Raw genomic sequence first — 222,360 nt, forward strand, 5'->3', positions numbered from 1 at the left:
CGCGCTCGCTGACCGATCCGAGCAGCAGGCGCGACAACCCGGTGCGTCCGTGCGAGCCGACGACGGTCAGCACGGCGCCGCGCGACGCGTCCTCGATGAGCGCGGAGGCGTCGCCGACGTCGATGCGCGAGCGCACCTCGAGCTGCGGGTGCTCGGCGCGCACCGGCTCGAGCATGCGCTCCAGCATCCCGGCCGTCGCTTCGGTGAGGTCGACGGGCATGGGACCGGTCCACAAATCGAGGCCCGGCTCGGTGCCGACCGAGACCGGTTCCCAGGCGGCGAGGGCGACGAGCGGCTCACCCGTTCGCACGGCCTCGCGGGCGGCGAAGTCGAGCGCCCGGGCCGAGACTTCGGACGCGTCGACGCCGACGAGCACACCCGTCCTCGCGACGTCGCGAGCCTCGGCATCAGCGTCGAGCCGGTCGGGGACGATCGCGACCGGGCAGTGCGCGTGTGCGAGAAGTGCGCGGTACGCATGACCGTGTTCTTCGGGGAGCACGAGGATCTCGGCATCCGCCGTCGCCGCGGCGGCACGGTCGGCATCGTCGCGCGTGGGCGCGATCAGCAGCTCGCGCAGTGTCACTCCCAGCGCCTCGGCGCGCCGGAACGCCCACTCTCGCGCACCCGTGCCGTCCGCGTCGGTCACTCCCAGGATCACGTCGCCCATGGCCCCAGGGTATCCGCCGCGGCGGACCGGCACGATGGGTCTCGCGGCCGGCAGCGGTTAGAGTCAGTGCGTGGCACAGCGACCCGGCTCCGATGCATCGCATCACGACGCCGGTAACGACGCCGGTCGCTATGTCCTCAGCGGACATTACGAACCACCGCCGCCGCCCGAACGGCCCGCTCCGCCTCGGCCCGCTCGCCGGCGCCGCCGGCTGCCGCGCTGGGGGTGGATCGCGATCATCGTCGCCGCGGTGGCGCTCGTCGTCGCCGGGATCGCCCTGGTGGTATCGCTCGTGATGGGCGGGGTGCAGGCGCTCACCGCACGGCCCCCGGGCGTCGGCACCGCTTTCGTCGCGCCCGCCGAGTCGAAAGCCGCGCGCGCCGCAGCCGAGGGCGGATCGGCGGACGAGGTCGCCGCCGCCGAGTATCTCGCCGCCCAGCCGACGGCGTACTGGCTCACCCCCGAGCAGGATCCCATCGGCGCGGTCGGCGAGCGCGTGCTGAACATCGCGGACGAGGCGCGCGAGTCGCGCACCGCGATGGCGGTCGTCGTCTACGGCCTGCCCGGCCGCGACTGCGGCAATCACTCCGCGGGCGGTCTCGACGAGGCCGACTACGAGACGTGGACGAAGCAGATCGGGACGGCGCTGCGTTCGGTTCCGGACGTGAAGAAGGTCGTGATCGTCGAGCCCGACAGCCTGGCCCTCGCCCCGCAGTGTGGAAACGTCGACGAGCGCGTCGACCAGCTGCGCGGGGCGCTCGGTCGTCTGACGGGCCCGGACACCTGGGTCTACGTCGACGGCGGGCACTCGAACTGGCTCGGCCCCGAGGTGATGGCGGGACTCATCGAGCGGGTCGCGGTCTCGGGGGTGCGCGGCTTCGTGACGAACGTGTCGAATTTCAACGACACCTACGACGAGTTCGCCTACGCCCACGCCCTGTCCGACCGCCTGGGCGGCATGCACGCCCTCGTCGACACCTCGCGCAACGGCGCGGGCGCTCCGGGTGACGGCGAATGGTGCAATCCGCCCGGGCGCACCGTGGGCGATCCGAGCGGCACGTTCGGTGACGACGTCGTCGACACGAACCTATGGATCAAGCCGCCGGGAGAGAGCGACGGACCGTGCAACGGCGGGCCCGCCGCTGGCGTCTGGTGGCCCGAAGGAGCCGTCGAGCTCACGCGCGGCGTCGCGCCCTGACTCTTCGGCGTTCCTCCGGGAGTGCCGCGTCGCTCGCGTGTGGCAAAATAACCCGAACCTGAGGGAGAAGAGTGACGAACATGATGTCCGAGCAGTTGAAGACGGCGGTCATCGTCGAGGACGATCCGGACATCCGTCATCTCCTCGTCGAGGTGCTCGAGGCAGCCGGATTCTCCACCGTCTCGGTGGGCAACGGCATCGACGGCATCCAAGCCGTGCTGTCGTACCGGCCGTTGCTGACGACGCTGGACGTCAACATGCCCGGCATCGACGGCTTCGAGGCCGCGCGGCGGATCCGCGCGCAGAGCGACACATACATCATCATGCTCACCGGGCTCTCCGAGGAGGCGGATGTCGTGCTCGGACTCGGCGCCGGCGCCGACGAGTACATCGTCAAGCCCTTCCGCCCGCGCGAGTTCCGGGCGCGGGTCGACGCGCTGCTGCGGCGTCCGCGCGCCGCCGCTCCGCAGCAGACCCCCCAGCAGGACTCGGTCGGCCCGTCGTTCCCGGGCGCACGCCCCGCTCCGTCCGCCCCGGCTCCCGGCCCCGCCGAGAACGCACCTCTGTCGTACGAGGAGTACCTCGCCCGCTTCCCGGGCTCCGCCCCGCAGCAGCCCGCCCCGCCGCAGTACGCACCGCCGCCCGCGCCCCCGCAGTCATCACCGCCGCAGCAGCAGCAGGTGATCGTGCACCACCCGAGCGACGCCCCGGCACCGGCACCGGCACCGGCACCGGCGCCCGGCGCCGACATCGTGGTGCACCAGCCCGGCGGCGATCTCGTGCCGACCACGGGCGACCACTGGCTGACGCACCGCGACCTGCAGGTCGACACCGACACGCGGCTCGCCTACATCGCCGGCCGCGAGCTGGAGCTCACCCGCACCGAGTTCGATCTGCTCTCGACGCTGATGGCCTCCAAGCGCCGGGTCAGGTCGAAGGCCGACCTGACGCTCGTCCTGCGCGGCGAGTCCTACGTCACGAGCTATTTCGTCGGCGAGGCCGACAAGCGGGCGATCGAGGCGCACATGACCAACCTCCGTCGCAAGCTGAGCGACAGCCCGACGACCCCGCGGTACATCGAGACCGTCCGGGGTGTCGGGTATCGCATGACGTCGGAGGCCGCCGCAGCGGTCTGAACCGGCGGACCCGACTCCCGGTTCAGACCTTGTAGCCGTTCTGGCGGCGGACCAGCTTGGAGAACATCAGCAGGGTCTGCAGCACGGTGACGACACCGACGATCGGCCATCCGATCCACAGGATCGACGACTGCGCGACGGGGCCGATGATGTTCCACACGACGGCCATCGCCAGCAGCACCGCGGCGAGGATCACCAGCGGCATCCAGTGACCGATGCTGCCGCCGCCGCTCTCGGCCTTGGCCTGCATCGCCCAGTTGTCGACCTTCTTCTTCGACAGGAAGCGCGACCACGAGCGCATGAAGTGGCCGAGCCGGATCCACATGAACGCCTCGGCGGGGAACACCAGGATGGCGAAGAGGATGTCGCGCTGATTGTGGTCCTTGATACTGCGGGCCATGCGCAGGTTCAGCAGCACGGCGACCAGAGGCGGGATCAACCAGAGCGGGGAGAAGACGAACGCGTTGATGGACAGCGAGCCGGCGAGCAGGATGAGGAACGCGACGCGCACGAACAGGTTCGTCAGCATCCCGAAGTTCTCGAACCAGCGCAGGCGCAGGTTCGGATGGAACGGCTGCCCCTTCGTGTCGCCGCGCTGGCCCGGCCACATCAGCTCGATGGCACCGTAGGTCCACTTCACCTGCTGGGCGTCGTAACCCTTCAGGGTCGTCATTCCGCCGACGTTCGCGCGGGCGTACGGGCTGATCTTCGTCAGGTAGCCCGCGCTCTTGATCTGGAGCGACAGCAGCGAGTCCTCGACCTCGGAATCCTTCACCCACGGGGTCGACTGGTGGTTCTGCTTCATCGCGTCGCGCAGCGCGTTCGTCGAGAAGATCGAGAACTGCCCGCCCAGCACGGCCATGTTGCGGCCGCGCAGCAGGTTCTGCATGTTGAAGGCGGCGAACTGGGTGCGCTGACCGGCGATGAGGAACTTCGCGATCGTCCCCTTGATGGGCTTGTCGTCGATCGAGTAGATCGCCGAGATGCCGCCGATGCGCGAGTCGCCGACGGCCTCCGACTCGAGGTACTCCACGGCACGCGAGTCGGCGATCGTGTCACCGTCGACGCCGAGCAGGTAGTCGTACCCCTCGACGAGCGAGTAGCCGTAGTTGAGCGCGCCGACCTTCTTGTCGGGGTTCTTACCGATGTCGTGGACGAACACCTCGGTGAACTGCGTGCCGAGCTCGGTCGTGACCTCGTGGGGCCCGGCGTACGCAGCGGCGATCTTCACGGTGTTGTCGGAGGTGTTGTTCGCGATGACGTGGATGACGTCCGGCACGCGGGTCTGCGCGAGCAGGCCCTCGATCACGTCGGCGATCGACTCCTCCTCGTTGTACGCGGGGATGACGCAGCCGATCGTGGAGCGGTGGACGGTGGTGTTCTCGAGGACCGACTCGAAGTCGTCGGGGAATGCCGTCGCGAAGTGATCCGCCAGCTGCACCGGCGCCTCCGGGGCGGGGCGCTGCGGCTGCGCGAACGCCGGGTTCGGCGTGTACGGCGTGTACGGCGTCTGGGTCATGCGGTCACATCCTGTGCGAGGTGATGGGGCAGCTGTTGTCTGCCGCGATCCATTCTGGGGCGCCGTGTGTGCAGAGCGGACGAAGTCAACCGCAATTTCTGCGCAAGGAATGCGGGCGCCCGCGCCACCTCAGGGCGTGGTGCTGGGAGCCGGCGCGGGAACGGAGTCGGCCGCCTGCTCGTCGCTGAAGATCGCGACCGGCAGGTACTGGTAGACCGTCTGCTGGGAGAAGCTCGCATCGTCGTTCGCGTTGCCCTCGACCCACACGGTCATCGCGAACTCGAGCGTCATGCCGTAGGTGTCGGCAGGAAGCCCGTGGACGATGGTCTCGGGCACGTAGAGGCCGCCCTGGAAGCTGTTGAGCAGCAGACCCCGGTCGGAGCGGATCGTGTCGCTCGGAACGAGCGTGCGCGGGTCTGCGCTGAACTGGAACGGGTTCTGCACCTGCCCCGACGTCTGCGCGGTCTGCGAGGTGATCGAGATCGACGAGATGAACACGCGCCGTTTCTGCGACAGCACGGCCTTCTCGTCGACGCGCTTGTCGTGGACGTTGACCGCGAAGCCGAACGTCTTGTCCGCTCCGGGCGTCCATTCCTGCGTCCGCTTGGGATCCTGCGCCCACACGTCGAGGCGGAGCTCGAGGTCCTGCGCCACCTCGGACGAGAGCGACACCGATCCGTCATAGGTGAACTGGGAGTTGAACGCCATGCTGGGCGACTGCGAAGGCGCCGGTGCCGGCACAGCCGAGACCGGTTCACCTTGGACGGCGTTGATCATCCCCGTCAGTTCAGAGCAGCCCGAGAGCACGACGAGCGAGAGGGCGAGCGCGCCCGCGCGGAGCGTACGTGCGCGGAGGGTGGGGGTGCGGCGCGGAGACATGGCAGACCGGATTTCTCGAGGCGAGGGGCCAGCGTCGAATGTCGCGGGCCTCGCCATCCAAGCATCCCGGCGAGGACCGCCCCGGGCGCTTTGCGATCTCTTCAGGTCGCCTTGCGGCGACCTTGAGGTTTCAGCCGCCGTCGCTCTCGGCCGCCGCGATCGCGACCGTGATGCTGTCGGTCGCGGTCTGCTTCGCGAACTCGTCGGAGGTGGGGGTCGTCTGCACGAGGAAGTCGTACGTGAAGCGGATCGTGACGAACGTGGCCTCCGGCGGCACCTCGCCGACGTAGAACGTCTGCGAGTAGCTGTACGGCGAGAGCACGAGGTAGCCGGGATTGGTCGCCGACTGGTCGGATGTCGGTGCCAGCGGGCTGAGGTCGCCCTGCGCGTTGCCGGGCACGGCGATCATCGTCGCCTTCTGCAGGTAGACCTTCTGCCCGTCATCGGGGCTGACGGTCGTCACGAGGGAGAGGCTGACCGGCTTGAGGGCCGTCGCCGTCCACCGGTCCATCGACAGGTCGGACCAGTAGTTGAGCGATCCCGTCACGGCCCCGGCGGTCACCTGACGCTCGGTCGAGCCGCTCGAGAGGTCGTTCGGGACCGGGGGCGGCACAGCCGTGCGCGAGACGCTCGGCGAGGGCGCGGGGCCGCTCGCGTCTCCCCCGCCGCCGGAGGGGAGGTTCCACGGCGCTGGGCCGCATCCCACGAGAGCCACAGCCATCACCGCAGTCGCGGCGGCCGTCCCCCAGCGTCGCATCATGTCTCCTCCGCCTTCCCTCCCCGAGTGTACGGGGGAGCCGCGGAGCCGAGCGCCACAGCCGGGCGGGCTCGATCTCACGCGGGCTCGGCCGTGACCAGGATCGGCAGGTGGTCGCTCGCGCCCTGCGGCAGCGTCTGCACCCGCTCGATGTCGAATCCGACGCTCGTGGCGAAGTCGTAGTGACCGCGGAAGAACTTGTAGCGCGTGTAGGTGCGGGCGTCGCTGAGCGTCAGCTCGTACCCCTGCTTGCGCACGACCTGCCCGAGGTTCTCCTTGAACACCGGGTAGTTGTAGTCGCCGACCATGAGGATCGGCAGCCCCTCACCGAGCTCCGACAGGGCGCCCAGCGCCGCCTGGATCTGGTTGCGGCGCAGCGAGTTCAGCGCCGTCAGCGGCGCCGCATGGAAGCTCGCCACGATGACGTCACGGCCGTCGTCGATGTCCCGCAGCCGCACGCCGAGCATCCGTTCCTCGGCGGGCTTGAGGACGCGGTCGTGGAGCGACTTCTTCAACGCGAGCGAACGGACCTCGACCGCGCGGAAGGTGTTCTCCCGGTAGTAGACCGCCAGTCCCAGCCGGTTGCGCGCCGTCGCCTCGGCGAGCCGCAGCCCGCTGATCCGGTCGGGGATGCCGCTGGTGTCCGCTTCCTGCAGGCAGAGCACGTCTGCGCCGTGCTGCTCGACGAGTTCGGAGAGCTCGGAGGCGGCGCGGTGCTTGCGCAGGTTGTACGAGATGACCTTCATGGTGCCGCCAGGCTACGCCCGCTTCCTTTCGGTCAGGTGTCCGTTGCGCGGCGGGCGCGGGTCTGCTCCGCGCGTGCGGCGAGCAGATCGTCGGCGGGGTATCCGACCTCCGTGAGCGTGAGCCCGCGCGCCGCCAGCACCGCGAAGGCGCTCGTCCGTCGGTGCGCATCGCGGAGGACCGCGACGTCCTCGACGTCGAGCCGCCCCTCGCCCACCGCGACGCACGCGCCGACGAGGGCCCGCACCATGCTGTGGCAGAACGCGTCGGCCTTGACGTTGGCGACGAGCACACCGCTCTCGTCGCGCCGCCAGTCGAACTCGAGCAGCGTCCGGATCGTCGTCGCCTCGGGCCGCGGCTTGCAGTACGCGGCGAAATCGTGGAGGCCGGTCAGGCTGCGTGCGGCGGCATCCATCGCCGCGCCGTCGAGGGCCACCGGAACGAAGGTCGTGCGGAAGCGCTCGAGCGGGTCGTAGCCCGTCGTACGGTCGGCGACACGGTACGCGTAGCGTCGCCAGACCGCGGAGAACCGGGCGTCGAACCCCACCGGAGCAACGGATGTCGCCCGCACGTGGACGTCGGCGTAACGGCCCAGCACACCGTTCAAGCGCGCGGCGAGGGCGGCCGGCTCGGGGTCGCGGCCACGTCGCAGCCGCGCCTCCTGCGCGTCGCTCAGGTCGAGGTGCGCGACCTGACCCGAGGCGTGCACGCCGGCATCGGTACGGCCCGCGACGACGAGCTGCGCGTCGCCGCCGAGAACGCGGCTGACGGCCGCCTCGATCGACCCCTGAACTGTCCGCAGGCCCGGCTGGCGGGCCCAGCCCGAGAACCCCGATCCGTCGTAGGCGATGTCCAGTCTCAGGCGCACCCGATCAGTCTTCCAGCTCGGCGCGCGTGGGCGGATTGGCCCCGGGCCGCGACACCGTGATCGCCGCGGCGCGCGCCGCGACCCCCATCGCATCCGCGAGCGCGTCGGCGTCGGCGGGCAGGCCGCGGTCGACGAGAGTGGCGATCAGGCTCGCCATGAACGAGTCGCCCGCGCCGATCGTGTCGGCCACCGTCACCGCGACGCCGGCGACCTCGACGACCGCACCGTCGGGCGCCCGGCCGATCGCCCCCTCGCGGCCGCGCGTCATGACGACCGCCGCGGCGCCGAGGCCCGCGATCGTCTCGAGCACGCCGTCTGCATCGGCGCCGGGCCACAGCCATTCGGCATCCTCGTCGCTGAGCTTGACGAGATCGGCGGCCGCCGCGGCGCGGGCGAAGCGGGCCAGCGCCGTCTGGCGCGAGCCGACGAGCGCCGGCCGGATGTTCGGGTCCACGGTGACGATCGCTTCGCCGCGGGCGGCCTCCAGAGCCGCCAGGCAGGTCTCCCCGCCCGGATCGAGGAACAGGGCGATCGAGCCGGTGTGCACGAGAGCGGCGTCGCCGCGGGGCACGGGCGGTACAACGCCGGCCACGTCGAAGTCGTACTGCGCCGACCCGTCGGGACGGATGCGGGCGCGCGCCGTGTCGGTCGGCGCCTCGGTCCACGACGCCTCGGCGACCTCGGCGCCTGCCTCGCGCACGTGACGCGCGATCCGCTCGCCGCGCTCGTCCCGTCCCAGCCGCGTCGCCAGACGCACGGGAACGCCGAGGCGGGCGACGCCCACCGCGACGTTGGCGGGGCTGCCGCCGACGTGCTCGGCCACACCGTCGTCGGTCTCGACGATGTCGACCAACGCCTCGCCCAGCACCAGGACCTCGGGAGCGCCCATGTTCCACCTGTTCTCGAAAGCCGATACGCGGGATCCGCGCATCTCCTCCGGTCTACCACATCGCCCCCAGGCGCCCGCTCTACACTGGGAGGCTGCCGCCGCCCGTCCCCCCGACGACCCCGGATACAGCCCGATGACTTCTCCGCTTCCTCCGCGCGCCCGCATCGCGGGACTCGACGGCCTGCGCGCCGTCGCCGTGGTGCTCGTCGTCGTCTACCACCTGTTCCCCGCGGCCTTCCTGCGCAGCGGTTACGTCGGCGTCGACGTCTTCTTCGTCATCTCCGGCTTCCTCATCACGACGCTGCTCCTGCGCGAACGCGCCCGCGAGGGCCGCATCCGGCTGCGGCGGTTCTGGACGCGGCGCGCGCGACGCCTGCTCCCGGCGCTCGCGACCGTCGTCACCGTCAGCGCCTCCCTCGCCTGGCTCGTCGGTGGCGACGTGCTGGTCGACATGGGCCTGCAGGTCCTCGGAGCCGCGACCTTCTCGTACAACTGGGTGTCGATGGCCGACGGCGGCACCTACTTCTCTGCGGCCGACCCGGAGATCTTCCGGAACCTTTGGTCGCTCGCGGTCGAGGAGCAGTTCTATCTGCTCTGGCCGCTGCTGGTGCCCCTCTTCCTGCTGCTTCCGGGCCGGCGCTCGCGCGCCGCGGTCGCCCTCGTCCTCGCGGCGCTGTCGGCCGCGTGGGCATCCGCGTGCGTCGCGGCGGGGGCCGACCTCACGCGGGTCTACTTCGGCACCGACACGCACGCCTTCGGGCTCCTCATCGGTGTCGCCGTCGCCTTCGCGCTGCACGGTCTCGTCGTGCGCCGCTCTTCGGTAGCCGGCGTCGGCCCGGTCTGGGGCGTCGTCGTCGGAGCGCTCGCCACCGCCGGGATCGTCACCGCGGCCGCCGCGGGCGGTGGGGAGGCCATCACCTTCCCGGCCTCGAGCCTCGCCGCGTCGCTCCTCACCGCCGTCGTGCTGCTGGTCGCGGCGTGGCCGGGCTCGTGGTTCGGCCGGGCGCTGGATGTCGCACCGCTGCGCTGGCTGGGCGAGCGGTCGTACGCGGTGTACCTCTGGCACTGGCCGCTCCTCGTCCTGCTGTCGTTCCAGCTCGGCGGCGCCGGCCCCGAGGCGGGCGTCCCCGTCGCCACGGGTACGGTCGTCGCGATCGCCTCTGTCGCGCTGGCGGCGGCGTCCTACCGGTGGATCGAGCAGCCGGTGCGGCGTCACGGGTTCCGCGGCGCCTTCGCGATCGCGCGACGCGGGTTGCGATCGCGCCCGTCTCGCCGGGCAGCGACCCTGGCGGCCGCCACGGCTGCGGCCCTCGCCCTCGGCGGAACGACGGCCGCGGTCGCGGCGGCACCGCGCGAGACGACGAGCCAGAGCGCGGTCGACGCCGGGCGCGACGCCCTCACGCAGGCCGACCGGCATCCCACGCCTGCCCCCGCGCCGGGCGCGCAGACGGTCGACGGTACGCGCGTGAGCGCCGTCGGCGACTCGGTCATGCTCGCCTCCGCTCCCGGGCTGCTCCAAGCGATGCCGGGGATCGCGGTCGACGCCGAGGTGTCACGGTCGCTGTGGGCGGGCGTCCGCATCATCGACGACCTCGCGGCGTCCGGCGCCCTGCGCGAGTACGTCGTGGTCGGCCTCGGCACGAACGGCCCCGTCTCGACCGAGGCGCTGCAGCGCATCGCGGATGCGGCGGGACCCGAGCGCTACGTCATCCTCGTGAACGCCGCCGGCCCGCGCGACTGGATTCCCGGCGTCAACCGCGACCTCACCGCCTTCGCCGCCGCTCACCCTCGGGTGGCCGTCGCCGACTGGGCGGGTGCCGTCGCAGACCACACCGACCTGCTCGCGGGTGATCAGATCCATCCCGAGGCGGCCGGCGGCGACCTCTACGCGCGCACGGTGAAGCGTGCGGTGGACGGCGCCGCTACCCAGCTCGCGACGGCGCAGTGGGCCGCGGATCAGACGCGGACGACGCTGCTGGAGATCCTGGGACGCGCCGAGGATCGGTAATCGCGGATCGACGACCGCGGATCAGTACCGGCGCACCAGCACGCGCTCGCGCTCATAGGGTGTGAATCCGAGACCGCCGTAGAGCGTGTTCGCCCCGGTCGGACTCTCGGTGTCGACGTCGAGCACGGCTACGCCGAGCCCCGCGTCGCGCATCGCCGCGAGCGAGCGCGAGATCACGGCGGGGGCCAGGCCGCGCCGACGGTGCGAGCGGACGACCCCGACGAGGTCGATGTAGGCGTTCGGCCCGAGGACGTCGAAGTCTCCCTCGTTCACGGACGCGAGGCAGAACCCGACGATCCGCCCGTCGTCGAGTGCGAGCGTGCACAGGTCGGGCCGGAGGAACGGGCCGCCGATGAACTGCTGCCACCGCTCGGGCGGACTGGGGAGGCTCCCCCAGTGATCGCGGAACGCGTCGTTGCGCGCCAGCCGCGCGTCCTCCGCTCGATCGTCCGAGAACGGCACCAGCTCGATGCCGACGGGAGCGGGAACGCCGATGATCGGCTGCGTCAGATCGCGGTGCATCGTCGAGAACCAGCGCTCGGTGCGGTAGCCGAGCGATTCGGCGATGCGCTCGAGAGCCGTGTCCTTCTCCGACGCGTACACCTGGATCTCGGCGGGGCGGCTCGCGGCCGCGGCATCCGCTGCCACCGCCTCGCGCAGCTGCTCCTCGGCGCGCGCGTGCTGCCACGTCAACAGCGCCGTGCCGATCCCGCGCCCGCGCCGATCGGGCCGCACCGCACCGGTGAGATAGATGTGCAGATGCTCGTCGCGCGAGGGATGCAGGGTGACGGTGCCGACCGCGAGGGCTTCGCCGGCCTCGTCGAACGCGATCATCGTGTCGCGAGAGTGGTCGATGTGCGACAGCTCGAACGTCTCGGCGACCTCCTCGCGCGGCGTCGTCCACGTCGGGTGGTCTACCCGGTCGGCGGCCTCCAGGACGCCGTGGATGACGTCGATGTCATCCGAGGTCGCCGTGCGCCAGTGCGCTACGGCGGGGCAGGAGGGTGCGTTCGGCTCGTTCACCTCTCCAGCCTCGCACATCGGGCCCGCACCCTCCGGAGAGAGTGCGGGCCCGATGTCGGCGCGATGCGCTGGTTACTTCTTGTCGTCCTCGGCGGGAGCCTCAGCGGCGTCCTCGGCCGCAGCCTCGGCGGCTGCGCCCTCCTCCGGCGACTCGGCGCCGGCGTCGGCGGCCGTGTCGTCGGCGGGAGCCTCGGTGGTCTCCTCGACGGGAGCCTCCTCGACCGGAGCCTCAGCGGCAGGAGCGGCGGCAGCCGACTTCTTCGCGGACTTCGGCTTCGGGTTCACCGGCTCGAGAACGAGCTCGATGACGGCCATGGGGGCGTTGTCGCCCTTGCGGTTGCCGATCTTCGTGATGCGGGTGTAGCCACCCTCGCGCTCGGCGACCAGCGGAGCGATCTCGGCGAAGAGCTCGTGCACGACGCTCTTGTCGCCGATGACCGACGCGACGCGGCGGCGGGCGTGCAGGTCGCCGCGCTTGGCGAAGGTGACCAGGCGCTCGGCGTACGGACGCAGGCGCTTGGCCTTGGTCTCGGTCGTGGTGATCGACTTGTGCGTGAACAGGGCCGCGGCGAGGTTCGCGAGAAGCAGGCGCTCGTGTGCGGGGCCGCCTCCGAGGCGGGGACCCTTGGTGGGCTTAGGCATGTTTGATTACTCCAGGAAGAAAAGGGGGCTCAGAGGTTCTCGTCGTCGTATCCGCCGTAGAAGTGCGCACCGTCGAACCCGGGAACCGAGTCCTTCAGCGACAGGCCGAGGGAGACGAGCTTGTCGCGCACCTCGTCGACCGACTTCTGACCGAAGTTGCGGATGTTCATGAGCTGGGTCTCCGAGAGGGCGACCAGCTCGGACACCGTGTTGATGCCCTCGCGCTTGAGGCAGTTGTACGAACGGACCGACAGGTCGAGGTCCTCGATCGGCATCGACAGCTCGTTGGTGAGGACCTCGGCGACCGGCGCGGGGCCGATCTCGATGCCCTCGGCCTCGACGTTCAGCTCGCGGGCGAGACCGAACAGCTCGACGAGCGTGCGACCGGCCGATGCGACGGCGTCGCGCGGCGAGATGGACGCCTTCGACTCGACGTCGAGGACAAGCTTGTCGAAGTCGGTGCGCTCACCGGCACGAGTCGCCTCGACGCGGTAGCTGACCTTGAGCACGGGCGAGTAGATCGAGTCGATCGGGATCTGACCGGCCTCGGCGTACTCGTTGCGGTTCTGCGTCGCCGAGACGTAGCCGCGACCGCGCTCGATGACGAGCTCGAGCTCGAACTTCGCGCTGTCGTTGAGCGTCGCGATGACCAGGTCGGGGTTGTGGACCTCGACACCGGCCGGAGCCGAGATGTCGGCGGCCGTGACCTCACCGGCACCGGTCTTGCGCAGGTACGCCGTGATGGGCTCGTCGCGCTCGGACGAGACGACCAGCTGCTTGATGTTGAGGATGATCTCGGTGACATCCTCCTTCACGCCCGGGATGGTGCTGAACTCGTGCAGCACACCGTCGAAGCGGATGCTGGTGACGGCGGCACCCGGGATGGACGACAGCAGGCTGCGGCGCAGCGCGTTGCCGATGGTGTAGCCGAAGCCGGGCTCGAGCGGCTCGACGACGAACCGGCTGCGGAACTCGCCGATCTTCTCCTCGGTCAGAGTGGGACGCTGTGCGATGAGCACTATGTGTTCCTTTCGATCACGTGACCGCTATATGACACGTGCATTTCAGTGAGGTGTTGAGTTTTCAAGGAAACGACGGAAGTCCGGATGCCGCGAGGTGCGGCATCCGGATCCGTGTCAGCTCAGACGCGGCGGCGCTTGGGGGGACGGCAGCCGTTGTGGGCCTGGGGGGTGACGTCCTGGATGGACCCCACCTCGAGGCCGGCGGCCGTCAGCGAGCGGATCGCGGTCTCACGGCCCGAACCGGGGCCCTTGACGAAGACGTCGACCTTCTTGACGCCGTGCTCCTGCGCCTGACGCGCAGCGGACTCGGCGGCCATGCCGGCGGCGTAGGGGGTCGACTTGCGCGAGCCCTTGAAGCCGACGCCACCCGAGGAGGCCCAGCTGATGACGGCGCCCGACGGGTCGGTGATCGAGACGATCGTGTTGTTGAACGTCGACTTGATGTGGGCGTGGCCCAACGCGATGTTCTTCTTCTCCTTGCGGCGCGGCTTGCGCGCTGCGGACTTGGCCTGTGCCATGTGCGTATTCTCCTAAACCTGTGGGGGCCGCGCCTTAGCGCGCCTTCTTCTTGCCGGCGACGGTGCGCTTGGGACCCTTGCGCGTACGCGCGTTGGTCTTGGTGCGCTGACCGCGCACGGGCAGGCCACGGCGGTGGCGCAGACCCTCGTAGGAACCGATCTCGACCTTGCGGCGGATGTCGGCGGCGACCTCGCGGCGCAGGTCACCCTCCACCTTGTAGTTGCCCTCGATGTAGTCGCGGAGCGCGACGAGCTGGTCGTCGGTGAGGTCCTTGACGCGGATGTTCTCGTCGATCTCCGTCGCAGCGAGGATCTCGTTCGAACGGGTACGGCCCACGCCGTAGATGTACGTGAGGGCGATCACCACGCGCTTGTCGCGCGGGATGTCAACGCCGGCAAGACGTGCCATGCGGTTCTCCTAGGAGTAATCGAAGGTGTGGAGCAGGATCGGTGCTCGGGCCTTCGTCCCGAGGTGTCCCCCGCCGGCGGCGCCGTACGGGTTCTGATCTGCCTGAGGTGTATTGAGTTGTCGTCGTACCGGGTGCCGCGCGGACGCGGCATCCGATCAGCCCTGGCGCTGCTTGTGACGCGGGTTCGACTTGCAGATGACCATGACGCGACCGTGGCGACGGATGACCTTGCAGTGGTCGCAGATGGGCTTGACGGAGGGGTTGACCTTCATGATGTTCCTGATTCGCTGTCTTCGCCGACGGAGCAGAGGCTCCGGGGCGTTACTTCTCGACCGGCGTGCGCTGGGCTCAGCGGTAGCGGTAGACGATGCGGCCGCGCGTCAGGTCGTAGGGGCTGAGCTCCACGACCACACGGTCTTCGGGGATGATGCGGATGTAGTTCTGCCGCATCTTGCCCGAGATCGTTGCGAGGACCTTGTGTCCGTTGCTCAGCTCGACGCGGAACATCGCGTTGGGCAGGGCCTCGGAGATCACGCCCTCGATCTCGATGACACCGTCTTTCTTCGCCATACGCTCGCTTACAGTTGTGCAGGCCGGTCGGTCTGCGTTGGATGGGATTTTCGGTGACACGCCAAGAGAGGCGCAACGCACCAAAGAGCAAGCATACGCGCTACCGCACGCTCCGGCAACTCGCCGTATCTCGCACGGCGCGTCGCCCGCCCCCACTCAGTTGAAGAGCGTGGCGAACGAGCCGCGTGCCGGGATGGTGCTGTTCGAGATCGTCTCACCGTTGACCGCGATCGTCGGCGTTCCGATACCGCTGGCACCGGGCTGGATCGGCGTCTCCTTGGTCTTCGCGGTGACGAACGAGGCGTAGGTACGATCCGTGACGCACGAGTCGATGCCGGTTACGCCGGCGTCCGAGGCGATCTGGAGGATCTGATCGTCGGTCAGACCCGTCGACTGCTCGGCGGGCTGCTGTTCGAACATCGCCTGCATGAACGGCACCGCCGCGTCGGGGTCCGCCTCCGCGACGCAGTACATCGCATTGGCCGCGCGGGTCGAGTACTCCGTGCCCTGCGAGTAGCGGTCGAGGATCGAGATGGGGTGGATGTTCAGCGTGATCGTGCCGTCGTTGACGAGATCGAGGATCTCGGGACCGTACGTCGTCTCGAATTGGCCGCAGATCGGGCACATGAAGTCGATGTACGTGTCGAGGGTCTGCGATCCCTCACCGACCACGACGGCGCCGGTCTCCTGGTTGATGCCGGATCCCGTCGGCGGGGTGCCCGGGTCGGTCGCGCTGTTGTTCATCCACACGACCAGCGCGACGATGAGAGCCACGACGACCACCACGGCCGTCGACACCCAGATCGCGAACCAGTTGGTCTTACCCGTCGCCGCAGCAGCCATCACTTCTCTCCTCAGCCGATTTCCGTCGGCACGATTCCATACGGAGCAAGCCCCGCGGCGCCACCGTCGGGCGCCGTGAGAACCCAGATGCCCCCATCATGCACCGCGACGCTATGTTCCCAATGGGAGCCGTCCGAGCCGTCGATCGTCGACACGGTCCAGTCGTCGTCCTCGGTGAAGGTCTCCTCCGAGCCGGCCACGACCATGGGCTCGATCGCGAGGACGAGACCCGGCTTCACCTCGGGCCCGAGATCGGCGACGCGGTAGTTGAACACCGACGGCGCCTCGTGCATCTTGCGTCCGATGCCGTGCCCGACGTAGTCGCGCAGGATGCCGTAGCCCTCACCGGACGACTCGATGGAGGTCTGGATCGCGTCGCCGATCTCGCCGATGCGCTTCGCGTTCGCCATCGCGGCGATGCCCGCCCACAGCGACTCCTCGGTGACCTGCGACAGCCGCTCCCGCGCGGCGACCAGCTCGGGCCGGTCCGGGTCGGGGATGACGATCGTGAAAGCGGAGTCGCCGTTCCAGCCGCGGAACTGCGCCCCGGCGTCGATCGACAGGATGTCTCCGGGCTCGAGCGGGCGCGCGCCCGGGATCCCATGCACGACCTGCTCGTTCACCGACGCGCACACCGTGTGGCGATACCCGCGCACGAGCTGGAAGTTCGACTCCGCGCCGCGCGAGCGGATCACGTCGGCCGCAATGGCGTCGAGCTCGAGCGTGGTCACGCCGGGCGCGACGTGCTCGCGCACCGCCTGCAACGCAGCGGCCGTGATCAGGCCCGGCTCGACCATCGCCTGCAGCTGAGCGGGCGACTTGTAGATGGAGCGGCGGCCGATCACGCCGTGATGCCGCGGGCGGTCAGCGCCGCGGTGATCCGCTCGGTGATCTCGTCGAGCGAGCCGACGCCGTCGATCTGGTCGACGATGCCGCGCTCGCGGAACACGTCGAGGATCGGCGCGGTCTCGTTCTCGTAGATCGAGAGTCGCTTGGCGATGGACTCCTCGTTGTCGTCATCGCGGCCCTGCTCCGCGGCGCGCTTGGACAGCCGCGCGATCGACTCCTCTCGGGGCACGACGAGCTCGATGACACCCGTCAGCTCCTCACCGCGGCCACCCAGGAACGCGTCGAGGTCGGCCACCTGCGCGAGGTTCCGGGGGTAACCGTCGAGCAGGAACCCGCCGGCGGCGTCACCCTGCGCGAGCCGGTCGCGCACGATCGCGCTCGTCAGTTCGTCGGGCACCAGGTCGCCGGAGTCGATGATCGCTTTGACCTGCTGTCCGAGCTCGGTGCCCTCTTTGACGTTCGCCCGGAAGACGTCGCCCGTCGAGACGGCGGGGACACCGAGCGCTTCGGCGATGCGCACTCCCTGAGTGCCCTTGCCCGAGCCCTGCGGCCCGACGATCAGGAGACGTGCAGCCGTCATCGCAGCAACCCTTCGTAGTGACGCTGCTGGAGCTGCGCGTCGATCTGCTTCACCGTCTCGAGACCGACGCCCACGATGATGAGGATCGATGCGCCGCCGAACGGGAAGTTCTGGTTCGCACCGACCGTCGCGAGCGCGATCAGCGGGAGCAGGGCGATGAGACCCAGGTAGATCGAGCCGGGAGCGGTGATGCGGGTGAGGACGTAGTCGAGGTACTCCGCCGTGGGCCGGCCGGCACGGATGCCGGGGATGAAGCCGCCGTACTTCTTCATGTTGTCGGCGACGTCGACCGGGTTGAACGTGATCGCGACGTAGAAGTACGTGAATCCAATGATCAGCAGGAAGTACACCGCCATGTAGAGCGGGTGGTCGCCGGTCGTGAAGTACTGCTGGATCCACGCGACCCAGCCGGGCACGTTGCCGTCGGCATCCGGGTTCTGGTTGAACTGCGCGATGAGCGCCGGGATGTACAGCAGCGACGAGGCGAAGATGACCGGGACGACACCGGCCATGTTGACCTTGATCGGGATATACGTGTTCGTGCCGCCGTACGTGCGACGTCCCACCATCCGCTTGGCGTACTGGACGGGGATCCGCCGCTGCGACTGCTCGACGAAGACGACGAGGGCCACGACGACGATGCCGACGGCCAGCACGAGGAGGAAGACCTCGAAGCCGCGGGCGACCGCGATCGACCACAGTGCCGCCGGGAACGTCGCCGCGATCGAGGTGAAGATGAGGATCGACATGCCGTTGCCGACGCCGCGCTCGGTGACGAGCTCGGCGAACCACATGATGAGGCCCGTGCCGGCGGTCATCGTGATGATCATGAGGAGCTGGGCGTACCAGGCCTCGGAGGTCACCAGCTGCGCGCACTCGGGGACCCCGGTCACCGGGATCAGCTGACCCGAGCGTGCGACCGTCACGAGCGTCGTGGACTGCAGCAGAGCCAGCGCGATGGTGAGGTAGCGGGTGTACTGCGTGAGCTTCGCCTGGCCCGACTGGCCCTCCTTGTAGAGGGTCTCGAAGTGAGGGATGACAACGCGCAGCAACTGCACGATGATCGTCGCGGTGATGTAGGGCATCACGCCGAGCGCGAAGATCGACAGCTGCAGCAGCGCACCGCCCGAGAACAGGTTCACGAGCGAGAGCAGGCCCTGGGCGGTCCCGCTCTGATCGAGACAACTCTGCACGTTCGGGAAGTTCACGAACGGCGTCGGCACGTGCGCGCCCAGGCGGTAGATGGCGATGATCGCCAGGGTGAAGCCGATCTTCCGCCGGAGATCCGGAGTGCGGAAGACCCGCGCTATGGCGCTGAACAAGTGGATTCCTCCCAAGGGATGGGCGGCGTCTCGGGAAGACACCGTCAACCAGGGTATCCCAGGCCGTTCACAGGCGCGCCTCGGATACGACGAAGCGAGGGCCGGAGCGAACTCCGGCCCTCGCTGGCGAATTACTTGATGGAACCGCCGGCTGCGACGATCTTCTGCTCGGCAGAGCCCGAGACCTTGTCGACCGACACGTTCAGCGCCACCGAGATGTCGCCGGTGCCGAGCACCTTGACCTTCTCGTTCTTGCGGACGGCACCCTTGGCGACGAGGTCGCTGATGGTGACGTCGCCGCCCTGCGGGTACAGCTCCGCGAGCTTGTCCAGGTTCACGACCTGGTACTCGACGCGGAACGGGTTCTTGAACCCGCGCAGCTTGGGGGTGCGCATGTGGAGCGGCATCTGGCCACCCTCGAAGCCCACCTTGACCTGGTAGCGAGCCTTCGTACCCTTGGTACCGCGGCCCGCCGTCTTGCCCTTGGAGCCCTCACCGCGACCGACACGGGTCTTCGCGGTGTTGGACCCGGGGACCGGACGCAGGTGGTGCACCTTCAGCACACCGGGGCGAGCGGCCGTGGTCTCGGCCTTCGCCTTCTTGTCGTCCTTCTTCTCAGCCATCAGTCGATCTCCTCAACCTTCACGAGGTGCGCGACGGTCTTGACGTATCCGCGCGTCTGCGCGTCGTCGGGACGGACGACCGAGTCGCCGATCCGCTTGAGACCCAGCGAACGCAGCGTGTCGCGCTGGTTCTGCTTCTCGCTCACCTTGGACTTGACCTGGGTGACCTTCAGTCGAGCGGCCATCAGGCACCTACCTTCTGTGCGGCGTTCGCCTCGGCCTCAGCGCGCACGAGACGAGCCGGTGCGACCTGGTCGAAGTCCAGGCCACGGCGTGCGGCGACCGCACGGGGCTCCTCGAGCTGCTTCAGTGCCTCGACGGTCGCGTGCACAATGTTGATCGTGTTCGACGAGCCGAGCGACTTCGACAGGACGTCGTGGATACCGGCGCACTCGAGCACGGCGCGGACGGGACCACCGGCGATAACACCGGTACCGGCGGCGGCGGGGCGCAGGAGCACCACGCCGGCGGCTGCCTCACCCTGCACGGGGTGCGGGATGGTCGAGCCGGTGCGGGGAACGCGGAAGAAGTTGCGCTTGGCCTCTTCGACACCCTTCGAGATGGCGAGGGGGACCTCACGCGCCTTGCCGTAGCCGACGCCCACCAGACCGTTGCCGTCGCCGACGACGACGAGAGCGGTGAAGCTGAAGCGACGACCACCCTTGACGACCTTCGAGACGCGGTTGATGGTGACGACGCGCTCCAGGAACTGGCTCTTGTCGGCGTCGCGCGAACCGCGGTCGCGGTTGTTGCTGCGCTCGCGGCTGCCGCGGCGGGGCTCGCGGGCCTCGCGCTCGACGGGAGCGGTGCCGGCGGCCTGCTCGGTCGTAGCCTGTTCGGTCACAGGGTTCTCTCCGTTGTTGTTGGTCACTGCATCGCTCACAGGTTCAGACCTCCCTCGCGAGCGCCTTCGGCGATCGCTGCGACACGGCCCGCGTAGCGGTTGCCACCGCGGTCGAACACGACGTCTGCGACGCCGGCGGCCTTGGCGCGCTCGGCGACGAGCTCGCCGACCTTGCGGGCCTTGGCGGTCTTGTCACCGTCGAACGTGCGCAGGTCGGCCTCGAGGGTCGACGCCGAAGCCACGGTGTGGCCCTTGGCGTCGTCGACGAGCTGCACGAAGACGTGGCGGGCCGAGCGGGTCACGACCAGGCGCGGCCGGGCCTCGGTGCCCACGATCTTCTTGCGAAGGCGGGCGTGACGACGCGCACGCGCGTCGGACTTGCTCTTCACAGCCATGCTTACTTACCAGCCTTTCCGGCCTTGCGGCGGACGACCTCGCCCGCGTACCGCACACCCTTGCCCTTGTAGGGCTCGGGCTTGCGGATCTTGCGGATGTTGGCCGCGGTCTCGCCGACCGCCTGCTTGTCGATGCCGCTGACCGTGAGCTTGTTGTTGCCTTCGACGGTCAGGGTGATGCCGGCGGGCGCCTCGACGGTGACGGGGTGCGAGAAGCCGAGAGCGAACTCGACGGACGAGCCCTTCTGAGCGACGCGGTAACCGGTTCCGACGACCTCGAGACCCTTGGTGTAGCCCTGGGTCACGCCGATGATGTTGTTGTTGATCAGGGTGCGGGTCAGGCCGTGCAGGGCACGCGACTCGCGCTCGTCGTCCGGACGGGTGACGAGAACCTGGTTCTCCTCGACCTTGGCCTCGATGGGCTTGGCGACCGTCAGTCGCAGCTCGCCCTTGGGGCCCTTGACGAGGACGTCCTGTCCGGTGACCTCGACGGTCACACCGGCAGGGATGTCAATGGGAAGACGTCCAATACGCGACATCAGATCACCACACGTAGGCGAGGACTTCCCCGCCGACGCCCTTCGACTCGGCCTGGCGGTCCGTGAGGAGGCCAGAGGAGGTGGACAGGATCGCGACGCCCAGGCCACCGAGGACCGTGGGCAGCTCGGTCGACTTCGCGTACACGCGGAGACCGGGCTTGGAGACGCGCTTGATGCCGGCGATCGACCGCTCGCGGTTGGGGCCGTACTTCAGCGTCATGGTGAGGGTCTGGCCGACGCGGGCATCGGTGACCTCCCAGCTGGAGATGTAGCCCTCCTGCTTGAGGATCTCGGCGATGTTGGTCTTGAGCTTCGAGCTCGGGAGCGACACGGAGTCGTGGTGCGCCGAGTTCGCGTTGCGCAGACGGGTCAGCATATCTGCGACCGGGTCTGTCATCGTCATAGGTTTGTTCCTTCGATCATGAGGTTTCGACTGCCGTTACACGACAGGCGACCTTCGATGAATGTCCATATTCAGTTGTGCAGTCGTTCGGCCCCGGAGCATGCCCCGAGGCCGAACGATCGATTGTACCGGATTACGCCTGAGCGTCGTCCGACTTGAACGGGAAGCCCAGCTGGCGGAGCAGCGAGCGTCCCTCGTCATCCGTCTTCGCCGTGGTGACGATCGTGATGTCGAAACCGCGGACGCGGTCGATCCGGTCCTGGTTGATCTCGTGGAAGACCGCCTGCTCCTGCAGACCGAAGGTGTAGTTGCCGTGACCGTCGAACTGCTTGGGCGACAGACCGCGGAAGTCGCGGATGCGGGGCAGCGCGAGGTTCACGAGACGGTCGATGAACTCCCACGCACGGTCACCGCGGAGGGTGACGTGCGCGCCGATGGCCTGGCCCTCGCGCAGCTTGAACTGCGCGATGGACTTGCGGGCCTTCGTGACGATCGGCTTCTGACCCGTGATCTTCGTCAGGTCGTCCACGGCGCCGTCGATCACCTTGCTGTCGCGAGCTGCCTCGCCGACACCGGTGTTCACGACGACCTTCACGAGACCGGGGATCTGCATGACGTTGGCGTAGCCGAACTCGTCCTGCAGAGCCTTCTTGATCTCGCTCTGGTACTTCTGCTTCAGGCGGGGCTGGATCTTGCCAGCCGCCGCGGCAGTGGTGCTGCTCATATTCAGAGGTCCTTGCCGCTCTTCTTCGCGTAACGCACGCGGACGGTGCGCTTCACGCCGTCCTTCGTCTTCTCCTCGACGCGGTGACCGACGCGGGTCGGCTTCTTCGTCTCGGGGTCCACGAGCTGGACGTTCGAGATGTGGATGGGGGCCTCGATGGTCTCGATGCCACCCGTCTTGGTGCCACGCTGCGTCTGGCCGACGCGGGTGTGCTTGGTGGCGTAGTTGACGCCCTCGACGATGACGCGGTTCTGCTCGACGAGGACCTCGAGGACCTTGCCCTGCTTGCCACGGTCGCCGCCGCGCTCGGGCTTGGCGCCCGTGATGACCTGAACCAGGTCACCCTTCTTGATGTTCGCCATGATCAGATGACCTCCGGGGCGAGCGAGACGATCTTCATGAACTTCTTGTCGCGAAGCTCACGACCGACCGGTCCGAAGATGCGGGTGCCGCGGGGCTCCCCGTCGTTCTTCAGGATGACGGCGGCGTTCTCGTCGAACTTGATGTACGAGCCGTCGGGACGGCGCGTCTGCTTGACGGTGCGGACGATGACGGCCTTGACGACATCACCCTTCTTGACGTTGCCACCGGGGATCGCGTCCTTGACGGTGGCGACGATGATGTCGCCCAGTCCGGCGTACCGGCGGGCGGAGCCGCCGAGCACGCGGATGGTGAGCAGCTCCTTGGCGCCGGTGTTGTCGGCGACCTTGAGGCGGGATTCGGTCTGAATCATGAGATCACTTCGCCTTCTCGAGGACCTCGACCAGACGCCAGCGCTTGGTGGCGCTCAGCGGGCGAGTCTCGTTGATGAGGACGAGGTCGCCGATGCCGGCGGTGTTGGCCTCGTCGTGGGCCTTGACCTTCGACGTGCGGCGGATGACCTTGCCGTAGAGCGGGTGCTTCACGCGGTCCTCGACCTCGACGACGATCGTCTTGTCCATCTTGTCGCTCACGACGTAGCCGCGACGAGCCTTGCGGTAACCGCGGGCCTGCGGGTCGCGGACGTCGTGCTCGCCGTGCTCGTGGCCCTCGGCGACAGCCTCAGCGGCGTTCTTGTCGGTAGCCATTACTCGGTCTCTTCCTTCGCGGCCTCGGTGGCGTCATCCGCCTTCTTGGCCTTGGTCTTCTTCGCCTTCGGCGCCTCCGCGACGGGCGTGGCACGGATGCCGAGCTCGCGCTCGCGGATCACCGTGTAGAGCCGCGCGATGTCGCGCTTGACCGCACGGATGCGGCCGTGGCTCTCGAGCTGGCCGGTGGCCGACTGGAAGCGCAGGTTGAACAGCTCTTCCTTGGCCTTGCGCAGCTCCTCGACGAGGCGCTGGTCTTCGAACGTGTCGAGCTCGCTCGGGGCGAGCGTCTTGGTGCCGACAGCCATTACGCGTCGCCCTCCTCGCGCTTGATGATGCGTGCCTTCAGCGGCAGCTTGTGAATGGCACGGGTCAGGGCCTCGCGAGCGAGCTCCTCGTTGACTCCGGCGACCTCGAAGAGGACGCGACCCGGCTTGACGTTGGCGACCCACCACTCCGGCGAGCCCTTACCCGAACCCATGCGGGTTTCGGCGGGCTTCTTGGTGAGCGGACGGTCGGGGTAGACGTTGATCCACACCTTGCCGCCACGCTTGATGTGACGCGTCATGGCGATACGAGCGGACTCGATCTGACGGTTGGTCACGTAAGCGGGCGTGAGTGCCTGGATGCCGAACTCGCCGAAGGAGACCTTCGTGCCGCCGGTGGCCTGGCCATCGCGCTTGGGGTGGTGCTGCTTGCGGTACTTGACCTTACGGGGGATAAGCATCAGGCCGACGCTCCTTCTGCCACGGGGGCCTCGTTGCGGGGACCGCGACGGCGGTCACCGCGGTCGTCGCGACCGCGCGAGGTCTTCGGCGCGTTGGCCTGCTCGCGAGCGAGCTCCTTGGCCGTCAGGTCGCCCTTGTAGATCCAGACCTTCACACCGATGCGGCCGAAGGTGGTCTTGGCCTCGTAGAAGCCGTAGTCGATGTTCGCGCGGAGCGTGTGCAGGGGCACGCGGCCCTCGCGGTAGAACTCCGAGCGGCTCATCTCCGCGCCGCCGAGGCGGCCCGAGACCTGGATCCGGATGCCCTTGGCGCCGGCGCGCTGAGCGCCCTGCAGACCCTTGCGCATCGCGCGGCGGAACGCCACACGAGCCGAGAGCTGCTCGGCGATGCCCTGCGCGACGAGCTGGGCGTCGGCCTCGGGGTTCTTGACCTCGAGGATGTTGAGCTGGATCTGCTTGCCGGTGAGCTTCTCGAGGTCGGCGCGGATGCGCTCGGCCTCGGCGCCGCGGCGACCGATCACGATGCCCGGGCGGGCGGTGTGGATGTCGACGCGGACGCGGTCACGGGTGCGCTCGATCTCGATGTTGCTGACACCGGCGCGGTCGAGCGACGTGGTCAGCAGACGGCGGATCTTGATGTCCTCGGCGACGTAGTCGGCGTAACGCTGGCCCGGCTTGGTCGAGTCCGAGAACCAACGCGACACGTGGTCCGTGGTGATGCCGAGGCGGAAGCCGTACGGGTTGACTTTCTGTCCCATTACTTGCTCGCCTTCTTGCTCGTACCGGCGGCCGCGGCATCCGCGTTCTCCGGCGTCGACAGCACGACCGTGATGTGGCTCGTGCGCTTCTTGATCTGGAAGGCACGACCCTGGGCGCGGGGCTGGAAACGCTTGAGCGTCGTGCCCTCGTCGACGTACGCGTTCTTCACGTACAGGTCTGCATCGTCCAGGAACTCGTTGTCCTTGTCGGCCTTGACGCGAGCGTTCGCGACGGCCGAGGCGACGAGCTTGTAGATCGGCTCGCTGGCGCTCTGGGGTGCGAACTTCAGGATGGCGAGTGCCTCCTGAGCCTGCTTGCCCTTGATGAGCGCGACGACACGACGAGCCTTCTGAGGGGTCACGCGGATGTGCTTCACGCGCGCGGTGGATTCCACCATGTCTCTCCTCCTCTGTCCTCTCTGGAACTGCCCCCGCGTCAGCGGCGGCGGCCCTTCTTGTCGTCCTTCACGTGGCCGCGGAAGGTGCGGGTGGGCGCGAATTCGCCCAGCTTGTGGCCGACCATGGTCTCGGACACGAACACGGGGATGTGCTTGCGTCCGTCGTGCACGGCGATCGTGTGGCCGAGCATGGCCGGGATGATCATCGAACGGCGCGACCAGGTCTTGATGACGTTCTTGGAGCCGGCTTCGTTCTGCGCGACCACCTTGCGAAGCAGGTGCTCGTCGACGAAGGGGCCCTTCTTCAGGCTGCGAGGCATCTTCCTCTACTCCTACTTGCGCTTCTTGCCGGCGTTGCGACGGCGGACGATGTACTTGTCGCTCTCCTTGTTGGGGTGGCGGGTGCGACCCTCAGCCTGGCCCCAGGGAGTGACGGGGTGACGTCCACCGGACGTCTTGCCCTCACCACCACCGTGCGGGTGGTCGACCGGGTTCATGGCGACACCACGAACCGTCGGGCGAACGCCCTTCCAGCGCTTGCGGCCGGCCTTGCCCCAGTTGATGTTCGACTGCTCGGCGTTGCCGACCTCGCCGATGGTCGCGCGGCAGCGCGCATCGACGTTGCGGATCTCGCCCGAGGGCAGACGCAGCTGGGCGTAGGGGCCGTCCTTCGCGACCAGACGCACGCTGGCGCCGGCCGAGCGGGCCATCTTCGCGCCGCCGCCGGGGCGGAGCTCGATGGCGTGGATGACCGTACCGGTCGGGATGTTGCGCAGCGGCAGGTTGTTGCCGGGCTTGATGTCGGCGCCGGCACCCGACTCGACGATGTCGCCCTGCTGGAGCTTGTTCGGGGCGATGATGTAGCGCTTCTCGCCGTCGAAGTAGTGCAGCAGCGCGATGCGCGCGGTGCGGTTGGGGTCGTACTCGATGTGAGCGACCTTGGCGTTGACGCCGTCCTTGTCGTTGCGACGGAAGTCGATCACGCGGTACTGGCGCTTGTGGCCACCACCGATGTGACGCGTCGTGATGCGGCCCTGGTTGTTACGGCCACCGGTCTTGGCGATCGGGCGGAGGAGCGACTTCTCGGGCGTCGATCGGGTGATCTCGGCGAAGTCGGCCACCGACGAACCGCGGCGACCCGGGGTCGTGGGCTTGTACTTGCGAATAGCCATGTTCGTTGTCCTCTATCCCGACCGTCAGCCGACTGCCGTGAAGATGTCGATGGTGCCCGACTTCAGGGTGACGATGGCGCGCTTGGTGTCCTTGCGCTTGCCGGTGCCGAAGCGGGTGCGACGGGACTTGCCCGCGCGGTTGAGCGTGTTGACCGCTGCGACCTTGACGCCGAAGATCTTCTCGATCGCGAGCTTGATCTCGGTCTTCGACGCACGGGGGTCCACGAGGAACGTGTACTTGCCCTCGTCGATGAGCCCGTAGCTCTTCTCGGAGACGACCGGCTTCAGGATGATGTCGCGCGGGTCCTTGTTGACGGCGGTCATGCCGAGACCTCCTCGGTGGCGCCGGCCTTGGACGCGACGAACGCGTCGTAGGCGGCCTTGGTGAAGACGAGGTCGTCCGAGACGAGCACGTCGTAGGCGTTGAGCTGGTCGAACGTCAGCACGTGGACGTACGCGAGGTTGCGCACGCTCTTGACGGTGATCTCGTCACCGCGCTCGATGACCACGAGGACGTTCTTCGTGGCGCCGAGGCCGGTCAGAACCGCCGCAGCAGCCTTGGTCGAGGGCGTGCCCTCGACACCGAACGAGTCGACGATGTGCAGACGCTGGCCGCGAGCACGGTCGCTGAGCGCTCCGAGGAGTGCGGCGGCGACCATCTTCTTGGGGGTGCGCTGCGAGTAGTTGCGCGGCTTGGGGCCGTGCACGATGCCACCACCGGTCATGTGCGGCGCGCGGATCGAGCCCTGACGGGCGTTACCCGTGCCCTTCTGCTTGAAGGGCTTGCGGCCGGCGCCCGAGACCTCACCGCGACGCTTGGTCGAGTGGGTGCCCTGGCGAGCCGCCGCGAGCTGCGCGACGACGACCTGGTGGATGAGGGGAACGTTGGTCTTGACGTCGAAGAGCGCGGCGGGCAGCTCCACGGAGCCGGCCTTCTTGCCGGAAGCGCTCCGGACGTCGAGCGCGAGAGTCGAGTCAGCCATGATCAGGCACCCTTCACAGCGTTGCGGACGTAGACGATGCGGCCGCGTGCACCGGGGACGGCGCCCTTGACGAGCAGCAGACCCTTCTCGGCGTCGACGGCGTGCACCGTGAGGTTGAGGACGGTCACGCGCTCGCCACCCATGCGGCCGGCCATGCGCATGCCCTTGAAGACGCGGCTGGGCGTCGACGAGGCACCGATGGAACCGGGCTTGCGGTGGTTGCGGTGCGCACCGTGCGAGGCCGAGACGCCCTTGAAGTTGTGGCGCTTCATGACACCCGCGGTGCCCTTGCCCTTGCTGGTGCCGACGACGTCGACCAGCTGGCCGGCCTCGAAGGTGTCACCGGCGGTGAGCTCCTGACCGAGTGAGTAGTCAGCGGCATCCGCCGTGCGCACCTCGGTGAGGTGGCGACGCGGGGTCACGCCGGCGGCCTCGAAGTGGGCCGTGAGGGGCTTGTTGACCTTGCGGGGGTCGATCTGGCCGGCAGCGATCTGAACGGCCGAGTAGCCGTCCTTCTCGGGCGTACGGACCTGGGTGACCACGTTCGGCGCGATCTCGATGACCGTGACGGGGACGAGCTTGCCCTGCTCGTTCCAGACCTGGGTCATGCCGAGCTTGGTGCCGAGGAGGCCCTTGGAAACCTTGGAGTTGATGTCAGCCATGTCGAACCTCAGAGCTTGATCTCGATGTTGACGTCGGCCGGGAGGTCGAGTCGCATGAGCGAGTCGACAGCCTTGGGCGTCGGGTCGACGATGTCGATCAGACGCTTGTGGGTGCGCATCTCGAAGTGCTCGCGGCTGTCCTTGTACTTGTGGGGCGACCGGATGACGCACACGACGTTCTTCTCGGTCGGCAGCGGCACGGGTCCGACGACAGTCGCGCCCGCACGGGTCACGGTGTCGACGATCTTGCGTGCCGAGGTGTCGATGACCTCGTGGTCGTACGACTTCAGGCGAATGCGGATCTTCTGTCCCGCCATTTGTCTGCTCACTCTCTTTATCGCGTCTTACGTCTCGCTGGTCGCGAGCGCATTGGACGCCCGGTGGCGCGGTCTGCGCCGGGCACTTCTCACCGCCGGGGCGGTGATGCTGCACCACTGTTCTGATGTCAAACCCGCGGGTCTCCCCGCGGTTCCGCACCGTGCGCGCACGCGCGCATCCTGTCTCCAGGTCGGTGTGGGGTTCGATGTTCATCTGCCCGCGGCCTAGGACTCTGCGCTGCGCGCCGCCTATGCACTCTCGTGACAGTGATCCGGGATGCTGGGCACCCATCGGAATGTGGAACCTGAATAGTCTACGTGCCGCCCGGGCGTGTCGCAAACCCGGGCGTGTCGCGATATCCGCGTCGCGCCGCGTGCCGTGAGGGCGGGCCCGCCGAACGCGTACCCTCCCCGCGACCACGCACCTTCTATGGTGCACCCTCGCGTCGATGGTGCGCTCTCGCGGGACGATTGCGACTCAGCGCAGCAGGCCGTGCGAGCGGAGGAACGCGGCGAATGACGGGCGCGACGCGAGGCGCTCCCAGCCCCAGCGCACCGGGGTCCAGCCGGTCGCCGCCACGATGCGGCTCTCGCGCTCGCGCTGGGCGCGCAGCACGTCGCGCGGCGAACGGCCCGCGACGAGAGCGGGATCGAGGTACTTGCCGTCGCCGTCGAACTCGCCGAAGCGCCGCAACCGCGGCCACGCGAAGTCGAGGAACGCCCACCGCCCGCCACCGAGCGCGACAGGATGCTGCAACACCGGTTCCGCGGCGCCGAGCTGCCGCATCCACAGGCGGCTGATGCTCTCACCGGGCAGCTGCGCCCGGCCGTCGGCGATCGAGGCGACCAAGCGCGCACGACGGATGCCGCGGGCCCCGGGCGACTGCTCCATGCGGGCGGTCACGTCAGTGGCGAGCGCCGCGGCGGCGGCACGGTCGTATGCGCCCTGCCCGCGCCACGCCGCCGCGCGCAGGGCCGCGTCCATCGCCGCCGTCGCGGTCTCGGCGTTCTCGGCGCAGAGCACATCGAACAGCGTGCGTGCGATGTTCGTCGCCTGAAGCCCCCCGATGCGCGAGACATCGGCACCCGCGACCTCGTGCCGGTGGCGCACGACGTCGCTGCGGCTCGGCGCGGGCGCGGTCCCGAGCTCGAGGGTGTGGACCCGGCCGTCATCACCACGATGGACGGGTAGCCCGTGGAGAGCGGCCGCGGTCGCATGCGAGAACACCGGTTCACGAATCGCCACCGCGGCGAGGGCGTGTGCGCGCAGCCGCATCCGCTCCTCCGGCCGCGCGGCGGCCCAGCGCGTCGCCGCAATGTAGACGCCCCGCCGCACGCGCACGAGCTCTCCCGCCCGGACGGCACGGTCGAGGGCCGCGGTCTCGCCGCGCACATGCGCATCGCCCCGCAGGATCAGTTCGTCGCGCTCGGTCACTCCCCCACCGTGCCCCCCGGCGCCGCCCCGCATCCCCCCGCACCCGACTCCCCGTGGACTCGCCGGCGCCCCGCTTCCCGGGGGAGGAATCCCCACCGTCAACGCGAGAACGCACCCTCTCCGCGACGACGCACCATTCACGGTGCGCTCTCGCGGAGAGGGTGCGTTCTCGGCGCGGGCTACTGGTTGCCGATGTTCTTGTCGACGTTCTCGCGGACCTCGTCGACCTTGCCGTGATGCTGCTCGGGAACGACCTTCTTCACGGCGTCCGCCGCACCCTGAAGGAATTTGTCGCTGACCTCTTCGGCCTTCTCGCTCTTGAGCGCCTCCTCGATCTTGTCTCGGTTCTGCTCGAACATCTGCTTGCCCTTGTTGATGATGTCGTCGACGCCCATGATCGTCCTTTCGTCGGGTCGATGTACCGCTATGACAGCGCGCGCGCCGCCGCGACGTCAACAGGTTGCGCAGACGCCGGAACGACGAAACCCCCCGGACCCGAAGGTCCGAGGGGTTTCGCGAAGGAAGTCGAAAGACTTACTTGATGATCTTGGTCACCGTGCCGGCGCCGACGGTGCGGCCACCCTCACGGATCGCGAAGCCGAGGCCCTCTTCCATGGCGATCGGCTGGATGAGCTCGACCGACATGTCGGTGGTGTCACCGGGCATGACCATCTCGGTGCCCTCGGGCAGCGAGATGACGCCGGTGACGTCCGTGGTGCGGAAGTAGAACTGCGGGCGGTAGTTCGTGTAGAAGGGGTTGTGACGGCCACCCTCCTCCTTCGAGAGGATGTAGGCAGTGCCCTCGAAGTTGGTGTGCGGGGTAACCGAACCCGGCTTCACGACGACCTGGCCACGCTCGACGTCGTCACGCTTGGTGCCGCGGAGGAGCAGACCACAGTTCTCGCCGGCCCAGGCCTCGTCGAGCTGCTTGTGGAACATCTCGATACCCGTGACCGTGGTCTTCTGCGTCGGGCGGATGCCGACGATCTCGACCTCGGAGTTGATGGCGAGGGTGCCGCGCTCGGCGCGGCCCGTGACGACGGTTCCACGACCGGTGATCGTGAAGACGTCCTCGACGGGCATGAGGAACGGCTTGTCCTTGTCACGCACGGGGTCGGGGATCGACTCGTCGACGGCGTCCATGAGCTCGACGATCGCGTTGACCCACTTCTCGTCGCCCTCGAGAGCCTTCAGGCCCGAGACGCGGACGACGGGAGCGTTGTCGCCGTCGAAGTCCTGCGACGAGAGGAGCTCGCGGACCTCGAGCTCGACGAGCTCCAGGATCTCCTCGTCGTCGACCATGTCCGACTTGTTGAGCGCGACCAGCAGGTAGGGAACGCCGACCTGCTTGGCGAGCAGCACGTGCTCGCGGGTCTGAGCCATCGGGCCGTCGGTGGCGGCGACCACGAGGATCGCGCCGTCCATCTGAGCGGCACCGGTGATCATGTTCTTGATGTAGTCAGCGTGACCCGGGGCGTCGACGTGAGCGTAGTGACGCTTGGGGGTCTCGTACTCGACGTGCGAGATGTTGATCGTGATACCACGCTGACGCTCTTCGGGCGCCGAGTCGATGGACGCGAAGTCACGCTGCACGTTGGTGGCCGACGGGTACTTGTCGGCGAGCACCTTCGAGATCGCCGCGGTGAGCGTCGTCTTGCCGTGGTCGACGTGACCGATGGTTCCGATGTTGACGTGCGGCTTGGTCCGCTCGAACTTGGCCTTAGCCACTGGGTCCTCCTCAGGACTGTCGTTGTAGATCTCCGGGCGCTGGATTGCGACCGGTTCTCTACGGGGATGTTTTCACTCTAGTAGAGAGGTCGATATTCAGTTTGAGTGGATGCCGGGAGCATGGGCCCCCGGCATCCCGAGGGCTTACTCGCCCTTGTTCTTCTGGACGATCTCGTCGGCCACCGCGCGCGGGACCTCGGAGTAGCTGTCGAACTCCATCGAGTAGACCGCGCGGCCCGAGGTCTTCGAACGCAGGTCGCCGATGTAGCCGAACATCTCCGACAGCGGGACGAGCGCGCGGACGATCTTGATGCCCGAGCCGTCCTCCATCGACTGGATCTGGCCACGACGCGAGTTCAGGTCGCCGATGACGTCGCCCATGTACTCCTCGGGCGTACGCACCTCGACAGCCATCAGGGGCTCGAGGATGACCGGGTTGGCCTTGCGCAGCGCCTCCTTGAAGCCCATCGAGCCGGCGATCTTGAACGCCATCTCGGACGAGTCGACGTCGTGCGACGCGCCGTCGATGAGGATCGCCTTGACACCCACGATGGGGTAGCCGGCGAGCACGCCGACGTTCATCGCGTCCTGGAAGCCCTGGTTGGTCGGCTCGATGTACTCGCGCGGGATGCGGCCACCGGTGACCTTGTTCTCGAACTCGTACGTCTTGTCGGCCGTGACCTCGAGCGGCTCGATCGCGAACTGGATCTTCGCGAACTGACCCGAACCACCGGTCTGCTTCTTGTGGGTGTAGTCGTGACGCTCGACGGCCTTGCGGATCGTCTCGCGGTACGCGACCTGCGGCTTGCCGACGTTCGCCTCGACGCGGAACTCGCGCTTCATGCGGTCGACGAGGATGTCGAGGTGCAGCTCGCCCATGCCCTTGATGACGGTCTGACCCGTCTCGGGGTTGAGCTCGGTGCGGAACGTCGGGTCCTCTTCGGCGAGCTTCTGGATGGCGACACCCAGCTTCTCCTGGTCGGCCTTGGTCTTCGGCTCGATCGCGACCTCGATGACGGGCTCGGGGAACGTCATCGACTCGAGGACGACGGGCTCGGCCGGGTCGGCGAGGGTGTCACCGGTGGTGGTGTCCTTCAGGCCGATGACGGCGTAGATGTTGCCCGCGGTGAGCGAGTCGACCGGGTTCTCCTTGTTGGCGTGCATCTGGAAGATCTTCCCGATGCGCTCCTTCTTGCCCTTGGTCGAGTTGATGACCTGCGCGCCCGAGTCGAGGTGACCCGAGTACACGCGGACGTAGGTGAGGCGACCGAAGAACGGGTGCACGGCGACCTTGAACGCCAGCGCCGCGAACGGGTCGTTGGCGTCGGGGTGACGCTCGATGATCTTCTCTTCGTCCTTCGGGTCGTGCGCCTCGATGGCGGGCACGTCGAGGGGCGAGGGGAGGAAGTCGACGACCGCGTCGAGCATGGGCTGCACGCCGCGGTTCTTGAACGCCGAGCCGCAGAGCACCGGGTACAGCTCGCCGGCGACGGTGAGCTTGCGGATGGCGCCCTTGATCTCGGCCACGGTCAGCTCTTCGCCGCCGAAGAACTTCTCGAGCAGCGCGTCGTCGGACTCGGCGACGGTCTCGAGGAGACGCTGGCGGTACTCGGCGGCCTTGTCGGCGAGGTCGGCCGGGATCTCCTGGATCTCGTACTTCGCGCCCATGGTCACGTCACCCTTGGCGTCGCCGGGCCAGACCAGCGCGCGCATCTCGACGAGGTCGATGACGCCCACGAAGTCGTTCTCGGCGCCGATCGGCAGCTGCAGCACGAGCGGCTTGGCGCCCAGGCGGCTGACGATCGTGTCGACGGTGAAGTAGAAGTCGGCGCCCAGCTTGTCCATCTTGTTGACGAAGCAGATGCGGGGCACGTCGTACTTGTCGGCCTGACGCCAGACGGTCTCGGACTGGGGCTCGACGCCCTCCTTGCCGTCGAAGACCGCCACGGCGCCGTCGAGGACGCGCAGCGAACGCTCGACCTCGACCGTGAAGTCGACGTGGCCGGGGGTGTCGATGATGTTGATCTGGTTCTTGTTCCAGAAGCAGGTCACGGCGGCAGACGTGATCGTGATGCCGCGCTCTTTCTCCTGCTCCATCCAGTCGGTGGTCGAGGCGCCGTCGTGCGTCTCGCCGAGCTTGTGGTTGACGCCCGTGTAGAACAGGATGCGCTCGGTCGTCGTCGTCTTGCCGGCATCGATGTGCGCCATGATGCCGATATTGCGGACCTTGTTGAGGTCGGTGAGCACTTCTTGTGCCACGGGCTGTTCCTTACGTTTGGTCGGGAGCGCCGGCCGGGGAGGGTCCCCCGGCCGGCGCCGAGAAGCTGTTTACCAGCGGTAGTGCGCGAAGGCGCGGTTCGACTCGGCCATCTTGTGGGTGTCTTCGCGGCGCTTGACCGCGGCACCGAGGCCGTTCGAGGCGTCGAGGATCTCGTTCTGCAGGCGCTCGGTCATCGTCTTCTCACGACGGCCCTTGGCGTACGAGACGAGCCAGCGCAGCGCGAGCGTGTTCGCGCGGTGCGGCTTGACCTCGACGGGCACCTGGTAGGTCGAGCCACCGACGCGGCGGCTCTTGACCTCGAGGGTCGGGCGGACGTTGTCGAGCGCCTTCTTCAGCGTCGCGACGGCGTCCTGGCCGTTCTTGGCCTCGACACCCTTGAGGGCGGTGTAGACGATCGACTCGGCGATCGACTTCTTGCCGTCGACGAGGATCTTGTTCACGAGCTGCGTGACGATCGGAGCACCGTAGACCGGGTCGTTGACGACGACGCGGCGGGGTGCGGGTCCCTTACGAGGCATCTAACTCAACCCTTCTTCGCGCCGTAGCGGCTGCGAGCCTGCTTACGGTTCTTGACGGCCTGGGTGTCGAGCGCACCGCGGACGATCTTGTAGCGGACACCGGGGAGGTCCTTCACACGACCGCCGCGGACGAGCACGAGCGAGTGCTCCTGCAGGTTGTGGCCCTCGCCGGGGATGTACGCGGTGACCTCGGTGCCGTTGCGGAGCTTGACACGAGCGACCTTGCGCATGGCCGAGTTCGGCTTCTTGGGCGTGGTCGTGTACACGCGGGTGCAGACACCCGCCTGCTGGGGGTTCGCCTTCAGTGCGGGCGCCTTGGTCTTGGTGACCTTCGGCGAGCGCCCCTTGCGAACCAACTGCTGAATGGTTGGCACGTTCTCTCCTTGTAGTGCTGCACGGTGACAGCGTCGTGGTTTCACCACAGATCCACCGGCGCGTCACGAATGCTGCGTTTTCGAAGGGTGGATATGCCGTGGGGGCGTCCTGTTCGCAGAACGATCCCGATTCGCGTGCTCCGCTTCGACCTGACCATCGGACCGAGGCACGACGCAGGGCGCGCACGAGCGCACACCCGATCAATGATACGCCTCTCCGGCGAGGCGGGCAAACGCCGGTGGATGCCGGTGGTATCGGGGTCAGGTTCCGGGGCGCTCGATGCGCAGTTCCGCGTCGCCGAGGAGGAAGCGCTCGCCTGCCGGAGCATCCGATCCGGGCTCGAGCTCGATCTCGGTGCCGAGGAAGTTGGTCAGCACGACGCCGTTGGTCGAGTGGAGATCGGTGATGTGCCACAGGCCCGAGCGCAGTTCCAGGCGTGCATGCGTCTTCGACACGGTGCGCGTACGGTCCTCGATGGCCACGAGCTGGGCCCGCGGGTAGGCGGGGTCGGGCGCGGGCTGACGGCCCACGATCGCGACGTCGCCGGTGAGCGGCGCGACCTCGCCGTCGGGCAGGACGAGCTGCCAGTAGACCCGGCGCCGCGCGACGACGACGGTGTGGTCGATCTCGCCGTCGTCGGGAACCTCGGCGCGGCGCAGCTGCGCGGGCACCGCCGCCTCAGCCGTGCGCGGCTCGCCGGCCGCCGGCGCGCTCGCGACGGCCGAGACCTCGTCGGAGAGCTCAGGGAACTCGTCGGGAGTCCGCGCGAAGGCCCGACGGGCGATCGGGGTCGCGGGCACGGCATCCCACGTCCGGCGTCCCGACCCCATCCCGGCGGCGGAATCCGGGTCGGCGAACGAGGGGATGACCCCGGGGCGGTCGGATGCGGCGCGCGAGGGGAACGGCGACGGCGAGATCGCCGAGACGTCGTCGATCTCGGACGGCCAGCGGGCGTCGTCCGAGCCGTCGTCGTCGGCGTCCCTGGCCGCTCCGGCACTGGCGGCCTCCGTGCGGGTCTCGGCCGCCGGAGCGGGGTCGCGGAGGATCGGCTCGCGCGCTTCGCGCGGCGCGGGCTCGGAGAACGCCGGCCGAGCCTCGGGCTCTGCCGGGGCCGGGGGCTGCGCCGGGGGCGCGGCCGCCATGGCCGACTCGGCGGCCGCCGCAGGCGGCGCGGGCTCGGCAGGGGCAGCGGGTCGCGCCGCTTGCTCGGCGGCCGGGGCGAAGAGCACGGCAACGGGGTCGGCTCCCGGATCAGCCGGGACGGATGCCGGAGCCGGAGCACCGGGGGTCACGGCAGCGGGCTCGTCCACGGCAGGCGGGGCAGCGACCGCCGCGCCGGCGGCGGGCACCTCGGCAGGGGCGAACGGCGACGGCGGTGCCCACGGCGAGGGCTGCAGGTCGGTCGGCTCGGGTTCGCGTTCGGGAGCGGCTTCACCGCTGGCGGCGAGCGGTTCGGGGCTGAAGTGGCGCGCCGACAGCGTCGGGGTGGCCAGCGTCGGGGGCGCCGCGGGCTCGGGAGTGCGCCGCACGCCGAGACCGGGGGCGTCCTGTTGCTCCGCGTCCGACAGCGGCGGTGTGAAGACCCACGGCGGCGGTGCCACCTCGGCGGCGCGCTCCTCCCGCCAGCGGGCGGGCCCGAGCCCCAGAATGCTCGCCCACACGACGAACAGCAGGGCGGCCAGCACCGTCATCCCGGGGCCGACGCCGAAGCCGCGACCGATGCGGTGCGCGGCCATCACCAGCAGCACGTAGACCACGATCGGGCCGGCCACGGGGACGAGACCGATGAGGACGAGCCACGGGCTGAAACCGCCGATGCGCAGCACGACCGCGATGTTCAGCACCGGCACCCACCCCTGCCAGGGCTCCTCGTCCGTCTTGCGGAACAGGCCGGCCAGCGCGAGCGCCGTCCAGACGTAGAGGACCGCACCCAGAACCGTCGAGAGCACGACGAGGAGGATGAGGAGCGATTCGTTGCCGGAGGTGGTCATCGCATCCCACGATAGAGCCCGCGGGCGTCGCGCACCGTCGTCACGTGTCGCCCCCGCGTTCGGCGCCGGGTTCGAAGGGCGCGTCGAGCGATCGGGTGAGCTCGGCGAGCATGGCCTCGATCTGAGGTTCGACGTGCTGCGCGACGGCCGCCTGCACGCGCAGCCGGTGATGCAGGAGCACGGCGCAGACCTCCCGACCGATCATGTTGGCGTAGTCGTCGGCGAGGCCGACCTCCTGGCGGAGGGCCGCCTTCGCCTCGCTGCTGAGCGGGGGAAGCTCGGGCACGGCGTCGTCGGACTCCTGCGCGAGCCCCGAGATCGTGAACAGGAAGGGCGCCCCGGCCACCGGCTCGGGGTCGAGCGGCAACCCCTCGAACTCGGGCGCGAGCCCCTCGGCAGGGCGGTAGCTCCGAGCCCGGTTGCGTGCGGCCTGCTGGTCGAGCTCGGCCTGCAGCATCGGCAGGTTCCGCGAGGTGTACTCGGCGACGGCGGCATCCACGATCGCCTTCATCCTCGTCGACAGGCCGTGCTGCACCCCGTGCGGCACGTCCGCCCCCAGTCCCACCGCAGACAGCACGGGCGAGCCGATGCATCGACGACAGGGAGCGATCCGGCCTCGGTGGGTCGCCGGCTGCCAGCGCGGCAGCCAGCGCAGCCAGGCATCCACCGCCTGGCTGACCTGGGTCTCGAGCGACCGCTCCACGGGGCTATTGTCGCCGATCCGGGCCGGTGACGCGGGGATTTCGCGTCATTCGTCCTCGTCGCGTTCCCAGGCCCACCGCGGCGGCGTCGCCCGCGTCCGCACCAGCGCGACGGCCGACCATCCCGATATGACCGCTGCGGCGACGAGCAGGACACCGAACCACGACACCGCGAACCCGCCGGCAGCGGCGAAGGCACGAGCCGCGTCGACCCCCACGATCAGCGCGGACGCGACCAGGCCCGCGAGGTACGACAGCAGCGCGACAACCCCCGTGAGGACCGAGATCGCATACGACGGATGCGGTGCCCGCAGCGCGACCATCAGCGTGAGCGCGATCCCGACGACCGCGGCGGCGAAGCCGACGGCGCCGGGGATCGGCCCGAGCCCGCGGACCGCGAGGACGTCCTGACCGGTCACCAGACTCAGGATGCCCAGGCCGCAGATGGCGAGCGCCCCGAAGCCCACGACCGCGAAAGCGGTGGCGAGCCCGGGGCGCATTCCGCCGGAGGCAGTGGTCATCAGTAGCGGTGCAGCTGCGGTCCCGCCTCGAGCGTGCGCTCGTACTCGCGCTGCGCCTCGGCGTTGAGCTCGGTGACCCGACGGCCGCGGGCGGCGACCCACGCACCGAACCAGATCGTCAGCTCGCGGCCCGCGACCAGTGCGACGAGCGCGAGCGGGGCGAAGGCCTGCTCACCGACGATCGTGAGCGCCTGGCTCGGCGCGATCGTCCAGAACGGCGCCTGGAAGAGCTGTCCCGCGATGTGCCCCGCGTAGGACGCCAGACCCACCAAGAGGCCGAGCAGGACCCAAAGGCCCCAGCGGCCGCGGTTGATGAAGGCGCCCAGGATCCAGAACGCCAGGAAGAACACGACGACGGGAACCCAGAGCCACCAGGAGGTGGCGGCGGCGAGAGCCTGCTCGCCGATGTTCGCGGTCGTGACCTCACCGCGGACGGCGTCGATGCCCAGAGCGGCACCGAGGTAGATCAGGGCGAAGGCGATGGCGGCGAGGAGGCCGATGGCCCCGGCCGCTCCGCGGTTGCCGCGCGGCGTCGGCGCCTCGGGGGCCTGCACGAAGATCGGCTGCGGGCTCGGAGCAGCAGCCGGCGTCTCGGCCACGGGCTCGCTCGCGCTCACGCTGCTCGTGCGGTCGGCGTCGTCGGCGCGGTAGGCGCGCGTCGCGGTGTCGCTGGCGGCTGCGCCCGCGGCGCCACCGGCTGCAGTGGTGCCGGCTGCGGCGGCATCCGCATCCCGGTCCGCGGTGGACGTGTCGCCGGCATCGCGCGGGGTGTCCCACTCGCTCGGGGAGTTCCAGCTGTCGGCGGTCGCGGACGAGCCGACGGTGTCGGTGCGCTCGTCGCGTGCGGCGGCGTCGAGCCGGGCGGCGTCGGCGTCGGAGGTCGTGCGGTCGACTGCGGGGTGTTCTGCGTCGGCGGCGTCGGCGGATCGCTCGGGCAGAGTCCCGGAGCCGGCGTAAGCGGCATCCCAGTCATCGGCCGAGACCGCATCGCGCGACGCCTCGGCGTCGGCGAGCCCTGCCCGGGCGCTGCCCACGACGTCGTCCACCGGCTTCGGCTCGTCGACCGGCTCGCCGTACTTGGGGTCGCTCATGCGATGTGCTCCTCACGCGGTGGCCGGTGCCGCCGCAGAGGCGAGGATATCCCGGCGACGCGGGCGCACCGCGCAGGCGTGCCGACGTGTCTGCGCACCCGTCCGGGCGGCCGGACGTATCGTCGTCCCATGACCTCGCGCGCCCTCCCCCGCCTCGCGCCCGCAGCGCTGCTCGTCGCGGTCGCGCTGCTCGCGGGGTGCGCCCCCGAGCCCGGCACCGGCGCAGCGGCGACGCCGGATAATACGGCGGCGAGCGATGCGCCGACCCCGACCCCCGCGATGACCGTTTCCGCCGAAGCGGGCGGACCGCCGCCCGCGGCATCCGGCTCGGTCGTGTCGACCACCGTGCTGCCGCGCGACTGCGCCGGCATCCTCGGCGCCCCCGCCCGGGCGGCGCTCGCCGCCGTGCCCCTGAACGACCCGGGCTTCGGCGAGAGCGGCACCCGGCCCGACGGATCACTGCGCTGCGTCTGGGCCGACCCCGCCGCCGACACCGCGAAGATCGAGACCACTATCGCCTACGCCGAGCGCAACCCCGTGATCGACTTCTTCAACGAGCTCACCGGCATCGGGTTCACCTGCTACGAGCCGGCCGGCGGCGTGCGCTGCGAGAAGACCTGGCAGAACGCGCGCTATCCCGTCACCGACGGGCGGACGCTGTTCTTCCGCGACGGCGTGCTGATCGACACGCAGTTCTCGCACCTCGCGCCCGAGGGCTACACCTCCGGGATCATCGCGTCGCTGTGGCCCGCGGGGGCCGCCACCCCCGCCCCCTGAGGCTTCGCGCGGCCGTGGTGGTCGCGCCGGATCAGTCGTCCGCGGCGAAGACCGCGTTGCCCACCCGGCTCGCGTACTGCTCGGGATGCCAGGCCGACTGCGACGTCGAGACCCAATGCCCCTCCCCCGCCTCGATCGTCTCGACGAGGTCGCCGTCGGTGCGCGAGCAGAGCGTGCGCACGCCGCGTTCGTCGCAGGCGAATCCCTGAGCGGGCAGAGCGGATGCCGCGATCGAGCCGGCATCCGTTCCCACCGACCCGACGGTGGTCGAGATCGAGCCGGCATCCGAGGTCCAGGTGCACGTGAAACGCACCTCGGGGGCGAGAGCCTCCACGAGGGCGACGGCCGTCGAGACGGGGGCGTCCGAGGTCTGCTCGAGCTGCGCGCCGGCCGAGTACTGCAACGTCACCCACAGCGCCTCGGGGTACAGGTCGCGGCACTCCTGCGGCCCGTCGGCCGCGGCAGCACCTCCGGCACCGCCGCTCTCACCGAGGAGCCCCATCCCCGTCGTGACCAGCGGGACCGTCAAGATCGCGAGCGCGCCGATCACTCCGGCGCAGATGACGCCGACGATCCAGGCGAAGACGACGTTCCGACCCCCGATGCGTGCCACCTCTCCACGCTAATCCGGCGGCGCCGACTCGGACCGACCGACACGACGAAGGGCCCCGGGACATGCCCGGGGCCCTTCGCGAGATCAGCGATCGATCAGTTGTAGCTGGTGAAGTCGCCGTCGGTGGAGAAGCTGTCGAAGTCGACGTAGCTCAGGTCGGCGTCGCTGTACGCGCCGTCCGACGCGAAGATGCGGTTGGGGTACCGCTCGCTCTTCGCCTCCTCCGTCGCCTCGACGGCCACGTTGCGGTACTTCGCAAGGCCCGTTCCGGCGGGGATGAGCTTTCCGATGATGACGTTCTCCTTGAGGCCGACGAGCGGGTCGCTCTTGCCCTCCATGGCCGCCTGCGTGAGGACGCGGGTGGTCTCCTGGAACGACGCGGCCGACAGCCACGACTCCGTCGCGAGCGACGCCTTGGTGATACCCATCAGCTCGGGACGACCCGACGCGGGACGCTTGCCCTCGCCGACCGCCTCGCGGTTGATCTGCTGGTAGCGCTTGAAGTCGACCAGCTCACCCGGCAGCAGCGTCGTGTCGCCGTGGTCGACCACGGTGACCTTCCGCAGCATCTGACGGACGATGACCTCGATGTGCTTGTCGTGGATCGGCACACCCTGCGAGCGGTACACGCCCTGCACGCCGCCGACGAGGTACTTCTGCACCTCACGGGCACCCTGCACGCGCATGATGTCCTTCGGGTCGAGCGTGCCGACCTGCAGCGGGTCGCCGACCTCGACGTGCTGACCGTCCTCGACGAGGAGGGTCGCACGCTTGAGGACCGGGTAGACCACGGGCTCGTCGCCGTTGTCGGGCGTGATGATGATCTTCTTCGACTTCTCGGTCTCGTCGATCGTCACGCGGCCGGTGACCTCGGAGATCGGGGACGCACCCTTGGGGGTACGGGCCTCGAAGAGCTCCTGCACGCGGGGCAGACCCTGCGTGATGTCATCGGCCGAAGCCGAACCACCGGTGTGGAAGGTACGCATCGTCAGCTGGGTACCGGGCTCACCGATCGACTGGGCGGCGATGATGCCGACCGCCTCGCCGATGTCGACGATCTTGCCGGTGGCCAGCGAACGGCCGTAGCACTTCGCGCAGACGCCGACGGCGGAGTCGCAGGTCAGGACCGAGCGGACCTTGATGGAGGTCACCCCGCCCTCGACGAGCTTGTTGATCAGCACGTCGCCCACGTCGTCGCCGGCCGCGGCCAGCACCTCGCCCGAGGGCGAGACGGCGTCGGCCGCCAGCGTACGGGCGAACACCGAGTTCTCGACGTTGGCGTCCTTGATGAGGGCGCCGTCGGCGCCGGCTGCGGCGATCGGGAGCTCGAGGCCCTTCGAGGTGCCGCAGTCGTCCTCGCGGATGATGACGTCCTGCGAGACGTCCACCAGACGACGGGTCAGGTAACCCGAGTCGGCGGTACGCAGAGCGGTGTCGGCCAGACCCTTACGGGCACCGTGCGTCGCGGTGAAGTACTCCGCCACCGACAGCCCCTCGCGGTACGAGGAGATGATCGGACGCGGCATGATCTCACCCTTGGTGTTGTTGACCAGGCCTCGGATACCGGCGATGTTACGGATCTGCAGCCAGTTACCACGGGCGCCCGACGAGACCATGCGGTTGATGGTGTTCTCGGCCGGGAAGTTCGCCTTCATGGCGGCCTGGACCTCGTCGGTCGCCTCGGTCCAGATCTTGATCTGCTCCTGGCGACGCTCGGCGTCGGTCACGAGACCCTTCTCGAACTGGCCCTGGACCTTCGACGCGAGCTTCTCGTACTTCGAGATGATCTCGGCCTTGTTCGGCGGCGTCAGGACGTCGCTGAGCGCCACGGTGACGCCCGAACGGGTCGCCCAGTGGAAGCCGGCGTCCTTGATCCGGTCGAGGGATGCCGCGACCTCGGTCTTGGGGTACTCCTCGGCCAGCTTGTTGACGATCTGCGACAGCTTGCCCTTGTCGGCCTGCTCGCGGACGAACGGGTAGCCCTTGGGCAGGGTGTCGTTGAAGATCGCCTGTCCGAGCGACGCGTCGACCAGACCGTGACGCTCGTAGCCCTCGGGGGCGTCGCCCTCGAGGAACGCGAGACCGGGGATGCGGATGCGGACCTTGGCCTGCAGGTCGAGGGTGCCCTCGTCCTTCGCCAGGATCGCCTCGCCGACCGAGCCGAACACGCGGCCCTCACCCTTGGCACCCTCGATGACCGTGGTCAGGTGGTGCAGGCCGATGATCATGTCCTGCGAGGGCAGGGTGACCGGACGGCCGTCGGAGGGCTTGAGGATGTTGTTCGACGCGAGCATCAGGATGCGGGCCTCGGCCTGCGCCTCGACCGAGAGCGGCAGGTGGACGGCCATCTGGTCACCGTCGAAGTCCGCGTTGAACGCGGCGCACACGAGCGGGTGCAGCTGGATCGCCTTGCCCTCGACGAGCTGGGGCTCGAAGGCCTGGATGCCCAGGCGGTGCAGGGTGGGTGCACGGTTGAGCAGCACGGGGCGCTCGCGGATGATCTCCTCGAGCACGTCCCAGACCTCGGGACGCGTGCGCTCCACGGCACGCTTGGCCGCCTTGATGTTCTGCGAGTGACCGAGGTCGATCAGGCGCTTGATGACGAACGGCTTGAAGAGCTCGAGAGCCATCTGCTTGGGCAGACCGCACTGATGCAGCTTCAGCTGGGGTCCGACGATGATGACCGAACGACCCGAGTAGTCGACGCGCTTTCCGAGCAGGTTCTGACGGAAACGTCCCTGCTTTCCCTTGAGCATGTCCGACAGCGACTTCAGCGCACGGTTGCCGGTGCCGGTGACGGGGCGACCGCGGCGGCCGTTGTCGAAGAGCGCGTCGACGGCCTCCTGCAGCATCCGCTTCTCGTTGTTGACGATGATCTCGGGAGCCCCGAGGTCGATCAGACGACGCAGACGGTTGTTGCGGTTGATCACGCGGCGGTACAGGTCGTTGAGGTCGGAGGTCGCGAAGCGGCCACCGTCGAGCTGGACCATCGGACGCAGCTCCGGCGGGATCACCGGGACGACGTCGAGCACCATCGAGGCCGGCGACATGCCGGTCTGCAGGAACGAGTTGACGACCTTCAGGCGCTTGATCGCACGGATCTTGCGCTGGCCCTTGCCCTCGGAGATCTGCAGGTGCAGCGAGTCGGCCTCGGCGGCCAGGTCGAACGACGCGAGGCGGCGCTGGATGCCCTCGGCGCCCATGTAGGCCTCGAAGTACTGACCGAAGCGGTCCTGCAGCTCGTGGAAGACGTCGTCCTCCTGCTTGAGCTGGCCGACCTCGAGGGAGCGGAACTCCTCCCACACCCGCTCGAGGCGCGAGATCTGCTCGTCGAAGTTCTTGCGGACCGTCGCCATGTCCTTCTCGGCGGAGTCCTTGGCCTTCTTCTTCTGGTCGGCCTTGGCGCCGTCGGCCTCGAGGGTCGCGAGCTCCTCCTCCAGCTTGGCCAGACGCGACGCCACGCGGGCGTCACGGCGGTCGCCGAGGTTCTTGATCTCGAGGCGGAGGTTGTTCTCGTGGGTGGGGAGGTCGCGGTGACGCGCATCCTCATCGACCGAGATGACCATGTACGCGGCGAAGTAGATGACCTTCTCGAGGTCCTTCGGCGCCATGTCGAGCAGGTACCCGAGGCGCGAGGGCACGCCCTTGAAGTACCAGATGTGGGTCACGGGAGCGGCGAGCTCGATGTGGCCCATGCGCTCACGACGGACCGAGGACTTGGTGACCTCGACGCCGCAGCGCTCGCAGACGATGCCCTTGAAGCGGACGCGCTTGTACTTTCCGCAGGCGCACTCCCAGTCGCGGGAGGGGCCGAAGATCTGCTCGCCGAAGAGGCCGTCCTTCTCGGGCTTGAGCGTGCGGTAGTTGATGGTTTCGGGCTTCTTGACCTCGCCGAAGGACCAACGACGGATGTCGTCAGCAGTGGCCAGGCCGATGCGAAGCTGATCGAAGGTGTGTGACTCGAGCACTGATTCTCCTGTGTCGGAATTCTGTTCGTTGCCTGGCCGGATCAGATCTCGTCGATCGACGAGGACTCGAAGCGGCTGGAGATGTTGATGCCGAGCTCCTCCGCTGCGCGGAAGGCCTCGTCATCGGTGTCGCGGAGGTTGACCTCGGTGCCGTCGGCCGAGAGGACCTCGACGTTCAGGCAGAGCGACTGCATCTCCTTCATGAGCACCTTGAACGACTCGGGGATGCCGGGCTCCTGGATGTTCTCGCCCTTGACGATGGCCTCGTAGACCTTCACGCGGCCGACGATGTCGTCGGACTTGATCGTCAGGAGCTCCTGGAGGGCGTACGCGGCGCCGTAGGCCTCGAGGGCCCACACCTCCATCTCACCGAAGCGCTGGCCACCGAACTGCGCCTTACCACCGAGCGGCTGCTGGGTGATCATCGAGTACGGGCCCGTCGAACGCGCGTGGATCTTGTCGTCGACGAGGTGGTGGAGCTTCAGGATGTACATGTAGCCGACCGAGATCGGAGCCGGGTACGGCTCGCCGGAGCGACCGTCGAACAGCTTCGTCTTGCCCGAGGAGTCGATGAGACGCTCACCGTCGCGGGTGAGGTTCGTCGAGTCGAGGAGCCCGGCGATCTCGGACTCGAACGCGCCGTCGAACACGGGCGTCGCGACCTTCGTGCCGGGAGCGGCCTCGCGGGCGATCTCGGGCAGGCGCTCGGCCCACTCGGGGTTGCCCTCGACCTTCCAGCCCTGGGCGGCGATCCAGCCGAGGTGCAGCTCCAGGACCTGGCCGAAGTTCATTCGACCCGGGATGCCGAGCGGGTTCAGCACGACGTCGACCGGCGTGCCGTCGGCGAGGAAGGGCATGTCCTCGACGGGGAGGATCTTCGCGATGACACCCTTGTTGCCGTGGCGGCCGGCGAGCTTGTCGCCCTCGGTGATCTTGCGCTTCTGGGCGATGTAGACCACGACGCGGCGGTTGACGCCCGAGCCGAGCTCGTCGTCGCCGTCCTCGGCGTTGAACTCCTTGACCGCGATGATCGTGCCCTGCTCACCGTGAGGCACCTTCAGCGACGTGTCGCGGACCTCGCGGCTCTTCTCGTTGAAGATCGCGCGGAGCAGACGCTCCTCGGCCGACAGCTCGGTCTCGCCCTTGGGCGTGACCTTGCCGACGAGGATGTCGCCGGGGCGCACCTCGGCACCGATGCGGATGATGCCGCGCTCGTCGAGGTCCTTCAGCAGGTCGGGCGCGACGTTGGGGAGGTCACGGGTGATCTCCTCCTTGCCGAGCTTGGTGTCGCGGGCGTCGACCTCGTACTCCTCGATGTGGATCGAGGAGAGCGTGTCGTTCTTCACGAGCTCCTGGCTGAGGATGATCGCGTCCTCGAAGTTGTGACCCTCCCACGTCATGAATGCGACGAGGAGGTTCTTGCCGAGCGCGAGCTCGCCGTTCTCCGTGGCGGGACCGTCGGCGATGACCTCGCCGACCTCGACGCGCTCACCGGCCGAGACCACGACGCGCTGGTTGTACGACGTGCCCTGGTTCGAACGGTCGAACTTGCGGAGGAAGTAGTCCTGCGTGCCGCCCTCGTCGAGCTGCACCGTGACGACGTCGGCCGAGACCTCGGAGACGACACCGGCCTTCTGCGCGGTGATGACGTCGCCGGCGTCGATCGCAGCGTAGCCCTCCATACCGGTTCCGACCAGGGGCGAGTCGCTGCGCAGCAGCGGCACGGCCTGACGCTGCATGTTCGCACCCATGAGGGCGCGGTTCGCGTCGTCGTGCTCGAGGAAGGGGATGAGCGAGGTCGCCACCGACACCATCTGGCGCGGCGAGACGTCCATGTAGCCGATCTCCTCGTTCGGGAAGAGGTCGACCTCGCCGCCCTTACCGCGGCGGGCGAGGACGCGGTCGGCCACGAACGAGCCGTCCTTGTTGAGCTCGACACCGGCCTGCGCGACGACGTAGTCGTTCTCCTCGCTGGCGGTGAGGTAGTCGATCTCGTCGGTGACCTTGCCGTCGACGACACGACGGTACGGGGTCTCGATGAAGCCGAACGCGTTGATGCGCGCGAAGGAGGCGAGCGACCCGATCAGACCGATGTTCGGGCCTTCCGGCGTCTCGATCGGGCACATGCGGCCGTAGTGCGAGGGGTGGACGTCGCGGACCTCGACGCCGGCGCGCTCACGCGACAGACCGCCGGGGCCGAGCGCCGACAGGCGGCGCTTGTGGGTCAGACCCGCGAGCGGGTTGTTCTGGTCCATGAACTGCGACAGCTGCGAGGTTCCGAAGAACTCCTTGATCGCGGCGACGACCGGGCGCACGTTGATCAGGGTCTGCGGCGTGATCGCCTCGATGTCCTGCGTGGTCATGCGCTCGCGGACGACGCGCTCCATGCGCGACAGACCGGTGCGGACCTGGTTCTGGATGAGCTCGCCGACGGCGCGGATACGACGGTTGCCGAAGTTGTCGATGTCGTCGGTGTCGAGGCGGATCTCAGCGGGCTTGCCGTCGCGGACGCCCTCGAAGGTGGCGTCGCCGCGGTGCAGGCGAACCAGGTACTTAATGGTCGCGACGATGTCGGCGACGGTGAGCACCGACTCCTCGATCGGGGTGTCGAGACCCAGCTTCTGGTTGATCTTGTAGCGGCCGACCTTGGCGAGGTCGTAGCGCTTGGCGTTGAAGTAGAAGTTGTCGAGGAGCGCGCGGGCTGCCTCGGCGGCGACCTGCTCGCCCGGACGGAGCTTGCGGTAGATGTCGCGGAGCGCGTCCTCCTTGGTGAGGATCGTGTCCTTCGCGAGGGTCTCCTCGATCGAGTCGTACCCGGCGAACTCGGCCATGATGTCTTCGCTGGTCAGACCCAGGGCCTTGAGGAAGACGGTGACCGACTGCTTGCGCTTGCGGTCGATGCGGACGCCGACCTGGTCGCGCTTGTCGATCTCGAACTCGAGCCACGCACCGCGCGAGGGGATGACGCGCGCCGAGACGATGTCCTTGTCGGAGGTCTTGTCGGGCGTCTTGTCGAAGTAGACACCGGGCGAGCGCACGAGCTGCGACACGACGACGCGCTCGGTGCCGTTGATGATGAAGGTGCCCTTGCCGGTCTGGAGCGGGAAGTCGCCCATGAAGACCGTCTGGGTCTTGATCTCACCGGTGAGGTGGTTCATGAACTCGGCCTCGACGTAGAGCGGGGCCGCGTAGGTCTTGCCGCGCTCCTTGCACTCCTCGATGGAGTACTTCTCGGGCTCGAGGTAGGGGTTGGTGAACGACAGCTGCATCGTCTCGCCGAGGTCCTCGATGGGCGAGATCTCCTCGAAGATCTCCTCGAGGCCGCTCTGGAGGGCGACGTCGGTGCGGCCGGCGGCCTGCGCCTCGGCGAGGCGGGCCTTCCAGGCGTCGTTGCCGACGAGCCAGTCGAAAGACTCCGTCTGCAGCGCCAGCAGGTCGGGGACCGTCAGCTTGTCGGAGATCTTCGCGAACGAGAGGCGGGAAGCGCCGCGACCGTTCTTGGGGGTGGTGGTGGATGCGTTGCTCGCAGCAGCCAAGGGGATTACCTCCGTGGCCCGGGTGGGGCCGGTTCCTTGTCGTCAGGTGGAGTGCTCCCGGTCCGAGCTCGCGCGTCTCACGCCGTCGGACGGGGCGGAATCGCGCAGAGCACAAGCCGACCACCATATGAGGGCAAGGGGGACGGGAGCGCAACTACCAACTATAGGCGGCGCGACGCGCCATGTCCAGCACAATCCTTGACGACCCCCGGATGCTGCGGTATAAATGCGCGCCACCCGGCATCGCGGTCACTCCCAGGCCCAGCTCGAGAGCACGGTGTCGGCGAGTCGGCGGCGGTCGTCGTCGCTCGTGTCGGCCGGCGAAGCGAAGGTGATGACGAACGTCTGCTCGTCGCGCGTGGCGTAGTACTGATCGATCACCGTCTCCACCCCGTCCTGGGCCAGGGATGCCACGAGGTGCGCCGACTCGCTCCCGGCGATGTCGACACGATCCTCCAGCGACACGTCGGTGGCCCCGACCGCTTCGAGGCTCGCCACCCCGTCCGCCTCGACGTCGGCAGCGGTGATGACACCGGGCGAGACGACGACGCTGACGTAGCGGCTGTCCGCATCCGCGGACTCCGACACGAAGACGTCGACCTGGCCGCCCGTCGGGTCCTCGGCGGGCACCGCCCAGCCGGCCGGCACGGCGAAGCTGTATCCGGTTCCGCGCACGGTCTCGCCGGGGGCGGCGTCGCTCGGCGAGGTCGCGGTGGGCGTCGGAGTCCCCGATGCCGAGCCGGGTGCGGGTGACTCGGAGGATCCGCCGGTCCCGCCCGGCCGCGCGTCGCACGCCGCGAGCAGCAGCGCCGCCGAGATGAGCGCGGCGGCGATCGGAGCGATCCGGGAGCGCGTCATGCGTCACACGCTAGGCGAATCCGCCGCGCCGGAACTCCCCTTGACACGAGAACGCGCCGCCCGCTGCGAGAGCGGACGGCGCGTTGCGGACGTGTGGATCAGGCCCACGCCCACGATGCGAGGACCGCGTCGTAGACCGCCGCACGGTCGGCCTCCGAGACGTCGGGGCTGAACGAGAAGGTCACGACGTAGGTCTGGTCGTCGTGCGACGGGTAGAACTGGTCGACGTTGTAGGTGACGTCCTGCTGCGTGACGGATGCCGTGATGTGGGCCGACTCGCCGCCGGCGATGGAGGTGCGCTCCTGGACGGTGACGTCGGTCGCGCCCGCCTGCCCCTCGAGCTCCTCGACGCCGTACTTTTCGACGTCGTCGGCGGAGATCGCCTGCGGCGCGGGCGAGAGCACGACGTTGACGTTGTCGGCGAACGTCGCCGAGGGGTCGGAGAGATCGGCGACGAACACGTCGACCTTCTCCATGCCGGGGAGCTGCTGCTCGGGGATCGCCCAGCCCTCGGGAACCGAGAAGCTGTAGCCGGTGCCCGTGATCATCTCGCCGGAGGCCGGCGCGACATCGGGCGCGCTCGCGCCCGGCGCGGACGAGGCGGACGACGACGGGGCGGACGACGCGCCGGCGTCCCCCGACGCCGCGGTGTCGCCCGACTGCCCGCCGCATCCGGCGAGGAGAAGAGCCGCGGAGACGAGCAGCGCGGCGGACGTGGTGGTCTTGGTGCGAGTCATGGCTTCGACGCTAGGGGACCCGCCGGATCCGCACGGGGTCTTGACACGGGGAGTTCTCCCCCTTGACGAATCAGCCTCGCTGAGCGTCAGACGCGCCCCGGAACGTCGGACGCAACCGCACGCGATCGCCGGGCCGGGCCTGCGCGAGCCGGTTCCGGCCCGTCGACGTCACGACACCCACGACGGGGTACCCGCCCGTCACGGGCGCGTCGACTCCGAACACGACGGGGTGGCCGGCCGGCGGGACCTGGATCGCCCCCGGAACCATCCCCTCGCTCGCCAGCTCCTCGCCGCGCGCGCGTTCGAGGCGTGGCCCCTCCAGGCGGATGCCGACCCGGTCGGCCGCCGCCGACACGATCCAGGTTGCCTCGGCGAGCAGGCGACGGGACGAAGGGGTGAGCCAGTCCGCGCGCGGGCCGGTCGTGAACGGGATGTCGAGGGGAACGGCATCCGTGCCCGTCGGCGGCAGACCCCACGGATGAAGGGGCAGCGCGGGGACCGGCCCCGCGGTCTCACATCCGGCGGCGACGACGTCGCCCCGCCGGAGCGGCGGCGGGCCGAGCCCCGAGAGCGTATCGGTGGACCGCGAGCCCAGAACGGGGGCGATGTCCCAGCCGCCGCGCACCGCGAGGTAGGCGCGGGTGCCCGCGAGGAATCCGTCGAGGCGCAGCTCGGTCCCGGCGGTCCACGCATGTACGACGTACGGGTCACCGGTCCGGCCGTCGATCGCGACCGGCGCCCACGCGCCCGTCACGACCACCGTCAGATCGCGTTCCGCCACGGCCCGGAAACCGCCGACGGCGATCTCGATCGCGGCCGCTCCGTCCCGATTGCCGACGAGACGGTTGGCGAGCGCCCAGGCGGCGGGGTCGGCCGCGCCCGCAGCGCCGACGCCCTCGGCGGCACGACCCGAGCGGCCGGCATCCTGAACCGTCGCCTGCGGCCCCGGCGCGATGACGCGGATGCCGCCGGGAGCGGTGGCGGACTCCGAGCGGGCGCGCGGCTCCCCCGCAGTCGGCGACGCGGTGTCACCGGGCAGGGCGGCATCCGACCCGATGGCGCGGGCGCGGGCGCGGGCGCGGGCGCGGACGGCATCGAATCGCACCGTGCCACCGGGAACGAGGAGCGCGGGCTGGGCGGCATCGGGGTCGAACAGCGGCGCGTCCGTCGTGCCGATGAGCTGCCACCCTCCCGGGGTCTCGCGGGGGTACGCGCCCGAGAAGACCCCGGCCAGGCCGACCGATCCCGCCGGCACCCTCGTCCGCGGCGAGGGCCGGCGCGGGATGTCGAGATCCCAGCCCGCACCGACGAGATAACCGAACCCGGGGGCGAAGCCCGTGAAGGCGACCGTCCAGTCCGTGGCGACATGGCGAGCGGCGAGCGCCTCGGGGCTGAAGCCGAGCGCGGCGGCGAGGTCGTCGAGGTCGTCGCCGTCGTAGCGGATCGGCAGCGTCACGGGCGCGGGGGCGGATGCCGGCGGCGCTGCTGACGTCGCAGCGGTCGAGACCCAGGTGCGGGTCGCGGCGAGGGACAGCACGACGGGATCGACGCGGACGAGCACCGTCGCCGCCGCGGGCACGACGTCGACGATGCCCGCCGGCGGCGCGGCGGTCAGCCGCGCGTGCAGCGCCATCACCTCCGCCAGGTCCGAGACCTCGACGAGCACCGCGTCGGGTCCGATGGGCAGCATCCTCATGCCGGCGTCCCGGGCTCGGCACGCCGACAACGACCCCGTCTCGGCGATCCTGCCGGCGAAGCGGGCCCGACGGTCACCACGGCGAGCGCACCTCGATCCCGGCGGCATCGAGCGCCGACCGCACCGCGCGAGCCATCGCGACGGCACCGGGGGAATCGCCGTGCACGCAGAGCGACGCCGCCTCGCTGTGCACCGTCTCGCCCGAGACGGCGACCACGACCCCCTCGGACGCGAGGCGCAGCGCGCGCTCGGCGACCAGGCTCGGGTCGTCGAGCAGGGCGCCGGGAGCCCCGCGCGGGACGAGCGAGCCGTCGGCACGATAGCCGCGGTCGAGGAAGGCCTCGAGATGGAAAGGCAGGCCGGCGTCCGACGCCGCCGACGCGATCGCACCGCCCAGACCCAGCACCGGGACCGCCCGGCCGAGCTCGGCCGAGAGGTCCGCGACCGCGGCGGCGACGGCGCGCGCAGTCGCGGCGTCCTCGGTCGCGGCGTGATACAGCGCCCCGTGCGGTTTGACGTAGCGGATGTCGCCGCCCGCCGCGACGAGCGCGCGCAGCTGCGCGACGACCTGCGGCCGCAGCACGTCAGGCTCGACGGCGACCCGCACTCGTCCGAAGCCGGCCCGATCGAGGTAGGAGGGGTGAGCCCCGACCGCGACGCGGGCGGCTGCCGCTCCGGCCACCGCTGCCCGCATCGACGCCGCGTCGCCGGCGTGGCCGCCGCAGGCGATCGACGCGCTCGACACGAGGGCGAACATCGCGGCGTCGTCCGCCGTCGCGACACCGCCGACCGTCTCGCCCAGATCTGCGTTGAGGTCCATGGACCAACGCTAGCCCGCGCCGCCGTACCCGGCTGTGCCGTCGACAGGTTGAACGGCTCCGCCAGCCCCCGCGAACGCCACTCCGGCGCGGCTCAGCCTGTCCACGGCACGAGCACGCCCGGTCCGCGACACGACGGGCCGGCGTTACGTCGATGTAACGGGTGGGCCCGACACGGTGCGCTCGACGCCGCGGGCGGGCAGGATGGGCCAATGGCAGACTCCTCCACTCCCCTGCTGCGGGTGAGCGACATGGCCGTCGACTTCCGCACGCTCGAAGGCCCGGTGCACGCGGTCGAGGGCGTCGACCTCGAGATCTCGGCGGGCGAGACCGTCGCGATCGTCGGCGAATCCGGCTCGGGCAAGTCGACGACGGCGATGGCCGTGATCGGACTGCTCCCCGGCAACGGACGCGTCGTGCGCGGCAGCATCCGCCTCGACGGCGAAGAGCTCGTCGGCGCGCCCGAGAGCACGCTGCGCCGCATCCGAGGGGGATCGATCGGACTCGTGCCGCAGGATCCGATGTCCAACCTGAACCCGGTCTCGAAGATCGGCACGCAGGTCGCCGAGACCCTGCTCGCGCACGGACTCGCCACCTCGAAGGACGTCGACGCCAAGGTCATCGAGACCCTCGCCGCCGCGGGCCTCCCGGATGCCGCCGAGCGCGCGAAGCAGTACCCCCACGAGTTCTCGGGCGGGATGCGGCAGCGCGCGCTCATCGCGATCGGGCTGGCATGCAACCCTCGGCTGCTCATCGCCGACGAGCCGACGAGCGCGCTCGATGTGACGGTGCAGAAGACGATCCTCGACCAGCTCGGCCGGATGACGGGCGAGCTGGGCACCTCGGTGTTGCTGATCACCCACGACCTCGGCCTCGCCGCCGAGCGGGCCGCCCGCGTCGTCGTCATGCACCGCGGCCGGATCGTCGAGCAGGGCCCGGCCCGCCAGATCCTGGACGATCCGCAGCAGCCCTACACGCAGGCTCTCGTCAAGGCGGCCCCGTCGGTCGCGGCGGTGCGCCTGCGGCCCGAGGCCTACCGCGCGACACCGCCGCCCGTTGGGGTCGCCGGCCCCGCGGCATCCGTCTCGCCCGCAGCGCAGGCACCGGCCGAGCCGGCACGGCGCGACAACATCGTCGAGATCGAGAACCTCACGAAGCTCTACAAGATCCGCGGGCGCAAGGACGACTTCGCCGCCGTCAGCGACGTCTCGCTGTCCATCCCGCGGGGTGAGACGGTCGCGATCGTCGGCGAGTCCGGGTCGGGCAAGACGACGACGGCCCGGATGCTGCTGAAGGTGATCGAGCCGACGTCGGGCACGATCCGGTTCGAGGGGCAGGACGTCGCGGGGCTGAAGGGTGCGCAGCTGCGCGAGTTCCGGCAGAGAGTGCAGCCGATCTTCCAGGACCCGTACTCGTCGCTGAACCCCATGTTCACGATCGAGCGGATCATCGCCGAGCCGCTGGAGTTCTACAAGCGCGGCACCGCGAAGGACCGCGCCGTCCGCGTCCGGAAGCTGCTCGACGACGTCGCCCTGCCGCAGACGATGCTGCGCCGGTACCCCTCCGAGCTCTCGGGCGGTCAGCGTCAGCGCGTCGCGATCGCGCGGGCCCTCGCGCTGAACCCCGAGCTCATCGTCTGCGACGAGCCGGTGTCGGCGCTCGACGTGCTCGTGCAGGACCAGATCCTCACGCTGCTGCGCGACCTGCAGGGCGAGTACGGGCTGAGCTACCTCTTCATCTCGCACGACCTCGCCGTGGTGCGCCTCATCTCGGACTACGTCTGCGTCATGAAGGACGGTGCCCTCGTCGAGGCGGCGTCGAGCGAGGAGATCTTCACCAACCCGCGCGACCCGTACACGCGGCGACTGCTGTCGTCGATCCCGGGCAACGAGCTCGACATCGCCTCCTGAGCCGGCGCCTCCTGCCACGCCGCCGGCTCCCCGTCGCGCTCGGCGGCGATACAGCCGTCGGACCCGTGGGGCTGGCGCGACCCGCGAAGACCGGTGCGGCGACACCAGCCCCACCGGTCCTGCAGGTGTATCGCCGAGCGGCGGCCCCGGGCCGGTCAGCGGGCGCGGGTGCGGGGGTCCATGGCCTCCCGCAGCGACTCGCCGAGCAGCGTGAAGCCGAGGGCGGTGATCATGATGCACAGGCCCGGGAGGAAGGCGAGCCACGGCGCGATCGCGAGCTCGTTCTGCGCGTAGGTGAGCATGCGGCCCCACTCGGCGGTGGCCGCTCCCCCGCCGCCGAGACCGAGGAACGACAGCGCCGCGGCGTCGATGACGGCGGTCGCGAGGGTGAGCGTCCCCTGGACGATGACGGGCCCGAGGCTGTTGGGCAGCACGTGGCTCATCGTGATCTTGCCGCGGCCGAGTCCGAGGGTCTGCGCGGAGAGGATGTAGTCGGCGCTGCGCTGCTGCAGCATCGACGCCCGCAGGAGGCGCGCGAAGATCGGCACCTGCGAGGCTCCGATCGCGATCATGATCGCGAGCTGCGACTGACCGAGGATCGCCGCGATCGAGACCGCGAGCAGCAGGTTGGGGACCGACAGGAGGATGTCGACGAATCGCATGACGACGGTGTCGACCCAGCCCCCGAACATGCCGGCGATCAGGCCCAGGAGCATGCCGCCGGCGAGACCGAACGCGGTCGAGATGACTCCGATGAGCAGCGAGGCCCGCGCACCCCAGATGAGCTTCGACAGCACGTCGCCGCCGAAGCGGTCGAGGCCGAGCGGGAAGCCGGCGATCTCGCCGGGACCGGGGATGTGGGTCGGGGTGACCTCCCGTGCGCCGGGAAGGGCGGTCTCGGGGTAGGGCGCGAGCCAGGGCGCGAGGATCGCCACGAGCAGGAACACCAGCACGATGGCGGCGCCGATCCAGGCCACCGGGTTGCGGCGCAGGCGCGCGAAGACGTCGTGCCAGAACCCGCCGCCGGTGCGGGCCTCGAGCACCTCGTGCTCGGCGACGGCGGTGGCGGGTCCGTCGCCGGGGGCGGGCGGGAGCGCATTGGTGCTCATGAGACCCTCACTCTCGGATCGATCAGGCTGTACGAGACATCGACGATGAGGTTGATGAGCGCGTAGATGACGGCGATGAAGAGGATGAACCCCTGCAGCACCGGGAAGTCGCGGGCACTGATGGCCCGGGCCAGGAACGAGCCGATCCCGGGGAACGCGAACACGGTCTCGGTCAGGATCGCCCCCGCCAGCAGCAGCCCGACCTGGAGGCCGACGGTCGTGGCGACCGGCAGCATGGCGTTTCGCAGGATGAAGCGACCGCGGAGCGTCCGCCGGGCGATGCCCTTGGCCCGGCCGGTGCGGACGTAGTCGGAGTTCTGCACCTCGAGCACCGAGGCGCGGGTGATGCGCACGATGATCGCGAGCGGAATGGTGCCGAGGGCGAGCGCCGGCAGGATGAGGTGCAGGGCGGCATCCCACGCGGCGTCGAACTCCCCCGTGAGCAGGCCGTCGAGCACGTAGAAGTTCGTGTAGTGGGTCGCGTCGATGCGCGGGTCCTGGCGGCCGTCGGAGGGCAGCCAGCCGAGCTGGACGGCGAAGACGTACTTGAGGATGAACGCCAGGAAGAACACCGGGATCGTGACGCCCACGAGGCTCAGCACGACCGCGACGTGATCGCTGATCTTGCCGTGGTGACGCGCGGCGAGGTACCCGAGCGGGATGCCGATGCCGACGGCGAAGATGAGGGCGGCGATCGAGAGCTCCACGGTCGCCGGGAAGCGCCGGAGGAACTCCTCGACGACGGGGCGACCGGTCTCGATGGACGACCCGAAGTCGCCGGTGAGCAGCCGCCCCATATAGGTGGCGTACTGCTCGAGGATCGGCCGGTTGAAGCCGTACAGCTCGTTGATCCGGGCGATCGCCTCAGGGGTCGCCTTCTCGCCGAGGAGGGCGACGGCGGGACCGCCGGGCAGGGCGCGGACCCAGAGGAAGAGGAGGATGCTGAGCCCGAGGAGCGTCGGGATCAGCAGAAGCAGCCGTTGGCCGATGGTTCGCAGCAACGCGGAATCTTTCGGTCGAGGAGTGCGGGGCGGGCTCGCGCCCGAGGCGGTGGCCCGCCCCGCGGGGATCAGCGGGTCGCCGTCACTCGGTCAGGACGATGTCCGTGAACACCTCGTCGTTGACCGGGCTGGCCGGGTAGCTCTCGACGCGCGGGTCGAACGCGAGCGTCGGGGCCGGGTGGGCCAGCGGGACGCCCGGGATGAACTGGGCGACCTGCTCGTTGATCTGCTCGTAGAGCGCGGTCTGCTCCTCGAGGTTCGGCACGCCGCGCGCGGAGTTGAGCGCCGCGAACAGCTCGGGGTTGTCGAAGCCCCACTCGGCCGAGGGCGCACCGAAGAACACGCCGACGAAGTTGTCGGTGTCGTTGTAGTCGCCCGTCCAGCCCAGCAGGTGGATGCCGTGGTCGGCGGTGCCCGTGATCTTGTCGAGGTAGTCGGGGCTCCAGGCATCCGTCTGCGGCGTCAGCTGCACGCCCACGTCGGTCAGCTGCGTCGAGATGACCGTCGCGATCTGCTCGGGGTCGGGCATGTAGGGGCGCGAGACGTTGACCGGGTAGTTGAAGGTCAGCGTCAGCGGGTTGGCCTCGGTGTAGCCGGCCTCGGCCAGGAGCGCCTTGGCCTTCTCGGGGTCGTAGTCGTAGGTGGTGACGTCGGGGTTGTAGCCGTTGACGGTGTCGGGCATGAACTGCGTCGCGACCTCGGTGCCCTCGGGGAGCACCTGCGAGATGAGGGCCTCCTTGTCGATCGCGTGCGACAGGGCCTCACGGACGCGCACGTCCTGCAGCTCGGGCTGCGCCTGGTTGAAGGCGAGGTAGAGGATCGTGAACGGCGGGCGCGAGACCATCGTGAAACCGGCCTCTTCGAGGGCGGCGGTGTCGGCGGGGCCGACGAGGTCGTAGCCGTCGATCGATCCGGCCTCGAGGGCCTGACGGCGCGCGGTGGGGTCGTCGATGACGCGGAAGATGATCTTGTTCACCTGGCCCGACTCGCCCCAGTAGTCGTCGTAGGCCGAGAGCGTGAGCTCCTCGCCCGGCGACCACTCGTCGAACTTGTACGGGCCGGTGCCCGTCGGGTGCCCGGCGCCGTACTCCGAGAGCGAGGGGGCCTCTTCGGTGCCGCCGATCTCGTCGGCGCCGTACTCCTCGAGCGCGGTCGGGCTCTGCATGGCGAAGGCGGGGAGCGAGAGGGCGGGGATGAAGCCGGCGAAGGGCTGCTTCAGCGTCACCGTGGCCTCGAGGTCGCCGTCGGCGGTGCACGAGTCGAACACGGCGGTGTCGGGGGTCTCGACGTAGCCGCGGAAGAGCTTGCCGTAGTAATACGACAGGGCTTCGCTGGCCGCCAGGCCGGTCCAGTTGTACCAGCGGTCGAAGTTGGCGCACACCGCTTCGGCGTTGAACGGGGTGCCGTCGTGGAAGGTCACGCCCTCCTTCAGCTGGAAAGTGTGGGTCAGCCCGTCCTCGGACGACTCCCAGCTCTCGGCGAGCAGGGGCGCGGGGTCGGCCGTGCCGGGCTCGGTGCCGACGAGGCCTTCGAAGATCTGGCGGGAGACGCGGAAGGTCTCGCCGTCCTGCGCGAAGGCGGGATCGAGGCTGGCCGGGTCGGCGGAGGCGGCGAAGACGAAGGTGCCGTCGACGTCGGTCGCGGCATCCGTCTCGCCGCCACCTCCGCGCTGGCTGGTGCACGCCGAGAGGGCGAGGGCGCCGATGGCGACCGCCGCCAGTCCCGCGAGCGCGCGCTTGCGAGGAGTGGAGAGCATGGGGGTGTCCCTTTCTGAGGTCCGGAGCGGGCCCACCGCGGCGCGCTCCGAGGTAATTGGGTCCGAACCTATACGGGCCGGAGGGTCGAAGTCATTACATCGATGTCTCGATCGTGTTTCGACTGCGCAGACCGGCTCGCCCACGTGCCGACACGGGCCGATAGCGTTGAAGGATGGCACGAGCGCGCGTCGAGGAGTCCGGTCCGCAGACCCGCCTGTCCGATGGCACGATCGCGCGCATCCTGGCGTCCTCGTTCACGTCGGGCTTCGAGCTCGACGTCGACGGCACGCCCCAGTCGCACGTCGACCTCGACGATCCGACGCACCTGCACTTCGAGTACATCGCCCGGATGGCGGCCGTCATCGACCGCCTGCGGATGCCGGGGCAGCCGCTCACCGCGGTCCACCTGGGCGCCGGCGCGCTCACCCTCCCGCGCTACATCGCGCACACCCGGCCGGGTTCACGTCAGCAGGTGATCGAGCTCGAGCAGCCCCTCGTCGACCTCGTGCGCGAGGCGCTGCCGCTCCCCCGAGGCGCGCAGGTGCGCGTGCGCATCGGCGATGCCCGCGCCGTCGCCGAGAAGCTTCCCGCGGGCCTGACCGGCGCGGCCGACCTCGTCGTCTCCGACGTGTTCGCGGGGGCGCAGACCCCCGCCCACCTGACGACGGTGGAGTACTACCGCTCCCTCGCGCGGCTGCTCGACCCCAGCGGCGTGCTCCTGGTCAACGTCGCCGACGGCGCGGGGCTGGCCTTCGCCCGGCGCCAGGTCGCCACCGTCCGCGAGGTGCTTCCCGAGGTGCTGCTGCTCGCCGAGGTGCAGCTGCTGAAGGGCCGGCGCTTCGGCAACATCGTCATCGCCGCGTCGGCCTCGCCCCTGCCGTCGGAGTGGCTCCCGCGCCTGATGGCCGCCGGGCCGTTCCCCGCGAAGGTCGCGCAGGGTGCGGAGATCGACGAGTTCGCCCGGGGAGCCCGGGTCTCGACCGACGCCGACGCGACCCCGTCGCCGAAGCCGTCGGCATCCGTGTTCGAACGGTGATCGGCGCGGCGGGCGGCTGCATCCGGCGCTTTCGAGGAGACTGGGATCCACCGTTCTCGAGTCGCGGAGGTGGATGACGGTGGGCTACATCCTCGGGTACGACCCGGACACGCTGCGGGAGATCGTCGACCCGGAACAGTGCGCAGAGCGCCTCGCCGAGATCGGCGAGCAGCGCAGCCTGCCCGCGCTTCTCGAGCGCGTCTGGTTGCTGAAGGTGCTCGACCGGCTCGACGAGGCACTCGTCCTCGCGGAGCAGGCGGTGCGGGTGGCCCGCATGGCCGGGACCCGCAAGGACCTACTGCGCGCCCGGGTGCTGCACGCGACGATCCTGCAGCACCGCGGTGCGTTCGCTGCGGCGATCCAGGAGCTGACGACGTGCGCGGAAGAGGCGGAGGGTCAGAGCTGGCCGCTCCTGGCGGCCTTCGCGTACCAGCACCGCGGCAAGGTCTCGTACGATGCCCGCGAGTACGCCGACGCCCGCACCGACTTCAAGCGTGCACTGTTCCTCCGTCAGGAGGGCGGCGCTCCCGAGGACCAGCTCGAGTCCACCCTGCTCGCCGTCGATGCCGCCGAGCGCCGCTCGCGCTCCATCATCGCCAGCTGAGCGCCGCGTACCGCTGTCTCACCCCGCGCGTAGCGTCGACCGCATGAGTGATCTCGATCGGGTCCGGGTCTGGGCCGAGGCGCTGATCGCAGCGCACCTCGACGACTCGTGGACGTTCCGGTTCGACAACGCCAAGCGCCGCGCGGGCCAGTGCGACTACACGCGCCGGTGCATCAGCGTCTCGCGCTACCTCGCGGCCCGGTTCGACGACGACGAGAACCACCAGACCCTCTTGCACGAGGTCGCGCACGCGATCGCGGGGCCCGCCGCCGGCCACGGTCGCGACTGGCTGCGCACGGCCCGTGAGCTCGGGTACGTCGGCGGCACGACCCATCGTGGTGAGACGGCCGTCGAGCTGGCCCCCTGGGTGGGCCACTGCCCCGCCGGTCATGTGGCCTACCGTCACCGGCGTCCCACGCGCGCGGCGTCGTGCCGGATGTGCGCGTCGTCGTACGACGAGCGCTACCTCTTCCGGTGGGTGCGCCGCGAGATCTCCTCGGCCGACCGGCGCGCCGCCGCGACCCCGCGCTGACCGATGGCACGAACTCCTCAGTTCTGGACGCACCGCCGCCGCCCCGGGCGCCTCGAGCTCGAATCTCGCGGATCCTGAGGAGTCGACGTCAGGCGGCGGTGAAGACGCCGTCGCGGAGCATCGGAGCGACCCGGTCGACCCCGATCTGCGCGGCGGCGAGCGCGTCGTCGCGAAGCCCGCGGTCGAGCAGCTCCTGCCCCGAACCGCTCGCCGTGAGCAGATGGCGCACCGCGCCGCCGAGTCCGCGGAACGATTCGCAGGCCGCCGCGGCCTCGGGCGAGGTGTGGTCGATGCCGAGCCGTGACAGCGCGTCGACGACGGCACCGGCGCCCAGCAGGTCTTCGACGGCGAACCGCAGCTCGGCCTGCCCGTCCGGCGAGAGCTCGCCCGCCGCGATCACGGCGATGCTCGTCCGAGCGCCGCGCCGCTGCTGCTCCGCGAGCGCAGCGGCCGCGACCGCCTCGGCGTTGCGCAGGCAGCCGAGCAGCACGACCGAATCGGATGCCGACGCGGCGATCACCGCGCCGTTGCGTGAGACCGCCCGCGCGGCGTCGTCGAGCGGGACGTGCTCGCCCGCAGCCACGCGTGCCGAGACGGTCGACGAGAACCGCAGCACGTCGACCACGACGACGACGTCGGCGGGTGCCGTACGACGAAGACCGGCGACTCCCCAGTCCAGGCGAACCTGGTAGCGCGACTGGTCGAACGGCGACGATACGGCGGGCGACGGCATCCGATCAGCCTACGACGGGGCAGACTGGGCTCATGCGCATCCTCCAGAAGCTCGTGCTCGACTGCGACGCCGACGCCGCCTGGCGCGCCCTCCACTCGCCGCGCGCCCTCGCCGAGCTCTACGCGCCGCTCATGGGGCTCGAGCCCCTCGCCGCCGAGGGCATGCCGACCTCGCTCGAGCCCGGCGCCGACGTGCCCGTGCAGCTGTCGGCTCTCGGGGTCCCGGTGGGGCGCCAGCTGATCCACGTGTCGGACCGCGCGGTCGAGGAACGCCGCCCCGGCGCGACGGAGGCATCGACGGTGCGGATCCTGCGCGACAGCGGCATCCCGCTGACGGGCCCCCTCTCGGTGCTCGACGTATGGGACCACCAAATGGCGGTCTCGCCCGCTCCCGGCGACCCGACCCGGACGCTGTGGCGCGAGCGCCTGGTCATCGGAGGCCTCGCCGCGCCGGCGCTGTGGCCGATGCTCTGGGCGACGTGGCAGTGGCGTTCGACGCGCCTGCGGCAGGTCGCGCCGACCTGGGCCTACGACCCCGAGCCTGCCGCCGATCCGGCATCGTGACCGCGGTCGCCGTGCGGCGGGCGGTGCCCGCCGATGCCGCGGCGATCGCGCGCGTGCACGTCCGCGGGTGGCACGAGGCGTACACGGGGCGGATGCCGCAGAGCATCCTCGATCGGCTCGATCTCGACCGCCTGACGCGGGTACGACGCGAGCTGCTCGGCCATGAGGAGCGGATCAGCGACCGATTGCCGTCGCAGAGGACCGGGACGGTGCGGCCCGGAGCCGCGCGCACGCACGACCTCGGCCGAACGTGGGTCGCCGTGACGGCCGGGTCGATCGTGGGGTTCGCGGTCAGCGGCGCCTCCCGCGACGACCCTCCCGTCGCCCCCGTCGAGCTGTACGCGATCTACGTCCTCGCCGCCCACCACGGCACCGGTGCGGGACAGGCCCTGATCGACGCCGCCCTCGGCGACGAGCGCGCGTCGCTGTGGGTCCTCGACGACAACCCGCGTGCCCACGCGTTCTATGCCCGCAACGGATTCCGCCCGGACGGCGCGGCGAAGGACGACACCAGCTGGGGCGAGAGCATCAGCGAGGTCCGGCTCGTCCGCGGATGACGGGCGAGCCGGACCGGCCGGCGACGGGTGAGCCGCGTCACTCGGCGAGCGCCTCCACCGGCGAGACCCGGGTTGCGAGGCGGGTGGGAACGACGGCGGCCACGAGCGTGAGCACGGCGGTGGCGACGACGATCCCGGCGACGGTGAGCCACGGGATGCCCGGCAGGACGAAGTTCGGCGCAAGCCACAGCGGCGGCACTCGCACCGACCCGAGCAGCGACTGCGCCGCGGCCCAGCCGTAGGCGATGCCGAGGAGCAGGCCGAACACGACCGAGGTGATCGTGATGTGCGCCGCCTCGAACAGCACCATCGAGCGGATCTGGCGCCCCGTGAGCCCCAGGGCGCGCAGCAGCCCGAGCTCTCGGGTTCGCTGCACGACGCCGATCGTGAGGAGGTTGACCAGACCGACTGCCGCGATCACGGCCGACACCCCGACGAGGGCCATCATGACCGCACTGAACGTGTCGAGCAGGCGAGCCATCTCACCCGACACCTCGCCCCCGCCCGACGCGGCCATGACACCCTTGACCGACTCCGAGGCGACGGCGAACATCGTCACGAGCGTGACGCCCATCACCACGCCGATCGCCATTCGGCTCGACCGCTCCGGGTAGCGCAGCGCGTTCTCGGCCGCGAGCCGCGCCGACGCCGACCGACCGAAGAGCCGACCGGTCAGGCGGAGCAGCGGCGGCATGACGAGGGCGGCGCCCAGGCTCAGCCCGGTGAACGAGGCGAGCCCGCCGAAGAACGCGACGACGACGCCGAGGGGTGTGACGAAGCCGGCGAGGATGCCGAGGGCGAGCAGGACCGCACCTACCGCGAAGAGCGACACCGCGGTGACGCGGCGACGCGTGCGGCCGGCGGCCGCTTCCGCCGTGCGCGGCGCGGATCCCGCGAGGGCGGCGAGGGGCGTGACCTCGAGCACGCGGCGCGAGCCGGCCCACGCGGCGACCCAGGTCGTCAGCGCGACGACGAGCGCGGGCGCGAGGAGCACCGGCTGAACGATGCTGTAGTCGACGTTCAGTCCCCACGCCCGGGCGGCGAGCTCCTGCAGCCCGGCGGCCGCGGCGGTTCCGCCGATGAGCCCGATCACGGCTCCGATCGCGCCGACGATGAGGCCCTGCCGCGCGATACGGGAGCGCTGCGAGCGGGCCGACGCCCCGATGAGACGCATGAGTGCGATCTGACGGGTGCGCCCCGCGACGATCGTGGCGAAGGTGTTGGCCGTCACGATCGCGGCGACGTACATCGCGACGGCGACGAGCAGCACGCTGAGGATCGCGACGACGATGATGATGGTCTCGCCACCGGAGAGGAACGGATCGGCCATGAGCCACGCGCCGATGAGTCCGGTCACCGCGACCAGCAGCACGCCGAACCCGCCGGAGATCGCGGCGACGAGCACCGAGGCCCCCATGCCCCGCTCGCGCAGCCACGCCCACCGCCCGGACGTCCTGGCCGACGGGCGCGGCCCGGGACGCTCGGACGCCGATGCGGATGCGGCGCCGGGCAGGGTCACCGCGGTCATGCCGACACCTCGGCGGCGAGCATGTGGGCCGAGATCTCCTCGGCGCTCTGCCGGGGCTTGTCGGCGACGATGCGACCGTCGCCGAGGAAGATCACGCGGTCGGCGTGCGAGGCGGCGACCGGGTCGTGCGTGACCATCGCGATGGACTGACCGTGCTCGCGGCTCGCGGTGGCGAGGAGGGCGAGCACCTCTCGACCCGAGCGGGAGTCGAGGTTGCCGGTCGGCTCGTCGGCGAAGACGAGGTCGGGAGCGGTCGCGAGCGCTCGGGCGATCGCGACTCGCTGCTGCTGTCCGCCCGACAGCTCGTGCGGACGGTGCCGGAGGCGGGCCCCGAGCCCGAGGGAGTCGACGAGCCCGTCGATGCGCGAGCGCTCGAGCGCCGAGGGCGAGCGCCCGTCGAGCTCGAACGGCAGTGTGATGTTGCCGATGACGTCGAGGGTCGGCACGAGGTTGAACGACTGGAACACGAAGCCGACACGTCGCCGCCGCAGGATCGTGAGATCGAGATCGGACAGGCCCGAGATCTCGGTGTCGCCGATCCACGCGCGACCCGACGTCGGCGCGTCGAGTCCGGCCATGATGTGCATCAGGGTCGATTTGCCCGAGCCCGAGGGGCCCATGATGGCGGTGAACTCGCCACGACGGATGCCCACCGAGACACCGTCGAGGGCGCGCACCCCCGATTCGCCGGCGCCGTAGGTCTTGGAGAGGTTCTGGACCCGGGCGGCGAGGCCGAGGTCGGTGGTCGAGATCTGCATGTCTCCGACGCTACGAACCCCGCCGGTCCCCGGCATCGGTCCGTCGTCGCGGGTGCGTACATCTCGCGGATGATCCCTCATCCGCCCGCGTCATCCGCCCGCGCGGGTCAGGCGAGCCCGTGCTCGAAGGCGAAGACGACGAGCTGCACGCGGTCGCGCAAGGCGAGCTTGGCGAGGATGCGGCTGATGTGGGTCTTCACCGTCGCCTCGGAGAGGAACTCCCGCTGCGCGATCTCGGCGTTGGACAGCCCGCGGGCGGCCAGCCCGAAGATCTCGCGCTCACGGTCGGTCAGCTCGGCGAAGGCAGCCGGAACCGGCTTCTGCTCGGGCGCCGAGAAGGTCGCGAAGAGCTCGCGCGTCGCCGAGGCCGCGATCACCGACGAGCCGGAGTGCACCGTGCGGATCGCGGCGAGCAGGAACTCGGGGTCGGCGTCCTTGAGCAGGAAGCCGCTCGCCCCCTGGCGGATCGCTCGCGCGGCCGCTTCGTCGAGGTCGAAGGTGGTCAGCATCACGATGCGCGGCGGCGCACCGTCGAAGACCGGGTCGTCGAGCAGCTGGGCGGTCGCGGTGAGGCCGTCCATGACCGGCATCCGGATGTCCATCAGTACGACGTCGGGTCGCGTCGCGCGCACGACGCCGATCGCCTCCGCGCCGTCCGACGCCTCGCCGACGACCTCCAGGTCGGGCTGCGAGGCGACGACCATCCGGATGCCGGCACGGAAGAGCGCCTGATCGTCGACGAGGACGACCCGGATGACGCTCACGCGGCGCCCCCGATGGGCAACGTCGCCGCGACGACGAAGGCGTCGCCCCGGGGACCCACCTCGATGCTGCCGCCGATGAGCTGGGCACGCTCGCGCATGCCGATGAGACCGTGTCCGCCCGTGCGCACCGGGCCGGTCGCCTCGCTCGCCGGCGGGAGGGGGTTGCTCACTCGGACCTCCACGCGGTCGGACAGCCAGGACAGGGACACATCCACGGTACCTCCCGCGCCGTGCCGGATCGCGTTCGTGAGGGCCTCCTGCAGGATGCGGTACACCGCGATCTGCACGGCCGCGGGCGGCTCGCCCGGCGGGGCGGGGTCGATGTCCACGCGCAGGTCGAGACCCGCGGCTCGCACCTGGGCGTACAGGACCTCGAGCTCCGCGATGGTCGGCTGCGGGCCCTCGCCCTCGCTGTGGCGCAGCTGCGTGAGCAGCATGCGCACGTCGGCGAGGGCGGAGCGGGCGGTCGAGGAGATCGTCTGGAGCGACTCGGCAGCGGCATCCGGATCGGCCGCGGCGGCATAGCGCGCTCCATCGGCCTGCGCGATGACGACGGCGAGCGAATGGGCGACGACGTCGTGCATATCCCGCGCGATGCGGTTGCGCTCGAACTCCGCCGTCGCGCGCTCTTCGGCCTGCCGCTGAGCCTCCGCGTTGCCGCGCGCACGCAGGCCCACGCGGACGAGCGCTCCCACCGTCCACGCCAGGAGCAGGCCGAAGACCGCCGCGATGAAGAGCATCGAGCCGGTGATGAGGTAGAACATGAGCTCGTCGCCGCCCGCGGTGATCGAGTATGCCGCCGTCGGAATGAGCAAGTACACGGTGATGGCCAGAGCACCCGCGATCGAGGACGCGAACCCGAGCCAGAAGACCCGGTTCGTGCCGTAGGCCGCGCATGTGTAGAGCACCGCGAAGATCGCGATGTCGACCGGCAGCGGCGGGAGCTGCGCCAGCATCTGCAGAATCGCGCCGACCCACGCCAGAGCCAGCGCGACCGGCGGCGAGAGGCGGCGGAGCGCCACTGCAGCGCCGAACGGGACGACGAGGAGGATCGCGACGAATGCGGACACGCGATCGTTCGGGATGCCGACGCCCACGACGCCCACCCAGGTGAACAGCAGCATGAGCGCCGCGAATGCGACCGCCACCGAGACGTCGACGGAGAGCTGATAGCGGCGGAGCGGACGGAACACGCTATGACGGTACGCGAGCCCCGGGGGCGCGGCATCCCTCTGGCGATGTATCCGGCGGAGCGCTCTCAGCGCGCGTACACGCGCAGGCCGTCGGGGACCGCTCGCAACCGGAGCCGGTAGGAGCCCGTCGGTGTCTCGGTCAGCTCGCCGTCGTGTGCGAGCACCGGTGTCGCGCCGCCCGGCCGGACCGTCAGCTCGAGCTCGGAGACGACGGCCCGCTCGAGGTCGGATGCCGGCGGCATGAGCCGCAGCGCGCGCATGACGGCGAGAGTGCGGCGGCCGAAAGCCAGCGAGGTCACCGCCCGCAGCCGCGTGCCCCGGGCGTGGTGGAGCCGGACATCGAGCACGGGCTCGTCGAGGCTCGCGCGACGCATCATCGCGATACGCCGCGGGTCATTGCGCCCGAGGCCGGCGAAGACCGACCAGACGACCGCGCGGCGCCCGTCGCGCACGATCGTGATGCGGTGGGCTCCGTGCATCTCGCGCCACGCCGCGACGGCGCCGCCCCACCATTTGCCGAGGCTCGTGCGCTTCTCCCGTTCGGCGAGCATCTCGGGGTAGGCGCCGAGCGACACCGCGTTGAGGACGGTGACGGGATCGCCGTCGTCGACGACCGCTTCGGCGACGACGACGCTGCGCACCGCGCCGGCCGCGAACGCGTCGAGGGCGGCCTCGATCGTCTCGAGGCCGGCCGCACGCGCGAAGTGGTTGAAGGTACCGCCGGGCAGGACGAGCAGCGGCAGGTCGTGACGACGCGCGAGGTGCGCGGCGCGCGAGACCGACCCGTCGCCGCCGAGGACGGCGAGTGCGCTCGGCGCGTCGTCGCCGCGCATCGCGTCGGAGACGACCTCGTCCATCGAGGATTCGCCCAGGCTCTCGACCCGCGCCTCGGGCAGCCGCCGCCGGATCTCGGGCAGCGGGTCGGGCCGGACCACGGACGCCCCCGCCCGGGAGTTCGTGATCAGCAGAACGCCGCGCCCGTCGGGGCCCGGCCCGTCGGGGCCCGGCCCGTCGGCGCCCGGCCCGTCGGAGCGGTTGTCGGACGCGGGGCTGTCGGACGTGGGGCTGTCGGCGGGCATGCTGCGACGCTAACGCGGGCCGGGCGGCGCCTGCCACGCCTTGACAGTGGTGCGCGACAGGCAGACGGCGATACATCTGTCGGACCGGTGGTGCCGGAGTGGCGTACGCGACGGCGGAGGCGACAGCAGCCCCACCCGCCCGGCAGATGTATCGCCGCTTCGTCGCGCATCGGCGCATCGTAGAGTCGCAGGCGTGATGCGGTCCAACGATCTCCTGACCATCGGCGAGGTGAGCGCGCGCACCGGGGTCTCCGTGTCCGCATTGCACTTCTACGAGCGTCACGGGCTGATCAGCTCGACCCGCTCGGCCGGCAATCAGCGCCGGTTCAGCCGTCACATGCTGCGCCGCATCTCGCTCATCCTCGTGGCCAAGCGCCTCGGCATCCCGCTCGCCGAGGTTGCCGACGCCTTCGCGTCCCTGCCCACCGAGGCCGAACCCAGCAGCGACGACTGGAAGCGGGTCTCGCGGGCGTGGAAGATCCGCCTCGAAGAACGGCGGGCGGCGATCGAGTCGCTCGAGCGCGAGCTCGTGGGATGCATCGGCTGCGGCTGTCTCTCGATGCGCTCGTGCGATCTGCTGAACCCCGGCGACGCGCTCGGCGCCGAGGGCAGCGGGCCGCGTCGCGTCGCCCCCGCGCTCCGGCACGTGCTCGACGACGACGAGACCCCCTCGTCATGAGAGCCGGTCGAGGCGCCTCCTGATCCCCGGCGCGTCGAGGCCCTGCAAGCGGGCGTGATCTGCCGGGGTGCCGTAGCGCCGTTGTTCTCCCACCCCGACACCTACGTGCTCGATGAGGACGCCACTGCCGCGGAGCGCGGCGCCGACCGTGGCGGCGGTCGTCCCCTCCAGGAAGGGCTCGACGACGACGACCCGGTCGAACCCGGCGCTCAGCTCTCGCAGGCCGCCGCGGTCCAGGGGCACCGGGGTCGCGGTGTAGGCGACCGCGTACCCCTCGCCGGCCGCCGCTTCGAGGGCGGCGTCGAGAAGCGGACCGATCGCCAGGACGAGCGTGCCCGTTCCCTCGTGCACGAGATGGACACGCCCGTCCGTCGGAAACGCCCTCAGGTTCTTCTGCGTCGAGAGCCGGATGTACTGGCGATCGTCGGAGGATGCCGCAGCCCGGACGAGCGTCTCGACCTCGTCGGGATGCCCCGGCGTGTGCAGCCGCCATCCCGGCAGGGTGCTCAGCAGGGCGATGTCGCCGGGACACTGGTGCGTTCGCCCCTCGGCGGCCGCGTCGTAGCTCGCGCCGATCGACACGAGCACCGCCCCGAGATCCTGATGGGACAGATCGAGCTTGATCTGCTCGAAGGGCCGTTCCACGAGGAACGGGGCGTAAGTGTGGACAAAGGGGCGGAGACCTGCGAGCGAGAGCCCGGCGGCGACCCCGATCATCGCCTGTTCGCGGATACCGACGTTGACGACACGGTCGGCGGCCGGGGTTCCGGCGGCGAGATCGAGCGGCCCGATGTCGGCGAGCACGAGTGTCGCGCGGTCGTCGGTGGCCAAAAGGTCGGACATGACGGTGGAGAAGCGGGCGCGCATCAGGATCCCTTCGCAGCGGTACGGACGACAGTGACGCGCGGCGCTGTGCCGCTCGCCTCCAATGCCGCGGCGAGCGCAGCGTGATCGTGCGAGTCGGCCTCGGCGGCATCCCATCCCTCCATCGCGAACCGGCGTGCGATCCCGCCGGGCCATCCGAGCGACGCCGAGGAGTTGTCGATGACGATGGCGTGCAGCCGGGCGAGGGCGACGCGCCCGGCGACGGCGATCGCCTCGTGGTTGCTGCCCTCGTCGAGCTCGGCGTCGCCGATCAGCACGAACACACGTCCGTCGGCACCGGCGATGTCGAGGCCGCGGGCGAAGCCGACCGCGATGGGCAGTCCATGCCCGAGCGACCCGGACGAGATCTCGACGGCGGGGATGAGTAGACGGTCGGGATGGTGTCCGAGCGGCGAGTCGACGCCCGCGAGATCGTCGAGCCAGGCGTCGGGCATCAGGCCGCGGGCGGCCAGGACGGCGTAGTACGAGGCGGGACCGTGCCCCTTCGACAGTAAGAAGCGGTCGCCGCCCTCGGCGCGAAGCACGCGGTCGTGCAGCACCCACAGCGCATCGAGGGTCGAGTGCGCCGCGGAGTTGTGCTTCTCGTCGCCGGTGATGCGTGCGAGGCGGTCGAGGAGAGCGGCGGGGAGCCGCTCGGTGAAGGAGTCGGTTTCGGTCGTGGTCATGTTTCGAACGGTAAAACCTCAATCTCAGTTGAGGTCAAGCTCGGGGTGGTCGATACATTCGTCGGACCGCCGGGGCTGGTGTCGCATCAGAGCGCCGCCGAGGCCACACCAGCCCCGCCCGCCCGACGGGTGTATCGGCACGGTGCATCGCCACCACCGTCGCCGAGAGCCCGGCAGCCGGTTAGGCTGACGCCACCTGACCACCGCTCCCGCGCGGGAGCCGTACCTCGTAGATCGGAGGTTCCCCATGTCCATCGCTCAGACGCACCCCACCCCCGGTGCCACGAAGACGATCATCGGCGAGCCCGAGGTCGTCGAGGACGGCGGCGCGGTCGACGCCCTGAGCCTCGCGCTCGCGGACGGCGTCGAGCACGACCCCGCCTGGATCGCACTGCGCGACGCCGCGACGGCGCTGCAGGAGCTGCAGGCCGCCGACGGATCTGTGCCCGACCCCGGGGATCACGACACGGCGCGGCGCCACGTCGCGGCGATCACCGCCGCGATCGGTCGGCTCGCACCGCGCTTCCCGCACGACGCGGACTACCTCGCCGCGTCGATCCGGGACTTCGAACGATGGGCGCGGCCGGATCATCCGGACGGCGCGGCTTCGACGGAGGGGGCATTCGGCGTGCCCGATTTCCTCGACTCGCTCGTCGCGTTCCAGCCGCAGCTCCACCGCGTCGACGGCATCCGTCACCTCGTCGTCTTCCCGATGTACACCCAGAACGGGTCGCGCAACCGTCACGTCGAGGCGCTCCTCGTCGAGACGATCTGGCCTGAGGCGATCGGCCGCCTCGAGACGATGTATCCGAACCGGCTCTTCGTCTCGCTGCGGCTGCTCGACTTCACGTCCGGGTACGACACCGACTCGGCCGTGCTGTTCCCCGAGACCGTCGCGATGCGCGAGATCCCGCCGTTCACGTGGGGCGCGATATTCCAGGACCGCGAGGCGGCCCGCTACCGGCGCGTCGTGCGTGCCGCCTCCGAGATCACGAAGCTCGACCTGCCCGCCGAAGCGGCCGAGATGCTCGGAGACCAGGCACTCACCGAGCGGGCGTTCGTGATGTGGGACCTCATCCACGACCGCACGCACATGCGCGGGGATCTGCCGTTCGATCCTTTCATGATCAAGCAGCGGATGCCGTTCTTCCTGTACTCCCTCGAAGAGCTGCGGTGCGATCTGACGGCGTTCCGCGAGTGCGTCGCGCTCGACCGGAGACTGAGCGCGGAGGCGGATCTCGACCCGGTCGACGCCGAGCTGCTGCGTCTTTCGCGGCTCGTGCAGTACGCCGTGATCTTCGACCGGATCTTCCGGTTCGCGATCACCGGCACGCGCGTGCGCAACTACGACGGGCTCGGCGGCCAGCTGCTGTTCGCCTGGCTGCACCGCCGGGGCGTGCTGCACTGGACCGACACCGCGCTCGCCTTCGAATGGCAGGAGGTGCCGGATGCCGTGGTCGCCCTGGGAGATGCGATCGACCGCCTGTACTGGGAGTCGATCGACCGCCCGAAGACCGCGCACTGGCTCGCGGCGTACGACCTCGTGCGCTCGGTGCTCGAACCGCACCCGGCGTCGGTGTGGGCGCGAGGCCTCCCAGACGAGGTGCTCGCGGGCGCGCCGAAGGGCTACACCGATGCGGTGCTGGACGACGAGTTCCCGCTGTCGATGTTCTACGAGGCGCTCGAGAAGAAGATGCGCGACGTGATCGCCTCCACCCGCGGCATCCGCGGCTGACCGCGAACCGGACCGAGGCCGCGCCCGAGGCTGAAAGGATGAGGTCATGACCTCCCTGCACGACACCTCGGTGCGCGGCTTCGCGTCCGACAACTACTCCGGCATCCACCCGGAGGTCCTCGCGGCGATCACCGCCGCCAACGACGGCCACCAGACCGCCTACGGCTCGGACGTGTACACCGCCCGGCTGCAGGACCTCGTCGGCGAGCACTTCGGCGCGGGTGCCGAGGCCTTCCCGGTCTTCAACGGCACGGGCGCCAACGTCACGGCGCTGCAGTCGATGCTGCCGCGCTGGGGCGCGGTGATCGCCGCGTCGACCGCGCACATCAACGTCGACGAGGGCGGTGCTCCCGAGCGCGTCGGCGGGATCAAGATCCTCAACGTCCCCACCGACGACGGCAAGCTCACCCCCGAGCTCATCGACCGCGAGGCGTGGGGCTGGGGCGACGAGCACCGCGCGCAGCCGCTCGTCGTGTCGATCACTCAGTCGACCGAGCTCGGCACGCTCTACACGCCCGACGAGCTGCGGACGATCGCCGACCACGTGCACGAGCGCGGGATGCGGCTGCACATGGACGGCGCCCGCATCGCGAACGCCGCCGCGGCCCTCGGCCTGCCGCTGCGCGCCATCACACGCGATGTCGGTGTCGACGTGCTGAGCTTCGGCGGCACGAAGAACGGCGCGATGCTCGGCGAGGCGATCGTCGTGCTCGACCCCGCGGCATCCGAGGGGCTCACCTACCTGCGCAAGCTCAACATGCAGCTGTCGTCGAAGATGCGCTTCGTCTCGGCCCAGCTCGTCGCGCTGCTCGAGAACGACCTGTGGCGCCGCAACGCCGAGCACGCGAACGGGATGGCGCAGCGCCTGCGCTCGGCGGTCGAGGCGGGCATCGCCGACGGCTCGGTGCGGGGCGTGGAGTTCACGCAGCCGACGCAGGCCAACGGCGTCTTCGCCGTGCTGCCCGAGGGCGTCGCCGATCGGCTGCGCGAGTCGTTCCGTTTCTACGATTGGGATGAGGCCCGGCGTGAAGTGCGGTGGATGTGCTCGTTCGACACGTCGGCATCCGACGTCGACGCGTTCGTCACCGAGCTCGCGCGCCTCACGACCGACTGACGACCTCCCGCGGCGGCGGGCATCCGCGCGACGCACGACGAGAGCCGCGGCGGAATCGATCCGACCGCGGCTCTCGGGCGCTCAGGCGGGGGTGACGCTGAAGCTCCACGTGACGCCGAACCGGTCGGTGAGCATGCCGAAGCCCGCGCTCCACGCCGACGCGGCGAGGGGCTCGACGATGACGGCATCCGCGGCGAGCGCGTCCCACGGGCCGCGGAGCTCGTCGAGGCTCTCGGAACCGACCGAGACGAAGAACGCCTGATCGGTGATGGTGGCGTTGTCCTGACGGCGCGTCGAACCGCCGCCGGCGATCGATCCCTCGGCACTGCCCGGGATGTCGTACGCCATCACGCGGAAGCCGGTGTTCCCGGCGACGAGTCCGAAGACGACGGCATCCGCGCCGGGGAGATCGGCGGGCATGCCGACCTCGGCGTACGTCGTGATCGAGACGTGCCCGTCGAAGGCGGCGCCGTAGAACTCGAGTGCCTGACGGGCGTCGCCGCGGAAGTTGAGGTGGGGGGTGGTCTGGATGGTCATCGCTGCTCCTGAGGAAAGGGCCGGCCCGATCGGCTCGACGACCTCACCCTGACACCCCTTGCGGTCAGGTTCTGTCCGCAACGGCGGATACGGTGGGGCGATGACGACGACCTCGCGGCTGCTGACCCTGCTGTCGCTCCTACAGGCGCGCCGCGACTGGCCGGGCGGAGTGCTGGCGTCGCGACTGGGTGTCAGCGATCGCACGGTGAGGCGGGACGTCGAGCGCCTCCGCGACATGGGATACCGCATCCGGGCGACGACCGGCCTCGACGGCGGCTACCGGCTCGAAGCCGGCAGCGAGCTGCCGCCGCTCCTCTTCGACGAGGATCAGACCATCGCGGCGGCCCTCGCCCTGCGAACCGCTCCGGCCCTGGGCGCGGGCATCGGAGAGGCCGCGGCACGCGCGCTCGCGACGATCCGGCAGGTCATGCCCTCCCGGCTCCGCCATCGGCTCGACGCGCTGGCCCCGACCGTCGTGGGCCGTCCGGGGGATGCCGTCGCGGCGGACGTCTCGCTCGAGGTTCTGTCGACCCTGGCGAACGCCATCCGCGACGGTGTCACGGTGCGGTTCGACTACGGCGAGGCGCGCGATGCGGATGCCGTCGGATCCGCGCCGGCCCGGCGCGCGGAGCCGCATCATCTCGTGGCGTCGGACGGCCGCTGGTACCTCGTGGCGTGGGACCTCGACCGCGACGACTGGCGCCTGTACCGGGTGGACCGGGTCCGTCCGCGGCTCCCGGCCGGCGCCCCCTTCACGCGGCGCGCGCTGCCCGGCGGCGACGTCGACGCGTTCGTCTCGGCACGCTTCCGCGGGTCGGATTCGACAGCATGGCCGTGTCGCGGGTCCGTCGTGCTCGACCTGCCGGCGTCTGCTGTCGCGCCGTTCGCGGGCGATGGCACGGTCACCCCGCTCGACGACGGACGCTGCCGACTCGACGCCGGGTCATGGTCGTGGACCGCGCTCGCGGCGGCGTTCGGACGGTTCGACGCCGAGCTCGAGGTCGTCGGTCCGCCCGAGCTCGCCGACGCGTTCGCGCTCCTCGCCGACCGCTACGCCCGCGCGGGCACCGGCTGACGAACCGCCGCCGAGGCCTCCGCTCAGGCGCCCGCGAGCCAGGCTCGGTAGGCGTCGAACGAGTACGGGCGACCGAGGAAGTCGGCGACGAGGTCGGCCGCGTCGCGGCTGCCGCCCGGCTCGAGGATGCGCTCGCGGTAGCGGGTCGCGACGGCGGGGTCCATGAGGTCGTCGCCGAACGCCGAGAGCAGGTCGCGGGCGATGACGAGGCTCCACTGATACGTGTAGTAGCAGGCGCCGTATCCGGTGAGGTGCCCGAAGCCGGCATACGTGTGTCCGTTCGGCAGCGGGTGCACCGGCGACGAGGCGCGGTACCAGCCCTCGACGGCCGCCTGCAGATCGCTCGGCCGCTCGACGTGCAGACCGTACGAGACATTGGCGTGCCCGAGCTGGCGGGTCACCTCGAGCGCTCGACCGAAGGCGTCGGCGACCCGCATCCGCTCGACCAGGTCGGCGGGGATCGGCTCGCCGTCGGCGTTGCGCGCGAACGTCGCCAGCACACCGGCATCCCAGGCCCATTCCTCGAGCAGCTGGCTCGGCGCCTCGACGAAGTCCCACTCCGTCTCGATGCCGCTGAAGTCGGCCCACACGGCGTCGGCGCCGCCGAGGATGCCGTGGACGAGGTGTCCGAACTCGTGGAAGAACGTCACGACCTGGTCGTGCTCGAGCAGTCCGCGCGAGAAGTTGCAGAGCAGCACGCCCTCCGGAAGCGAGCGTCCCGCGATGCCGGGCGCGAGGTTGAAGCACGCGGCGTGGTTGTACTTGCCCTCGCGCGGGTGGAGGTCGAGGTGGATGCGCCCCAGCCGGCGATCAGCACGGACGACGTCGTAGCTGCGGACGTCCGCGTGCCAGGCGCCTGCCTCGACGGGCACGTACGACACGTCGAGCAGCCGCGCCGTGACGTCGAGCACGCCCGCCAGGACGTTGTCGAACGCGAAGTAGGCGCGCACCTCCTGCGCGTCGACGGCGTAGTCCTCGCGCTTGAGCGCGCTGAGGAGGTACCAGAGGTCGGCCGCGGTGACCGCGTCGGCGTCGGGCTCGTCGACACGCAGCCGCGCGAGCAGCCGGTCGTATTCCGCGGCGGCGGCCTCGCGCGTCGCCGCGTCGATGTCGTCGAGGAACGACCGGATCGCCGCGCTCGAGCCGATCATGCGCGTCTCGGTCTCGTAGTCGGCCCAGTCGCCGTAGCCCAGCAGCTCCGCGCGCTCGGCGCGCACGGCGAGCAGCTCGGCGAGGACGGGGTCGTTGTCGGGCCAGGCGAGGTCGTTGTAGACCGACAGCAGCGCCGTGCGCGTCGACCGGCGCACCGCGAACTCGCGGACCGGCATGAGGTCGGTGTACTCGGTCGTGAGGGTGATGAGGCCCTCGTCGTCGGCGGGGTGGGCGTCGACGAAGTCCTGCGGCAAGCCCTCGAGCGCATCGGCGGGAAGCTTCAGCTCGCGGCGTCCGTCGCGGATGTTGCGCGAGAACTGCAGCGAGAGCTCGGTGTCGCGCTCGGCGAGCGCGCGCAGCCGCTCGCGCGTCGACTCGTCGCGGTCGACGCCTCCCCGGCGGAAGTCGCGCTGGATGTGGGCGAGCAGGCGGCGGGCGGCGGCATCCAGCCCGTCGGTCGCGAGCCCGTCGAAGACGGCGAAGAGCGAGGGGTCGAGCGCCCGCTGCGAGAGGAGGGCGTCGATCGCCTGCACGCGGGCCTCGGCTGCGTCGCGAACGTCGGCGTCGGGATGCGATTCGCTCAGCAGGGATGCCTCGGAGGCGGCCTCGGCGATCGCGATCGACGCCTCGTTCCACAGCAGCAGGCGCGCCAGCGGCGACAGGTCGCGCCCCGCGATCAGCTGGGCGTCGATCTCGCGGACACGGGCGATGCGGGCATCCGGGCGCTCGGCGGCGAACGCGAGCCATCCGGCGTGGTCGGCGGGGAAGACGAGGGGCTGCGGATCGGTCATGCCCCGAGCCTACGCAGGACGCGCCTCAGCGGAGCGCGCCCACCGAGGCGAGCGCGAGCCGGATGAGCGTGCCGCGACCACCTTCCATCTCGGCCGCGAGCGCATCGGACGCCGCTTCGGCGGGGTCGAGCCAGGTGACCTCGAGCGCGTCCTGACGGGGCTCGCAGGTGCCGGTGACCGGCACGACGAAGGCGAGCGACACGGCGTGCTGGCGGTCGTCGTGGAACGGGCTGACCCCGGGGATCGGGAAGTACTCGGCGACGGTGAAGGGGGTGGGCGACGCGGGCAGGAGCGGGAAGGCCATGGGGCCGAGGTCGTTCTCGACGTGACGGAACAGCGCGTCGCGGATCGTCTCGCCGTAGCGCACGCGGCCCGAGACGATCGTGCGCGTCATCTCGCCGACCGGCGTGGCGCGCAGCAGGATGCCGACCTGCGTGACGGCACCGAGACCGTCGGTGCGCACCGGCACGGCCTCGACGTAGAGCATCGGCAGCCGGCGGCGGGCCTCGGTGAGCTCGACGTCGCTGAGCCACGCCGGGTTCGCAGCGCCGCCCCCGGGGGCTCCGCGCAGCGGATCGGCCGGGAGCGACGACTCGCCGCGCTCGTCGGGATCGGGGTCGGGGGTGCGCACGGCCATGCCTCATGTATACCAATGACCCTCGGCGGTGTCGGAAGGGGCTGGCAGGATGGTCGCATGTCGTCGGTCCCGGCTCTCGATCCCGCCGCCGTCCGCTGGTCGGCCGCTCCGGCCGAGCGCGCCGGCCGCCCGCTGCTGGTCATGATGCACGGCTACGGCTCGGACGAGAACGATCTGTTCGCCCTCGCCCCGCACCTGCCCGCCGAATACGTCGTGGCGGCGGTGCGCGCCCCGCTCGCCCCGCCTTTCCCGACGCCGGGATGGTCGTGGTACCCGATCGAGGGTCTGAACGGTCGTGATCCGCAGGCCACGACGGCCGCCGCGCGCGCCCTGACCGAGTGGATCGACGCGGAGCGCGCCGACGCGGCATCCGTCGGGCTGCTCGGCTTCTCGCAGGGCGGGGTCATGGCGATCGAGGCCCTTCGGGTGCGCCCGCACGACTACGCTTTCGCGGTGATCCTGTCGGGTTACGCCAACCCGACCGACCTCGACACCGACGCCGAGCTCGCCGCACGGCGCCCGCCCGTGTTCTGGGGTCGCGGGGCGCTCGATGACGTCATCCCGCCCGCTCTCATCGCGCACACGGCGCAGTGGCTGCCCGGCCGGGTCGACCTGAGCGGCCGCGTGTATCCCGATCTCGGGCACGCCGTCTCGGCGGAAGAGCTGCGAGATATCGCGACGTTCCTGCACAAACAGCTCCCCGCGGCGTAGACTGCCCGGGCCCCTGTCCCGAGTGTGAGGAACGACCGTTGATCGGTTTCGACGCGACCGCGCTGTGATCCCGCGCTGATCCGTCGACCCCTCGGGCGTCCGACCTGGCCAGCGCATTCTTCGATTTCCGCGCTGGCCGCCGGACCGTTCCGCCCCGGTCGGGGTGTCTTCGGTGTCGGTCGTGCCCGCGCCCGACGACATCCGAGGAGGCAGTCATGCCCCATTCCGCACCCGCGGTCGTCCTCGACCGCATCACCCTCATCCATCCCGACGGCACCCCCGCCGTCCGCGACGTCTCGGGAACCTTCGGCGCCGGACGCACCGGCCTGGTCGGTCGCAACGGCTCGGGCAAGACCACGCTGCTGCGGCTGATCGCGGGCGAGCTCGCGCCGACCTCCGGCTCGGTCGCCAGGTCCGGACGGGTCGAACTGCTGCCGCAGCGCCTGACCCTCGACGTCGGCCGGCGGGTCGCCGACGTGCTCGGTGTGGCCGCCGTCGTCGACGCCGTGCGCGCCGTCGAGTCGGGCGACGTCGATCCCCGCCACTTCGACACGATCGGCGACGACTGGGATGCCGAGGCTCGAGCCACGGCCGCGCTGGCGGCGGCCGGTCTGCCGGCGGGCGCGCTCGACAGGCGCGTGGGCGAGCTCTCCGGGGGCGAAGCCGTGCTCGCCGCGCTCGTCGGCGTACGGCTGCGCGGAGCCGAGATCACGCTGCTCGACGAACCCACGAACAACCTCGACCGCGACGCCCGCGACCGCGTCGGCGAGCTCGTGCGCGGATGGCGGGGTGCGCTCATCGTCGTCAGCCACGACACGACGCTGCTCGAGCTCATGGACGACACCGCCGAGCTCTACGGCGGGGCCTTGGATACCTTCGGCGGGCCGTACTCCGAATGGCGGGCGTGGCGGGATGCCGAGCAGGCGGCGGCTCGTCAGGCCGAGACCACCGCAGCCGCAGCCCTCCGGCGCGAGCGGCGCGACCGGGTCGAGACCGAGACGAAGCTCGCGCGGCGGTCGGCGATGGGAGCGAAAGCGCAGCGCGAGAAGCGCGTGCCCGGGATCATCTCGGGCAACCGGGCATCGGCCGCACAGGTGTCGGCCGGTCGCGCGCGCGGCGAGGCGTCCGAACGGGAAGCAGCGGCTCATGCGGCGCTCGATGCGGCGGGGCGGCGGGTCCGCGACGACGACACCGTCCGGATCGACCTGCCCGATCCCGGCGTCGCGGCGGGCCGGCGCCTCGCGACGATCGGCGACAGCGAGCGCTCGTGGGTCGTTCAGGGGCCCGAGCGGGTGGCGCTCATCGGGCCGAACGGCGCGGGGAAGACGACGCTTCTCGAGATGCTGATGCGGTCGGCGAGCGCTAACTCCTCAGAATCCGGCGCTGCGGCATCCGATGGCCGCTCTGCCGGCCCCGACACCTCCGATCTGAGGGGTCACGGCACGGCGGTCGCGCACACCGACCGCGTCGGCTACCTGTCGCAGCGCGTCGACGGGCTGCGGGACGACGCGACGGTGCTCGACAGTGTGCGCGAGGCGGCCCCCGGCTCGACCGACGTCGAGCTGCGGAACCGACTCGCGAGGTTCCTGCTGCGCGGCGACACCGTCCTGCGCCCGGTCGCGGCGCTGTCGGGCGGGGAGCGGTTCCGGCTGGCGCTGGCCTGCGAGCTGCTGGCCGATCCCCCGCCGCAGCTGCTTGTGCTCGACGAGCCGACGAACAACCTCGATCTCGACACGGTCGACCAGCTCGTCGAGGCCCTCGCCGCCTACCGCGGCGCCGTGCTGGTGGTCAGCCACGACGACGGTTTCCTCTCGCGCCTCGCGCCCACTCTGACCCTCGAGCTGCGCGACGGCCTGCTGTCCGAGGCCGCGCCGGCTGGCCCGTGAACCGAGGTCCCAGTTGGGCCGGGAATGTCCGTCTCATTTTTGGCCCAACTGGGACCTCACGGGCAGCAGCAGGGGGTAGCGGGGCCGGGCGGGGCTGGCACGGCGGATGCCGCGGGCGCAAGGCCGCGCCGATGTCGGAGGTCCGCGCGAAGATGAAGGCATGGCCGATGTGCTCGCCCGATTCTCCGCGCCCACCGCGGACTGGTTCCGTGGCGCGTTCTCCCAGCCCACGTCGGCGCAGGCCGGTGCGTGGGAGGCCATCTCCGCCGGCAAGCACGCCCTCGTGGTCGCCCCGACCGGCTCGGGCAAGACGCTCTCGGCGTTCCTGTGGGCGATCGACCGCATCTTCCGCGACAAGGTGGCGGCCGGCCCCGTCGATGACAAACCGGCGAAGCGCAGAAAGGCGGATGCCGCGCCGGCCGACACCCGCGTCCTGTACGTCTCACCGCTGAAGGCGCTGGGCGTCGACGTCGAGCGCAACCTGCGGTCGCCCCTCGTCGGCATCGGACAGTCGGCGCGCCGCCTCGGTCAGCCCGTCCCCGACGTGACGGTCGGAGTGAGATCGGGCGACACCTCCTCAGCCGACCGGCGCGCCCTGGTCGCCCGACCACCCGACATCCTCATCACGACGCCCGAGTCGCTCTACCTGATGCTCACGTCGCAGGCATCCGAGACGCTGCGCGGCGTCCACACCGTCATCGTCGACGAGGTGCACGCGGTGGCGGCCACGAAGCGCGGTGCGCACCTTGCCGTCAGCCTCGAACGCCTCGATGCGCTGCTCGAGAAGCCGGCGCAGCGCATCGGCCTCTCGGCCACCGTGCGTCCGATCGACGAGGTGGCGCGCTTCCTCGGCGGCGCCGCTCCGGTCGAGATCGTCGCCCCGAAGGCGTCGAAGGCGTTCGATCTCAATGTCGTCGTGCCGATCCCCGACATGCTGCATCCCCCGGCCCCGCCCGGCGCCGAGGATGCGGGTGCCGCCAGCGCTCCGAGCGGCCGCGACGACGGGGACGACGACGGCGAAGATGACGATGGCGACGGGGCCTGGTACCGCGCGCCGCAGGCGACGGAGGTCACCGGCTCGGTCTGGCCTCACGTCGAGGAGGCGATCGTCGACCGCATCCTGCAGCACCGCTCGACGATCGTGTTCTCGAACTCGCGTCGCCTCGCCGAGCGCCTGACCGGACGCCTGAACGAGATCTACACCGAGCGTCTCAGGGGCGACCTTCCCGACCCCGCCGTCCCCGCGGGCATGTGGGCCCACGGAGCGGAGGCTCCGGGCGGCGCGAAAGCGACGTCCGGAGGGGCGCAGGCCGGCGCCTCCGCCGGCGCCGAGCCGGTGCTCGCGAAGGCGCACCACGGCTCGGTGTCGAAGGAGCAGCGCGCTCAGGTCGAGGACGAGCTCAAGTCGGGCGTGCTCCGCTGTGTCGTGGCGACCTCGAGCCTCGAGCTCGGCATCGACATGGGCGCGGTCGACCTCGTCATCCAGGTCGAGGCGCCGCCGTCGGCGGCATCCGGACTCCAGCGCGTCGGACGCGCCGGCCACCAGGTCGGCGAGGTCAGCCGCGCGGCGCTGTTCCCCAAGCACCGCGGCGACGTGCTGCATACCGCCGTCGTCACCGAGCGGATGCTGGCGGGCAAGATCGAGGCGATCGCGGTTCCGCAGAACCCCCTCGACATCCTCGCTCAGCAGACGATCGCCGCGTGCGCGACCGGCACGATCGAGGTCGAGGCCTGGTTCGAGACGGTTCGGCGCAGCGCGCCCTTCCGCACGCTCCCCCGCTCGGCGTACGAAGCGACGCTCGATCTGCTCGCGGGCCGCTTCCCCTCCGACGAGTTCGCCGAGCTGCGCCCGCGGCTGGTGTGGGACCGCGATCAGGGCACGCTCACGGGGCGCCCCGGCGCGCAGCGCATCGCTGTCACGAGCGGTGGCACGATCCCCGACCGCGGCCTGTTCGGGGTCTTCGTCGCCGGCGAAAGCCGTAACGCACGCGTCGGCGAGCTCGACGAGGAGATGGTCTACGAGTCGCGCGTCAACGACGTGTTCACTCTCGGTACGACCAGCTGGCGCATCGTCGAGATCACGCATGACCGGGTCAACGTCGTGCCCGCGTTCGGCCAACCGGGCAAGCTCCCCTTCTGGCACGGCGACGGCCTGGGGCGCCCGGCCGAGCTCGGCGAAGCGCTGGGGAAGTTCAGCCGCGAGGTGTCGGCAGCCGGCCCCGAGAAGGCGTCCGAGCGGCTGCGCGAATCGGGGCTCGACGACTATGCGATCGAGAACCTCCTGGCTCACCTCGCCGAGCAGCGGGAGGCCACCGGCAGCCTGCCCACCGACCGAACGCTGACCGTCGAGCGCTCCCGCGACGAGGTCGGCGACTGGCGCGTCATCCTGCATTCCCCGTATGGCATGCACGTGCACGCTCCGTGGGCGCTGGCCGTCAACGCACGCATCCGAGAGCGTCTCGGGGTCGAAGGCGCGGCCGTCGCGAGCGATGACGGCATCATCGCGCGCGTCCCCGACGCGGCTGCCGAACCGCCCGGCGCCGACCTCTTCGTCTTCGACGCCGACGAACTCGAACAGATCGTCACCGACGAGGTCGGCGGCTCCGCGCTGTTCGCCTCGCGCTTCCGGGAGTGCGCGGCCCGCGCCCTGCTGCTGCCGAGACTGAACCCGAACAAGCGCGCGCCGCTGTGGCAGCAGCGGCAGCGGTCGGCGCAGCTGCTCGAGGTCGCGCGGCGGCATCCGTCGTTCCCGATCATCCTCGAGACGCTCCGCGAAGTGCTGCAGGACGTCTACGACCTGCCGGCACTCCTCCGCATCACGCGCAGCATCGCCGACCGCCGCATCCGTCTCGTCGAGACGACCACGTCGCAGCCGTCGCCGTACGCTCGCGATCTGCTCTTCGGCTACGTCGGCGCGTTCATGTACGAGGGCGATTCGCCGCTCGCCGAACGCCGCGCCGCGGCTCTGTCCGTCGATCCCGCGCTGCTTTCGGAGCTCCTCGGCAAGGTCGAGATGCGCGAGCTGCTCGACCCCGAGGTCATCGCCCAGTTCGAGCGCGAGGCGCAGCGTCTGGCCCCCGACAGACGCGCGCGCGGGGTCGAGGGCGTCGCCGATCTGCTCCGCATCCTGGGCCCGCTCGCCGCCGACGAGGTCGCAGCACGCCTCGAAGAGTCCGCCGGCACCGGCACAGCGGAGGAGTCCGGCACAGCGGAGGACGCGCACGCCGCGCCCGCTCCTGCCGACGGGGGCTCCCCTCCCGCGCACCGCGTCGCCGAGGCCGCCGACCTGCTGCAACAGCTCGTGACCGCCCGCCGCGCGATCCCGGTCACGATCGCAGGCGTGCAGCGGACGGCGGCGATCGAGGATGCCGGACGCCTGCGCGACGCGCTGGGCGCGGCGCTCCCCGTGGGAATCCCCACCGCCTTCCTCGAGCCGGTCGTCGACCCCCTCGCCGATCTCGTCGCACGCCATGCACGAACGCATGGGCCGTTCCGCACCGCGGATGTCGCGACGCGGCTCGGCATCGGCACCGCCGTGGCGCGTCAGACGCTGCAGCGGCTCGAGTCGCAGGGGCGCATCGCGAGCGGCTACTTCCTGCCCGAGACCTCCGGCAGCGAGGCCGACGACCTCGAATGGTGCGACTCCGAGGTGCTGCGCCGGCTGCGGATGCGGTCGCTCGCGGCGATCCGGGGCAGCGTCGAGCCGGTGTCGCCCGAGGCGTTCGCGCGGTTCCTGCCCGTGTGGCAGCACGTCACCCGGCCGCTGGAGGGCGTCGACGGCGTCGCCGCCGTGATCGAGCAGCTCGCCGGTGTCCCGATTCCCGCGAGCGCGTGGGAGTCGCTCATCCTTCCCTCGCGGGTGCGTGACTACGCGCCGGGAATGCTCGACGAGCTCACCGCCACCGGCGAGGTCGTGTGGTCCGGGCACGGCACTCTGCCCGGGCGCGACGGCTGGATCGCGCTCCATCCCGCCGACATGGCTCCCCTCACGCTCGCGCTGGCCGACGCCGACTCCGAGGCCGACGAGTCGTCGACCGCAGGCGATCTCGACGTCCGTATCCTCGAGGCTCTCGCCGTCGGCGGCGGCTGGTTCGCGGGGCAGCTCGTCGCCGCGATCGGCGCCCCCAACGAGCAGAGCGTGCTCGACGCGCTCTGGCGTCTCGCGTGGGCGGGCCGGCTGACCAACGACACGTTCACGCCGGTGCGCTCCCTCCTCTCGGGCGGATCGCAGGCTCACCGCAGCGCCCGCCGCACACCGCGGTCCCGCCTGTACCGCGGCACACCTCTGGCGCGCCCCACGACGCCGGCGGCGCCGCGCCCGTCGACGCTCGGCGGGCGGTGGTCGCTCCTGCCCGCCGTCGAGCCCGATCCATCGCTCCGCGTCACGGCATCGGCGGGGCTCCTGCTCGACCGCTACGGCGTCGTCACCCGGGGCAGCGTGCAGTCCGAGGGTGTTCCCGGCGGTTTCGCGCAGGTCTATCGCGTTCTCGCGGGCTTCGAAGAGGCGGGCCACTGCCGCCGCGGCTATGTCATCGAGACCCTCGGCGCCGCGCAGTTCGCGGCATCCGTCACCGTCGACCGCCTGCGTGAGTTCGCAGCGCTCCCCGATCCGCCGCCGCGGCGCGCGGTCACACTGGCCGCGACCGACCCGGCGAATCCCTACGGTGCAGCCCTCGGCTGGCCGGCGCTCGAGGGCGTCTCGCATCGACCGGGCCGGAAGGCCGGCGGCGTCGTGGTGCTCGTCGACGGTGCGCTCGTGCTCTATCTCGAGCGCGGCGGGCGTTCGGCGCTCGCCTTCACCGACGACGAGGAGGTGCTGACCGCGGCCGCAGCCGATCTCGTGAGAACGGCTCAGGCGCGCCGCCTCGACACCCTCACCGTCGAGCAGGTCAACGGCGAGTTCGTCTACAACACCCCGACCGGGCGGGCGCTGCGTGCGGGCGGTTTCGTCGAGTCGTCGCGCGGCCTCACGCTGCGCCGACTGACCGCGGGCTCGCGGGCGGCGATGTCGGGAAGCGGCGAGCGTGCCTGAGGGTGACACCGTCTTCCGGGCGGCGCGGAAGCTGGGTGAGGCGCTCGTCGGTCAGGAGGTCACGCGCTTCGACGTCCGTGTTCCCGGCAGTGCGACAGCCGACCTGCGCGGCGAGACCGTCTCGTCGTCCATCGCCCGCGGCAAGCACCTGCTGCTGCGCCTGGGCGCATTCAGCTTGCACTCGCACCTGAAGATGGAGGGCCGCTGGCACGTCTACCGGCACGGTGAGCGCTGGCGGGCGCCCGCCTTCCAGGCACGCGCGATCGTCGGAACGCGCGACCGGGATGCCGTCGGCTTCGAGCTCGCGATGGTCGAGGTCCTCCCGACCGCCGAGGAGGACCGCCTCGTCGGCCACCTCGGGCCCGACCTGCTCGGTCCCGACTGGGACCTGGCCGAAGCGGCGCGGCGCGTGGGCACGGATGAACGCGCCGCCCACGTCGCCCTGCTCGACCAGCGGAACGTCGCCGGCTTCGGAAACGTCTACGCGAACGAGCTTCTCTTCGTGCGCGGCATCCTGCCCACGACCCCTGCCACCCAGATCGACGCGACCGCCGTGCTCGAGACCGGGTACCGGATGATCCACGCCAATCGCGATCGCGCGGCGCGCACCTTCACCGGCAACGACCGGCCCGGCCAGCGGATGTGGGTCTACGGCCGCGAGAACAAGCCGTGCCGCCGGTGCGGGACGCTGATCCGTGCCGGCGAGATCGGAGCGCTGCCTACGAGCGAGCGCAACATCTTCTGGTGCCCACGCTGCCAGACCTGACGCGCGGCCAGACCTGAGCGCACGCCGAGCGAGAGAGCGCTCAGCGGCCGATGTACCGACCGGGGCGGTGGTTCAGCACGAGCACGACGCTCAGCACGACCGCGCCGGCGGCACTCAGCAGCACGGCGGGCCACGGCAGCACCAGCAACGCGGACGCGATGATCACGACGTCGAAGATCATCTGGGTCCATCCGGCGCTGAAGCCCATTCGCTCCTGCAGCACGAGGGCGATGATGTTCACTCCGCCGAGGCTCGAACGGTGCCGGAACAGGATCAGCAGCCCGACGCCGGCGAGCAGATTGCCGCCGAGCGTGCCGTAGATCGGTTCGATGCTGGCGAACTCGAGCAGGTGCTGGTGCACGAAGGTGAACGCCGAGACCAGGCCGATCGAGACGAAAGTGCGGATCGTGAACGACACACCCTTCTTCCACAGGGCCAGCGCCGCGAACGGCGCGTTCACGACAGCGAACAGCACCGGGAACGACCATCCGGTCGCGTAGCCAAGGAGCAGCGCGAGGCCGGCGGTGCCGCCGGTGACCGAGCCGGACGACTGCAGGAGGTACAGCCCGAGGGATGCCACGAACGTGCCGGTCACGATCCCGAGCAGGTCCTCCGCGCGGGTGTGGCGCGTCAGCGCGGCCTCGAAGACGAGCGACGGTCCTGTCGACGGTGCACGAGAAGGCTCCACCCGCCCATCCTCGCAAACGGCGGCGCCCGCGGGGGTCACCGCGGCGCGAGCCGGGCATGTTATCGCGCGAAGGTCAGCTCGCACACCCCTTCGACCTCAGCGGCTGCGCATCGCACGCTTGTTCCAGCAAACCGGTCGACCTGCCGCTCCGAATGATTCGTGGGAATGAAAACGCGGGTCGCGGGGTTGTTTCCAGTACTCAGTACCGGACCCGGAACTGTCGGAGGGGATCGTGGGCAAGAACTACATCGACATCGAGAACGACCGCGGAGAGACGCTGCGCTATCGCAAGCACGCGAACGGTCGGGGCTTGATCGCGAACGGGGCCAAGGTGCACCCGACCGCACTGGTCGAAGCAGGCGCCTACGTCGAACCCGGAGTCCAGGTCGCGGCGGGCGTTCACATCGGCCGCGGCGTGTGGATCGAGCGCGAGGCCGTCATCGGCCCGAACGTCGAGATCGCGCCGCACGCGCACGTCGGCTCCGGCGCCGCCATCGGTCCGCGGGCGAAGATCGGCATCCGCGCGTTCATCGGCGCGCACGCGCACGTGGCGGGCGGCTCTCTCATCGGCGACGACGAGAACATCGCCGACGGCGAGCACGTGGCTACCGACCAGCGCGGGCTCCGTCTGGCCGCGTGACCCGCCAGCGGTAGCCGCCGCAGCGTCGACGATCGGCGTGCCCGCAGCGCGCGGGCCCGCCGATCGTGTCCGCCCCGGGATACGCTTCAGGCATGACACCCGGACGTTCCTCGGGCCGCCCCGCGCGTAGCGGCGGCCGAGGCGGCCGTGCCCCCGGGCGCCGTGGCGCCGCGGCATCCGGACAGCGGCCCGCCGCCCGCAGAACCGACCGCACCTCGGGAAGCCGGCGCGAGACGGATGCCGCTGCGCCGGACCTCAGCGCGCTCGGCGCCTTCCGCCTCGGCGCTGCCCCCGGTGCCACGCCCGGCAAGTGGATCGACGTGTGGAAGCAGCGGATGCCGGGTAACCCGCTCGACCTCGTCACCGTCGGATTCGCCGATCAGGCTGCGGCCCTCGCGGGCGGCGACGTCGACGCGGCGCTCGTGCGGCTGCCGATCGACCGCGACGGGCTGAGCGTGATCCCGCTTTATGACGAGACCACCGTCGCCGTGTGCAGCGTCGATTCCGCGCTCACCGCCGCCGATGAGCTGACCCTCGCCGATCTCACGGGAGAGGTCGTGATGGTCCCCGGTGACGACGCCCTCGACCTCGAGGTGCCCGGCGCCGACGCTCCGGCTTTCGCCCAGCTGTCCACGACGGAGGATGCGGTCGCGACGGCGGCGACAGGTGTCGGGATCGTGCTCGTGCCCATGTCGCTCGCGCGGCTGCACCATCGCAAGGACGCGACCTACCGACCCGTGGTCGACGCTCCCACCTCGACCGTTGCGCTCGCCTGGCGGGCCGAGGCCACGACCCCGCTCGTAGAGACGTTCATCGGCATCGTCCGCGGCCGCACCGCGAACTCGTCGCGCTGATACGCTGCGGCGCTCACGCGCTGACACGCCGGCACGCGTCCCATGAGCGCCGCGGATCACGCCCCGTGCAGCCGCCGCGCTCCGTCCGGGATCGCTCCACGCACGGGCGTGCGAGCCAGCAGGGCGGCCGCGTCGATCGGATCGTCCGCTGCGGCGGCATCCGGATCCGTCTCGAGATCGACCACGACCGGAGCCGGCAGCCGCATGGCCGCGCGAGCGTCCCGCGCCCGCGCCTCGACCCCCGCCGCGTCGGCCGGCCGGCGCACCCGCCAGCCCCGGGGTGCGGCGACGGCGTCCAGCCGGTCGAGCGTCGCGAGGAGCTCGGCGGGGTCGGTGATGATCACGCGGACGGTCATCGGGCCATTGTCCCCCGCCCGTCACGGAAGGTCATCCCCACCGGCCGGGTTCGGTGCGGACCATAGACTTTCGGCATGGCCCCGCTCGTGTACGTCTGCGTGCGCCCGCAGCAGGAGGCCGCGGAGGCGGAGTACGCGTCGTTCCGCACCGCCATGGGCCTCGATGAATCCGGGCTCGATCGCGTCGACCTGACGCGCGATCCGCTGCCCGACGACGCGTTCGACCGCTGGCGCGGTTTCGTCGTCGGCGGCAGTCCGTTCAACGCTACCGACGATCCGGCGGCGAAGCCGGAGGGACAACTGCGACTGGAGGCCGACCTCGCGCGCATCGCCGAGGCGGCGGCATCCGGGCGGACGGCGGCGCTGTTCACCTGCTTCGGCATCGGCGTGGCCACGACCCACCTCGGCGGCACGATCTCACGCGACTACCCCGAGGACACCGGACCGACGAACGTGACCCTGACGGATGCCGGCCGCGCCGACCCCCTGCTCGGTTCCCTCAGCCCGACCTTCACCGCGCTCACCGCGCACAAGGAGGGCACCGAGACACTGCCCGCCGGAGCCGTCCTGCTCGCCACGAACGACGACTGCCCGGTGCAGGCCTACCGGGTGGGTGACCGCCTGTACGCCACGCAGTTCCACCCCGAGCCGACTCCGCGAGACTTTACCGAGCGCATGACGGTGTACCGCAACGACGGCTACTTCGACGCGGCAGACTACGACCGCGTCGCGGCCCGAGTACTCGCGGCGCCCGTGACCGAGCCGAGCCGCTTCCTCGCCGCCTTCGCCGCCGCGTTCTGACGGCGGGTGCGATACAGCCGTCGGATCGGCGGTGCGGATGTCGCCTCCGACGTCGATCGCGGCGACACCAGCACCACGAGTCCGACGGATGTATCGGCGCGGCCGGTCGGGCGGTGCGGACCGGCAGTCAGGCGGTGCGGGGACGGCGCAGGATGCCGCGGTGCTCGCGACCGTTCGCGCGCCAGGCCGTGACCGCCGCGGCGGCCACCACCACCACGATGACGGCGACGGCGGCGACGGCGACCGGTGCGGAGTGGGGCTGATCGGTCGTGCGGGCGATCGCGATCCACGCCAGACCCCACGACAGCGCGATGATCGGCGAGGGGCGTCCGCGCGAGAAGGCGGCGATGCCGACGCCGATGGCGGCGACGACCACGAGCACGGCGACACCCCACGCGTCGGCCTGCATGCCCCACGACTCGGGCACGGTCCGGCTGAGCCAGGCGGTGACGTTCGCGACCGTGGCCAGCGACACCCACCCGAGGTGCAGGCCCACCGTGGCATCCATGAGCAGGCGGTCGCCGACCGACTGCGGCCGCGAGCGCACGAGAAGACGGAACGTCCACCCGAGTGCGGCGAGCAGCGCCACGATCGCGACAACTGTCACCGGCAGCGTCGTGAACTGCGCCGCGAGCAGCCATCCCCCGTTGAGCACGGCGGTCAGCGCGATCCACCATCCCACCAGCCGCTGCCGGTCGCGCGAGCGCTGCGACGGCAGCGCCTGCCAGATCGTGTAGCTGATCATGAACAGGTAGATGACCGACCAGATGCTGAACGCCTGCGTCCCGGGCGCGAGCACCGTCGAGTCGGCGTCGAGCGCGCCGCCCTGCAGGTCGCGCACGTTCGTCCCGCCGAAGAGCCCCGTCCCGACCATCGCGGCGATGATCATGAAGACGACGGCCGAGATCACGGCGATCTGCCGCACGAGGTCGGACGGCGTCCGCGGGGGCCGGGCGGCGTGGTGCGCTGTGGTGCTCATTCCCCCACGGTAGATCGGGCGCCGCGCCCGGTCATCCGCTTGACAGATCCGGCCCCACGATGACGGCCGAGTTCGGCTCGACGACGAGCAGATCGTCGGCGGTCCGGCTCGGGAGCGTCTCGAGCCAGACGCGGTCACCGCTCAGCTCGACCCGCCACGGCTCCGTCGACAGGTTGACCAGCACGCGTGCGCGTCCGCGCTGCAGGTCGTACAGCCGGCCGCCCTCGCCCTCGGTCGCTCCGGCGCCGCGCGCGGTGAACCGGGGGTCGGTCAGGTCGGGCACCGAGCGGCGCAGTCGGCCCAGTTCGCGGTACAGCGCCAGCAGGCGGGCATGATCGCCTTCGTCGGTCTCGGTCCAGTCGAGCTTCGACCGCAGGAACGTCGCCGGGTCGTTGGGGTCGGGCACGAGGTCCTCGTCCCACCCCATCTCGGCGAACTCCTGCTTGCGGCCCGCTGCCGTCGCCTCGGCGAGCTCCGGCTCGGGGTGCGAGGTGAAGAACTGCCACGGAGTGGACGCCCCCCACTCCTCGCCCATGAACAGCATCGGGGTTCCCGGCGCCGTCAGCGTCAGGACGGCCGCCACGGCGAGCCGGTCGGCGTCGAGCGTCGCCGAGAGCCGGTCGCCCGCCGCACGGTTGCCGATCTGGTCGTGATCCTGCGCGAAGGTGACGAGCCGCCACGACGGCGACTCCGGCGGAATCGGCCGCCCGTGCTCGCGACCCCGGAACGACGAATACGTGCCGTCGTGGAAGAACCCCTCGTTCCAGGTCTTGGGAACGGCATCGAGCGCGTCGAAGTCGGCGTAGTACCCCACCGTCTCACCCGTGAGCGCGACGTGCACGGAATGGTGCCAGTCGTCCGACCACTGCGCCGTCATCCCATGACCACCGGCCTCGCGCGGCAGGATCATGACGGGATCGTTCATGTCGCTCTCGGCGATGAGCGTGAGCGGGCGCCCGAGGTGCGTGCTGAGCGCGTCGACCCGGTCGGCGATCTCGCCGAGGATGTGGAGCGGGCTGTCGTCATCGTGCAGCGCGTGCACGGCGTCGAGCCGCAGGCCGTCGACGTGGAAGTCGCGGAGCCACATCTCGGCGTTGCCGATGATGTACTCGCGCACCGCGTCCTCGTCGAGGTTGACGCTGTCACCCCAGGTGTTGCGGCGGCCGTCGCGAAGGTAGGGGCCGTACTCGGGCAGATAGTTGCCGGATGGTCCGAGGTGGTTGTAGACGACGTCCTGGATGACGGCGAGACCGGCCGCGTGGGCGGCATCCACGAACCGCCGGTATGCCTCCGGCCCGCCGTAGCTCTCCTGCACGGCGTACCAGAGCACCCCGTCGTACCCCCAGTTGTGGGTGCCGTTGAACGCGTTCACCGGCAGCAGCTCGATGTGGGTCACGCCGAGCTCGACGAGATGGTCGAGTCGAGCGATGGCCGCGTCGAGCGTGCCGGCGCTCGTGAAGGTGCCGATGTGCAGCTCGTAGATGATCCCACCCGCGAGCGTCCGCCCCGTCCAGGCCTGATCGGTCCACGCGAACGACGACGGGTCATCGACCGCCGACAGGCCGTGCACGCCGTCGGGCTGCCGGCGCGAGCGCGGATCGGGGCGCGCGTCGTCGCCGTCACCGAGGACGAAGCCGTAGCGGTCTCCCGGGGCGAGGTCGACGTCGGCCGACCACCAGCCGTCCGCCGAGCGGGAGAGCTCGACATCGGCGGCATCCGGTCGACGGAGCCGCACCCGCTCGGGGCGCGGCGCCCATACCTCGATCATGCGTTCTCCTCTGGGGCGGTGGGACGTTGGGCGGTGGGAGGTGCACCGGTCGGACGTTCGGCGGCCAGCAGAGCCACCGGGTACGTGTCGAGCAGGTCGGCCAGCCGCACGGCGCCGCCGTCCCAGGCGCGGCCGGTCAGCTGGTCGGTGTGACGTCCCGGCGGAACCATCACGACCGTGTCGCCCCATCCGCCGCGCGCGGCGAGTCCGACGGGCAGGCGCGTCGCGACGGTCACGGCACCGCCCCGATCGAAGGCCACGGCGTGCTCTGCGGCAGGGCCGACGACGGGCAGCGGCGCGTACCGCGTGAACAGCTCGGGGCGATCGCGACGCAGGCGGAGCGCCCGCGACACGACGAGGAGCTTCGCCGCGCCGGAGTCGTCGATCTCGGGATGCCACCCGCCGTCGAGCTTCGCGAGCAGCTCGCGGCGCTCGACGAAGTCGACGTCGCGACGATTGTCGGGGTCGACGAGCGAGAGATCCCACAGCTCGGTGCCCTGATAGACGTCGGGTACCCCGGGTGCGGTCAGCTGCAGCAGCTTGGCGGCGAGGGAGTTCGATCGCCCGGGCGCGGTCAGCTCACCGACGACCTCCTCGACCGCCGCTCGGGCCTCGCCCGAGGTGGCGGCATCCACCAGCGCGACGATGCGGGCTTCGGCATCCTCATCGGGGTCGGTCCAGGTCGTGATGATGCCGCCCTCGCGCGAGGCCTTCTCGGCGTAGTCGAGCAGCCGCGCGGGCGACGCGGGCCACGCTCCGACGATGGCCTGCCAGAGCAGGTCGTCGAGGCGTCCGTCGCCGGTCGAGGCGATCGTCCGCAGGCGTCCGAGAGCGTCGGACCACCGCTCGGGCATCTCGGCGATGACCGACAGTCGGGCACGGACGTCTTCGCTGCGCTTGGTGTCGTGGGTGCTCAGCGCCGTGAGAGCGTGCGGCCACATCGCCTGGCGGTGGGCCTGCGCGCGGTGGAAGCCCGCGACGTCGAGCGAGAAGACGCCGGGGTCGCCGCCCACCTCGGTGAGCGTGCCGAGACGCGGATACCGGTAGAACGCGCTGTCTTCGACGCCCTTGGCCATGACCGGCCCGGTCGTCTGACCGAATCGGCGGCTCAGCTCGGTGTCGCCCGCCGTGACCAGCGGGGCGAGGGTCGCGATGGCGTCGGCGAGATCGGGACGGGATGCGGATGCCGCGGCGACCGCTTCGGCGACGAGCTCGTCTCCGACCGGCGGATAGACGCGGTACACCGAGAAGCTCGTCAGGAGCTCGGCGAACGCGTCGCGTGCGACATCCTCTCCGAGCTCGTCGCGCACGTCGTCGGGCAGGCAGCGGACGAGCCGGCCCACCTCGGCGGCCTGCAGGGTGTCGGCGACCGCACGCTTGGCCTCGCGGACGATCTCGTCATACGACGCGGGAGCATCCGCCGACCGGAGTGTCGCGTCGAGCTCGTCGAGCCGGCTCTCACCCGCCGGGTCGATGAGCACGCGGTCGATCTCGGCCATCGCGTCGTACCCGGTCGTGCCCGCGGTCGCCCACCAGGAGGGCAGCTGCTCGGCATGGTCGGTGGCGGCGTGCTCGAGGATCTTCTCGACCACGACGTACGCGCCGCCGGTCGCCTCGGCGAGCTGCTCGAGATACCCGCCGGGGTCGGCGAGGCCGTCGGGGTGGTCGATGCGCAGACCGTCGGCCAAGCCCTCGCGCAACCAGCGGAGGATCTCGACGTGGCTCGCCTCGAAGACCGCCGGGACGTCGACGCGCACTCCGGCCAGCGTGTTCACGGCGAAGAAGCGCCGGTAGTTCAGCTCGGTCGCGTCGTCGCGCCAGAACGCGGCACGCCAGTGCTGAGCGGCGAGCACGGCGTCCACGGTGGCCGGGTCGGTCGTCGCGGCCGCGGGTGCTGTCCCGTCGGCGAGCGGCAGCACGTGGTCGTAGTAGCGGGCGACGCCCTCGGCGCCATTCGCCTCGCCGGCCGTCACCGGCGCGACCTCGATCTCACCGGCGGCGACGGCTTCGTGGAGCGTGGAGCCGAGGATCGGCAGGCCGACCTTGCCCCCGCCGTGCTCCCAGTCGATGTCGAACGCCTCGGCGTGGGCCGACCCGCGGCCGCGGCGGAGGACGTCCCACCACCAGGGGTTCTCAGCGGGGACGGCGACGCCCTGGTGGTTCGGCACGATGTCGACGAGCACACCGAGTCCGGCATCCCGGGCGGCGGCCGAGAAGCGCGCGAGCCCCTCGGCGCCGCCGCGGCGGGTGTCGACGATGGTCGGGTCGACGACGTCGTAGCCGTGGTCCGACCCCTCCGCCGCTGCCAGGAGCGGCGAGAGGTAGGCCCAGTCGACGCCGAGGTCGCGGAGGTAGTCCGCGACCTCGGCGGCGGCCGCGAGGTCGAACGCCGGACGGATCTGCAGCCGGTAGGTCGAGATCGGAGCGGTCATCGGCCGGGCAGCTCCGGGGTCGGCGCCTCAGCGGGGATGATGTCGATCGGCGTCGTGTACGCCGCGAGCGATGCCGCGACCGAGTGGTCGGTCTCGGGCTCGGGTTCGGTGTATTCGCCCAGGACGACGAGCGACTTGGCCCGGACCTGCAGCGCGTTGCCGCCCTCGAGGGGCTCGGTGCCGACGAGCTCGCCGCTCGTGTCGATCAGCACCTCCCACCGGTCGGCGTACTGGTCGGAGGGGACGGTGAACTCCACCTCGTCGTCACCGGCGTTGAACAGCACGAAGAAGTGGTCGTCGGAGATGTCCTCGCCGCGACGGTCGCGCTCGCGGATGCCGTCGCCGTTGAGGAAGACGCCGACTGCGCGCCCGAAACCGGAGTCCCAGTCCTCGGGCTGCATCGCCGTGCCGTCGGGGCGCAGCCACATGATGTCGGGCACCGGGGCGCCCTCTTCGCGACGCACCGGGCGCCCGTCGAAGAAGCGGCTGCGCCGGAACGTGGGGTGCAGGCGACGCAGACGCGCGAGGGCTGCGGTGAACTCGATGAGCGGCTGGTCGACCTGATCCCAGTGGATCCAGGTCAGCTCGTTGTCCTGCGCGTAACCGTTGTTGTTGCCCTGCTGGGTGCGGCCGAGCTCGTCGCCGTGGCAGATCATCGGCACGCCCTGGCTCAGCAGCAGCGTCGCGAGGAAGTTCCGCTGCTGCCGGGCGCGCATCGTCAGCACGTGCGGGTCGTCGGTGGGTCCCTCGACGCCCATGTTGTACGAGCGGTTGTGCGACTCGCCGTCGTTGCCGTCCTCGCCATTGGCGTCGTTGTGCTTCTCGTTGTACGACACGAGATCGCGCAGCGTGAACCCGTCATGCGCCGTGACGAAGTTGATGGAGGCCACCGGCCACCGGCCGTCGTGCTCGTAGAGGTCGGCCGAACCGGTCAGGCGCGACGCGAACTCGCCGAGGGTCGATGCCTCGCCGCGCCAGAAGTCGCGGACGGTGTCGCGGTACTTGCCGTTCCACTCCGTCCACTGCGGCGGGAAGTTGCCGACCTGGTAGCCGCCGGGGCCGATGTCCCACGGCTCGGCGATGAGCTTGACCTGCGAGACGATCGGGTCCTGCTGCACGAGCTCGAAGAAGGCCGACAGCCGGTCGACGTCGTAGAACTCGCGCGCGAGGGTCGCGGCGAGGTCGAAGCGGAAGCCGTCGACGTGCATCTCGGTCACCCAGTAGCGCAGCGAGTCCATGATCAGCTGCAGCGCGTGCGGGTTGCCGACGTTGAGGCTGTTCCCGGTGCCGGTGTAGTCGGTGTAGTAGCGCTTGTCGTCGTCCTCGAGGCGGTAGTAGGCCTCGTTGTCGATGCCGCGCATCGAGAGGGTCGGGCCCATGTGGTTGCCCTCGGCGGTGTGGTTGTAGACGACGTCGAGGATGACCTCGATGCCGGCGGCGTGCAGCGCCTTGACCATCGCCTTGAACTCCTGCACCTGCTGGCCGTGGTCGCCCGTGGCCGAGTAAGTGTTCTGGGGCGCGAAGAACGCGATCGTGTTGTAGCCCCAGTAGTTCGACAGTCCCTTCTCCTGCAGCGTGGAGTCGTTGACGAACTGGTGCACCGGCATCAGCTCGATCGCCGTGATGCCGATCTTCTTGAGGTGGTCGATGACGGCGGGGTGTGCGAGGCCGGCGTAGGTCCCGCGGATGTCTTCGGGGATGTCGGGGTGCAGCTGCGTCAGACCCTTGACGTGAGCCTCGTAGATGACGCTCTCGGCGTACGGGATCTTCGGCTGACGGTCGCCCGCCCAGTCGAAGAACGGGTTGACGACGACGCCCTTCATCATGTGAGCGGCCGAATCCTCGTCGTTGAACGAGTCCGGCTCGCCGAAGTTGTAGCCGAACACCGGCTGTCCCCAGTCGATCTGACCCTCGACGGCCTTGGCGTACGGGTCGAGCAGCAGCTTGCTCGGGTTGAACCGCTTGCCGTCGGCCGGATCGTTCGGTCCGTGCACGCGGTATCCGTAGCGCTGGCCCGGCTGCACGTTCGGCAGATAGGCGTGCCACACGAAGGCGTCGACATCGCGCAGCTCGACGCATGTCTCGGTGCCGTCCTCGTCGAAGAGGCACAGCTCCACTTTCTCGGCGCCTTCGCTGAAGAGAGCGAAGTTCGTCCCGTTCCCGTCGTAGGTCGCTCCGAGCGGATACGCGGAACCCGGCCATGCCTGCATGTGATCTCCCCTGTTCGTGTGGCTCACACTACTCAGGCGCAATCACACGACCCGGTGCCCTTGACAAGCCCCCGCCATCGGGTCGACTCGCCACAAGATGCGGATGCACGGGGCTTCGGACCCGCAGATTCTGGCGAGTGGAACGTCCCGGTGGGAGTCAGCGCTCGCCGCGGTCGGTGCCGAAGAACAAGGGGTCGGAGGGAGATTCCCGGTCGGGGAGATACCCCTCAGGCAGGGGGCCCTTGCCGAACAGCATCCGGCTGAGCTCGAACTTGTCGCCGGGCTTGCACGGCGACGTGGCGGTGACGACGACGTTCCCGTTGTCGACCAGCGTCACCGTCAGCAGGGAGTAGACGCCCTGCTCGCGGACGATCACGTCCGTAGACGCGACCTCGCCCGAATCGAGATCCATGCCGTCGACCTCGAAGCCTTCGGACACCAGGTGCTGTGCGACGGCCTCGCGCTTGCCGGCAACCCCTGCCGGGTCGATCGTGGTCGTGCGCGTCAGGTCGAACTTCCAGCCGTCGCCGCACCCGACACCGGATGGCGTCATCCCGTACGTCCGCACCTCCCACGGGCCGTCATCGATGACGGCCAGCACGCCGTTGGTCGTCTCGCGGAAATCGAAGTAGAGGCTCTCCGCCTCCTGGTACAGCTCGTCGCCCGTCGGTTGCGCCACTGTCGCTCCACATCCCGTCAGGACGATGGCCGCCATGGCGGTCATCGTCACTCCGAACAGATTTCTCCGCCAGCTCACTGCAGCACCTCACCATTGGCCACGATGTTCGCAATGTTACGGAAGGACTCGGAATCGCGAGAGAGGTAGCCGTTGCCTTTCTCCCACCACCCGATGATCGAGTTGCCTCCGTCGTGCGCGGCGTGGCCCGGCGTGCCGGCGACATCCTCCGGTGTGCCCTGCAGCGACGGCGCGGTCCCGCCGTTGCTCTCGAACGTCGTCGCGCCCGGGATGTCCTCGGGATTCATCCCGTGACCGAACGAGCTGACCTCGCCGTATCGGGCAACGAAGTCCCAGGGCGCGCGCGACGTGAAGACCTCGGTGCCGGAGTAGTCCATGGGCGCGTCGCCGGTCCAGTTGGCGTGGTATCCGTCGGGGACACCGGCCGATCCCACAGCGACGAGCCGATCGACGCCCAGGTCGTCGCCGGCGCCTCCGACGGCCAAGAAGGATGTCGTACTGCCGTACGAGTGGCCGATGACAGATGTCGTCACAGCCGAACTGACCTCGTTGTCGAGCCCGCGCAGGGTCGACGACAGCCGGGCGGCGCCCTCGGTCGCACTCCCCATCGTGTGTTCGGTAAGCAGATTGGGAGAGTCGTACCCGTACCAGGCGATGCTCACCGAGCGCGTGCCCGGGTCACCGTACGCCTCGGCGAACACGTTGAGGTCTCGGGCGCTCTGGCCCCAGGCCTCGAGATCTCCGAGGCCCGAGAACATGCCTCCGACCAGCGCATTGACGTTCGTGACACCGGCGAACGGATCATCGCCGGACGAAGCGCCATAAACGACGGCCGCCGTCGCCTGCGGCTCTTCGAAGGGGTGGAACATCAGCAACTGACCACCGAGGTCGTCACCAAGCTCGAGAGAGAGTTGTTCGAGCTGATCATCGAGGGGCTTGCCGTACGGACCACCGTCGAGCACTCGTTCGAACGCCGATCGGTTCGCCGCGAAGCGGATCGCGTACGGAACACCCTCGAGGTTGCCGACGAACTCCGCGCGTCGGTCGATGAGGTCCGTGCGCTGGTCCTCGGTCAGACTCGCCCAGATCTCCGCGACCTCGGCGGGACTGTCGGCGTGAGCAAGCGCCTCGATAGCCGATCGCACATGGGCGGGCAGCGAGCTGACGTCGGCAGCGACCAGCGCGGCCAGCGCCGAGCCGTAGGCATCGTCCCATAAGTCGTAGGACGCCTCCCACTGCGCCCACAGGTCGGCGAGCTCGCGGCGGCGCGCAGCGAGATCCTCCGCGGCCGATTCGACTGCCCCATCCGCCCGCGAGACCTCCGCGGGGGTCGCATCATCAGCGAGTCCAGTCTGTCGGCTCGCGGCCTCCGCGGCCGTCCCCTCGGCGTCGGCGACGGCTCGGTGTGCTCGCTCGATGTCGTCGACGAGGTCATTCGCGGCGCGAGCGTGCGCGCTGACTGCTTCACCGTACCCGCGCACCACCTCCGCGATCCGGCCGAGAGTCGCGACTGTGCGTCCCACGTCGCCCGCGATGCCCCCCGCGTCAGTCTGCACGTCCGCGATCGCGGCGCCGCGGCCTTCGAGACCGCCGTCGATATTGCGGAGCACAACGCGAGCGTCCGCAGCATGGTCCACGATGCTGATCAACGCTCGGTGAAGACCTTCGAGCGCGCCAGAGTTGTAGTCGATGTGCTCGAGCAGCCATCCGCGATCAGGAGAGGTCAGCGACATAGTCACCGTCCCATCCGCTGCCGAGCGAGACGTCCAGCGCCTCGAAGGAATCGATGATCGATTGCACCTGGGAACTGAGGTCAAGCCCCGCGTCGGTCTCGGCCCGCGTCCTCATGAGCGCCGCGCCGAGCGCGTTCTCGAGCGCGACCCGCAGATGCGTGCGTCCACATGGGTTCTTGACCCCGGTGTCTCGCCGCCAGGTGTCTTCTGCGTAGGCGCGATACGAGCCCATCGATCCGTCGAGGAGCATCTTCGCCTGCTCGAGCGCAGCTCGATCGATCTCGACGTTGTCGGCCATGCTCGGATCCTCCCCTAGCGCCGATCACTCCGCGGTGCGGATCCGGGCACATCCGCACCCGCACCGCTGAAGGTCGAACCGAGATCAGCTGCCGGCGAGCTGCTGGTCGAGGTCCTGGATCGCGCGCATCATGCCCAGCAGCGACTCGGACATGTCGTTGATGCCATCGACCGCGTTCTTCAGACCCGTGGTGAGCTCGGAGTAGCCCTCACCGAACTTGCCCGACGCGTGCTGCGTCTTGAAGTCATCGCCCAGAAGCGTGTCGACCTGCGACTTCAGGGTGTCCAGCTGACCCTGAATGTCATCACGAGCCTGCGACAGCGAGCTCGCAACCTGCTCCATCTCGCCATAAGATGCACCGAAATCAGCCATGACGGCCCTCCTGAAAGTAGATGTCCCGACCCCCCTCCGGAGCCGACACCCAAAACCTATCGGCACCGATCACGCCAGGTCGATGGGGAGAACTCCCCACCCTGCTGCGCTCGGACGTCGGTGCCGTGCTCGGGAGGCGTCGATGGAGGGGCTGCGGCACCTGTGGAACGTCGTGCGGCAATGTCTGACGTTCGTGACAGTATTCGAACATGTATTCGAATGACGACTCGGCGGCCTCGGCAGCGGAATGAGCAGCGACGCTGACGTCGATACGCTCGCGATGCTGGTCGCGGATGCCGAGGGCGTCTCGGATGCCGCCCGGGCGGTGCAGATTCGTGAAATTCGGGTGCTCGCGGCCGCCGGGGTTCTCGCGGAGAAGCAGGCCGCTGGGGCGTCGGAGAGGGTCAAGGCGCGTGAGATGGCGTTGCGCGGGATCGCCGCCGAGCTGGCTGGGGTGTTCGTCGCGACCGACCGGACCGTGCAGCGCCGCATCGATGAGGCGCGAGACCTGGTGGAGAACTATCCGGTGACGATGGCGGCGTGGGAGGCGGGGCGGATCGTCCGCGGGCATGTGCGGGTCATCCAGGAGACGGGATGCCTGGTGCCTGCGGAGGAGCGGGCGGAGTTCGAACGGGTCGCGATCGGGCGGTGCGAGGGCGAGACACCCAACCGGGTGCGGGACGCGTTGCGGATGATCGCGGAGCGGATGCACCCGCGGAGTTTCACGGAGCGGCATGAAGAGGCCGCGGCGGGGCGGTGCGTGCGGGTGCAGGCAGGCGCGGACGGGATGTCGGACCTGATCGCAACTTTGCCGACCGTCATCGCCGACGGGATCGTCGACCGACTCACCCGACAGGCCCGCGAGATCATCAACGTGCGGCAGCACGCCGACGCGGCGTCCGGTGGCACTGGCACTGGCGCTCGAGCTGACGCGGCGTCCGGTGGCGCTGGCGCTCGAGCCGACGCGCTGGGCGCTCGAGCCGACGCCAATGGTGGCGGCCGCGATGCCGAGACGACGATTCGCGACGGTTCGTCGTTCGTCGACGAGGCCCGCACGATCGACCAGGTCCGCGCCGACGTCTTCAGCGACCTCCTCCTCGCCGGCACACCCGCCCTCGACCCCACCGCGACCGGCGACGGCGACGGAACCCTCGGAGCCATCCGCGCGCACGTGCAGGTCGCCGTGTCTGCGCTGACGCTGACGGGCCAAGACGAGGGGCCCGCGGATCTCGCCGGTCGCTCCCCCATCGACGCGAACACTGCACGCGAACTCGCCGGAAACGCCACTTCGTGGGACCGGCTCCTCGCCCACCCGGTCACCGGGACCGTGCTGGAGTGCGACACCTACCGGCCGACCGCCGCCATGGTGCGGCTGCTGCGGGCCCGCGACCGGCACTGCCGGTTCCCCGGATGCCGGCAACCCGCCATCCGCTGCGAACTGGATCACACCATCGCTGCCTCTGACGGCGGTGCGACGCACGTGTGCAACCTCGCCAACCTCTGCAAACGACACCACGACGTCAAACACCACACCCGCTGGCGAGTAAGACAACTTCCGGGCGGGCGGCTCGTCTGGACCTCACCCACCGGACGGGTCTACCGCGACGACGCACCACCACCCCTCGTCGCCTTCACGACCACAGACCCACCCGCCCCGGAGCGCCCACCGTTCTGATCCACGGTGGCGGGCCAGGGTGAGCGGAGAGCGACGACGGCGTGCGGCGCTCCTCCCGGCTGCGCGGGCGCGCGTGCCGAAACGCGCCCGCGCAGCCGGAAGGTGCGCCCGAACCCGCCCCGGGGCCCGAACCCACCCCGGGGGCCCCGGATTCGGATCCGTCTCGCGCAGCGTCGGTACAGAAGGCGCGACCATCCCACAGCGCTTCGCCGTCGTCAAGCCCCGGGGCAAGACGCGGGGGTGAGGCGTTACATCGGCACCCCACGAACGCAAGCGGTACCGAGAGGAGAACCGATGTCGCAGAACTATGGTGAGCCGACGTCCGGCTCGCAGGCAGGATCAGGGTCGGGCACGGCGGAGACGGCGAAGCACGAAGCCGGAGAGGTCGCGGGCACCGCGAAGGCCGAGGCCGGTCACGTCGTCGAGACGGCCAAACAGGAAGCGGCGGGCGTCGCGTCAGAGGCGAAGTCTCAGGCGAAGCAGGTGTACACGCAGACGAAACAGCAGCTCACCGAACAGGCCGCGTCGCAGCAGCAGCGCGTCGCCGACGGGCTGCGCTCGATCGGAGATGAGCTGGACTCGCTGGCCCAGAACTCCGAGAACCCCGGCATCGCCACCGACCTCGTGCGTCAGGTGTCGAGCCGCGTGAGCGGCGCATCCGACTGGCTCTCGCAGCGCGACCCGGGGTCGCTGGTCAGCGAGGCGAAGAGCTTCGCGCGCCGCAAGCCGGGCGTCTTCATCGCGGGCGCGTTGATCGCAGGCGTCGTCGCCGGCCGCCTCACTCGCGCTCTCGCCGAGGGCGCGAAAGAAGAGCACGACTCCGGCACCGGCACGACGTCCGGCGGCGTGCCCGCCGCGCCCTCGGCGCCGTCGCCCGCACCGGTGAACGCGCCGCTCGACGCGCCGATCGGCACGCCGGGCGCCGCCGCCACCGGCATCCCGGCCGCACCGTCGGCACCGTCGCTCGCCCCGGTCGGGGCTCCGCTCGACGACCCGATCGGCTCCGCACCGGATGCCGCAGAGCCCACGCCGCTGTACGACAGCTCCGTCGGCCGCACGGCCGACGAGCCGTACACCGAGGGCATCGGGGAGACCCGAGATGACCGATAACCCCACGCCCTCCGAGCAGCAGGCGGCCACCACGTCGCTCGGCGATCTGCTGGGCGAGGTGACGCGCGACCTGTCGGAGCTGATGCGCCAGGAGATCAACCTGGCCAAGGCCGAGCTGAAGGAGTCGGGAACACGAGCGGGCAAGGGAGCCGGGATGCTGGGCGGCGCGGGATACGCGGCGCTCACGGCGATCTTCTTCCTCTCGATCGCGCTCTGGTGGGCCCTCGGCCACCTCGTCGGCCTCGGCTGGTCGGCCGTGATCGTCGCCGTCATCTGGGGCATCATCGCGGCTGTCCTGTACGCCCTCGGGCGCAAGCAGCTCGAGAGGGTCCAGGGCGCCCCGCAGACGGCCGAAACCCTGGGCAAGATCCCCGACGCATTGAAGAGAAATGAGGAGAACCGATGACCGATTCACCGGAAGCGATCCGCGCTGACATCGAGCGCAAGCGTCGCGAGCTGAGCCAAGACACCGACGCTCTCGTCGACAAGGTGACGCCCTCGAAGATCGCCCACCGCCAGACCGACAAGATAAAGGGCGCCCTCGGGTCCGTGCGCGACCGCGTGATGGGTGCGGCCGACGACGCCGGCTCGTCGCTTCATGACGCGGGTTCCTCGGTCGCCGGAGGCGTGTCGGACGCCGCGCACAAGGTGGGTGCCAAGGCCGAGGGCAACCCCCTCGCCGTCGGCCTGATGGCGTTCGCCGGCGGCCTGCTCGTCGCCTCGCTCATCCCGGCATCCACGAAGGAGAAGGGCATCGCAGCCGACGTCAAGGAGCAGGCCCAGCCCCTGGTCGAAGAAGCCAAGAGCGTCGCCCAGCAGGTCGGCTCCGACCTGAAGGAGCCGGTGCAGGATGCCGCCGCAGCCGTCAAGGACACCGCGACCGAGGCGGTCTCCCACGTCAAGAGCGACGCTCAGGACGGGGTCGACAACGTCACCGGTCGCGCCCAGGAGGCTCGCGACAACGTCAGCGGCAGCTGACACCCACCGCGGCGCGAGCGCTGCACGAACCGTGCACCGGGACGGCATCCGCCGCCGACCCGGTGCACGGTCGCGTTTCCCGCACCGCTGACCATCCCGCAGCGCGCACGACCCCAGGAGGAGACATGAGCAACCAGAGAACCGCCGGGCTCGACCCCGAGCACCCCGCGAAGCCCGATTCCATCACCGACGTCGAGAAGCCTTCGTGGAAGCACGTGCTGAAGCGAACGGTCCGCGAGTTCAGCCGCGATCAGTGCCCCGACCTCGCCGCCGGGCTCACCTACTACGCCGTGCTGTCGGCGTTCCCGGGTCTTCTCGCGGTGTTCTCGCTCCTCGGCGTCATCGGGCAGGGGCAGCAGGCCGCCGACGCCGTGCTCGACATCGTCGGCCAGGTCGCTCTCGGCGGCGCCGCCGACACCCTGCGCGGCCCGATCGAAGAGATGGCCACCTCTCCCGCGGCGGGCTTCGCCCTCATCTCCGGTATCGTCCTGGCGCTCTGGTCGGCATCCGGTTACGTCGGCGCATTCAGTCGCGCTATGAACCGGATCTGGGAGATCGACGAGGGACGCCCCTTCATCAAGCTGAAGCCGCAACAGCTCGGCGTCACTCTTCTGGCGGTCGCGCTCGTCGTCGTCGCGCTCGTCCTCCTCGTCGTCTCCGGGCCAGTGGCCGAAGCGATCGGCGACGCGATCGGACTCGGCAGCACCGCCGTGCTCGTCTGGCAGATCGCCAAGTGGCCCGTGCTCGCGTTCATCGTCGTACTGCTCGTCGCCGTGCTCTACTACTTCGGCCCCAACGCGAAGCAGCCGAAGTTCCGCTGGATCAGTGCGGGCGCCGTCATCGCGATCGTCGTGCTCGCCATCGCGACCGCGGGCTTCGGCATCTACGTCGCGAACTTCTCGAACTACGAGCGCACCTACGGGTCGTTCGCCGGCGTGATCGTGTTCCTGCTATGGCTGTGGATCACGAACCTCGCCCTCCTGTTCGGCGCGGAGTTCGACGCCGAGCTCGAGCGCGGACGCGAGCTGCAGGCGGGGATGCCCGCCGAGGAGACCATCCAGCTGCCGCCTCGCGACACCACCCGCATCGAGAAGACTCGGAAGCAGGAGTCCGAGGAGCGCGCCGAAGCGCAGCGCCTGCGCGCGACGGGAGGCGCGTCGGACGACTGAGGCCCGTCACCGCGCTGCTGCCCGGCCGCGACCGCGTCAGGGCAGCAGTGCGATCCGGTCGTCGAGGTACGAAGCCAGCGGCATGCGGGCTCCCGCCGCGAACGCAACGGTGACGACCCCGTCGTGGCTGCGCGCGAGCGGCCCCGAAGCCCCGCCGGCATCGACGACGTCGAGATCGATCGGGGACCAGTCCAGGTGCACCGGCTCGCCTTCGGCGAAACCACCGCGGAACGCCGCTGCCGCACGCTCGGACCGAGCCCGCTGCGCCTCGGCGGTGTAGCCGCGGATCGCCTCGGCTCGGGCTCGCAGCAGCTCCCCTGTCGCGAACACCTCATCATCGGCGATGAGCAGGACCCCGAGATGCCACGCATCCCCGACCGGCAAGATGCGGGCGGCGCGGCCGAAGCCGAGCAGACGCCGCCCCTCGCTGCGGACCCCCAGTCGTTCCCGGGGAACTCCGATCAGCCGACGACGGGCGTCGGCGATGAGTTCGGTCGCAGCTTCCGGCACCCCTCGATGCTATTGACCGTCGCCGTCAGCCGCGCGCACCTTGCGCTCCGCCGCCGCAAGTGACTCGCGCGCCGACGCGACCGCGTCGTCGAGGTCGTCGACCGCGGCATCGGCCCGCTCGGCGTCCTCGGACACCCGTGCGAGGTCCCGCCGAAGCTCTTCGGCCCGCTCGTGCAGCCGGTCAGCCCGTTCCCGCGCGCTCGACCGGCGTTCCTCCGCGCGGGCCAGCGCCCGGCCTGCTTCGCTCGCCTCGCGCTGCGCCTCGCGCCGGCGCTTCTCCGCCTCACGTCGCGCGCGCCGTTCGGCGAGATCGTCTCGCGGCCTCGCGGGCGCCTCGGCAACACCGGGAATCGAACCCGCGACGCGGTCAGCCAGCGTCTCGGAGTCGAGCGACCCCGGCTCGAGGGTGCGCACGAGCCGGCCCGCTCCCACCACCGCGCCCGCGACGGCATCGACGATGGCCGCATTGACGGTGCGCTCCACCTCGTCGCGCGCCGCCGCCGACAGCGCGACACCGGCCTCGTCAGCCAGGTCGGCGGAGCGGCGCGCGAGCGCCGCGACCAGGGCGCGTCGCTGCTTGCCGAGTCGGGCGAGCTCAGCCGCGTCGAGGTCGTCTTGCGCCTCACGCAGCGCCCCGGAGAGTTCGAGCGCCTCGCGGAAGGACGGGTCGCGGCTCAGCAGGTTGACCGCCCACGCCGCCACCGTCGGCTTGCGCAACCCGCGGATGCGCGTGCCGAGCGCCCCGGGCGCCTCCGTCGCGCGAGCGTTGCGGGCGGCGACGAAGTCGGCGGGCGCCACGACCAGCAGTTCAGCGGCCGCCGCGTCGAACTCGTCGCCCGCACCGCCGTCGGTATGCGCCCCGTTCGCCGTCATCCCGCCATTGTCACCGACCGCGCTTCGGAGCGCGCGGCATCAGTTCACCATCGACGACATCGAAAGCCGGCAGATCCGCGAACACGTCCTCGTCGAGCGAGCCGGTGGGCTTGGGCTCGAGCTCGTCATCGGGGCGCGGATCGATCATCATCGGCTCCCACTTTCATCCGCGATCCACGGAGCGTCGAGCCCTTGACAATGAGATTGGGCTTCGTCCCGCGGACGTTTAATGTGGTGCTCGTGGGCACCATCTATTACGGAGACGGCGCATCGCCGATCCACATCGAAGACCGCACGCTGGCGCACCTCAAGGTGGTCATCGCCACCAAGCTGCGTCGCGGCGAGAGCTTCACGCTCTCATGGCGACACCCCGACGGCGAGCCCACGGGACGCAGCACGATCTGGCTGCACCCCTCGATCCCGCTCCGGTTCGCCTTCGACGACCCCGAGCCGACGACGCTCAGCCGCGAGTGGGTCGAGGAGATGGCGAACTCCGCGAACTCGTCCGGCGGCATCATGGTGGTCACCGAGCACGTCGACGACCCCGACACGGTCGCCCCGACGGGCAACGACGCCGCATCCTGACCGGTCGCAGCGCAGAGCGGGCAACGCCGCTCAGCCGACTTCGGGCGCGCCGTCCTCGGCCGGCTCGGGGACGATCGTCAGGCCTGCCGGGCCGCTGGCGACCTGCATGAGCTCTTCGACCCAGTGGCGGTTGATGCGCGGCTGCCTGCTGCCCGAGAAGTGGAACTGCAGCGGCACGGACGGGTGGATCCAGTAGCTGCGACGCTCACCCCCGCGAGGCAGATCGATGTCGAACATGAACGGCTCGGAACGGCGCAGCTTGTTCATGATGACGATGCGCAGGTGCGCCAGAGTCCGGTCGTCGATCTCGACGGAGTTCCCCAGCGTGTCGTAGATGAATCGGCCCACGCAGTGAGCCTAACGCGCAACAGACGGTCCGATAAACGACGGACCGTGGGCGCGGGGGCCCTCAGCCGTCGATCTGAGCCGAGGTCTCGACTGCAAGCATCTCGGCGGCACCCTCTTCGACGCCGATCGGAACCACCACCGGACGGCTGGCGCTGAACGCCTCCCACTCGCGCAGCACGACCCGCTCGATGTCGACGACGGCGAGGGACGGATGCGCGGCGGCCAGGCGCGAGACCACGCCCGAGAACGACGTCACCACCTGGCCCTCGATGGTGAAGCGCTCCTCGGTCGGGGTCACCGGAAGGGAACACATGTTCTCATGGTGTCACGCGGTTCCCCGCTTGACGAATGTCAATTCGCGGGCTTTCTCCGGTGACTAGCTACCTGTCAGGCGCGGTCGCTGCGGGCCTGAACGGCGCGCGGATCGGGCGCGTGGGCGTCGACCTCGTCGACGGCCTGCTGCAGGCGCCCGAGACACGCGATGACGATGCGCGCCTCCTCTGCCGACATGCCGTCGACGGCGGCGATCATGCGCTCGTGCATCCGCCCGAGGGTCTCGCGCACCTCTTCGTCCGACTTCTCCGTGGCGACTACATGGACGCTGCGCCGGTCGCTGGGGTGGGCCTGACGGGTGACGTGGCCGGACTTCTGCAGCCGGTCGATCAGCGCCGTCGTCGAGGCCGTCGAGATGCCGAGGTAGCGGGAGAGCTCGGTCGGCCCGACGAGACGCCCCTCGCCGTGCGCCTTGATGAGATAGCGGAGCACGAGCAGCTCGTTCTCGCCCATCGACATGGAATCCCGCGTGCGGCGGCGCATGGCAGCCTCCGCGGCGCGATAGAGCCGGAACGCCTGGAGCACGGCGATGCCGCGCTCGCGAGGAGTCCCCGGATCGTCCGAGTCCGACGGGTACCAGTAATGCGTGGGCGTCGGGACATCGGGCACCTCGGCATCCTAAGACGCGGGCGGGGCCTCGCGCACGTCGCACGCCGAGGGATTGACGCGCTCGCCCATCCATGAGACGGGATGATCCGGAACACGAACGTCTGCGCCGTCGGTCACTCGTCGCGGTCGTACCCCAGCGCAGGTCCGTCGCCATCGATGGTGTGCGCGGCGGGCGCGTCCGCGGCGGCCGCCCGGGCGCGTCGAGCACTCCGGCTGAGCAGCACGGCGGCTCCCGCGGCGGACAGCAGCGTTCCGAGGAGCACGCCGAGCCGGGCGCCGTCGGTGTGGACGCCGTCGGCGAAAGACAATCCCGTGATGAGCAGCGACACCGTGAACCCGATCCCGCAGAGCAGCCCGATGGGCAGAAGATCGCGCATCCCGACGCCGTCCGGCAGCCGGAGCGGCGTCGTCCGGGTGACGAGCGCGGTGGTCCCCAGCACGCCGGCCGCCTTGCCGACGACCAGGCCGACGATGATCGCGAGCACGACGGGCTGCGCGACGACCGCGAGCGGATCGCTGGTCCCGACCACGCTGACCCCGGCCGCGAAGAACGCGAACACGGGGAGAGCGATACCCGAGGAGAAGGGACGCACGAGGTCGTCGTACGTGTCGGTGCGCGCCACGCTCTCGCCGTGCACCGGCCGGGCGGGGACGGCGAACCCGAGCAGCACCCCCGCGATCGTCGCATGGACGCCGGAGGCGTGGAGGAAGCCCCAGACGACGAGCCCGAGCGGCAGCAGCATCCACCACCGGGCCCATCGCTGCCGGACGACGACGGCGAACACCGCCGCGGTCGCGAGCGCCACCGCGAGCGCCACGATGTGGATCGTCGCGGTGTAGAAGATCGCGATGATCAGGATCGCGAGCAGATCGTCGACGACGGCGAGGGTCAGCAGGAACGTACGCAGCCCCGGCGGGAGACCGCGCCCGAAGATCGCCAGCACCGCGAGTGCGAACGCGATGTCGGTCGCGGTCGGGATCGCCCACCCGCGCAGCGCCTCGGTGTCGCCCGTGACGAGGATCACGGCGGTGAAGAGGATCGCGGGCAGCAGCATCCCGCCCACCGCCGCCAGCACCGGCACCGCCGCCTCGCGCGGGCGGCGGAGACTGCCCGCGACGAACTCGTGCTTGAGCTCGACGCCCACGACGAAGAAGAACAGCGCGAGCAGGCCGTCCGCGGCCCACGTCGACAGCGAGAGGTCGAGGTGCAGCGCCGCGGGCCCGATCGTGAACTCCGACAACGCGGTGTAGGAGGCGGCGAGGGGCGAGTTCGCCCAGATCAGCGCGAGGGCCGCGGCCGCGAGGAGCAGCGCGCCGCCCGTCGTCTCACGGGACAGCCAGCGGCGCAGGCGGGCTCGGCGGGGAAGAGCGTCGTACATGTGAGGAGCCTCTCGATCCTCCGTCGGCAGTCGCCGACGGACATGTCGACCAGACTTCCCGACGCACCGAGCCCCCAGCCTACCCGTCGGCAGGCACCGCCGCCGTGCCCTCCGTCGACGCGCGCGCGACGTGCAGCTCCGCGATGCGACGACGGTCCAGTCGCGTCACCTCGATCGTCGCGCCGTCGACCTCGATGCGATCGCCGACCCGTGCGAGGCGCCCGAGCTGCTCGATCACGAAGCCGGCCACGGTGTCGGACGTCCCGCGCGGGATCGAGATGCCGGTGGCCTCCTCGAAATCCTGCAGGTTCAGCCGCCCGTCCACCGGTCCGCCGTCGCCGGCGAGCGGATGCGGCATCGCCTCGGTGTCGTATTCGTCGACGATCTCGCCGACGACCTCCTCGACGAGGTCCTCGAGGGTGACGATGCCGTCGGTGCCGCCGTACTCGTCGACGACGACCGCGATCTGGCTGCCCTCGGCGCGCATCGACGTGAGGGTCGGCAGCAGCCGCGCGGTCGAGGGAAAGTAGCGGATCGGTCGCACGATCGACTGGAGGGACTGCGTGTCGTCGGTGCCCGCGGCATCCAGGACGTCGCGCACGTGGACGAATCCGGCCACATCGTCGATGGTCTGATCGATGATCGGGTACCGCGAGTACGGCAGATCGCGAACGAGCGCGGCGGCCGCGCCGACGGTCTCGCCGCCCGGCAGCGACACCACTTCGGGTCGCGGACGCATCACCTCGCTCAGCTGACGGTCGCGCAGCGACAGCACGTCGTCGAGGATGCGCCGTTCGTCCTCGGGAAGGCCCTCGTGACTCGACACGATGTCGCGGAGCTCCTCGTCGCTGAGCTCCTCGCCGGTCTTGTTCGGGTCGCCCCCCAGCAGCCGCACGAGCAGGTTGGTCGAGAGCGAGAGCAGCCAGATCACCGGGCGCATGAGCTTCGCGAAGCCGTTGAGCACCGGAGCGACACCGTACGCGAAGGCGGCGTTGCGCTGGATCGCGAGGCGCTTGGGCACCAGCTCGCCGAGCACGAGCGAGAGGTAGGCGATGATCAGGGTCAGCACGATCGTCGCCACGGTCATCGCGGCGGCATCGGACAGCCCCCACGACACCAGCAGCGGGGCGAGCGAGGGCGCGATCGACGAGGCGCCGTACGCCGCCGAGGCGAAGCCCGCGACCGTCACACCGATCTGCACGGCGGAGAGGAACGTGTTGGGGTTCCGCGCGAGCGCGGCCACCTTCTCGCCCCGTTTGCCGCGGAGGGCGAGCGCGTTGACCTGGCTCTCGCGCAACGTGACGAGGGCCATCTCGGTGGCGGCGAACACACCACCGATCAGCACGAAGACGACGACGAGGACGATGTTGAGGAGCAGGTCGCCGTTCACCGGCGGACCTCGCTCGCGAGACGGGACGCGCCCGGGGTCACCCGGGCGCCGGGACTGTCGGAGTCGGAGGCCTTCGAGGCTCGATGCGTCATCGCACAAAAATAGCGGCATCTGCTCGGGATGCGCTGAACGCTTGACAACGGCCGAGGCCCCCACCGATGTCGGGATGTGCCACGATGCAGGGATGGACGAGGGTGTGGCCGCCGAGCTCCGCGCGCTCCGCCTCCGCGCCTACGCGCCGGGCGGTGACATCGCCGACGATCCCGCTGCGCTGGCTCGACTGACGGAGCTCGAACAGCGCGAACGCGCGGAACGGATACCGCGCACGCACGCACGCGAGCCCGATCCGGAGCCCGTGCGTCCGTCGACCATCGACACGCTCACGGACCTGCCAACGGCCCGATCCGACGAGCCGCGGCATGACGAGCCGGGGGATGGCGTCGCGGAACCGACGGCGCGCCGCGCGCGGCCGCTGCGCTCGATCCTCATGTGGGCCGGTTCGCTCGTCGCGGTGGCCGCCCTCTCGGTGGGGATCACCGCGTTCGCGACGGCCCGCAGCGCATCGACCGCGACCGCGTTGCCGCCGGATGCGAGAATCTCCCACGTCACCACGCTGCTGCCCACGGGTGAGGAGATCCCCGCATTCATGCGGCCGTACAGTGGCGGGGTCGAGCCGGGGTCGTTCGAGAAGTTCCTCGGCCTGTCGGTGTTCCGCTCCACCGACACCTGGCAGGGAAACGACAACGTCTGCCTCTCCGTCGCGCGCATCGACGATGAGACATCCGGTGACGGCTCGCGCAGCGGGGCGTTCTACCAAGGCTGCTCCGCCGGTGCCTTCCCCGCGGCCGTCTCTTTCGTCGTCAGGGAGGATCAGCCCGACGAGCTCCTCGAGCGATATCCCCTCGGCACCGGGCTGCAGTTCGTGCTGACGGATGCCGGCGTCGACGTCTTCGTGTCGGAGGCGCCGTCGTCCTCCGCCGCACCGGAGGCGCCCGGCGAAGCGGCGAGTCAGCCCGCGGGCTGAGTGATGACGTCGGACTCGGCGGTGACGCCGTTGAGCTCGACGTAGAGGTGGCGCTCGGTGACCGAGACCGTCACGGTGTTGCGGCGGTCGAGCGCCGAGACGAGGGTGTCGATGAAGCCCGGCTCGAAGCTGTGGAGGGCGATCTCCGAGACGCGGTGGATCTTCTTCCCCGCCCACGCGGCCACGATCGGACCGGGATTGCGCTGCGTGTAGACGGCGACGCGATCGGCCTGCTTGCTGCCGAGGTGCAGGCGCGCGGCATCCGGCGCCCCCACCTCGATCCAGGCGACGATCGATCCCGTCACGTCGCGCACGAGCACGGCGGGCTCGTCCTTCGCGGCGATGCCCTCGGTGAAGTCGATGCCCTCCTCGTACTCGAGGCAGTACGCCAGCAACCGGGTCAGCATGAAGGCGTCGGTCTCGGAGGGATGCCGCGCGACGCGCAGGGCGAACGACTCGTACACGCCGCGGTCGACGTCGGCGAGCGTCGCATCGAACGTGTGGATCGTCGCCCCGGCAGCCATGAGGAACGAGCCTAGCCGCCCCCGGTGGCACCGCCGTGTGCGACGCTGTTCTCATGCGGATCGCACTGACGGGATCATCGGGAAAACTCGGCACGGTCGTCGCTCGTGAGCTCACGGCGGCAGGCCACGAGGTCATCGGCTTCGACGTGATCGGCAGGCGCGGCCCCGCGTTCGTGCAGATCGACCTGACCGACTACGGCCAGGTCGTCGACGCTTTCGGCTCGGTCGGCGACCGCCACGACGGCGTCGACGCGATCGTGCACCTCGGCGCCGTCCCCGCGCCCGGCGTCCGGCCCGACATCGCGACGTTCCACAACAACATGGCCGCGACCTTCAACGTCTTCCACGCCGCGACCCGGCTCGGCATCGACCGGATCGTCTACGCCTCGAGCGAGACGGTGCAGGGGCTGCCCTTCGATGTGCCGCCGCCGTACATCCCCGTCGACGAGGAGTATCCCGCCCGCCCCGAGTCGGTGTACTCGCTCGTGAAGCATCTCGAGGAGCAGCTCGCGATCGAGCTCGTACGCTGGCACCCCGGACTGTCGATCACGGCGCTGCGATTCTCGAACGTCATGGTGCCCGAGGACTACGCCGAGTTCCCCTCGTTCGACGCCGACCCGATGCGTCGCAAGTGGAACGTGTGGAGCTATATCGACGCGCGCGACGGCGCCCAAGCGGTTCTGCGTGCGCTCGAGAACGCGCCGACGGGCTTCGACCGGTTCCTCATCGCCGCCGCCGACACCGTCATGTCACGCCCGAACGCGGAGCTCGTGGCCGAGGTGTTCCCCGACGTCGAGATCCGCGGCGACCTCGGAACGAACGAGTCGCTCTTCTCCACCGAGAAGGCGCGCAGGCTTCTGGGCTACGAGCCGAAGCACTCCTGGCGCGATCACGTCTGAGGCGATCTAACGGGCACCCGCCGCGGCGACGCGGCGGGCCTGCTCAGCCGCGCCGAGCGCGACGTACTCGCCCGGCGCGGGCACCTCGACGTCGAGACCGAACACCGCGGGGGCGATCTGCTGCACGGCGGCCGATCGCGCTCCCCCGCCGACCAGCAGCACGCGCCGCAGCGGCACGCCCTGGTCGCGCAGCGCGTCGAGCCCGGCACCGAGACCTGCCAGCATCCCCTCGACCGCGCCACGGGCGAGGTTCTCGCGCGTGGTCGAGGCGAGCGTCATCCCGGTCAGCGAGGCCGTCGCGTCCGGCAGATTGGGCGTGCGTTCGCCCTCGAAGTACGGCACGAGCGTCAGCCCTCCCGCCCCGGGCTCGGCCGACAGCGCGAGGCGCGACAGGCCGTCGTGGTCGACCCCCAGCAGAGCGGCGACGACATCGAGCACCCGTGCGGCATTGAGCGTGCACACGAGCGGCAGGTGATGCCCGTCGGCTGACGCGAAGCCCGCCACGGTCCCGGTCGCGTCGACCGCGGGCGTCTCGCTCACGGCGAAGACCGTGCCCGACGTGCCGATCGAGACGACGACGTCGCCGACGCCCGCGCCGACGCCGAGAGCGGATGCCGCGTTGTCGCCGGCGCCCGCCGCGACTCGGCGGCCGTCCCGGTCCCTCACCCACTCGTCGGCGGCGAGGACCCGCGGAACCACGGCATCGTGCCCGAGAGCGGACACGAGCAGCTCGCGGTCGTACTCGCCCGTGACAGCGCTCCAGTAGCCGGTCCCCGAGGCGTCGGAGCGATCCGTGACGAGCTCGGCCAGAGCGGCGGCCCCGGCCGCACGGTCGGCGACCGGGCCGAAGCCGCGCAGGCGCCAGGTCAGCCAGTCGTGCGGCAGAGCCACGGCCGCCGTGCGCGCGGCGTTCTCCGGCTCGTGGTCGCGCAGCCACCGCAGCTTGCTGATGGTGAACGAGGCGACGGGCACGAGCCCGGTGCGCTCGGCGAGCCGGTCGGCGCCGTATTCGGCGACGAGATCGGATGCCGCCTGCGCCGATCTCGTGTCGTTCCACAGCAGCGCGTCGCGCACGACGGCGCCCCGCTCGTCGAGCGCGACGAGGCCGTGCTGCTGCCCGCCGATGGACCAGGCCGCGACGTCCGCCATCCCGCCCGCCAACTCGATCGCCGCCTGCAGTGCGGTCCACCACGACTCGGGGTCGACGCTCGTGCCGTCCGGGTGGGGCGCGCGCCCCTCCCGGACGACCCGACCGGTGTCGGCATCGACGATCACGACCTTGCACGATTGGGTCGACGAGTCGACCCCCATGACCAGCGTCATGCCGGCATCCTCTTCTCTCGCGTTACGGGGCTTCTCGCGGCGCCGGTGTCAGCGTGCGCCGAGCAGGTGCTCGGTCGCGAGCTGCTGCAGACGGACGAATCCGAAGCCCTTGCCCCCGAGGTACGCGTCGGCGTCGAAGTCCTCGTAGGCGGAGCGGTCGCCGACGAAGTCGTCGTAGCTCTCCCCCTCGCCGAACGTCGGCTGGGCGAGCTCGGGAACGCGGGCCGCCTCGAGCGCCTCCTGCACCTCGGGGTCGGCACGGAACGCCGCGGCCCGCTCCTTGAGCAGCAGGTAGGTGCGCATGTTCGCGGCGGCGGAGTCCCAGACGCCGGTCTCGTCCTCGGTGCGGCTCGGCTTGTAGTCGAAGTGGCGGGGGCCGTCATAGGCCGGTCCGCCGTTCGGGCCGCCGTTCTCGAGCAGGTCGACGAGCGCGAAGGCGTTGTGCAGGTCGCCGTGTCCGAACACGAGGTCCTGGTCGTACTTGATGCCGCGCTGGCCGTTGAGGTCGATGTGGAAGAGCTTGCCGTGGTACAGGGCCTGTGCGATGCCGGCCGCGAAGTTCAGGCCAGCCATCTGCTCGTGCCCGACCTCGGGGTTCAGTCCGACGAGCTCGGGGCGCTCGAGCGACTCGATGAAGGCGAGGGCGTGACCGACGGTCGGAAGCAGGATGTCGCCGCGCGGCTCGTTCGGCTTCGGCTCGATCGCGAAACGCAGGTTGTACCCCTTCTCGACGACGTAGTCGCCGAGGAAGTTCACCGCCTCGCGGTAGCGCTCCAGCGCCTGACGGACGTCCTTCGCGGAGTCGTACTCGGCGCCCTCGCGACCGCCCCACATGACGAAGGTCTCGGCGCCGAGCTCGGCGCCCAGGTCGATCTGACGCAGCGCCTTGCGGATCGCGAAGCGCCGCACCGCGCGGTCGTTCGAGGTGAACCCGCCGTCCTTGAAGACCGGCGCGCTGAAGAGGTTGGTGGTCACCATCGGCACGGTCAGCCCGGTGTCGGCGAGCGCGCCCTTGAGGCGGTCGATCTGCGTCTGGCGCTCGCTCTCGCTCGATCCGAACGCGAAGAGGTCGTCGTCGTGGAACGTCAGTCCCGCGGCCCCGAGCTCGGCGAGCTTCTCGACCGCGTGGACGACGTCGAGGGGCGGCCGGGTCGGACCGCCGAACGGGTCGGTGCCGTTGTAGCCGATGGTCCAGAGGCCGAACGTGAACTTGTCGGCCGGGGTCGGGGTGCGCATGCGTGCTCCTTCGCTTCGATTGCTGCGACCTCAGCGTAAGTCGGTTTGTCTATTACGTCAACAAACTGTGTTCTCGTAGGCTGATCCCGTGAGTGTCGCGCCGGGAACCGCCGAACTCGTCCGGCGTGTGAATCTCGCCCGGATGCTCGTCGCCGTGCATCGCGACGGCCCGATCTCGCGCGCCGCCCTCACCGCCGAGCTGGGACTCAACCGCTCGACCATCGGCGCGCTCACGGCGGAGCTCGCTCGCCTCGGCCTCGTCACCGAGACCGCCGGCGCCGCCGAGGGACGCATCGGCCGCCCCTCCCCCGTCATCACCGCGCGCCCCGACGTCGTCGCCGTCGCCGTGAACCCCGAGGTCGACGCCGTGACACTCGCGGCGGTCGGACTCGACCGCCGCGTGCACGCCCGTCGGCGCGCCGTCACGACCAGCCTCATCACGCCGCAGGAGCTCGCCTCGCTCGTCGCGGAGACCATCGAGGAATGGCGCTCGGGGCCGCTCGCCACGACGACGGTCATCGGGATCGGCGTCGCCGTCCCCGGTCTCGTCGAGCCGGCCGCGGGCCTCGTCGTGCATGCCCCGCACCTGCGCTGGACGGACGCGCCGCTCGCCGACCTCGTGTCGGCCGCGACGGGAACCCCGACGACCGTCGGCAACGACGCGTCCTACGGCGCGCACGCCGAGTACCTCTTCGGCGCCGCGCGAGGTGTCGCGGACGTGATCTATCTCAACGGCGGCGCGAGCGGCATCGGCGGCGGGCTCGTCGTCGGAGGCGCCCTGGTCGGGGGCGCACGCGGCCTCGCCGGCGAGTTCGGACACAATCCCGCGATCGTCGAGGACGCTGCCGACCGCCGCTCCGGCGAGCACGCCGCACTCGAGGACGAGGTCAGCCAGCACCGCCTGATCGCCTCGCTGGGGCTCCCCGGCGCGGACGGCGCCGAGCTGCGCGCGGCCGTCCACGGCGCCGCGAACCCCGCCGCCCGAGCCGAGGTGCAGCGGCAGCGCCGCATCCTCGCCTCCGCCGTCGCGAGCGCGGTCAACGTCCTCGATCCGGCCGTGGTCGTGCTCGGCGGCTTCCTCGCCCCGCTCGTCGAGAGCGACGTCGACGCGTTCGCCGAGGCGGTCGCGCGACAGACGATCTCCGGCCACGCACCGCTCATGCGCACGGCGGAGCTGGGCGACGACCGGCTCCTCGTGGGCGCCGCCGAGACCGCGTTCGCCGCCCTCCTCTCCGACCCGGTCCCGGTCATGACCGGCTCCGGCACACCCATGACCGATTCGACCGCCGCGTCAAGCGCCGCCGTCGCCGCACGCTGAACTCGTACGATCGAACGGTCGCGCAGCGCCGCGGCATCCGTCCCGAGAGAAACGTCCGCATGGCATCCAGATCCTCCCGCCCCGTCGAGCCGCCGCAGCGGCAGCGCAACGCGCTCGCACCCGGCATCCTGGGGGCCGCTGCCCTCGTGGCCGGCATCCCGCTCATCGGCGGGGAGTTCGCGATCGTGATCTCGTTCATCGCGGCGATCCTGGCTTTGATCATCGCGTGGTTCGCGATCCAGGCGCGACAGTGGTGGTGGGCCGTCCCGATGGCGGCGATCGCGGTGCTGTGGAACCCGGTGTATCCGTTCTCGCTCGACCAGCCGGTCTGGCTGGCCGCCCACGTCATCGGCGCAGCGACGTTCATCGCCGCCGGCACCCTCGTATGGGTGCCCCGCGCGCAGGCCGCCCGATGACCGGAACCGGAATCGTCTGGGCCCGCGTCGAGGACGGCTTCCACGTCGGGAGCCGCACCGGCGAGTTCGTCGGCTACATCGACCGCCAGCCCGACGGGCGGTATCTCGCCTACGACTCCCGGTCCGCCTGCGCCGGGGCCTTCGTCGAGCTGACCGCGGCCATGCGCGCGCTCGCTGCCCGCGCGACCCCCGACACCCCCGACGAGACGCCGCCCATCGAACTCCGGGAGATCCGATGACCTCGACCTCCGACGACCTGCTGTCGGTCCTCTACACCAGCAACGCACGCGCCCCGTTCGGCGACGACGATCTCGCCGAGCTCCTGGCGCAGAGCCGCGCATCGAACGCGGCGCGAGACCTGACCGGGATGCTGCTGTACCGCGGCGGCCGGTTCGTCCAGGTGCTCGAGGGCCCCGAGCGGACGGTGCGCGAGCTCCTCGCCACGATCGACCGGGACCCACGTCACTTCGACATGCGGGTGCTCATCGAGCAACCCATCGCCCAGCGCGAGTTCCACGAGTGGACGATGGGCTATCAGCCGATCGCGGAGACGACCGGCGACGCCCCCGCGGGGTTCCGCGACACCTTCGACGACCTCGAGGGCTCGGACGACCCGAGTGCGACGTTGCGCGCCGCCCGAGAGCTGAGCCTGTGGTTCCGTGTGCGATCGTCCCGGCCGCCGCGGGACACGGCGGCCGGGACGTAGTCACTCGCCGCGGCCGGTCGCGTCCTGCAGACGGTCGATCTGCTCCGAGGCCTCGGCCTTGGTGAGGTTGCCGGGGAGTTCCTCGCCGGCCTCGCGAGCGAGGGTGTCGAGGTAGCTCCGCTGCGGCCCCGTCATGGGCTCGTCGCCGGTGACCCAGTTCTCGGGATCCTTCACGGGCGACCCCTGGCCACCGCCGTCGGTTCCGCCCAGCGTGTCGGCGCTGTCCGGGGTGTCGGCGCTGCCGAGGCTGTCGGCTGCAGACGCGGCCGAGGCGGGCGGGGTCGGGGCCGACGGCTCACCGGGCGCCGGCGCGGTCGGTTCCGTGGGTACGGGGACGGTCGGTTCGGCGGGCGCCGGGAAAGTCGGCTCGTCGGGAGTGGGGATGCTCTGGTCGGTCATGCCTCGACGCTATGCCGACCGTCCCGAGAAGCCGAGGCACTTGCGCGTTCCGCGAAAAGCCCTCAACGAGAGAACCCGGCCCGGTGACGCCGTTCGGGCAGCGTCCCCGTGGCCGGGTGTTCTTCGATCTTCGGCGACGCACCGCAAGGAATGCGCAACGCGCCTACCGAGCAACCTCAAGGAATCCGCAAGATCGGAGCTCAGGTGCGGCGCGCGGGGGCGGAGATGCGGATCACGGAGGAGTCGTCGCTCTCACCCAGGCCCTGGGCCTGCGCGAGCAGGTAGCTCTGCTCGGCGGCCGCCGCCAGCGGCGCCGGGAGGCCCGCGCGCCGCGCCGCGGCCCCGACGATCCCCATGTCCTTGACGAAGATGTCGAGGCGGCTGAGCACCTCGGCGCCCTCGTCGTCCCAGGCCTGCAGCATGCGCGGGCCGCGGTTTCCGAGCATGAACGACGCCGCGGCGCCCGCCTGCAGCGCCTCCAGCGTCCGGTCGAGGTCGAGCCCGAGCCGGTCGGCGAGCGCGAGCGCTTCGGCGGCGGCCGCGATGTGCACGCCGCACAGCAGCTGGTTGACGGTCTTCAGCGCCTGACCATCACCCGCCCGCTCCCCGACGATCGTGAGGGTCGACGCGAGCACCTCCAGGACGGGCCTCGCGACGGCGAGGGCGGCGGGGTGCGCCCCGACGACGATCAGCAGATCGCCCTCCCTCGCCCGGGCCGGACCACCGCTCAGCGGGGCGTCGACGAGACCGATGCCCCGTTGCGCGAGCGAGACCGCGACATCCGCGACGCCCTCGGTTCCGACGGTGCTCGTGAGGACGACGACCGCCCCCTCCGCGAGAGAGTCGGCGATGCCGGCATCCCCGAACAGGACATCCGCGAGCTGCGCGGAGTCACGCACCGCCACCAGGACGACCTGCGCGCCCGTGGCGGCCTCGGCGGCGGAACCAGCAGGGGCGATCCCGGACTCGGCGGCCAGCCCGAGCCGGGCGGGGGCGATGTCGAAGCCGCGGACGGTGAAGGTCTCTGCGAGACGCTCGGCCATCGGCAGGCCCATCGCCCCCAGTCCCAGGACGGCGACGCTCGGGTTCTCGTTCATTCCTGCGGTTCTCCTCGGTCTCGAGCGGGATGTGCGGGGGTCAGGGAGAGCCGTTCGACCGCGGCGGTCAGCGAACCGTCGTCGCCGACGTTCCCGGCGAAGACGATGTAGGGGATTCCGGATGCCGGGCCGTCGGCGGCCTCCCAGACCGACACGATCCCGGGGAAGAGCGAGCCGCGCACGCGGGCTCGGCGGATCTCGAGCCCCCGCGTGGCCACGTCGGACGAGGTGATGCCGCCCTTCGCGATGACGAAGCGGGGCGTGACCCCCGCGACGACCCCGCGGACGACCTCGACGACGGCTTCCGAGACGCGGCGCGAGATGTCGAGGCTCTCGTCGGGGTCGTCGGTTCGCACGAGGGTCCGGCTCGTATGGAGCACGACGTCGCCGCGCAGCAGAGCCGTCGCGATGGTCGCTCCGGCTCGATCGAGCTCGGCGGCGCGCTGCGCGGGATCGAGCAGCCGCGGCACGTCGAGCTCGACGACGGCTTCGAGGGGACGGTGACGAACGAGGTCCGCGAGCTGACGGCTCGTCAGGCCGACGTGCGACCCCACGACGACCAGCCCGCCGCGCGCCGCGCGATCGACGCCGAGCTCGGCGACATCGACGGGCGGCCGCCGTCGCTGACCGATGCGCGCGCGTACGAACGGCGGCCCCACCCGGTAGACGAACGAGCGGCCCTCCGCCTCGACCGCTTCGAGCCCGAGGGCCAGCTCCACGAGGTCCTCCTCCACGACGGCGTCGACGACGATCGGCGCACCAGCCGGTGCGGCGCGCAGCACGGCGGCGACCGCGGCGACTCCCGCCCGGAGGTGGTCGACGGTCACCTCGACGACATCGGCGGCGGCGATCGCGCCGTCGGTCTTCTCCGCCACCCAGTCCGCAAGCCGCGACGAGCGGAAGCCGAACGTGGAGTCACGGGCGAACTCCGTCTCGCCGATCGGGGTGAAGCCCTCGTCCGACAGGATGCCGTGCACACCGCGCACCGTGACGCGTCCGGCATCCGGGAAGGCGGGCACCACGACGACGTTCGTCGGCGCAGGCGAGCCCGACCGAGCGATCTCGTGGGCGATCGTGTCCGGTTCGAGAGGGAAATGCCCGCGGAGCGTCGAGTCGCTGCGGCTGACGAAATCGACGCGGACGCCGGCGGTCTCGGCCGCCGCGAGAGCCGCGCGCACGACCTCGCGGTTGATGCGCTCGGCGTCGGCCGGCGCGAGGCTGCGCGAATTGGTCAGCACGTATACCGCGGGTGCCCCCGATGACAGCGCCCAGGCGAGGTCGGCGACATCCCACGCCCCGAGGACGGGCAGATCGGCGACGGACTGCGTCCCGGTTGGGTCGTCGTCGAGGACGACGAAGACGCGCCCGCTCTCGGCCACTCGGGCCGCGAGGAGTCCCAGGTCGGGTCGCGACGCCTCCGGCAGGTCGGGCAGAGGGGCGGTGAGCGCCATGGGATCTCCTCGTCGTCGAGCGAGTCGGGCAGCTGTCAGATGTATGACAGCATGCAGCACCGGCATCCTCGCCGTCAACCGGCACTCGCCGCGTCGCGGGGGTTGCATCCGCGCCCGCCGGAACCGCACGCTGGCATGAGATGGTTGCCCGACCGCAGGAACGAGAGGAGACAGGCATGTCTGAGATCGAGCGCGAGCACGGCCCTGAGGTTCCCGTAGCGGATGCCGAGGAGCAGAAGCAGCCGACGACCGACGCCGGCGCGGCGCCGGAGATCCCCGCACCGTCGACCGAGGCCGACGAGGCCGACGTCTGGGAGCAGAGCCACGAGGTACCCCTCGACGACGACGAGCCGGATTCGGCGTGAGCCCGGCTCAGCCGGCCACGTAGCGGCGGAAGTCGTCGAGCGTCTGCTGCAGGTGGTGATCCATCGCCGCCCGTGCGGCATCCGGATCGCGCGTGCGCAACGCGTCGACGATGCCCCGGTGCTCCGCGATCGCGTGCTCCTGGATCTCGGGCACCCGCGACGTCTGCGCGCGTCGCTCGGCGAGCACCTCGGTGAGGGGTGCGAGGAGAACGCCGAGGAACAGGTTGCCCGAGGCGCCGAGGATCCCGGCGTGGAAGCGCAGGTCGGCGTCGACGAAGCGATCGACGTCTCCCGCGGCCGCGGCCGCGACCATCTCGTCGACGCACGCCGCGCACTCCCCCAAGGCGGCGTCGTCGATGAGGGGCGCGGCCAGGGCCGCCGCCTCGCATTCGATGACCCGACGCGTCGAGATGAGCTGCTCCGCCACCAGGGTGTCGTCGCCGTGCGCCGCCCGGAACCGGAGCGCGTCGGAAACGGACCGCCACTCCTCGACCGGCGCGACCCGTGACCCCACACCCGAGACCACGCGGACGATGCCGCGAGCCGACAGAGTGCGCAGCGCCTCGCGCACCGTCACCCGGCTGACGTCGAACTCCGCACCGATCTCGGCCTCGGTCGGCAGGGCGCCGCCCGGCTCGAACCGACCGGCGATGATGCCGTCGAGCAGATCGTCGGCCACGGTGTTGACGAGCGACTTGCGGCGACTCATCGCCCCGCTCCACGATGCTCGACGGCCGCCCAGCCGTTCTCGAGCACGGCGAACCCGGCGTCGAGCGTCGCCTCGGGATCGTCGCTCTCGTTGACCATCGTCTGGATCTGGAGCACGAACCTCGCGAACGCCCGGACGTGGGGGTCGGGCCGCTCCTCACCGAGCTCGGCCGCCACCGCCTCGGCGAGCGCATCCTCGTGCCGCAGCCACATACGCGCGGCATAGTCCCGCAGCGCGGGCGTGGCATTGAGGAACTCCATGAAACGGCGGGCCACGTCGTCGCCGTGCTCGGCCGCGCCCGAGCGGATCTCCCGCTCGTAGTAGGCGCGGATGGCGCCGGCGATCGAGGTCCCGGCGGGACGCTCACGCACCGCCGCGACGAGACGCTCGCGCTGCTCGTCGTCCTCGTCGAAGACCAGTGCCTCCTTCTGACTGAAGTGCGCGAAGACGGTCGTCGGCGAGACGTCGGCGGCGTCGGCGATCTCGCGGATGCTGACGTCGTCGAACCCCCGCTCGAGGAACATCACCGTCGCGACATCCGAGATCCGTTTGCGCGTGGCCGCCTTCTTGCGCTCGCGGCGCCCCAGCGGCGCGGTCTCGGTCATGACGTCGATCTTAGGGCGCGTGCGACAAAACCTGTATTGACACCGAACCTGGTATCGGTACAGTTTCGGTATGACTCCAGGGTTTTCGCACTCACGTCTCGCCGGCGCCGACCGCCGCTGGGTGATGCTGATCGTGCTCACTACTCTCACGACGGCAGGCATGACCGTCGTCCTGCCCGTTCTCCCGTTCGTGGTGCTGCGATACGTCTCGGCCGAGGGCGAGCTCGCGCTGTGGGTCGGCGCGCTCGAGGCCGTCAACGGGCTGTGCGCCTTCATCGCGGCGCCCTTCCTCGGGCGCCTCTCCGATCGCTTCGGGCGCCGCCCGGTGATCATCGTCGCGTCGTTCGGGGCCGCTCTGAGCATGGTCCTGTTCGGCGTCGGAGGCGCCCTGTGGGTGCTGCTCCTCGCGCGCGTCATCCAGGGCGCCACGGCCGGCGACCTTCCCGCACTATTCGCCTACCTCGCCGACATCACCCCGCCCGAGAAGCGCGCCCAGCGATTCGGACTGCTCGGCGCGCTGTCGGGGATCGGCACGATGGTCGGCCCCGCGCTCGGCGGCCTGCTCGCCGCGATCGACCTCGCCCTTCCGGTCTTCGTCACCGCCGGGATCTCGTTCCTCATCGCGACACTCAGCGTCTTCCTCTTGCCCGAGAGTCTCGACCGCAAGAACCGCATCACCGCGATCGCCGTGTCGGATCTCAACCCGTTCGCCGTGTTCCGCCGCGCCTTCGTCCGGCCGGAGCTGCGCGCGCTGCTCATCGCCTTCGCGCTCCTCGCCCTGCCGTTCGGCTTCTTCGTCAACAACTTCAGCGTTCTCGCGCTCGACTCCATCGGCTGGGGGCCGACGGCGATCGGACTGCTGATCGCCGTCGTCGGGGTGATCGACATCCTCGTCCAGGGCATCCTGCTCGGCTACCTGCTGCCGCGGATGGGTGAACGCGGCGTCATCGTGGCCGGCATCGCCGCTCAGACAGCCGGCCTCATCGCCCTGGCCGTCGTCGCAGCACTCGTCGCCCAGCCGTGGCTGTTCGTCCTGGGCGCGCTCGCGCTCGCTGCCGGACAGGGTGCGGCGCAGGCGACTCTCGACGGCGTCATGTCCAACGCGGTCGGCGCCGACGAGCAGGGCTGGCTCGGCGGGGTCACCCAGTCGCTCACCGCGGCGATGGGCACGATCGCCCCGATCCTCGCGGGCGTCCTCTACGCGGGCGTCGCGCACGCGGCCCCGTACGCTCTCGGCGCCGCGCTCATGGTCATCGCCGCGGTGACCGTACGGCGCGCGCGGATCGTCGACGCCGCGGCGCACCGCGCCTCACCCGACGGCGACCCGGCCGGCGTCGGGGTCGCAGCCGCGCCCGCGTCTGCGCCTCGCGCTTGAGCGTCGAGACGCGGCCGTCCTCGCCCGCTGACACGCGGCGATCGTCCGCCACTGTTGCCGCGATTCACCACGCCGATATCGCTCGCGTCGCTGCAATTGTGCGGGCCCGCGTCGAGACCGAGCATTACGCCTCTCCCCCGCGCGCGTCCAGCCCTTTTGCTCGGAGATTCGGAACCGACAGTGTGGGACCGTGCGATTGACAGACGAGCTCGGCGCCTGGGCGGCGCGACAGCGGTGGTATGCCGGCAAGAGCCACCGACCGCGATTCCGCATCCTCGACGCGCAGCCCGCATCCGGCGGGGCGACGCGCTACCTCCTGATGGACGACGCCGGCGCGCTGCCGACGCTCTACAACGTGCCGCTCGCCCGGATCTCGGCGCCGGCCGACGGCGACGACGTGGTCGCCCGCGACGGAGACGACTACCTCGTCGACGCGACGCGGGACACCGGGTTCACCGTCGGCACCCTGGCCGAGATGGGCGTCGACGTGACGCGCGTCACCGGATCTCGTGTGCTCACCGGCGAGCAGTCGAACACCTCGATCGTCTATGACGTCGACGGCGAGCCGACGATCATCCTGAAGCTCTTCCGCACGCTCCACCACGGCGAGAACCCCGACGTGACCGTGCAGCGCGTGCTGAGCGACGCCGGCTCACCGTTCGTCCCGCGGTTCTTCGGCAGCCTCGACGCCGAATGGCCCGACATCGGACGCGACTCGGGGGCGGCCCGCGGCACCCTCGGCTTCGCCCAGGAGTTCCTCCGGGGCGTCCGCGACGGGTGGGCCGTGGCCCTCGAGGCGGCTCGTGAGAACCGCGACTTCACCGACGCTGCCCGTGATCTCGGCATCGCCGTCGCCGGTGTGCACGGTGCGCTCGGCGACGCCCTCGACACGACGGAGGCAGCGGCCGAGCAGGTCGAGGCGACGGGGGCGGCGTGGCGCCGCCGGCTGTCGATCGCGGCGAACGAGGTGCCTGCCGTCGCCGACCGCGTCGAGGCCATCGGGGCGCTGTACGACGCGGCGCTCGCGCGCCCATGGCCGCACCTCCAGCGCATCCACGGCGACCTGCACCTCGGTCAGGTGCTGGCTGTGCCCGCCGGAGGATGGCGCATCGTCGACTTCGAGGGCGAGCCGCTGCGGCCGATGGCCGAGCGCGCCATCCCCGACCTGCCTCCGCGCGACGTCGCCGGGATGCTGCGTTCGTTCGACTACGCCGGCGCGGTGGGCGACGGCCCCGACCCGATGGGATGGGCGTCGGCCTGCCGCGACGCCTTCGTCGAGTCGTACGCCGCCGCCCCCGGCGCGATCGATCTCGACCCGGTGCTGCTGCGCGCCCTCGTGCTCGACAAAGCGGTGTACGAGTCCATCTACGAAGCACGCAATCGCCCGGACTGGCTGCCCGTGCCTCTCGCCGGCATCGACGCCGCCCTGGCCTGAACCCGGGCTCCGGCCCGGCGCCCGGCGCCCGGCGCCCCGAGCCCGCGCCGAGTGCTCGTTGCCGATACATTCGTCGGACGGGCGATGCCGGTGTCCACCGGACGCGCCGCCAAGACGACACCAGCACCGCCGGTCCGACAGATGTATCGCGGCCTCAGTCCTCGAGAGGCTCGGGCGCGCGCAGCACCAGGAACGTCGCCCCGTAGCCCGGCAGCGAGACGCTGAAGCTCTGCAGGTCGTCGACGCGCCCGATCGTCTCCCCCGACGCGGCGTCGTAGACCTCGCTGCGGGGGACGAGCTGCTCAGAGCGCACGGTGCCCTCCGTCGGCTCGGGCGAGAAGTTCAGCACCGTCACCTGCATGGCGGCGTCCGCGTGGGGGTCACCCTCGTCGAGCCGGTGCACGAGCACGAGCATCCCGGCATGGGCGACCTCGGGGATGTCGACCTGCGAGGCCGTCGCGATGCCGTACTCGCGGCGCAGATCGAGGATGCCCGACAGCCGCGAGGCGAACGACTCCGGGTCGTCGAGCTGCGCGGGCAGCGCGCCGTACAGAGCCCGGCCACGCGGCATCCCCGAGGCCGACCGCGTCGCGGTGGGGTCGGCATCGAGCAGATCGTGCGCGCCCCGTTCGATCCAGCGGGTGTCCCCCGCGCCCAGCAGGTCGGCGACCTCGTCGGCGGGAACCGTCAGCATGCCGACGAGATCCCAGCCCGACAGAGCGAAGACCCCGGGCTGCCAGGCGTTGTAGGCGCACAGCAGCAGGTGGGCGTCACGGATGCCGGGAACGTCGGCGTCGGTGATGTCGTCGAGGCGCGCGATGCCGCGGGATGCCGCGATGAGCGAGGTCGTCGTGCACGCGATGCCGTTCTGCGTGAAGACGCGGTTGTAGTCGGCCGTCCCCGTGAGGTGCTCGGTGAGATCGGCTCGGATCTCCTCCGCGAGCTCGCTGCCCGTGATGTCGCGCCCGCGGAAGCGGTACTCGTCGTCGCCGTGCCGCGTCGCCCAGTGCACGAGCTCGTAGGTGAGCTCGTCGTGGTTCTGCATCCCGTGCACGAGCTGCACCGGCGCGACGCCGAGCTCGAGCGACGAGGTCAGCGCAAGACGGAGGAATTCGGTCTGCCCGGTCGCCAGCGCGTGATGGTAGCCCGGGCGTCCGATGAAGTCGTAGGACAGGTCGGCGCCGACCGCCCCCGTGTCGCGGATGTCCTCGATCGTCAGGTTCAGCTCCTGGAAGGTGAAGCCGCCGACCTTGCGGACCATGCCCGCGATGATGTGGTTCGCGGCGTGCGAGAGGGGATGCCCCTCCGACCAGGCGGGAAGACCCTCCGCGCTCTTCTCGACCCCGAGGAAGCCGTTGGCGTCGAGGCGCAGCGCGCTGGTGCCGAGCTCGCCGAGCGAGTGCAGCGCGTCGCCGATCACCAGGCGCATCCCCGCGAACGTCGGGTCGAGCCAGTTGATCGACGGCTGGCCCTGCTTGAAGTAGTGCAGGTAGACCCAGCGCCGCGTCGCACCGTCGGGACCGATGACGGGCGCCGTGGCGCTCCAGTTCGTCTCCTTCACCCCGGGGGTGTAGAAGATCACGCGCTGCATGGCCCCGATGATGTAGCCGCGCTCGGCGAGCTCGTGCTCGTTCGCGGGATCGAGGTTGACGCTGTCGTATCCCTCGGGGACATCGGGCAGCAGGTGCCAGTCCTCCGGCGGGATCTCGACCATGTGGTAGATCCCCGGGTAGTCCTTGAAGCCCATCTCGGCCAGGCGGAAGTCCGCCCCCTTGCCCGTGTGGCCGGGAACGATGTCGTCGATCACGCTGCCGCCGTGCGCGTCGGCGACGTCGCACAGCGTCCGGAACTCCTCCTCGGTGCCGAAGGCCGGGTCGATCGACGTGCTGATGCGGTCGAAGTGACCGTCGACGCTGGGCGTCTCGCGCCAGTCGGTGATGCCGCCGGCGCGCTTGACCGGCCCGGTGTGGATCGCGGTGATGCCGATGCGTTCGAACACCGACCACAGGGCGTCGTCGCCAAGGGCGGCGAGGAACGACTGCCCGGGGCGCGTGATGAGCGAGATCGGGTACGCCGTGAACCAGACGTCCGTCGTCGAGATCGCGCGGCGCGCGTCGGGGCGGGCGTACGGATTGCGCCACATCGCGGGCTGTCCCGACAGCTGGCGCGCGAGCACGTCGGCGTCCTTGAGCATCGACTGCCGCACGAGCCACTCGACGTACGAGGGATTGCTGCCGTTCGCCGTCCGCGGGTCGGTCATGTTGCGGCGGACGCTGCCGCCGCGGAACTGGTCGCGCGGACGCAGCCGCCGCGGGCGGGCCGGGTAGCGCTGCTCGTCGTAACTGATCTCGGGCACCTCGAGATCGGTCTCGTCGCCGTCGGTCCCCGCCGCCCCCGGAAGGGTGATCGGGGCGGTGTACAGGTCCTCCGGCTGTTCGTCGTCGCGCGCCATGCCTCAACGCTAGGGGCGGCGCGGATCCGGCGGAAAGGGCTGGTGCCCGGGCAGGGGAACCATTATGGGGACGGTGCAGCTTTCTGGTGAACCGTCGTAGGTTCTCTCCGCGACGGCATCCGTGCGCCGGCAACACACCGAAGCGAGAAGCAGACCCCGATCATGACGACGAGCACGCCGACCTCGCCGCCTGGGCGCGCATCTCACACGGACGCCGCGAGATCGCGGACTGGAAACCCCTCGACCGGGTCGTCCTTCACGCCTCTCCGGGGCTGCACACGGGTCGGACGACCACCGCGTCCGCGGGCACGACGCGTGAGGATCAACCGGCGCATCCCTGCTCCTCAAGCCAAGCGCGCGCTTCATCGTTGGCAATGGATGCCGCCACCGGCTGATCCGGATCGATGCTCTGCTCGTCGTAGTTGCGTCCCGTCCGGTCGACGTACGCACTCTCGGTGAGCACGAGCGTGGCGCCGTCGTAGAGCGTGGCACTCACGTTCGCGGAGCTGTATCCCGCGCTCGGCACTCCGAACGTGCGGACGCCGTCGAGCCCGCGGAACGATGCGAGCACGGCTTCGCCGCTGGATGCCGTTCTTTCGTCCTGCAGAACAGCGAGCGGCGCGCCCGTCAGCTTCGCACGGTCGCCGACGTCCACGAAGACGCTCTCGCCGAGCGCGGCCCCGTTCGGTCGCACCGAGACGACGGCGTCACCGCCATGACGGTCGCGGAACGACAGTGCCGGCCCATCGGGAATCAGCGAGGCCACCCCCGAGAGCATCGGATACATGTTGCCGCCGACATTGCCGCGCAGATCGACGATCCACCCGCACGTGCCCGCTGCCGCATGATCGATCCCGTCGGCGACGGTCGTCGCGTATGCGTCCTGGTCGCTCGCATCCGTGGAGATCATCTCGGGGAGCACAACCGTGGTGATGCCGCCCTGCGAGCTCACCGTCGGCACAGGTGCGGACGCGACCTCGTCGGCTGACGACGCGTCGCCCGGGGGGATGAAGCGCGAGTGCGGCCCGCCGGCGACCGCGACTGCTTCCCCGAGAGCGGGATAGAGGTCGGCGTAGGTCGAGGCATGGGCTCCGGCCTCGAGGAGGGCGGCACGGGCCGCTGGCCACTCGGCACTATCGGTGTGATAACCGCGATCGAGACGCTCGACGGCGATCTCCGCGTATTTCTGCACCGAGGGCGGAACCAGGTAGACGCCGAATCGGGGGCCGTAGACATCGATCGCGACGACACCGACGGCTGTCACAGCCGCAATCGCCCCCACCGCGACGGTCGCCCCGATCACGCGCCGCCTCCGACGACGAGTCTTCTCATGGGGGCTTGCTGCTCTCGTGGTTCGCGATCGTGGCACCCTTCGATCTTCTCGAGGCGCACCCGGCACGCACATCACTACGGCGATGTAGTTGCCCGGGCGAGGGTCATCCTCGAGAGGGACATGTCAGTCGGTGACGGCCAGCACCACCTCGGCGACGGCATACGCAAGGCCGACGGCGCTCACCCACACAGCGAGCGCGAGCGCGCTCACGATCAGCAGCCCACGCACGATGTCCACGACGTCTCGGGGATGCTCATCGCGGGTGTCGGCTGGGTGCTGCGGGGAGAAGGAGTCGAGCTGCGTCATGGGTGCGCCTGTTCGTCGGTGAGTGATCGTCACCCACGAGACGCCGCGTCACGCGTTTCATGACGTGATCCCGCCGGTCGGATTGGGCAGGTCGGCTCCTCGGTTCGACCGTCAGCCGAGGCGAAGGGATGACCGGCAGGTCCTGGCTGCGCTCGCCGCCGACCGGTAGAACGGATGCCGCACCCTGCGACCCCGGAAGGCGGACGCCACATGATCGATCGAGACACACTCGCCGCGTTCCTGAGGATGCGGCGCGAGGCGCTGCAGCCCGCGGACGTCGGACTGCTGCGCGGCCAGCGTCGCCGGACTCCGGGGCTGCGACGCGAGGAGGTCGCCGCGCTCTGCAACATGTCGACGGACTACTACGCCCGACTCGAGCGCGGTACCGGCCCCCGCCCGTCGGAACAGATGCTCGCCGCGATCGCGCAGGGGCTGCACCTGACACTCGGCGAGCGCGACCACCTCTTCCGCCTCGCCGGGCACGCGCCGCCCGCTCGCGGTCCCGCCAGCGATCACGTCAGCCCCGGGCTGCTGCGCATCCTCGACCGGTTGCACGACACCCCCGCCGAGATCGTCACGGAACTCGGCGAGACCCTGAGGCAGACGCCGCTGAGCGTGGCACTCGTCGGTGACGCGACCCGCTACACCGGAGATGCCCGCAGCCTCGGCTACCGCTGGTTCACCGACCCGTCCGCACGCGCGACGTACGACGAGGCCGAGCACGCGGTCCTGTCTCGGGTGTACGCGGGCGGTCTTCGCGAGATCGTGGCCCTGCGCGGCCCGTCGTCACGCGCGGCCGCGCTGGCGGCGTCGCTCAGAGAACGCAGCGCGGAGTTCCGCGCTCTGTGGGACGCGCAGCAGGTCGGTATCGCTCCGCCCGAGGTCAAGCGGTTCCGCCATCCGGAAGTCGGCGCGCTCGAGCTGCAGTGCCAGACCCTCCTCGACCCCGACCAGTCGCACCGCCTGCTCGTCTACACGGCGGTGCCGGGGAGCGAAAGCCACGACAAGCTTCAACTGCTGTCCGTCATCGGCGCCGAAGCCGGCCGAGGGGTGACCTGACGATCAGTGGATGAGTCAGCTCTGGCTGCCGCCGGGCACCGCGATCAGCATGGGACGAGCGGGCCACCCCGGTTCGCGTGAACGATGGAGGAACCATGACCCGCGGCACCGCTCCCCTCTCCGACCTGCGTGAACGCCTCGCCGTCGTCACCGGCGCGACCGACGGCATCGGCCGGGTGATCGCGACGCGACTGGCGGCCGCGGGGGCGACGGTCGTCCTGCCGGCACGGTCGCCCGCGAAAGCCGAGGCCGCCCTCGACGGCATCCGCCGCGCGGTGCCCGGCGCCCACGTCACGACGCGGCCGCTCGATCTCGCCTCGCTCGACTCGGTCGCCGCGTTCACCCGGGACCTCGTCGCCGAGGACCGCCCCGTGAACCTGCTCATCAACAACGCCGGCGTCATGACCCCGGGCTCACGCCAACCGACGGCCGAGGGCTTCGAACTGCAATGGGGCGTCAACCACCTCGGGCACATGGCGCTCACCCTGGGGCTGCTGCCGTTGCTGCGCGCCGGCGAAGGACGCGTGACGCACCAGACGAGCGTCGCGGCCCGCTCGGGCGGACTGAACTGGGACGACCTCGACTGGCGGCACGGGTACGACGACATGGCCGCGTACCGGCAGTCGAAGATCGCCGTCGCCCTGTTCGCCCGCGAGCTCGACGCGCGCAGTCGCGCCGCCGGATGGGGCGTGTCGAGCAACATCGCCCACCCCGGCGTCAGCCCGACGAACCTGCTCGCGGCGCAGCCCGGAATGGGCCGGGCGAAGGCGTCTCCGGGCCGGGCGCTGATCGTCGCGCTCTCGCGCGTCGGGCTCGCCGGAACCGTGCCGAGCGCCGCCGAGCCCGCTCTGCTCGCGGCCGCCGGCCCCGACTCCCGCGGCGACGAGTTCTACGGCCCGCGTCGCGTCATCGCGGGTGCCCCGCGTCGCCAGGAGTTCTGGGCGCCGTTCCGCGACCTCACGGACGGACCGCGCCTCTGGGACGCCTCCCTCGAGATGATCGGCGACCGCTTCACGGCCTGAGCGGAGCGGGAGCCGGCCGGCACGTTACCGCGCGAGACACAGCACGCACGCACGCGGGCGCGGCGCACCACGCAATGCGCCTCGCTCGACGCGCAGATCGTGTGCCGGCGCCGGATGAGCGAGGAGAGCCCTGGCGATCATGTCTACGGGTGCTGCCCGGCACCTGTAGAGACGCCGTGCGAGGAGAGGGCGAGCGACGCGATGCGTAGGAGGAACACCCAACACCTGCCTCCCGCTCTCCGAGTGGGACGGATGCCGAGAACCGCGCCACGGCGGTGGCATGACGTGGCGCGCCGCCGGTGGTCTTTCGCTGTGACACGGGTCGCCATCGTCGCGATCGGCGCCCTCGGGGTCGGGCTCGCCACACCGGCGCAGGCGGCCGCCGATGCCGCAGCTCCTCCGGGCTCGGCCCTCTCCCATCTCGCGTCCACGACCGTCGATGACGCTGTGTCGGATCTGACCGCGCCAAGCGCGCCCTCATCGTTCTGGGTCGTTCCCTCACTGCTCTCGGCCGTCGTGATCATCGTCGGATTGATCTTCCGGCAGCGTGAACGCGCTCGCGACCGAGCCCGCGACGGCTGACCCCGGGCCGCCCGCGGGCGGAGTCAGGGCAGCCGGTCGACGAGCCGGACGGTCGGCACGACGCTGACTGAAGCCGGCAGAGACGGCCGCACCGTCAGGGTCGCAGGCTCGGATGCTGTCGAGCCGTAGGCGTTCGCGAACACGATCCGGTACTCGGTCCGGTCCATGCCCAGCGTGGTGGGCCCGGTCGAGTACTCGGGCTGCGTCGCGCCCGGGATATCGACCCACTCCCCGTCCGCGACCCGCTGCTGCCACTGCTGCGTGCGGTTTGGTGAGACCGCGGGGGTGCTCGCCCGGAACACCGCATCGTGGCCGACGAGCGTCCGCACGTCGGCGGGATGGGAATCGATGACCGGCGCCGCGGCAACGGTGAGCAGAGCCGGGTCGCTGACAGCGCGGCCCAGGTGGTTCTCGGCCACGACTCGAAACCGGAGACCGTCCATCTCCGCGGTGACGTTTGAGAAGAGGAGGCTGTTGGGAGATTGAACCCACTCTTCGAACGTTCCGGACTCGTACGCCTCCCAGACCACACCATCCCGCGAGACCTCCCAGGTGACAGGGAGCGTGCTTGGGGTCGCATTGTCCACCACCCAGACGTAGAAGCTGGCGAACCCTCCGAGCGAAGCGACGACATCCGACGGGTGCGTGATGAAATACGGTGCACCGCGAACGGTGAGGACGGCGCCATTCGTGTGGACAGACCCCGCGGCGTTGGTGTGTACCGCGCGGTATCGCCATCCGTTCATCTCGGCCGTCGTGGCCTCCAGGCGGAGCGTGGCGGCGGTCGCCCCGACGATGTCGGACCAGGTCGCACCGCCGTCGGCCGACACCTGCCACTGGGTGCGGACGCCGTCACCGGAGGCGGATGTCGTGAACTCGGCGCCGCTCCCGACGTCGACGATGACGTCGACGGGGTGCTGCTCCACGAGCGGCAGATCGAGCACGGTCACCGTAAAGGTGCCGGCGGCGAGCGGTTCGCCGTTCGGCGCCAGCAACCGCATCGCGCCGCCTTCCAGAACCGCTCCACGGGGCGCGTCCTCGGACAAGCGCATCTGCATGAAGATGCCGGTGGGCATCGGGACGCTCGCGGAGACGGACCGCGCCGTGCGGCCGTCATCGTGAAGAGTGAAGGCGAGCTGCCCCTGAGACTGGTGCTGCATGGCCACGATCTCGACATGGTCGGGGACGGTGAACTCGAATCTTCCGGTGATGGCGGGCGGGGCCAGACGATAGGCGAGAACATGGAACCTTTCTCCCGGCGCCCTGACGGAGTCATCGCCGGAGGCGATGATCTCCTCGAGTGCCCGCGGACTCGCCGCCTCAGACTGCACCGATTCCGCGGCGATCGGCGCAGCGTGCGCGGGCACGGTGACGCCGGCCAGCGCGACCGTGGACACCGCGGCCACCGCCGTCAGGTACCGAGCCTTGAGCCATCTCACGGTGCTTCCCCTTCGTTCTCGTCCACGCACGAGATTAGGAGTGGCCCACGGCACCCAGAGGCTCACCGTGGGGATCTGAGTGCGCGACCGCCGAGAGTGAGTGCCGGGTCGCGAGGCGGCAGTCGGGCTCGAGCGGATCGCGGATCGAGGGCCGCTGGAGGCGAGATCGCGTGGCGAGCGATCAGCCGATCCCGACTACTCCGCCGGCGGCTCCCCTTCACCGCAGGCAGAGATGCCCGGCAGGGAGACGACCGTACGGCTGTCCAGACGAGCCGGTAACGCCCCGACGAAGGCCGAACCGTCGAATCCCTCTTCGGGACAACCGCCCAGCGCGTCCAGTAGTAGCCAGCGCGTTCAGTAGTAGAAGCAGTTTTCGGCGCACTTCCGTGATCGTCGTCGCTGCGAACGAGAGCACACCAGAAATGCACCACTCATGCCCCACACATGCAGAAAACCCCCGGATAACCGGGGGTTTTCATTGGCGGTGACGGTGGGATTTGAACCCACGGTAGGGGGTTACCCTACACAACTTTTCGAGAGTTGCACCTTCGGCCGCTCGGACACGTCACCGCCGACCAGCTTACGACATCCGAGGCGATGCTGCGAACCACGTGTCCCCGGCCAGGCGTAGCGTGTGTCTGTGACGCGATCATCGACCCCGCAGACGGCTCTCATCGTCGCGATCGCGTCGCTCGCGTCATCCGTCGCGTTCCTCGACAGCACGATCGTGAACGTCGCACTCCCGGCGATCGAGCGCGAGCTCGGCGGCGGACTCGCGACGCAGCAATGGGCGGTCGACGCGTATCTGCTGACGCTGTCGTCCCTCATCCTGCTCGCGGGCTCGGTGAGCGACGCCTACGGGCGCCTCCTCGTGCTCCGCATCGGACTGATCGGCTTCGGTGTCGCCTCGGTAGCGGTAGGTCTCGCGCAAGACCCGGTCTTCCTCATCGCCGCGCGCGCCGTCCAAGGTGCGGCTGGCGCCTTCCTCGTGCCGAGCTCGCTCGCCCTCATCACCTCGCTCCTCCAGGGCCACGAGCGCTCGCGCGCCATCGGCCTGTGGACGGCCTTCACGACGGGCGCCTCGCTCGTCGGGCCGCTGCTCGGCGGCCTCTTCGTCGACCTGCTCTCCTGGCGCTACGCATTCCTCATCAACGTGCTGCCGGTGGCCGTCACGCTGTGGCTCGTCGCGCGGCTCCCCGTTCACGACGAGCGCCGGGCCGACGCCGGGATCGACTGGTTCGGCGCCGCCCTGTGCACGGCGGGCCTCGGCGGCATGGTCTTCGCGCTGATCGAGCAGCCGAACCTCGGGTGGACCTCCCCCGCGATCTGGATGCCGCTGGCCGGCGGCGCCGTGATGTTCGCGGCCTTCCTGCTGCGGCAGCGAACGTCGCGGCATCCGATCCTGCCCCTCGGACTGTTCCGCGCGCGCAACTACTGGACCGGCAACCTCGCGACCCTGTTCGTCTACGCGGCCCTCTCGCTGAACGGCTTCGTCGTCGGCGTCTACCTGCAAGAGGGCGCCGGCCTCAGCGCGACGCTGGCGGGCCTGGCGAGCCTGCCGACCACGGTGCTGCTGATCGCGCTGAGCCCGTGGGCCGGCTCGCTCGCGGAACGCCTCGGCGGGCGCCTGTTCATGACCGTCGGCCCCCTCGTCATGGCCGGCGGCGCACTGATGCTGCTGCTCGTCGGCGAGCGCTTCGACTACTGGTGGCAGGTGCTCCCCGGCCTCGTCGTGTTCGGACTCGGGCTCGGCGCGACGGTCTCGCCCCTCACCGCGACGATCCTCGGCGCCGTCGACCCGGAACGTTCGGGCATCGCGTCAGCCGTGAACAACGCCGTCGCGCGGGTCGCCGGCCTCGTGGTCATCGCCTTCTTGGCGCCCATCGTGGGCGGCACGCTCGACCTCGCCGGCTTCCACCGGGCGGCGATCGTCACTGCCGCACTCATGGCCGCAGGCGGACTCATCGCCTTCGCCGGCATCCGGAGCAGCACGCCCTCAGCTGAAGGAGCCCCGACGGCGGCTGACTGACGCTCAGGCCGGCGAGCGCTCAGGCCGGTGAGCGCTCCGACGCGAGCGGGCCGAGCACCGACAGCATCCGCAGCTTCTCCGCCGCCTCAGACCCGGGCTCGGGGGTGAGGGTGAGGAGCGCCTGCGAGCGGTCCTCCGTGAAGAGAACCTGGCAGTCGACCTCGATCTCGCCGACGGCCGGATGCACCACGACCTTGTGGTCGGCGAAGCGCTCAGCCACCTCCTCGAGATCCCAGAGCCGTGCGAACTCGGCGCTCCGCTCGCGCAGGTCGTCGACGAGACGCGCGGCCCGCGACCCTGCGCCACCCCGGCCCGCGACGGCGCGGAGATTCGCCACGATGGCCCGGCTCTGCCGGTCGTGATCGGATGCCGGATACACCGCCCGCTCGCTGACAGGATGCACGAACCAGCACCAGGCGCCGCTGCGTTCGCGACCGGTGCGTCGTTCGCGCGCACCGAAGAGAGCCCGCGCGAGGTCGTTCTGGGCGAGAGTCTCGTCGAGCTCGGTGATCACGAGCGCCGGGATGTCGTCGAGCCGGTCGAGCACCCGCTGAAGCGCCGGTGCCACATGATCGGCAGCGCCGGAACGTTCGGGCGGCGTGTGCCCGGCGAGCCGGTGCAGGTGGTCGCGCTCCGAGCGCGAGAGGCGCAGGGCCCGCGTGAGCGACGCGAGCATCTGCAGGCTCGGCTGCGGACCGCGCTCCTGCTCGAGACGCGTGTAGTAGTCGGCGCTCATGAGAGCGAGTTGCGCGACCTCTTCGCGCCGGAGTCCCGGCACCCGGCGGCGCTCCCCCGACGGCAGTCCGACGTCCTCCGGACGCAGCCGCTCTCGACGTGCGCGGAGGAATCGGGCGAGTGCGGCGCGGTCCACGCATCCATTGTGACCGCGGCGACCCGCTCGAGCCAGGGATCGCCGCTCCCCCGTTCACGCGTGCCTGGACGCGCACGGATGCCGCGACGAGAGTCGTCGCATGGACATCACCGGACGCACCATCTTCATCCCCGGCGCGACGAGCGGCATCGGCCGCGCGCTCGCCATCGCTCTCGCCGAGCGCGGCAACACGGTCATCGTCGGTGGCCGCCGGCGCGAACTCATCGACGACCTCCGCTCGTCGCACCCGGGCATCGACGGCGTCGAGATCGACACGTCGGATGCCGCATCCATCGAACGCGCCGCCGCCGAGGTTCTGGAACGGCATCCCGGCCTCGACGTGCTCGTGACGATGGCGGGCATCATGAATGCGGAGGACTGGACCTCTCCCGTGGGATTCGTCGACAGCGCGGAACGCACCGTCACGACGAACCTGATGGGGCCCATCCGGCTGATCGGCGCATTCATCGAGCACCTGCTGACCCGCCCCGCCGCGACGATCATGACGGTCTCGTCGGGGCTGGCCTTCGCCCCGCTCGCTGCGACGCCCAGCTACAACGCCACGAAGGCGGCGATCCACATGCTGAGCGAATCGCTGCGTCTGCAGTACGCCGGCTCCCCCGTCGAGATCGTGGAGCTCGTGCCGCCGGCTGTGCAGACCGACCTCATGCCCGGTCACGCCGACAACCCGCAAGCGCAGCCGCTCGACGAGTTCGTCGACGAGGTGATGGCGATCCTCGAGCGGGATGCCGATGTGCGTGAAGTGCTCGTCGAGCGCGTGAAGTTCCTGCGCCATGGTGAAGCGCGCGGCGACTACGCAGATGTCGTGCGGACACTCAACTCCTCCGACCCCCACGCAGGTCGGAGAGGGGCCCGGTAGCGACTCTCATGCGCCCCTGCCAGACTGAGATCATGAGCGCGATCGAGAACTCCAAACTCACCGTCGTCGGCGCGGGCGCCGTCGGATCCAGCGTCGCCTACGCGGCCCTCATCCGCGGCTCGGCCCGTCACGTGGCCCTCTACGACATCGCCACCGAGAAGACCGAGGCCGAGGTGCTCGACCTCGCACACGGCGCTCAGTTCACCGGCTCGAGCGACATCATCGGCGGGTCCGACATCTCTGTCGCAGAGGGCTCGCACGTCGTGGTCATCACCGCCGGCGCCAAGCAGAAGCCCGGACAGACGCGCACGGAGCTCGCGGGCGTGAATGCCGGCATCATCGCCTCGATGATGCCGCAGCTGCTCGAGGTCGCCCCCAATGCGACCTTCGTCATCGTGACCAACCCGTGCGACGTGCTCACCGTTCTCGCGCAGGAGGCCACCGACCTGCCGCCCGAGCGCATCTTCGCCTCCGGCACCGTTCTCGACACCTCGCGTCTGCGCTGGAAGATCGCCCGTCGCGCCGGTGTCTCGATCTCGAGCGTGCACGCCTACATCGTCGGCGAGCACGGTGACACCGAGTTCCCGCTGTGGTCGCATGCCACCATCGGCACGGTGCCCATCCTCGACTGGGTGCCCCTCGACGGTCAGCCCAAGTTCACCGCCGAGGAGCTGGACCAGATCGCCGTCGACGTCCGCGACGCCGCATACAAGGTGATCCAGGGCAAGGGTGCGACGAACTACGCCATCGGCCTCTCGAGCGCGCGCATCGTCGAGGCGATCCTGCGCGACGAGGATGCCGTACTGCCCGTCTCCACGGTGCTGCGCGACTTCCACGGTGTCGACGGCATGGCGTTGTCCGTGCCGTCGGTCGTCAACCGCCGGGGCGCGTTCCCTGTGCGCGAGATCGAGTTCTCCAAGCGCGAGCTCGAGCTGTTCCAGCACTCGGCGGCGGCCCTCAGCGACGTCGCCACCTCCCTGCGCGGCTGACCTCGCGCGCGCCCGGCGCGCGAGGTCGCGCGGGGTGCTGATACATCCGTCGGACCGGCGGTGCTGGTGTCGTCCCGGAGGCCCGGGTGTGCGACATCCGCACCACCGGTCCGACGTATGTATCGCCCGAACCGGCGCCGGCGCTGACAGACGAGGGGATGTCGGAGGTCGCGCCTACCCTGGACGCATGGCCTCTCGACGTCCCGCCCCCACCACGGCCTTCAAGTGCACGGAATGCGGGTGGACGACGGCGAAGTGGGTCGGCCGCTGCGGGGAGTGCCAGCAGTGGGGCACCGTCGTCGAGGCGGCGACGCAGACCGGCATCACGTCGACCGTGACGGCGGTGAGTCCAGGCGCTGCGCGCGCCGCTCGTCCGATCACCGAGATCGACACGACCGAGGCGCCACGGCGGTCGAGCGGTGTCGGCGAGTTCGACCGCGTGCTCGGCGGCGGCGTCGTCCCCGGCGCGGCGATCCTGCTGTCGGGTGAGCCCGGCGTCGGCAAGTCGACTCTGCTGCTCGAGGTGGCCGCCCAGTCGGCTCGCTCGGGCCGTCGCGTGCTCTACGTGAGTGCCGAGGAGTCGCTCGGTCAGGTCCGGCTCCGTGCCGAGCGGACCGGCGCGCTGCACGACGCGCTCTACCTCGCAAGTGAGACCGACCTCGCCACGGTGCTCGGCCACGTCGACGAGGTGCGTCCCGATCTGCTCATCGTCGACTCGGTGCAGACGGTGTCGTCATCGCTCTCCGACGGAGTGGCCGGCCAGCCGAGCCAGGTGCGCGAAGTGGCGTCGACGCTGATCCGTGTCGCGAAAGAGCGCGACCTCCCCGTCCTCATCGTCGGACACGTCACGAAAGACGGGTCGATCGCCGGCCCCCGCGTCCTGGAGCACCTCGTCGACGTCGTCTGCCAGTTCGAGGGAGACCGGCAGACCTCGCTCCGGTTCGTCCGAGCACTGAAGAACCGTTTCGGGCCGACGGATGAGGTCGGATGCTTCGACATGACCGGCGACGGCATCGCAGAGGTGCCCGATCCGAGCGCGCTGTTCCTGGGCCACGGCGACCCCGTCCCCGGAACCTGCGTGACGATCGCGCTCGAGGGTCGACGCGCGCTGCCCGTCGAAGTCCAGGCACTGACGCTCAAGACCGGGGCGCCGAACCCCCGCCGTGTCGTCAGCGGCGTCGACAGCGCTCGCGTCGCGATGATCCTCGCCGTGCTCGAGAAGCGGGGAGTCGCAGTCACGAGTGACCAGGATGTCTACGTCTCGACCGTGGGCGGCGTGCGCCTCGTCGAGCCCGCCGCCGACCTCGCCATCGCCATCGCCATCGCCGGCGCCGTCGGCGGCAAGGCCGTGTCGCGACAGGTGGCGGCCTTCGGTGAGCTCAGCCTCGCGGGCGAGATCCGCCCGGTCACCCAGTCGAACCAGCGCCAGTCCGAAGCGAAGCGCATGGGCTATACCGCGGTGGTGGATGCCTCATCCCGCACCATCGGGGGAGCTATGCGCGACCTCCAGGTGCGCCAGCCCGCGGCATCCGCCACCGACGCCGGCTTCTGACCCGCTCACGCCCCTCACTCCGCCTGACCTGGCAGCTCACGCCCCCGCCCGAGGGGTGACTGGGCACCAACTGCCAACCCAGCGACCAGCCCCCAACCCACCCCGCCTCACCTGGCAGCTCACGCCCCACCCCAGGGGTGACGGGGCACCAGCTGCCAGCCCAAACCTCGAGCCCAAGCCCACCCCGCCTCACCTGGCAGCTCACGCCCCCACCCGAGGAATGACGGGGCACCAACTGCCAACCCAGCGACCAGCACCCCAACACACCCCGCCTCACCTGGCAGTTCACGCCCCACCCGAGGAATGACGGGGCACCAACTGCCAGCCCAAACCTCGAGCCCAACACACCCCGGCCACCTGGCAGCTCACGCCCAAACTCAGCGCCCGAGCGGGCGCGAAGCGCCAACCCAAACCACGAGCCCCAAACCCCAAACCCCGAGCCCAAACCCGAACCCGAGACCCCGGATCACGCGTCGAGGGCGGCGATCACGTCCTGCGGGGCGGCCTGCATCGGGTGCGGGCCCGCGATGTCGAAGAACACCGTGGTGATCTCCGACTCGTGAACCCCGAGGAACGCGCGCAGACCGCCGGGCGACTGCAGCGCGACATGGGCCGGGAGCGCCTCGGGCTTGTGTGCCGCATCGCTGAACAGGAGCAGCGCGACATCCCCCGTGTTCGGATCCCGATAGGTCCAGATCTCCCCGACGTCGCGCGGATCATCCCGGTTCCCCGGCCGCATGAGCGGCACGACGGTCGGGCCGTGCCGCAGGGCGAACGCGAGGGCCGCCATGTCCTGCGTCTGCAGAGCGTCGGCGAGCTGCGGGTTGCGGAACTCGGGCAGCGGCTTCTTCGCGCCCCGCTTCTTTCCAGCCATCACCTCAGCCTAGAGAGAGAAGGGGCCCTCTCGAACTCTTCATTGGGGACTGAGGAAATCGAGAGGGCCCATCGCTCGCCCGAGGTGGGGATCCGTCGTCGCGATTCTGGGGGGTTACGCGACTACTCGCTGCTGGGGACAGCGGGGGTTCCTCGGGGAACTGCATCCAGGTTACGACCGGTCCCGACCCCTGTCTGCCTCTAGCCGGTGAGAAAAGTCTCACCCACGCGACGGCTTCAGCGCAGGACGAACTGACGTTCCTGCTGACCCGCCAGCCCGCCGATCTCGACCGCCAGATTGAAGTAGCCCGCGGGCGCTGCCGGCCGCTCCCCGTCGCAGCTGTCCACCGACGACCGCGTGCGATCCCAGGTGATCGGCGTCACGCTCGAGACCGTCTGTCCGGGATCGATCTGCACGACCTGGTCGCTCGACTCGCTCTGACAGTCGGTCGAGCGCCACCAGACGTCGGGGCCGCTCGAAACCGTCAGCTTCTGCGTCGCCGTGCCGACGTTGAGCAGGCACGGCTCCGCGCCCGAGTTCGTCAGTGAGATCGACAGCTGCGGCAGCTCGCCGGCGCCGTAGGCGTCCTTATCGGTGACCGCGGAGACCTGGACCGATCGAGCAGAGCATGCCTCGACGTCGGCCGGCGTGGCGTCCGAAGGCGGCTGAGGCGCGCTCGGGGATGCCGCGGGCGCGGGCTGGTCGGCCGGAGGAGACGCCGACGCCTCGCCGGCATCCGACGACACGGTCGGAGCGGGCGCGCTGCCCGCGGTCGAGCCCTCCCACGGGCGCCAGAACGCGAGCACGACGGCCGCGATGACGAGGAGCACGACGAGGAGCAGCACGAGACGTCGCCGACGGTAGACCGCGGGCGAATGACGGCGGCGAGGCGGCGTGTCGGTCATGAAGCCAGGGTAGGACGCGGGCCGGATGCCGCCGAGGCGGCACGCCTAGAGGTGCTTGAGCATCCGGGTGTTGCCCAGGGTGTTCGGCTTGACGTGCGCGAGGTCGAGGAACTCCGCGATGCCCTCGTCGGGGCTCCGCAGCAGCTGGGAGTACACGTCGGCATCGACGATCTGCTCGCCGATCGCCTCGAAGCCGCGACGCGCGAAGAAGTCGACCTCGAACGTGAGGCAGAACAGGCGCGACAGGCCGAGCTCCCGAGCGCCCTGTTCGAGCCGGTCGACGATCGCGCCGCCCACTCCACGGTGCAGCCACTCGTCGACGACGATGAGGGTGCGCACCTCGCCGAGGTCTTCCCACATGACATGGAGGGCGCCGCATCCGATCAGCCGCCCGTCGGCCTCGGCGACGACGAACTCCTGCACCGACTCGTAGAGCACCACCAGGTCCTTGCCGAGCAGAATTCGTCGCTGCACCCAGGGCTCGAGCATCTCGCGGATGCCGCGGACGTCGCTCGCCCGTGCGGGGCGGACGACGAAGGCCGGGTCGTCGGAGCTCACACCTCAACGATAGTCCGCGCCGGTAAGGTTGCCTCAGCCCGAGATCCCTCCCGCTTTGGAGTGCCGACGTGAGCGTGCTCCGTGACTACGCAGCCGCAGTGTCCCAGCCGACACTGCCGCTGTCGTCGCTTCCCCACGGACCTGCAGACCTGTCACGCTACGACGAGGTGGTCGACGCCGACGGCGGCCTCCGCCCGGCCTGGCAGTCTCTCGCGGGCCTCGCGCTGGCCCTGACGCCGTCCGAGCTCGGCCGCGTCGAAGGCGAGATCACCCGTTTTCTCGCCGATGACGGCGTGACCTACGTCCGGCCCGACAGCGGCGCCCAGCCCTGGCAGCTCGACCCCGTTCCGCTCGTCGTCGACGCCGCCAGCTGGGCCCCGCTCGAGACGGGCCTCGCACAGCGCGCCGAGCTGCTGAACGCCGTCCTCGCCGACCTGTACGGACCGCAGAACCTGCTGTCGTCGGGGGTCGTCCCCGCCGCCGCGGTGCTCGGCCACTCGGGATTCCTCCGCCCCCTCGCGCGGGCGACCGCGGCAGACCGGCATCCGCTGCTGCTGTCGGGCACCGACCTCGGTCGTGACGCCGACGGCGAATGGCGCGTGCTCGCCGACCGCGTGCAGGCCCCATCCGGCCTCGGGTTCGCGATGGAGAACCGCCGCGTCATCTCGCAGGTGCTCCCCGATCTGTACCAGCAGAGCGACCCGCACCGCATGGAGCCCTACTTCTCGGCGCTGCACGCGACGCTCGCCGCATCCGCACCCGAGGGCGTCACCGAGCCCCGCGTCGTCGTCCTCACGCCGGGGCCGCACTCCGAGACCGCGTTCGACCAGGCCTTCCTCGCGCGGGGCCTGGGCCTGTCGCTCGTGCAGGGCAGCGACCTCGTCGTGCGCGGCGGCCGGGTGTGGATGAAGCCCACCGGCTGGCCCCGCCGGGAACCGACCGAGCAGGTCGACGTCATCCTGCGCCGCGTCGACGCGGAATGGTGCGACCCGCTCGAGCTGCGCTCCGACTCGCGCCTGGGTGTGGCCGGCCTCACCGAGGCGGTGCGGCGCGGAACCGTGCGCCTGGTCAACGGGCTCGGAGCGGGCGTCCTCGAGAACCCGGCGCTCCTGCCCTACCTGCCCGCCGCATGCGAGGCGCTGCTCGGCGAACAGCTGCGCCTGCCCGCCGTCCCGACGTGGTGGTGCGGTGACGACGAAGCGCGCGCCACCGTCATCGAGCGCGTGCGCGCGCAGGACCCGACGTTGCTCGTCCGGACGATCGACGGGTCGCGCCGCGATCTCGCCGGACGGGATGCCTCGGCCGTCGCCGCTCGCATCGAGGCGGCTCCGCACCGTTACGTCGGCCAGGAGCTGCTGCCCCTCTCGCAGGCCCCCGTCTGGACCGGCGAGGGCGCGCGTGCCCGGGCCCTGATCTTCCGCGCATTCACTCTGCGCCACGGCTCGGCCTACCGCCCGCTCCTCGGCGGGCTCGCCACGGTGCGCGAGAGCCCCGACGCAGCCCCGACGACGAAGGACGTCTGGGTGCTGAAAGCCGCCGAGGGCGACGCGGACCAGGGCCTCGTCGAGATCGGTCCGCTCCCGGGCGGCCGGAGCGCTCCGAGCATCGCGCCGCGCGCCCTGGACGACATGTTCTGGTCGGGTCGCTACGCCGAGCGCGCCGAAGACCTGCTGCGGCTCGTGCTCACGGCGCAGCAGCAGCTCGATCTCGCCGGAGCCGGCCGCGCCAGCCACACGAGCGCCCGCGTGCTGCGCGACGCCGTCCACCGGCTCGCCGGGCCGGGACCGGATGCCGCCGACGCCGATTTCCGGTCGCTCCTGCTCGACCCCGCGCGGGTGGGCTCGGCCGCCCATGCGCTCAGCCGACTGCGCGAGGCGCTCGACGGAGTCCGCGACCAGCTGTCGGGCGACACCTGGCGCGTCTTCGCGGGCATCGAACGCGCCTCTCGTGCGCTCCGGGCCTCATCGCACGCGCACCGTACGGCCGAGTCGGCGGGACGCATGCTCACCGTCGTGCTGTCGTTGCAGGGCGTGACGGCCAACATGATGCGCGACACCGGATGGCACTTCATCGAGGCGGGACGCTTCCTCGAGCGCGCACTGCAGGTGTGCCACGTGCTGCGGGTCGTCGTCGACCGCCGCGACGCGCGCACCGAACGGGCCGTCCTCGAGGCGCTGCTCACCGCGTCGGAGAGCATCGTCACCCACCGCCGCCGATTCCGCGGGTCGGTGCGCCTCGGCGACGTGCTCGACCTGCTGCTGCGCGACCCCGACAACCCCCGCTCTCTCGCGTTCTGCCTCGCCGAACTGCGGACGCATCTCGCGGCGGCTCCCGCATCGACGGGGTCGACCCGTCCGGAGCGCCTGGTCGACGACCTCGAGAACCTCGTCGACGCGATCGACACGGATGCGCTGGGGGATGCCGTCGACGGCATCCGATCGCCGCTCTCCGCGCTGCTCGACGACCTCATGGCGCAGCTCGAACAGCTCGGCGACGCGATCGACGAGCTGCACTTCGAGAGCGGCCCGCCCCCGGTCGCCCTGTCGTCGCTCGCCCTCATCGAGGAACTGATGGAGGCTCGCGCGTGAAGCAGTACCGCGTCTGGCATCGCACCGCCTACACCTACAGCGCCCCCGTCGAGGACAGCGTCGGGCAGTTCCACCTGATCCCGCGCGAGCTGCCCGGACAACGGGTGCGCGAGGCGGATGTCGTCGTCTCCCCCGCCCCGGGCGACATGCGTCGCGAATCCGACTACTTCGGCAACTGGTCGACCTACTTCCACGTCACCGACGCGCATGAGGCGCTGTCGATCGAGGCGTCGAGCGAGGTCGTGGTCTCCGCGCCGGAGTACGACCCGGCAGCACTCGACCTGCCCTGGGAGTCGGCGCGACCGCTGCGGCATCCCGACCAGGAGGGGGCGTGGCGCGCCGCGGAGTTCGCGATGCCGTCTCCCCGCGTCGCGCAGTCGGACGCCACCGCCGCCTACGGCGCGGTCTCGCTCACCCCGGGGCGCCCGATCGGCGAAGCGGCGACCGACCTGATGCACCGCATCTACACCGACTTCGACTACGACAGCACCGCGACGACCGTCACGAGCACCGTCGCCGATGCGCTGGAGAAGCGCGCCGGCGTCTGCCAGGACTTCGCTCACGTCGCCCTCGCGTGCCTGCGCTCGCACGGCGTCGCGGCACGCTACGTCTCGGGCTACCTCGCGACCCAGCCACCGCCCGGCAAGGAGCGGGTCTTCGGCGCCGATGCCTCGCACGCGTGGCTCGCGGTCTGGCTGCCCGGCACCGATCAGTGGCTCGCGATCGACCCGACGAACGACCAGTGGGCCAACGACCGCTACGTCACGGTCGCGTGGGGCCGGGACTACGGCGACGTCTCGCCCGTCAAGGGCATCATCTTCACCGAGGCGAAGACCTCGACTCTGCGCGTCTCGGTCGACGTCGCCCCGCTCGAGCCCTGACGCGCCGGGGTGCCGTGCGCGTTCCGCCGTGCGCGGATGCAAGGGATCCGCGCCGACACCCCGGGGCGGGGCATCCATCTCCGGGGTGTCGGGCACGAATGCTTGCATCGCGGCACGTAAGCGCGTGCCGACCGGCCACGGATGCCGGCGGGCTCAGCGGCCCGCTGCGTACTCCGTCGCTGCGGCGACGAGGCCGAGGAAGAGCCGGCGGTCGGCGGCATCCTCCTCGGGATGCCACTGCACCGCCATGAGGAAATCCGACCCGGGAGACTCGATCGCCTGCGGCAGGCCCTCGCCGCTGCGCGCCGAGACCACGAGATCGTCGCCGAGGCGGTCGATGCCCTGGTGGTGATAGCTGCTCACGGTGAGGGCGCCCGTTCCGACGAGCTCGGACAGCATCGTCCCGGTCGACACCGCGACCTCGTTCCGCGCGAAGACACCGTCGCCGAGCTGGTAGCGATCGGTGCCCAGCACGTCCGGGAGATGCTGATGGAGCGTGCCGCCCGCGGCGACGTTGATGAGCTGCAATCCGCGGCAGATGCCGAGAACCGGGATGCCGCGCTCGCGGGCGCCTCGCAGCAGAGCCAGCTCCCAGTCGTCGCGGTCGGACCGGGCCGGATCCGTGAGGGGGTGCCGCTCGGCGCCGTACAGCTCGGGCTGCACGTCGAGGCCGCCCGTGAGCACGAGGCCGTCGATCCGGTCGAGCACGACATCCGCGGCGGCCCGGGGCGACGGCTGCGGCGGCAGCAGCAGCGCGGCACCGCCCGATGACGTCACCCCGTCGAAGTACTGCTGCGGCAGGAAGCTCGCCCGCACGTCCCACACCCCCTGTTGCGCACGCTCGAGGTAGGTCGTCAGGCCGATGACGGGTCGGGGCGCCGTCGTGGCGTCGTCGCTGCTCACGCGCCGATCGTAGAACCGCTGTGTTTCGCGCCGATCACACGCGGCACACCGCCCTCCGGGATGCGGGCGGCAGACCGCGGGCAACGCGCCGAGGTCCATGCGACGCGTCCCGTCGACCGGCTCCGGGCGCACACGGCGACCGAGACACCGCACGCCACCGCGCTCAGCCTGTTGGCGACACCGGGAAGCGAAACGGAGCGCGGAGATGAGCGGAGGGCGACGAGCTTGAGGTCAGCGCAGCGCTCGGCGCAGGCAGATCAGTCGCGCGCGCGATTCCCACGACGGCTCGATGGTGAAACCCTGAGACCGATAGAGGGCGAGCGCGTCGGCGCGCCAGTCCCAGACGGACAGCCGCAGCCCCTCCGCATCCGCTCGCTCGGCGTGCTCGCGCGCGTATGCCATGAGAGCCGCCGCTACCCCGCGCCGGCGTCCGGCCGGCGCGACCCACAGCCGCTTCACCTCGACGTCGCGTGCGGCGCGGTGCAGCGCCACCATGCCGACGACCCCGTCGTGCCCCTCGACGACGACGACCACCGCTCCCGCGAACGCCGACGCCGGGTCGTCGATCTCGGCCTGGTATCGCGCCGGGAGCTCAGCACCGGCGAGCCGGTCCGCCGCCCCGTGCTGGGCCTTCTCGTGTTCCGTCTGCAGGTGGTAATTGCGAAGGAGGCCCGAGACGGCAGCCCGATCCGCATCCATCCTGTCGACGGCACGAACGACGACGGTGTTCGACTGCATCCCGCCATTCTCGGGCACCGGCGGCCGTCCGAGCCATGCCCTCGCCCTCCGAGCCAGCGCACGACCCACCCGCGCCGGAAACGCCGGAGGGGCGGATGCCGCAGCATCCGCCCCTCCGTGCAGCTGGTCGCTCTCGCGAACCCGGTCAGTCGCCGCTCGCAGCGATGTCGGGGGTCGCGGCGATCTCGCCGGCCGCGCCGACGCCGACCGCGACCTTGCCCTCGCGCGGAGCCGTCTCGAAGACGAACTTTCCGCCCTCGGTGTCGACCTTGACGTGGTCGCCCGCGTTGAGCTCACCGTGCAGGATCTTCTCGCTGAGCTGGTCCTCGACCTCGCGCTGCATCGCACGACGCAGCGGCCGGGCACCGAGCGCCGGGTCGAAGCCGATCTCGATGAGGCGGTCCTTCGCGGCATCCGACAGCTCCACCGTCATGTCGCGGTCGAGCAGACGGTCGCTCAGTCGCTTCGTGAACAGGTCGACGATCTGACGGAGCTCGGCCTTGTTCAGCTGCGGGAAGACGATGACGTCGTCGACGCGGTTGAGGAACTCGGGCTTGAAGTGCCGCTTGAGCTCCTCGTCGACCTTGCCCTTCATCCGCTCGTAGCTGGTCTGCGCGTTGCCCTCGACCTGGAAGCCGACCGGACCACCGGCGATCGCCGACGAACCGAGGTTCGTCGTCATGATGATCACGGTGTTCTTGAAGTCGACGATGCGGCCCTGACCGTCGGTCAGACGACCCTCTTCGAGGATCTGCAGCAGCGAGTTGAAGATGTCGGGGTGGGCCTTCTCGATCTCGTCGAAGAGCACGACCGAGAACGGCTTGCGGCGCACCTTCTCGGTGAGCTGGCCGCCCTCTTCAAATCCGACGAATCCGGGAGGGGCACCGAACAGACGCGAGACGGTGTGCTTCTCGCCGAACTCCGACATGTCGAGGGAAATCAGCGCACCCTCGTCGTCGAACAGGAACTCGGCGAGCGCCTTGGCCAGCTCGGTCTTTCCGACGCCGGTGGGACCGGCGAAGATGAACGAGCCCGAGGGACGCTTGGGGTCCTTCAGACCAGCACGCTGACGACGGATCGTGCGCGAGAGCGCCGCGATGGCCTCTTCCTGGCCGACGACGCGCTGGTGCAGCGCCTTCTCCATGAAGACGAGACGGCTGGTCTCCTCCTCGGTGAGCTTGAACACCGGGATGCCGGTGGCCTGGGCGAGCACTTCGGCGATAAGGCCTTCGTCGACCACCGCGTGCGACGCGACGTCACCCGAACGCCACTGCTTCTCGAGACGCAGGCGCTCGGCGAGCAGCGACTTCTCCTCGTCGCGGAGCGCCGCGGCCTTCTCGAAGTCCTGCTCCTCGCTCGCGCGCTCCTTGTCCTCACGGACCTTGGCGATCTTCTCGTCGAACTCGCGCAGCTCGGGCGGCGACGACAGGATCGACAGGCGCAGGCGGGCGCCGGCCTCATCGATCAGGTCGATGGCCTTGTCGGGCAGGAAGCGATCGCTGACGTACCGGTCGGCGAGGTTGGCCGCGGCGACCAGTGCACCGTCGGTGATCTGCACCTTGTGGTGCGCCTCGTAGCGGTCGCGCAGGCCCTTCAGGATGTTGATCGCGTGAGGGATGCTGGGCTCGCCGACCTGGATCGGCTGGAACCGGCGCTCGAGGGCGGCATCCTTCTCGAAGTGCTTGCGGTACTCGTCGAGCGTCGTGGCACCGATCGTCTGGAGCTCGCCGCGGGCGAGCAGCGGCTTGAGGATCGACGCCGCGTCGATCGCGCCTTCGGCCGCACCGGCACCGACGAGCGAGTGGATCTCGTCGATGAAGACGATGATGTCGCCGCGGGTGCGGATCTCCTTCGTGACCTTCTTCAGGCGCTCCTCGAAGTCGCCGCGGTAGCGGGAACCGGCGATGAGCGATCCGAGGTCGAGCGAGTAGACCTGCTTGTCCTTGAGCGTCTCGGGCACATCTCCCTTGACGATCGCCTGGGCGAGGCCCTCGACGACGGCGGTCTTGCCGACGCCGGGCTCGCCGATCAGGACGGGGTTGTTCTTGGAGCGACGCGAGAGGATCTGCATGACCCGCTCGATCTCCTTCTCGCGGCCGATCACCGGGTCGAGCTTGTTGTCGCGCGCGGCCTGCGTGAGGTTGCGCCCGAACTGGTCGAGCACGGCCGAGCCGCCCTGCGGCGCCTGGGTCTGCTCGCCCGCGCCGACGGTCGCGCCGGCGGGCTCCTTGCCCTGGTAGCCGCTGAGCAGCTGGATGACCTGCTGGCGCACCTTGTTCAGGTCGGCGCCGAGCTTGACGAGCACCTGAGCGGCGACTCCCTCGCCCTCGCGGATGAGGCCGAGGAGGATGTGCTCGGTGCCGATGTAGTTGTGTCCGAGCTGCAGCGCTTCGCGCAGCGACAGCTCGAGGACCTTCTTCGCGCGCGGCGTGAACGGGATGTGACCGGTCGGCTGCTGCTGCCCCTGACCGATGATGTCCTGCACCTGCTCGCGCACGGCGTCGAGCGAGATGCCCAGGCTCTCGAGGGCCTTGGCCGCGACGCCTTCACCCTCGTGGATCAGACCCAGGAGGATGTGCTCGGTCCCGATGTAGTTGTGGTTGAGCATCTTCGCCTCTTCTTGGGCGAGCACGACCACGCGACGGGCACGATCCGTGAATCTCTCGAACATCGTCAGCCTCCTTCGAGCGCCGGGACTCCGGGCGCTTACGAAAGAGAGTAACCAGGCACGGATACGGGTATGCCCGTGTTCGCCGTCGGCATAGCGTTACGCAGGGTTGCGCTCGGCAGGGTCAGGCCATAACGTTTGTCGATAACAACGACTATCGATATGGAGCGTCCAGAGAATGCTGGTCTTGTGGAACATCGGCCCGATCCTGGTGATCGCGGTGGTGATCGTCGTCGCGGCCACCGTGTTCGGTGTCGCTGCAGCACGCGCACGCCGTCGCGGCGAACCTTCTCCCGTCGTGAGCGTCGCACTGACACTGTCGGCGCTGTGGGCGGCCTTCGGCCTGCTCGGCGCGGCCATCTCCGTGGTTCAGAACCTCGCCGCCGACGCGCCGCGCATGAGCGTTCCGGTCGCGACATTCTGGCCCGAGCTCCTTCCGGGAGTCACGATCGATGCGGGCCCGACGGCCGAGGTCGTCGGCGGCGGCTTCACGGTCGCCGAGGTAGATGCGGCAGGCATCAGCCCTCTCGCGCGCGGGCTTTGGACCGCCGGGCAGGCGCTGTGGTCGCTGATACCCGCCGCGATCGCAGCGCTCATCGCCGTGGCCTGCTTCCAGCTCCTGGCCGGACGCGCCTTCACCCGCATCATCGTGCGCATGACGATGGCGACCGCTGTCATCGTCGCTGTCGGCGGTACCGCCGCTCAGGTGCTCTCGGACATCGCCGGGAGCATGGCCTCGCACGAGCTGTTCGCGCGCGGCAGCGCGGGGTGGACCGAGATCCCCGGAATCGACGACCCGCTCGCCTGGTGGCCGGAAGCGACTCTCAACATCACCCTGCCGTTCTGGCCGATCGCCGCGGGCCTCGGGCTCGCCGCCCTCGCCGCGGTGTTCCGGTACGGCTCACGGCTCCAGCGCGACACGGAAGGACTGGTGTGATGACCCTCACCCGCGGACCCCGGTCGGATGCCGCCGACGCGATCACCGTCCTCCTTTTCGGCATCGGCGCCGCGATCACCGTCGTGCTGACGGTCATCGCGCGTTTCGTGGACGTCTTCCGCGAGGCGGGCGTCGCGTGGAGGATCGACATCGACGACGAACCGTTCTCGGCATCCGTCGGATCCGGCACGGGATACGTCGACGGCATCGTGCAGAACGCCCTCGTCATCGCGCCGGAGGTCGATGGCGGAACGGCGGCCGCGCTCGCCGGCTCGATCATCGCGTGGGGCGTCGCATCGCTCCTCGTGATCCTCGCGGTGATGTACGTGGCGCGCAGCTTCTTGCGCGGTCGGTTCTTCGTCCCGGCGACCGCTCGCGCCTTCGATGTCATCGGGTGGGCGCTCGTCGGAGGAGGATTCGTCGTGCTCGTCCTCGAGAACATCGGGCGTAACGGCATCCTCACCGCCCTGGGTGTCGACGAGGTCGAACCGCTGCACTTCCTCGACTTCTGGCAATGGGCGCCGGTATGGGCGGTCGGTGTGACCGTCGGCCTCATCGCGGTCGCCTTCCGACGTGGCGTGCGCCTGCAACGCGACACCGAGGGCCTCGTGTGAGCCCGGCAGACGACGACGGCCCAAGCGGGGTCCATTGCCGCCTCGACGAGTTGCTCGCCGAGCGCGGGATGACCCTCACGCGCCTGTCCGAGATGGTCGGCGTCTCGGTCGTGAACCTCTCGGTGCTCAAGAACGATCGCGCCCGCGCCATCCGCTATTCGACGCTCTCCGCGATCTGTCGGGCGCTCGACTGCGAGATCGGCGACCTGCTGGTCCGCGCGGACTGACGAACCGGGCCGGGGTGCGGCGAATGACACCCCGACCCGGACGCGCTCCGGATTACCGCGTGCTGCTGAGGTCGTGGATGAGCTCTCGCTCGTCCTTCTCCGACAGCGACGTCTGCACGACGGTGCCGTTGTAGCCGGCGAGCGCCGACGCGAACTTGTCCGTCGTGATCTTCGTCGCGTAGAGCACGACCGCCGACTTCCCGGCGGAGACGGCGGACTTCACGCGGTCGCGGAACTCGGCATCCAGATTGGTCTTGTCGAGGCCCGCGAACAGCGCCCCGAACAGTCCGCCGAAGACGAGCCCGGCGATGGGCACGAAGAACAGGATGCCGATCAGCGCCCCGAACAGCGCGCCGCCCGCGGCGCCGGCTCCCACCTTCCCGACGACGCCGGGGTATTCGACCTTCGTCTTCCCCTCCTCGTCGACCTTGACCAGGGCGAGGCCGGCGAGTTCGACGACCAGGTCGTTCTGGAGAACCTGAATCTCGTTGTAGGCGGCTTCGGCATCCGCCTCGGTATCAAAAGCGATCACGATCAAATCGGCCATGAAATCCTCATTCCGTGTGGTTCGTCCCCTCGGGGGCGACGGTATCTCCGCGTCGGAACAGCAACAAGGGGGGTCGGGGGCGCCCCCGGAGCGTCGCCCTCCGCTTTCGGCCGGCACTCAGAGCGCGACGAGCGGCACTCAGCCGCACCGCGATGAGCACGCAATCCGACCCGGGCGTCCGCCGCCAGACAGAGACGCCTGCGAGCATCTGACCGGAGCGCCGCAGCGGATCCGGCGCGTCCATGGGGGGCGTGCTGCACGACGCTGACCGACGCGCTCTCGTACAGGAGAGGAGCGCACCGTGCCACACAGAGAACGACGTCCGCGACGAGCCCCGAGGCCGAAGGCGAACGCGGCTCCGGAGCGACGCTCCGGACAGCTCCTCCACCGGATCGGCTTCGCCACGGCAGCCCTTCTCGGGCTGACGTTCGCCGCCGGCGCTCCCGCCAGCGCGACCCAGGACGAGGGCCGTACCGATCCGCCCGGCCTCGTCCTCGAGGGATCGCCGCTGATCCACTCCTTCGACACCGCCCGCCCCGGCGACAGTGTGGAGGCTCGCTGGACGCTGACCGCGCACCGGGAGGTGGACTACAGCTTCGAGGGCGTCTTCGTCACCGTGGGCGACCTGAGCGCGCCGCTCGCCGAAGCCCTCGCGCTCGAGTACGGCATCGGCGGTGAGGACGGGACGGCGACGCGCTGGCTGCCCGCGGGAACCCTGGCCGATCCCGTCCCCTACTCCACGGTGACGGGCGCCTCCACCATGGTGGGCCCCGGCTCGACGAGCATCCCGGTCCGAGTGACGCTCGGCGACGCCTCCGATCTGCCGTCGGGTCAGACGCAGAGGGTGACGGCGAACTTCGAGCTGTCGTACATCGCGGGCACGCCGAGCGACGCCCCCGGCCACGGGAACGGGCTGGCGGCCTCGGGCGCCCCGTCGTCGATCTGGCTGGTGCCCTCGCTCCTGGCCGCGCTCGCCATGGTCGTCGGCCTCCTCCTGCGCCGGCGGGAGCAGCATCACGACGCACCCGGCACCTAGGTGTGCGTGCGCCCACCCGGGGCACGCACCTAGGTGGGCACTCGTCGTCACTCACCTGACCCGGCTTCGCGGCTGAGGGATCCCGCGCGATTCCTAACCTCTGATTAGCCGCGCAGCAACGGCGACCCGGGCAGAACATCCCGGTCGGGTGCGGTTTCCCATACGAAACGAGTGGAGATGACGATGGAGAAGACGATGGAGAAGACGCAGTCGAACAAGAACCGGAAGAAGCTGCTGGCCGTGATCGCGGCGGGAGCCCTCGGTGTCGGGATGGTCGGCGTCGGAGCGAACTGGGACCACGTGACGTCCATCGTGGACAACCGGTTCTCGGCGACGGCTCCCGGAAGCGACATCGACGACATCGGAGGCGCGCTCCTCACGGTCGCCGGCGCCCCGATCGACCACGTCTTCGACACCACGAAGTACAACCAGTTCGTCGACGCGACCTGGACCGTCACCAACAAGGGCGGTGACGCGGCGCAGTACGCGGCCAGCTTCGAGACGCGCGGCGACATCTCGCCGAACCTCGCGCAGAACCTGCAGGTCCGCTACGGCGTCACCGACGCCTCGGGTCAGGTCACGAGCTGGGTCGCGGCCGGAACGCTGGCCGAGCCGGTCGAGTTCACGACGGCCCTCGGCCTGGCCTCCGCGATCGAGGGCAACGCCTCGATCCAGGTGCCGGTGCGCATCCTGCTCGAGGACCCGACGGTCCTCGAGGGCGACGCCGGTGACGAGCACCGCGTGACGGCCGACTTCGTCGTCAGCTACATGAACCCGGCGTGATCGGCCTCGGGGGCGGCGCCCTCCCCGCGCCGCCCCCGAGCCTTCCCGGAACGCACCTTGACCCGTGACCGACCGAAAGGACCGCGCATGATCCGCGCATTCCTCCGCAGCAGCGCGGTGCTCCTCCTCGTCCTGCTGGTGCTCCCCTTCGCATGGACGACGGTGAGCGGCGACCGCTTCGTGACGGTCTCGAGCGGCTCGATGGTGCCGACCTTCCAGGTGGGCGACGTCCTCTCGGTACAGAACCCGACCGGAGACGAGCTCCGGAAAGTGGGAGAGGTCGTCGTCGCCTCGCTCGACCTCGGGTCGGGGCAGAGCCAGTACGTGCACCGCGTCGACTCTCTGACGGAGGACGGCGCCTGGCTTCGCGGAGACGCGAACAGCAGCCGCGACCCGCAGCCGGTCACGCAGGAGCAGGTGCTCGGCACCCCCCGCTTCGCGCTCTCGGGCATCGCAGCTCGAACCTTCGCGTACCTGCAGAGCATCGAAGGGCGTCTGACGGTGTCTGCGCTCGCCCTGACGCTCTTCATCATCCCGGGTCAGCGGCGCCGCCCGCGCCCGGAGGCGGAGCGCGTCGACATGGGGTCGCCTCGTGAGATGCAGCTGCTCAGCTGAGACGGGAGCACGGAGGTCCTGGAAAACTGACAGCGATCAGTGCCAGATTGTGTGTGGGAGGCACCCGGTTCTCGGTCATCGAGAGCCCTCACCGCCCACGCACCGAAAGGAAGCGCGCTTGTCCGTCAGATCCCATGAGACGCATCGCATCGTCGAACTCCTCCGCCAAGGGACCAGCGTCGAACTCGTCGGGATCCGCTGGTCGGGCAGATCCGAGATCCTCAGCCAGGTGCGGAGCACCCTCGCCGATCTCGACTACATCATCCTCAACGTGGTCGGGACGGCATCCCACTCCCCGCTCGAGGCGCTGCGCGTGGCCCTCCCGCCCGCGTATCGGAGAGCGGTCGCAGAGGAGGGCGGAACGGCCGCCGCGATCAGCGATGCTCTCGCCCGATACCTCTCCAGCGGCGACAGCGTCGTGATGATCGACGATGCAGACCTGCTCGACTCGGCGTCGTGGTCCGCGCTGATCCAGCTGCACCGCCTGCTGCGACGCCCGATCGTCGCGTCGACTCTCCGCCGCGCGCTGACCGACCCGGACGAGCACCTGCTGATCAAGGCCGCCCATCCCGTCGTGCAGATCGCGCTCGAGGGATTGCGGCTCGATGTCCTTCATTCGCTCCTGGACGAGAGGGTCGACGGATCGCTCGCGCCGAGCGTCTCGGCGCGCATCCACATGGATTCGGCGGGAATCCCCGGTCTGGCGGTCGCACTGCTCGACGGGGCGCTCGCTCACGGTCTGATCTGGCGCTCGGGGGACCAGTGGGTCTCCGGCCCCGCGCTCTGGTCCGACGACGCCCGCGGCGCCTACGAGTCGGTGCTCTACTCCTACCGGCCGGAGATCCGGGATGCCGTGGAGCTGCTCGCCACGACGGGAACGGTGGAGGTGACCGCGGCGTGGGCCCTCCTGGGCGCCGACCTGCTCGAGGAGCTGGAGGACAATCAGCTCGTGCGCGTCACCGAGGTCGGTGCCGATCGACGCGCGATGGTCGCCGTGCACCCGCCCGGGCTGGGGGATTACTTCCGCAATCAGCCCGCGACGGCTCGGCGCCGCCGCATCCTCAGCCACGCGACCGACAGACTCGCGCACGAGAGCTCGCGTCTCGACACGCAGACTCGCGCCCTGCTGCTCGAGCGGCTCCGCCCCGCCGGTGTTCCGCAGCGGTCGGCGTCACCGACACCGGCTCCGCTGCAGCTGGCGGACGTCCCGGCGGTCTCGCGCATGTTCACCGAGGCCTTCGACGTCCAGGTCGGTGTCGCGCGGGCGCGATGGCAGGAGGAGGGCGACCCCGGCGCTGCCGTGCGCTACCTCGGACTGCTCATGACGGGGCCGAGCGACCCGCGCGAGATCGAGGACGTCATCGGCCGGTGCTCCGAACTGTTCTACGGCACCAGCCGGGATCATGAAGCGGAACTGACACTGCGCCATTTCCACTCGCGCTGGCTTCTGTCGCGCGGCGCCGATCTGTCCGACGTCGTGCGCCCTCTCACGGAGAAGGTCCCGACGGGATTCGCCTACGCCGAGGCGCTCGACACCCTCGCCCGCGCTGTCCGCTGGGAGCTCGAGGGAGTCACTCCCGATGACGAGCGAGTGCTCGCCGCGCGGGCCGCCGCGGGCGGGCTCGGCGCCGACATCGCTGGGGTCCTGCTTGCGGCCTGCCACCTCGTCTCCGGACGGATCGCCGACTGCATCACCGTGCTCGACGGCCTCGACGACGAGCTCCGGCCATGGTTGCGCGTCGGAGTCGTGCTGATGCGCGGGCTCGTCCTCTACACGACGGGACGGGTCACCGAACTCGTCGACATCGCCGCGGCGGGCGCGCAGCGGTCGATCTCCGCGCTGGATCGCATCGGGTTCGCGTGCCACTCCTACCTCGGCGCACTCGGTCACCTCGCTCTGGGAAACCTCGACGAAGCGCAGGACGCGCTCGCGATCCTGCTGACGACCGGGATCAGCGCCAAGACCCTCTACTTCTCGCCCGACCGGGCCGTGCTCGTCCTCATGGCGGTCATCTCCACACGCGCCGGACACGAGAGCGCGGCGTCGGGGTATCGCGAGCATGCCGCGCAGATCGCCGGGGCGTCGGACGGCATGGTGCTGAGCGACCTGCGCTGGACGGAGGCGTTCTCGGTCGCCGTCAGCGGGGCGACCGAGGTCGCGGCCGAGATCTTCGCCGAGGTGACACGCGACGCGCGACGCCGCGGGTACGGCCTCGCGGCGGACCTGGCAATGCTCGCCTCCCTCTACATCCACTACGACCCCGAGCTCGCCGCGCAGGTCGCCGACCAACCGCAGCGCTTGGGCGGGCCGATGTACGCGATCTTCCTCGAGGCCCGCGCCGCCGCCCACGCGCAGGACCCGGCCCGAGTCGAGGCTGCCGCCCGCGGGCTGCGCAGCGAGGGGATGGCGACCGAAGCCCTGAAGTACTTCAACCTCGCCGCGCACCTCTACCGAGATCACGGCGACAACGACCGCGCAGCGGCCTGCCGAGAAGCGGCCCGCGAACTGGCCGACACGAACGTCAGACGGACGCGGCGCGACCGCACGGCGATGCTTCTCACACCGCGCGAACGCGAGATCGTCCAGCTCATCGCGGCCGACATGTCCAACGGCGACATCGCCGCCAAGCTGGTCCTGAGCGTTCGCACGGTCGAGAACCACATCCGCAACATCCGCCGGAAGACGGGAGCGTCCACCCGGGGCGAGATCGTCGCCCTCGCCTCGACGAACAAGCGCTGAAGCGCCTCCCCTCAGCCGACCAGGCTGAAGCCGCCGTCGCTCGTGAGCACCTGGCCGACCAGCCACGACCCCGCCGGGCTGCAGAGCCAGCCGATCAGCTCGGCGGGGTCCTGGGGACGCCCGACGCGTCCGAACGCCGTCGTCGCCAGCCAGTCGTCGAAGTCGTCGAGCGAGCGGTCGGTGGTGTCGGGGTCGAGATAGCCCGTGTTCACCGGTCCGGGGTTCACGGTGTTGAGGATGATGCCGAGCTCGAGCAGCTCCGCCGCGACCGTTCCGGTGACGCCTGCGAGGGCGGCTTTGCTGGTCGCATAGGCCACCTCACCGACCATGGGGCCGTGGATCTGGCCCGACGTCATCCACACGACGTGCCCCCGGGGCGCGTCGTACGGTTTCGACCCCGAGATCCGGTCCCCGGGCCGGCGGGGCACCGACGGGACGTCGGCGAAGCGGGCGGCGAACGCCGCGGTGAGGAGCAGGGTCGCGCGGGTGTTGACGTCCCAGAACGCGTCGAGACGCTCGGGCGTCATATCGAGGATGCTGCCGTCGTCGCCGCTCTTGGCGTGGTTGCAGACGAGGATGTCGAGCGCGCCCGTCACCGCGGCCGCCTCATCGACCAGGTCGGCCGCCGCCGTCGCGACGCTCAGGTCGCCGGCGATGTCGGCGAAGCTCGCGTCGCCCACGAGGTGAGAACGGATGCCGTCGCGCACAGCGTCGAGATCGTCGCCGCCCCACGGCAGGTCGAGGTCATGCGGCCGGTGGTGATGGATGACGACGTTCGCGCCGAGTCCGGCGAGGGTGGTGGCGACGGCGAAGCCGATGCCCCGGCGGCGCGAGACGCCCGTGACCAGGGCGGTCTTTCCGGACAGCGGCAGAGCGGGCGCAGCAGAAGAAGCGTGCATGGGTGAACCTTTCGATCACGTCGGCGTCGACGCGCGGATGGGGGGTCGGAAGCGAGTTCACCGGCATTGCATGGCGCTCAGCCTAGCGAGCTGCGACGATCGCGTCACCCGGCGCGGAGCAAAGGAACGCCGCGGCGGTCGAGGGCCGCCAGGCTGGTGGCCGGAGCCGCGGGGTCGACGATGACCCCTGTGACCTCGTCGAACGGCAGCACCGTGAACGGCGACACCGCGCCGATCTTCTCCTCGCTGCCGAGGACGTAGGTCTCGGCAGCGCGCTCGGCGAGCACGCGCTTCATGGCCGCTTCGTCGGCATCGCCCGTCGTCAGGCCCGCGTCGGCGTGGATGCCGGTGACCCCGAGCAGGAAGCGGTCGGCCCGCACCATCCGGGCGGCCTCGACCGCCGCGGCACCGCTCGCGACCGCCGAGTGCTTGAACAGCCGCCCGCCGATGATGATGACCTCGGCCGCGTGGTCGAGCAGCGCCGCGGCCACGGTCGGACTGTGGGTCACGATCGTGCACGTCAGTGCCGGATCGAGCGCTCGAACGGTGGCGAGCGCCGTGGTCCCCCCGTCGACGATCACGGTGCTCCCCGGCTCGACGAGGCCGGCGGCGAAGCGGGCGATGCGCTGCTTGCTCTCGGTTGCGACCGCCTGACGCGACGCGTAATCGGCGACCGCGGGCGACGCCGGAACCGCACCCCCGTAGACGCGAACCGCGAGGCCGGCGGCATCCAGCTCGCGAAGATCGCGGCGGATGCTGTCTTCGGAGACCCCCAGCTCGGCAGCCAGCTCCTTCGCGACGATGCGACCGTCGGCGCGGAGCCGCGCGAGCAGCAGATCTTTTCGCGATGCAGCAAGCATTCCGACTCCTTCACGTTTGTGCACGTTTATGCATACTATCGAGCCATGACCGCACAAGCCACGACCGATTCCCTCATGATCCTCATCGCCGGACCCTATGCGTCGGGCACCGGCGGCGACCCTGCCCTGATGCGGCGCAACCTGGATCGCCTGGAGGAGGCGGCGTGGCCGCTCTTCGAGGCCGGGCACATCCCGATGATCGGCGAGTGGGTCGCCCTGCCCGTGCTCTCCAGTGCAGGAGCCTCGGGTCCCACCGACCCCCTGGCCGAGAAGGTGATGTACCCGGTCGCCCATCGCCTGCTGCAGCGTTGCGACGCGGTCCTCCGCCTGCCCGGCGAGTCGCGCGGCGCAGATCAGGACGTCGCGATCGCCCGAGAGCGGGGCATCCCCGTCTACACGGCCCTTCGCGACGTGCCCGGTGTGGCGTGGCGTGAAGCGTTTCATTGAAAGGGCGGATGAACACTCAGGAAAATCATCAGGATTTCCCAGAAATGGCGGAAAGTGGATAGAGTCGGTGGACGTGAACACTGCTCGTCGACTCCTCGCCCTGCCCACCGCCGCGCTGACCGTCGCCCTGCTCGCGACCGGTTGCTCCACGCTCAACGCCTTCACCGGTGGCGGAGCGGCCGCCCCGGTCCGTGACGAGTCCGGCGCGATCGCCGAGTCGAACGCGAGCACCGACGTCTTCGCGATCCGCGTCGGCGACTGCATGCTCGACTCCGGCACGGCCGACACCGAGGTCACCGAGACTCCCACCGTCCCGTGCAGCGAGGCCCACGACCTCGAGGCCTACCACGCACAGGACATCGACGCCGACGAGTTCCCCGGCGTCGAGGCGGCCCAGACCGAGGCTGAGCAGGTCTGCTACGACGCGTTCGCCCCCTTCGTCGGCATCTCGTACGAGGAGTCGGTGCTCGGCTTCAACTACTACGTCCCCACCGCAGGCAGCTGGGACGCCGGCGACCGTGAGATCCTCTGCCTCATCGGCGACCCGCAGGGCCAGGTCACCGGCACCCTCGCCGGCGCCGCGCGCTGACGCTTCTTCTCGATCGCCCGCAACGGACACCCGTCCGCTGCGGGCGATCGTCGTTTCGCGGCGCCGTCAGATGAGCTCGTCGACCAGCTGACGGATGCGCTCGCGGATGTCGTCGCGGATGGGGCGGACGGAGTCGATGCCCTGACCCGCGGGGTCGTCGAGCTTCCAGTCCTCGTAGCGCTTGCCGGGGAAGAACGGGCAAGCGTCACCGCATCCCATCGTGATGACGACGTCGGATGCCTGCACGGCCTCGGTCGTGAGCACCTTCGGCTGCTCGGCGGTGATGTCGATGCCGAGCTCGGCCATCGCCTCGACCGCGACCGGGTTGATCCGATCGGCGGGCATGGACCCGGCGGAGCGGACCTCGATGCGGTCGCCGGCGATGTCACGGAGGAACCCCGCGGCCATCTGCGAGCGACCGGCGTTGTGCACGCAGACGAAGAGAACGGAGGGCTTGGTGTCGGTCATAGTGCCTCTACTTTCGCGCATCTGCGGCGCGACGGCTGCTTTGGGAGGATGAGGACATGCACGACGCCGCCCCCATCGACCTCGACACCTGGCCGCGACGGCGGCACTTCGACCACTACCTGCGCACCGTTCGCTGCAGCTACTCGATGACGGTCGAGATCGACGTGACGGACTTCGTCGCGGCGGTGCGCTCCTCCGGGCGCCGCACCTACGTCGCGCAGATCTGGGCGATCGCGTCGATCGTCAACCGCCATCCGGAGTTCCGCATGACGCTCACCGCCGACGGCGCGCCCGCGGTCTGGCCGGAGGTCCATCCCTCGTTCACGGTCTTCCACCCCGAGACCGAGACGTTCTCGAGCGTCTCGGTGGCCTTCGACCGCGACTTCGCCGCCTTCCACGACGCCGCTGCCCGCGTGATCGCCGATCATGCCGGCAGCACCGAGCTCTTCCCGCAGGGTCCGCCTCCCCCGAACAGCTTCGACGTGTCGAGCCTGCCGTGGACCGACTTCTCCGGTTTCAACCTGAACGTCGAGGGCGTCGGGGCCCACCTCGCGCCGATCTTCACGCTCGGGCGCTACGTCGAGCGTGACGGACGGATGCTGCTGCCCATGGCCGTGCAGGTGCACCACGCCGCGGCCGACGGCTTCCACACCGCTCGACTCGTCAACGACCTGCGCGAGCTCTTCGCCGACGTCGCCTGGCTCGCAGCATGAGCGCGCTGCGCGAGTGGCTGCGCTCGCAGGCCTCGCTGACCGGCACCCCTCCGGCGTTCGACACCGACCGGCTCCCCGCGTCGCCGGTGACGCTGTTCGAGGAGTGGATCCACCAGGCAGCCGCCGCGGGTGTCGCCGAGCCCCACGCCGCGACCCTCGCGACGGTCGCCGCGGACGGCATCCCCGATGCCCGCACACTGATCGTCAAAGACGTCGACGACCGCGGCTGGGCGTTCGCGAGCACGCGCTCCTCTGCGAAGGGCGGGCAGCTCGCAGCGCAGCCCGCAGCAGCCCTGGCGTTCTGGTGGCAGCCGGTCATGCGCGCCGTGCGCGTGCGCGGGCCGGTCTGTGAGGCGAGCGCGGACGACACCGCAGCCGACCTCGCGGCACGGTCGGAGGCGGCACGCCGGGACGTCGCGGAAGGCGACTGGGCGCTGTGGCGCATCGAGGCGACCCGCGTGGAGTTCTGGCAGGGATCGCTCGACCGTCGCCACACCCGCGTCGTCTACGAGCGCGAGGGGGCGGGCTGGCGGCACGCCCTGCTCGGAGACGCAGGATGACGGTGCACTACTCTTTCGCCCCTCCCACGGCCGCCGAGTTCGCGATGCTCTATGGCGAGACGGGCTGGGCCGAGTGGTCGCTCGAGACCTTCGAAAACGCGCTCGCCGGCAGCTGGGTCGTGTGCACGGCGCGTGATGACGACGGTCGCCTGATCGGCCTCGGTCGCCTGATCAGCGACGGCGCCCTGCACGCATTCGTCACGGAGATGATCGTGGCGACGGCAGCGCGTGGCGGCGGCATCGGGAGCGAGATCCTGCGGATGCTGGTCGACGAGTCACGTCAGCGCGGCGTAAACGACATCCAGCTCTTCGCCGCGCGCGGCCGAGCCGCGTTCTACGAGCGCCACGGCTTCGCTCCCCGCGCCGCCGAGGGTCCGGGCATGGACATCGTCGCCGAGCGCTGACCCGCGACACCCTGAACGAGATGCCCTCGCACGCGGCATCCGGAGTCGCCATACTGGCGGGCATGGATGCCGTGAACAACTGGCTGCTCACGTGGGGCGACCATCTCTGGACCTGGATCGTCCTCCCGGTCGTGGTCCTCCTCGGGCTCTACTTCACCGTCCGATCGGGCGTCGTGCAGTTCCGCCTGATCACCGAGATGTTCCGCACCCTGACCGACAAGACGCCGCAGACCGCGGACGGCAAGCCGCAGTCGGTCTCCGCCTTCCAGGCCTTCACGATCTCCGCGGCCTCCCGCGTGGGAGTCGGGAACATCGCCGGCGTCGGCACCGCCATCGCGGTGGGCGGCCCGGGTGCGGTGTTCTGGATGTGGGTCATGGCGTTCGTCGGCGGAGCGTCGAGCTTCATCGAATCGTCGCTGGCGCAGCTGTTCAAGACGCGCGACCGCGGCAGTTTCCGCGGCGGCCCGGCGTACTACATGCAGCGCGGTCTGGGCGCCCGGTGGCTCGGCATCCTCTTCGCCGTCATCCTGATCGTCTGCTTCCCCTTCGCGTTCAGCTCGCTGCAGGCCAACACGATCTCGGCGACCATCAGCTCGAGCGTCGGCGGCGACCTGCCCTGGCTGCCGTGGGTCATCGGGGCGGGCATCGCGCTCCTCACCGGGCTCGTCGTATTCGGCGGGGTGCGCCGCATCGCCTCGGTGACGCAGGTGCTCGTGCCGATCATGGCGCTCGCCTACCTCGTGCTCGGCGTGATCGTCGTCGCGCTGCACCTCGACCGAATCGGGCCGGTGTTCGCCGAGATCTTCACGTCTGCCTGGGGCTTCAACGAGGTCGTCGGGGCTGCGTTCGGCTATATCGTCCTCACCGGCGTCAAGCGCGGCATGTTCTCGAACGAGGCGGGGCTCGGCTCGGCCCCGAACGCCGGCGCGAGCGCCGCCGTGACCCATCCGGTGAAGCAGGGCCTCGTGCAGACCCTCGGCGTCTACTTCGACACGTTCCTCGTGTGCTCGGTGACCGCCTTCATCATCCTCGTCTCCGTCCCCGATCTCGCCGGGGCCTCACGCGGCATCGATCTGACGCAGGGAGCCCTCGTCGACACCCTCGGTGAGTGGTCGAACATCGCCCTGAGCATCATCATCTTCATGCTCGCGTTCTCGTCGATCCTCGGGAACTACTACTACGGCGAATCGAACATCGAGTTCATCTCGACCAACCGCACCGTGCTGACGGGGTACCGCGTGCTCGTCGTCGCCGCCGTCCTCGGCGGATCGGTCGTCGGTGCCGACCTCGTGTGGAACTTCGCCGACGGCGTGATGGGGCTGATGGCGCTGACGAACCTCATCGCGATCGCGCTGCTGTCGGGCATCGCTTTCCGGCTTCTCAAGGACTACACCGAGCAGCGGCGCGCCGGGCTCGACCCCGTATTCACGCGCGAGCGACTGCCCGGTGTCCGCGGCATCGAGTGCTGGGAGGACGAGCTCACCGTCACCGGCCCGATCGACCTGCCCGTGCGCGCACGACAGGCCGCCAAGCACCGCGACCACCTGCACAACCGCCGATGACCGTCGGCTCGACGGCTCATGACCCGCCGATCGCGACCGAAACGCTTCGCATTGCCGCGCGCGCTCCGCACCATGCGGGGGTTGCCGCCAGGATGAAGAGATGCCGCGCGTGATCCAGACGCCCCGAACCGCCATCCGAGGCCCATACGCCAAGAGTGCGCGCACGCGCACGCTGATCCTCGACGCCGCCTTCTCCGTCTTCGCGGGCGCGGGCTATCGCAAGGGCTCGCTGCGCGAGATCGCCGACCGCGTCGACATGAGCGAGGCTGGGCTGCTGCACCACTTCCGCAACAAAGCCGAGCTGCTGCTGGCGGTGCTGGACCACCGTGACGACCTCGCGCGCAGCAGGTTCTCGTTCGAGGAGCACTCGGGTCGCGATGCGCTGGAGGATCTCGTCGCTCTCGCCGACTACAACTCGACGATCCCGGGGGTCATCGAGCTGTTCTGCACCCTGTCGGCGGAGGCGACCTCGCCCGACCACCCCGCCCACGACTTCTTCCGGAACCGGTACGAGACCAGCCGGAAGATCGTGGTCGACGCGCTCAGCGTCATCCGGTCAGAGGGCGGCCTGCGGGCGGACGTCGACATCCCCAGCGCCGCCGCACGGTCGATCGCGGTGTGGGACGGCCTGCAGATCCAGTGGCTCCTCGATCGGACGACACTCGATATGGCCGACGAACTGCGCGCCTGCTTCGACGAGTTCCTTCTCGAGGACCTCGCCCCCGCCCGTCGCGCCACCCCCTGACCCGGGACCAACCGTCGACTCGCCAGAGTCTGCGGATGCGGGACGGCCCGGATCGGCATTTCCTGGCGAGTCGAGCGGCGGGGCTCAGGAGAAGCCGATCAGCCACGTGAGGCCGTAGCGGTCGGTGACCTGCCCGTCGTGGTCGCCCCAGGCACGACGCTGCAGCGGGTCGATGATCGTGCCCGCGTCGGCCAGCAGGTCGAACCAGCGGCGTGACGTCTGCTCGTCTCCCGCGCCGAGGAGGGCGAACATCATCCCGGACATCGACGGCCGTGCGGCATCCCCGGGATCATCGGCTCCGAACAGATCCACGTGGCCGCGCAGCTCGCCGTGCGCGATGAGATCTTCGCGTCCGTCCCGGCGACCGAAGTCGGCGAAGGTGTGGAGCTGGAGTTCACCGCCGAACACCGACCTGTAGAAGCGGAGAGCTTCGGCGGCGTCGCCGGCGAAGTGGAGGTAGGGAACCGGCGCGGGCATGCCCGAACGCTACGCCCGTCCCCCGGCGCGCGCCCCCGTCGACTCGCCAGAAGATGCGGATGCCGGGCCCCGGTGACCCGCACAACTTGGCGACTCGACGTCAGGAGGACGGGGCCGCGGTCGACTCGCGCCAGACCACGTGCTGGAGGGGACCGGCGGCGGACGGCGGCTGGTCACCCCGCATGAGCGCGATGAGCCGGTCGGCAGTCCGGCGGCCGAGCTCGACGTAGTCCATCGACACACTCGTGAGGGAGGGCGTCTGGAACGCACTCGTCGGCGAGTCGTCCCAGCCCGTCACGCTCACATCCCCCGGCACGGTCCAGCCGCGCTCGAGGGCTCCACGGATGGCGCCGGTCGCGATGAAGTCGTTGGCGGCGATGACGGCCAGCGGGAGCGAACCCTCGTCGAGCGAGCGGATCGCGTCCAGGCCGGACTGCGCGCTCCAGTCCCCCTCGACGACTCCGACGGACTGCACGCCCAGGCGAGCGACCGTCGCCTCGTACGCCCGACGGCGCGCATCCGCCGAGGGATAGCTCCGGGCTCCCGTGATGTGCAGGAACCGGTGGTGTCCGAGCTCCGCGAGCCGCTCGACCATGCTCACGAGCGGGTGCACGTCGAGCATCTCGCCCGAGACGCGCATGTCGTCGTCGAACTCGGCGAGCGTCAGGACCGGGACGTTGGGATCGACGTGCACGAGATCATCGCCCGGCACGGGCGCATAACACAGGATGCCCTCGAACTGCCGGGAGTCGATCATCTCCAGCAGTCGCGGACGACGCTGGTCCGGGGCGTTGGGGATGCTCTGCACTTCGACGTCGTAGCCGGCGGCCCGCGCGCGCTCGATCGTGCCGGCGATGAGCGGAGCCGAGTGGAACGCGGTGATGGGGAGGACGGCCGCCAGGCGGCCCGTTCGCGTCGTGCGCATCGAGCGGGCGGCGAGGTTCGGCCGGTAGTCGATCTCTCGCGCCGCTTCCAGCACCCGCTCGCGAGTGGCGGCGGAGATGCCGGCGCGCCCGGTGAAGACCTGCGAGACCGTCGATTGCGACACGCCGGCACGCGCTGCGACGTCGCGGCTGGTTGGCCGTTTCCCCATGACTGCCTTTCCTGGAATGTGACTCTACCGACGTTCGTCGATGACGGCCTCTCGCGATTGATACTACGTATCACTGCTACGTACCAGTAATCGCCCCGCCCCGGCTCCGCGGCATCCGTCGACTCGCCACGATGTGCGGATGCGGCGCACCCCAGACCCGCCATTCCTGGCGAGTCGACGGAGGGACAGAGGGACCGGGGGTCAGGGGGTCAGGGCCCGGGACCAGAGGGGGCGGTGGCGGTCGACGTAGTCGCGGACGGCGGCCCAGTGGGCGCCGTGCCCCTCGACGAACATCGTCGCCCACGGCTCACGGCCAGACCGGTGCGAGGTCTCGAGGAGCGCGTACATCGCATCGACCCGGTCGCTCATCGCGCGCGGCAGCTCCGCGCGCAGCGCGGCGGATGCGCCATAGCCGTCGATGAACGAGCCCAGGCGCCCCGCGGCCACCGCCGGCTCCTCCGCGGGGTCGCCGAGAGCGAAGGTCTGCGCGGCGTAAGCGAGGTCCCACAGCCGTGTGCTCGGGGCCGCGGCATCCCAGTCGATGAAGACCCAACGCTCCCCCACGACCAGGTTCCAGGGCGCGAGGTCGTTGTGACACACCAGCTCGTCACCCGGCGCCGCGATCGCCGTCTCCCAGATCGCGCCGGCGGGCGCGACGAACGCCGCAGACGCGTCATGGATGTCGCGGACGAGGGCTCCGACGCGTCGCATCTGATCGAGGCCCATCGGGCCCGCGTCGATCGCGAGCGTCCCCTCGACGAACTCGGTGACCTGCCTGCCGGTGCCGTCGCGTCCGCGGGGCTCGGGAGCGTCGATCCCGCGCGCTCGAAGCGCCTCGACGAACGCGATGACACTGGGAGTCGATGCCGTCCACGCCTTGCGAACGGTGTCGCCGATGCGCACCACGCTGCCGCTCGCATTGCCGCCGTCGAGCCGCTCCTCCCCCGCATCCCCCGCATCCCCCACTTCCCGCACATCCCCCACTTCCCGCACGCCCCCGAGCGTAAGCCCCCACCCCCCTCTAGCCCCGTCGAGTCGCCAGAAACAGCGGGTCCGGGGCCGACCGCATCCGCCGTTCGTGGCGACTCGACGGGTCGAGGCGGGGGTCAGGCGGGGAGGGGGAGCAGGCGGAGGAGCTGGCCGGGGCGCAGGTCGTCGATGATGCCTCGGTAGGGCGCCGCGACCTCGCCGATGCGAGCCTGGCCCGCGTCGAGCGGGCGATCGACGCGCATCAGGTGCACCTCGCCCCGGTACCGCCCGTAGACGTCGAGGTCGGCCTGCAGGCTGCCGCGCTCGCGCGCATCGGCGTTGCGGATGCGCGAAGGACGGATGCCGCCGCGCGTCTCGTCCAGCCGGAAGGATGCCGCCGCCTCCTCGACCCGCAACCGCCAGGGCCGCTCCACGAGCACGGATGCCGCGGCATCGAGCCCCACCACCGGCAGCGTCACCGTGCCCGTCGCCTCGAACTCCGCGATCCAGGCCGCGTGGTCGTCGGCCACCGCGCCTTCGGCGCAGACGACGACCGCCTCGGGAACGAGCCGCCGCAGCTGGAGGTACGAGCGCCAGGCGTTGCGGTGCCGCTGCTCCTCGAGCGTCGGCAGACCGAGGTGCAGCGGTGCACGCAGCTCGCGCTCGCCGGGGATGAACGCGAACACCGGCATCCCCCGGTCGAGGAACAGCCGCGACTGCGCCACGAGGAACGACGTCGTGAGTCCGGTCTCGGGGCGCGGGTAGAAGTTGTGCCACCCGGCGACGGTCAGCCCCGCCAGCTCGTCGAGGAACGCCGCGTCGACGGTGCTCGCGTTGACGGCGATGCGGCACCCCGAGGCCTCGGCGATCCGGCCGATCTCATGCGCGTCGAAGCCGTAGTCGAGTCGCAGCATCGTGATGCCGCGGCGCGCGAGCCAGCCCCACCCCTCTTCGCCGGCCACGACGTGCTCGAGCGCGACGGGCGAGACGTCGGCGCAGAAGGTCAGTCCGTCGTCGTCGTGCGCCGCGCGCAGCACGTCGCCGAACGCATCGAGCTCGCCGGTGTCGACCATGTGCAGCGAGGTGAACAGCATCCGCTCGTCACCGCAGTCGACGGACGCGGCGGGCGCCGCTGAGGTCGACTGCGCCGTCGCGAGCACCTGATCGATGACGGCCCGCCGCGTCTCGGCGGCATCCGTGGGGTAGATCGAGAACAGCATCGGGGCGCTCCCGTCTCAGCCGAGCCGCTCGACCATGTGCTCCTTGAACCCGAAGAACCAGGTCAGCACGAAGCCCATGATGTACGAGATCACGAGGCCGCCGACGTACCAGAGCCACGCGCCGTTCGTGATGACGGCGGTCATGAGCACGCCCGAGAGGCCGAGCGCACCGGCGCCGAATCCTCCTGTGGCCTGGATGCCGAAGGCGACGAACGCACCGCCGAAACCACCGCCGAGGCACGCCGTGATGAGGGGGTAGAACAGCGGGAGCGAGACGCCGTAGATGAGGGGTTCGCCGACCCCAAGCACACCGATCGGCAGCGCCGCGCGGATGATGTTCTTCAGCCGGGTGCTCTTGGTCTTGAGGAAGATCGCGATCGCCATGCCGACCTCGCCCGCCCCGGCCATCGCCAGAACCGGCAGCAGCTCTGTGAAGCCGTGATCGGTGATGAGCTGCGCGTGGATCGGGGTCAGGCCCTGGTGGATGCCGAGCATGACCAGGGGCAGGAACAGCGACGACAGCAGGTATCCGCCGACGACGCCGCCGCGCTCGAGGGCGAAGTCGATGAGCAGCCAGTTGATGCCCTGCATGAGCAGGCCTGAGATCGGCATGATCACGAAGATGCAGATGACGGCGCCGATGAGGAGCGTCACGACCGGCACGACGAAGAGGTCGGCCCAGGCGGGAACGCGCTTGCGGATCCACTTCTCGATGACCGTGAACAGCCACGCCGTGACCATGACGCCGATGATGCCGCCGAGCGCGGGCTTGAGCTCGCCGAACAGCGGAAGGACGAGCGGCTGAGCGGGGGTGACCGTGCCGTCGGCGGCCGTCGTCGCGGCGATGCCGGCGAGCGCGGGGAGGTACGAGATCGCACCGGCGATGAGTCCGAGCACCGGGGTGCCGCCGAACTCCTTCGCCGTGTTCAGACCCACGATGAGATTGAGCGAGGTGACGACGATCGTGCCGAGGGCGGCGAACACCAGGAACCACGGGTTGGCGGTGACACTCGGGTCGATGAGCTTCCAGATGTTTCCGATCGCCACGACGAGTCCGCAGGCGATGAACCCCGGGATGATGGGCACGAAGATGTTCGCGATGTGACGGAACAGCCCGTGCACCCGCGAGGTGTGCCGCGACTTCACCTTCTGCGTGTTCTGCTGCTGCAGCGTGCGCAGGTCGGTCGCCGCGTCGACGGGCTCGCCGCCGCCGGATGCCCGCGCTCCCGCGGCCCGGCTCCCCGCCGCAGCCGCGGCGATGTCGGCGACCTCGTCCTCGGGGTCGTCGACGGGAGCCTCGGCCGGAGCATCGACGACCTCGGCGAAGGCGTCGCGCAGGCGCTGTGCGTGACCGGGACCGACGACGACCTGCAGCTGCGGACCGTCGACGACTCCCATGACGCCGTCCAGGCGCCGCAGCGCCGCGACATCCGCTTTCGACGGGTCGTGCAGATTCAGTCGCAGCCGCGTCATGCAGTTCGTGTACGAGGCGATGTTCTGCGAGCCGCCGACGAGCGGCAGGATCTCCTCGCTGAGTTCGGGGTAATCCACGGTGATTCCTTCCGGCGGACGGGGTTCGGGTGTCGGGTGCTGGGTTCGGGGCTGGTTCGGCTTGCGGCGGCGGGTCAGCCGCGTGCGCGCACGGCCTCGCGGACGAAGCCCGCGCCCGCACTCAGCCGCTCGCGGGCGGTGGCCGCGTCGACGTCGCAGAGGATCGCGACGATCGCGGTCTTGGCGTGACCGTCAGCCTCGTCGAGCGCGCGGCGCGCGGTCGCCGTGTCGCAGTCGGTCGCGGCCTGCACGATCCGGACGGCACGGGCGACGAGCTTCTCGTTGCTCGGGCGCACGTCGACCATGAGGTTGCCGTAGACCTTGCCGAGACGCACCATAGTGGCCGTCGAGATCATGTTGAGCACGAGCTTCTGGCTCGTGCCGGCCTTGAGCCGGGTCGAGCCGGTCAGCACTTCGGGACCGTTGTCGATCTCGATCGCGACGTCGGCGTGGGCGCTGATCTCGGCGTTCGGGCTGCACGAGATCGCCACCGTCGCGGCGCCGATCCGGCGGGCCTCGTCGAGTCCGCCGATGACGTAGGGCGTGCGACCGGATGCCGCGAGGCCCACGACGACGTCCCGCTCGGTGAGTCCGATGCCGGAGAGGTCGTCGGCGCCGAGCTCGCGGGAGTCCTCCGCTCCCTCGATCGCGCGGAACATCGCCTCGTGACCGCCGGCGAGCAGGCCGACGACCTGCGCGGGGTCGGTGCCGAAGGTGGGCGGGCACTCGGCCGCGTCGAGGACCCCGAGGCGGCCGCTCGTGCCGGCCCCCTGGTAGACGAGGCGTCCTCCGGCCGAGAGTGCGGCGACAGCGAGGTCGACGGCTCGGGCGATCTCGGGGATGGCCGCGGAGACTGCGCCGGCCACGCCGGCATCCTCGTCGTTCATGACGCGGAGGATCTCGTCGACGGACATCGCGTCGAGCTCGCCGGTGAGCGGGTTGGGCGTCTCGGTGGCGGGGGTCGGGTGCGGGGTGGTCACGGGTGCTCCTCGTCGGGATGCTGCGCACGCCGATGGGTGCGTGGCACGTTGTTTCACACAGGGTGCTCTTTGCGGCATCTTTTGTCAAGATCTGTGGAAGACTGAACCGACTTCCCGAGGAGGCACATGGACGGCGACGTCCTCGAAGCGACCCGCGCGATCATCCCCCGCCTGCGCCCGGCTGAGGTGCAGGTGGCTCGCGCGGTGCTCGACGATCCGTCTTTCGCGGTGACCGCGACCGTCACCAGCCTCGCCGAGCGCGCGTCGGTGTCGCAGGCGTCGGTCGTGCGCTTCGCGAAGAGCCTCGGATTCGCGGGCTACCCGTCGTTCCGCGTCGAGCTCGCACAGGAGGTCTCGCGGCGAGCGATCGAGCTCGAGCGCTCGAACATCGCCGAGGGCGAGCTCAACCCCTCCGACTCGCCCGCCGAGATGGTCGCGAAGGTCGCGTTCCACGAGGCGCGCACGATCGAGCAGACCGGCCGGATGCTCGATCTCGAGGCCCTCGAGCGCATCGCCCGGGCGATCGCCGACAGCGAGCGCGTCGTCACCTTCGGCGTCGGCGCGTCGGGCCTCGCCGCTGCCGACCTCGCGCAGAAGCTGCAGCGCATCGGGATCATGTGCCTGAGCTCGCACGACACGCACGTGCAGCTCGTGCACGCAGCCCTTGCCGACGCGCGCACCACCGCGATCGCGTTCTCGTTCAGCGGCGGCACGATCGACGTGCTCCGAGCCGTCGAGATCGCCTCCGACGCGGGAGCGTTCACGGTCGCGATCACCAACGACACCGAGTCGCCCCTCGCGGCCGCGGCATCCGCTACCCTGCGCACCCCGGCACGGGAGGCGACCCTGCGCGCCGCCGCGCTCGCGAGCCGGATGGCGCAGCTCGCGGTCGCCGACTTCGTCTTCATCCGGGTAGCGCAGCTGCGCTACCCCGACCTCGACGCGGCGCTCAGCGCCACCCGCGCCGCCGTCAACACCCAGCACCTGAGGTGACCTGCCCGTCGACTCGCCAGAAAGCGCGGGTCCGGGCGTGCCGGCATTCGCAGTTCGTGGCGAGTCGACGTATGGGTTGGTGGGGCCGGGCGGGGCCCATCCCGTCGAGTCGCCACGAAAGGCGGGTCCAAGGGGTGCGGGATCCGCAGTTCGTGGCGAGTCGACAGGGCGCGCCCGGCGGGGGCGAGGTCAGGGGTGCAGGATGCCGTCGACGCGACGGGGGATGCCCAGCGGGTTGGCCTCCTGCAACGCGGCGGGCAGCAGCGCGTCGGGCACGTTCTGGTACGCGACCGGCCGCAGGAAGCGGGTGATCGCGGCGGTTCCGACCGACGTCGTGCCGACCGCTGTCGTCGCGGGGTACGGTCCCCCGTGCTGCTGCGCCCACGTCACGGAGACGCCGGTCGGCCACTGGTTCCACAGCACCCGTCCGGCTTTCGTCGCGAGCACCGGCAGCAGCTCGGCCGCCACCGCATCGCCCTCCTCGGCGACGATCGTCGCCGTCAGCTGACCCTCGAGCAGCTTCGCGACCGCCACGAGCTGGGCGTCGTCGTCGTACTCGGCGACGAGAGCCGCCGGCCCGAACATCTCCGATACGAGTGCGTCGGGGTCGGCGATCACCGCGGCGGCGGTCGTCCGCAGCAGCGCCGGCGCGGGCGGCGCGTCGCCGTCCGACGAGGGCGTCCCGGCGAGCACGTCGACCCCGTCATGCCCCGCGGCGCCATCCAGCGCGCGGCGGAAGCCCGAGGCGATCGAGTCGTTGAGCAGCGGCGCGGGCTCCGGCAGCACGGTCGAGGCGAGGGCGTCGACGACGCCCGACCCCGCCGGAACAAGCAGCAGCCCGGGCTTCGTGCACAGCTGCCCCGCGCTGCCGGTGACCGAGGCGACGAACTGCTCGGCGATCTCCGCGCTGCGCCCCGCGGCGGCACCGCGCGTGACGAATGCGGGGTTCACGCTGCCGAGCTCGCCGTAGAACGGGATCGGCTCGGGCCGCGACATCGCGATGTCGAACAGTGCCCGGCCACCGGCGATCGAGCCGGTGAACGCGGCGGCACGGACCTCAGGATGCCGCAGCGCGTGCACCCCGGCATCCGTCCCGTGGATGACCGTGAAGATGCCCGCCGGCGCGCCCGCCGCCGCGAGGGCGGCCGTGACGATCTCGCCGGTGAGCTCAGACAGGTGCGGGTGCCCCGGGTGAGCCTTGAGCACCACGGCGTTCCCCGCCGCGAGCGCGCTGGCGGTGTCGCCGCCGGCGACGGAGAACGCGAACGGGAAGTTGCTGGCGGCGAAGACGAGCACCGTGCCGATGCCCTCGAGCTGACGGCGGATGTCGGGGCGCGGCGCCCCCATCGGATAGTCGGCGACCGCGTGATCGATGCGTGCATCGAGCCAGGACCCCTCGGCGAGCACATCGGCGAACAGGCGCAGCTGGAATGTCGTGCGCTTCAGTTCACCCCGCAGCCGCGCCTCGGCGAGATGCGTCTCGCGGCCGGCGAGGAGCACGAGGTCGTCGGCACGCGCATCCAGGCCCTCGGCCACCGCGCGCAGGGCCTCGCCCCGGACGGCGATCGGGGCGGCACGCCAGGCGGATGACGCGTCGGCGGCGATCCCGACGAACGCGTCGACCTCGGCGATCGGGGTGTCGGCGACGGGCGTCGCCGTGGCGGGGGAGGCGGCGGTGGTCATGAGCGTTCCTTCCGAGGAGAGAAGTCTGCGGGGTCGGGGAGGTCGGCGAGGTCGGCGAGATCTGCGACGCGGAGGGGTGTGCCGATCGGTCGACGGACGAGGGGCTCGACGTCGGCCGCCTGGCGGGGTCGCCCCGTTTCCCGTTCGACGAGGCACGAGAGTGCGAAGCCGCACACCCGCCCCTGGCACATCCCCATGCCGGGGCGCGCGGTCACGCGCACATCCCGCGCGTCGTCGGCGGCGAGGTCGGTCACCGTGTCGCGGACGGCCGAAAGCGGCACCTCCTCGCACCGGCACACGAGCGTGTCGTCGCGGAGCCACGTCGCCCATTGCTCGGGCACGGGGCTCGCCCGGTGCATCCCGACGGCGAAGCTCCGGCCGCGGGCGATCCGCCGTCGCAAGCGCCGCGCCGGGGCCGCCGCAACCGGCAGCCCCGCGTCGACGGCCGCGGCGAGGGCTGCCAACTCGCCCTCGGCGCACGACTGCACCGCGCCGCCGATGCCGGTCGCTTCGCCGGCGGCGTAGAGACCGGGCACGCTCGTGCGCTGGTCGCCGTCGATGACCGCGACGAGCGACCCGTCGACGTCGATGCGGGTCTCGGCCCCGGCACCGACCACGAGCTCGATCTGCGGGGTGAAGCCCCAGCCGAAGGCGACGAGGTCGACGTCGAGGGTGCGTTCGGTTCCCGGACGCACGCGCCCCGCGGCATCCACCCGGGCGATGGTCGCGCCGGTCACGCGCCCCTCCCCCGTGACGGACGTCACGACGGTGCGGGTGCGCAGCGGGATGCGGCCACGGACGAAGGTCGTCGCGTAGCCGACCCCCTCGATGAGCTTGCCCGGCTCCTGCAGCGCCCGCAGCGGGGTCGCGGCCCAGCGCGACAGCGCGTTCGCCTCGCAGACAGCGACGACCTCGACTCCCGCCCGCGCGAGTCCCGCGGCGACCGAGAGGAGGAACGGCCCGGTTCCGGCGACGACGGCGCGACGGCCGGCCGCGACCTGGTTCGCCTTCAGCATCGCCTGCACGCCGCCGGCGGCCATGACGCCGGGCAGCGTCCAGCCCGGCACGGGCAGCTGACGGTCGTAGGCGCCGGGCGCGAGCACCACGCGCGCGGCGCGGATCGCGCGATCGACCGGCGCCGCGGCATCCGCCCCGGTCACGGCGGTCGTCCGCAGCAGGAACCCGGCGCCCGCCGCGCGGTCGATCCGCCACACCTGCCGACCGGCGCTGTGGACGACACCTCCAGCCTCGACCTGACGCCGCAGCCGATCGCGCAGCCCGCGATAGCGCTCCCAGTGGTGGTGCCCCGTGTGCTCGGGATCGGCGAAGGCGTCGAGATGCCGTTCGTCGGGATGCCGCCAGTACTGGCCGCCCGTCTGCGTGCCCGCGTCGACGAGGACGACCCGCAGCCCGGCCTCGGCAGCCGTGACGGCGGCCGAGAGACCGGCGGGGCCCGCCCCGACGACGGCGAGGTCGGCACGACTCTCGACGCTCACGATCCAGCCCCTTCCGGCGCGGCTGACGACGGCGCGGGAAGCGCGAGGGGTGCGTCCGGGTCGTCGCTTCGGACGTCCTGGCCGGGACGTGCGGGAGTGACGCAGGCGCGCTGCGAGCGCTGCCCGTCGACGCTCAGCAGGCAGTCGTAGCAGACACCGATCCCACAGAAGAGCCCGCGCGGCTCACCGCTTGCTCGCGAGGCCCGCCACGACACGACGCCGGATGCCGCGAGTGCGGCGCCCACGGTCTGGCCGGGGCGGAACGGCACCGGTGCACCGTCGAAGCGGAAGGTGTCGTCGCCCGCGATCTCCGCGCTCATGCCGCAACCCGCTCGGCGAAGCGTTCGGGCCGGAAGGCGTCGAGCGGCAGGTCGGTGGGCTCGCCGCGAAGCGCCTGCACGATGAGGGCGGCCGTGCCGACGGAGAGTCCGATGCCCGCGCCCTCGTGTCCCGCGGCATGCCAGAGCCCCGGAAGCCGGGCGTCGGGGCCGATGACCGGCAGATGATCGGGGCAGTACGGCCGGAAGCCCGAGTACGTCCGGAGGATCTGCACGTCGGCGAGCACCGGGAACAGCTCGGCGCCCGCGCGCGCGATGCGTCCGACTGCCTCGGCCGAAAATGACGTGTCGAAACCGACGCGCTCGCGGCTCGCGCCCATGAGGATCGTGCCGCTGGGCGTTCCCTCGACGACCGACGAGACCTGGAGCCCCGCGTCCGACGACGCGACGTTCTGCACGTACTCGGCCGCGTACACCTTGTGCCGCACCGTCACCGGGACAGGCTCGGTCACCAGCACGAAGCCGCGCCGCGGCAGGACGGGCAGCTCGAGCCCGGCGAGCGCGGCGATCTCGCCCGCCCACGGCCCGGCGCAGTTGACGACGACGCCCGCGTCCATCGCGCCCGCCGAGGAGTCGATGCCGATAGCGCGACCGGCGCGGGTGCGGATGCCGGTGACCGTCACACCCGTCAGCAGCCGGGCTCCGCGGTCGCGGGCGAGCCGCAGCAGATGGTGCGCGGCGAGGACGGGCTGAACCTGAGCGTCGTCGGGGTAGTACACCCCGCCGGCCATCGCGGGGTTGAGGTATGGCTCGATGTCGTGCAGCGCCGCGATGTCGGGCACGTCGTCGGCCCGGATGCCGAGCGAGCGCTGGTGCTCGGCGAGCGCGTCGAGGGCCGCCTTGCCGCCCTCGCTCGCCGCGACGACGAGCCCGCCCTTGGCCTCGAACTCCCACCTGGACGCGTGTTCGGCCAGTTCGCCGCGCCAGATGCGCTGCGAGTGGAGCGCGAGTTCGAGCTCGGGCCCGACCTCCTTGTCGGAGACCAGGAGGTTGCCCTCGCACCGGCTCGTCGTGCCGGCAGCGATGGTCCCTCGCTCGACGACGGTCACCGAGAACCCGGCCTCGGCCGCCGCTCGGGCGACCGCGGCGCCGACGATGCCCGCACCGATGATGAGGACGTCGGGGCGCCCGGGGCGATCCGTCACGTGCCGACACCGCCGTCCGCGGCATCCGAGCGTGCGGGGGCCTCGCCCGACCAGTCGGTGAGCACGTGCTCGATGTGGCGGTGGACGAGGTCACGGGCGCCCGTGGCGTCGCCCGCCTCGATCGCATCGAGCATGAGGTCGTGCTCGTGGGCCGACGCGACGAGGCGCCCCTGCTCGTGGAGGTTCGCCAGTCCGAACAATCGCGTCTGCGAGCGCAGCCCCGCGACGAGGTCGACGAGCCGGGCGTTGCCGGCGTACTGCAGCAGCGCGAGGTGGAAGTCGCTGTCGGCGGCGAGGTATTCGACCAGGTCGCCCGACTGTGCGCCCGCGACGATGTCGGCGGCCTTGCGCCGGAGGTCCGGCAGCGCCGACGCCGGGATGAGCGGGGTGGCACGCTCGACGGCGGGCGGCTCGAGCATCAGGCGCAGCTCGGTGACCTCGCGGAGGTCGCGCTCGGAGACCTCCGTGATCTGGAACCCGCGGTTGGGGATCGTGACGACGAGCCCCTCGCGGGCGAGGTCGAGCATCGCCTCGCGGATGGGCGTGGCCGAGACGCCGAACTGCTCGCCCAGGCTCGGCGCGGAGTAGACCCGTCCGGGCTGCAGCTCGCCGCTGATGACGGCGGCGCGAAGCGCGCGCGTGACCGTCGAACGGATGCTGGGCTGCTTGTCCAGCCGGACCACGTTGCGGAACTCGGGCGTGCTCATGTCGTCTCCTCCGATGCGGACCCCCGCCGCATGACCTCCATGATCCCCTGCACGACGGCGAGGTCTTCCCAGGCCATGCCGACGCCGGTGTAGACGGCGGGCGCGCCGGGGCGGCGTGACAGGCGGCCCGAGACGAGCTCGACGAGGTTCGCGGGCTCGGCGAGAGGCTCGCCGCCGCGCGTTGCGCCCGCGAGGTTGCCGCTCTCCCGCACGGCCGAGGCGCGGGCTTCGACGACGATGTCGGCCGCCCGAACCAGATCGGACCCGAGCTCACGGTGATCGAGCCCGTGAGCCCCGACGGCGGCGACGACGGCGCCCGGGGCGATGTCGTCCAGGTCGAGGACGGGCGTGCTCGACGACGTCGCCGTGACGACGACATCCGCGTCCCGGGCAGCCGCGAGCGTCGCCGTCCGCGCGTCGATGCCGCGGTCGCGGAGGATCGCCACGGCGTCCTCGACCCGCTCGGGCGTGCGCCCGACGATCGTCACCTCGCCGACCGGCAGGATCGCCGCGAGCGTCGTCGCGTGCTCGATCGCCTGGGGGCCCGAGCCGAGCACCGCGAGACGATCGATCCGCCGCCGGGCGCCGCGTGGGTCGGCGGCGAGCAGAGCGCGGACGGCGACCGCGGTGACCGCCGGCGTCCGCAGCGTCGTCAGTCGCGTGCCGTCGATGATCGCCGCGGGCTGCAGGGTCGCGCGATCGAACACCAGATACCAGGCGCTGATCTTCGGCAGCCCGAGCCGCGTGTTCCCGGGCGCGATCGTGGCCACCTTGATGCCGACGGCATCCGGTGACTCCGACGGCATCAGCAGGAAGTCGCCCGCCGACAGCGGCGCGAAGATGCGCTCGTGGTCGGCCTCGACGTCGAGTCCGGATCGCAGCGCCGCGTCGATCGCCTCGACGGCCGCGGGCGGGGTCATCGCGCGCTCGATGTCGGCCGCCGAGACGACGGGGACACCCGCCGACGCTGCGCTCACAGGACGAACCCCTCGGGGAACGGGTCGCTCGGGTCGAGCATGTACTGCGCCGTGCCGGTGACCCACGCACGGCCCGTGATCGTCGGGATCACCGCGGGGATGCCGGCTACCTCGGTCTGCTCGACGAGGCGGCCCGTGAACGCGGTGCCGATGTACGACTCGTTGACGAAGTCGGTGTGCAGCGCGAGCTCGCCCCGGGCGTGGAGCTGCGCCATGCGCGCGCTCGTGCCGGTGCCGCACGGCGACCGGTCGAACCAGCCGGGATGGATGGCCATCGCGTGCCGCGAGTGCCGAGCGGTCGACCCGGGCGCTTCGAGATAGACGTGATGGCAGCCGCGGATGGTGCCGTCGACCGGATGCACGGGGCTGTCGGCCTCGTCGACGGCGGCCATGATCGCCAGCCCGGCGCGCAGCAGGTCGTCCTTGCGGGCACGCTCGAACGGCAGCCCGAGGTCGTCGAGCCGGACGATCGCGTAGAAGTTGCCGCCGAACGCCAGGTCGTAGGGCACCCGCCCGAACCCCGGAACCTCGACCGAGCGGCCGAGCCCGACGACGAACGAGGGCACGTTGCGGATGGTCACGCGATCGGCGTGACCGTCCGACACCTCCACCTCGGCGACGACGAGCCCCGCGGGGGTGTCGAGCCGGATCGTGGTGACCGGCTCGACGACGGGCACCATGCCGGTCTCGACCAGCACGGTGGCGACCCCGATCGTGCCGTGGCCGCACATCGGCAGGCATCCCGACACCTCGATGTAGAGCACGCCGACATCGGCATCCGGCCGAGTCGGAGGCTGCAGGATCGCCCCGCTCATCGCGCTGTGACCCCGCGGCTCGTTCATGAGCAGGCGTCGCAGCCCGTCGTTCTCGGCCATGAACCGCTGCCGTCGCTCCTCCATCGTGGCCCCGGGCAGGGTGCCGACGCCGCCGACGATGACACGGGTGGGCATCCCCTCGGTGTGGGAGTCCACGGCGTGGAAGACGCGCTTCGTGCGCATGAAGGAGCCTTTCGGTCGTCGGCGGCGGGGCGGGTTCAGCGGGGACGGTTGCCGCGGGTCAGCGGTAGCCCTTGCTCAGCACGGCCTCGGTGTCGGCGATGATACGCGCGGCCACCTCGTCGGGCAGGGCGAGGCGCGGCGGACGGGTCGTCGTGCTCGTGAGCACGCCCGCGACCTGCTGCGAGAGCTTGATCGCCTGGACGAACCAGGTCTTGGAGTCCCAGCGCAGCAGCGGGTGCAGGTCGCGGTAGATCTCGCGCGCCCGCACCCAGTCCTGCGGGTCGTCGGAGGTCGAGAGCGTGTAGAGCTCGACCGTCGACGCGGGGATGGCGTTGGGGTAGCCGGCGACCCAGCCCACGGCGCCGTTGAGGCCGAGCTCGAACACGACGTCGTCGGATCCGATCGAGATGTCGAGGCCCGGCGCGAGCTCGCGGATCTCGTAGGCGTGACGGACGTCGCCCGAGAACTCCTTGACCGAGACGATGAGCCCCTCGGCGAACAGCCGCGCGAGCAGGTCGGGACGCAGGTCGACCTTCGTGTCGATGGGGTTGTTGTACGCGAGGATCGGCAGGCCGACCGCAGCGACCCGGCGATAGTGGTCGACGACCTCGTCGTCGCTCGCCCGGTAGGCGTTCGGCGGCAGCAGCATGACGGCCGGAGCGCCGTTCTCGGCGGCGTGCTCGGCGAAGCGCACGCTCTCGAGAGCGCCGTAGGCTCCGACGCCCGGGATGACGGCGGCGCCGGGCGCGGCCTCGACGGCGGTGAGGAAGACACGCTTGCGCTCCTCCTCGGTGAGCGTCTGATACTCGCCGAGCGAGCCGTTGGGGATGATGCCGGTCACGCCGTTCTGCGTCGTGAAGCGCACGAGCTCGGCGTAGGCGTCGTAGTCGACGGACAGGTCGTCGCGGAACGGCAGCGTGGTCGCGAGGTTGACGCCGTGCCAGGGCTTGCGGTCGGTCATGAGTCGTTCTCCGATCTGGCGATGTCAGGCGCCGGTGTCAGTGCAATTGCAATGGTATCCATTTTCGGGGCGGGCGGGAGAGTGAGTCGGTGACGCGCCTCTTCGTTGCCTGCCCGATCCGTCGCGGCGAACTCGATCACCTGCTCGCGATCCGTGAGGGCGCGGACGAAGGCTTCCTGGAACGTCGCCCAGAAGGTCCCCTCCCCCGCCCAGCGGATGCCGTCGACACCGGAGACGTCGTCGGTGGCGACGAGCGTGATCTCGACGGCGGCGCCGAGCTGTTTCACCCGCGCCTCGCTCTGCGGGGGCTGGGTGTCGATCGCGAGTTCGCGCCGCACGGTACTCGACCGCCCGTCCCCGTCGATCGCGCGCGCCTCGAGCCGCACGAGGCCCTCGCGATCGACGATGACGGGGCCGTCGGCCGTGCGCCAGGCGCCGTCGTCGATGCGCAGCTCGAGACGCAGCCGGTCGCCGGCCACGCCGGTGGCCCGCACCTCGACGGCGGGAGGGACGGTGAACCACCCCGACGCCGCCGGCGCGGGTGAGACCCCGATGTCGACGGTCGGCGGCATGGCGGCATCCGGGGTCGTGCTGAACGCCCCGACGACGTCCCGCGCGCGACGCGCGGCATCCGCGGTCACGGCCGACTCGGCGCCGATCCCGAGGCCGGCGTCGAGCCCGGCGCCGATGACGGCCCGTGCTTCCGACGCGCTCACGAGCGAGTCCGCCATGCCGCTGCGGCACACCGCGACGAGCCGGTCGAGCAGCTCGGCGTCGTCCTGCGGCGCGGGCTCGACCCACAGGTCGTCGACCAGTGTGGTGCCGTCGGCGCGCCGCCGTGCGGGCACACCCGTCTCGACGCCGGCGAACCCGATCGTCCGGTCTGCGCCTCGCGAATACAGGTGGTACCGCTCGTCGGAGCCGTTCCAGACCGGTTCGTGGCGAAGCCCGGCGATCGAAACCGCGCCGGTCGCCGCGAGCGCCGCCGAGACATCGTCGACGTCGGCACGGGTCGCACCTCCCGGCATCCGCTGCGCGTTCCATGATCGTTCGATCGTCGTCGTCGACCCGTCGCGCGCGACGAGCACGTGCGGCCCGTAGCGCAGGCTGCGCAGTTCCGGGTCGTCGATCGTCGGCTCGGAGCGGAGCGCAGCGGGAAGCGCCAGCTCGATGCTCTCGTCGCCCTGCCAAGCACGGTCGATCGTGACGGAACCGCCCGGGTGCGCGTCGAGCTCCAACCGGCGTCCGTCGACGGCGACCTCGGCGCCACCGGCCACCCACTCGGGAATGCGCAGGTGGATCGTCAACCGCACCGGGCGGGCCTGGGTCGTCCGCACTCGCAGCGTGACGCGATCTGCGAAGGGATGCTCCTGGTCGATGTCGACGCGGATCCCTCGCTCATCCCAGCGCAGCTCGGCGGGCGTGTAGCGGGCGACCCAGAGCGCGGGCTCCGCGCCGGTCTCGCGGAAGAAGATCCCGGCCTGATGACTGACGTGGTTCTCGAGCCCGGTCCCGCCGCAGCACGTGCCGACGTTGTCGTACTCGGGCAGCGCACCGGCGTGCACCGGGAACATGTACGTCACCTCGGGGCTGTCGTCGGAGTCGACCGCGCGCCGCGAGCCGAGAATCTGGTTCTGCCGCGCCCGCTCCGCGTAGTCGAGGAAGCGGGGCTGGAGCGTATGCCCGAACAGCGCCTCGGCGAGCTTGACGAGGTTGTAGGTCGCGCAGGTCTCGGCGTTGCGCCGACCGATGTCGCCCGCGACCGTGCGCGGCGGACCCCACAGCTCGTTCTCGCCGGTGCCGCCGTGCGCGTACATGCGCCCCGGGACGATCTGGTCGAACACCCCGATCGCGGCGGCGAGGTAGCGACGCTCGCGGGTGAGCTCGTACTCGCGCACGTAACCGACGAGCTGAGGCAGGTGCTGGTTGGCGTGCATGCCGTCGAGGATGTCGCGCCCCGACGATGCCGCGTCGAGCAGGTCTGCCTGATCGAACGCTCGCGCCGCCGCGAGGAAGCGCGGCTCGTCGGCGAGGGCGCTGAGCCGCGCGAGTGTCTCGTTCATGCCGCCGAACTCGCCCGCGATGTAGAGCGACCACATGCGCTGGCGGTGGTCGTGGTCGAGCTTCTCGAGGCGGCCCGCGATCCAGTGCGCCATACCCGTGACGACCTCGAGGGCCTGCTCGTTGCCGGCGAGCTCGTAGGCGTCGAGCAGGCCCGCCATGAGCTTGTGGCATGTGTAATACGGCGCCCAGATCTCGCCGTAGGGCGCGAGATGCTCGAGCCGCGCGAACTGCCACTCGCCCGAGGCGAAGAGAAGGCCCGGGTGCGAGTACCGTCCGGTGGCGGCGAGCGCCTGCTGCACCTCGGCGAGCCCGCCCACGAGCTCGTCCACGCGCGATCGCAGCTCGTCGTCGTCCTCGCCCGCAGCAGCCAGCGCGAGCATCGAGAGGAAATGGCCCGTGTAGTGTCCGCGCAGCAGATTCGCCGTCTGCGCGACCTCACGACCGGGATAGTCGTGCTCGCCCCACGACTTTTCCGCCGGATGACCGAAGCCCTCCCACGCGCCCGGCGGCACCGCCCCGCGGGTGTCGAGCCCGGCGCCGGCGCGGAAGACCGCGAGGAGCCGGTCGATCGGGTAGACCCGGGCGAGGCGCAGCATCCGGTCATGGGCGGGGGCGAACGCGCTCGTCGGCTTCAGTCGCACCGCCCCGTAGGGGAACGGCAGCGCGCGGGGTGCGGCATCCGTCATCGCTCGTCCGCCCACTGCGCGCGCGTCCACGCCTCGACCTCGGCGGCGGAGATCGGCAGGGCCGCCGACAGCACCTCCGAGCCCGCGTCGGTGACGAGCACATCGTCTTCGAGGCGCACGCCGATGCCGCGCAACTCGGGCGGGAGGGTCAGGTCGTGGGCGTGGAAGTACAGACCGGGCTCGACGGTCATGACGACGCCCGGCTCGAGCGCCGCACCCATGTAGTCCTCGTAATGCGCCTGACTGCAGTCGTGCACGTCGAGCCCGAGGTGATGGCCGATCCCGCAGGCGAGGTATCGGCGGTGCTGCTGCCCCTCGGGTGACAGTGCCTCGTCGACCGAGACCGGCAGCAGCCCCCAGTCGTGCAGCCCCTGCGCGACGACCTCCATCGCGGCGAAGTGGAAGTCGAGATACGCCACGCCCGGCCGGATGCGGTCGAGTCCCGCACGGTGCGCCTTCTCGACGAGATCGTGCACCGCGCGCTGGGTCTGCGAGAACGTTCCGCTCGCGGGAACCGTGCGGGTCACATCGGCGGTGTAGAGCGACCGGGCCTCGACGCCCATGTCGAGCAGCAGCGCGGCATCCGGAACGACCTCGCCGTCGCACCGCACCCAGTGCAGGATGGGCGCGTGCGCGCCCGACCCGACGATCGTGGAGTAGCCCGGTCCGTTCCCGAACGTGCGTGCGTGGCGGTCGAACGTCCCCTGCAGCCACCGCTCGCCGAGGCCGTCGGCGATCGCCCGCGGCACCTCGGCCACGACCGCGCCGAATCCGGCGACCGTCGCGTCGACGGCCTCGCGGAGCTGGCCGATCTCCCACGCGTCCTTCACCATTCGCAGGCGGGCGAGCGCGCGTTCGAGCTCGACCGACACCTCGGCCCCCACCTCGGCGGCGAGCGCGGCTGCAGAGCGCGCGGCGGCGGCACCCCGCAGCTCGCCGTGGCGCCGGTCGAGCGCGGCGAGCGGCTCGACGGTCATGTCCAGCGCGTCGGACCACTCGGGCAGACCGGCCGAGGGGCCGACCCAGAGCTCGCCGTGGTTCGCATCCGAGAAGAAGCCGGCGTCACCGGGGCGGAACGGCGGCGGCAGGTACAGCACGGCGTCATGACCGCCGGCTGTGGGCCACAGCACGACCACGGCCCCCTCGACCTGGCACGCCGTCAGCCAGACGAAGCCGCTGTCGGCGCGGAAGCCGTAGTGGGCGTCGTCGTTGCGGACGGGCGCGTGACCGGCGGCCGCGACGATCACCCGCCCGGGAAGCGCGGCGCTCAGGCGGTCGCGATGATCGGATGCCGCGGCCGGGGCGCCCGCGGGCAGCTGTGGGCGGGTCGGCACGTCGGCCCAGTCGCGCGAGACGAACTCGGTGAACGCCGGCACCTGCGCGAGCCGCGGGTACCGCGTGCCGGCGTAGGGCGGACGGGGGGTGTCGGGGGCGGTCATCGCTTCTCTCCTCCGCGGTCTCGGACCAGCTCGCGCAGTCGCGTGAACGTGCGACCCGAGCCGATGCCGTCGTGCTCGAACTCGTTCGTCACCCACGACTGGGCGTTGCCGATGCGCGACAGCGTCTCGAGCTGCAGCCCCGCATCGACGTACATGTCGTCGAAGTACACCGCCGCCGCCAGCGGCACGTCGTTCGCGGCGAGCCGGTCGAGGTCGTACAACGGCGTCCAGGAGTCGCGGGCGGCCAGCGCATGGACGGCCTCCCGGAACCCGCGAAGCAGACGCACCTCGTCGAACATCCAGGGGAAGGCCATCTCGCCCGTGAACAGCAGGGGCCGCCGGTCCTCGTCGAACTCGGGACGACGGTCGCGCTCGGCCTGCGCCGCCCACGCGGTCGGCCCGCTGCTCGGGTCGCCGTAGATCGATTCCTGCAGGGTCCAGAACAGCGGGTTGCCGGCGCTGGAGCTGAGCGACTGCACGTCGGCGAGGAACGCCTCCGACAGCCGCCCGGGCCGGGCGAACGCCTTCTCGACGAGCCAGTGCAGGCGCTCGTGGCCGGGCTTCATCCCGAGGTCGATCCCGAGCGACTGGAAGCGGCGCACGGTCAGCACGTCGCCGTCGGGGAGGGTCACGTCGCCTTCGGCGAGCCGGTCGGCGATGCGCGCGATCGCCTCGGCATCCTCGGGGAATCGCCGGTACAGCTCCGCCGTCTTCGCCGCGACCCGGTCGAAGGTGCGCGCGTAGACCTCGGCGGCCCGCGGCGGGGTGCCGGGGATGCCGCCGCAGACGTAGCAGGCGGTCAGCGCCTCGGGCGCCGTCGACAGGTAGGTGAGCGTGAGGAAGCCGCCGTAGCTCTGCCCGAGTGTCGCCCACCGCCGCCCGCCGTAGAGCGTCTCGCGGACGTGCTCGAGGTCGCGGACGATCGAGTCGGCGCGGTGGAGGGACAGCAGGTCCGCGCCGGCCGCGGCGTCGAGCCCGGCCACGTCGACGGCTTCGAGGGGCGTGCTGCCCCCGGTGCCGCGCTGGTCGACGAGCACCACGCGATAATCGCGCAGGGCCTCGTCGATCCAGCCCTCGCGACGCAGCGGCCGTGGGTTCGAACCACCCGGGCCGCCCTGCAGGAACGCGAGCAGCGGCAGCTCATCGCGCGCCCGGTCGGGATCGACGAGTTCGCGCACGAGCAGCTCGATCGTCCCGGCCGCCGCTGTACCGGCGCTCCAGTCGAGCGGGACCTCGATGCGACGCTCCGCGACGCGGATGCCGGGCAGGTGGTATTCGGTCGTCATGACGCCTCCGTCTGGGTGTCGGATGCCGCGGCTGCTGCGCGGGCACGGCGAGCCTTCTCGGCGGCGCGCCGGCGGCGGTCCCACTCGGGGTTGATGCGGGGCACCGCCGCGAGCAGCGTACGGGTGTACTCGTGCTGAGGGCTCTCGAAGACGCGGTCGCGCTCCCCCGTCTCCACGATGGAACCGCGGCTCATCACGGCGATGCGGGTCGCGATCTGGCGGACGACAGCGAGGTCGTGCGCGATGAAGAGGTACGCGAAGCCCTCGTCGCGCTGCAGCGCGGTCAGCAGGTTGATCACCTGCGCCTGCACCGAGACGTCGAGCGCCGACACCGCCTCGTCGCAGATGACCATCTTCGGTCCGACCGCGAGCGCCCGGGCGATGCCGATGCGCTGTGCCTGACCTCCCGAGAACTGCGCCGGATACCGGTCGGAATGGTCGGGGTTGAGCCCCACCCGGTCCATGAGCGACCGCGTGAACGCGCGCGCCCCGGCCGGGATCTTCCGATTCTGATACCGCAGCGGTGCCGTCACGAGTCGCTCGACGGTGTGCTTGGGGTTGAGCGACGAGTACGGGTCCTGGAAGATCACCTGGACGTCGCTGCGGAAAGCGAGGAGGTCGCGCCCCTGCAGGTGCGTGACATCCCGCCCCTCGAACTCGATCGTCCCCGCCGTGGCGTCCATGAGACGGGCGATCAGCCGCGCGGCGGTCGACTTTCCCGAACCCGATTCGCCGACGAGGGCGAGAGTCTCGCCGCGCCGGATGTCGAGGTCGACGCCGTCGACGGCGCGGAAGCGGCTGCTGCGCGAGAACATCGTCGCACCCGGGCTCGCGAACTCCTTCACGAGGCCCGTCGCACGGCACAGCGGCGCGGTCTGGTCGGTCATGCCGTCTCCTCGATTCCGTCGTCCGGCGTGATCTCGCTGTCCGGCACGATCGCGATATCGGTCGTGCGCAGCTCGCCGATCGCGTCGTCGATGCGGGGAACGGCGTCGAGCAGTCGCCGCGTGTACTCCTCCTGCGGGTCGCTGAAGACCCCTTCGACGCTGCCCTGCTCGACCATGCGACCGGCTCGCATGACGACGATGTGCTCGGTCACCTCGCTGACGACCGCGAGGTCGTGCGTGATGAGGACGAGGCCGGCGCCCGTGTCGCGGCGGATCTCGGCGAGCAGATCGAGGATCTGCGCCTGCACCGTCACGTCGAGGGCCGTGGTCGGCTCATCGGCGATGATCAGCTCGGGCTCCATGCTGAGCGCCATCGCGATCATGATGCGCTGACGCATTCCGCCCGAGAACTGGTGCGGGTAGTGGTCGACGCGCTTCGCGGCATCCCTGATGTGCACCCGCTCCATCGCCTCGATCGCGACCCGCCGGGCCTCACGGCGCGAGACGCCCGACCGGTGCGACCGGTACGCCTCGGCGATCTGCGTACCGACGGTGTAGTACGGATTGAGCGACGAGAGGGGGTCTTGGAAGATCATCGCGATCCGGTCGCCGCGAACCTGCCGCATCTCCCGGCCGGGGAGGGTCAGCAGATCCCGTCCGTCGAAGGTGACCGAGCCCGTGGCGCTGCCGCCCCGGGGCAGCAGCCCCATGATCGCGAGGCTCGTCATCGACTTGCCCGAGCCCGACTCGCCGACGATCCCGAGCGCCCCGCCGCGCGGAATCGCGAAGCTCAGGCCGTCGACGACGCGGGCGGAGCCGCCGGCGGTACGGAACTGCACCGTCAGGTCATCGACGCGCAGGAGGTCGTCCGTCATCGGCATCCTTTCGCCGCTCATGCTTTGGCCGCCGTCCGCACGCGAGGATCGATCGCCGCGTAGAGCAGGTCGACGACGAGGTTGCCGACGATGACGAAGAACGCCGAGAGCAGCGTCACCGCCATGATGACCGGCTGGTCGTTCGACGAGATCGAGTCGGCGGTGAGCTTGCCCACGCCGTTGATGCCGAACACGGTCTCGGTGATCACCGCGCCGCCGAGGAGACCGGCGACGTCCATCCCGAAGATCGTCACGATGGGGGTCAGCGCCGGGCGCAGCGCGTGGCGGCGCCACACCAGGCTCGGCCGCAGCCCCTTCGCGTGCGCCGTCCGCACGAAGTTCTCCTGCAGGGTGTCGATCACGTTCGCCCGCGTGAGCCGCGTATAGACGGCGGCGTATCCGACCGCGAGCACGATCCACGGCATGAGGAAGTTCAGGAACCACTGCACCGGATCATCGGCGAACGGCACCGCCTGCGGGAACGGCAGCCATCCGAGCGAGACGACCAGGACGAACTGCAGGGCCAGGGCCAGGACGTAGTTCGGGATCGACATCGACCCGAGGGTCAGCCCGGCCACGAACCGGTCGGTGAACTTCCCCTCGCGCACGGCGCTGAGGACGCCCCCGACGACGCCGCCGACGAGCCAGAGCACCGCCGCCCCGATCGCGATCGTCGCCGAGATGGGCAGGCGCTGCACGATCATGTCGCCCACGAGCTGCCCGGTCTGGAACGAGTACCCGAGGCACGGGGCGCCGCATGCGACCGTCGCGCCCGCGATCTCGTACTCGCGGCCGACGAACAGACCCGAGAGGTACGTGAAGAACTGCGTGAGGAAGGGCTGGTCGAGCCCGAGGTTCGCACGGATCTGGTCGATGCGCTCGGGCGTGCAGTTCTTGCCGCAGATCTGCACCGCCGGGTCGGGCGAGAGCACGAAGAAGATCACGAACGTGAAGAGCGTCACGAGGAACAGCACCACGACCATGCCGGTCGCGCGCGAGAGGACGAAGCGGGTCACGCGCGCACCTCCGCGCTGCCGACGAGCGCGCGGATGCGGTCGCCCAGGGTCGTGAACGAGAGCACCAGGAGGAAGAGGAAGGCGCCCGGGATGAGGAAGTACATCGGGTCGACCGCATACCAGGGCGCCGCCGAGGCGATCATCTGGCCCCAGCTCGGCGTGGGCGGGACGACCCCGACACCGAGGAACGACAGCCCCGCCTCGGTGCCGACGTATCCCGGCACCGCGAGGGTCGCCATCACGATGATGGTCGAGGAGAGGTTCGGCAGGATCTCGCGGAAGATGATCTGCACGCTCGAGGCACCCGAGGCGCGAGCCGACTCGACGAACTCGCGCTCCTTGAGCGACAGCGTCTGCGAGCGCACGATGCGGGCGAGGTAGGGCCAGCCGAACAGCGAGATCACGACGACGAGCAGCAGCACGCGGTTGTCCGCCGGCAGCGCCGACAGAATCGCGATCATGAAGATGAGCGCGGGGAAGGCCATGAGGAACTCCATGACCCGCGAGATGACCGTGTCGACCCAGCAGCCGAGGTATCCGGCCAGCATCCCGAGGACGACTCCGAGCACCGTGGTCAAGAGGGTGGCCGACAGCGCGACCGTCATCGAGACCTGGGCGCCGTAGACGATCCGGGCGAAGATGTCGCGGCCGTTGCCGGGCTCGACCCCGAACCAGTGCTCGGCGCTGATGCCGCCGAGGGGCCCGATCGGGATCGCGCCCATATTGGGGTCGATCGCGCTCTGGTCGAACTGGTACGGAGACCAGCCGCTGATCTGGACGATGAGGGGCGCGAAGACCGCCATGAGCAGAACGAGCACGATGTAGGCCAGCGATAGCATCGCGGGCACATCGGTGAGGAAGCCTCGGAGGAGTTTCCGGCCGGACGCCGGACGGGATTCCACCGACTCGTCGAGAGGGGAATCACCGCCCGGCGTGGCCTCGACCTCGAGGGGGGCCGAGCTGAAGGTCATGTCAGCCCTTCGAGGGGTCCTTCAGACCGACGATCGTGAGGTCGGTCATGTTGGTGTTGGGGATGTAGCCGGCGATGTTCGACCCCGGCAGGAAGATGCCGTTCTCGAAGACCATCGGCGCGATGGGCGCGAGCTCCATGATCTGCTGGTCGAGCTCGCCCCAGGCCTCGTTGGCGGCATCGACGTCGGTCATCCCACGGATCTCGGCGATCCGCTCGTTGACGGCCGGGTCGTTCAGCTGAGCGAGGTTCTGGTTGCCCTTCTCGGTGATGGCCGCGCCGTCGAACAGCGGCGGGATGAAGGTGCTGGCGCTCGAGGCCCAGTCGGGGCACCACCCGGTGATCGCGGCGTTGTTCTGCTGCGACGGCGTCGCGATGGTCTCGTAGTAGATCGAGGTGTCGATGACGTTGAGCTTCACGGTCGCACCGATGCGCTCGAGGCCCTGCTGCACGGCCTCGGCCTGCGCCTGGGCGACGGGGTTCGAGCGGATGTCGAGGGTGAACTCGAACCCGTCGCCGAGCCCGGCCTCCGCGAGCAGCGCCATGGCCTCGTCGTTGTCGCCGGTGTTGCCGTCGGAGGGGTAGAGGTCGTAGTCGAGGTGCCCGCTGACCGCCGGCGGGATGATCGTCGTCGCGACATCCGCCAGCTGGTTTCCACCCGACGCGTTCTGGATGCTGGCGCGGTCGAGCGCCCAGTTCACCGCCTGGCGCACGCGCAGGTCGTCGAAGGGCGGCTTCGTCGTGTTGAGCGACATGTACGTCGTGCAGTACGCCGGAGCGGTGATCGCGCGCTCCTGCAGCTGCGGCGTCTGGATGCGGGGCAGGGTGGCCCCCGCGATCTTGCCGGCGATCGCGTTCTGGTCGGCGCCTTGCCCGGCGATCATGCGCTCGTCGATCGTCGCGCCGTCGATGCCGATGTCGAACTGCCACTGGTCGGGGTACGCCTTGCGCACCTCGTCGGTCTCGGGCTCCCAGTGCTCGTTGCGCACGAGCTTGATGGTGCTGCCGGGGGTGTAGGAATCGAGCGTGTAGGGGCCTGACGCGATGACGTCGTTGATGAACTCGTCGCCGCCGCCGGAACCGATCGGGAAGGGCACGGCGTTGGGCTGGGCGAGCACGTTGTCGAACTCGGGGAAGGGCGCCTTGAGGTGGAAGACGATCGTCTTCGCGTCGGGCGTCTCGATCGTGGGGAGGTCCCCCGAGACGTAGGGGCCCTGGTAGTCGGCGGGCGCGTCGATGACGGACTTCAGATAGGGCGAGCCGATGCCGATCTGCGGATCCCATGCGCGGGAGATGCCGAACTCCATCTCGGCGGAGGTGATCGGGTCGCCGTTGTCGAAGAAGAGGTCGTCTTTGAGCGTGTAGGTCCAGGTGAGTCCGTCGTCGGACACCTCGCCGAGGCCGGTCGCGAGGTCGGGAACGATAGCGTTCGGGTCGTCGGAGTCGCCCGCGGCCTGCATCGTGAGGCCGCGGTAGAGCAGACGGTAGAACGCGTTGACGCCGCCGTCCCAGCCACGGGCGGGGTCGAGGTACGAGAAGTCGGCGTTCTGGAGCATGTGGACGGTTCCGCCGGTCTGCGGCGTTCCGTCGGTGCCGGTCTGCTGCGGCGAACCGCCGCCACCGGCGCACGCCGTGAGGGCGAGTGCCATGGCCGTTCCCGCGGCGAGGATGCCGGCGAATCTCCTGGTGGTGGTCATCGGTGGACCTTCCCTTTCTCTGCTCCATTGCGTCGAGTGCTGTCCATGAAACAACATCACGGTGCAATGTGCAATTGCACGATCACGCTGCATCCGTTCTACCGAGGTCTGCAGCTCGGGAAGGTCCGCGTGACACGATCGTCACGCGATCCGGCCGTTTCTTCACATCCGCGAAACACAGCGAGCGTCGCCCGGGCGCGCGAGACTCGGAGAATCACGGCGATATCGGCCGCTGCCGAGTCATCGCTCCGAGGTAGGCGACATTCTCCGAAGCTCGCGCTGCGGCGCAGCCCCGTCAGGGAAGCGGGCAGATCGCGACCGACGCGAGGTCGCCGTCCATCTGCTCGGGCGTCCAGGGCAGACCCGCCGGCGGCGCGGTCTCGCCCGAGGCGGCGGGAGCCTTCGACGCGATCGCGGCGAGCTGCCACCCGAGCACGCGGACCGCCTCGGCCGAAGCGCGGGAGTTGTTCAGCACGGCGACGACCGTGAGGCCCGTCTCGCGGTCGGCGAAGGCCACGGTCTGGTAGCCCGGGATCGAGCCGTACTGCCCGATGAGGGTTCCCGCCTGATAGGTGCCGCCGTCGACGGTGTACCAGGTCGGCGACCCCTCGCCCACCGGGATGGGGGAGCCGAACCGCTGGTCGTCGTCGAACGGACGCAGCCCCGTCGCGAGCGCGCGGACATAGCGGCCGAGGTCGGCTGCCGTCGTGACGACGCCCGAGGCCGTGAACCCGGCCGAGGGCGACAGGGCGGTGAGGTCGGCCGCCGTCGCGCAGTCGGGCGTCCCCTCGGGCGTCAGCACGGACTGCGTGCCGTGGAGTCCGATGTCCGCGGTGCGCGAGGGCAGGGATGAGCCTGCCATGCCGAGCGGCTCGAAGACGTAGCGCTGGAACAGTTCCGCGGCGGTGCTGCTCGAGGCGCGCTCCAGCGCCATGCCGAGGAGGACGTACCCGGCATCCGAATCGACGTAGGAGGTGCCGCCCGTCGGGCCCGAGGCCGCCAGACCGTAGGCGAGGAGCTCGTGCGGAGCCCACGGGCGCGCCGGGTTCGCCTCCCACCGGCCCTGCAGACGCGGCTGGTACGAACCGAGGCCGGACGTGCTGTCGCAGAGCTGCTCGAGGGTGACGACCGGGGTCGCGGGGAATCCGACGATCCACTCCGTCACGGGGTCGTCGAGCTCGACCGTGCCGTCGGCTGCCATGCCGTAGAGCACGTCGCACGTCATCGCGCGGGTGACGGGTCCGGCCTTGAAGGAGTCGTCGGCGGTGACCTCGGTCCCGTCGGGGTTGGTGCCGAAGCCCTGCACCCACTCGCCCGACCAGGGCACCCAGACGCCCGCGATCGCACCGGCCGAGCCGGTCATCGCCATCGCACGCTCGACCGCGGCGGTGAGCTGCGCCTGCGTGTCGCCGCCGATCTCACCGTCGGCCTGCGGGGGCACGGCGACGCTGCTGACGCTCGCGGGCGCGCACGCCGAAAGACCGAGCGCGAGCGCGACCGCAACGGCGATCCCCGCGCTTCGACGGCGTCGAGTCGCACGCATTCCTGAGCCACCCCCCGAGATGTATGCCTCCAGTGAATCACACCGCTCCTGAGGATCCCGCGAACCTAGGGTGGACCCATGACACACGTTTTCGACGCCGACGCCATCTCCGGCGTGCTCGGTCACATGAACGACGACCACCGCGACGACAACCTGCTCATCGCGCGCGCGTTCGGCGAACCGGATGCCGCGGCGGCGACGATGACGCACTTCGACGGCGACGGCGGGGATTGGCAGGCGGTGGGGCCCGACGGCGGCATCCGGGAGATCCGCGTGGCGTGGCCCGGCGGCCCGATCACCGAGCGCCGCGAGGTGCGCCGGGAGATCGTCGCGCTGTACGACGAGGCCTGTGCGCGACTCGGCGTGGAGCCGCGCCCGCACGACTGAGCGTTACGGATTCGTTAAGAGGTCGGCGAGAAACCTTCAGGTTAGCTGTACCTAAGTGCTATCGTCGGGCCATGCTCGAACCGATCCCCTTCTCGACCGCCCTCCGCGAGCGCTCCAGCTCTGCGCACTCCGGCAGCGAAGGCGCCGGCTTCATGTCCGACCTCATGCGCGGCAAGGGCACCCGCGACGACTACGTCGCCCTGGTCGCGCAGCACTGGTTCATCTACGAGGCGCTCGAAGCCGCGGCATCCCGGATGTCGGCCGACCCGGTGGCCGCCACGTTCATCAGCGACAAGCTCACCCGGCTCCCCGCGCTCGAGGCCGACCTCGAGTTCTTGATCGGCTCAGAATGGCGCGAGCGGATCACGCCGCTGCCGACGACCGAGCGCTACGTCGCCCGCATCAACGAGGTCGGGGCCACCTGGGCCGGCGGTTTCGTCGCGCACCACTACACCCGCTACCTCGGCGACCTGTCGGGAGGCCTGTTCATCGGCAAGCTGATGGCCCGCCAGTTCGGCTTCGAGACCAACGGCATCGGCTTCTACATCTTCGGCGACATCGCCGATCCGGCGGCGTTCAAGGAGCGCTACCGCGAGCAGCTCGACGCCGCTCCCTGGGACGAGGCCGAGCAGCAGCGGGTGATCGACGAGGTGCTCGTCGCCTACCAGTTCAACACCGACCTGTTCACCGATCTCGCCGACGCGAAGGCCGCGCGCGCGGCATCCGTCGTCGCCTGATCCCCGCGACGCGTGACACCGCCGGTCACATGCCGGCGGCGCGGACGGCGGCCATGAAGCGCCGCACGTCGTGGTCGACCAGGATGTCGCTGGGCCGGAGCGGTCGCGACAGGTAGAGCCCGTCGAGCGAGGTCAGTCGCGAGAGCGCGACGTAGGTCTGCCCCGGCGCGAAGGCGCCCGACCCGAGGTCGACGATCGCACGGTCGTAGGTCTTGCCCTGCGACTTGTGGATCGTCACCGCCCAGGCCAGTCGGAGCGGGAACTGCGTGAACTCCGCGACGATCTCGCGGGTCAGCTTGCGCGAGCCCGGGTCGTACGCGTAACGGAACCGCTCCCAGACGGCAGGCTCGACGTCGTGCTCCTCGCCGTCGAGCTCCACGCGGACCGATGACCCCGCGATGCGGGTGACGGTTCCGATGGAGCCGTTGACCCAGCGCGGGCCGTCACCGGCATAGCCCGCGACGTCGTTGCGGAGGAACATCACCTGCGCGCCGACCTTCAGCTGCAGCTCGGGGTCGGCCGGGTACGACGTCTCCCCCCGCCCGAAGTCGCCGCTGACATCGGCCTTCGCCGTCTGCACCGGGCCCGTGAGGGCGTCGAGATGCCGCTGGTTGATGCGGTTGACGGCATCGTTGCGGGTCGCGAGCGTGATGACGGGCGGCTCGTCACCGGTGGGAGGCGGCGGTGTGCGGGCGCCCGCCGCGTTGAGAGCGGCGGCGATGTCGGCCGTGACGACGCCGTACCGGACGGCGTTGAGCATCTCCTTGAACCCCGCGTCCGCCTGACGATGGATCTCGCCGAGCTCCGCGATGTGCAGCGGAGCGCCGACCCGGCCGAGATCGAGCAGTCCGTCCGAGCGGATCGCGCCGGCATCCGCCTTCGGGCCCGCCCACACCTGCGCGTCGAAGAACCAGAACGAGCGATAGTGATCGCGGATGTACTTCAGCTCGTCGCCGCGCGGCGGCACCGGCGAGAGCTGATACGGGTCGCCGAACATGACGATCTGCACGCCGCCGAACGCCTCGGAGCGCCGACGACGCGCTTGTCGCAACGACCGGTCGATCGCATCCATCACATCGGCGTTGACCATCGAGATCTCGTCGATGACGAGCGTGTCGATCGCGTTGAGGATGCGGCGCGTCGGCTCGGACTGCTCGAGTTCGCTGTCGGCGACGAGTCCGATCGGCAGCCGGAAGAGGGAGTGGATCGTCTGCCCCTCGACGTTGAGCGCAGCGACGCCCGTCGGAGCGCAGATCGCGATCTGCTTGTCGGTGTTCCACGCGAGGTGCTGCAGCAGTGTCGACTTGCCGGTACCGGCTCGCCCGGTGACGAAGACGTGGTCGCGGGTCGTCTCGATCCGGCGGAACAGTGCCTCCTGCTCAGCGGAGAGAGGCGGCAAGGTCACCGATTCATGGTAGCCACAGGTGAGCCTTCCTAGACTTGTGCTGTGCACGAGGCGCAGACGACTCCGGACGCCGCGACCGGCGACGATGAGTCGAGCGCGCCCGAGAGCGCCCGCCGCCCCGGGCGGGGTCGCCGTCGGGGTGCACGCAGCGGTCGCCGGCTCGCGCTCGACCTCACCGCGATCGGGCTGCTGTCGGTGCTCGCCCTCGGGTCTCTGGGCGTCGGCGGAGTCGCGGTGTACCGCACGCTCTACAGTCCCGCCGCGTTCGTCGAGCGCTACCTGTCGCTGCTGAGCAGCGGCAGCGCCGCCGACGCCCTGCGCCTGCCGGGCGTCGCGATGGATTCGGCCGAGCTCGCCGCGGCGGAGCTGCCGTCGACGACATCCGAGGTGCTGCTGCGCCGCGCCGCCCTCGCACCGCTGTCGGACGTCTCGGTGATCGGCGAGCGCGTCCGCGGCGACGTCACCGAGATCACCGTGACCTACCTCGCGAACGGTCACCGCGGCCGCACGCAGTTCGACGTCGAGCAGGACGGCTGGATCGGCGTCGCCCCCGCATGGCGCTTCGCGCACAGCCCGCTGTCGGCGATCGACCTGACCGTGCGGGGAGCCACCCGGTTCCAGGTCAACGGCTTCGAGCTCGACACCCGGCAGGTCGCACCCGAGGGCGTGGATGCCGATCCGCTCGTGCCGGTCTCGATGCTCGTCTTCTCTCCCGGCGCCTACTCGATCTCGGTCGACACCCCGACGGCGCAGACCCCCGGGGTGGCCGTGCTCTCCGACGCTCCGCAGAAGGCGGTCCCCGTCGATCTGCAGGCGCAGCCGACGCCGGAGTTCGTCGACGTCGTGCAGGATCGCGTCGACGAGTTCCTCGCATCGTGCGCGACGCAGCAGGTGCTGCAGCCCACGGGATGCCCGTTCGGATACTTCGTCCGCAACCGCGTCGAAGGCGCGCCGCAGTGGTCGATCGCGGAGAACCCGAAGATCGAGGTCGTCCCCGACGGCGCGCAGTGGGCCATCCCGAGCACCCGGGCCGTCGCGCACATCGACGTCGACATCCGCTCGATCTACGACGGGCGGCTCAACGAGGTGTCGGAGGACGTCGAGTTCTTCCTGACCGGATCTATCACGATCCTGCCCGACGGCACCGCATCCATCCAGGTGTCGGCCGACCAGGGCTGAGCGGGGTCAGCGGCTCCGCGCGGCGTCGCGGCGCGCGAGCTCGGCGAGGCGCTCGTTGTACTCCTCGAGTTCGGTGTCGCCGGCACGGTCGACCTGACGGTCGCGGCGGCGCTGCATCCGGTCATCCGATCGGCTCCACTGGATCGCCACCGTGATCGCGAGGATCAGGGTGGGGATCTCCCCCACCGACCAGGCGACGCCGCCGCCGATGTACTGGTCCTCGAGCGGCGTCGGCCCCCACGTTCGGCCCATCGATCCGAACCACTCCGCGGCGAACATCCCCGACGACATCATGATCGCGATGCCGAAGAAGGCGTGCATCGCCATGACCGCGATGAGCGTGAGCAGACGGAACGGATACGGCAGGCGGTAGGGCACCGGGTCGATGCCGATGAGCGACAGCACGAACAGGTAGCCCGAGATGAGGAAGTGGACGACCATCCACTCGTGTCCGATGTGGTCGTACAGCGACCAGCGGAACAGATCGGTGTAGTAGAACACCCACAGCGAGCCGATGAACATGATCGACGCGAACGCCGGATGCGTGACGACGCGCGAGAACGGGGTGTGAACGGCCCAGAGGATCCACTCGCGTCCACCGCGCGACCCGTCGTCGCGCTTGCGGATGGCGCGGGCGGCCAGCGTCACGGGCGCCCCCGCCACGAGGCACAGCGGGATCGCCATCGACAGCAGCATGTGCCCGACCATGTGCAGGCTGAAGAGGTAGTCCTGGTAGGCGTTGATGGGCCCGCTCGTGACCCACAGCAGCAGGAGCAGGCCGAAGACCCACAGCGCCGTCCGGTAGATCGGCCAGCGGTCGCCGCGCTTGCGCAGACGCCGGACACCGGCGAGGTAGAAGAACAGGCCGAACCCGACGGCGAAGACCCAGAGCAGATCGACATCCCACATCGTGAACCAGCGGTCGATCGTCAGCTCGGGAGGCAGGACCGTGCCGGTCAGGATCTGGGCCGGGGTCTGCTGCTCGGGGAGGGTCGTGTCGACGGGCGGCGGCGTGCGCGCGAGCGCGGCGGCCGCTCCGCTCGCGATGCCCATGAAGACGATCTCGACGGTGACGAGCAGCCAGAACACCCGCGCCGCGCCCGATGAGGCGAGCTTGGAGATGAGCCGTCCGCGATACGAGGCGCCGAGGATGCCCATCGCGATGAGGGCGACGACCTTCACCAGCAGCAGCGCCCCGTACGGCGAGAACAGGTTGGCCGGCGAGAGGATCGCGACGGCGGCGCGGACCGTTCCCGAGACCGCGACCACGATGAAGGCCACGAGCGCGATGCTCGAGTAGCGCGACACGATCGCGACCATGTCGGCCCGGTCGACGACGGGCCGGATGATGACGAGCAGCAGCAGGCCGCCGAGCCAGACCGCCGCGGCGACGATGTGCAGCGCCAGCGCGGTGACCGCGATGTTGTGGTTGGCCTCTTCGCCCGAGTGGCCCTGCGTCGCCATCGGGATGAGGGATGCCGCCGCGAGGATGCCGACGATGAGCGTCGAGGTCCAGCCGCGGACGGCGAAGGTGAGCACCGTGAGCACGGCGCCGGCGATCGTCGTCAGCAGCCAGGCGCGCCCGGCCTCGGTGTCGACGAGGAATCGGCCGAGCTGCTGACCGAACTCCGCGCTGGCGCTGGGAGCCGCGCCCAACAGGTTGAGGAAGGTGAAGAACGCGGTACCCGCGCTCGCGACGGTGAAGATCGCCGCGGAGATCGAGGCGGCGTCGAGGGCCGTGTCGAACGGGCGCTCGCCCGCGCGCAGCGCGAACAGCGCCACGACGAGGGATCCGACCATGCCCGCCGCCGCGAGGTTGACGACGAGCTTGATGACCGGCAGACCCCACCGGACGAGGGGGCCGGGGTCGAGCAGCTGCAGCGGGGCGGCGCCGCCGCCGGCCGCGAGGCCGATGAGGACGACGATGAGAGCCGACACAGCGAGGATCGCCGGTCCGGCGAGACGCTGCGCTCGGGATTCCACCCCACCAGCCTACGGCGGCCGGGCGCCCCGGGCCTCTCAGCCCCTCAGCCCCTCAGCGGCTGAGCCGCGAGGTCCCATTCGGGCCGGGTATGTCGGCCGGATTTCCGGCTCAAGTGGGACCTCGAGAAGCGAGGCGGGGCGGGGGGGCGGGGCGGGGCGGGGCGGGGCAGGGCAGGGACGACGGAGGGGGATGCCGTACGGCATCCCCCTCCGGTGAATCGTCGTCGATTACTTGACGGCGGCCTTCAGCTTCGAGCCGGCGGTCACCTTGACGCGCTTGCCCGCGGCGATCTTGATCTCCTCGCCGGTCTGCGGGTTGCGGCCGGTGCGAGCGGCGGTGTCGACCTGCTCGAAGGCGATCCAGCCCGGGATCGAGACCTTGCTGCCCTTGGCGACGGCCTCGGAGACGGTCGTGAAGAGCGAGTCGAGCACGCCCGAGACGGCGGCCTGGCTCTGACCGGTGGCGCTGGCGATGCTCGCGACGAGCTCGGTCTTGGTGATGGACTTGTCAGCCATAGGGTTGTCCTCCAGACGGCGGACGACGGACGCGCCGCCGACAGCGTGGGTGGTTCCCGGGGACTCGCGTCCCGCGGTTGGTCGTTCGACCGGTCCCGAATATACGCGGATTCCGCGGAATTTCGCGGATTTGCCGGCATCCGGGGGCGCTTTCACCCGGCGTGTCGCCGGTTTTCGAGGCGCGTGGGACCAATGTGACGTCCGCGCGGGGTCGCCGGGGTCGGCGCGACGGTCAGATCCGGCGCAGTGCTGCGACGACCTCGGCCTCCCACCGGCGCGCCGCGGGAAGCGCTCCGACGAAGATCGGGGTGTCATGCGTGACCCCGAGGTACCGGGTCGCGCTCGCCTCCACCCCGGCGCGGCGCAGCTTGGCGGCGTAGGCCGCTCCGTCGCTGCGCAGCGGGTCGTACTCCGCCGTCAGGATCACCGCCGGCGGAAGGTCGGCGAGCGAATCGGCACGCATCGGCGAAGCGTAGGACTCGCGCGCCCGCGAGCGGTCGCCGAGATACGTGCGGGCGACCGAGACGAGCTCGCGCACGGCGATGAACGCGGGGATGCCGAGGGCGTAGGTCGCGCGCAGATCGATGAACCTCCCCGTGAGGTCGGTCACCGGCACCTCGAGGATCTGCACGGCGACGGGGAGGCGCGCCCGATCGCGGTTCATGAGCGTCAGGACGGCCGCGATGTTGCCACCCGCCGACGACCCCGAGATGCCCACCCGGTCCGGATCGATGCCGAGCGCCCCCGCCTCGTCGTGGAGCCACTGCCACGCCGCGTACGCCTGCTCGATCTGGGTCGGATAGCGGTGCTCGGGCGCCAGCGAGTAGTCGACCGCGACGAGAACGACACCGGATGCCTCGGCACGGCGCCGGCACGCGGCATCCGCCGTCGGGTAGTCGATGCCGCCGATTCGGAAAGCGCCACCGCCGATCACGAGGCACGCGGGGGCGGGCTCGCCCGCAACGAGCGTGGTGGGGCGGTAGACCCGCACACGCACGTCGAGGTAGCCGGGCACCGGGACGACGTGCTCGGACGTGGCGATCTCGGGGCCCGGTGTGCCGACCGTCCGGAGCTCCTGGCGGTCCCAGGCGAGCGCAGCCTTGCGGTGACGCTCGCGCGGCGTGAGCGGGCGCTTGCCCGCGGGCTTCGCCGGGGTGGGCGTGGGGGCCGGGCTGGGGGCTGAGGTGGGGGCGGTTCCCGGTACGCCCTCTGCGGCGGGGGATCGCGGGGTTCGCGGCATCCGATCGGCCACCGCGGACGTGACCGATCGCCAGGCCTGCCGCAGGAGGTAGCGCCGGTGCGTGCGCAGCCGCTCCGCGAAGAAGGGATCCAACGACATGGTCAGTCTCCGTCCGCGCGCTCGGTGCGCTCGTCGAGCTCTCGCAACCGCCGGAGCTTCGACCAGGGCACGAAGACGATCCACATCACCGACGCGATCGCGCCGCCCATGATCATCGAGCTGATGTCCATGCTCCGACCGTAGCCGTTGCCGCGCATACCCGTCCCGAGCGCAGGCGGTGGGAACGACGAAGCCCCCGTCCCGACGAATCGGGGCGGGGGCTTCGGCGCTGTGTTGCAGGCCGCTTACCAGCTCGACTTGGTCACACCGGGCAGCTCGCCCTTGTGTGCCATGTCGCGGAAGCGGACGCGCGAGATGCCGAACTTCGAGAGGTGGCCACGGGGGCGACCGTCGATCGCGTCGCGCTTGCGGACGCGAACCGGCGACGCGTTGCGCGGGAGCTTCTGCAGGCCGACGCGGGCGGCCTCGCGGGCCTCGTCGGTCGCGTTCGGGTCGACGAGGGTCTTCTTCAGCTCGGCACGCTTCTCGGCGTAGCGGGCGACGACCTCTTCACGCTGGTTGTTGCGCGCGATCTTGCTCTTCTTAGCCATGAGATCAGCGCTCCTCTCGGAATTCGACGTGCTTGCGGATCACCGGGTCGTACTTCTTCAGCACGATGCGGTCGGGGTTGTTGCGACGGTTCTTGCGCGTCACATAGGTGTACCCCGTACCGGCGGTCGAACGGAGCTTGATGATCGGACGGACGTCCTGAGCCTTCTTCGCCATTAGAGCTTCACACCCTTCGCGATCAGGTCCTTCACGACCGACTCGATGCCGCGGGCGTCGATGACCTTGATGCCCTTAGCCGACACGTTCAGCGTGATCTTGCGACCGAGCGAAGGAACGTAGTAGGTCTTCTTCTGCACGTTCGGGTCGAAGCGGCGCTTCGTCCGGCGGTGCGAGTGCGAGATGTTGTGACCGAAGCCGGGAACTGCTCCGGTCACCTGGCACACTGCTGCCATAGTGATTCTCCTTAGTACCGTGACACCGGACGGTGCCACCCAAGATCCCTTGTCTGCACCCGCGCTCCACCCGGCCGTTTCGGGCCTGTGATGGGGAGTGGGTACGTACTGCGTGCTGGAGTGCGCGCAGACAAACAGTCAGTCTAGCACGCGACGGCGTGTCGCCTTGACCGCGGTCGGGGCCGCCGGCTGCCCGGGATGCCGCGTCGGTGCCGTCTGACATACTGCCGCTATGTCGCCGGAGGCCGATGTTCCCCTCGGGCGATGGCGGTTCGAGGGCCGGCTGCGGCACTACCAGGCTGATGCACTCGAACGCGTGGACGCCTCCGGCCCCGGGCCGCTGCACATCGTCGCGCCGCCGGGCTCGGGCAAGACGCTTCTCGGCCTCCTGCTCGCGATGCGACGCGGGACGCGGACGCTCGTCCTCGCCCCGACGATCACGATTCGCGAGCAATGGGCCGCCGAGGCGCGGCGCCTGGCGCCGGACACCGCCGATGTGTCGACCGCCGGCGAGGCCCCGAGCGAGCTGACCGCCCTGACCTACCAGTCGCTGAGCGTGCTCGACGGCGAGAATCCCCTCGCCGCGCTGGCGCACGAGCGCTGGCGGCTCGAGCTCGAGAGCGACGGCCGGTCGACGGATGCGGCATCCGCCTGGCTCGACGCGCTCCGCTCGGGCAACCGCCGCGCGTACGCAGCCGGCATCGCGCGGCGTTCCCGCACACTGCGACGCCGCATCGCTCAGGAGGACCCGGATGCGCTGTCGCGCGCGCTGCATCCGAATGCTCGCGCGCTGATCGAGCGCCTCGTCGATCACGGCGTCGACACGGTCGTGCTCGACGAGTGCCATCATCTGCTCGACCATTGGGCGCTCGTGGTCGCGGCGCTCGTGGCACGGCTGCGCGCGGCCGGACGTTCCCCGCTCGTCATCGGCCTGACCGCCACGCTCCCCTCTGCCGACGACGGCGACGCCTACGACAACTACACGTCGCTTCTGGGGAACGTCGACTACGAGGTTCCGATCCCCGCGGTCGTCCGCGAGGGCAACCTCGCCCCCTTCCGCGAGCTCGTACGATTCGTCGAGCCGACGTCCGACGAGCTCGCATTCCTGTCGGGAGCAGCGATGGGCCTCGGGCTGCTCCTCCGCTCGACCTTCGCGCACGGCGACGGCGCCGATCACCTCGTGAGGATGCTGCAACCGACGCCGGATGCTGTCGGCGACGCGGCATCCGACGCAGATGACGCAGGCGCGGGCGGCGGCGGCATGGCAGCTGCGCCCCTCGTACCGCCTCCCGCCCCGCCCGCGCGCGGTGCGCGGAACGACCGCGTGGACGTCCGGCTGTCGCGCGCGTTCGCCGACGACTTCGCCGGATCCGAGGCTGCCGCGGCGATGCTCGCGACCGTCCATTCCGATCATCCGCTCGTCGAGCGCCTTCCGGCCGCGGCGCGGCGCACACCGACGACCGAGGAGTCGCTGCGGCTCCTGGGGCGGTTCGCTCTCGACCGCATCCTCCCCGATCCGGCCGCCCGGGAACGGTGGGAGCGGATCCGGGCGACCCTCGCCGACTTCGGTTTCTCGCTGACCGACCGGGGCCTGCGCCGCACGCGCGATCCGATCGACACGATGCTGGCATCGTCGCTGTCGAAGGACCGAGCAGTCTGCGACATCCTGCGGCTCGAACGAGACCGGGTCGGCTCGCGTCTGCGCGCCCTCGTCGTCTCGGACTTCAGCGAGCACGGCAACCGCCATGGCGGACTGATCGGGCGGGCGGGCGCGGTGCGGACCTTCGACGTCCTCGCGACGGATGCCGCGACCGCCGACCTGCGCTGCGCCCTGGTCACCGGATCGACGACGCGCATCGCAACGCGTCACGTCGAGGCGTTGTCCGCGGCGTGGGCGGCCGCTCTCGCCCCCGAGAGCGGATCGCCGCCGACGATCGCGGTAGTCGCGGTGCCCGACGATCCGGGCGTGTCCGAGATCTCGGCATCGGGTGTCGGCGCCGCGGGTTTCGTCCGCGCCGCCTCGATCCTGTTGGCGCGCGGCGAACTCGACGTCATCGTCGGAACGCGCGGGCTCTTCGGCGAGGGGTGGGACTGCCCGGCCGTCAACACGCTCATCGACCTGTCGTCGGTGGCGACAGCACCCGCGACCCAGCAGTTGCGCGGGCGCGCGCTGCGGCTGGATCCGGGCTGGCCGGAGAAGGTCGCGCACATCTGGACCGTGACGGCGATGTTGCCGCCGTCGTCGCCGATCGACGCGTCCCCCGACCTGTCGCGGCTGCGGCGCAAGCACGAGCGCCTCTGGGGTGTGCACCGCGACGATCCTCGTCGCATCATCCGCGGCCTCCCCGGTGTGCTGACGGCCCATCAGCGCCGCCTGCTCGCGTCGGGCCGCCCCGCGGCGCACGACCTCGATGCGCTGACGGTGGTCGAGGCGCGCGAGCGCACGCGCGCGCTGTGGCGCGTCGGCGAGGACTACCTCGACCGGGAGTCGATCGACGCGACCGTCGCGCCGCGCAGGGGCGAGCCGACGTTCCGGACGCGGGGACGAGCGGATGCCGCGCTCGGAGCCGGAACCGCCGCCGCAGGCGTCGTCACCACGGCGTCGCTCGCTCTCATGATCGCGGGCGGCGCGGGCGCGGCGGGCGGCGCGGAGCTCGCGGCCGGAGCGGCGGGGCTGGTCGCCGCCCTCGCCGTGGGCATGCCGATCGCCCGCGCCTGGTGGCGCTCCCGGCGTGCGCATGCCGAAGCGCCGGAGCTGTACCGCCGCATCGCGGGCGTCGTCGTGGCCGCATTGCAGCGTTCCGGGCGCCTGAGCGAGGCCGCGGCAGCCGAGGTGATCGTCGAGCGACCGGCGGGTGCCGGCGGCATCCAGCAGTTCGAGCTGCACCTGCGGAACGCCTCTCTCGCCGAGCAGCACGCCTTCGCCGGAGCGATGGCGGAGCTGCTCGGTCCGGTGCGGACGCCGCGATTCCTGCTGCAGGTGGATGCCGGCGGGCGGACCCCGATCGTGCGATGGCTGCTGAAGCGCGCATCGCGATCGAGCCCGGCTCAGTTCTTGCCGGTGCCCTCGGCATTCGGCATGTCGGGGCCGCGGATCCGCGCCTTCGCCGACGACTGGCAGCGGGCAGTGGGCCCGTGCGCGCTCCATTTCGTCGACAGTCCGGATGCGCTCGCGACACTCGCGGAGGCGCGCCGCGGCGGAGCCGTCGCCGGCGACCTCGCCGTCGTCGAACGCTGGGACTGACGGCTCCTTCCCCTCCCTGCCCCGCGAACCGACGCGAACGGCGCCCTGTCCGGCCCCGACACGACCATTCGTGTCGGGTCGGCGGGTCGGCGGGGCGGCGGGGCGATCGAGTGTCAGCGGCCGCGCAACGCTGCCTCGGCGGCGCCGCGACCCCACCGGAAAGGCGAGACCGTCGGGTCACCGGCGATCCAGAACCGCCACGGGAACGCGTCGGTTCCCGCGATTCCCGCGACTCCCACTCGCGGGCCGGTCAGAACGTCGGGCTCCGGGACGTCCCGGAGCAGCAGGCGAGCTACGGCCCCGTCCCGCTCGACCTGTGCGACGGCGTCGATGCCGTCGTGCACCGGATGCCGGAGGCCGAGGGCCTCGCCGAGCCGTCCGGGCCCGCGAGCGAGATCGCGGTGCGTCCGGGCGGCGGCACGCCGCCCGTGGGCGACATCCGCGCCCTCGACGATCTCCGCCGCGCGCAGCAGCACACCACCCGCGACGCCTGACGGACCGCAGACGACGTTGACGCAGGAATGGATGCCGTGACTGAGGTAGACGTACAGATGCCCGGGCTCGCCCCACATGGTGGCGTTGCGCGCGGTCTGTCCCATCCGCGCGTGCGATCCGGGGTCGGGCAGGTCGCCCGTGTCACGTCCGTGGTAGGCCTCGACCTCGGTCAGCCGAGCGACGACCCGCGCCCCATCCACCACGACCTCGAGGAGGCCACCCAGCAGCCGGGGGGCAACCTGCACCGGAAGGTGCGCGAGCTCCTCCCTCGTCGCCGGATGGAAACCCGGCGGCACGACGTCATCGCCGACGCTCATGGCCGCGGCGCGCTCTGGCACCACGAGATGTCGAACCCGCTGAGAGCCGATACCTCCTCGCCGGTGCCGAGGTCGACGATGTGGGTCTGCACGCGTTCGGGCAGCGGAAGCGCATACGCGTCGTACGGGTTCGAGACCGCATCGGGCGCGATGAGGAACGCGGCGTACCGGCTGCTCGGCGACACGCACGTGTGCAGCAGCAGATTCTCCGGGGCGACCGTGAACACGTCACGCGTCGCGCCGTCGGCGCCCACGACCGCAGCCGACGTCGACAGCACCGTGAAGCCGTCGAGCCGCGAGAGCACACGCAGCGTCTCGTCCGCGTTGCCGGGCAGCGCCGTGACCGACTGGGTCTCGCCGGCTGCGGCATCCGCGGCGCTCAACGGCCGCTCCTCCGCGGTGGCGAGGTCGATCGCGACAAGCCCGGTCGCGCGCTGCACGATGGCTTCCGTCGAGCCACGGGCGATGCCGTCGATCGTGATCGCATTGCCGAGCGAGACGGGCTCGCCCCCGGCCGCCGAGACGAGTGTCAGGGCCCCGTCGAAGCCGAGCAGGAGCACGGCATCCGTCCCCGGCACGAACCGCCAGTCATCGATGCGCGCGTCTCCGCCCGCGAACTGCAGCTGCGCCGGCTCGTCATCGGCGCTGGCTTCGGTGAGCGACGCCGTGAACAACGCGCTCTCAAGACCGCCACCCGAGCCGATTCCCGCGTCGGTGTACGTGTAGCCGATCAGATCGCCGCGATCGGCGGTCTGCAGGTTGGTGACGAAGCCGCGTCCGGGCAGCGCGAGCTCGCGCCGCCCCTGGCCCTCACGGTCCGTGACGACGAGCGTCGACACACCCTCGTCGTCGGCGGTCACGATCGCGAGATGGGTCGATGTCGCCCGGAAGTCCTCGATGTGCGGATCCGCGAACACGGGCACCGCGTCCTCGCCGTCGAGCCCCGTGCGGAAGATGGTGTCCTCGGCGCCACCGCGCTGCAGGATGTAGGTCTCTAACGCCGGCGTCGAGAACGACTCCTCGATCGTCGCGGCCGGACCCCCGCCCAGACCCTGGACGCCGTCGATCCGAACGGTGTAGTCGGTCGCGTCACGCAGCGGCAGAGTGAACCGGATGCCGATCTGGCGCCCCGACGTGTCGACGGTGAAGTCCGCGGCCGGCTCGATGTGCACCTGCGCCGGATCGATCTCCTCGAGCGACTGCGTCGTCGTCACGATCAGGCGCGATCCCGCCGATTCGATCCCGGCCTGCGGGTCGACGCTCGTCGACGTCGCACGCGGCCCCTGCACCGTCGTCAGCACGGCGCTGGCGCCGCCGACGAGGGCGAGAGCCCCCACGACCGCGACCATCGCGACGACGAACCGTCGCGAACGGCGCACGCGCGTCCGCCCGCGCCGCGAGGTCCGGGCCGTCCCGTCAGTACTCATAGGGGTCCTCGGGCTCGTCGACGGTCTGCACCCCGATGGCCTCGACGACGAGGGTGCCGTCGCGGTCGCGGATCACGCCGGTGACGGTCACCCACTCCCCCGTCGCGGGGATGTCGGAGGCCTCCCCGATCGGGATGCTCGCGGGCTGAGCATCGATGACGCAGTGGGTGATGACGAGCCGGGTCAGTCCGAAGCCCCCCGAGCTCGACGGCGTCACGAAACCGGTCAGGCTGATCTCGTCGCCCTCGAACGCCTCCGGGTTCGTCGCCGTCGCGAAGACGCTCGCCCACTCGCCGACACCGAACGACGACGTGTCGCCGGTCGTCGCAAGGGCGACCGTGTCGGCGCCCTGGAACAGCGGCGGCGTGCCGGTGTCACGCGACATCGCGAGCTCGGCCGACAGAGTCGCCGGCGGCGTCACGAGCGCCACCGCGACGATGCCCGTCGCGAGCAGCCCGCCCGTCCCCGCGGCCGCGGAGCCCAGCACGAGACGCCAATCGGGGCGCGGGCGCACCGGCGCGACGGCGGCACCGGGCGCGGCGGTGTCGCCGGCGAGGGCGGCGGTGTCGCCGGCGAGCGCCGCGGCGCGGGCGTCGCGACGGGAGGTCGGCGCCGGGGTCGGCAGTGCGTCCGAGGGCGTGGCCGGGGCAGCGGGCGCAGGATCGCTATGGGCGTCCTGATGCTCGTGCGGCGCGGCAGCGTGACCATGCCCGCGCCCGTGCCCGTGGCCGTGCCCGTGCAGCTCGCCGTGGTCGTGTCCGTGATCGGCCTCGGCGCCGAGCGGCAGCGCGAAGCTCACGACGGTCCCGATCAGCCCGAGCACCGACATCCCGACGGCGAACCAGGCCGACTCCGGGTTGATGTAGAGCCCGATCCGGCCCGTGACGGCGAGGGTGACGGTGATGGCCGCGAGCGCGGCGGCGAGCCCGACTCCGAACAGGCGGGTCAGCAGGGCCGATGACTTAGGCAAAGAGATTCACCATCCCTCCGACGGCGATCGCGAAGAGCACGACGATCACGACGAGCCCGACGAGCACGCGACTGCGGAACGTCGTGCGCATGAGCGCGAGCATCTTCACGTCGACGAGCGGGCCGACGAGCAGGAACGCCACGATCGACCCGGGGGTGAAGGTCGACGCGAACGACAGAGCGAAGAACGAGTCGACGTTGGAGCAGATCGACACGATCATCGCGAGCAGGATCATCGCGAGGATCGACAGCGCCGGGTTCGACCCGATCGCGAGCAGTGTGTCGCGCGGCACCAGCACCTGCACGGCGCCGGCGATCGCCGAACCGAGGACGAGGGCCGGCATGACGGCTCGCAGCTCGACGACGAACTGCGCGAGGCTGCGGCGCCCCTTGCCGCCCGGATCCTCGGCCGCGAGCTCGCACGCCGCCAGGAAACGATCGGTCAGCAGGCCGTCGGGATCGGGATGCCGCGAGTACAGCCAGCCGATCAGGTTCGCGACGGCGTACCCGCCGAGCAGCCGGGCGATCAGGATGCCGTCGTCGAACCCGAACGCCTGGTGGGTCGTGATGATGACGATGGGGTTCACGATCGGCGCCGCGATGAGGAAGGTCATCGTCTCGGGCACCGAGAACCCGCGGATCATGAGGCCTCGCGCAAACGGCAGGTTGCCGCACTCGCAGACCGGGATGAGCATCCCCAGCAGCGACAGCACGGCGCGGCGGGCCCAGGCGCGCCGCGGCATCCAGCGTTCGATCACTCCCGGCGGCACCCACACCTGCACGACGATCGACAGCACGACGCCGAGCAGGACGAACGGCAGCGACTCGATGAGCACGCTCAGTCCGAGCGTCACGCCGTCCTGAGCCCGCGTCGGCAGGGACGGCCCGGGGGTGAGCGCGGCTACCGCGACGAGAACGGCGACGACGGCCGCACCGATCCCGAGCGCGACGGCCGAACGCGTCGCGGGAGATGGCGCGAGCCGTGCGGTCTTAGGCCCCGCCACGCTTCTCATCGGCTCGGGCCGCGGAGCACGCGGCGCAGACGCCGAAGATGTCGACGATGTGCTCGGCCTGCGTGAAACCGTTGGCGGCGGCGGTGCGGTGCGCCCACTCCTCGACATCCGAGGCCTGGATCTCGACCGTCAGGCCGCAGGATCGGCAGATCAGATGATGGTGATGCCCGTCGCTCGAGCAGGCGCGGTAGATGGCCTCGCCGTCGGGGCTCTGCAGCTGGTCGGCCTCGCCCGAGGCGGCCAGGGTCGCGAGGGCTCGGTAGACCGTCGCCAACCCGATGCCGGTGTTGTCGTCGCGCAGCGACGCGTGGAGGTCCTGCGCCGAGACGAACCCGCGGGCATCGGACAGCGCCGTGCGCACGCGCTCGCGCTGCCAGGTGTTCCGCTGAGCCATGGCGGCGAGTCTACTCGGCGCGCCTCGGCATCGGCTGGGTGCGCAGGACCCGGCCACGGCGGCCGCCGACGATGCGGCACACCAGGTAGATCGTGAACGAGATCGTGGTGATGTAGGGACTCACCGGCAGCGTTCCGGCAACGGCCAGCAGGATGCCGCCCACCGCCGACACCACGCCGAACAGGGCGGCCAGCAGCGGCACCGCAAGGGGCCCGGTCGCGACCCGCACGGCCGCGGCGGCGGGCGTGACGAGCAGCGCCATCACGAGCAGCGCGCCGATGATGTGCACCGCGACGGCGACGATGAGCCCGAGCAGCAGCATGAACCCGAGCGACACCGCGACGGTGGGCACGCCACGCGCCGCGGCGGACTGCGGATCGAGCGAGTCGAAGCGCAGGGGGCGCCAGATCAGCAGGAGGGCGATGAGCACGAACGCTCCGATGCCGATCAGCCATCCGAGCTGACCCGACTGCACCGACACGATCTGACCGGTCAGCAGGCTGAAGCGGTTGGCGCTGCGGCCGTCGTAGAGCGACAGGAAGAGGATGCCGAGGCCGAGGCCGAACGGCATGAGGACGCCGATGATCGAGTTGCGGTCGCGCGCCCGCGAGCCGAGCCACCCGATGAGGGCGGCGGCGATCATCGACCCGACGATGGATCCCGTCACCACATCGACCCCGATCAGCAGCGCGGCGGCGGCGCCCGCGAAGGAGAGCTCGCTGATGCCGTGCACGGCGAAGGCCATGTCGCGCTGCAGCACGAAGACGCCGATGAGCCCGCCCACGAGGCCGAGGACGGCTCCCGCCCACACCGAGTTCTGCACGAGCGCGAGGATGTCGCCGTAGACGGGGAGGCCGCCGAACATCGCATCCCAGACATCGGCCCAGTTCATGCGTGGTCTCCGTGGTCGTGGTGGTGGTGCGAGGCGTCGGCGTCCGGGGCGCCGACGACGACCAGCCGGTCGCCGGCGCGCAGCACGAAGACCGGGGCACCGTACAGGTCGGTGAGGACGGGCGAGGTCAGCACCTCCTTCGGGGTGCCGAGCGTGAAGCGGCCGTTCGCGATGTAGAGGATGCGGTCGACCTTGCCGAGCACCGGGTTGATGTCGTGCGTCACGAGCAGCACCCCGGCACCCGAGCGCCGATGCTGGTCGATGAGCCCGACGACGGCCTGCTGGTTCGCCAGATCGAGACTCGTCAGCGGCTCGTCGCACAGCAGCAGCTGCGGATCGTCGGCGAGGGCCTGCCCCACGCGCAGACGCTGCTGCTCCCCACCCGACAGCACGCCCACCGGGCGGTCGGCGAACGCCGTCGCCCCCACACCGTCGAGCAGGCGGTCGACCCGTTCACGGTCGCGCCGGTGCGGCAGCGGAAGGCCGAATCGGTGCCCGTCGACGCCGAGGGCGATGAGGTCGCGGGCGCGCAGCGCGGTGTCGCGTGGCAGTGGGCGCGCCTGCGGCAGGTAGCCGATCGACCGGTTGCCCTTGTGCTTGACCGGTCGGCCGAGCGCCGTGATCGATCCCTCGCTCAACCGCTCGAGCCCGAGGATCGCGCGCAGCAGCGTCGTCTTGCCCGAACCACTCGGGCCGAGGACCGCGATGAGCTCGCCCGGCTCGACGGTGAGGTCGAGCCCGCTCCACAGCTCACGCCCGGAACGCCGCAGTGCGGCACCACGGATCTCGAGCAGGCTCACCGGGTCAGCGTACCCGCCTAACCGATGACGATGAGCGGTCGATAGAGGCATCCAGGAGTCCACGGACGGACTCCGGGAGCCTAGGACGGGCTCCCGCTCATCCCAATCACGGAGGAATGAACCATGGGAATGCAGATCGCCACCAACGTGGGCGCGCTCAACGCGTACCGCAACCTGTCCAGCACGCAGAACGATGTGTCGAAGTCGCTCGAGAAGCTCTCGAGCGGTCTGCGCATCAACCGCGCTGCGGACGACGCCGCCGGCCTCGCGATCTCGGAAGGCCTGAAGTCTCAGGTCAACGGGCTCAACGTGGCTTCGCGCAACGCTCAGGACGGCATCTCGGTCATCCAGACCGCGGAAGGCGCCCTGACGGAGGTCCACTCGATCCTCCAGCGCATGCGCGACCTGGCTGTCCAGGGCGGCAACGGCTCGAACAACGACAACTCGCGCGCCGCCATCACCAAGGAGGCCGGTGAGCTCAGCCTCGAGCTGCGCCGTATCGCCGAGTCGACCAACTTCAACGGCATCGACCTGCTCAAGGGCGGGGAGCTGACGTTCCAGGTCGGCGCAGGCGGCACCGAGAACGACGCGATCACGATCGACCTGGCCGACGTCGCGACCGCCGTCGGCACGCTCGCCTCGGCAGACGGCACCGCCGTCGGCGCCGGCTTCGTGATCACCGACAACGCGGCCGCACGCGGCACGGTCGACACGATCGACACCGCGATCAACGCGATCTCGACCGCCCGGTCGAGCCTCGGTGCATCGCAGAACCGCTTCGAGTCGGCCATCAACAGCCTGAACGTGTCGGCGGAGAACCTGTCGGCGGCCAACAGCCGCATCCGCGACACCGACATGGCCGCCGAGATGGTCAAGTACACCGCGGCGAACATCCTGTCGCAGGCGGGCACCGCCATGCTCGCGCAGGCGAACCAGGCCAACCAGGGCGTGCTCCAGCTGCTCCGGTAAGCCTCGCGACGGTGGGTCCTGCGCCGCCCGACGCAGGACCCATCGCCGTCGCGGGCGCACCGCGGGAACGCGCCTGAGAGAACTGACGAGGAACCCGATGACATTCCCCCGAACCCTGACGCCCGGACTCCCCTTCCTGTGGGAGCGGGCGCGCCGTGTGAACCCGAGCAGCCTCGTCGCCCGCGCACGCCGGGCCGGGCAGCGGCACGGCCGCAGCACGCTCGGGGTCGTCGTCGACATGCTCTGGCAGGCCGGGGTGCGCGGCGTCGGATTCCAGGACTACATCGACTACGACTTCGCGATGCTCACCCGCGCCGAGCGCGCGACCTACATGACGAGCCCCGTCTCGCACCGCCTCGCGGTGCGGTTCGACGATCCGGCGTACCGGCACCTCTTCCACGACAAGATCGCCTTCAACGACACCTTCGCCCCGTACCTGCAGCGCGAGTGGCTGGTCGTGACCGCCGACAACGCCGACGACGTGCGCGCCTTCGCGCTGCGCCACGGCACGATCGTGACGAAGGAGCCGATGGGACGCGCTGGCCTCGGCGTGCACCGCTACCTCGCCCGCGACGTCACCGACTGGTCGCGGTTCCACCGCGGACTGCTCGAACGCGGCGAGACGCTCATCGAAGAGGTCATCCGCCAACACGACGAGCTCGCAGCCCTCTGCGCCGGCACCGTCAACACCACACGCGTGACGACCTACTTCGACGGCGAGCGAACGCACGTGCTTGCAATGGCCCAGAAGTTCGGCCGCGGAGCCGTCAGCGACCAGAACGCCTTCGGCGGGTTCTACGCGATGCTCGACGAGACCGGGCGCGCCACGGGCGACGGCTACGACTCGAACGACCGCGTGTACCCGACGCATCCCGACAGCGGCATCCGCATCGCCGATTTCCGCCTGCCGATGTTCGACGAGGTGCTCGAGTTCGTCGACCGGCTCGCGCGCGTCGTGCCGCAGGTGCGCTACGTCGGCTGGGACATCGCGGTCTCGCCGACCGGACCGGTGCTCGTCGAGGGCAACTGGGCCGCGGGCGTCTACGAGAACAAGCCCAGCGCGACCGGGATCCGCACGGGCCACAAGCCGCGCTACCTCGCAGCGATCGACGCGGATGCCGCCGTGTCGGCGCCGTCGCTCCCGCACGCCGCCTCGGCGCGCGCGGTGGCCTGAATCCGGCCCGGCCTCAGCTCAACAGGGCACGGACGGGCAGGTCCTGGCCCTCGAGGATGACCTGTGCCGCGACGCCGGTGCGCCGGTTGATCACGACGGGTGCGAGGAGGTTCACGCCGATGCCCTCGTCCGTCATCCGCGCCACCACGAGCACCCGGGCATCGGCCGGCTCGGTCAGCCCCAGGTCGGCGGCGTGCGCGTCGGAGAGCGTGGGCGCGTAGTCGTCGACGACGGCACCCGGATCGACCGCGAACAGCCGCACCCCGGGATCGTCGGCGGCCGTCAGCGTGTAGAGGCCTCCACCACCCGCCACCTCGTCGAGGGCGAAGGTCGTGTGCGGAGACAGTCCGGGCGGCGGCGTCACGAACTCGAGGGCGCTCATCGGAGGAAGTCCATCAGCGTCGGCTGCATCACCCGGGCGGTGACGGCGAGCGCGGACTGGTAGACGAGCTCCTGCGACTTCAGGGCGACGAGCACCTCGACGGTGTCGATGTCCTCGACCGCCGCGCGCTGCGCTTCGAGGGACACCGTCGCGTCGGCCGCCGCGTCTTTGGCTCGCATGATCTGATTCTGCCTCGCCCCCACCGTGCCCTGCACCCCCAGCATCGCGTTCATGCGGTCGTCGATCTGGTCGATGCGGCCCCGTACGTCGGCTCCGCCCCGCAGATCGGCGACGATCGATCCGATCAGGGCGAAGACCGAGCCGCCGCCCGACCCGAACACCTCCGCGCCGCTCGCGTCGACGCGCACCGTCTCGCCGTCGGCGACGCGCCGGCGCACCTCGCTACCCGGCACCCCCGCGAACGTGAAATCGTCGGCGAAGGCGCTGCCTTCGGTGGTGCCGGCGAAGACCGAGCGTCCGAGCAGCGTCGTGTTCGCCTGGGCGAACAGCTCGTCGGCGATGGTCTCGAGCTCGAGCGCGATCGCCTCGCGCGCGTTGGCGTCGAGCGCCCCCGAGTTCGCGCCGCGCAGCGTGAGGTCACGGGCTCGTCCGAGCAGCGATGTCGACGCCGAGATGGCGTTGTCGACGGTGGTGACCCAGGTGAGGCCGTCGCCGATGTTGCGGGCGTACTGGGCGTTGCGGTGCTGGGCCGCGTGGAGGTCGAGCGCGGCCGACGCGGCGGCCGGGTCGTCGGACGGAGCGGCGAAAGCCCGCTGCGAGGTCGCCTGGTTCTGCAGGCGAGAGAGGTCGTTCAGGCCCGACTGCAGGTTCCGCAGGGCGGACTGCGCGAGCGTCTGCGATGTGACTCGGCTGATCATGGCGCTCCGGGTGTCAGCGGCCGACGAGGCCGGTGCGGTTGATGAGGATGTCGAGGGCTTCGTCGACGGCGGTGAGCACGCGCGCCGCCGCCTGGTAGGCGGTCTGATAGGTCAGCAGGCTCATGGTCTCCTCATCGTTGTCGACGCCCGCGACCGACTGCTGCGCGGCCGCTGCGGCGACCGCCGTCGTCTCGGCGCGCGCGGCCCGTCCCGACTCGGCGGCGGTGGCGACCGCGAGCCGCGAGACGACATCGCTCCACAGCGCGTCGGGTCCGTCGGTGCGCTTCCCGATGCCCGACAGCGCATCGGCGTTGCCGCCGTCGAGAGCGCCGGAGCCGGGTGCGGCGATCGCCAGGTCGTCGCGTCCGCGGGGCACGACGCTCAGTCCGAGCGCGGCGGGCGTGTCGGCTGCGAGGGCGAAGAAGTCTCCTCCTGCTGCGCCCGACGCCGTCGCCCCGAGCCGGTGCTGAGCGTTGACGGTGGCGGCGAGGGATGCCGCGAGATCGTTGTACGACGATGCCAGCCCGGCCAGCACTCCCCCCGAGTCGGCGGGCGCGAGCACCGACAGGGTGCCGGCCAGCTCTCCTCTCGAGACCCCGACGGGCGGGGCGCCGGGCTCGCGCCAGGCGAGCACGACCGGCTCGCCCGCGCCGATCGAGCGGGGTCCGGTGACCTCGAGCTCACGGGCTCGCGTGCCCGAGACGAGCGCGTTCCCGTCGACCCGCAGGGTGAGGGTGCCGTCCGCCTCGACCGTCCCCACGGCGCCGGAGAGCCGCGAGACGGTCTGCGCGAGCAGATTGCGGCGGTCGATGAGCTCGTTGGCCGAGCCGCCCGCGACGCCGACCTCGCGGATCCCGGCGTTGAGCTCCGTGATCTCGGCGGCGGCGGCGTTGATCTGATCGACCGTCAGCTCGGCGGCATCGCGCGCCGACGACCACTGCTCGGCGACGGAGCGGTATCCGTCGGCGATGCGCGCCACGAGCGTCTCGCCCCGCGTCACGACCGCGGCGGCCGCAGCGGTGGAGTCGGGAGCGTTCGACAAGTCCTGCCACGCGGTCCACAGCTGCGAGAGCTGGTCGGCCAGACCGTTCTTGCCCGGTTCGGCGAGCGAGGCCTCGGCTCGCACCGCTGCCTGCGCGCGAGCGGACCAGTACCCGGATGCCGCCAGCGTGTCGCGAACGCGCGCGTCGAGCACGGCATCGCCCAATCGCGCGATGCCGTCGACGGAGACGCCCTGGCCGGCGACCGGCCCGAACCGGGTCGCACCCGCGGGCGGCGCGACCGCCGACGTCTCGAGCCGCTGCCGCGTGTAGCCGGGCGTCAGCTGGTTGGCGACGTTCTGTCCCGCGAGATCCATGCCGCGCCGCGCCGCCGCGAGCGCGCTCGCGGCCGTCCCCAACCCGCTGAATGTCGACATCTGCGTCCTCACATCTCCCGGTCGACGATGCGCGCGGTGTCCTCGCGGACCCGCCCGCCGCCCGTGGTGTATTCGCCCGTCCCGGACTCGAGTCCGGCGAGCGTCTCGTCCACTGCGCGGCTCGCTGCGCGCAGGTGCGTCTCGTTCGCCTCTTTGAGCTGCGAGACCTCGGCCATGCGTTCGGTCAGCGCCGCGCGGTGCTCGGCGAAGACGTCGCGCCACGTGCCGGTCGGGGCCGAGTCGAGCAGCTCCGACAGCGTGGCGGCCTCGGGCACGCCCCACTCGCGGGCGACGGCGGCGACCTCGACGTCGCGGCCGAGACCCGACTCGCGCAGCTCCTCCAGGACGCGCTCGATCTCGCGCGATGCGAGATGGATCCAGCGCGTGTTCCCCGCCTCGAGCAGCAGGCGCTGCTCCTCGAGCTTGAAGATCAGCATCTCGAGCAGCTCGCGCTCGCGCCACAGCTGCATCGACAGTTCGTTAGCTCCCAAGGTGTCCCCCTTACCTGAGCAGCCCCCCATGGACCGCATCGAACGACTCGCTCTTCCGACGAACCGTTCTGAAGCGATCATCCTCGTCTATCGGCCGATGAGTCGATCCCGTTACATCTCCTCAGGATTTCGTATGAGATCTTTCTCATTTTGCTTATGATGGCCTCAGCCGGCGTGACGGCTTCCGCGAATTCGGGCCGCGGGAGCGGGTGCACGCCACGAAAGAGGCCCCCTTGCACATCCTCGGTCACGCGGAACGCAATCGACTCATCGAAGAGAACCTGCCCCTCGTGGGCTATCTGGCGCGGGATCTGCACTCGCGGGCGACGCACGTGCCCCTCGAGGAGCTGGCGTCGGTCGGCGCCCTGGCACTCGTGACGGCCGCCGATGCATTCGACCCCGCCCTCGGCGTCCCCTTCGGCGCGTACGCACGCCGACGCATCCTCGGCGCGTTCGCCGACGAGATGCGCTCGATGGACTGGGCCTCGCGCGGCATCCGCAAGCGCATCAAGGAGACCACGGCCGTCCGCGACACCCTGACCGCTCGCCTCGGCCGCGTCGCCGGCGTCGACGAGATCGCCGCCACGATGGGCCTGCCCCGTGCCGCCGTCGTCGAAGCCCTCGACGACGCCGCGCGCACGGTCACGAGCATCGACGATGCGACGGCGCTCGAGGTGCCGAGCCCGATGGTCCTCCCCGACGAGGCCGCCGTGCTGCGCGAGCGCCGCGACGTCCTCGAGCGCGCCGTGGCTGCTCTGCCGGAGCGCATGCGGGCCATCGTCCAGGCCGTCTACATCGACGAGCGTCCCGTCAAGGAGATCGCCGCCGAGCTGGGCGTCTCGCACTCCGCGGTCTCGCAGCAGCGCGCCGAGGCCATCCGGCTGCTCCGCGACGCCCTCGAGCGGTTCGCCGCCGAAGAGCAGGCCGAACCCATCTCGCGGGTCTCGGTCGAGACGCGCGAGGCGTACTTCGCCCGCATCACCGCGATGCTGCCCCGCACCGGCCGCGGCGTGACGCCGGCGGCATCCGTCGCGCTCTGACGCGTCTCGGGCTAACGGTCCTGTCTCCGCGGTCGATAGAGCGATGGGACGGCGCGCACGCGACCGCACCGACGACCGACAGGACGGGCACATGGCGATCTCGATCGACGGCCTCGCCTCGAATCTCGACACCAAGGCCATCATCGACGCGCTCATGAACGTCGAGCGCCTTCCGCGCACGATCCTCAGCGCGAAGTCCGACGACCGCAAAGCCGTCATCGCCCAGCTGCAGGCACTCAATGCGTCGCTGCAGTCGCTGGTGACGAAGGCGAAGGATGCCGCCGCCCCGACGGCACTCCTGCAGCGGACGGCGACCAGCTCGGACGACAGCGTGACGGTGACGGCATCGGCGGGCGCACCCGTCCTGCGCGCCGATGTCGTCGTCGACCGCGTCGCGACGGCCCAGAGCGTCGTCACGGGGCCGTTCGGCTCCGCGACGGACGACCCGCTCGTCTTCACGGTGCTCGGCGCAGATGGCGAGCCGATCGAGGTCCGACCGACGTCGGGCGCTGCGGCCGACATCGCCCACGCCCTGAGCGCCACCGGAACCGGCATCACCGCGTCGGCGGTGTCGGCGGGCGTCGACGCGGACGGTCAGGCCCTGTGGCGTCTGCAGATCACCGCGACCGAGACGGGCGCCGACAACGCGTTCCAGGTGTTCCGCGGCGACGCCGCGTCCGTCGCGGCGGGCTCGGCGACCGATCTCGCCACCGAGCCCGGATCGGCGATCGTGACGGTAGGCGCGGACGCCCAGGTGCGCCTGTGGGCGGGAACCGCCGCGGAGCAGACCGTGACCTCGGCGAGCAACACCTTCACGTCGCTGTTCGCCGGCGTCGACGTCACGGTGAGCCGCGCGTCGGCTACGCCGGTCTCGGTGACCGTGTCGGCCGACGCCGCGGGCAGCGCGTCCGCCGCGAAGGCCTTCGTCACGCAGATCGGCACGCTGCTGGCGGGTATCGCCCGCGGGTCGGCCGCGACCGCCGCCACGACCCCCGGCCAGCAGACGACCCTGGGCGTCTTCACGGGCGACAGCACGGTGCGCGCGCTCCACCAGGCGCTCACCGGTGCCGTGCAGCTGCCGCTCGACGGGGTCGCCCCCTCGACCATGGGACTGAGCGTCGACCGGTGGGGCGCGCTGAGCTTCGACGAAGAGGCCTTCACGAAGGCCCTGGCCGACGACCCCGCCGGCGTGCAGCAGGTCTTCGCCGGCGTCGCCGCCCGCGTGCAGGAGGTCGCGGAGCGCTACTCCGACAAGTACGAGGGCCTGCTCACCACCCGCATCACGGGGCAGGAATCCGAGGTGAAGATGCTCGGCGAGCAGCTGACGCGCTGGGACCTCCGGCTCGAACAGCGGCGCGCGACTCTCGAGCGCACATACGCCGCGATGGAGACGATGCTCTCGCGGCTGCAGACCCAGTCGTCGTACCTCGAGTCGCAGCTGTCGGCCCTGTCGGGAGCGGCGAAGAAGTGAACGCCGCCCTCCGCGCCCAGCAGCGCTACCGCGAAGAGACGATCCTCTCGGCCAGCCCGTCGCGCCTGGTCACCCTCCTGTTCGACCGACTGCTGCTCGACGTCGAACGCGGCGAGGCGGCGCAGCGATCGGGAGACTGGCAGACCGCCAACGACCAGCTGCAGCACGCCCAGCGGATCCTCGTCGAGCTCACCGGCTCGCTCGACGACAGCTGGAGCGGGTCGGCGTCGCTCCGAGCCGTCTACGACTACATCACCCGGACGCTCATCGGGGCGAACATCGGGCGCGACGCCGACCGCACCCGCGAGTGCCGCGAGCTCATCGCGCCGCTCCGCGAGGCATGGCACGGTGCGGCAGAAGCGGCCCCCGCGTGACCTGGGCCGACCTGCTCGACAGGCTCGAGGCGGAGCTGATCGGCGACCCCACCGGCGCCCTGCCGTGGAATCCGCCCGCCGGGCTCGGCCCGCTCCCCGCGCATCTCCAAGACCGGGCACGGGCGGTCGTGCGCGCACAGGCCGACCGGTCGCGGCAGCTGCGCACCGAGCTCGACACCGTTCGCGGGCACCTCGACGCCCTCGACCGCATCCCGCAGCAGCATCCCGACGCCGTCTACCTCGACGTCGACGGCTGACCGCTCGCGGCTAACGGCATCGCTGCGGTGGCCGATAGGGGATGCTGAGCACGGATCGCTCATCCATCGGCCAGGGATCGGCCACATCGTTCGACGGAAGACGCCTTCGTGCTCGAATCTGTGACCACCACCGCGCTCACGAGCGCCCTCTCGGGCCTCGCCGAGCGCCAGCGCGCCATCGCCGACAACATCGCGAACGTCAACACCTCCGGCTACCGGGCCAAGGTTGTCAGCTTCGAAAGCGCCCTGGCGCGCTCGGTCGAACGCGGTGACGGCGCCGTGACCGCGACCGTCCGCGAGTCGACCGCCCCCACCCGTCTCAACGGCAACAACGTCAACCTCGACACCGAGACGCTCGCCAACATCGAGGCGGTGCTGCGGTACCAGTTCGCGGCACAAGCCGTGGGCGGCACCTTCAGCTCGCTCCAGACCGCGATGAGGACCTCATGACCTTCGACGCCATCGGCATCGCCGGGTCGGGCCTGACGGCCCACCGCACCTGGCTCGACGCGCTCAGCGACAACATCGCCAACATCAACACCGCGGTCGCGCCCGGCGACGACGCGTTCCGCCAGCGCTACATCGCGGTCGAGTCGGCCGGCGATCCCGGCGGCGTGCGCGTCGCGGGCGCCGTCTGGGGCGGCACGGAGGGCCGGCTCGTGCACGAGCCGAACAATCCGCTCGCCGACGCCGACGGCTACGTCCGCTACCCCGACATCGATCTCGGCGAGCAGATGAGCCACCTGATCCTCGCGCAGCGCGGCTACCAGGCCAACGCGGCGGTCGTCGACCGCGCGAAGACGACCTACGAGGCCGCGCTGCAGATCGGACGCCGCTGATGCCGCCGCTGTCGGGCATCGACGCCCTGGGCGCGGCTGCATCCGCCCTCACCTCGAGCACCCGAGCGCCGCAGCAGACAGACGGCGCCGGCTTCGGCGCGAGCATCACCGGCGCGGTCGACGAGCTGCGCGCGATGCAGTCGACGTCGAACGAGCTGGCCGTCGCGGCCGTCACGGGTGACCTCGACGACATCCACTCCGCGATGATCGCCTCGTCGCGCGCGTCGGTGACCCTCGAGCTCATCGCCGCCGTGCGCAACAAGGGCGTCGAAGCCTTCAACGACATCATGCGGATGCAGGCCTGATGCCCGCCGCCGTCACCTCGCTCTGGACCCGCCTGCGCGCGACGATCGCCGGGTTCACCCTCGCTCAGCGAACGATCGCGATCATCGGCATCGCGGTGCTCGCAATGGGCGTGTTCGCCCTGGCGAGCTGGATGTCGCGCCCGACCCTCACCCCGCTGTTCTCGGGCCTGTCGGCCTCGGATGCCAGCGCGGTGGTCGAGCAGCTGCGCTCGGGCTCGATCCCCTACGAGCTGACCGACGGCGGCTCGACCGTGCTCGTGCCCGAGACCGCGGTCTACGAGCAGCGCCTCGCGGCGGCCGCGGCGGGCCTGCCGAGCGCCGAGTCGTCGGGGTACTCCCTCTTCGACAAGATGGGCGTGACGAGCTCGGAGTTCCAGCAGTCGGTCACCTACAAGCGCGCGATCGAGGGCGAGCTCGCCCGCACGATCGGCGCCCTCGAGAACGTCACGACGGCCTCGGTGCAGCTCGCGCTGCCCGAGGAGAGCGTGTTCGTCTCGCAGAAGGTCGAGCCCACGGCATCCGTCTTCATCGAGACCTCCCGCGGAGTCGCACTGCCGCCCGAGCAGGTCGAGGCGATCGTGCACCTCACCTCGGCCGCCGTCAGCGGGATGAAGCCCGAGAACGTCGCTGTCGTGGATGCCGCCGGGCGCACCCTCTCGGCGATCGGCGGCGACGCCACCCGTAACGCAGACCAGCAGGCGGGGGCCTACGAGACCCGCATGGCCGCCAGCGTGCAGCAGATGCTCGACACCGTGCTCGGCAGCGGCAACGCGACGGTGTCGGTCGCCGCCGAGATGCAGCAGGCGGCGACCGAGCGCGTCGACGAGACCTACACCCCGGTCGAGGGCGCGCTGCCGGCCACCGAGGAGTCGAGCACCGAGAGCTACACCGGCACCGGGGGTCAGACCGGCGTTCTGGGCACCGAGCTTCCCGCCGGCGTCGGCGGCGCGGGTACCTACGAGTCGACGCAGACCAACCGCTCGAACGTCGTGAACAAGACCGTCGAGAGCACCTCGACCCCGGCGGGCGCCGTTGCGCGGCAGACCGTCGCCGTCGCGGTCAACGCCGACGGCACCGATGTCGTCGACGTCGCGCAGCTCGAGGCCCTCGTGACCTCGGCCGCCGGCATCGACCGGGCCCGCGGCGACCAGGTGACCGTCGAGCTCGTCGCCTTCAGCGATCAGGGCGCCGCGGCCGCCCAGGCCGCCCTCGACGCGGCTCGCGAGGCGGAGGAGGCCGAGCGCTCGGCCGAGACGCTCCGCACGGCGATCATCGCCGTCGTCGTCGTGCTCGGACTCGTCGGAGCGACGATCGCGGGCCTGGTGATCGCCCGCCGTCGGCGCGCGGCCGCCGAGGCGGAGTCGGTCATGACGCTCACGCCGGTCGACGAGCCGCTCGACCGGTTCGACGCCCTCACCCGGGGCCTCGCGACCCCGCTCCTCGACGAGGCGCCCACGGTGCCCCTGCCAACGATGGCGGTCGACCCCGAGCCGGAGCCCGACCCCGAGCCCGTGCAGGTGGCCCTCGACCGCCGCCGCGCCGAGATCGGCGACTTCGCCCGCCGCGACCCCGCCCGCACCGCCGACCTGCTGCGCCGGCTCGTCCGGGACTCGACCGACGCATGAGCGACCTCACCGGAACCCAGACGGCCGCCGTCGTCATCATGAACCTCGACCGGGCACAGGCCGTCGAGGTGCTCAAGCACCTCTCCGACGACGAGGCCGAGGCGATCGCGGCCGAGATCATCCGGCTGCGCGACCTCGACCTCGAGACGACGCGCGACGCGCTGACCGACTTCCAGCGGGTCGTGCGCGGACACCTGCCGCCCGTCCGCGGCGGACGCGATCTCGCGACAGGACTGCTGGAGGCCTCGCTCGGTCCCGAGCGGGCCGCGGGGGTCCTCACGAAGGTCTCGTCGTCGATGACGAGCTCGTCGTTCGAGTTCCTCACCGCCGTCGAGCCGGCCCAGGTCGCCAGCATCCTCGACGGCGAACTGCCCCAGACCGTCGCGCTCGTCATCGCGCACCTGCCGGTCGAGCGCGCCGCGGCCGTCCTGGCCGAGATCGCCGATCCCGCCCGCACCGACGTCGCGCAGGCGATCGCGACGATGGGCACCGCGTCGCAAGATGCCGTGGCCGTCGTCGCCACCGCGCTGCGTGCGCGCTCGGGCGCACTGACCACGCGCGACGCCCGCGAGACCCTCGGGGGCGTCCAGCCCCTGGTCGACATCATCAACCGCTCCGACGCGACCGTCGAGAAGGCCCTGCTCGCGAGCATCGAGGCCCGCGACAGCGCCCTGGCCGAAGACATCCGCTCGCGCATGTTCACCTTCGCCGACATCGTCGTGCTCGACGACCGCGACGCCCAGCGCGTCCTGCGCGGCATCGACGTCCGCGTGCTCGCCCTCGCGCTGAAGGGCTCGTCGGGTCCCGTCGCCGATGTGATCCTCCGGAACATGACCGAACGCAACCGCGAGGCGCTGCAGGAGGAGTCGCGCCTGCTCGGCACCGTGCGCGTCTCGCAGGTCGAAGAGGCGCGTGCGGCGATCGTCCGGACGATCCGCGAGCTCGAGGCCGCCGGCGACATCCGGGTGCAACGGGTCGAGGAGGAGTATGTCGTCTGACGCCTTCACCCGCCTCGAGATCCCGCGCCTGTCGGGTCCGTCGCTCACCCAGGAGCGCGACCGCGCCCGCGCCCGCGGTCACGCCGCCGGGTACGCCGAAGGGATGCGGCTGGCCGCAGCCCACGCCGAGCGCGACGCAGCGGAACGGGCCGAACGCGAGCAGGCGGCGGACGCAGCCGTCCGGGCGCGCGTGGCTGCCGCCGTCGCGGCGCTCGAACGCGCGGCCGCCCGGTTCGACGCGCGCGCGGCCGAGCTGACGGCGCCCGTCGTGGCCGAGCTTCATGCGATGGCGATCGAGCTGGCGGAGGCCATCGTCGAGCGCGAGCTGTCCGATCCCGTGCGCGCGGCGCTCACGACGGCGGCTCGGGTCGAGAACGCGGTGCCCGATGGCGATGGTGCCGCGGCGCCGGTCGTCCGGCTCTCCGCCGCCGACGCCGACGTGGTCGCCTCGGCCCTCACCGAGACGCTGCCACGATCGGTCGAGGTCGAGGTCGACC

The 222,360-nt window shown here is 70.7% G+C and carries 228 protein-coding genes and 1 tRNA gene (2 of these 229 running past the window's edge); 76 read left to right on the forward strand and 153 right to left on the reverse strand.

The window, feature by feature from the left end:
• Positions 1-667 carry the 5' portion of a universal stress protein gene (locus tag C1N74_RS13895; RefSeq protein WP_064955461.1) on the reverse strand. It extends 41 nt beyond the left edge of the window, so only the first 667 of its 708 coding nucleotides appear in the window; the start codon lies at positions 665-667; its stop codon lies beyond the left edge, outside the window.
• 70 nt (positions 668-737) lie between these two features.
• Here C1N74_RS13895 and C1N74_RS13900 point away from each other — a divergent pair, with 70 nt between their 5' ends.
• Both C1N74_RS13900 and C1N74_RS13905 read left to right on the forward strand, forming a co-directional pair.
• Positions 738-1,865, forward strand: coding sequence for a glycoside hydrolase family 6 protein (locus tag C1N74_RS13900; protein ID WP_237049144.1), 1,128 nt, complete (start codon positions 738-740; stop codon positions 1,863-1,865).
• 80 nt (positions 1,866-1,945) lie between these two features.
• Positions 1,946-3,001 (forward strand): response regulator transcription factor, encoded by a 1,056-nt coding sequence (locus C1N74_RS13905; RefSeq protein WP_181405548.1) that lies wholly within the window; start codon positions 1,946-1,948, stop codon positions 2,999-3,001.
• A gap of 22 nt (positions 3,002-3,023) precedes the next feature.
• Here C1N74_RS13905 and C1N74_RS13910 read toward each other — a convergent pair whose 3' ends face one another.
• From C1N74_RS13910 to C1N74_RS13935, 6 genes are all read right to left on the reverse strand, one after another.
• Positions 3,024-4,520, reverse strand: a complete 1,497-nt coding sequence (locus C1N74_RS13910) for a glycosyltransferase (RefSeq protein WP_064955462.1) — start codon at positions 4,518-4,520, stop codon at positions 3,024-3,026.
• Positions 4,521-4,649: 129 nt separating this feature from the next.
• Complete coding sequence (locus C1N74_RS13915) at positions 4,650-5,399, reverse strand: hypothetical protein (RefSeq protein ID WP_023954089.1); 750 nt, start codon at positions 5,397-5,399, stop codon at positions 4,650-4,652.
• 130 nt (positions 5,400-5,529) lie between these two features.
• Positions 5,530-6,159 carry a hypothetical protein gene (locus C1N74_RS13920; RefSeq protein WP_064955463.1) on the reverse strand — a complete coding sequence of 210 codons (630 nt, stop codon included), beginning with the start codon at positions 6,157-6,159 and terminating at the stop codon, positions 5,530-5,532.
• 74 nt (positions 6,160-6,233) lie between these two features.
• The gene (locus tag C1N74_RS13925; RefSeq protein ID WP_023954087.1) at positions 6,234-6,902 is read right to left on the reverse strand and encodes an endonuclease/exonuclease/phosphatase family protein; all 669 of its coding nucleotides are present in this window, start codon (positions 6,900-6,902) and stop codon (positions 6,234-6,236) included.
• A gap of 32 nt (positions 6,903-6,934) precedes the next feature.
• A complete protein-coding gene (gene truA / locus C1N74_RS13930; protein ID WP_137750762.1) occupies positions 6,935-7,768 on the reverse strand; it encodes a tRNA pseudouridine(38-40) synthase TruA in 834 nt (277 codons plus the stop codon).
• Between the two features lie 4 nt (positions 7,769-7,772).
• Complete coding sequence (locus tag C1N74_RS13935; protein WP_071919058.1) at positions 7,773-8,657, reverse strand: PfkB family carbohydrate kinase; 885 nt, start codon at positions 8,655-8,657, stop codon at positions 7,773-7,775.
• Between the two features lie 133 nt (positions 8,658-8,790).
• Here C1N74_RS13935 and C1N74_RS13940 point away from each other — a divergent pair, with 133 nt between their 5' ends.
• Positions 8,791-10,665: an acyltransferase family protein gene (locus C1N74_RS13940; RefSeq protein WP_137750763.1), complete on the forward strand. Its 1,875-nt coding sequence runs from the start codon at positions 8,791-8,793 to the stop codon at positions 10,663-10,665.
• Positions 10,666-10,686: 21 nt separating this feature from the next.
• Here the strand turns inward: C1N74_RS13940 and C1N74_RS13945 are convergent, their stop codons facing one another.
• The 41 genes from C1N74_RS13945 to C1N74_RS14140 form a co-directional block, all read right to left on the reverse strand.
• Positions 10,687-11,688 (reverse strand): GNAT family N-acetyltransferase, encoded by a 1,002-nt coding sequence (locus C1N74_RS13945; protein ID WP_181405549.1) that lies wholly within the window; start codon positions 11,686-11,688, stop codon positions 10,687-10,689.
• 72 nt (positions 11,689-11,760) lie between these two features.
• Positions 11,761-12,330 carry a 50S ribosomal protein L17 gene (gene rplQ, locus C1N74_RS13950; RefSeq protein WP_023954082.1) on the reverse strand — a complete coding sequence of 190 codons (570 nt, stop codon included), beginning with the start codon at positions 12,328-12,330 and terminating at the stop codon, positions 11,761-11,763.
• Positions 12,331-12,359: 29 nt separating this feature from the next.
• Positions 12,360-13,349, reverse strand: coding sequence for a DNA-directed RNA polymerase subunit alpha (locus C1N74_RS13955; RefSeq protein WP_023954080.1), 990 nt, complete (start codon positions 13,347-13,349; stop codon positions 12,360-12,362).
• Between the two features lie 122 nt (positions 13,350-13,471).
• Entirely contained in the window at positions 13,472-13,870 is a 399-nt protein-coding gene (rpsK, locus tag C1N74_RS13960) for a 30S ribosomal protein S11 (RefSeq protein WP_023954078.1), read from the reverse strand.
• A gap of 34 nt (positions 13,871-13,904) precedes the next feature.
• Positions 13,905-14,279, reverse strand: a complete 375-nt coding sequence (rpsM, locus tag C1N74_RS13965) for a 30S ribosomal protein S13 (protein ID WP_023954076.1) — start codon at positions 14,277-14,279, stop codon at positions 13,905-13,907.
• Between the two features lie 156 nt (positions 14,280-14,435).
• The gene (gene rpmJ / locus C1N74_RS13970; RefSeq protein ID WP_005050492.1) at positions 14,436-14,552 is read right to left on the reverse strand and encodes a 50S ribosomal protein L36; all 117 of its coding nucleotides are present in this window, start codon (positions 14,550-14,552) and stop codon (positions 14,436-14,438) included.
• A gap of 76 nt (positions 14,553-14,628) precedes the next feature.
• On the reverse strand, positions 14,629-14,850 hold the full coding sequence (infA, locus tag C1N74_RS13975) for a translation initiation factor IF-1 (protein ID WP_017201569.1): 222 nt from the start codon (positions 14,848-14,850) through the stop codon (positions 14,629-14,631).
• A 156-nt stretch (positions 14,851-15,006) separates the two neighbouring features.
• Positions 15,007-15,693, reverse strand: coding sequence for a thioredoxin domain-containing protein (locus C1N74_RS13980; protein ID WP_114598438.1), 687 nt, complete (start codon positions 15,691-15,693; stop codon positions 15,007-15,009).
• 11 nt (positions 15,694-15,704) lie between these two features.
• Positions 15,705-16,538, reverse strand: coding sequence for a type I methionyl aminopeptidase (gene map / locus C1N74_RS13985; protein WP_181021946.1), 834 nt, complete (start codon positions 16,536-16,538; stop codon positions 15,705-15,707).
• Positions 16,535-17,122, reverse strand: a complete 588-nt coding sequence (locus C1N74_RS13990) for an adenylate kinase (protein WP_137750765.1) — start codon at positions 17,120-17,122, stop codon at positions 16,535-16,537. Before C1N74_RS13990 ends, map begins: the two co-directional genes overlap by 4 nt.
• Positions 17,119-18,444 (reverse strand): preprotein translocase subunit SecY, encoded by a 1,326-nt coding sequence (secY, locus tag C1N74_RS13995; protein ID WP_023954067.1) that lies wholly within the window; start codon positions 18,442-18,444, stop codon positions 17,119-17,121. Before secY ends, C1N74_RS13990 begins: the two co-directional genes overlap by 4 nt.
• 131 nt (positions 18,445-18,575) lie before the next feature.
• Complete coding sequence (gene rplO / locus C1N74_RS14000; protein ID WP_023954063.1) at positions 18,576-19,067, reverse strand: 50S ribosomal protein L15; 492 nt, start codon at positions 19,065-19,067, stop codon at positions 18,576-18,578.
• Positions 19,067-19,252: a 50S ribosomal protein L30 gene (gene rpmD / locus C1N74_RS16465; RefSeq protein ID WP_023954062.1), complete on the reverse strand. Its 186-nt coding sequence runs from the start codon at positions 19,250-19,252 to the stop codon at positions 19,067-19,069. The genes rplO and rpmD overlap by 1 nt, the downstream gene beginning before the upstream one ends.
• Entirely contained in the window at positions 19,252-19,950 is a 699-nt protein-coding gene (gene rpsE / locus C1N74_RS14005) for a 30S ribosomal protein S5 (protein ID WP_023954060.1), read from the reverse strand. The genes rpmD and rpsE overlap by 1 nt, the downstream gene beginning before the upstream one ends.
• Positions 19,947-20,306 (reverse strand): 50S ribosomal protein L18, encoded by a 360-nt coding sequence (gene rplR, locus C1N74_RS14010; protein ID WP_023954058.1) that lies wholly within the window; start codon positions 20,304-20,306, stop codon positions 19,947-19,949. The genes rpsE and rplR overlap by 4 nt, the downstream gene beginning before the upstream one ends.
• A 2-nt stretch (positions 20,307-20,308) precedes the next feature.
• Positions 20,309-20,845, reverse strand: a complete 537-nt coding sequence (gene rplF / locus C1N74_RS14015) for a 50S ribosomal protein L6 (protein ID WP_023954056.1) — start codon at positions 20,843-20,845, stop codon at positions 20,309-20,311.
• Between the two features lie 4 nt (positions 20,846-20,849).
• Positions 20,850-21,248, reverse strand: coding sequence for a 30S ribosomal protein S8 (gene rpsH / locus C1N74_RS14020; protein ID WP_023954054.1), 399 nt, complete (start codon positions 21,246-21,248; stop codon positions 20,850-20,852).
• A 133-nt stretch (positions 21,249-21,381) separates the two neighbouring features.
• Positions 21,382-21,972 carry a 50S ribosomal protein L5 gene (rplE, locus tag C1N74_RS14025; RefSeq protein ID WP_023954052.1) on the reverse strand — a complete coding sequence of 197 codons (591 nt, stop codon included), beginning with the start codon at positions 21,970-21,972 and terminating at the stop codon, positions 21,382-21,384.
• Between the two features lie 2 nt (positions 21,973-21,974).
• Complete coding sequence (gene rplX, locus C1N74_RS14030; protein WP_023954051.1) at positions 21,975-22,334, reverse strand: 50S ribosomal protein L24; 360 nt, start codon at positions 22,332-22,334, stop codon at positions 21,975-21,977.
• Between the two features lie 2 nt (positions 22,335-22,336).
• Complete coding sequence (rplN, locus tag C1N74_RS14035; RefSeq protein WP_023954050.1) at positions 22,337-22,705, reverse strand: 50S ribosomal protein L14; 369 nt, start codon at positions 22,703-22,705, stop codon at positions 22,337-22,339.
• Between the two features lie 4 nt (positions 22,706-22,709).
• Positions 22,710-23,039, reverse strand: a complete 330-nt coding sequence (gene rpsQ, locus C1N74_RS14040) for a 30S ribosomal protein S17 (RefSeq protein ID WP_023954049.1) — start codon at positions 23,037-23,039, stop codon at positions 22,710-22,712.
• Positions 23,039-23,347: a 50S ribosomal protein L29 gene (gene rpmC / locus C1N74_RS14045; RefSeq protein WP_023954048.1), complete on the reverse strand. Its 309-nt coding sequence runs from the start codon at positions 23,345-23,347 to the stop codon at positions 23,039-23,041. The genes rpsQ and rpmC overlap by 1 nt, the downstream gene beginning before the upstream one ends.
• Positions 23,347-23,766, reverse strand: coding sequence for a 50S ribosomal protein L16 (gene rplP, locus C1N74_RS14050; protein WP_023954047.1), 420 nt, complete (start codon positions 23,764-23,766; stop codon positions 23,347-23,349). Before rplP ends, rpmC begins: the two co-directional genes overlap by 1 nt.
• Positions 23,766-24,524, reverse strand: coding sequence for a 30S ribosomal protein S3 (gene rpsC, locus C1N74_RS14055; RefSeq protein ID WP_023954045.1), 759 nt, complete (start codon positions 24,522-24,524; stop codon positions 23,766-23,768). The genes rplP and rpsC overlap by 1 nt, the downstream gene beginning before the upstream one ends.
• On the reverse strand, positions 24,524-24,922 hold the full coding sequence (gene rplV, locus C1N74_RS14060) for a 50S ribosomal protein L22 (RefSeq protein ID WP_036304774.1): 399 nt from the start codon (positions 24,920-24,922) through the stop codon (positions 24,524-24,526). The genes rpsC and rplV overlap by 1 nt, the downstream gene beginning before the upstream one ends.
• A gap of 38 nt (positions 24,923-24,960) precedes the next feature.
• Positions 24,961-25,242 (reverse strand): 30S ribosomal protein S19, encoded by a 282-nt coding sequence (gene rpsS / locus C1N74_RS14065; protein WP_023954043.1) that lies wholly within the window; start codon positions 25,240-25,242, stop codon positions 24,961-24,963.
• A 12-nt stretch (positions 25,243-25,254) separates the two neighbouring features.
• Entirely contained in the window at positions 25,255-26,094 is an 840-nt protein-coding gene (gene rplB / locus C1N74_RS14070; protein WP_023954042.1) for a 50S ribosomal protein L2, read from the reverse strand.
• 24 nt (positions 26,095-26,118) lie between these two features.
• Positions 26,119-26,418, reverse strand: a complete 300-nt coding sequence (gene rplW / locus C1N74_RS14075) for a 50S ribosomal protein L23 (RefSeq protein ID WP_023954040.1) — start codon at positions 26,416-26,418, stop codon at positions 26,119-26,121.
• A complete protein-coding gene (gene rplD / locus C1N74_RS14080) occupies positions 26,415-27,077 on the reverse strand; it encodes a 50S ribosomal protein L4 (RefSeq protein WP_023954038.1) in 663 nt (220 codons plus the stop codon). Before rplD ends, rplW begins: the two co-directional genes overlap by 4 nt.
• Positions 27,078-27,079: 2 nt before the next feature.
• Positions 27,080-27,739 (reverse strand): 50S ribosomal protein L3, encoded by a 660-nt coding sequence (rplC, locus tag C1N74_RS14085; RefSeq protein ID WP_023954036.1) that lies wholly within the window; start codon positions 27,737-27,739, stop codon positions 27,080-27,082.
• 8 nt (positions 27,740-27,747) lie between these two features.
• Positions 27,748-28,056 (reverse strand): 30S ribosomal protein S10, encoded by a 309-nt coding sequence (rpsJ, locus tag C1N74_RS14090; RefSeq protein WP_017201594.1) that lies wholly within the window; start codon positions 28,054-28,056, stop codon positions 27,748-27,750.
• A 478-nt stretch (positions 28,057-28,534) separates the two neighbouring features.
• Positions 28,535-29,491, reverse strand: coding sequence for a hypothetical protein (locus tag C1N74_RS14095; RefSeq protein ID WP_137750766.1), 957 nt, complete (start codon positions 29,489-29,491; stop codon positions 28,535-28,537).
• A gap of 179 nt (positions 29,492-29,670) precedes the next feature.
• The gene (locus C1N74_RS14100; RefSeq protein WP_023954031.1) at positions 29,671-29,886 is read right to left on the reverse strand and encodes an Rv0909 family putative TA system antitoxin; all 216 of its coding nucleotides are present in this window, start codon (positions 29,884-29,886) and stop codon (positions 29,671-29,673) included.
• A 139-nt stretch (positions 29,887-30,025) separates the two neighbouring features.
• Positions 30,026-31,219 (reverse strand): elongation factor Tu, encoded by a 1,194-nt coding sequence (tuf, locus tag C1N74_RS14105; RefSeq protein WP_023954029.1) that lies wholly within the window; start codon positions 31,217-31,219, stop codon positions 30,026-30,028.
• Between the two features lie 144 nt (positions 31,220-31,363).
• Positions 31,364-33,478 (reverse strand): elongation factor G, encoded by a 2,115-nt coding sequence (fusA, locus tag C1N74_RS14110; protein ID WP_064955471.1) that lies wholly within the window; start codon positions 33,476-33,478, stop codon positions 31,364-31,366.
• Between the two features lie 69 nt (positions 33,479-33,547).
• Positions 33,548-34,018, reverse strand: coding sequence for a 30S ribosomal protein S7 (gene rpsG, locus C1N74_RS14115; RefSeq protein ID WP_023954027.1), 471 nt, complete (start codon positions 34,016-34,018; stop codon positions 33,548-33,550).
• A gap of 5 nt (positions 34,019-34,023) precedes the next feature.
• On the reverse strand, positions 34,024-34,392 hold the full coding sequence (gene rpsL / locus C1N74_RS14120; RefSeq protein ID WP_018187369.1) for a 30S ribosomal protein S12: 369 nt from the start codon (positions 34,390-34,392) through the stop codon (positions 34,024-34,026).
• A gap of 261 nt (positions 34,393-34,653) precedes the next feature.
• On the reverse strand, positions 34,654-36,384 hold the full coding sequence (locus C1N74_RS14125) for a DUF5684 domain-containing protein (protein WP_137750767.1): 1,731 nt from the start codon (positions 36,382-36,384) through the stop codon (positions 34,654-34,656).
• Between the two features lie 40 nt (positions 36,385-36,424).
• On the reverse strand, positions 36,425-37,087 hold the full coding sequence (locus C1N74_RS14130; protein WP_071919051.1) for a spermidine/putrescine ABC transporter substrate-binding protein: 663 nt from the start codon (positions 37,085-37,087) through the stop codon (positions 36,425-36,427).
• Between the two features lie 45 nt (positions 37,088-37,132).
• On the reverse strand, positions 37,133-37,606 hold the full coding sequence (locus C1N74_RS14135) for a hypothetical protein (RefSeq protein WP_023954021.1): 474 nt from the start codon (positions 37,604-37,606) through the stop codon (positions 37,133-37,135).
• Positions 37,606-38,697, reverse strand: coding sequence for an ABC transporter (locus tag C1N74_RS14140; RefSeq protein ID WP_137750768.1), 1,092 nt, complete (start codon positions 38,695-38,697; stop codon positions 37,606-37,608). Before C1N74_RS14140 ends, C1N74_RS14135 begins: the two co-directional genes overlap by 1 nt.
• Positions 38,698-38,826: 129 nt before the next feature.
• Between C1N74_RS14140 and C1N74_RS14145 the strand changes: the two genes are divergently transcribed.
• Positions 38,827-39,474 carry a hypothetical protein gene (locus C1N74_RS14145; protein WP_023954017.1) on the forward strand — a complete coding sequence of 216 codons (648 nt, stop codon included), beginning with the start codon at positions 38,827-38,829 and terminating at the stop codon, positions 39,472-39,474.
• Between the two features lie 31 nt (positions 39,475-39,505).
• Here C1N74_RS14145 and C1N74_RS14150 read toward each other — a convergent pair whose 3' ends face one another.
• The 7 genes from C1N74_RS14150 to pxpA form a co-directional block, all read right to left on the reverse strand.
• The gene (locus C1N74_RS14150) at positions 39,506-40,087 is read right to left on the reverse strand and encodes a hypothetical protein (protein ID WP_023954015.1); all 582 of its coding nucleotides are present in this window, start codon (positions 40,085-40,087) and stop codon (positions 39,506-39,508) included.
• Between the two features lie 95 nt (positions 40,088-40,182).
• The gene (gene rpoC / locus C1N74_RS14155) at positions 40,183-44,055 is read right to left on the reverse strand and encodes a DNA-directed RNA polymerase subunit beta' (protein WP_023954013.1); all 3,873 of its coding nucleotides are present in this window, start codon (positions 44,053-44,055) and stop codon (positions 40,183-40,185) included.
• Between the two features lie 41 nt (positions 44,056-44,096).
• Positions 44,097-47,591 (reverse strand): DNA-directed RNA polymerase subunit beta, encoded by a 3,495-nt coding sequence (locus C1N74_RS14160; protein WP_137750769.1) that lies wholly within the window; start codon positions 47,589-47,591, stop codon positions 44,097-44,099.
• Positions 47,592-47,840: 249 nt separating this feature from the next.
• The gene (locus tag C1N74_RS14165; protein WP_023954009.1) at positions 47,841-48,449 is read right to left on the reverse strand and encodes a hypothetical protein; all 609 of its coding nucleotides are present in this window, start codon (positions 48,447-48,449) and stop codon (positions 47,841-47,843) included.
• Positions 48,450-48,547: 98 nt separating this feature from the next.
• Positions 48,548-49,186, reverse strand: a complete 639-nt coding sequence (locus C1N74_RS14170) for a hypothetical protein (protein WP_023954007.1) — start codon at positions 49,184-49,186, stop codon at positions 48,548-48,550.
• A 70-nt stretch (positions 49,187-49,256) separates the two neighbouring features.
• Complete coding sequence (locus tag C1N74_RS14175) at positions 49,257-50,882, reverse strand: carboxyltransferase domain-containing protein (protein ID WP_137750770.1); 1,626 nt, start codon at positions 50,880-50,882, stop codon at positions 49,257-49,259.
• A 73-nt stretch (positions 50,883-50,955) separates the two neighbouring features.
• Complete coding sequence (gene pxpA, locus C1N74_RS14180) at positions 50,956-51,702, reverse strand: 5-oxoprolinase subunit PxpA (RefSeq protein ID WP_071919045.1); 747 nt, start codon at positions 51,700-51,702, stop codon at positions 50,956-50,958.
• 210 nt (positions 51,703-51,912) lie between these two features.
• Between pxpA and C1N74_RS14185 the strand changes: the two genes are divergently transcribed.
• On the forward strand, positions 51,913-53,610 hold the full coding sequence (locus C1N74_RS14185; RefSeq protein WP_137750771.1) for an ABC transporter ATP-binding protein: 1,698 nt from the start codon (positions 51,913-51,915) through the stop codon (positions 53,608-53,610).
• A 155-nt stretch (positions 53,611-53,765) separates the two neighbouring features.
• Here C1N74_RS14185 and C1N74_RS14190 read toward each other — a convergent pair whose 3' ends face one another.
• The 3 genes from C1N74_RS14190 to C1N74_RS14200 all read right to left on the reverse strand — a co-directional run bounded on the left by C1N74_RS14190 (position 53,766) and on the right by C1N74_RS14200 (position 57,476).
• Positions 53,766-54,719: an ABC transporter permease gene (locus C1N74_RS14190; RefSeq protein ID WP_023953999.1), complete on the reverse strand. Its 954-nt coding sequence runs from the start codon at positions 54,717-54,719 to the stop codon at positions 53,766-53,768.
• Positions 54,716-55,720: an ABC transporter permease gene (locus C1N74_RS14195; protein WP_064955479.1), complete on the reverse strand. Its 1,005-nt coding sequence runs from the start codon at positions 55,718-55,720 to the stop codon at positions 54,716-54,718. The genes C1N74_RS14190 and C1N74_RS14195 overlap by 4 nt, the downstream gene beginning before the upstream one ends.
• Positions 55,721-55,802: 82 nt before the next feature.
• Positions 55,803-57,476: an ABC transporter substrate-binding protein gene (locus C1N74_RS14200; protein ID WP_023953995.1), complete on the reverse strand. Its 1,674-nt coding sequence runs from the start codon at positions 57,474-57,476 to the stop codon at positions 55,803-55,805.
• A 173-nt stretch (positions 57,477-57,649) separates the two neighbouring features.
• Here C1N74_RS14200 and C1N74_RS14205 point away from each other — a divergent pair, with 173 nt between their 5' ends.
• The 3 genes from C1N74_RS14205 (at position 57,650) to C1N74_RS14215 (ending at position 59,649) form a co-directional block, all read left to right on the forward strand.
• Entirely contained in the window at positions 57,650-58,513 is an 864-nt protein-coding gene (locus tag C1N74_RS14205) for a spermidine synthase (RefSeq protein WP_064955480.1), read from the forward strand.
• A gap of 79 nt (positions 58,514-58,592) precedes the next feature.
• A complete protein-coding gene (locus C1N74_RS14210; RefSeq protein ID WP_036305638.1) occupies positions 58,593-59,117 on the forward strand; it encodes a hypothetical protein in 525 nt (174 codons plus the stop codon).
• 43 nt (positions 59,118-59,160) lie between these two features.
• The gene (locus C1N74_RS14215) at positions 59,161-59,649 is read left to right on the forward strand and encodes a SprT-like domain-containing protein (protein ID WP_064955481.1); all 489 of its coding nucleotides are present in this window, start codon (positions 59,161-59,163) and stop codon (positions 59,647-59,649) included.
• An 88-nt stretch (positions 59,650-59,737) separates the two neighbouring features.
• Here the strand turns inward: C1N74_RS14215 and C1N74_RS14220 are convergent, their stop codons facing one another.
• Entirely contained in the window at positions 59,738-60,382 is a 645-nt protein-coding gene (locus C1N74_RS14220) for a 2-phosphosulfolactate phosphatase (protein WP_064955482.1), read from the reverse strand.
• Positions 60,383-60,414: 32 nt separating this feature from the next.
• Between C1N74_RS14220 and C1N74_RS14225 the strand changes: the two genes are divergently transcribed.
• Together C1N74_RS14225 and C1N74_RS14230 are read left to right on the forward strand one after the other, a co-directional pair.
• A complete protein-coding gene (locus tag C1N74_RS14225; protein ID WP_023953985.1) occupies positions 60,415-60,945 on the forward strand; it encodes a hypothetical protein in 531 nt (176 codons plus the stop codon).
• Positions 60,942-61,502 carry a GNAT family N-acetyltransferase gene (locus tag C1N74_RS14230; protein ID WP_258317932.1) on the forward strand — a complete coding sequence of 187 codons (561 nt, stop codon included), beginning with the start codon at positions 60,942-60,944 and terminating at the stop codon, positions 61,500-61,502. Before C1N74_RS14225 ends, C1N74_RS14230 begins: the two co-directional genes overlap by 4 nt.
• A 37-nt stretch (positions 61,503-61,539) precedes the next feature.
• Here the strand turns inward: C1N74_RS14230 and C1N74_RS14235 are convergent, their stop codons facing one another.
• The 5 genes from C1N74_RS14235 to C1N74_RS14255 all read right to left on the reverse strand — a co-directional run bounded on the left by C1N74_RS14235 (position 61,540) and on the right by C1N74_RS14255 (position 66,824).
• Complete coding sequence (locus C1N74_RS14235) at positions 61,540-63,030, reverse strand: ABC transporter permease (RefSeq protein ID WP_137750772.1); 1,491 nt, start codon at positions 63,028-63,030, stop codon at positions 61,540-61,542.
• Positions 63,027-63,788, reverse strand: coding sequence for an ABC transporter ATP-binding protein (locus tag C1N74_RS14240; protein ID WP_023953979.1), 762 nt, complete (start codon positions 63,786-63,788; stop codon positions 63,027-63,029). The genes C1N74_RS14235 and C1N74_RS14240 overlap by 4 nt, the downstream gene beginning before the upstream one ends.
• Positions 63,789-63,895: 107 nt before the next feature.
• Positions 63,896-64,552 carry a response regulator transcription factor gene (locus C1N74_RS14245; protein WP_023953977.1) on the reverse strand — a complete coding sequence of 219 codons (657 nt, stop codon included), beginning with the start codon at positions 64,550-64,552 and terminating at the stop codon, positions 63,896-63,898.
• Positions 64,549-65,745 (reverse strand): sensor histidine kinase, encoded by a 1,197-nt coding sequence (locus C1N74_RS14250; RefSeq protein ID WP_071919038.1) that lies wholly within the window; start codon positions 65,743-65,745, stop codon positions 64,549-64,551. Before C1N74_RS14250 ends, C1N74_RS14245 begins: the two co-directional genes overlap by 4 nt.
• Positions 65,746-65,810: 65 nt before the next feature.
• Positions 65,811-66,824 (reverse strand): diacylglycerol kinase family protein, encoded by a 1,014-nt coding sequence (locus C1N74_RS14255; RefSeq protein WP_137750773.1) that lies wholly within the window; start codon positions 66,822-66,824, stop codon positions 65,811-65,813.
• Between the two features lie 196 nt (positions 66,825-67,020).
• Here C1N74_RS14255 and soxR point away from each other — a divergent pair, with 196 nt between their 5' ends.
• On the forward strand, positions 67,021-67,503 hold the full coding sequence (gene soxR / locus C1N74_RS14260; protein WP_064955485.1) for a redox-sensitive transcriptional activator SoxR: 483 nt from the start codon (positions 67,021-67,023) through the stop codon (positions 67,501-67,503).
• Here soxR and C1N74_RS14265 read toward each other — a convergent pair.
• On the reverse strand, positions 67,498-68,370 hold the full coding sequence (locus C1N74_RS14265; RefSeq protein ID WP_023953969.1) for a transketolase family protein: 873 nt from the start codon (positions 68,368-68,370) through the stop codon (positions 67,498-67,500). The two genes, soxR and C1N74_RS14265, sit on opposite strands and share 6 nt — an antisense overlap.
• Positions 68,370-69,053, reverse strand: a complete 684-nt coding sequence (locus C1N74_RS14270; RefSeq protein ID WP_064955487.1) for a thiamine pyrophosphate-dependent enzyme — start codon at positions 69,051-69,053, stop codon at positions 68,370-68,372. Before C1N74_RS14270 ends, C1N74_RS14265 begins: the two co-directional genes overlap by 1 nt.
• Positions 69,054-69,300: 247 nt before the next feature.
• On the opposite strand from C1N74_RS14270, the gene C1N74_RS14275 reads away from it, so the two are divergent.
• On the forward strand, positions 69,301-70,788 hold the full coding sequence (locus C1N74_RS14275; RefSeq protein ID WP_023953965.1) for a DUF6421 family protein: 1,488 nt from the start codon (positions 69,301-69,303) through the stop codon (positions 70,786-70,788).
• A 46-nt stretch (positions 70,789-70,834) separates the two neighbouring features.
• Positions 70,835-71,902, forward strand: coding sequence for a low specificity L-threonine aldolase (locus C1N74_RS14280; protein WP_137750774.1), 1,068 nt, complete (start codon positions 70,835-70,837; stop codon positions 71,900-71,902).
• Between the two features lie 81 nt (positions 71,903-71,983).
• Here C1N74_RS14280 and C1N74_RS14285 read toward each other — a convergent pair whose 3' ends face one another.
• Positions 71,984-72,439 (reverse strand): VOC family protein, encoded by a 456-nt coding sequence (locus tag C1N74_RS14285; RefSeq protein ID WP_023953961.1) that lies wholly within the window; start codon positions 72,437-72,439, stop codon positions 71,984-71,986.
• A 100-nt stretch (positions 72,440-72,539) separates the two neighbouring features.
• Here C1N74_RS14285 and C1N74_RS14290 point away from each other — a divergent pair, with 100 nt between their 5' ends.
• On the forward strand, positions 72,540-73,514 hold the full coding sequence (locus C1N74_RS14290) for a YafY family protein (RefSeq protein ID WP_137750775.1): 975 nt from the start codon (positions 72,540-72,542) through the stop codon (positions 73,512-73,514).
• 23 nt (positions 73,515-73,537) lie between these two features.
• Here C1N74_RS14290 and C1N74_RS14295 read toward each other — a convergent pair whose 3' ends face one another.
• Both C1N74_RS14295 and C1N74_RS14300 read right to left on the reverse strand, forming a co-directional pair.
• Positions 73,538-75,457, reverse strand: a complete 1,920-nt coding sequence (locus C1N74_RS14295; protein WP_137750776.1) for a M3 family metallopeptidase — start codon at positions 75,455-75,457, stop codon at positions 73,538-73,540.
• Positions 75,458-75,482: 25 nt separating this feature from the next.
• Positions 75,483-76,094: an NUDIX hydrolase family protein gene (locus C1N74_RS14300; protein ID WP_023953954.1), complete on the reverse strand. Its 612-nt coding sequence runs from the start codon at positions 76,092-76,094 to the stop codon at positions 75,483-75,485.
• Positions 76,095-76,151: 57 nt separating this feature from the next.
• Between C1N74_RS14300 and C1N74_RS14305 the strand changes: the two genes are divergently transcribed.
• The 4 genes from C1N74_RS14305 to C1N74_RS14320 all read left to right on the forward strand — a co-directional run bounded on the left by C1N74_RS14305 (position 76,152) and on the right by C1N74_RS14320 (position 84,489).
• A complete protein-coding gene (locus C1N74_RS14305; RefSeq protein ID WP_023953953.1) occupies positions 76,152-76,805 on the forward strand; it encodes an alpha/beta hydrolase in 654 nt (217 codons plus the stop codon).
• A gap of 215 nt (positions 76,806-77,020) precedes the next feature.
• The gene (locus C1N74_RS14310) at positions 77,021-78,691 is read left to right on the forward strand and encodes an ABC-F family ATP-binding cassette domain-containing protein (RefSeq protein WP_137750777.1); all 1,671 of its coding nucleotides are present in this window, start codon (positions 77,021-77,023) and stop codon (positions 78,689-78,691) included.
• 160 nt (positions 78,692-78,851) lie between these two features.
• Positions 78,852-83,723 carry a DEAD/DEAH box helicase gene (locus C1N74_RS14315; RefSeq protein WP_137750778.1) on the forward strand — a complete coding sequence of 1,624 codons (4,872 nt, stop codon included), beginning with the start codon at positions 78,852-78,854 and terminating at the stop codon, positions 83,721-83,723.
• Entirely contained in the window at positions 83,716-84,489 is a 774-nt protein-coding gene (locus tag C1N74_RS14320) for a DNA-formamidopyrimidine glycosylase family protein (protein ID WP_064955493.1), read from the forward strand. The genes C1N74_RS14315 and C1N74_RS14320 overlap by 8 nt, the downstream gene beginning before the upstream one ends.
• A 40-nt stretch (positions 84,490-84,529) precedes the next feature.
• Here the strand turns inward: C1N74_RS14320 and C1N74_RS14325 are convergent, their stop codons facing one another.
• Positions 84,530-85,177 (reverse strand): YitT family protein, encoded by a 648-nt coding sequence (locus C1N74_RS14325; protein ID WP_064955494.1) that lies wholly within the window; start codon positions 85,175-85,177, stop codon positions 84,530-84,532.
• A gap of 232 nt (positions 85,178-85,409) precedes the next feature.
• On the opposite strand from C1N74_RS14325, the gene C1N74_RS14330 reads away from it, so the two are divergent.
• Both C1N74_RS14330 and C1N74_RS14335 read left to right on the forward strand, forming a co-directional pair.
• On the forward strand, positions 85,410-85,817 hold the full coding sequence (locus tag C1N74_RS14330; protein WP_023953942.1) for a UDP-3-O-(3-hydroxymyristoyl)glucosamine N-acyltransferase: 408 nt from the start codon (positions 85,410-85,412) through the stop codon (positions 85,815-85,817).
• A 92-nt stretch (positions 85,818-85,909) separates the two neighbouring features.
• Entirely contained in the window at positions 85,910-86,671 is a 762-nt protein-coding gene (locus C1N74_RS14335) for a LysR family substrate-binding domain-containing protein (protein WP_137750779.1), read from the forward strand.
• 56 nt (positions 86,672-86,727) lie between these two features.
• Here C1N74_RS14335 and C1N74_RS14340 read toward each other — a convergent pair whose 3' ends face one another.
• The gene (locus tag C1N74_RS14340; RefSeq protein ID WP_023953938.1) at positions 86,728-87,027 is read right to left on the reverse strand and encodes a hypothetical protein; all 300 of its coding nucleotides are present in this window, start codon (positions 87,025-87,027) and stop codon (positions 86,728-86,730) included.
• Between the two features lie 75 nt (positions 87,028-87,102).
• Here C1N74_RS14340 and C1N74_RS14345 point away from each other — a divergent pair, with 75 nt between their 5' ends.
• Positions 87,103-87,828 carry a GMP synthase gene (locus C1N74_RS14345; RefSeq protein WP_137750780.1) on the forward strand — a complete coding sequence of 242 codons (726 nt, stop codon included), beginning with the start codon at positions 87,103-87,105 and terminating at the stop codon, positions 87,826-87,828.
• Between the two features lie 127 nt (positions 87,829-87,955).
• Here the strand turns inward: C1N74_RS14345 and C1N74_RS14350 are convergent, their stop codons facing one another.
• The 8 genes from C1N74_RS14350 to C1N74_RS14385 form a co-directional block, all read right to left on the reverse strand.
• Positions 87,956-88,807: a tryptophan-rich sensory protein gene (locus tag C1N74_RS14350; protein ID WP_137750781.1), complete on the reverse strand. Its 852-nt coding sequence runs from the start codon at positions 88,805-88,807 to the stop codon at positions 87,956-87,958.
• Positions 88,808-88,838: 31 nt separating this feature from the next.
• The gene (gene treZ, locus C1N74_RS14355) at positions 88,839-90,575 is read right to left on the reverse strand and encodes a malto-oligosyltrehalose trehalohydrolase (protein WP_023953931.1); all 1,737 of its coding nucleotides are present in this window, start codon (positions 90,573-90,575) and stop codon (positions 88,839-88,841) included.
• Positions 90,572-93,007 (reverse strand): malto-oligosyltrehalose synthase, encoded by a 2,436-nt coding sequence (gene treY, locus C1N74_RS14360; protein ID WP_137750782.1) that lies wholly within the window; start codon positions 93,005-93,007, stop codon positions 90,572-90,574. The genes treZ and treY overlap by 4 nt, the downstream gene beginning before the upstream one ends.
• Positions 93,004-95,217 (reverse strand): glycogen debranching protein GlgX, encoded by a 2,214-nt coding sequence (glgX, locus tag C1N74_RS14365; protein WP_023953927.1) that lies wholly within the window; start codon positions 95,215-95,217, stop codon positions 93,004-93,006. The genes treY and glgX overlap by 4 nt, the downstream gene beginning before the upstream one ends.
• Before the next feature lie 157 nt (positions 95,218-95,374).
• On the reverse strand, positions 95,375-95,932 hold the full coding sequence (locus tag C1N74_RS14370; protein WP_088380742.1) for a hypothetical protein: 558 nt from the start codon (positions 95,930-95,932) through the stop codon (positions 95,375-95,377).
• A 38-nt stretch (positions 95,933-95,970) separates the two neighbouring features.
• Positions 95,971-97,647, reverse strand: a complete 1,677-nt coding sequence (locus C1N74_RS14375; protein ID WP_258318043.1) for an alpha/beta hydrolase family protein — start codon at positions 97,645-97,647, stop codon at positions 95,971-95,973.
• On the reverse strand, positions 97,628-97,945 hold the full coding sequence (locus tag C1N74_RS14380) for a hypothetical protein (protein WP_137750785.1): 318 nt from the start codon (positions 97,943-97,945) through the stop codon (positions 97,628-97,630). Before C1N74_RS14380 ends, C1N74_RS14375 begins: the two co-directional genes overlap by 20 nt.
• A gap of 84 nt (positions 97,946-98,029) precedes the next feature.
• On the reverse strand, positions 98,030-98,317 hold the full coding sequence (locus C1N74_RS14385) for a WXG100 family type VII secretion target (protein ID WP_023953920.1): 288 nt from the start codon (positions 98,315-98,317) through the stop codon (positions 98,030-98,032).
• Between the two features lie 247 nt (positions 98,318-98,564).
• Between C1N74_RS14385 and C1N74_RS14390 the strand changes: the two genes are divergently transcribed.
• The 5 genes from C1N74_RS14390 (at position 98,565) to C1N74_RS14410 (ending at position 103,249) form a co-directional block, all read left to right on the forward strand.
• Positions 98,565-99,992, forward strand: a complete 1,428-nt coding sequence (locus tag C1N74_RS14390) for an HNH endonuclease signature motif containing protein (protein WP_137750786.1) — start codon at positions 98,565-98,567, stop codon at positions 99,990-99,992.
• Positions 99,993-100,286: 294 nt separating this feature from the next.
• Positions 100,287-101,102: a hypothetical protein gene (locus C1N74_RS14395; RefSeq protein ID WP_137750787.1), complete on the forward strand. Its 816-nt coding sequence runs from the start codon at positions 100,287-100,289 to the stop codon at positions 101,100-101,102.
• On the forward strand, positions 101,092-101,508 hold the full coding sequence (locus C1N74_RS14400) for a phage holin family protein (protein ID WP_137750788.1): 417 nt from the start codon (positions 101,092-101,094) through the stop codon (positions 101,506-101,508). Before C1N74_RS14395 ends, C1N74_RS14400 begins: the two co-directional genes overlap by 11 nt.
• Positions 101,505-102,080 (forward strand): DUF3618 domain-containing protein, encoded by a 576-nt coding sequence (locus C1N74_RS14405; protein WP_064955503.1) that lies wholly within the window; start codon positions 101,505-101,507, stop codon positions 102,078-102,080. The genes C1N74_RS14400 and C1N74_RS14405 overlap by 4 nt, the downstream gene beginning before the upstream one ends.
• Before the next feature lie 125 nt (positions 102,081-102,205).
• Complete coding sequence (locus C1N74_RS14410) at positions 102,206-103,249, forward strand: YihY/virulence factor BrkB family protein (RefSeq protein ID WP_137750789.1); 1,044 nt, start codon at positions 102,206-102,208, stop codon at positions 103,247-103,249.
• Between the two features lie 36 nt (positions 103,250-103,285).
• On the opposite strand, the gene C1N74_RS14415 is transcribed toward C1N74_RS14410, so the two are convergent.
• Genes C1N74_RS14415 through C1N74_RS16470 form a run of 3 tightly spaced genes read right to left on the reverse strand, consistent with a single transcriptional unit; the run spans position 103,286 to position 104,783 of the window.
• Positions 103,286-103,759, reverse strand: coding sequence for a hypothetical protein (locus C1N74_RS14415; protein WP_023953908.1), 474 nt, complete (start codon positions 103,757-103,759; stop codon positions 103,286-103,288).
• A gap of 9 nt (positions 103,760-103,768) precedes the next feature.
• Entirely contained in the window at positions 103,769-104,632 is an 864-nt protein-coding gene (locus C1N74_RS14420) for a transposase (RefSeq protein WP_137750790.1), read from the reverse strand.
• A gap of 10 nt (positions 104,633-104,642) precedes the next feature.
• A complete protein-coding gene (locus C1N74_RS16470; protein WP_023953904.1) occupies positions 104,643-104,783 on the reverse strand; it encodes a hypothetical protein in 141 nt (46 codons plus the stop codon).
• Positions 104,784-104,872: 89 nt separating this feature from the next.
• On the opposite strand from C1N74_RS16470, the gene C1N74_RS14425 reads away from it, so the two are divergent.
• Complete coding sequence (locus tag C1N74_RS14425) at positions 104,873-105,217, forward strand: hypothetical protein (protein WP_036305622.1); 345 nt, start codon at positions 104,873-104,875, stop codon at positions 105,215-105,217.
• 30 nt (positions 105,218-105,247) lie between these two features.
• Here the strand turns inward: C1N74_RS14425 and C1N74_RS14430 are convergent, their stop codons facing one another.
• The 5 genes from C1N74_RS14430 to C1N74_RS14450 form a co-directional block, all read right to left on the reverse strand.
• Positions 105,248-105,565 carry a hypothetical protein gene (locus C1N74_RS14430; RefSeq protein ID WP_023953900.1) on the reverse strand — a complete coding sequence of 106 codons (318 nt, stop codon included), beginning with the start codon at positions 105,563-105,565 and terminating at the stop codon, positions 105,248-105,250.
• Positions 105,566-105,626: 61 nt separating this feature from the next.
• A complete protein-coding gene (locus tag C1N74_RS14435; RefSeq protein ID WP_023953898.1) occupies positions 105,627-105,878 on the reverse strand; it encodes a hypothetical protein in 252 nt (83 codons plus the stop codon).
• Between the two features lie 74 nt (positions 105,879-105,952).
• The gene (locus tag C1N74_RS14440) at positions 105,953-106,507 is read right to left on the reverse strand and encodes a MarR family winged helix-turn-helix transcriptional regulator (RefSeq protein ID WP_023953896.1); all 555 of its coding nucleotides are present in this window, start codon (positions 106,505-106,507) and stop codon (positions 105,953-105,955) included.
• A 113-nt stretch (positions 106,508-106,620) separates the two neighbouring features.
• Positions 106,621-107,886, reverse strand: coding sequence for a Na+/H+ antiporter NhaA (nhaA, locus tag C1N74_RS14445; protein ID WP_071919018.1), 1,266 nt, complete (start codon positions 107,884-107,886; stop codon positions 106,621-106,623).
• 79 nt (positions 107,887-107,965) lie between these two features.
• Positions 107,966-109,276, reverse strand: a complete 1,311-nt coding sequence (locus C1N74_RS14450; RefSeq protein WP_172407839.1) for a hemolysin family protein — start codon at positions 109,274-109,276, stop codon at positions 107,966-107,968.
• Between the two features lie 184 nt (positions 109,277-109,460).
• On the opposite strand from C1N74_RS14450, the gene C1N74_RS14455 reads away from it, so the two are divergent.
• Positions 109,461-110,300, forward strand: a complete 840-nt coding sequence (locus tag C1N74_RS14455) for a hypothetical protein (RefSeq protein WP_137750791.1) — start codon at positions 109,461-109,463, stop codon at positions 110,298-110,300.
• Here the strand turns inward: C1N74_RS14455 and C1N74_RS14460 are convergent.
• Positions 110,285-110,824, reverse strand: coding sequence for a YaeQ family protein (locus C1N74_RS14460; protein ID WP_137750792.1), 540 nt, complete (start codon positions 110,822-110,824; stop codon positions 110,285-110,287). The two genes, C1N74_RS14455 and C1N74_RS14460, sit on opposite strands and share 16 nt — an antisense overlap.
• A 53-nt stretch (positions 110,825-110,877) precedes the next feature.
• Between C1N74_RS14460 and C1N74_RS14465 the strand changes: the two genes are divergently transcribed.
• On the forward strand, positions 110,878-111,723 hold the full coding sequence (locus C1N74_RS14465; RefSeq protein WP_023953886.1) for an NAD(P)-dependent oxidoreductase: 846 nt from the start codon (positions 110,878-110,880) through the stop codon (positions 111,721-111,723).
• 6 nt (positions 111,724-111,729) lie between these two features.
• Here the strand turns inward: C1N74_RS14465 and xylB are convergent, their stop codons facing one another.
• Both xylB and xylA read right to left on the reverse strand, forming a co-directional pair.
• Positions 111,730-113,046, reverse strand: coding sequence for a xylulokinase (xylB, locus tag C1N74_RS14470; protein ID WP_181405550.1), 1,317 nt, complete (start codon positions 113,044-113,046; stop codon positions 111,730-111,732).
• Positions 113,047-113,094: 48 nt separating this feature from the next.
• Positions 113,095-114,282 (reverse strand): xylose isomerase, encoded by a 1,188-nt coding sequence (gene xylA / locus C1N74_RS14475; RefSeq protein WP_023953882.1) that lies wholly within the window; start codon positions 114,280-114,282, stop codon positions 113,095-113,097.
• A gap of 88 nt (positions 114,283-114,370) precedes the next feature.
• Between xylA and C1N74_RS14480 the strand changes: the two genes are divergently transcribed.
• Genes C1N74_RS14480 through C1N74_RS14495 form a run of 4 tightly spaced genes read left to right on the forward strand, consistent with a single transcriptional unit; the run spans position 114,371 to position 116,722 of the window.
• A complete protein-coding gene (locus tag C1N74_RS14480) occupies positions 114,371-115,600 on the forward strand; it encodes an ROK family transcriptional regulator (RefSeq protein ID WP_064955509.1) in 1,230 nt (409 codons plus the stop codon).
• A gap of 59 nt (positions 115,601-115,659) precedes the next feature.
• A complete protein-coding gene (locus tag C1N74_RS14485; RefSeq protein WP_023953879.1) occupies positions 115,660-116,016 on the forward strand; it encodes a DUF6804 family protein in 357 nt (118 codons plus the stop codon).
• Entirely contained in the window at positions 116,013-116,255 is a 243-nt protein-coding gene (locus C1N74_RS14490; protein ID WP_023953876.1) for a hypothetical protein, read from the forward strand. Before C1N74_RS14485 ends, C1N74_RS14490 begins: the two co-directional genes overlap by 4 nt.
• Positions 116,252-116,722, forward strand: coding sequence for a BLUF domain-containing protein (locus C1N74_RS14495; protein WP_137750793.1), 471 nt, complete (start codon positions 116,252-116,254; stop codon positions 116,720-116,722). Before C1N74_RS14490 ends, C1N74_RS14495 begins: the two co-directional genes overlap by 4 nt.
• Here the strand turns inward: C1N74_RS14495 and C1N74_RS16695 are convergent, their stop codons facing one another.
• The 3 genes from C1N74_RS16695 to C1N74_RS14510 all read right to left on the reverse strand — a co-directional run bounded on the left by C1N74_RS16695 (position 116,723) and on the right by C1N74_RS14510 (position 119,669).
• Entirely contained in the window at positions 116,723-116,932 is a 210-nt protein-coding gene (locus C1N74_RS16695) for a DUF3072 domain-containing protein (RefSeq protein WP_036305609.1), read from the reverse strand.
• 389 nt (positions 116,933-117,321) lie between these two features.
• Positions 117,322-118,218: an NAD(P)-dependent oxidoreductase gene (locus tag C1N74_RS14505; protein WP_023953871.1), complete on the reverse strand. Its 897-nt coding sequence runs from the start codon at positions 118,216-118,218 to the stop codon at positions 117,322-117,324.
• The gene (locus C1N74_RS14510) at positions 118,215-119,669 is read right to left on the reverse strand and encodes a four-carbon acid sugar kinase family protein (protein WP_023953869.1); all 1,455 of its coding nucleotides are present in this window, start codon (positions 119,667-119,669) and stop codon (positions 118,215-118,217) included. Before C1N74_RS14510 ends, C1N74_RS14505 begins: the two co-directional genes overlap by 4 nt.
• Positions 119,670-119,845: 176 nt before the next feature.
• Here C1N74_RS14510 and C1N74_RS14515 point away from each other — a divergent pair, with 176 nt between their 5' ends.
• Positions 119,846-120,034: a hypothetical protein gene (locus C1N74_RS14515; RefSeq protein ID WP_023953867.1), complete on the forward strand. Its 189-nt coding sequence runs from the start codon at positions 119,846-119,848 to the stop codon at positions 120,032-120,034.
• Positions 120,035-120,041: 7 nt separating this feature from the next.
• On the opposite strand, the gene C1N74_RS14520 is transcribed toward C1N74_RS14515, so the two are convergent.
• Both C1N74_RS14520 and C1N74_RS14525 read right to left on the reverse strand, forming a co-directional pair.
• Complete coding sequence (locus C1N74_RS14520) at positions 120,042-120,743, reverse strand: FadR/GntR family transcriptional regulator (protein WP_023953865.1); 702 nt, start codon at positions 120,741-120,743, stop codon at positions 120,042-120,044.
• The gene (locus tag C1N74_RS14525; protein ID WP_023953863.1) at positions 120,740-121,348 is read right to left on the reverse strand and encodes a TetR/AcrR family transcriptional regulator; all 609 of its coding nucleotides are present in this window, start codon (positions 121,346-121,348) and stop codon (positions 120,740-120,742) included. Before C1N74_RS14525 ends, C1N74_RS14520 begins: the two co-directional genes overlap by 4 nt.
• Before the next feature lie 70 nt (positions 121,349-121,418).
• Between C1N74_RS14525 and C1N74_RS14530 the strand changes: the two genes are divergently transcribed.
• Both C1N74_RS14530 and C1N74_RS14535 read left to right on the forward strand, forming a co-directional pair.
• Positions 121,419-122,723: an MFS transporter gene (locus C1N74_RS14530; RefSeq protein ID WP_233494922.1), complete on the forward strand. Its 1,305-nt coding sequence runs from the start codon at positions 121,419-121,421 to the stop codon at positions 122,721-122,723.
• A gap of 190 nt (positions 122,724-122,913) precedes the next feature.
• Complete coding sequence (locus tag C1N74_RS14535) at positions 122,914-124,158, forward strand: phosphotransferase (protein WP_023953859.1); 1,245 nt, start codon at positions 122,914-122,916, stop codon at positions 124,156-124,158.
• A gap of 154 nt (positions 124,159-124,312) precedes the next feature.
• On the opposite strand, the gene treS is transcribed toward C1N74_RS14535, so the two are convergent.
• From treS to C1N74_RS14550, 3 genes are all read right to left on the reverse strand, one after another.
• Positions 124,313-126,610: a maltose alpha-D-glucosyltransferase gene (treS, locus tag C1N74_RS14540; RefSeq protein ID WP_023953856.1), complete on the reverse strand. Its 2,298-nt coding sequence runs from the start codon at positions 126,608-126,610 to the stop codon at positions 124,313-124,315.
• Positions 126,611-126,932: 322 nt separating this feature from the next.
• Positions 126,933-127,913 (reverse strand): S41 family peptidase, encoded by a 981-nt coding sequence (locus C1N74_RS14545; RefSeq protein ID WP_219994743.1) that lies wholly within the window; start codon positions 127,911-127,913, stop codon positions 126,933-126,935.
• A gap of 153 nt (positions 127,914-128,066) precedes the next feature.
• Complete coding sequence (locus tag C1N74_RS14550) at positions 128,067-128,249, reverse strand: hypothetical protein (RefSeq protein WP_064955517.1); 183 nt, start codon at positions 128,247-128,249, stop codon at positions 128,067-128,069.
• Positions 128,250-128,459: 210 nt separating this feature from the next.
• On the opposite strand from C1N74_RS14550, the gene C1N74_RS14555 reads away from it, so the two are divergent.
• The 3 genes from C1N74_RS14555 (at position 128,460) to C1N74_RS14565 (ending at position 130,912) form a co-directional block, all read left to right on the forward strand.
• Positions 128,460-129,308, forward strand: coding sequence for a helix-turn-helix transcriptional regulator (locus tag C1N74_RS14555; RefSeq protein ID WP_137750794.1), 849 nt, complete (start codon positions 128,460-128,462; stop codon positions 129,306-129,308).
• 95 nt (positions 129,309-129,403) lie between these two features.
• The gene (locus C1N74_RS14560; RefSeq protein WP_114598397.1) at positions 129,404-130,330 is read left to right on the forward strand and encodes an SDR family oxidoreductase; all 927 of its coding nucleotides are present in this window, start codon (positions 129,404-129,406) and stop codon (positions 130,328-130,330) included.
• Between the two features lie 312 nt (positions 130,331-130,642).
• The gene (locus C1N74_RS14565) at positions 130,643-130,912 is read left to right on the forward strand and encodes a hypothetical protein (protein ID WP_137750795.1); all 270 of its coding nucleotides are present in this window, start codon (positions 130,643-130,645) and stop codon (positions 130,910-130,912) included.
• 23 nt (positions 130,913-130,935) lie between these two features.
• Here the strand turns inward: C1N74_RS14565 and C1N74_RS14570 are convergent, their stop codons facing one another.
• Both C1N74_RS14570 and C1N74_RS14575 read right to left on the reverse strand, forming a co-directional pair.
• A complete protein-coding gene (locus tag C1N74_RS14570; protein WP_137750796.1) occupies positions 130,936-132,351 on the reverse strand; it encodes an immunoglobulin domain-containing protein in 1,416 nt (471 codons plus the stop codon).
• Positions 132,352-132,830: 479 nt separating this feature from the next.
• Positions 132,831-132,921, reverse strand: a tRNA-Ser gene (locus C1N74_RS14575).
• A gap of 70 nt (positions 132,922-132,991) precedes the next feature.
• On the opposite strand from C1N74_RS14575, the gene C1N74_RS14580 reads away from it, so the two are divergent.
• Entirely contained in the window at positions 132,992-134,380 is a 1,389-nt protein-coding gene (locus C1N74_RS14580; RefSeq protein WP_137750797.1) for an MFS transporter, read from the forward strand.
• Positions 134,381-134,399: 19 nt separating this feature from the next.
• On the opposite strand, the gene C1N74_RS14585 is transcribed toward C1N74_RS14580, so the two are convergent.
• Positions 134,400-135,251, reverse strand: coding sequence for a helix-turn-helix transcriptional regulator (locus C1N74_RS14585; protein ID WP_071918986.1), 852 nt, complete (start codon positions 135,249-135,251; stop codon positions 134,400-134,402).
• Between the two features lie 100 nt (positions 135,252-135,351).
• Between C1N74_RS14585 and C1N74_RS14590 the strand changes: the two genes are divergently transcribed.
• The 3 genes from C1N74_RS14590 (at position 135,352) to radA (ending at position 138,672) form a co-directional block, all read left to right on the forward strand.
• The gene (locus C1N74_RS14590) at positions 135,352-136,131 is read left to right on the forward strand and encodes an SDR family oxidoreductase (protein ID WP_137750798.1); all 780 of its coding nucleotides are present in this window, start codon (positions 135,352-135,354) and stop codon (positions 136,129-136,131) included.
• 32 nt (positions 136,132-136,163) lie between these two features.
• Positions 136,164-137,120, forward strand: coding sequence for an L-lactate dehydrogenase (locus tag C1N74_RS14595; RefSeq protein ID WP_036304761.1), 957 nt, complete (start codon positions 136,164-136,166; stop codon positions 137,118-137,120).
• A gap of 187 nt (positions 137,121-137,307) precedes the next feature.
• A complete protein-coding gene (radA, locus tag C1N74_RS14600; RefSeq protein ID WP_137750799.1) occupies positions 137,308-138,672 on the forward strand; it encodes a DNA repair protein RadA in 1,365 nt (454 codons plus the stop codon).
• Between the two features lie 466 nt (positions 138,673-139,138).
• Here the strand turns inward: radA and C1N74_RS14605 are convergent, their stop codons facing one another.
• The 3 genes from C1N74_RS14605 to C1N74_RS14615 form a co-directional block, all read right to left on the reverse strand.
• Positions 139,139-139,546, reverse strand: coding sequence for a hypothetical protein (locus tag C1N74_RS14605; protein WP_023953832.1), 408 nt, complete (start codon positions 139,544-139,546; stop codon positions 139,139-139,141).
• A 236-nt stretch (positions 139,547-139,782) separates the two neighbouring features.
• On the reverse strand, positions 139,783-140,451 hold the full coding sequence (locus C1N74_RS14610) for a hypothetical protein (RefSeq protein WP_181405551.1): 669 nt from the start codon (positions 140,449-140,451) through the stop codon (positions 139,783-139,785).
• A gap of 45 nt (positions 140,452-140,496) precedes the next feature.
• Positions 140,497-141,009: an amino-acid N-acetyltransferase gene (locus tag C1N74_RS14615; protein ID WP_137750800.1), complete on the reverse strand. Its 513-nt coding sequence runs from the start codon at positions 141,007-141,009 to the stop codon at positions 140,497-140,499.
• A 98-nt stretch (positions 141,010-141,107) separates the two neighbouring features.
• On the opposite strand from C1N74_RS14615, the gene C1N74_RS14620 reads away from it, so the two are divergent.
• Both C1N74_RS14620 and C1N74_RS14625 read left to right on the forward strand, forming a co-directional pair.
• Positions 141,108-143,597, forward strand: a complete 2,490-nt coding sequence (locus C1N74_RS14620; protein ID WP_258317933.1) for a circularly permuted type 2 ATP-grasp protein — start codon at positions 141,108-141,110, stop codon at positions 143,595-143,597.
• Positions 143,594-144,478 (forward strand): transglutaminase family protein, encoded by an 885-nt coding sequence (locus C1N74_RS14625; RefSeq protein WP_023953824.1) that lies wholly within the window; start codon positions 143,594-143,596, stop codon positions 144,476-144,478. Before C1N74_RS14620 ends, C1N74_RS14625 begins: the two co-directional genes overlap by 4 nt.
• Positions 144,479-144,631: 153 nt before the next feature.
• Here C1N74_RS14625 and C1N74_RS14630 read toward each other — a convergent pair whose 3' ends face one another.
• The 3 genes from C1N74_RS14630 to C1N74_RS14640 all read right to left on the reverse strand — a co-directional run bounded on the left by C1N74_RS14630 (position 144,632) and on the right by C1N74_RS14640 (position 148,790).
• On the reverse strand, positions 144,632-145,381 hold the full coding sequence (locus tag C1N74_RS14630; RefSeq protein WP_258317934.1) for a gamma-glutamyl-gamma-aminobutyrate hydrolase family protein: 750 nt from the start codon (positions 145,379-145,381) through the stop codon (positions 144,632-144,634).
• Positions 145,382-145,612: 231 nt separating this feature from the next.
• Complete coding sequence (locus tag C1N74_RS14635; protein WP_258317935.1) at positions 145,613-146,119, reverse strand: GNAT family N-acetyltransferase; 507 nt, start codon at positions 146,117-146,119, stop codon at positions 145,613-145,615.
• A 145-nt stretch (positions 146,120-146,264) separates the two neighbouring features.
• Positions 146,265-148,790 (reverse strand): ATP-dependent Clp protease ATP-binding subunit, encoded by a 2,526-nt coding sequence (locus C1N74_RS14640; protein WP_023953818.1) that lies wholly within the window; start codon positions 148,788-148,790, stop codon positions 146,265-146,267.
• A 175-nt stretch (positions 148,791-148,965) separates the two neighbouring features.
• Between C1N74_RS14640 and C1N74_RS14645 the strand changes: the two genes are divergently transcribed.
• The 3 genes from C1N74_RS14645 to C1N74_RS14655 are packed head-to-tail and all read left to right on the forward strand — an operon-like array spanning position 148,966 to position 150,565.
• Positions 148,966-149,724: a hypothetical protein gene (locus C1N74_RS14645; protein ID WP_137750802.1), complete on the forward strand. Its 759-nt coding sequence runs from the start codon at positions 148,966-148,968 to the stop codon at positions 149,722-149,724.
• A complete protein-coding gene (locus C1N74_RS14650) occupies positions 149,724-150,338 on the forward strand; it encodes a hypothetical protein (protein WP_137750803.1) in 615 nt (204 codons plus the stop codon). The genes C1N74_RS14645 and C1N74_RS14650 overlap by 1 nt, the downstream gene beginning before the upstream one ends.
• Positions 150,335-150,565 (forward strand): helix-turn-helix transcriptional regulator, encoded by a 231-nt coding sequence (locus tag C1N74_RS14655; RefSeq protein WP_023953812.1) that lies wholly within the window; start codon positions 150,335-150,337, stop codon positions 150,563-150,565. The genes C1N74_RS14650 and C1N74_RS14655 overlap by 4 nt, the downstream gene beginning before the upstream one ends.
• A 52-nt stretch (positions 150,566-150,617) precedes the next feature.
• Here C1N74_RS14655 and C1N74_RS14660 read toward each other — a convergent pair whose 3' ends face one another.
• Positions 150,618-151,112, reverse strand: coding sequence for a DUF1269 domain-containing protein (locus C1N74_RS14660; RefSeq protein ID WP_137750804.1), 495 nt, complete (start codon positions 151,110-151,112; stop codon positions 150,618-150,620).
• A gap of 301 nt (positions 151,113-151,413) precedes the next feature.
• On the opposite strand from C1N74_RS14660, the gene C1N74_RS14665 reads away from it, so the two are divergent.
• From C1N74_RS14665 to C1N74_RS14680, 4 genes are all read left to right on the forward strand, one after another.
• Entirely contained in the window at positions 151,414-152,148 is a 735-nt protein-coding gene (locus tag C1N74_RS14665; RefSeq protein ID WP_137750805.1) for a hypothetical protein, read from the forward strand.
• 177 nt (positions 152,149-152,325) lie between these two features.
• On the forward strand, positions 152,326-152,931 hold the full coding sequence (locus C1N74_RS14670; RefSeq protein WP_137750806.1) for a hypothetical protein: 606 nt from the start codon (positions 152,326-152,328) through the stop codon (positions 152,929-152,931).
• Positions 152,932-153,018: 87 nt separating this feature from the next.
• Complete coding sequence (locus C1N74_RS14675; protein WP_114598387.1) at positions 153,019-153,546, forward strand: S26 family signal peptidase; 528 nt, start codon at positions 153,019-153,021, stop codon at positions 153,544-153,546.
• Between the two features lie 118 nt (positions 153,547-153,664).
• Positions 153,665-156,286 (forward strand): helix-turn-helix transcriptional regulator, encoded by a 2,622-nt coding sequence (locus tag C1N74_RS14680; protein ID WP_071918975.1) that lies wholly within the window; start codon positions 153,665-153,667, stop codon positions 156,284-156,286.
• 11 nt (positions 156,287-156,297) lie between these two features.
• On the opposite strand, the gene C1N74_RS14685 is transcribed toward C1N74_RS14680, so the two are convergent.
• Both C1N74_RS14685 and C1N74_RS14690 read right to left on the reverse strand, forming a co-directional pair.
• On the reverse strand, positions 156,298-157,185 hold the full coding sequence (locus tag C1N74_RS14685; protein WP_071918974.1) for an SDR family oxidoreductase: 888 nt from the start codon (positions 157,183-157,185) through the stop codon (positions 156,298-156,300).
• Between the two features lie 104 nt (positions 157,186-157,289).
• Complete coding sequence (locus C1N74_RS14690) at positions 157,290-158,045, reverse strand: DeoR/GlpR family DNA-binding transcription regulator (protein WP_023953794.1); 756 nt, start codon at positions 158,043-158,045, stop codon at positions 157,290-157,292.
• A 45-nt stretch (positions 158,046-158,090) separates the two neighbouring features.
• Between C1N74_RS14690 and C1N74_RS14695 the strand changes: the two genes are divergently transcribed.
• Both C1N74_RS14695 and C1N74_RS14700 read left to right on the forward strand, forming a co-directional pair.
• Positions 158,091-158,492, forward strand: coding sequence for a DUF4406 domain-containing protein (locus C1N74_RS14695; protein WP_258317936.1), 402 nt, complete (start codon positions 158,091-158,093; stop codon positions 158,490-158,492).
• 73 nt (positions 158,493-158,565) lie between these two features.
• Positions 158,566-159,081 (forward strand): septum formation family protein, encoded by a 516-nt coding sequence (locus C1N74_RS14700; RefSeq protein ID WP_181405552.1) that lies wholly within the window; start codon positions 158,566-158,568, stop codon positions 159,079-159,081.
• Positions 159,082-159,147: 66 nt separating this feature from the next.
• Here the strand turns inward: C1N74_RS14700 and C1N74_RS14705 are convergent, their stop codons facing one another.
• Entirely contained in the window at positions 159,148-159,549 is a 402-nt protein-coding gene (locus C1N74_RS14705; protein WP_064955783.1) for an arsenate reductase ArsC, read from the reverse strand.
• A 56-nt stretch (positions 159,550-159,605) separates the two neighbouring features.
• Here C1N74_RS14705 and catA point away from each other — a divergent pair, with 56 nt between their 5' ends.
• The 5 genes from catA (at position 159,606) to C1N74_RS14730 (ending at position 163,533) form a co-directional block, all read left to right on the forward strand.
• Positions 159,606-160,262, forward strand: a complete 657-nt coding sequence (catA, locus tag C1N74_RS14710) for a type A chloramphenicol O-acetyltransferase (protein ID WP_088380774.1) — start codon at positions 159,606-159,608, stop codon at positions 160,260-160,262.
• A complete protein-coding gene (locus C1N74_RS14715) occupies positions 160,259-160,822 on the forward strand; it encodes a pyridoxamine 5'-phosphate oxidase family protein (protein ID WP_064955781.1) in 564 nt (187 codons plus the stop codon). The genes catA and C1N74_RS14715 overlap by 4 nt, the downstream gene beginning before the upstream one ends.
• Positions 160,819-161,226, forward strand: coding sequence for a GNAT family N-acetyltransferase (locus tag C1N74_RS14720; protein WP_064955780.1), 408 nt, complete (start codon positions 160,819-160,821; stop codon positions 161,224-161,226). The genes C1N74_RS14715 and C1N74_RS14720 overlap by 4 nt, the downstream gene beginning before the upstream one ends.
• A gap of 20 nt (positions 161,227-161,246) precedes the next feature.
• Complete coding sequence (locus tag C1N74_RS14725) at positions 161,247-162,788, forward strand: sodium:alanine symporter family protein (RefSeq protein ID WP_258317937.1); 1,542 nt, start codon at positions 161,247-161,249, stop codon at positions 162,786-162,788.
• 100 nt (positions 162,789-162,888) lie between these two features.
• Positions 162,889-163,533: a TetR/AcrR family transcriptional regulator gene (locus tag C1N74_RS14730; RefSeq protein ID WP_023953764.1), complete on the forward strand. Its 645-nt coding sequence runs from the start codon at positions 162,889-162,891 to the stop codon at positions 163,531-163,533.
• A gap of 84 nt (positions 163,534-163,617) precedes the next feature.
• Here the strand turns inward: C1N74_RS14730 and C1N74_RS14735 are convergent, their stop codons facing one another.
• The 6 genes from C1N74_RS14735 to murQ form a co-directional block, all read right to left on the reverse strand.
• Positions 163,618-164,010, reverse strand: coding sequence for a VOC family protein (locus C1N74_RS14735; RefSeq protein ID WP_137750808.1), 393 nt, complete (start codon positions 164,008-164,010; stop codon positions 163,618-163,620).
• Positions 164,011-164,110: 100 nt separating this feature from the next.
• Positions 164,111-165,103 carry a LacI family DNA-binding transcriptional regulator gene (locus C1N74_RS14740; protein WP_137750809.1) on the reverse strand — a complete coding sequence of 331 codons (993 nt, stop codon included), beginning with the start codon at positions 165,101-165,103 and terminating at the stop codon, positions 164,111-164,113.
• 201 nt (positions 165,104-165,304) lie between these two features.
• Positions 165,305-166,096, reverse strand: coding sequence for a phosphotransferase (locus C1N74_RS14745; RefSeq protein ID WP_258317938.1), 792 nt, complete (start codon positions 166,094-166,096; stop codon positions 165,305-165,307).
• A gap of 113 nt (positions 166,097-166,209) precedes the next feature.
• Entirely contained in the window at positions 166,210-167,292 is a 1,083-nt protein-coding gene (locus tag C1N74_RS14750; protein ID WP_137750810.1) for a MupG family TIM beta-alpha barrel fold protein, read from the reverse strand.
• A gap of 15 nt (positions 167,293-167,307) precedes the next feature.
• Positions 167,308-168,843: a PTS transporter subunit EIIC gene (locus C1N74_RS14755; RefSeq protein WP_023953754.1), complete on the reverse strand. Its 1,536-nt coding sequence runs from the start codon at positions 168,841-168,843 to the stop codon at positions 167,308-167,310.
• A gap of 74 nt (positions 168,844-168,917) precedes the next feature.
• On the reverse strand, positions 168,918-169,823 hold the full coding sequence (gene murQ / locus C1N74_RS14760) for an N-acetylmuramic acid 6-phosphate etherase (protein ID WP_258317939.1): 906 nt from the start codon (positions 169,821-169,823) through the stop codon (positions 168,918-168,920).
• 126 nt (positions 169,824-169,949) lie between these two features.
• On the opposite strand from murQ, the gene C1N74_RS14765 reads away from it, so the two are divergent.
• Complete coding sequence (locus C1N74_RS14765) at positions 169,950-170,816, forward strand: MurR/RpiR family transcriptional regulator (protein WP_023953750.1); 867 nt, start codon at positions 169,950-169,952, stop codon at positions 170,814-170,816.
• Between the two features lie 189 nt (positions 170,817-171,005).
• Here the strand turns inward: C1N74_RS14765 and C1N74_RS14770 are convergent, their stop codons facing one another.
• From C1N74_RS14770 to C1N74_RS14850, 17 genes are all read right to left on the reverse strand, one after another.
• Positions 171,006-172,499 carry an aldehyde dehydrogenase (NADP(+)) gene (locus C1N74_RS14770; protein WP_137750812.1) on the reverse strand — a complete coding sequence of 498 codons (1,494 nt, stop codon included), beginning with the start codon at positions 172,497-172,499 and terminating at the stop codon, positions 171,006-171,008.
• Entirely contained in the window at positions 172,496-173,995 is a 1,500-nt protein-coding gene (locus tag C1N74_RS14775) for an FAD-dependent oxidoreductase (RefSeq protein WP_258317940.1), read from the reverse strand. Before C1N74_RS14775 ends, C1N74_RS14770 begins: the two co-directional genes overlap by 4 nt.
• Positions 173,992-174,315, reverse strand: coding sequence for a (2Fe-2S)-binding protein (locus C1N74_RS14780; protein WP_103842672.1), 324 nt, complete (start codon positions 174,313-174,315; stop codon positions 173,992-173,994). The genes C1N74_RS14775 and C1N74_RS14780 overlap by 4 nt, the downstream gene beginning before the upstream one ends.
• Positions 174,312-175,478: an FAD-binding oxidoreductase gene (locus tag C1N74_RS14785; RefSeq protein ID WP_137750814.1), complete on the reverse strand. Its 1,167-nt coding sequence runs from the start codon at positions 175,476-175,478 to the stop codon at positions 174,312-174,314. The genes C1N74_RS14780 and C1N74_RS14785 overlap by 4 nt, the downstream gene beginning before the upstream one ends.
• Complete coding sequence (locus C1N74_RS14790; protein WP_023953740.1) at positions 175,475-176,185, reverse strand: GntR family transcriptional regulator; 711 nt, start codon at positions 176,183-176,185, stop codon at positions 175,475-175,477. Before C1N74_RS14790 ends, C1N74_RS14785 begins: the two co-directional genes overlap by 4 nt.
• Positions 176,182-177,162, reverse strand: coding sequence for an ornithine cyclodeaminase family protein (locus C1N74_RS14795; protein ID WP_137750815.1), 981 nt, complete (start codon positions 177,160-177,162; stop codon positions 176,182-176,184). Before C1N74_RS14795 ends, C1N74_RS14790 begins: the two co-directional genes overlap by 4 nt.
• Positions 177,159-178,160, reverse strand: a complete 1,002-nt coding sequence (locus tag C1N74_RS14800; protein WP_064955768.1) for a proline racemase family protein — start codon at positions 178,158-178,160, stop codon at positions 177,159-177,161. The genes C1N74_RS14795 and C1N74_RS14800 overlap by 4 nt, the downstream gene beginning before the upstream one ends.
• A 58-nt stretch (positions 178,161-178,218) precedes the next feature.
• Complete coding sequence (locus C1N74_RS14805; RefSeq protein WP_088381041.1) at positions 178,219-179,121, reverse strand: dihydrodipicolinate synthase family protein; 903 nt, start codon at positions 179,119-179,121, stop codon at positions 178,219-178,221.
• Positions 179,118-181,901 (reverse strand): glycoside hydrolase family 127 protein, encoded by a 2,784-nt coding sequence (locus C1N74_RS14810; RefSeq protein ID WP_258317941.1) that lies wholly within the window; start codon positions 181,899-181,901, stop codon positions 179,118-179,120. Before C1N74_RS14810 ends, C1N74_RS14805 begins: the two co-directional genes overlap by 4 nt.
• The gene (locus C1N74_RS14815) at positions 181,868-183,310 is read right to left on the reverse strand and encodes an aminopeptidase P family protein (protein ID WP_023953729.1); all 1,443 of its coding nucleotides are present in this window, start codon (positions 183,308-183,310) and stop codon (positions 181,868-181,870) included. Before C1N74_RS14815 ends, C1N74_RS14810 begins: the two co-directional genes overlap by 34 nt.
• Complete coding sequence (locus tag C1N74_RS14820; RefSeq protein ID WP_088381043.1) at positions 183,307-184,596, reverse strand: alpha/beta fold hydrolase; 1,290 nt, start codon at positions 184,594-184,596, stop codon at positions 183,307-183,309. The genes C1N74_RS14815 and C1N74_RS14820 overlap by 4 nt, the downstream gene beginning before the upstream one ends.
• The gene (locus C1N74_RS14825) at positions 184,593-185,483 is read right to left on the reverse strand and encodes an ATP-binding cassette domain-containing protein (RefSeq protein ID WP_137750816.1); all 891 of its coding nucleotides are present in this window, start codon (positions 185,481-185,483) and stop codon (positions 184,593-184,595) included. Before C1N74_RS14825 ends, C1N74_RS14820 begins: the two co-directional genes overlap by 4 nt.
• Positions 185,480-186,358, reverse strand: coding sequence for an ABC transporter ATP-binding protein (locus tag C1N74_RS14830; RefSeq protein ID WP_137750817.1), 879 nt, complete (start codon positions 186,356-186,358; stop codon positions 185,480-185,482). Before C1N74_RS14830 ends, C1N74_RS14825 begins: the two co-directional genes overlap by 4 nt.
• Positions 186,359-186,375: 17 nt before the next feature.
• Positions 186,376-187,374, reverse strand: coding sequence for an ABC transporter permease (locus C1N74_RS14835; protein ID WP_023953721.1), 999 nt, complete (start codon positions 187,372-187,374; stop codon positions 186,376-186,378).
• Positions 187,371-188,345, reverse strand: coding sequence for an ABC transporter permease (locus tag C1N74_RS14840; protein ID WP_137750818.1), 975 nt, complete (start codon positions 188,343-188,345; stop codon positions 187,371-187,373). Before C1N74_RS14840 ends, C1N74_RS14835 begins: the two co-directional genes overlap by 4 nt.
• A 1-nt stretch (position 188,346) precedes the next feature.
• Positions 188,347-190,041, reverse strand: coding sequence for an ABC transporter substrate-binding protein (locus tag C1N74_RS14845; protein WP_137750819.1), 1,695 nt, complete (start codon positions 190,039-190,041; stop codon positions 188,347-188,349).
• A 295-nt stretch (positions 190,042-190,336) separates the two neighbouring features.
• Positions 190,337-191,584 carry a serine hydrolase gene (locus C1N74_RS14850; protein ID WP_036304755.1) on the reverse strand — a complete coding sequence of 416 codons (1,248 nt, stop codon included), beginning with the start codon at positions 191,582-191,584 and terminating at the stop codon, positions 190,337-190,339.
• A 78-nt stretch (positions 191,585-191,662) separates the two neighbouring features.
• On the opposite strand from C1N74_RS14850, the gene C1N74_RS14855 reads away from it, so the two are divergent.
• Both C1N74_RS14855 and C1N74_RS14860 read left to right on the forward strand, forming a co-directional pair.
• The gene (locus C1N74_RS14855; protein ID WP_023953713.1) at positions 191,663-191,971 is read left to right on the forward strand and encodes a DUF2470 domain-containing protein; all 309 of its coding nucleotides are present in this window, start codon (positions 191,663-191,665) and stop codon (positions 191,969-191,971) included.
• Positions 191,972-192,042: 71 nt separating this feature from the next.
• Complete coding sequence (locus C1N74_RS14860) at positions 192,043-192,708, forward strand: heme oxygenase (biliverdin-producing) (RefSeq protein WP_071918953.1); 666 nt, start codon at positions 192,043-192,045, stop codon at positions 192,706-192,708.
• A gap of 25 nt (positions 192,709-192,733) precedes the next feature.
• On the opposite strand, the gene C1N74_RS14865 is transcribed toward C1N74_RS14860, so the two are convergent.
• The gene (locus C1N74_RS14865) at positions 192,734-194,113 is read right to left on the reverse strand and encodes an ATP-dependent RecD-like DNA helicase (protein WP_036304754.1); all 1,380 of its coding nucleotides are present in this window, start codon (positions 194,111-194,113) and stop codon (positions 192,734-192,736) included.
• Positions 194,114-194,155: 42 nt separating this feature from the next.
• Between C1N74_RS14865 and C1N74_RS14870 the strand changes: the two genes are divergently transcribed.
• Positions 194,156-195,292 carry a hypothetical protein gene (locus C1N74_RS14870; protein ID WP_258317942.1) on the forward strand — a complete coding sequence of 379 codons (1,137 nt, stop codon included), beginning with the start codon at positions 194,156-194,158 and terminating at the stop codon, positions 195,290-195,292.
• A 6-nt stretch (positions 195,293-195,298) separates the two neighbouring features.
• Here the strand turns inward: C1N74_RS14870 and C1N74_RS14875 are convergent, their stop codons facing one another.
• The 7 genes from C1N74_RS14875 to rpmB form a co-directional block, all read right to left on the reverse strand.
• Entirely contained in the window at positions 195,299-197,275 is a 1,977-nt protein-coding gene (locus tag C1N74_RS14875; RefSeq protein WP_064955756.1) for a cytochrome c oxidase assembly protein, read from the reverse strand.
• Positions 197,276-197,503: 228 nt separating this feature from the next.
• On the reverse strand, positions 197,504-197,791 hold the full coding sequence (locus tag C1N74_RS14880; protein WP_036304753.1) for an HU family DNA-binding protein: 288 nt from the start codon (positions 197,789-197,791) through the stop codon (positions 197,504-197,506).
• Between the two features lie 232 nt (positions 197,792-198,023).
• The gene (locus C1N74_RS14885) at positions 198,024-199,130 is read right to left on the reverse strand and encodes an alpha/beta hydrolase (RefSeq protein ID WP_137750820.1); all 1,107 of its coding nucleotides are present in this window, start codon (positions 199,128-199,130) and stop codon (positions 198,024-198,026) included.
• Positions 199,131-199,132: 2 nt separating this feature from the next.
• Entirely contained in the window at positions 199,133-199,261 is a 129-nt protein-coding gene (locus C1N74_RS16700; RefSeq protein WP_256977545.1) for a hypothetical protein, read from the reverse strand.
• A gap of 114 nt (positions 199,262-199,375) precedes the next feature.
• Positions 199,376-199,681 carry a 30S ribosomal protein S14 gene (gene rpsN, locus C1N74_RS14890; protein ID WP_023953697.1) on the reverse strand — a complete coding sequence of 102 codons (306 nt, stop codon included), beginning with the start codon at positions 199,679-199,681 and terminating at the stop codon, positions 199,376-199,378.
• Positions 199,682-199,685: 4 nt separating this feature from the next.
• Positions 199,686-199,856: a 50S ribosomal protein L33 gene (gene rpmG / locus C1N74_RS14895; protein WP_005051772.1), complete on the reverse strand. Its 171-nt coding sequence runs from the start codon at positions 199,854-199,856 to the stop codon at positions 199,686-199,688.
• Positions 199,856-200,092 carry a 50S ribosomal protein L28 gene (rpmB, locus tag C1N74_RS14900; protein WP_005051771.1) on the reverse strand — a complete coding sequence of 79 codons (237 nt, stop codon included), beginning with the start codon at positions 200,090-200,092 and terminating at the stop codon, positions 199,856-199,858. Before rpmB ends, rpmG begins: the two co-directional genes overlap by 1 nt.
• 232 nt (positions 200,093-200,324) lie before the next feature.
• Between rpmB and C1N74_RS14905 the strand changes: the two genes are divergently transcribed.
• Positions 200,325-203,336 carry a DEAD/DEAH box helicase family protein gene (locus tag C1N74_RS14905; protein WP_137750821.1) on the forward strand — a complete coding sequence of 1,004 codons (3,012 nt, stop codon included), beginning with the start codon at positions 200,325-200,327 and terminating at the stop codon, positions 203,334-203,336.
• 113 nt (positions 203,337-203,449) lie between these two features.
• Here the strand turns inward: C1N74_RS14905 and C1N74_RS14910 are convergent, their stop codons facing one another.
• Genes C1N74_RS14910 through C1N74_RS14940 form a run of 7 tightly spaced genes read right to left on the reverse strand, consistent with a single transcriptional unit; the run spans position 203,450 to position 209,694 of the window.
• Positions 203,450-204,148 carry a DNA-3-methyladenine glycosylase gene (locus C1N74_RS14910; protein ID WP_137751040.1) on the reverse strand — a complete coding sequence of 233 codons (699 nt, stop codon included), beginning with the start codon at positions 204,146-204,148 and terminating at the stop codon, positions 203,450-203,452.
• A complete protein-coding gene (locus C1N74_RS14915) occupies positions 204,145-205,575 on the reverse strand; it encodes a hypothetical protein (RefSeq protein ID WP_036304752.1) in 1,431 nt (476 codons plus the stop codon). Before C1N74_RS14915 ends, C1N74_RS14910 begins: the two co-directional genes overlap by 4 nt.
• The gene (locus tag C1N74_RS14920; RefSeq protein ID WP_137750822.1) at positions 205,565-206,545 is read right to left on the reverse strand and encodes a DUF1980 domain-containing protein; all 981 of its coding nucleotides are present in this window, start codon (positions 206,543-206,545) and stop codon (positions 205,565-205,567) included. Before C1N74_RS14920 ends, C1N74_RS14915 begins: the two co-directional genes overlap by 11 nt.
• Positions 206,538-207,557, reverse strand: a complete 1,020-nt coding sequence (locus tag C1N74_RS14925) for a permease (RefSeq protein WP_036304751.1) — start codon at positions 207,555-207,557, stop codon at positions 206,538-206,540. The genes C1N74_RS14920 and C1N74_RS14925 overlap by 8 nt, the downstream gene beginning before the upstream one ends.
• Positions 207,535-207,951 carry a Fur family transcriptional regulator gene (locus tag C1N74_RS14930; RefSeq protein WP_023953689.1) on the reverse strand — a complete coding sequence of 139 codons (417 nt, stop codon included), beginning with the start codon at positions 207,949-207,951 and terminating at the stop codon, positions 207,535-207,537. Before C1N74_RS14930 ends, C1N74_RS14925 begins: the two co-directional genes overlap by 23 nt.
• Before the next feature lie 10 nt (positions 207,952-207,961).
• Complete coding sequence (locus C1N74_RS14935; protein WP_023953688.1) at positions 207,962-208,843, reverse strand: metal ABC transporter permease; 882 nt, start codon at positions 208,841-208,843, stop codon at positions 207,962-207,964.
• Complete coding sequence (locus tag C1N74_RS14940; RefSeq protein ID WP_103842776.1) at positions 208,840-209,694, reverse strand: metal ABC transporter ATP-binding protein; 855 nt, start codon at positions 209,692-209,694, stop codon at positions 208,840-208,842. Before C1N74_RS14940 ends, C1N74_RS14935 begins: the two co-directional genes overlap by 4 nt.
• Before the next feature lie 72 nt (positions 209,695-209,766).
• Here C1N74_RS14940 and C1N74_RS14945 point away from each other — a divergent pair, with 72 nt between their 5' ends.
• Both C1N74_RS14945 and C1N74_RS14950 read left to right on the forward strand, forming a co-directional pair.
• Complete coding sequence (locus C1N74_RS14945; protein WP_023953686.1) at positions 209,767-210,612, forward strand: flagellin; 846 nt, start codon at positions 209,767-209,769, stop codon at positions 210,610-210,612.
• 97 nt (positions 210,613-210,709) lie between these two features.
• The gene (locus C1N74_RS14950) at positions 210,710-211,786 is read left to right on the forward strand and encodes a sugar-transfer associated ATP-grasp domain-containing protein (protein ID WP_137750823.1); all 1,077 of its coding nucleotides are present in this window, start codon (positions 210,710-210,712) and stop codon (positions 211,784-211,786) included.
• A gap of 13 nt (positions 211,787-211,799) precedes the next feature.
• Here C1N74_RS14950 and C1N74_RS14955 read toward each other — a convergent pair whose 3' ends face one another.
• Genes C1N74_RS14955 through flgN form a run of 4 tightly spaced genes read right to left on the reverse strand, consistent with a single transcriptional unit; the run spans position 211,800 to position 214,954 of the window.
• Positions 211,800-212,168, reverse strand: coding sequence for a flagellar assembly protein FliW (locus C1N74_RS14955; RefSeq protein ID WP_023953684.1), 369 nt, complete (start codon positions 212,166-212,168; stop codon positions 211,800-211,802).
• A complete protein-coding gene (locus tag C1N74_RS14960; protein ID WP_137750824.1) occupies positions 212,165-213,046 on the reverse strand; it encodes a flagellin in 882 nt (293 codons plus the stop codon). Before C1N74_RS14960 ends, C1N74_RS14955 begins: the two co-directional genes overlap by 4 nt.
• 13 nt (positions 213,047-213,059) lie before the next feature.
• Positions 213,060-214,463, reverse strand: a complete 1,404-nt coding sequence (gene flgK / locus C1N74_RS14965) for a flagellar hook-associated protein FlgK (RefSeq protein WP_137750825.1) — start codon at positions 214,461-214,463, stop codon at positions 213,060-213,062.
• Between the two features lie 8 nt (positions 214,464-214,471).
• On the reverse strand, positions 214,472-214,954 hold the full coding sequence (flgN, locus tag C1N74_RS14970) for a flagellar export chaperone FlgN (protein ID WP_036304750.1): 483 nt from the start codon (positions 214,952-214,954) through the stop codon (positions 214,472-214,474).
• Between the two features lie 239 nt (positions 214,955-215,193).
• Here flgN and C1N74_RS14975 point away from each other — a divergent pair, with 239 nt between their 5' ends.
• The 10 genes from C1N74_RS14975 to C1N74_RS15020 form a co-directional block, all read left to right on the forward strand.
• Positions 215,194-215,994 (forward strand): sigma-70 family RNA polymerase sigma factor, encoded by an 801-nt coding sequence (locus C1N74_RS14975; RefSeq protein ID WP_036305568.1) that lies wholly within the window; start codon positions 215,194-215,196, stop codon positions 215,992-215,994.
• A 43-nt stretch (positions 215,995-216,037) separates the two neighbouring features.
• The gene (fliD, locus tag C1N74_RS14980) at positions 216,038-217,465 is read left to right on the forward strand and encodes a flagellar filament capping protein FliD (protein ID WP_258317943.1); all 1,428 of its coding nucleotides are present in this window, start codon (positions 216,038-216,040) and stop codon (positions 217,463-217,465) included.
• Positions 217,462-217,839: a flagellar export chaperone FliS gene (gene fliS, locus C1N74_RS14985; RefSeq protein WP_023953678.1), complete on the forward strand. Its 378-nt coding sequence runs from the start codon at positions 217,462-217,464 to the stop codon at positions 217,837-217,839. The genes fliD and fliS overlap by 4 nt, the downstream gene beginning before the upstream one ends.
• Positions 217,836-218,096 (forward strand): hypothetical protein, encoded by a 261-nt coding sequence (locus tag C1N74_RS14990; protein ID WP_064955572.1) that lies wholly within the window; start codon positions 217,836-217,838, stop codon positions 218,094-218,096. Before fliS ends, C1N74_RS14990 begins: the two co-directional genes overlap by 4 nt.
• A gap of 108 nt (positions 218,097-218,204) precedes the next feature.
• Entirely contained in the window at positions 218,205-218,546 is a 342-nt protein-coding gene (locus tag C1N74_RS14995; RefSeq protein WP_023953676.1) for a flagellar basal body protein, read from the forward strand.
• On the forward strand, positions 218,543-218,935 hold the full coding sequence (locus tag C1N74_RS15000) for a flagellar basal body rod protein FlgC (protein WP_023953675.1): 393 nt from the start codon (positions 218,543-218,545) through the stop codon (positions 218,933-218,935). The genes C1N74_RS14995 and C1N74_RS15000 overlap by 4 nt, the downstream gene beginning before the upstream one ends.
• Positions 218,935-219,240 carry a flagellar hook-basal body complex protein FliE gene (fliE, locus tag C1N74_RS15005; RefSeq protein ID WP_023953674.1) on the forward strand — a complete coding sequence of 102 codons (306 nt, stop codon included), beginning with the start codon at positions 218,935-218,937 and terminating at the stop codon, positions 219,238-219,240. Before C1N74_RS15000 ends, fliE begins: the two co-directional genes overlap by 1 nt.
• Entirely contained in the window at positions 219,240-220,865 is a 1,626-nt protein-coding gene (gene fliF / locus C1N74_RS15010) for a flagellar basal-body MS-ring/collar protein FliF (protein ID WP_137750826.1), read from the forward strand. The genes fliE and fliF overlap by 1 nt, the downstream gene beginning before the upstream one ends.
• On the forward strand, positions 220,862-221,863 hold the full coding sequence (gene fliG / locus C1N74_RS15015; RefSeq protein ID WP_023953673.1) for a flagellar motor switch protein FliG: 1,002 nt from the start codon (positions 220,862-220,864) through the stop codon (positions 221,861-221,863). The genes fliF and fliG overlap by 4 nt, the downstream gene beginning before the upstream one ends.
• A protein-coding gene (locus C1N74_RS15020) for a FliH/SctL family protein (protein ID WP_137750827.1) crosses the window boundary here: on the forward strand, positions 221,853-222,360 show its 5' portion. Its footprint extends 110 nt past the window's final position; only the first 508 of its 618 coding nucleotides appear in the window; its start codon is at positions 221,853-221,855; the stop codon falls past the right edge of the window. Before fliG ends, C1N74_RS15020 begins: the two co-directional genes overlap by 11 nt.

This window comes from Microbacterium sp. SGAir0570 (genome assembly GCF_005491085.2).
In the GTDB taxonomy this organism is placed as follows: Bacteria; Actinomycetota; Actinomycetes; order Actinomycetales; family Microbacteriaceae; genus Microbacterium; species Microbacterium arborescens.

What these genes read in the sequence shown, in the direction of transcription:
- C1N74_RS14530 (WP_233494922.1), top strand. Translation starts at nt 121,419, where the DNA reads ATGACTCCAGGGTTTTCGCACTCACGTCTCGCCGGCGCCGACCGCCGC.
- rpmC (WP_023954048.1), bottom strand. Translation starts at nt 23,347, where the DNA reads ATGGCTGTCGGCACCAAGACGCTCGCCCCGAGCGAGCTCGACACGTTC.
- rpsN (WP_023953697.1), bottom strand. Translation starts at nt 199,681, where the DNA reads ATGGCTAAGAAGAGCAAGATCGCGCGCAACAACCAGCGTGAAGAGGTC.
- C1N74_RS14845 (WP_137750819.1), bottom strand. Translation starts at nt 190,041, where the DNA reads ATGACCACCACCAGGAGATTCGCCGGCATCCTCGCCGCGGGAACGGCC.
- C1N74_RS14485 (WP_023953879.1), top strand. Translation starts at nt 115,660, where the DNA reads ATGGCATCCAGATCCTCCCGCCCCGTCGAGCCGCCGCAGCGGCAGCGC.
- C1N74_RS13940 (WP_137750763.1), top strand. Translation starts at nt 8,791, where the DNA reads ATGACTTCTCCGCTTCCTCCGCGCGCCCGCATCGCGGGACTCGACGGC.
- C1N74_RS14750 (WP_137750810.1), bottom strand. Translation starts at nt 167,292, where the DNA reads ATGCTGTTCTCGATCTACCCCACGGATGCCGCCGAGACGCGGCGGGCC.
- infA (WP_017201569.1), bottom strand. Translation starts at nt 14,850, where the DNA reads ATGGCGAAGAAAGACGGTGTCATCGAGATCGAGGGCGTGATCTCCGAG.
- rpmJ (WP_005050492.1), bottom strand. Translation starts at nt 14,552, where the DNA reads ATGAAGGTCAACCCCTCCGTCAAGCCCATCTGCGACCACTGCAAGGTC.
- C1N74_RS14945 (WP_023953686.1), top strand. Translation starts at nt 209,767, where the DNA reads ATGGGAATGCAGATCGCCACCAACGTGGGCGCGCTCAACGCGTACCGC.
- C1N74_RS14880 (WP_036304753.1), bottom strand. Translation starts at nt 197,791, where the DNA reads ATGGCTGACAAGTCCATCACCAAGACCGAGCTCGTCGCGAGCATCGCC.
- C1N74_RS14830 (WP_137750817.1), bottom strand. Translation starts at nt 186,358, where the DNA reads ATGACGGACGACCTCCTGCGCGTCGATGACCTGACGGTGCAGTTCCGT.
- C1N74_RS14805 (WP_088381041.1), bottom strand. Translation starts at nt 179,121, where the DNA reads ATGACCGACCGCAAGCCCTGGCACGGCGTCAACCTCGCGACCACGCTG.
- C1N74_RS14305 (WP_023953953.1), top strand. Translation starts at nt 76,152, where the DNA reads ATGTCGTCGGTCCCGGCTCTCGATCCCGCCGCCGTCCGCTGGTCGGCC.
- C1N74_RS14650 (WP_137750803.1), top strand. Translation starts at nt 149,724, where the DNA reads ATGACCCTCACCCGCGGACCCCGGTCGGATGCCGCCGACGCGATCACC.
- C1N74_RS14175 (WP_137750770.1), bottom strand. Translation starts at nt 50,882, where the DNA reads ATGAGGATGCTGCCCATCGGACCCGACGCGGTGCTCGTCGAGGTCTCG.
- C1N74_RS14145 (WP_023954017.1), top strand. Translation starts at nt 38,827, where the DNA reads ATGACCTCGCGCGCCCTCCCCCGCCTCGCGCCCGCAGCGCTGCTCGTC.
- C1N74_RS14510 (WP_023953869.1), bottom strand. Translation starts at nt 119,669, where the DNA reads ATGGCGCTCACCGCCCCTCTGCCCGACCTGCCGGAGGCGTCGCGACCC.
- C1N74_RS14300 (WP_023953954.1), bottom strand. Translation starts at nt 76,094, where the DNA reads ATGGCCGTGCGCACCCCCGACCCCGATCCCGACGAGCGCGGCGAGTCG.
- nhaA (WP_071919018.1), bottom strand. Translation starts at nt 107,886, where the DNA reads ATGTACGACGCTCTTCCCCGCCGAGCCCGCCTGCGCCGCTGGCTGTCC.
- C1N74_RS16470 (WP_023953904.1), bottom strand. Translation starts at nt 104,783, where the DNA reads ATGATGATCGATCCGCGCCCCGATGACGAGCTCGAGCCCAAGCCCACC.
- rplD (WP_023954038.1), bottom strand. Translation starts at nt 27,077, where the DNA reads ATGGCTGACTCGACTCTCGCGCTCGACGTCCGGAGCGCTTCCGGCAAG.
- rpsQ (WP_023954049.1), bottom strand. Translation starts at nt 23,039, where the DNA reads ATGGCTACCGACAAGAACGCCGCTGAGGCTGTCGCCGAGGGCCACGAG.
- C1N74_RS14645 (WP_137750802.1), top strand. Translation starts at nt 148,966, where the DNA reads ATGCTGGTCTTGTGGAACATCGGCCCGATCCTGGTGATCGCGGTGGTG.
- rplV (WP_036304774.1), bottom strand. Translation starts at nt 24,922, where the DNA reads ATGGTGGAATCCACCGCGCGCGTGAAGCACATCCGCGTGACCCCTCAG.
- fliG (WP_023953673.1), top strand. Translation starts at nt 220,862, where the DNA reads ATGAGCGACCTCACCGGAACCCAGACGGCCGCCGTCGTCATCATGAAC.
- C1N74_RS14800 (WP_064955768.1), bottom strand. Translation starts at nt 178,160, where the DNA reads ATGCGCACGAAGCGCGTCTTCCACGCCGTGGACTCCCACACCGAGGGG.
- C1N74_RS14285 (WP_023953961.1), bottom strand. Translation starts at nt 72,439, where the DNA reads ATGACCATCCAGACCACCCCCCACCTCAACTTCCGCGGCGACGCCCGT.
- C1N74_RS14505 (WP_023953871.1), bottom strand. Translation starts at nt 118,218, where the DNA reads ATGAACGAGAACCCGAGCGTCGCCGTCCTGGGACTGGGGGCGATGGGC.
- C1N74_RS14885 (WP_137750820.1), bottom strand. Translation starts at nt 199,130, where the DNA reads ATGTCGTTGGATCCCTTCTTCGCGGAGCGGCTGCGCACGCACCGGCGC.
- C1N74_RS14675 (WP_114598387.1), top strand. Translation starts at nt 153,019, where the DNA reads ATGATCCGCGCATTCCTCCGCAGCAGCGCGGTGCTCCTCCTCGTCCTG.
- rplC (WP_023954036.1), bottom strand. Translation starts at nt 27,739, where the DNA reads ATGGCTGACATCAACTCCAAGGTTTCCAAGGGCCTCCTCGGCACCAAG.
- C1N74_RS14275 (WP_023953965.1), top strand. Translation starts at nt 69,301, where the DNA reads ATGTCCATCGCTCAGACGCACCCCACCCCCGGTGCCACGAAGACGATC.
- rplE (WP_023954052.1), bottom strand. Translation starts at nt 21,972, where the DNA reads ATGAGCAGCACCACTGCCGCGGCGGCTGGCAAGATCCAGCCCCGCCTG.
- xylA (WP_023953882.1), bottom strand. Translation starts at nt 114,282, where the DNA reads ATGCGCACCCCGACCCCGGCCGACAAGTTCACGTTCGGCCTCTGGACC.
- C1N74_RS14770 (WP_137750812.1), bottom strand. Translation starts at nt 172,499, where the DNA reads ATGACCACCGCCGCCTCCCCCGCCACGGCGACGCCCGTCGCCGACACC.
- treS (WP_023953856.1), bottom strand. Translation starts at nt 126,610, where the DNA reads ATGGCGCGCGACGACGAACAGCCGGAGGACCTGTACACCGCCCCGATC.
- rpsK (WP_023954078.1), bottom strand. Translation starts at nt 13,870, where the DNA reads ATGGCACAGGCCAAGTCCGCAGCGCGCAAGCCGCGCCGCAAGGAGAAG.
- C1N74_RS14335 (WP_137750779.1), top strand. Translation starts at nt 85,910, where the DNA reads ATGACACCCGGACGTTCCTCGGGCCGCCCCGCGCGTAGCGGCGGCCGA.
- C1N74_RS14940 (WP_103842776.1), bottom strand. Translation starts at nt 209,694, where the DNA reads ATGCCTCTATCGACCGCTCATCGTCATCGGTTAGGCGGGTACGCTGAC.
- C1N74_RS14815 (WP_023953729.1), bottom strand. Translation starts at nt 183,310, where the DNA reads ATGACCGCCCCCGACACCCCCCGTCCGCCCTACGCCGGCACGCGGTAC.
- C1N74_RS14515 (WP_023953867.1), top strand. Translation starts at nt 119,846, where the DNA reads ATGTCTGAGATCGAGCGCGAGCACGGCCCTGAGGTTCCCGTAGCGGAT.
- C1N74_RS13915 (WP_023954089.1), bottom strand. Translation starts at nt 5,399, where the DNA reads ATGTCTCCGCGCCGCACCCCCACCCTCCGCGCACGTACGCTCCGCGCG.
- C1N74_RS14410 (WP_137750789.1), top strand. Translation starts at nt 102,206, where the DNA reads ATGAGCAACCAGAGAACCGCCGGGCTCGACCCCGAGCACCCCGCGAAG.
- C1N74_RS14610 (WP_181405551.1), bottom strand. Translation starts at nt 140,451, where the DNA reads ATGACCGACACGCCGCCTCGCCGCCGTCATTCGCCCGCGGTCTACCGT.
- C1N74_RS14555 (WP_137750794.1), top strand. Translation starts at nt 128,460, where the DNA reads ATGATCGATCGAGACACACTCGCCGCGTTCCTGAGGATGCGGCGCGAG.
- C1N74_RS14380 (WP_137750785.1), bottom strand. Translation starts at nt 97,945, where the DNA reads ATGGCCGACAACGTCGAGATCGATCGAGCTGCGCTCGAGCAGGCGAAG.
- rplN (WP_023954050.1), bottom strand. Translation starts at nt 22,705, where the DNA reads ATGATTCAGACCGAATCCCGCCTCAAGGTCGCCGACAACACCGGCGCC.
- C1N74_RS14235 (WP_137750772.1), bottom strand. Translation starts at nt 63,030, where the DNA reads ATGACCGCGGTGACCCTGCCCGGCGCCGCATCCGCATCGGCGTCCGAG.
- C1N74_RS14220 (WP_064955482.1), bottom strand. Translation starts at nt 60,382, where the DNA reads ATGCCGTCGCCCGCCGTATCGTCGCCGTTCGACCAGTCGCGCTACCAG.
- C1N74_RS14490 (WP_023953876.1), top strand. Translation starts at nt 116,013, where the DNA reads ATGACCGGAACCGGAATCGTCTGGGCCCGCGTCGAGGACGGCTTCCAC.
- C1N74_RS14215 (WP_064955481.1), top strand. Translation starts at nt 59,161, where the DNA reads ATGAGTGATCTCGATCGGGTCCGGGTCTGGGCCGAGGCGCTGATCGCA.
- C1N74_RS14405 (WP_064955503.1), top strand. Translation starts at nt 101,505, where the DNA reads ATGACCGATTCACCGGAAGCGATCCGCGCTGACATCGAGCGCAAGCGT.
- C1N74_RS14790 (WP_023953740.1), bottom strand. Translation starts at nt 176,185, where the DNA reads ATGAGCACGCCCGAGTTCCGCAACGTGGTCCGGCTGGACAAGCAGCCC.
- C1N74_RS15000 (WP_023953675.1), top strand. Translation starts at nt 218,543, where the DNA reads ATGACCTTCGACGCCATCGGCATCGCCGGGTCGGGCCTGACGGCCCAC.
- rplQ (WP_023954082.1), bottom strand. Translation starts at nt 12,330, where the DNA reads ATGCCTAAGCCCACCAAGGGTCCCCGCCTCGGAGGCGGCCCCGCACAC.
- C1N74_RS13980 (WP_114598438.1), bottom strand. Translation starts at nt 15,693, where the DNA reads ATGGCTGCTGCGGCGACGGGTAAGACCAACTGGTTCGCGATCTGGGTG.
- C1N74_RS14550 (WP_064955517.1), bottom strand. Translation starts at nt 128,249, where the DNA reads ATGACGCAGCTCGACTCCTTCTCCCCGCAGCACCCAGCCGACACCCGC.
- C1N74_RS14840 (WP_137750818.1), bottom strand. Translation starts at nt 188,345, where the DNA reads ATGACCTTCAGCTCGGCCCCCCTCGAGGTCGAGGCCACGCCGGGCGGT.
- C1N74_RS14165 (WP_023954009.1), bottom strand. Translation starts at nt 48,449, where the DNA reads ATGACGCGCTCCCGGATCGCTCCGATCGCCGCCGCGCTCATCTCGGCG.
- rplF (WP_023954056.1), bottom strand. Translation starts at nt 20,845, where the DNA reads ATGTCGCGTATTGGACGTCTTCCCATTGACATCCCTGCCGGTGTGACC.
- C1N74_RS14780 (WP_103842672.1), bottom strand. Translation starts at nt 174,315, where the DNA reads ATGAGCGCGGAGATCGCGGGCGACGACACCTTCCGCTTCGACGGTGCA.
- C1N74_RS14730 (WP_023953764.1), top strand. Translation starts at nt 162,889, where the DNA reads ATGCCGCGCGTGATCCAGACGCCCCGAACCGCCATCCGAGGCCCATAC.
- C1N74_RS14375 (WP_258318043.1), bottom strand. Translation starts at nt 97,647, where the DNA reads ATGTCGCTGACCTCTCCTGATCGCGGATGGCTGCTCGAGCACATCGAC.
- C1N74_RS14735 (WP_137750808.1), bottom strand. Translation starts at nt 164,010, where the DNA reads ATGCCCGCGCCGGTTCCCTACCTCCACTTCGCCGGCGACGCCGCCGAA.
- glgX (WP_023953927.1), bottom strand. Translation starts at nt 95,217, where the DNA reads ATGCAGGCATGGCCGGGTTCCGCGTATCCGCTCGGAGCGACCTACGAC.
- rpsJ (WP_017201594.1), bottom strand. Translation starts at nt 28,056, where the DNA reads ATGGCGGGACAGAAGATCCGCATTCGCCTGAAGTCGTACGACCACGAG.
- C1N74_RS14860 (WP_071918953.1), top strand. Translation starts at nt 192,043, where the DNA reads ATGCTCGAACCGATCCCCTTCTCGACCGCCCTCCGCGAGCGCTCCAGC.
- C1N74_RS14740 (WP_137750809.1), bottom strand. Translation starts at nt 165,103, where the DNA reads ATGGGGAAACGGCCAACCAGCCGCGACGTCGCAGCGCGTGCCGGCGTG.
- treY (WP_137750782.1), bottom strand. Translation starts at nt 93,007, where the DNA reads ATGACCGCTCCGATCTCGACCTACCGGCTGCAGATCCGTCCGGCGTTC.
- C1N74_RS14340 (WP_023953938.1), bottom strand. Translation starts at nt 87,027, where the DNA reads ATGACCGTCCGCGTGATCATCACCGACCCCGCCGAGCTCCTCGCGACG.
- C1N74_RS14310 (WP_137750777.1), top strand. Translation starts at nt 77,021, where the DNA reads ATGCCCCATTCCGCACCCGCGGTCGTCCTCGACCGCATCACCCTCATC.
- C1N74_RS14205 (WP_064955480.1), top strand. Translation starts at nt 57,650, where the DNA reads ATGGCACGAGCGCGCGTCGAGGAGTCCGGTCCGCAGACCCGCCTGTCC.
- C1N74_RS14765 (WP_023953750.1), top strand. Translation starts at nt 169,950, where the DNA reads ATGGACGGCGACGTCCTCGAAGCGACCCGCGCGATCATCCCCCGCCTG.
- rplB (WP_023954042.1), bottom strand. Translation starts at nt 26,094, where the DNA reads ATGGCTATTCGCAAGTACAAGCCCACGACCCCGGGTCGCCGCGGTTCG.
- C1N74_RS14125 (WP_137750767.1), bottom strand. Translation starts at nt 36,384, where the DNA reads ATGACCACCTCCGGCAACGAATCGCTCCTCATCCTCCTCGTCGTGCTC.
- C1N74_RS14420 (WP_137750790.1), bottom strand. Translation starts at nt 104,632, where the DNA reads ATGACGGCGAACGGGGCGCATACCGACGGCGGTGCGGGCGACGAGTTC.
- rplO (WP_023954063.1), bottom strand. Translation starts at nt 19,067, where the DNA reads ATGGCTGAGAAGAAGGACGACAAGAAGGCGAAGGCCGAGACCACGGCC.
- C1N74_RS14685 (WP_071918974.1), bottom strand. Translation starts at nt 157,185, where the DNA reads ATGCACGCTTCTTCTGCTGCGCCCGCTCTGCCGCTGTCCGGAAAGACC.
- C1N74_RS14400 (WP_137750788.1), top strand. Translation starts at nt 101,092, where the DNA reads ATGACCGATAACCCCACGCCCTCCGAGCAGCAGGCGGCCACCACGTCG.
- C1N74_RS14560 (WP_114598397.1), top strand. Translation starts at nt 129,404, where the DNA reads ATGACCCGCGGCACCGCTCCCCTCTCCGACCTGCGTGAACGCCTCGCC.
- rpmD (WP_023954062.1), bottom strand. Translation starts at nt 19,252, where the DNA reads ATGGCCGCTCGACTGAAGGTCACCCAGGTCAAGTCCAAGGTGAGCGAG.
- C1N74_RS14910 (WP_137751040.1), bottom strand. Translation starts at nt 204,148, where the DNA reads ATGAGCGTCGGCGATGACGTCGTGCCGCCGGGTTTCCATCCGGCGACG.
- flgK (WP_137750825.1), bottom strand. Translation starts at nt 214,463, where the DNA reads ATGTCGACATTCAGCGGGTTGGGGACGGCCGCGAGCGCGCTCGCGGCG.
- C1N74_RS14960 (WP_137750824.1), bottom strand. Translation starts at nt 213,046, where the DNA reads ATGATCAGCCGAGTCACATCGCAGACGCTCGCGCAGTCCGCCCTGCGG.
- C1N74_RS14185 (WP_137750771.1), top strand. Translation starts at nt 51,913, where the DNA reads ATGGCAGACTCCTCCACTCCCCTGCTGCGGGTGAGCGACATGGCCGTC.
- C1N74_RS14255 (WP_137750773.1), bottom strand. Translation starts at nt 66,824, where the DNA reads ATGCCCGCCGACAGCCCCACGTCCGACAGCCCCGCGTCCGACAACCGC.
- C1N74_RS14695 (WP_258317936.1), top strand. Translation starts at nt 158,091, where the DNA reads ATGACCGCACAAGCCACGACCGATTCCCTCATGATCCTCATCGCCGGA.
- C1N74_RS14950 (WP_137750823.1), top strand. Translation starts at nt 210,710, where the DNA reads ATGACATTCCCCCGAACCCTGACGCCCGGACTCCCCTTCCTGTGGGAG.
- C1N74_RS14460 (WP_137750792.1), bottom strand. Translation starts at nt 110,824, where the DNA reads ATGGCTGCCGGGGCGACGATCCACACGTTCGATGCGACGCTCGCCGAC.
- C1N74_RS14590 (WP_137750798.1), top strand. Translation starts at nt 135,352, where the DNA reads ATGGACATCACCGGACGCACCATCTTCATCCCCGGCGCGACGAGCGGC.
- C1N74_RS14640 (WP_023953818.1), bottom strand. Translation starts at nt 148,790, where the DNA reads ATGTTCGAGAGATTCACGGATCGTGCCCGTCGCGTGGTCGTGCTCGCC.
- rplR (WP_023954058.1), bottom strand. Translation starts at nt 20,306, where the DNA reads ATGGCTGTGAAGAGCAAGTCCGACGCGCGTGCGCGTCGTCACGCCCGC.
- C1N74_RS14495 (WP_137750793.1), top strand. Translation starts at nt 116,252, where the DNA reads ATGACCTCGACCTCCGACGACCTGCTGTCGGTCCTCTACACCAGCAAC.
- rpsH (WP_023954054.1), bottom strand. Translation starts at nt 21,248, where the DNA reads ATGACGATGACAGACCCGGTCGCAGATATGCTGACCCGTCTGCGCAAC.
- C1N74_RS14915 (WP_036304752.1), bottom strand. Translation starts at nt 205,575, where the DNA reads ATGAGTACTGACGGGACGGCCCGGACCTCGCGGCGCGGGCGGACGCGC.
- rpsG (WP_023954027.1), bottom strand. Translation starts at nt 34,018, where the DNA reads ATGCCTCGTAAGGGACCCGCACCCCGCCGCGTCGTCGTCAACGACCCG.
- C1N74_RS14635 (WP_258317935.1), bottom strand. Translation starts at nt 146,119, where the DNA reads ATGCAGTCGAACACCGTCGTCGTTCGTGCCGTCGACAGGATGGATGCG.
- C1N74_RS14705 (WP_064955783.1), bottom strand. Translation starts at nt 159,549, where the DNA reads ATGACCGACACCAAGCCCTCCGTTCTCTTCGTCTGCGTGCACAACGCC.
- C1N74_RS14385 (WP_023953920.1), bottom strand. Translation starts at nt 98,317, where the DNA reads ATGGCTGATTTCGGTGCATCTTATGGCGAGATGGAGCAGGTTGCGAGC.
- C1N74_RS14270 (WP_064955487.1), bottom strand. Translation starts at nt 69,053, where the DNA reads ATGACCACGACCGAAACCGACTCCTTCACCGAGCGGCTCCCCGCCGCT.
- C1N74_RS14170 (WP_023954007.1), bottom strand. Translation starts at nt 49,186, where the DNA reads ATGACTCGCACCAAGACCACCACGTCCGCCGCGCTGCTCGTCTCCGCG.
- radA (WP_137750799.1), top strand. Translation starts at nt 137,308, where the DNA reads ATGGCCTCTCGACGTCCCGCCCCCACCACGGCCTTCAAGTGCACGGAA.
- C1N74_RS14820 (WP_088381043.1), bottom strand. Translation starts at nt 184,596, where the DNA reads ATGACGACCGAATACCACCTGCCCGGCATCCGCGTCGCGGAGCGTCGC.
- C1N74_RS14955 (WP_023953684.1), bottom strand. Translation starts at nt 212,168, where the DNA reads ATGAGCGCCCTCGAGTTCGTGACGCCGCCGCCCGGACTGTCTCCGCAC.
- C1N74_RS14670 (WP_137750806.1), top strand. Translation starts at nt 152,326, where the DNA reads ATGACGATGGAGAAGACGATGGAGAAGACGCAGTCGAACAAGAACCGG.
- C1N74_RS14140 (WP_137750768.1), bottom strand. Translation starts at nt 38,697, where the DNA reads ATGAGCGACCCCAAGTACGGCGAGCCGGTCGACGAGCCGAAGCCGGTG.
- rpsC (WP_023954045.1), bottom strand. Translation starts at nt 24,524, where the DNA reads ATGGGACAGAAAGTCAACCCGTACGGCTTCCGCCTCGGCATCACCACG.
- C1N74_RS14525 (WP_023953863.1), bottom strand. Translation starts at nt 121,348, where the DNA reads ATGACCGAGACCGCGCCGCTGGGGCGCCGCGAGCGCAAGAAGGCGGCC.
- rpmB (WP_005051771.1), bottom strand. Translation starts at nt 200,092, where the DNA reads ATGGCAGCAGTGTGCCAGGTGACCGGAGCAGTTCCCGGCTTCGGTCAC.
- C1N74_RS14390 (WP_137750786.1), top strand. Translation starts at nt 98,565, where the DNA reads ATGAGCAGCGACGCTGACGTCGATACGCTCGCGATGCTGGTCGCGGAT.
- C1N74_RS14905 (WP_137750821.1), top strand. Translation starts at nt 200,325, where the DNA reads ATGTCGCCGGAGGCCGATGTTCCCCTCGGGCGATGGCGGTTCGAGGGC.
- C1N74_RS14825 (WP_137750816.1), bottom strand. Translation starts at nt 185,483, where the DNA reads ATGACCGACCAGACCGCGCCGCTGTGCCGTGCGACGGGCCTCGTGAAG.
- rpsM (WP_023954076.1), bottom strand. Translation starts at nt 14,279, where the DNA reads ATGGCACGTCTTGCCGGCGTTGACATCCCGCGCGACAAGCGCGTGGTG.
- fliD (WP_258317943.1), top strand. Translation starts at nt 216,038, where the DNA reads ATGGGACGGCGCGCACGCGACCGCACCGACGACCGACAGGACGGGCAC.
- C1N74_RS14605 (WP_023953832.1), bottom strand. Translation starts at nt 139,546, where the DNA reads ATGGCTGGAAAGAAGCGGGGCGCGAAGAAGCCGCTGCCCGAGTTCCGC.
- C1N74_RS14200 (WP_023953995.1), bottom strand. Translation starts at nt 57,476, where the DNA reads ATGCTCTCCACTCCTCGCAAGCGCGCGCTCGCGGGACTGGCGGCGGTC.
- pxpA (WP_071919045.1), bottom strand. Translation starts at nt 51,702, where the DNA reads ATGGACCTCAACGCAGATCTGGGCGAGACGGTCGGCGGTGTCGCGACG.
- C1N74_RS14350 (WP_137750781.1), bottom strand. Translation starts at nt 88,807, where the DNA reads ATGAGCACCACAGCGCACCACGCCGCCCGGCCCCCGCGGACGCCGTCC.
- C1N74_RS13905 (WP_181405548.1), top strand. Translation starts at nt 1,946, where the DNA reads ATGATGTCCGAGCAGTTGAAGACGGCGGTCATCGTCGAGGACGATCCG.
- C1N74_RS13910 (WP_064955462.1), bottom strand. Translation starts at nt 4,520, where the DNA reads ATGACCCAGACGCCGTACACGCCGTACACGCCGAACCCGGCGTTCGCG.
- C1N74_RS14295 (WP_137750776.1), bottom strand. Translation starts at nt 75,457, where the DNA reads ATGACCGATCCGCAGCCCCTCGTCTTCCCCGCCGACCACGCCGGATGG.
- C1N74_RS14135 (WP_023954021.1), bottom strand. Translation starts at nt 37,606, where the DNA reads ATGACCACTGCCTCCGGCGGAATGCGCCCCGGGCTCGCCACCGCTTTC.
- rplX (WP_023954051.1), bottom strand. Translation starts at nt 22,334, where the DNA reads ATGGCGAACATCAAGAAGGGTGACCTGGTTCAGGTCATCACGGGCGCC.
- C1N74_RS14370 (WP_088380742.1), bottom strand. Translation starts at nt 95,932, where the DNA reads ATGGCGGCCATCGTCCTGACGGGATGTGGAGCGACAGTGGCGCAACCG.
- C1N74_RS16700 (WP_256977545.1), bottom strand. Translation starts at nt 199,261, where the DNA reads ATGGACATCAGCTCGATGATCATGGGCGGCGCGATCGCGTCGGTGATG.
- C1N74_RS14520 (WP_023953865.1), bottom strand. Translation starts at nt 120,743, where the DNA reads ATGAGTCGCCGCAAGTCGCTCGTCAACACCGTGGCCGACGATCTGCTC.
- C1N74_RS14435 (WP_023953898.1), bottom strand. Translation starts at nt 105,878, where the DNA reads ATGTGTTCCCTTCCGGTGACCCCGACCGAGGAGCGCTTCACCATCGAG.
- C1N74_RS14935 (WP_023953688.1), bottom strand. Translation starts at nt 208,843, where the DNA reads ATGAACTGGGCCGATGTCTGGGATGCGATGTTCGGCGGCCTCCCCGTC.
- C1N74_RS14225 (WP_023953985.1), top strand. Translation starts at nt 60,415, where the DNA reads ATGCGCATCCTCCAGAAGCTCGTGCTCGACTGCGACGCCGACGCCGCC.
- C1N74_RS14690 (WP_023953794.1), bottom strand. Translation starts at nt 158,045, where the DNA reads ATGCTTGCTGCATCGCGAAAAGATCTGCTGCTCGCGCGGCTCCGCGCC.
- C1N74_RS14395 (WP_137750787.1), top strand. Translation starts at nt 100,287, where the DNA reads ATGTCGCAGAACTATGGTGAGCCGACGTCCGGCTCGCAGGCAGGATCA.
- soxR (WP_064955485.1), top strand. Translation starts at nt 67,021, where the DNA reads ATGCGGTCCAACGATCTCCTGACCATCGGCGAGGTGAGCGCGCGCACC.
- C1N74_RS14290 (WP_137750775.1), top strand. Translation starts at nt 72,540, where the DNA reads ATGACGACGACCTCGCGGCTGCTGACCCTGCTGTCGCTCCTACAGGCG.
- C1N74_RS14850 (WP_036304755.1), bottom strand. Translation starts at nt 191,584, where the DNA reads ATGCGTGCGACTCGACGCCGTCGAAGCGCGGGGATCGCCGTTGCGGTC.
- C1N74_RS14265 (WP_023953969.1), bottom strand. Translation starts at nt 68,370, where the DNA reads ATGCGCGCCCGCTTCTCCACCGTCATGTCCGACCTTTTGGCCACCGAC.
- C1N74_RS14930 (WP_023953689.1), bottom strand. Translation starts at nt 207,951, where the DNA reads ATGGCTCAGCGGAACACCTGGCAGCGCGAGCGCGTGCGCACGGCGCTG.
- C1N74_RS14190 (WP_023953999.1), bottom strand. Translation starts at nt 54,719, where the DNA reads ATGAGCACCAATGCGCTCCCGCCCGCCCCCGGCGACGGACCCGCCACC.
- rplW (WP_023954040.1), bottom strand. Translation starts at nt 26,418, where the DNA reads ATGACCGCCGTCAACAAGGACCCGCGCGACATCATCCTGAAGCCGGTC.
- xylB (WP_181405550.1), bottom strand. Translation starts at nt 113,046, where the DNA reads ATGACGCTGGTCATGGGGGTCGACTCGTCGACCCAATCGTGCAAGGTC.
- C1N74_RS14660 (WP_137750804.1), bottom strand. Translation starts at nt 151,112, where the DNA reads ATGGCCGATTTGATCGTGATCGCTTTTGATACCGAGGCGGATGCCGAA.
- treZ (WP_023953931.1), bottom strand. Translation starts at nt 90,575, where the DNA reads ATGATCGAGGTATGGGCGCCGCGCCCCGAGCGGGTGCGGCTCCGTCGA.
- C1N74_RS14315 (WP_137750778.1), top strand. Translation starts at nt 78,852, where the DNA reads ATGGCCGATGTGCTCGCCCGATTCTCCGCGCCCACCGCGGACTGGTTC.
- C1N74_RS14925 (WP_036304751.1), bottom strand. Translation starts at nt 207,557, where the DNA reads ATGAGAAGCGTGGCGGGGCCTAAGACCGCACGGCTCGCGCCATCTCCC.
- catA (WP_088380774.1), top strand. Translation starts at nt 159,606, where the DNA reads ATGCACGACGCCGCCCCCATCGACCTCGACACCTGGCCGCGACGGCGG.
- C1N74_RS13935 (WP_071919058.1), bottom strand. Translation starts at nt 8,657, where the DNA reads ATGGGCGCTCCCGAGGTCCTGGTGCTGGGCGAGGCGTTGGTCGACATC.
- rplP (WP_023954047.1), bottom strand. Translation starts at nt 23,766, where the DNA reads ATGCTTATCCCCCGTAAGGTCAAGTACCGCAAGCAGCACCACCCCAAG.
- fliF (WP_137750826.1), top strand. Translation starts at nt 219,240, where the DNA reads ATGCCCGCCGCCGTCACCTCGCTCTGGACCCGCCTGCGCGCGACGATC.
- C1N74_RS14100 (WP_023954031.1), bottom strand. Translation starts at nt 29,886, where the DNA reads ATGGGCGTCGACGACATCATCAACAAGGGCAAGCAGATGTTCGAGCAG.
- C1N74_RS14715 (WP_064955781.1), top strand. Translation starts at nt 160,259, where the DNA reads ATGAGCGCGCTGCGCGAGTGGCTGCGCTCGCAGGCCTCGCTGACCGGC.
- C1N74_RS14455 (WP_137750791.1), top strand. Translation starts at nt 109,461, where the DNA reads ATGGACGAGGGTGTGGCCGCCGAGCTCCGCGCGCTCCGCCTCCGCGCC.
- rpsS (WP_023954043.1), bottom strand. Translation starts at nt 25,242, where the DNA reads ATGCCTCGCAGCCTGAAGAAGGGCCCCTTCGTCGACGAGCACCTGCTT.
- C1N74_RS13990 (WP_137750765.1), bottom strand. Translation starts at nt 17,122, where the DNA reads ATGACGGCTGCACGTCTCCTGATCGTCGGGCCGCAGGGCTCGGGCAAG.
- C1N74_RS14465 (WP_023953886.1), top strand. Translation starts at nt 110,878, where the DNA reads ATGCGGATCGCACTGACGGGATCATCGGGAAAACTCGGCACGGTCGTC.
- C1N74_RS13925 (WP_023954087.1), bottom strand. Translation starts at nt 6,902, where the DNA reads ATGAAGGTCATCTCGTACAACCTGCGCAAGCACCGCGCCGCCTCCGAG.
- C1N74_RS14855 (WP_023953713.1), top strand. Translation starts at nt 191,663, where the DNA reads ATGACACACGTTTTCGACGCCGACGCCATCTCCGGCGTGCTCGGTCAC.
- C1N74_RS14345 (WP_137750780.1), top strand. Translation starts at nt 87,103, where the DNA reads ATGGCCCCGCTCGTGTACGTCTGCGTGCGCCCGCAGCAGGAGGCCGCG.
- C1N74_RS13920 (WP_064955463.1), bottom strand. Translation starts at nt 6,159, where the DNA reads ATGATGCGACGCTGGGGGACGGCCGCCGCGACTGCGGTGATGGCTGTG.
- C1N74_RS14240 (WP_023953979.1), bottom strand. Translation starts at nt 63,788, where the DNA reads ATGCAGATCTCGACCACCGACCTCGGCCTCGCCGCCCGGGTCCAGAAC.
- C1N74_RS14725 (WP_258317937.1), top strand. Translation starts at nt 161,247, where the DNA reads ATGCCCTCGCACGCGGCATCCGGAGTCGCCATACTGGCGGGCATGGAT.
- C1N74_RS14280 (WP_137750774.1), top strand. Translation starts at nt 70,835, where the DNA reads ATGACCTCCCTGCACGACACCTCGGTGCGCGGCTTCGCGTCCGACAAC.
- C1N74_RS14720 (WP_064955780.1), top strand. Translation starts at nt 160,819, where the DNA reads ATGACGGTGCACTACTCTTTCGCCCCTCCCACGGCCGCCGAGTTCGCG.
- rpmG (WP_005051772.1), bottom strand. Translation starts at nt 199,856, where the DNA reads ATGGCGAAGAAGGCTCAGGACGTCCGTCCGATCATCAAGCTCCGTTCG.
- C1N74_RS14595 (WP_036304761.1), top strand. Translation starts at nt 136,164, where the DNA reads ATGAGCGCGATCGAGAACTCCAAACTCACCGTCGTCGGCGCGGGCGCC.
- fliE (WP_023953674.1), top strand. Translation starts at nt 218,935, where the DNA reads ATGCCGCCGCTGTCGGGCATCGACGCCCTGGGCGCGGCTGCATCCGCC.